Annotated in this window: 212 protein-coding genes and 1 pseudogene; 100 read left to right on the top strand and 113 right to left on the bottom strand. The window is 73.1% G+C overall.

The features are described from left to right. Positions 1-282: 282 nt before the first annotated feature. Positions 283-1,095: an SAM-dependent methyltransferase gene (locus ACL03H_RS08975; protein WP_412810656.1), complete on the top strand. Its 813-nt coding sequence runs from the start codon at positions 283-285 to the stop codon at positions 1,093-1,095. Here the strand turns inward: ACL03H_RS08975 and ACL03H_RS08970 are convergent. Further along, positions 1,092-2,267 (bottom strand): MFS transporter, encoded by a 1,176-nt coding sequence (locus tag ACL03H_RS08970; RefSeq protein WP_412810655.1) that lies wholly within the window; start codon positions 2,265-2,267, stop codon positions 1,092-1,094. The genes ACL03H_RS08975 and ACL03H_RS08970 overlap by 4 nt on opposite strands. A 205-nt stretch (positions 2,268-2,472) precedes the next feature. On the opposite strand from ACL03H_RS08970, the gene ACL03H_RS08965 reads away from it, so the two are divergent. Both ACL03H_RS08965 and ACL03H_RS08960 read left to right on the top strand, forming a co-directional pair. Further along, complete coding sequence (locus tag ACL03H_RS08965) at positions 2,473-3,924, top strand: amidase (protein WP_412810654.1); 1,452 nt, start codon at positions 2,473-2,475, stop codon at positions 3,922-3,924. Between the two features lie 50 nt (positions 3,925-3,974). Then, positions 3,975-4,733: an SDR family NAD(P)-dependent oxidoreductase gene (locus ACL03H_RS08960; protein ID WP_412810653.1), complete on the top strand. Its 759-nt coding sequence runs from the start codon at positions 3,975-3,977 to the stop codon at positions 4,731-4,733. 121 nt (positions 4,734-4,854) lie between these two features. Here ACL03H_RS08960 and ACL03H_RS08955 read toward each other — a convergent pair whose 3' ends face one another. After that, a complete protein-coding gene (locus tag ACL03H_RS08955) occupies positions 4,855-6,036 on the bottom strand; it encodes an acyl-CoA dehydrogenase family protein (protein ID WP_412810652.1) in 1,182 nt (393 codons plus the stop codon). Continuing rightward, complete coding sequence (locus ACL03H_RS08950) at positions 6,033-7,226, bottom strand: CaiB/BaiF CoA transferase family protein (RefSeq protein ID WP_412810651.1); 1,194 nt, start codon at positions 7,224-7,226, stop codon at positions 6,033-6,035. Before ACL03H_RS08950 ends, ACL03H_RS08955 begins: the two co-directional genes overlap by 4 nt. 251 nt (positions 7,227-7,477) lie before the next feature. On the opposite strand from ACL03H_RS08950, the gene ACL03H_RS08945 reads away from it, so the two are divergent. After that, on the top strand, positions 7,478-8,200 hold the full coding sequence (locus tag ACL03H_RS08945; protein ID WP_412810650.1) for a GntR family transcriptional regulator: 723 nt from the start codon (positions 7,478-7,480) through the stop codon (positions 8,198-8,200). A gap of 175 nt (positions 8,201-8,375) precedes the next feature. On the opposite strand, the gene ACL03H_RS08940 is transcribed toward ACL03H_RS08945, so the two are convergent. Then, the gene (locus ACL03H_RS08940) at positions 8,376-9,239 is read right to left on the bottom strand and encodes a 3-hydroxybutyryl-CoA dehydrogenase (protein ID WP_412810649.1); all 864 of its coding nucleotides are present in this window, start codon (positions 9,237-9,239) and stop codon (positions 8,376-8,378) included. A gap of 369 nt (positions 9,240-9,608) precedes the next feature. On the opposite strand from ACL03H_RS08940, the gene ACL03H_RS08935 reads away from it, so the two are divergent. The 5 genes from ACL03H_RS08935 (at position 9,609) to rox (ending at position 14,604) form a co-directional block, all read left to right on the top strand. Beyond that, positions 9,609-10,100 carry a hypothetical protein gene (locus tag ACL03H_RS08935; RefSeq protein WP_412810648.1) on the top strand — a complete coding sequence of 164 codons (492 nt, stop codon included), beginning with the start codon at positions 9,609-9,611 and terminating at the stop codon, positions 10,098-10,100. Further along, complete coding sequence (locus tag ACL03H_RS08930; protein ID WP_412810647.1) at positions 10,097-10,654, top strand: hypothetical protein; 558 nt, start codon at positions 10,097-10,099, stop codon at positions 10,652-10,654. The genes ACL03H_RS08935 and ACL03H_RS08930 overlap by 4 nt, the downstream gene beginning before the upstream one ends. Positions 10,655-10,658: 4 nt before the next feature. After that, the gene (locus tag ACL03H_RS08925) at positions 10,659-11,894 is read left to right on the top strand and encodes an MAB_1171c family putative transporter (RefSeq protein ID WP_412810646.1); all 1,236 of its coding nucleotides are present in this window, start codon (positions 10,659-10,661) and stop codon (positions 11,892-11,894) included. After that, positions 11,891-13,036, top strand: coding sequence for a cytochrome P450 (locus ACL03H_RS08920; RefSeq protein WP_412810645.1), 1,146 nt, complete (start codon positions 11,891-11,893; stop codon positions 13,034-13,036). The genes ACL03H_RS08925 and ACL03H_RS08920 overlap by 4 nt, the downstream gene beginning before the upstream one ends. Before the next feature lie 143 nt (positions 13,037-13,179). Continuing rightward, positions 13,180-14,604, top strand: coding sequence for a rifampin monooxygenase (gene rox, locus ACL03H_RS08915; RefSeq protein WP_412810664.1), 1,425 nt, complete (start codon positions 13,180-13,182; stop codon positions 14,602-14,604). A gap of 3 nt (positions 14,605-14,607) precedes the next feature. On the opposite strand, the gene ACL03H_RS08910 is transcribed toward rox, so the two are convergent. The 5 genes from ACL03H_RS08910 to ACL03H_RS08890 all read right to left on the bottom strand — a co-directional run bounded on the left by ACL03H_RS08910 (position 14,608) and on the right by ACL03H_RS08890 (position 17,869). Beyond that, a complete protein-coding gene (locus tag ACL03H_RS08910) occupies positions 14,608-15,390 on the bottom strand; it encodes an Fpg/Nei family DNA glycosylase (RefSeq protein WP_412810644.1) in 783 nt (260 codons plus the stop codon). A gap of 43 nt (positions 15,391-15,433) precedes the next feature. After that, complete coding sequence (locus tag ACL03H_RS08905; protein WP_412810643.1) at positions 15,434-16,066, bottom strand: dienelactone hydrolase family protein; 633 nt, start codon at positions 16,064-16,066, stop codon at positions 15,434-15,436. Beyond that, positions 16,059-16,577 (bottom strand): hypothetical protein, encoded by a 519-nt coding sequence (locus ACL03H_RS08900; protein ID WP_412810642.1) that lies wholly within the window; start codon positions 16,575-16,577, stop codon positions 16,059-16,061. The genes ACL03H_RS08905 and ACL03H_RS08900 overlap by 8 nt, the downstream gene beginning before the upstream one ends. 238 nt (positions 16,578-16,815) lie before the next feature. Beyond that, the gene (locus tag ACL03H_RS08895) at positions 16,816-17,001 is read right to left on the bottom strand and encodes a DUF397 domain-containing protein (RefSeq protein ID WP_412810641.1); all 186 of its coding nucleotides are present in this window, start codon (positions 16,999-17,001) and stop codon (positions 16,816-16,818) included. A 4-nt stretch (positions 17,002-17,005) separates the two neighbouring features. After that, on the bottom strand, positions 17,006-17,869 hold the full coding sequence (locus ACL03H_RS08890) for a helix-turn-helix domain-containing protein (protein ID WP_412810640.1): 864 nt from the start codon (positions 17,867-17,869) through the stop codon (positions 17,006-17,008). A 174-nt stretch (positions 17,870-18,043) separates the two neighbouring features. Here ACL03H_RS08890 and ACL03H_RS08885 point away from each other — a divergent pair, with 174 nt between their 5' ends. Continuing rightward, positions 18,044-18,304: a zinc finger protein gene (locus tag ACL03H_RS08885; protein WP_412810639.1), complete on the top strand. Its 261-nt coding sequence runs from the start codon at positions 18,044-18,046 to the stop codon at positions 18,302-18,304. On the opposite strand, the gene ACL03H_RS08880 is transcribed toward ACL03H_RS08885, so the two are convergent. The 8 genes from ACL03H_RS08880 to ACL03H_RS08845 all read right to left on the bottom strand — a co-directional run bounded on the left by ACL03H_RS08880 (position 18,265) and on the right by ACL03H_RS08845 (position 25,657). Then, on the bottom strand, positions 18,265-19,107 hold the full coding sequence (locus ACL03H_RS08880; RefSeq protein ID WP_412810638.1) for a carbohydrate ABC transporter permease: 843 nt from the start codon (positions 19,105-19,107) through the stop codon (positions 18,265-18,267). The genes ACL03H_RS08885 and ACL03H_RS08880 overlap by 40 nt on opposite strands. Further along, positions 19,097-20,008 carry a carbohydrate ABC transporter permease gene (locus ACL03H_RS08875; RefSeq protein WP_412810637.1) on the bottom strand — a complete coding sequence of 304 codons (912 nt, stop codon included), beginning with the start codon at positions 20,006-20,008 and terminating at the stop codon, positions 19,097-19,099. The genes ACL03H_RS08880 and ACL03H_RS08875 overlap by 11 nt, the downstream gene beginning before the upstream one ends. Further along, complete coding sequence (locus ACL03H_RS08870) at positions 20,008-21,336, bottom strand: extracellular solute-binding protein (protein WP_412810636.1); 1,329 nt, start codon at positions 21,334-21,336, stop codon at positions 20,008-20,010. Before ACL03H_RS08870 ends, ACL03H_RS08875 begins: the two co-directional genes overlap by 1 nt. A 27-nt stretch (positions 21,337-21,363) precedes the next feature. Continuing rightward, positions 21,364-22,383 (bottom strand): LacI family DNA-binding transcriptional regulator, encoded by a 1,020-nt coding sequence (locus ACL03H_RS08865; RefSeq protein WP_412810635.1) that lies wholly within the window; start codon positions 22,381-22,383, stop codon positions 21,364-21,366. Positions 22,384-22,581: 198 nt separating this feature from the next. Further along, complete coding sequence (locus tag ACL03H_RS08860; RefSeq protein WP_412810634.1) at positions 22,582-23,484, bottom strand: serine hydrolase; 903 nt, start codon at positions 23,482-23,484, stop codon at positions 22,582-22,584. Positions 23,485-23,577: 93 nt separating this feature from the next. Next, positions 23,578-23,907: a DUF2795 domain-containing protein gene (locus tag ACL03H_RS08855; protein WP_412810633.1), complete on the bottom strand. Its 330-nt coding sequence runs from the start codon at positions 23,905-23,907 to the stop codon at positions 23,578-23,580. A 34-nt stretch (positions 23,908-23,941) separates the two neighbouring features. Continuing rightward, positions 23,942-25,060: a baeRF2 domain-containing protein gene (locus ACL03H_RS08850; RefSeq protein WP_412810632.1), complete on the bottom strand. Its 1,119-nt coding sequence runs from the start codon at positions 25,058-25,060 to the stop codon at positions 23,942-23,944. 24 nt (positions 25,061-25,084) lie between these two features. Continuing rightward, positions 25,085-25,657 carry a type 1 glutamine amidotransferase domain-containing protein gene (locus tag ACL03H_RS08845; protein WP_412810631.1) on the bottom strand — a complete coding sequence of 191 codons (573 nt, stop codon included), beginning with the start codon at positions 25,655-25,657 and terminating at the stop codon, positions 25,085-25,087. Positions 25,658-25,816: 159 nt separating this feature from the next. Here ACL03H_RS08845 and ACL03H_RS08840 point away from each other — a divergent pair, with 159 nt between their 5' ends. Next, complete coding sequence (locus ACL03H_RS08840; protein WP_412810630.1) at positions 25,817-26,275, top strand: peroxiredoxin; 459 nt, start codon at positions 25,817-25,819, stop codon at positions 26,273-26,275. Between the two features lie 69 nt (positions 26,276-26,344). Here ACL03H_RS08840 and ACL03H_RS08835 read toward each other — a convergent pair whose 3' ends face one another. Genes ACL03H_RS08835 through ACL03H_RS08825 form a run of 3 tightly spaced genes read right to left on the bottom strand, consistent with a single transcriptional unit; the run spans position 26,345 to position 29,912 of the window. After that, positions 26,345-27,346, bottom strand: coding sequence for a substrate-binding domain-containing protein (locus ACL03H_RS08835; RefSeq protein ID WP_412810629.1), 1,002 nt, complete (start codon positions 27,344-27,346; stop codon positions 26,345-26,347). 23 nt (positions 27,347-27,369) lie between these two features. After that, on the bottom strand, positions 27,370-28,422 hold the full coding sequence (locus ACL03H_RS08830; protein WP_412810628.1) for an ABC transporter permease: 1,053 nt from the start codon (positions 28,420-28,422) through the stop codon (positions 27,370-27,372). Next, the gene (locus ACL03H_RS08825) at positions 28,419-29,912 is read right to left on the bottom strand and encodes a sugar ABC transporter ATP-binding protein (protein WP_412810627.1); all 1,494 of its coding nucleotides are present in this window, start codon (positions 29,910-29,912) and stop codon (positions 28,419-28,421) included. The genes ACL03H_RS08830 and ACL03H_RS08825 overlap by 4 nt, the downstream gene beginning before the upstream one ends. A 255-nt stretch (positions 29,913-30,167) precedes the next feature. On the opposite strand from ACL03H_RS08825, the gene ACL03H_RS08820 reads away from it, so the two are divergent. After that, positions 30,168-31,793, top strand: coding sequence for a serine/threonine-protein kinase (locus ACL03H_RS08820; protein ID WP_412810626.1), 1,626 nt, complete (start codon positions 30,168-30,170; stop codon positions 31,791-31,793). Positions 31,794-31,883: 90 nt separating this feature from the next. On the opposite strand, the gene ACL03H_RS08815 is transcribed toward ACL03H_RS08820, so the two are convergent. Next, positions 31,884-32,924, bottom strand: a complete 1,041-nt coding sequence (locus ACL03H_RS08815) for a lactonase family protein (protein ID WP_412810625.1) — start codon at positions 32,922-32,924, stop codon at positions 31,884-31,886. A 302-nt stretch (positions 32,925-33,226) separates the two neighbouring features. Between ACL03H_RS08815 and rocD the strand changes: the two genes are divergently transcribed. Then, complete coding sequence (gene rocD / locus ACL03H_RS08810) at positions 33,227-34,471, top strand: ornithine--oxo-acid transaminase (protein ID WP_412810624.1); 1,245 nt, start codon at positions 33,227-33,229, stop codon at positions 34,469-34,471. On the opposite strand, the gene zapE is transcribed toward rocD, so the two are convergent. After that, positions 34,468-35,493 carry a cell division protein ZapE gene (zapE, locus tag ACL03H_RS08805; protein ID WP_412810623.1) on the bottom strand — a complete coding sequence of 342 codons (1,026 nt, stop codon included), beginning with the start codon at positions 35,491-35,493 and terminating at the stop codon, positions 34,468-34,470. The genes rocD and zapE overlap by 4 nt on opposite strands. A 147-nt stretch (positions 35,494-35,640) precedes the next feature. Between zapE and ACL03H_RS08800 the strand changes: the two genes are divergently transcribed. From ACL03H_RS08800 to ACL03H_RS08750, 11 genes are all read left to right on the top strand, one after another. Further along, entirely contained in the window at positions 35,641-36,357 is a 717-nt protein-coding gene (locus tag ACL03H_RS08800) for a pyrimidine reductase family protein (RefSeq protein WP_412810622.1), read from the top strand. Next, positions 36,354-36,923, top strand: a complete 570-nt coding sequence (locus ACL03H_RS08795; RefSeq protein WP_412810621.1) for an RNA polymerase sigma factor — start codon at positions 36,354-36,356, stop codon at positions 36,921-36,923. Before ACL03H_RS08800 ends, ACL03H_RS08795 begins: the two co-directional genes overlap by 4 nt. Beyond that, complete coding sequence (locus tag ACL03H_RS08790) at positions 36,916-37,479, top strand: hypothetical protein (protein ID WP_412810620.1); 564 nt, start codon at positions 36,916-36,918, stop codon at positions 37,477-37,479. The genes ACL03H_RS08795 and ACL03H_RS08790 overlap by 8 nt, the downstream gene beginning before the upstream one ends. A gap of 145 nt (positions 37,480-37,624) precedes the next feature. Further along, a complete protein-coding gene (locus ACL03H_RS08785; RefSeq protein ID WP_412810619.1) occupies positions 37,625-38,167 on the top strand; it encodes an Asp23/Gls24 family envelope stress response protein in 543 nt (180 codons plus the stop codon). A gap of 103 nt (positions 38,168-38,270) precedes the next feature. Further along, positions 38,271-38,639: a hypothetical protein gene (locus ACL03H_RS08780; protein WP_412810618.1), complete on the top strand. Its 369-nt coding sequence runs from the start codon at positions 38,271-38,273 to the stop codon at positions 38,637-38,639. Next, complete coding sequence (locus ACL03H_RS08775) at positions 38,636-38,911, top strand: hypothetical protein (RefSeq protein ID WP_412810617.1); 276 nt, start codon at positions 38,636-38,638, stop codon at positions 38,909-38,911. Before ACL03H_RS08780 ends, ACL03H_RS08775 begins: the two co-directional genes overlap by 4 nt. A gap of 51 nt (positions 38,912-38,962) precedes the next feature. After that, positions 38,963-39,142, top strand: coding sequence for a hypothetical protein (locus ACL03H_RS08770; protein ID WP_412810616.1), 180 nt, complete (start codon positions 38,963-38,965; stop codon positions 39,140-39,142). Further along, positions 39,139-39,540 carry an Asp23/Gls24 family envelope stress response protein gene (locus ACL03H_RS08765; RefSeq protein ID WP_412810615.1) on the top strand — a complete coding sequence of 134 codons (402 nt, stop codon included), beginning with the start codon at positions 39,139-39,141 and terminating at the stop codon, positions 39,538-39,540. The genes ACL03H_RS08770 and ACL03H_RS08765 overlap by 4 nt, the downstream gene beginning before the upstream one ends. Before the next feature lie 4 nt (positions 39,541-39,544). Then, complete coding sequence (locus tag ACL03H_RS08760; protein ID WP_412810614.1) at positions 39,545-40,078, top strand: DUF6286 domain-containing protein; 534 nt, start codon at positions 39,545-39,547, stop codon at positions 40,076-40,078. Further along, complete coding sequence (gene amaP, locus ACL03H_RS08755) at positions 40,078-40,722, top strand: alkaline shock response membrane anchor protein AmaP (RefSeq protein ID WP_412810613.1); 645 nt, start codon at positions 40,078-40,080, stop codon at positions 40,720-40,722. The genes ACL03H_RS08760 and amaP overlap by 1 nt, the downstream gene beginning before the upstream one ends. Positions 40,723-40,744: 22 nt before the next feature. After that, complete coding sequence (locus ACL03H_RS08750) at positions 40,745-41,842, top strand: ATP-dependent DNA ligase (protein WP_412810612.1); 1,098 nt, start codon at positions 40,745-40,747, stop codon at positions 41,840-41,842. Between the two features lie 7 nt (positions 41,843-41,849). On the opposite strand, the gene ACL03H_RS08745 is transcribed toward ACL03H_RS08750, so the two are convergent. Further along, the gene (locus ACL03H_RS08745; protein WP_412810611.1) at positions 41,850-42,752 is read right to left on the bottom strand and encodes an EamA family transporter; all 903 of its coding nucleotides are present in this window, start codon (positions 42,750-42,752) and stop codon (positions 41,850-41,852) included. Positions 42,753-42,922: 170 nt separating this feature from the next. On the opposite strand from ACL03H_RS08745, the gene ACL03H_RS08740 reads away from it, so the two are divergent. Next, a complete protein-coding gene (locus ACL03H_RS08740; RefSeq protein WP_412810610.1) occupies positions 42,923-44,476 on the top strand; it encodes an alpha/beta fold hydrolase in 1,554 nt (517 codons plus the stop codon). A 439-nt stretch (positions 44,477-44,915) separates the two neighbouring features. On the opposite strand, the gene ACL03H_RS08735 is transcribed toward ACL03H_RS08740, so the two are convergent. Continuing rightward, entirely contained in the window at positions 44,916-45,839 is a 924-nt protein-coding gene (locus ACL03H_RS08735) for a sugar-binding transcriptional regulator (RefSeq protein WP_412810609.1), read from the bottom strand. 419 nt (positions 45,840-46,258) lie between these two features. On the opposite strand from ACL03H_RS08735, the gene ACL03H_RS08730 reads away from it, so the two are divergent. After that, complete coding sequence (locus ACL03H_RS08730) at positions 46,259-47,350, top strand: alcohol dehydrogenase catalytic domain-containing protein (protein WP_412810608.1); 1,092 nt, start codon at positions 46,259-46,261, stop codon at positions 47,348-47,350. Between the two features lie 14 nt (positions 47,351-47,364). Then, complete coding sequence (locus tag ACL03H_RS08725) at positions 47,365-48,684, top strand: RbtT/DalT/CsbX family MFS transporter (RefSeq protein ID WP_412810607.1); 1,320 nt, start codon at positions 47,365-47,367, stop codon at positions 48,682-48,684. Positions 48,685-48,746: 62 nt separating this feature from the next. On the opposite strand, the gene ligD is transcribed toward ACL03H_RS08725, so the two are convergent. After that, a complete protein-coding gene (ligD, locus tag ACL03H_RS08720; RefSeq protein ID WP_412810606.1) occupies positions 48,747-49,775 on the bottom strand; it encodes a non-homologous end-joining DNA ligase in 1,029 nt (342 codons plus the stop codon). A 99-nt stretch (positions 49,776-49,874) separates the two neighbouring features. Here ligD and ACL03H_RS08715 point away from each other — a divergent pair, with 99 nt between their 5' ends. After that, positions 49,875-50,195, top strand: coding sequence for a hypothetical protein (locus tag ACL03H_RS08715; RefSeq protein ID WP_412810605.1), 321 nt, complete (start codon positions 49,875-49,877; stop codon positions 50,193-50,195). Between the two features lie 47 nt (positions 50,196-50,242). Then, positions 50,243-50,665 carry a peptide-methionine (R)-S-oxide reductase MsrB gene (gene msrB / locus ACL03H_RS08710; protein ID WP_412810604.1) on the top strand — a complete coding sequence of 141 codons (423 nt, stop codon included), beginning with the start codon at positions 50,243-50,245 and terminating at the stop codon, positions 50,663-50,665. A gap of 6 nt (positions 50,666-50,671) precedes the next feature. Here the strand turns inward: msrB and ACL03H_RS08705 are convergent, their stop codons facing one another. Next, positions 50,672-51,721 carry an LLM class flavin-dependent oxidoreductase gene (locus ACL03H_RS08705; RefSeq protein ID WP_412810603.1) on the bottom strand — a complete coding sequence of 350 codons (1,050 nt, stop codon included), beginning with the start codon at positions 51,719-51,721 and terminating at the stop codon, positions 50,672-50,674. Between the two features lie 235 nt (positions 51,722-51,956). On the opposite strand from ACL03H_RS08705, the gene ACL03H_RS08700 reads away from it, so the two are divergent. Then, positions 51,957-52,703, top strand: coding sequence for a FadR/GntR family transcriptional regulator (locus ACL03H_RS08700; protein ID WP_412810602.1), 747 nt, complete (start codon positions 51,957-51,959; stop codon positions 52,701-52,703). Further along, entirely contained in the window at positions 52,700-53,410 is a 711-nt protein-coding gene (locus tag ACL03H_RS08695; RefSeq protein ID WP_412810601.1) for a PDC sensor domain-containing protein, read from the top strand. Before ACL03H_RS08700 ends, ACL03H_RS08695 begins: the two co-directional genes overlap by 4 nt. Here the strand turns inward: ACL03H_RS08695 and hemQ are convergent, their stop codons facing one another. From hemQ to hemE, 3 genes are read right to left on the bottom strand one after another with little or no spacing between them, the layout of a single operon-like run. Continuing rightward, positions 53,411-54,106: a hydrogen peroxide-dependent heme synthase gene (gene hemQ / locus ACL03H_RS08690; protein ID WP_412810600.1), complete on the bottom strand. Its 696-nt coding sequence runs from the start codon at positions 54,104-54,106 to the stop codon at positions 53,411-53,413. It lies immediately after the preceding gene. Between the two features lie 26 nt (positions 54,107-54,132). Beyond that, positions 54,133-55,542: a protoporphyrinogen oxidase gene (hemG, locus tag ACL03H_RS08685; RefSeq protein ID WP_412810599.1), complete on the bottom strand. Its 1,410-nt coding sequence runs from the start codon at positions 55,540-55,542 to the stop codon at positions 54,133-54,135. Further along, a complete protein-coding gene (hemE, locus tag ACL03H_RS08680; protein WP_412810598.1) occupies positions 55,539-56,624 on the bottom strand; it encodes a uroporphyrinogen decarboxylase in 1,086 nt (361 codons plus the stop codon). The genes hemG and hemE overlap by 4 nt, the downstream gene beginning before the upstream one ends. A gap of 224 nt (positions 56,625-56,848) precedes the next feature. On the opposite strand from hemE, the gene ACL03H_RS08675 reads away from it, so the two are divergent. The 3 genes from ACL03H_RS08675 to ACL03H_RS08665 all read left to right on the top strand — a co-directional run bounded on the left by ACL03H_RS08675 (position 56,849) and on the right by ACL03H_RS08665 (position 59,852). Continuing rightward, positions 56,849-57,424, top strand: a complete 576-nt coding sequence (locus ACL03H_RS08675) for a DUF3000 domain-containing protein (protein ID WP_412810597.1) — start codon at positions 56,849-56,851, stop codon at positions 57,422-57,424. Between the two features lie 337 nt (positions 57,425-57,761). Next, positions 57,762-58,478, top strand: a complete 717-nt coding sequence (locus ACL03H_RS08670) for a response regulator (protein WP_037304891.1) — start codon at positions 57,762-57,764, stop codon at positions 58,476-58,478. 120 nt (positions 58,479-58,598) lie between these two features. Continuing rightward, on the top strand, positions 58,599-59,852 hold the full coding sequence (locus ACL03H_RS08665; protein WP_412810596.1) for an HRDC domain-containing protein: 1,254 nt from the start codon (positions 58,599-58,601) through the stop codon (positions 59,850-59,852). 17 nt (positions 59,853-59,869) lie between these two features. Here ACL03H_RS08665 and ACL03H_RS08660 read toward each other — a convergent pair whose 3' ends face one another. Then, positions 59,870-60,712 (bottom strand): helix-turn-helix domain-containing GNAT family N-acetyltransferase, encoded by an 843-nt coding sequence (locus tag ACL03H_RS08660; RefSeq protein WP_412810595.1) that lies wholly within the window; start codon positions 60,710-60,712, stop codon positions 59,870-59,872. 294 nt (positions 60,713-61,006) lie between these two features. Here ACL03H_RS08660 and ACL03H_RS08655 point away from each other — a divergent pair, with 294 nt between their 5' ends. Together ACL03H_RS08655 and ACL03H_RS08650 are read left to right on the top strand one after the other, a co-directional pair. Then, entirely contained in the window at positions 61,007-62,254 is a 1,248-nt protein-coding gene (locus ACL03H_RS08655; RefSeq protein ID WP_412810594.1) for a thiolase family protein, read from the top strand. After that, the gene (locus tag ACL03H_RS08650; RefSeq protein WP_412810593.1) at positions 62,251-64,356 is read left to right on the top strand and encodes a 3-hydroxyacyl-CoA dehydrogenase NAD-binding domain-containing protein; all 2,106 of its coding nucleotides are present in this window, start codon (positions 62,251-62,253) and stop codon (positions 64,354-64,356) included. The genes ACL03H_RS08655 and ACL03H_RS08650 overlap by 4 nt, the downstream gene beginning before the upstream one ends. Before the next feature lie 84 nt (positions 64,357-64,440). Here ACL03H_RS08650 and ACL03H_RS08645 read toward each other — a convergent pair whose 3' ends face one another. The 5 genes from ACL03H_RS08645 to ACL03H_RS08625 all read right to left on the bottom strand — a co-directional run bounded on the left by ACL03H_RS08645 (position 64,441) and on the right by ACL03H_RS08625 (position 71,878). Then, on the bottom strand, positions 64,441-65,601 hold the full coding sequence (locus ACL03H_RS08645; protein ID WP_412810592.1) for a sensor histidine kinase: 1,161 nt from the start codon (positions 65,599-65,601) through the stop codon (positions 64,441-64,443). Continuing rightward, complete coding sequence (locus ACL03H_RS08640) at positions 65,598-66,284, bottom strand: response regulator transcription factor (RefSeq protein WP_412810591.1); 687 nt, start codon at positions 66,282-66,284, stop codon at positions 65,598-65,600. The genes ACL03H_RS08645 and ACL03H_RS08640 overlap by 4 nt, the downstream gene beginning before the upstream one ends. A gap of 79 nt (positions 66,285-66,363) precedes the next feature. After that, on the bottom strand, positions 66,364-68,295 hold the full coding sequence (gene dxs, locus ACL03H_RS08635) for a 1-deoxy-D-xylulose-5-phosphate synthase (protein WP_412810590.1): 1,932 nt from the start codon (positions 68,293-68,295) through the stop codon (positions 66,364-66,366). 335 nt (positions 68,296-68,630) lie between these two features. Continuing rightward, positions 68,631-69,872, bottom strand: a complete 1,242-nt coding sequence (locus ACL03H_RS08630) for a class I SAM-dependent RNA methyltransferase (protein ID WP_412810589.1) — start codon at positions 69,870-69,872, stop codon at positions 68,631-68,633. Further along, positions 69,869-71,878 carry an APC family permease gene (locus ACL03H_RS08625; RefSeq protein WP_412810588.1) on the bottom strand — a complete coding sequence of 670 codons (2,010 nt, stop codon included), beginning with the start codon at positions 71,876-71,878 and terminating at the stop codon, positions 69,869-69,871. The genes ACL03H_RS08630 and ACL03H_RS08625 overlap by 4 nt, the downstream gene beginning before the upstream one ends. Positions 71,879-72,104: 226 nt before the next feature. On the opposite strand from ACL03H_RS08625, the gene ACL03H_RS08620 reads away from it, so the two are divergent. Next, on the top strand, positions 72,105-72,770 hold the full coding sequence (locus ACL03H_RS08620) for a potassium channel family protein (RefSeq protein ID WP_412810587.1): 666 nt from the start codon (positions 72,105-72,107) through the stop codon (positions 72,768-72,770). Beyond that, positions 72,770-73,429, top strand: coding sequence for a potassium channel family protein (locus ACL03H_RS08615; protein WP_412810586.1), 660 nt, complete (start codon positions 72,770-72,772; stop codon positions 73,427-73,429). The genes ACL03H_RS08620 and ACL03H_RS08615 overlap by 1 nt, the downstream gene beginning before the upstream one ends. A gap of 12 nt (positions 73,430-73,441) precedes the next feature. Here ACL03H_RS08615 and ACL03H_RS08610 read toward each other — a convergent pair whose 3' ends face one another. The 4 genes from ACL03H_RS08610 to dut all read right to left on the bottom strand — a co-directional run bounded on the left by ACL03H_RS08610 (position 73,442) and on the right by dut (position 75,915). After that, entirely contained in the window at positions 73,442-74,200 is a 759-nt protein-coding gene (locus ACL03H_RS08610; protein WP_412810585.1) for a DUF3159 domain-containing protein, read from the bottom strand. Beyond that, complete coding sequence (locus ACL03H_RS08605) at positions 74,197-74,574, bottom strand: OB-fold nucleic acid binding domain-containing protein (RefSeq protein WP_412810584.1); 378 nt, start codon at positions 74,572-74,574, stop codon at positions 74,197-74,199. Before ACL03H_RS08605 ends, ACL03H_RS08610 begins: the two co-directional genes overlap by 4 nt. 203 nt (positions 74,575-74,777) lie before the next feature. Next, on the bottom strand, positions 74,778-75,416 hold the full coding sequence (locus tag ACL03H_RS08600; protein ID WP_412810583.1) for a DUF3710 domain-containing protein: 639 nt from the start codon (positions 75,414-75,416) through the stop codon (positions 74,778-74,780). 4 nt (positions 75,417-75,420) lie between these two features. After that, positions 75,421-75,915, bottom strand: coding sequence for a dUTP diphosphatase (dut, locus tag ACL03H_RS08595; RefSeq protein ID WP_412810582.1), 495 nt, complete (start codon positions 75,913-75,915; stop codon positions 75,421-75,423). A 24-nt stretch (positions 75,916-75,939) separates the two neighbouring features. Here dut and ACL03H_RS08590 point away from each other — a divergent pair, with 24 nt between their 5' ends. Further along, on the top strand, positions 75,940-76,443 hold the full coding sequence (locus ACL03H_RS08590; protein WP_412810581.1) for a DUF3093 domain-containing protein: 504 nt from the start codon (positions 75,940-75,942) through the stop codon (positions 76,441-76,443). A 280-nt stretch (positions 76,444-76,723) separates the two neighbouring features. Here ACL03H_RS08590 and ACL03H_RS08585 read toward each other — a convergent pair whose 3' ends face one another. After that, positions 76,724-77,026 carry a DUF4193 domain-containing protein gene (locus ACL03H_RS08585; RefSeq protein ID WP_224955409.1) on the bottom strand — a complete coding sequence of 101 codons (303 nt, stop codon included), beginning with the start codon at positions 77,024-77,026 and terminating at the stop codon, positions 76,724-76,726. A 379-nt stretch (positions 77,027-77,405) separates the two neighbouring features. On the opposite strand from ACL03H_RS08585, the gene cei reads away from it, so the two are divergent. Then, positions 77,406-78,110, top strand: coding sequence for an envelope integrity protein Cei (gene cei, locus ACL03H_RS08580; protein WP_412810580.1), 705 nt, complete (start codon positions 77,406-77,408; stop codon positions 78,108-78,110). A gap of 58 nt (positions 78,111-78,168) precedes the next feature. On the opposite strand, the gene ACL03H_RS08575 is transcribed toward cei, so the two are convergent. Beyond that, on the bottom strand, positions 78,169-78,975 hold the full coding sequence (locus tag ACL03H_RS08575; protein ID WP_412810579.1) for an inositol monophosphatase family protein: 807 nt from the start codon (positions 78,973-78,975) through the stop codon (positions 78,169-78,171). 87 nt (positions 78,976-79,062) lie between these two features. Between ACL03H_RS08575 and ppgK the strand changes: the two genes are divergently transcribed. The 4 genes from ppgK (at position 79,063) to ACL03H_RS08555 (ending at position 83,626) form a co-directional block, all read left to right on the top strand. After that, positions 79,063-79,821: a polyphosphate--glucose phosphotransferase gene (gene ppgK, locus ACL03H_RS08570; protein WP_412810578.1), complete on the top strand. Its 759-nt coding sequence runs from the start codon at positions 79,063-79,065 to the stop codon at positions 79,819-79,821. 304 nt (positions 79,822-80,125) lie between these two features. Further along, positions 80,126-81,538, top strand: a complete 1,413-nt coding sequence (locus ACL03H_RS08565) for an RNA polymerase sigma factor (RefSeq protein WP_412810577.1) — start codon at positions 80,126-80,128, stop codon at positions 81,536-81,538. Positions 81,539-81,722: 184 nt separating this feature from the next. Then, positions 81,723-82,691, top strand: coding sequence for a pentapeptide repeat-containing protein (locus ACL03H_RS08560; RefSeq protein ID WP_412810576.1), 969 nt, complete (start codon positions 81,723-81,725; stop codon positions 82,689-82,691). Positions 82,692-83,440: 749 nt separating this feature from the next. Then, positions 83,441-83,626, top strand: a complete 186-nt coding sequence (locus ACL03H_RS08555) for a DUF7455 domain-containing protein (protein ID WP_412810575.1) — start codon at positions 83,441-83,443, stop codon at positions 83,624-83,626. A 67-nt stretch (positions 83,627-83,693) separates the two neighbouring features. On the opposite strand, the gene ACL03H_RS08550 is transcribed toward ACL03H_RS08555, so the two are convergent. Next, positions 83,694-84,902 carry a cysteine desulfurase-like protein gene (locus tag ACL03H_RS08550; protein ID WP_412810574.1) on the bottom strand — a complete coding sequence of 403 codons (1,209 nt, stop codon included), beginning with the start codon at positions 84,900-84,902 and terminating at the stop codon, positions 83,694-83,696. A gap of 89 nt (positions 84,903-84,991) precedes the next feature. Next, positions 84,992-86,770, bottom strand: a complete 1,779-nt coding sequence (locus ACL03H_RS08545) for a DEAD/DEAH box helicase (protein ID WP_412810573.1) — start codon at positions 86,768-86,770, stop codon at positions 84,992-84,994. 289 nt (positions 86,771-87,059) lie between these two features. Here ACL03H_RS08545 and ACL03H_RS08540 point away from each other — a divergent pair, with 289 nt between their 5' ends. After that, positions 87,060-88,244: a YihY/virulence factor BrkB family protein gene (locus ACL03H_RS08540; RefSeq protein ID WP_412810572.1), complete on the top strand. Its 1,185-nt coding sequence runs from the start codon at positions 87,060-87,062 to the stop codon at positions 88,242-88,244. A 27-nt stretch (positions 88,245-88,271) separates the two neighbouring features. Here ACL03H_RS08540 and ACL03H_RS08535 read toward each other — a convergent pair whose 3' ends face one another. Together ACL03H_RS08535 and ACL03H_RS08530 are read right to left on the bottom strand one after the other, a co-directional pair. Further along, positions 88,272-88,520 carry a DUF3039 domain-containing protein gene (locus ACL03H_RS08535; protein ID WP_412810571.1) on the bottom strand — a complete coding sequence of 83 codons (249 nt, stop codon included), beginning with the start codon at positions 88,518-88,520 and terminating at the stop codon, positions 88,272-88,274. A gap of 54 nt (positions 88,521-88,574) precedes the next feature. Beyond that, the gene (locus ACL03H_RS08530; RefSeq protein ID WP_412810570.1) at positions 88,575-88,913 is read right to left on the bottom strand and encodes a DUF3099 domain-containing protein; all 339 of its coding nucleotides are present in this window, start codon (positions 88,911-88,913) and stop codon (positions 88,575-88,577) included. Positions 88,914-89,045: 132 nt separating this feature from the next. Here ACL03H_RS08530 and ACL03H_RS08525 point away from each other — a divergent pair, with 132 nt between their 5' ends. Further along, a complete protein-coding gene (locus ACL03H_RS08525) occupies positions 89,046-89,717 on the top strand; it encodes a lysophospholipid acyltransferase family protein (RefSeq protein WP_412810569.1) in 672 nt (223 codons plus the stop codon). A 4-nt stretch (positions 89,718-89,721) separates the two neighbouring features. Here ACL03H_RS08525 and ACL03H_RS08520 read toward each other — a convergent pair whose 3' ends face one another. Beyond that, entirely contained in the window at positions 89,722-90,297 is a 576-nt protein-coding gene (locus ACL03H_RS08520) for an HhH-GPD-type base excision DNA repair protein (protein WP_412810568.1), read from the bottom strand. A 197-nt stretch (positions 90,298-90,494) separates the two neighbouring features. On the opposite strand from ACL03H_RS08520, the gene ACL03H_RS08515 reads away from it, so the two are divergent. The 3 genes from ACL03H_RS08515 (at position 90,495) to ACL03H_RS08505 (ending at position 93,773) form a co-directional block, all read left to right on the top strand. Further along, the gene (locus tag ACL03H_RS08515) at positions 90,495-92,009 is read left to right on the top strand and encodes a DUF7782 domain-containing protein (RefSeq protein WP_412810567.1); all 1,515 of its coding nucleotides are present in this window, start codon (positions 90,495-90,497) and stop codon (positions 92,007-92,009) included. Continuing rightward, positions 92,009-92,434, top strand: a complete 426-nt coding sequence (dtd, locus tag ACL03H_RS08510; protein ID WP_412810566.1) for a D-aminoacyl-tRNA deacylase — start codon at positions 92,009-92,011, stop codon at positions 92,432-92,434. The genes ACL03H_RS08515 and dtd overlap by 1 nt, the downstream gene beginning before the upstream one ends. A 370-nt stretch (positions 92,435-92,804) precedes the next feature. Beyond that, on the top strand, positions 92,805-93,773 hold the full coding sequence (locus tag ACL03H_RS08505; RefSeq protein ID WP_412810565.1) for a sigma-70 family RNA polymerase sigma factor: 969 nt from the start codon (positions 92,805-92,807) through the stop codon (positions 93,771-93,773). Positions 93,774-93,891: 118 nt separating this feature from the next. On the opposite strand, the gene ACL03H_RS08500 is transcribed toward ACL03H_RS08505, so the two are convergent. Continuing rightward, on the bottom strand, positions 93,892-94,608 hold the full coding sequence (locus ACL03H_RS08500; RefSeq protein WP_412810564.1) for a tyrosine-protein phosphatase: 717 nt from the start codon (positions 94,606-94,608) through the stop codon (positions 93,892-93,894). A 131-nt stretch (positions 94,609-94,739) separates the two neighbouring features. Between ACL03H_RS08500 and ACL03H_RS08495 the strand changes: the two genes are divergently transcribed. Continuing rightward, on the top strand, positions 94,740-96,392 hold the full coding sequence (locus ACL03H_RS08495) for a fumarate hydratase (RefSeq protein WP_412810563.1): 1,653 nt from the start codon (positions 94,740-94,742) through the stop codon (positions 96,390-96,392). A 144-nt stretch (positions 96,393-96,536) separates the two neighbouring features. On the opposite strand, the gene ACL03H_RS08490 is transcribed toward ACL03H_RS08495, so the two are convergent. From ACL03H_RS08490 to ACL03H_RS08470, 5 genes are all read right to left on the bottom strand, one after another. Continuing rightward, positions 96,537-96,962, bottom strand: a complete 426-nt coding sequence (locus ACL03H_RS08490) for a hypothetical protein (RefSeq protein ID WP_412810562.1) — start codon at positions 96,960-96,962, stop codon at positions 96,537-96,539. 190 nt (positions 96,963-97,152) lie between these two features. Continuing rightward, a complete protein-coding gene (locus ACL03H_RS08485) occupies positions 97,153-98,049 on the bottom strand; it encodes an alpha/beta hydrolase family protein (protein ID WP_412810561.1) in 897 nt (298 codons plus the stop codon). A 70-nt stretch (positions 98,050-98,119) separates the two neighbouring features. Then, the gene (locus ACL03H_RS08480; RefSeq protein WP_412810560.1) at positions 98,120-100,984 is read right to left on the bottom strand and encodes a bifunctional acetate--CoA ligase family protein/GNAT family N-acetyltransferase; all 2,865 of its coding nucleotides are present in this window, start codon (positions 100,982-100,984) and stop codon (positions 98,120-98,122) included. Between the two features lie 84 nt (positions 100,985-101,068). After that, positions 101,069-102,244 (bottom strand): acetoin utilization protein AcuC, encoded by a 1,176-nt coding sequence (locus ACL03H_RS08475; protein ID WP_412810559.1) that lies wholly within the window; start codon positions 102,242-102,244, stop codon positions 101,069-101,071. Between the two features lie 86 nt (positions 102,245-102,330). Beyond that, positions 102,331-103,185, bottom strand: a complete 855-nt coding sequence (locus ACL03H_RS08470; RefSeq protein WP_412810558.1) for a sulfurtransferase — start codon at positions 103,183-103,185, stop codon at positions 102,331-102,333. Positions 103,186-103,320: 135 nt separating this feature from the next. Between ACL03H_RS08470 and ACL03H_RS08465 the strand changes: the two genes are divergently transcribed. The 3 genes from ACL03H_RS08465 (at position 103,321) to galE (ending at position 106,223) form a co-directional block, all read left to right on the top strand. Continuing rightward, positions 103,321-104,019 carry a metal-dependent transcriptional regulator gene (locus tag ACL03H_RS08465; RefSeq protein WP_412810557.1) on the top strand — a complete coding sequence of 233 codons (699 nt, stop codon included), beginning with the start codon at positions 103,321-103,323 and terminating at the stop codon, positions 104,017-104,019. Then, positions 104,016-105,194, top strand: a complete 1,179-nt coding sequence (galK, locus tag ACL03H_RS08460; RefSeq protein ID WP_412810556.1) for a galactokinase — start codon at positions 104,016-104,018, stop codon at positions 105,192-105,194. The genes ACL03H_RS08465 and galK overlap by 4 nt, the downstream gene beginning before the upstream one ends. 69 nt (positions 105,195-105,263) lie before the next feature. Next, positions 105,264-106,223, top strand: a complete 960-nt coding sequence (gene galE / locus ACL03H_RS08455; protein WP_412810555.1) for a UDP-glucose 4-epimerase GalE — start codon at positions 105,264-105,266, stop codon at positions 106,221-106,223. Positions 106,224-106,279: 56 nt separating this feature from the next. Here galE and ACL03H_RS08450 read toward each other — a convergent pair whose 3' ends face one another. Further along, a complete protein-coding gene (locus tag ACL03H_RS08450; RefSeq protein WP_412810554.1) occupies positions 106,280-107,353 on the bottom strand; it encodes a DUF4192 domain-containing protein in 1,074 nt (357 codons plus the stop codon). Positions 107,354-107,458: 105 nt separating this feature from the next. Beyond that, positions 107,459-110,782, bottom strand: a complete 3,324-nt coding sequence (locus ACL03H_RS08445) for a phosphodiester glycosidase family protein (protein WP_412810553.1) — start codon at positions 110,780-110,782, stop codon at positions 107,459-107,461. Between the two features lie 187 nt (positions 110,783-110,969). Between ACL03H_RS08445 and ACL03H_RS08440 the strand changes: the two genes are divergently transcribed. Then, positions 110,970-111,314: a hypothetical protein gene (locus tag ACL03H_RS08440; protein WP_412810552.1), complete on the top strand. Its 345-nt coding sequence runs from the start codon at positions 110,970-110,972 to the stop codon at positions 111,312-111,314. A gap of 193 nt (positions 111,315-111,507) precedes the next feature. Here the strand turns inward: ACL03H_RS08440 and ACL03H_RS08435 are convergent, their stop codons facing one another. The 3 genes from ACL03H_RS08435 to ACL03H_RS08425 all read right to left on the bottom strand — a co-directional run bounded on the left by ACL03H_RS08435 (position 111,508) and on the right by ACL03H_RS08425 (position 115,690). Beyond that, on the bottom strand, positions 111,508-114,333 hold the full coding sequence (locus ACL03H_RS08435; RefSeq protein WP_412810551.1) for a vitamin B12-dependent ribonucleotide reductase: 2,826 nt from the start codon (positions 114,331-114,333) through the stop codon (positions 111,508-111,510). Between the two features lie 121 nt (positions 114,334-114,454). Next, positions 114,455-114,940, bottom strand: a complete 486-nt coding sequence (nrdR, locus tag ACL03H_RS08430; RefSeq protein ID WP_412810550.1) for a transcriptional regulator NrdR — start codon at positions 114,938-114,940, stop codon at positions 114,455-114,457. 264 nt (positions 114,941-115,204) lie between these two features. Continuing rightward, on the bottom strand, positions 115,205-115,690 hold the full coding sequence (locus ACL03H_RS08425; RefSeq protein WP_412810549.1) for a LysM peptidoglycan-binding domain-containing protein: 486 nt from the start codon (positions 115,688-115,690) through the stop codon (positions 115,205-115,207). 326 nt (positions 115,691-116,016) lie between these two features. Between ACL03H_RS08425 and lexA the strand changes: the two genes are divergently transcribed. Continuing rightward, the gene (gene lexA / locus ACL03H_RS08420; RefSeq protein ID WP_412810663.1) at positions 116,017-116,655 is read left to right on the top strand and encodes a transcriptional repressor LexA; all 639 of its coding nucleotides are present in this window, start codon (positions 116,017-116,019) and stop codon (positions 116,653-116,655) included. A 34-nt stretch (positions 116,656-116,689) separates the two neighbouring features. Here lexA and ACL03H_RS08415 read toward each other — a convergent pair whose 3' ends face one another. The 5 genes from ACL03H_RS08415 to ACL03H_RS08395 all read right to left on the bottom strand — a co-directional run bounded on the left by ACL03H_RS08415 (position 116,690) and on the right by ACL03H_RS08395 (position 121,979). Continuing rightward, positions 116,690-117,703 carry an NHL repeat-containing protein gene (locus tag ACL03H_RS08415; RefSeq protein WP_412810548.1) on the bottom strand — a complete coding sequence of 338 codons (1,014 nt, stop codon included), beginning with the start codon at positions 117,701-117,703 and terminating at the stop codon, positions 116,690-116,692. 107 nt (positions 117,704-117,810) lie between these two features. Further along, the gene (gene hflX / locus ACL03H_RS08410) at positions 117,811-119,181 is read right to left on the bottom strand and encodes a GTPase HflX (protein ID WP_412810662.1); all 1,371 of its coding nucleotides are present in this window, start codon (positions 119,179-119,181) and stop codon (positions 117,811-117,813) included. A 268-nt stretch (positions 119,182-119,449) separates the two neighbouring features. Continuing rightward, the gene (gene dapF / locus ACL03H_RS08405; protein ID WP_412810547.1) at positions 119,450-120,301 is read right to left on the bottom strand and encodes a diaminopimelate epimerase; all 852 of its coding nucleotides are present in this window, start codon (positions 120,299-120,301) and stop codon (positions 119,450-119,452) included. 10 nt (positions 120,302-120,311) lie between these two features. Next, positions 120,312-121,223, bottom strand: a complete 912-nt coding sequence (miaA, locus tag ACL03H_RS08400) for a tRNA (adenosine(37)-N6)-dimethylallyltransferase MiaA (protein ID WP_412810546.1) — start codon at positions 121,221-121,223, stop codon at positions 120,312-120,314. 42 nt (positions 121,224-121,265) lie between these two features. Next, entirely contained in the window at positions 121,266-121,979 is a 714-nt protein-coding gene (locus tag ACL03H_RS08395; RefSeq protein ID WP_412810545.1) for a class III extradiol ring-cleavage dioxygenase family protein, read from the bottom strand. A gap of 246 nt (positions 121,980-122,225) precedes the next feature. Here ACL03H_RS08395 and ACL03H_RS08390 point away from each other — a divergent pair, with 246 nt between their 5' ends. Further along, entirely contained in the window at positions 122,226-123,554 is a 1,329-nt protein-coding gene (locus ACL03H_RS08390; RefSeq protein WP_412810544.1) for a DUF349 domain-containing protein, read from the top strand. Between the two features lie 191 nt (positions 123,555-123,745). Here the strand turns inward: ACL03H_RS08390 and ACL03H_RS08385 are convergent, their stop codons facing one another. After that, entirely contained in the window at positions 123,746-124,309 is a 564-nt protein-coding gene (locus ACL03H_RS08385) for an Rv2732c family membrane protein (protein ID WP_412810543.1), read from the bottom strand. After that, positions 124,306-125,796 (bottom strand): tRNA (N6-isopentenyl adenosine(37)-C2)-methylthiotransferase MiaB, encoded by a 1,491-nt coding sequence (gene miaB, locus ACL03H_RS08380; protein ID WP_412810542.1) that lies wholly within the window; start codon positions 125,794-125,796, stop codon positions 124,306-124,308. The genes ACL03H_RS08385 and miaB overlap by 4 nt, the downstream gene beginning before the upstream one ends. A 620-nt stretch (positions 125,797-126,416) precedes the next feature. Here miaB and ACL03H_RS08375 point away from each other — a divergent pair. The 4 genes from ACL03H_RS08375 to ACL03H_RS08360 all read left to right on the top strand — a co-directional run bounded on the left by ACL03H_RS08375 (position 126,417) and on the right by ACL03H_RS08360 (position 129,686). Beyond that, a complete protein-coding gene (locus ACL03H_RS08375; protein ID WP_412810661.1) occupies positions 126,417-127,145 on the top strand; it encodes an amino acid ABC transporter ATP-binding protein in 729 nt (242 codons plus the stop codon). A gap of 64 nt (positions 127,146-127,209) precedes the next feature. Then, the gene (locus tag ACL03H_RS08370; protein WP_412810541.1) at positions 127,210-128,103 is read left to right on the top strand and encodes a glutamate ABC transporter substrate-binding protein; all 894 of its coding nucleotides are present in this window, start codon (positions 127,210-127,212) and stop codon (positions 128,101-128,103) included. 75 nt (positions 128,104-128,178) lie between these two features. Next, a complete protein-coding gene (locus ACL03H_RS08365; RefSeq protein ID WP_412810540.1) occupies positions 128,179-128,829 on the top strand; it encodes an amino acid ABC transporter permease in 651 nt (216 codons plus the stop codon). Then, positions 128,826-129,686, top strand: a complete 861-nt coding sequence (locus ACL03H_RS08360) for an amino acid ABC transporter permease (RefSeq protein WP_412810539.1) — start codon at positions 128,826-128,828, stop codon at positions 129,684-129,686. The genes ACL03H_RS08365 and ACL03H_RS08360 overlap by 4 nt, the downstream gene beginning before the upstream one ends. A gap of 18 nt (positions 129,687-129,704) precedes the next feature. On the opposite strand, the gene ACL03H_RS08355 is transcribed toward ACL03H_RS08360, so the two are convergent. Beyond that, the gene (locus ACL03H_RS08355) at positions 129,705-130,340 is read right to left on the bottom strand and encodes a transporter substrate-binding domain-containing protein (protein ID WP_412810538.1); all 636 of its coding nucleotides are present in this window, start codon (positions 130,338-130,340) and stop codon (positions 129,705-129,707) included. Between the two features lie 482 nt (positions 130,341-130,822). Here ACL03H_RS08355 and edd point away from each other — a divergent pair, with 482 nt between their 5' ends. The 4 genes from edd to ACL03H_RS08335 all read left to right on the top strand — a co-directional run bounded on the left by edd (position 130,823) and on the right by ACL03H_RS08335 (position 135,692). Continuing rightward, positions 130,823-132,682 carry a phosphogluconate dehydratase gene (edd, locus tag ACL03H_RS08350; RefSeq protein WP_412810537.1) on the top strand — a complete coding sequence of 620 codons (1,860 nt, stop codon included), beginning with the start codon at positions 130,823-130,825 and terminating at the stop codon, positions 132,680-132,682. A 103-nt stretch (positions 132,683-132,785) separates the two neighbouring features. Further along, positions 132,786-133,409, top strand: a complete 624-nt coding sequence (eda, locus tag ACL03H_RS08345; protein ID WP_412810536.1) for a bifunctional 4-hydroxy-2-oxoglutarate aldolase/2-dehydro-3-deoxy-phosphogluconate aldolase — start codon at positions 132,786-132,788, stop codon at positions 133,407-133,409. Positions 133,410-133,496: 87 nt separating this feature from the next. After that, positions 133,497-134,918 carry a polysaccharide deacetylase family protein gene (locus ACL03H_RS08340; protein ID WP_412810535.1) on the top strand — a complete coding sequence of 474 codons (1,422 nt, stop codon included), beginning with the start codon at positions 133,497-133,499 and terminating at the stop codon, positions 134,916-134,918. Positions 134,919-134,945: 27 nt separating this feature from the next. Then, positions 134,946-135,692: a hypothetical protein gene (locus ACL03H_RS08335; protein WP_412810534.1), complete on the top strand. Its 747-nt coding sequence runs from the start codon at positions 134,946-134,948 to the stop codon at positions 135,690-135,692. A gap of 12 nt (positions 135,693-135,704) precedes the next feature. Here ACL03H_RS08335 and ACL03H_RS08330 read toward each other — a convergent pair whose 3' ends face one another. The 4 genes from ACL03H_RS08330 to ACL03H_RS08315 form a co-directional block, all read right to left on the bottom strand. Continuing rightward, positions 135,705-136,382: an HAD family hydrolase gene (locus tag ACL03H_RS08330; RefSeq protein WP_412810533.1), complete on the bottom strand. Its 678-nt coding sequence runs from the start codon at positions 136,380-136,382 to the stop codon at positions 135,705-135,707. Positions 136,383-136,506: 124 nt separating this feature from the next. Next, positions 136,507-137,013: a regulatory protein RecX gene (locus ACL03H_RS08325; RefSeq protein ID WP_412810532.1), complete on the bottom strand. Its 507-nt coding sequence runs from the start codon at positions 137,011-137,013 to the stop codon at positions 136,507-136,509. A gap of 299 nt (positions 137,014-137,312) precedes the next feature. Further along, positions 137,313-138,353, bottom strand: a complete 1,041-nt coding sequence (recA, locus tag ACL03H_RS08320; RefSeq protein WP_412810531.1) for a recombinase RecA — start codon at positions 138,351-138,353, stop codon at positions 137,313-137,315. Positions 138,354-138,597: 244 nt separating this feature from the next. Further along, positions 138,598-138,792, bottom strand: a complete 195-nt coding sequence (locus ACL03H_RS08315; RefSeq protein WP_412810530.1) for a DUF3046 domain-containing protein — start codon at positions 138,790-138,792, stop codon at positions 138,598-138,600. A 42-nt stretch (positions 138,793-138,834) separates the two neighbouring features. On the opposite strand from ACL03H_RS08315, the gene ACL03H_RS08310 reads away from it, so the two are divergent. Then, positions 138,835-138,960: a hypothetical protein gene (locus tag ACL03H_RS08310; RefSeq protein ID WP_412810665.1), complete on the top strand. Its 126-nt coding sequence runs from the start codon at positions 138,835-138,837 to the stop codon at positions 138,958-138,960. Here ACL03H_RS08310 and ACL03H_RS08305 read toward each other — a convergent pair whose 3' ends face one another. Further along, entirely contained in the window at positions 138,961-140,712 is a 1,752-nt protein-coding gene (locus ACL03H_RS08305) for an Hsp70 family protein (RefSeq protein ID WP_412810529.1), read from the bottom strand. It lies immediately after the preceding gene. Positions 140,713-140,853: 141 nt separating this feature from the next. Between ACL03H_RS08305 and ACL03H_RS08300 the strand changes: the two genes are divergently transcribed. Then, a complete protein-coding gene (locus ACL03H_RS08300) occupies positions 140,854-145,434 on the top strand; it encodes an ATP-dependent helicase (RefSeq protein WP_412810528.1) in 4,581 nt (1,526 codons plus the stop codon). A gap of 15 nt (positions 145,435-145,449) precedes the next feature. On the opposite strand, the gene ACL03H_RS08295 is transcribed toward ACL03H_RS08300, so the two are convergent. Both ACL03H_RS08295 and ACL03H_RS08290 read right to left on the bottom strand, forming a co-directional pair. Beyond that, positions 145,450-146,226, bottom strand: coding sequence for a maleylpyruvate isomerase N-terminal domain-containing protein (locus ACL03H_RS08295; RefSeq protein WP_412810527.1), 777 nt, complete (start codon positions 146,224-146,226; stop codon positions 145,450-145,452). Further along, entirely contained in the window at positions 146,223-146,747 is a 525-nt protein-coding gene (locus ACL03H_RS08290) for an SAV_6107 family HEPN domain-containing protein (RefSeq protein WP_412810526.1), read from the bottom strand. Before ACL03H_RS08290 ends, ACL03H_RS08295 begins: the two co-directional genes overlap by 4 nt. Positions 146,748-147,117: 370 nt before the next feature. On the opposite strand from ACL03H_RS08290, the gene ACL03H_RS08285 reads away from it, so the two are divergent. Further along, positions 147,118-147,693, top strand: a complete 576-nt coding sequence (locus tag ACL03H_RS08285; protein WP_412810525.1) for a GNAT family N-acetyltransferase — start codon at positions 147,118-147,120, stop codon at positions 147,691-147,693. 88 nt (positions 147,694-147,781) lie between these two features. On the opposite strand, the gene ACL03H_RS08280 is transcribed toward ACL03H_RS08285, so the two are convergent. Next, on the bottom strand, positions 147,782-149,461 hold the full coding sequence (locus tag ACL03H_RS08280; RefSeq protein ID WP_412810524.1) for a DUF885 domain-containing protein: 1,680 nt from the start codon (positions 149,459-149,461) through the stop codon (positions 147,782-147,784). Between the two features lie 105 nt (positions 149,462-149,566). Here ACL03H_RS08280 and ACL03H_RS08275 point away from each other — a divergent pair, with 105 nt between their 5' ends. The 3 genes from ACL03H_RS08275 to crtI all read left to right on the top strand — a co-directional run bounded on the left by ACL03H_RS08275 (position 149,567) and on the right by crtI (position 152,906). Continuing rightward, positions 149,567-150,247, top strand: coding sequence for a DUF3153 domain-containing protein (locus tag ACL03H_RS08275; RefSeq protein WP_412810523.1), 681 nt, complete (start codon positions 149,567-149,569; stop codon positions 150,245-150,247). A gap of 98 nt (positions 150,248-150,345) precedes the next feature. Further along, the gene (locus ACL03H_RS08270) at positions 150,346-151,446 is read left to right on the top strand and encodes a polyprenyl synthetase family protein (RefSeq protein ID WP_412810660.1); all 1,101 of its coding nucleotides are present in this window, start codon (positions 150,346-150,348) and stop codon (positions 151,444-151,446) included. Beyond that, positions 151,446-152,906 (top strand): phytoene desaturase family protein, encoded by a 1,461-nt coding sequence (gene crtI / locus ACL03H_RS08265; protein WP_412810522.1) that lies wholly within the window; start codon positions 151,446-151,448, stop codon positions 152,904-152,906. Before ACL03H_RS08270 ends, crtI begins: the two co-directional genes overlap by 1 nt. Positions 152,907-153,087: 181 nt before the next feature. Here crtI and ACL03H_RS08260 read toward each other — a convergent pair whose 3' ends face one another. After that, a complete protein-coding gene (locus tag ACL03H_RS08260; protein WP_412810521.1) occupies positions 153,088-153,453 on the bottom strand; it encodes an Rv2175c family DNA-binding protein in 366 nt (121 codons plus the stop codon). A 166-nt stretch (positions 153,454-153,619) separates the two neighbouring features. Between ACL03H_RS08260 and pknB the strand changes: the two genes are divergently transcribed. Further along, positions 153,620-155,629 carry a Stk1 family PASTA domain-containing Ser/Thr kinase gene (gene pknB / locus ACL03H_RS08255; protein WP_412810520.1) on the top strand — a complete coding sequence of 670 codons (2,010 nt, stop codon included), beginning with the start codon at positions 153,620-153,622 and terminating at the stop codon, positions 155,627-155,629. A gap of 106 nt (positions 155,630-155,735) precedes the next feature. Next, positions 155,736-157,334: a polyprenol phosphomannose-dependent alpha 1,6 mannosyltransferase MptB gene (gene mptB / locus ACL03H_RS08250; protein ID WP_412810519.1), complete on the top strand. Its 1,599-nt coding sequence runs from the start codon at positions 155,736-155,738 to the stop codon at positions 157,332-157,334. Between the two features lie 122 nt (positions 157,335-157,456). On the opposite strand, the gene ACL03H_RS08245 is transcribed toward mptB, so the two are convergent. The 9 genes from ACL03H_RS08245 to ACL03H_RS08205 all read right to left on the bottom strand — a co-directional run bounded on the left by ACL03H_RS08245 (position 157,457) and on the right by ACL03H_RS08205 (position 167,154). Next, positions 157,457-158,452 carry a zinc-dependent alcohol dehydrogenase family protein gene (locus ACL03H_RS08245; RefSeq protein WP_412810659.1) on the bottom strand — a complete coding sequence of 332 codons (996 nt, stop codon included), beginning with the start codon at positions 158,450-158,452 and terminating at the stop codon, positions 157,457-157,459. A 200-nt stretch (positions 158,453-158,652) separates the two neighbouring features. Beyond that, positions 158,653-159,471, bottom strand: a complete 819-nt coding sequence (locus ACL03H_RS08240) for a carbohydrate ABC transporter permease (RefSeq protein WP_412810518.1) — start codon at positions 159,469-159,471, stop codon at positions 158,653-158,655. Further along, positions 159,468-160,376: a carbohydrate ABC transporter permease gene (locus ACL03H_RS08235; RefSeq protein ID WP_412810658.1), complete on the bottom strand. Its 909-nt coding sequence runs from the start codon at positions 160,374-160,376 to the stop codon at positions 159,468-159,470. The genes ACL03H_RS08240 and ACL03H_RS08235 overlap by 4 nt, the downstream gene beginning before the upstream one ends. Before the next feature lie 11 nt (positions 160,377-160,387). Next, complete coding sequence (locus ACL03H_RS08230) at positions 160,388-161,740, bottom strand: ABC transporter substrate-binding protein (RefSeq protein WP_412810517.1); 1,353 nt, start codon at positions 161,738-161,740, stop codon at positions 160,388-160,390. Between the two features lie 22 nt (positions 161,741-161,762). Continuing rightward, positions 161,763-162,524, bottom strand: a complete 762-nt coding sequence (locus ACL03H_RS08225; protein WP_412810516.1) for a DeoR/GlpR family DNA-binding transcription regulator — start codon at positions 162,522-162,524, stop codon at positions 161,763-161,765. A gap of 375 nt (positions 162,525-162,899) precedes the next feature. Next, positions 162,900-164,285, bottom strand: coding sequence for a class II 3-deoxy-7-phosphoheptulonate synthase (locus ACL03H_RS08220; protein WP_412810515.1), 1,386 nt, complete (start codon positions 164,283-164,285; stop codon positions 162,900-162,902). Positions 164,286-164,609: 324 nt separating this feature from the next. Next, the gene (locus ACL03H_RS08215) at positions 164,610-165,647 is read right to left on the bottom strand and encodes a 6-phosphofructokinase (protein ID WP_412810514.1); all 1,038 of its coding nucleotides are present in this window, start codon (positions 165,645-165,647) and stop codon (positions 164,610-164,612) included. Positions 165,648-165,800: 153 nt separating this feature from the next. Beyond that, on the bottom strand, positions 165,801-166,301 hold the full coding sequence (locus ACL03H_RS08210; RefSeq protein ID WP_412810513.1) for a polyadenylate-specific 3'-exoribonuclease AS: 501 nt from the start codon (positions 166,299-166,301) through the stop codon (positions 165,801-165,803). An 88-nt stretch (positions 166,302-166,389) separates the two neighbouring features. Further along, entirely contained in the window at positions 166,390-167,154 is a 765-nt protein-coding gene (locus ACL03H_RS08205; protein ID WP_412810512.1) for a lysophospholipid acyltransferase family protein, read from the bottom strand. A 175-nt stretch (positions 167,155-167,329) separates the two neighbouring features. On the opposite strand from ACL03H_RS08205, the gene ACL03H_RS08200 reads away from it, so the two are divergent. Beyond that, positions 167,330-168,094, top strand: a complete 765-nt coding sequence (locus ACL03H_RS08200) for an alpha/beta hydrolase (protein WP_412810511.1) — start codon at positions 167,330-167,332, stop codon at positions 168,092-168,094. Continuing rightward, the gene (locus tag ACL03H_RS08195; RefSeq protein WP_412810510.1) at positions 168,091-168,591 is read left to right on the top strand and encodes a DUF308 domain-containing protein; all 501 of its coding nucleotides are present in this window, start codon (positions 168,091-168,093) and stop codon (positions 168,589-168,591) included. The genes ACL03H_RS08200 and ACL03H_RS08195 overlap by 4 nt, the downstream gene beginning before the upstream one ends. Positions 168,592-168,631: 40 nt before the next feature. On the opposite strand, the gene ACL03H_RS08190 is transcribed toward ACL03H_RS08195, so the two are convergent. From ACL03H_RS08190 to ACL03H_RS08170, 5 genes are all read right to left on the bottom strand, one after another. Then, a complete protein-coding gene (locus ACL03H_RS08190; protein ID WP_412810509.1) occupies positions 168,632-169,588 on the bottom strand; it encodes an ROK family protein in 957 nt (318 codons plus the stop codon). Further along, on the bottom strand, positions 169,582-170,007 hold the full coding sequence (locus ACL03H_RS08185; protein WP_412810508.1) for a hypothetical protein: 426 nt from the start codon (positions 170,005-170,007) through the stop codon (positions 169,582-169,584). Before ACL03H_RS08185 ends, ACL03H_RS08190 begins: the two co-directional genes overlap by 7 nt. 24 nt (positions 170,008-170,031) lie before the next feature. After that, entirely contained in the window at positions 170,032-171,255 is a 1,224-nt protein-coding gene (locus ACL03H_RS08180; RefSeq protein ID WP_412810507.1) for an ArsA family ATPase, read from the bottom strand. A gap of 156 nt (positions 171,256-171,411) precedes the next feature. Then, positions 171,412-171,852, bottom strand: a complete 441-nt coding sequence (locus ACL03H_RS08175; protein WP_412810506.1) for an SRPBCC family protein — start codon at positions 171,850-171,852, stop codon at positions 171,412-171,414. A 47-nt stretch (positions 171,853-171,899) separates the two neighbouring features. After that, on the bottom strand, positions 171,900-172,688 hold the full coding sequence (locus ACL03H_RS08170) for a metallophosphoesterase family protein (RefSeq protein ID WP_412810505.1): 789 nt from the start codon (positions 172,686-172,688) through the stop codon (positions 171,900-171,902). A 335-nt stretch (positions 172,689-173,023) separates the two neighbouring features. Between ACL03H_RS08170 and ACL03H_RS08165 the strand changes: the two genes are divergently transcribed. Beyond that, positions 173,024-174,829: an AMP-dependent synthetase/ligase gene (locus tag ACL03H_RS08165; RefSeq protein WP_412810504.1), complete on the top strand. Its 1,806-nt coding sequence runs from the start codon at positions 173,024-173,026 to the stop codon at positions 174,827-174,829. 44 nt (positions 174,830-174,873) lie between these two features. On the opposite strand, the gene ACL03H_RS08160 is transcribed toward ACL03H_RS08165, so the two are convergent. The 3 genes from ACL03H_RS08160 to ACL03H_RS08150 all read right to left on the bottom strand — a co-directional run bounded on the left by ACL03H_RS08160 (position 174,874) and on the right by ACL03H_RS08150 (position 179,090). Next, positions 174,874-176,127: a basic secretory protein-like protein gene (locus tag ACL03H_RS08160; protein ID WP_412810503.1), complete on the bottom strand. Its 1,254-nt coding sequence runs from the start codon at positions 176,125-176,127 to the stop codon at positions 174,874-174,876. A 142-nt stretch (positions 176,128-176,269) separates the two neighbouring features. Then, the gene (locus ACL03H_RS08155) at positions 176,270-177,313 is read right to left on the bottom strand and encodes a C40 family peptidase (protein ID WP_412810502.1); all 1,044 of its coding nucleotides are present in this window, start codon (positions 177,311-177,313) and stop codon (positions 176,270-176,272) included. Positions 177,314-177,752: 439 nt separating this feature from the next. Beyond that, positions 177,753-179,090 carry an NYN domain-containing protein gene (locus ACL03H_RS08150; protein ID WP_412810501.1) on the bottom strand — a complete coding sequence of 446 codons (1,338 nt, stop codon included), beginning with the start codon at positions 179,088-179,090 and terminating at the stop codon, positions 177,753-177,755. Positions 179,091-179,215: 125 nt separating this feature from the next. Here ACL03H_RS08150 and ACL03H_RS08145 point away from each other — a divergent pair, with 125 nt between their 5' ends. Further along, complete coding sequence (locus ACL03H_RS08145) at positions 179,216-180,931, top strand: DEDD exonuclease domain-containing protein (protein ID WP_412810500.1); 1,716 nt, start codon at positions 179,216-179,218, stop codon at positions 180,929-180,931. 69 nt (positions 180,932-181,000) lie between these two features. On the opposite strand, the gene qcrB is transcribed toward ACL03H_RS08145, so the two are convergent. From qcrB to ctaE, 4 genes are all read right to left on the bottom strand, one after another. Continuing rightward, entirely contained in the window at positions 181,001-182,665 is a 1,665-nt protein-coding gene (qcrB, locus tag ACL03H_RS08140; RefSeq protein WP_412810499.1) for a cytochrome bc1 complex cytochrome b subunit, read from the bottom strand. Further along, positions 182,662-183,810, bottom strand: coding sequence for a cytochrome bc1 complex Rieske iron-sulfur subunit (qcrA, locus tag ACL03H_RS08135; protein ID WP_412810498.1), 1,149 nt, complete (start codon positions 183,808-183,810; stop codon positions 182,662-182,664). Before qcrA ends, qcrB begins: the two co-directional genes overlap by 4 nt. Next, positions 183,807-184,610, bottom strand: a complete 804-nt coding sequence (qcrC, locus tag ACL03H_RS08130) for a cytochrome bc1 complex diheme cytochrome c subunit (RefSeq protein WP_412810497.1) — start codon at positions 184,608-184,610, stop codon at positions 183,807-183,809. The genes qcrA and qcrC overlap by 4 nt, the downstream gene beginning before the upstream one ends. A 61-nt stretch (positions 184,611-184,671) precedes the next feature. Further along, positions 184,672-185,283, bottom strand: a complete 612-nt coding sequence (gene ctaE, locus ACL03H_RS08125; protein ID WP_459561771.1) for an aa3-type cytochrome oxidase subunit III — start codon at positions 185,281-185,283, stop codon at positions 184,672-184,674. A gap of 85 nt (positions 185,284-185,368) precedes the next feature. Between ctaE and ACL03H_RS08120 the strand changes: the two genes are divergently transcribed. The 3 genes from ACL03H_RS08120 to trpD all read left to right on the top strand — a co-directional run bounded on the left by ACL03H_RS08120 (position 185,369) and on the right by trpD (position 187,440). After that, positions 185,369-185,821 (top strand): hypothetical protein, encoded by a 453-nt coding sequence (locus ACL03H_RS08120; protein WP_412810495.1) that lies wholly within the window; start codon positions 185,369-185,371, stop codon positions 185,819-185,821. A gap of 155 nt (positions 185,822-185,976) precedes the next feature. Further along, complete coding sequence (locus tag ACL03H_RS08115) at positions 185,977-186,387, top strand: response regulator (RefSeq protein WP_412810494.1); 411 nt, start codon at positions 185,977-185,979, stop codon at positions 186,385-186,387. 27 nt (positions 186,388-186,414) lie between these two features. Next, positions 186,415-187,440, top strand: a complete 1,026-nt coding sequence (trpD, locus tag ACL03H_RS08110; protein WP_412810493.1) for an anthranilate phosphoribosyltransferase — start codon at positions 186,415-186,417, stop codon at positions 187,438-187,440. A gap of 15 nt (positions 187,441-187,455) precedes the next feature. Here the strand turns inward: trpD and ACL03H_RS08105 are convergent, their stop codons facing one another. From ACL03H_RS08105 to ctaC, 3 genes are all read right to left on the bottom strand, one after another. Beyond that, on the bottom strand, positions 187,456-187,737 hold the full coding sequence (locus ACL03H_RS08105) for an Lrp/AsnC family transcriptional regulator (RefSeq protein ID WP_412810492.1): 282 nt from the start codon (positions 187,735-187,737) through the stop codon (positions 187,456-187,458). A gap of 137 nt (positions 187,738-187,874) precedes the next feature. Continuing rightward, positions 187,875-188,273 carry a cytochrome c oxidase subunit 4 gene (locus ACL03H_RS08100; protein ID WP_412810491.1) on the bottom strand — a complete coding sequence of 133 codons (399 nt, stop codon included), beginning with the start codon at positions 188,271-188,273 and terminating at the stop codon, positions 187,875-187,877. 36 nt (positions 188,274-188,309) lie between these two features. Then, positions 188,310-189,269, bottom strand: coding sequence for an aa3-type cytochrome oxidase subunit II (gene ctaC / locus ACL03H_RS08095; protein WP_412810657.1), 960 nt, complete (start codon positions 189,267-189,269; stop codon positions 188,310-188,312). 363 nt (positions 189,270-189,632) lie between these two features. Between ctaC and asnB the strand changes: the two genes are divergently transcribed. Continuing rightward, positions 189,633-191,561 (top strand): asparagine synthase (glutamine-hydrolyzing), encoded by a 1,929-nt coding sequence (asnB, locus tag ACL03H_RS08090; RefSeq protein WP_412810490.1) that lies wholly within the window; start codon positions 189,633-189,635, stop codon positions 191,559-191,561. Positions 191,562-191,661: 100 nt separating this feature from the next. On the opposite strand, the pseudogene ACL03H_RS08085 reads toward asnB, so the two are convergent. Beyond that, a pseudogene (locus ACL03H_RS08085) lies at positions 191,662-192,186 on the bottom strand (M23 family metallopeptidase); the annotation flags it as partial. A gap of 125 nt (positions 192,187-192,311) precedes the next feature. Next, complete coding sequence (locus ACL03H_RS08080; protein ID WP_412810489.1) at positions 192,312-193,754, bottom strand: alpha-amylase; 1,443 nt, start codon at positions 193,752-193,754, stop codon at positions 192,312-192,314. 124 nt (positions 193,755-193,878) lie between these two features. Here ACL03H_RS08080 and ACL03H_RS08075 point away from each other — a divergent pair, with 124 nt between their 5' ends. Beyond that, positions 193,879-194,091, top strand: coding sequence for an RNA-binding S4 domain-containing protein (locus tag ACL03H_RS08075; RefSeq protein ID WP_412810488.1), 213 nt, complete (start codon positions 193,879-193,881; stop codon positions 194,089-194,091). 58 nt (positions 194,092-194,149) lie between these two features. Here ACL03H_RS08075 and ACL03H_RS08070 read toward each other — a convergent pair whose 3' ends face one another. Continuing rightward, positions 194,150-194,512 carry a HesB/IscA family protein gene (locus ACL03H_RS08070; RefSeq protein WP_412810487.1) on the bottom strand — a complete coding sequence of 121 codons (363 nt, stop codon included), beginning with the start codon at positions 194,510-194,512 and terminating at the stop codon, positions 194,150-194,152. A 265-nt stretch (positions 194,513-194,777) separates the two neighbouring features. Here ACL03H_RS08070 and ACL03H_RS08065 point away from each other — a divergent pair, with 265 nt between their 5' ends. The 5 genes from ACL03H_RS08065 to cobS all read left to right on the top strand — a co-directional run bounded on the left by ACL03H_RS08065 (position 194,778) and on the right by cobS (position 199,144). Then, positions 194,778-195,416 carry a DUF3043 domain-containing protein gene (locus ACL03H_RS08065; protein ID WP_412810486.1) on the top strand — a complete coding sequence of 213 codons (639 nt, stop codon included), beginning with the start codon at positions 194,778-194,780 and terminating at the stop codon, positions 195,414-195,416. Positions 195,417-195,584: 168 nt separating this feature from the next. Then, positions 195,585-196,568 (top strand): aldo/keto reductase family protein, encoded by a 984-nt coding sequence (locus ACL03H_RS08060; RefSeq protein WP_412810485.1) that lies wholly within the window; start codon positions 195,585-195,587, stop codon positions 196,566-196,568. Between the two features lie 86 nt (positions 196,569-196,654). Beyond that, the gene (gene cobU / locus ACL03H_RS08055) at positions 196,655-197,215 is read left to right on the top strand and encodes a bifunctional adenosylcobinamide kinase/adenosylcobinamide-phosphate guanylyltransferase (protein ID WP_412810484.1); all 561 of its coding nucleotides are present in this window, start codon (positions 196,655-196,657) and stop codon (positions 197,213-197,215) included. Positions 197,216-197,251: 36 nt separating this feature from the next. Further along, complete coding sequence (gene cobT / locus ACL03H_RS08050; RefSeq protein ID WP_412810483.1) at positions 197,252-198,358, top strand: nicotinate-nucleotide--dimethylbenzimidazole phosphoribosyltransferase; 1,107 nt, start codon at positions 197,252-197,254, stop codon at positions 198,356-198,358. 33 nt (positions 198,359-198,391) lie between these two features. Further along, entirely contained in the window at positions 198,392-199,144 is a 753-nt protein-coding gene (gene cobS / locus ACL03H_RS08045; RefSeq protein WP_412810482.1) for an adenosylcobinamide-GDP ribazoletransferase, read from the top strand. A gap of 9 nt (positions 199,145-199,153) precedes the next feature. On the opposite strand, the gene ACL03H_RS08040 is transcribed toward cobS, so the two are convergent. The 3 genes from ACL03H_RS08040 to ACL03H_RS08030 form a co-directional block, all read right to left on the bottom strand. Next, positions 199,154-199,435, bottom strand: coding sequence for a MoaD/ThiS family protein (locus ACL03H_RS08040; RefSeq protein ID WP_412810481.1), 282 nt, complete (start codon positions 199,433-199,435; stop codon positions 199,154-199,156). Between the two features lie 10 nt (positions 199,436-199,445). Then, a complete protein-coding gene (locus ACL03H_RS08035; RefSeq protein ID WP_412810480.1) occupies positions 199,446-200,528 on the bottom strand; it encodes a WD40/YVTN/BNR-like repeat-containing protein in 1,083 nt (360 codons plus the stop codon). A 127-nt stretch (positions 200,529-200,655) separates the two neighbouring features. Next, entirely contained in the window at positions 200,656-201,759 is a 1,104-nt protein-coding gene (locus ACL03H_RS08030; protein ID WP_412810479.1) for a branched-chain amino acid aminotransferase, read from the bottom strand. 147 nt (positions 201,760-201,906) lie between these two features. On the opposite strand from ACL03H_RS08030, the gene ACL03H_RS08025 reads away from it, so the two are divergent. After that, the gene (locus ACL03H_RS08025) at positions 201,907-202,200 is read left to right on the top strand and encodes a hypothetical protein (protein WP_412810478.1); all 294 of its coding nucleotides are present in this window, start codon (positions 201,907-201,909) and stop codon (positions 202,198-202,200) included. Between the two features lie 16 nt (positions 202,201-202,216). On the opposite strand, the gene ACL03H_RS08020 is transcribed toward ACL03H_RS08025, so the two are convergent. Together ACL03H_RS08020 and ACL03H_RS08015 are read right to left on the bottom strand one after the other, a co-directional pair. Next, positions 202,217-202,885 (bottom strand): DUF402 domain-containing protein, encoded by a 669-nt coding sequence (locus ACL03H_RS08020; RefSeq protein ID WP_412810477.1) that lies wholly within the window; start codon positions 202,883-202,885, stop codon positions 202,217-202,219. Positions 202,886-202,891: 6 nt separating this feature from the next. Beyond that, a complete protein-coding gene (locus tag ACL03H_RS08015) occupies positions 202,892-204,172 on the bottom strand; it encodes an APC family permease (protein ID WP_412810476.1) in 1,281 nt (426 codons plus the stop codon). A 379-nt stretch (positions 204,173-204,551) separates the two neighbouring features. On the opposite strand from ACL03H_RS08015, the gene ACL03H_RS08010 reads away from it, so the two are divergent. Both ACL03H_RS08010 and ACL03H_RS08005 read left to right on the top strand, forming a co-directional pair. Beyond that, positions 204,552-206,042: a leucyl aminopeptidase gene (locus ACL03H_RS08010; RefSeq protein WP_412810475.1), complete on the top strand. Its 1,491-nt coding sequence runs from the start codon at positions 204,552-204,554 to the stop codon at positions 206,040-206,042. A gap of 142 nt (positions 206,043-206,184) precedes the next feature. Continuing rightward, positions 206,185-206,694: an OsmC family protein gene (locus tag ACL03H_RS08005; protein WP_412810474.1), complete on the top strand. Its 510-nt coding sequence runs from the start codon at positions 206,185-206,187 to the stop codon at positions 206,692-206,694. Between the two features lies 1 nt (position 206,695). Here the strand turns inward: ACL03H_RS08005 and ACL03H_RS08000 are convergent, their stop codons facing one another. Further along, positions 206,696-207,043: an oxidoreductase gene (locus tag ACL03H_RS08000; protein WP_412810473.1), complete on the bottom strand. Its 348-nt coding sequence runs from the start codon at positions 207,041-207,043 to the stop codon at positions 206,696-206,698. 306 nt (positions 207,044-207,349) lie between these two features. Here ACL03H_RS08000 and lpdA point away from each other — a divergent pair, with 306 nt between their 5' ends. The 6 genes from lpdA (at position 207,350) to ACL03H_RS07970 (ending at position 213,990) form a co-directional block, all read left to right on the top strand. Further along, a complete protein-coding gene (gene lpdA, locus ACL03H_RS07995) occupies positions 207,350-208,720 on the top strand; it encodes a dihydrolipoyl dehydrogenase (protein ID WP_412810472.1) in 1,371 nt (456 codons plus the stop codon). Between the two features lie 61 nt (positions 208,721-208,781). Then, complete coding sequence (gene sucB, locus ACL03H_RS07990; protein WP_412810471.1) at positions 208,782-210,512, top strand: 2-oxoglutarate dehydrogenase, E2 component, dihydrolipoamide succinyltransferase; 1,731 nt, start codon at positions 208,782-208,784, stop codon at positions 210,510-210,512. 116 nt (positions 210,513-210,628) lie between these two features. After that, positions 210,629-211,516 (top strand): TIGR01777 family oxidoreductase, encoded by an 888-nt coding sequence (locus ACL03H_RS07985; protein ID WP_412810470.1) that lies wholly within the window; start codon positions 210,629-210,631, stop codon positions 211,514-211,516. Positions 211,517-211,562: 46 nt separating this feature from the next. Then, positions 211,563-212,309 (top strand): lipoyl(octanoyl) transferase LipB, encoded by a 747-nt coding sequence (gene lipB / locus ACL03H_RS07980; RefSeq protein ID WP_412810469.1) that lies wholly within the window; start codon positions 211,563-211,565, stop codon positions 212,307-212,309. Positions 212,310-212,368: 59 nt separating this feature from the next. After that, the gene (locus ACL03H_RS07975; RefSeq protein ID WP_412810468.1) at positions 212,369-213,508 is read left to right on the top strand and encodes a serine hydrolase; all 1,140 of its coding nucleotides are present in this window, start codon (positions 212,369-212,371) and stop codon (positions 213,506-213,508) included. Between the two features lie 14 nt (positions 213,509-213,522). Beyond that, positions 213,523-213,990 carry an ArsR/SmtB family transcription factor gene (locus tag ACL03H_RS07970; RefSeq protein ID WP_412810467.1) on the top strand — a complete coding sequence of 156 codons (468 nt, stop codon included), beginning with the start codon at positions 213,523-213,525 and terminating at the stop codon, positions 213,988-213,990. A gap of 17 nt (positions 213,991-214,007) precedes the next feature. On the opposite strand, the gene ACL03H_RS07965 is transcribed toward ACL03H_RS07970, so the two are convergent. Beyond that, on the bottom strand, positions 214,008-214,955 hold the full coding sequence (locus tag ACL03H_RS07965; protein ID WP_412810466.1) for an LLM class F420-dependent oxidoreductase: 948 nt from the start codon (positions 214,953-214,955) through the stop codon (positions 214,008-214,010). Positions 214,956-214,965: 10 nt separating this feature from the next. Further along, positions 214,966-215,589, bottom strand: a complete 624-nt coding sequence (locus tag ACL03H_RS07960) for a TetR/AcrR family transcriptional regulator (protein ID WP_412810465.1) — start codon at positions 215,587-215,589, stop codon at positions 214,966-214,968. Positions 215,590-215,700: 111 nt separating this feature from the next. Between ACL03H_RS07960 and ACL03H_RS07955 the strand changes: the two genes are divergently transcribed. The 4 genes from ACL03H_RS07955 to ACL03H_RS07940 all read left to right on the top strand — a co-directional run bounded on the left by ACL03H_RS07955 (position 215,701) and on the right by ACL03H_RS07940 (position 219,190). Next, on the top strand, positions 215,701-216,216 hold the full coding sequence (locus ACL03H_RS07955) for a hypothetical protein (RefSeq protein ID WP_412810464.1): 516 nt from the start codon (positions 215,701-215,703) through the stop codon (positions 216,214-216,216). Between the two features lie 107 nt (positions 216,217-216,323). Then, positions 216,324-217,259: an oxidoreductase gene (locus tag ACL03H_RS07950; protein ID WP_412810463.1), complete on the top strand. Its 936-nt coding sequence runs from the start codon at positions 216,324-216,326 to the stop codon at positions 217,257-217,259. A gap of 81 nt (positions 217,260-217,340) precedes the next feature. Beyond that, positions 217,341-218,342 (top strand): lipoyl synthase, encoded by a 1,002-nt coding sequence (gene lipA, locus ACL03H_RS07945; protein WP_412810462.1) that lies wholly within the window; start codon positions 217,341-217,343, stop codon positions 218,340-218,342. A 122-nt stretch (positions 218,343-218,464) separates the two neighbouring features. Continuing rightward, positions 218,465-219,190 carry a DUF4191 domain-containing protein gene (locus ACL03H_RS07940; RefSeq protein ID WP_412810461.1) on the top strand — a complete coding sequence of 242 codons (726 nt, stop codon included), beginning with the start codon at positions 218,465-218,467 and terminating at the stop codon, positions 219,188-219,190. A 184-nt stretch (positions 219,191-219,374) separates the two neighbouring features. Here ACL03H_RS07940 and ACL03H_RS07935 read toward each other — a convergent pair whose 3' ends face one another. Further along, positions 219,375-219,884 carry an RDD family protein gene (locus tag ACL03H_RS07935; protein WP_412810460.1) on the bottom strand — a complete coding sequence of 170 codons (510 nt, stop codon included), beginning with the start codon at positions 219,882-219,884 and terminating at the stop codon, positions 219,375-219,377. 228 nt (positions 219,885-220,112) lie between these two features. Between ACL03H_RS07935 and glnA the strand changes: the two genes are divergently transcribed. Then, positions 220,113-221,537: a type I glutamate--ammonia ligase gene (glnA, locus tag ACL03H_RS07930; RefSeq protein WP_412810459.1), complete on the top strand. Its 1,425-nt coding sequence runs from the start codon at positions 220,113-220,115 to the stop codon at positions 221,535-221,537. A gap of 73 nt (positions 221,538-221,610) precedes the next feature. Here the strand turns inward: glnA and ACL03H_RS07925 are convergent, their stop codons facing one another. The 3 genes from ACL03H_RS07925 to ACL03H_RS07915 all read right to left on the bottom strand — a co-directional run bounded on the left by ACL03H_RS07925 (position 221,611) and on the right by ACL03H_RS07915 (position 226,873). Further along, entirely contained in the window at positions 221,611-222,477 is an 867-nt protein-coding gene (locus ACL03H_RS07925) for an SMP-30/gluconolactonase/LRE family protein (protein ID WP_412810458.1), read from the bottom strand. 575 nt (positions 222,478-223,052) lie between these two features. Further along, on the bottom strand, positions 223,053-226,064 hold the full coding sequence (locus ACL03H_RS07920; protein ID WP_412810457.1) for a bifunctional [glutamine synthetase] adenylyltransferase/[glutamine synthetase]-adenylyl-L-tyrosine phosphorylase: 3,012 nt from the start codon (positions 226,062-226,064) through the stop codon (positions 223,053-223,055). A 53-nt stretch (positions 226,065-226,117) separates the two neighbouring features. Next, positions 226,118-226,873 carry a type 1 glutamine amidotransferase gene (locus ACL03H_RS07915; RefSeq protein WP_412810456.1) on the bottom strand — a complete coding sequence of 252 codons (756 nt, stop codon included), beginning with the start codon at positions 226,871-226,873 and terminating at the stop codon, positions 226,118-226,120. Positions 226,874-227,010 lie beyond the last annotated feature (137 nt).

Genomic DNA, 227,010 nt, shown 5'->3' with positions numbered 1-227,010 from the left:
TACCTCGGTCATGAGCACCTCCAGAAGCGGGTTGTCGCGGCCCCGTCCGGCCTCATCCCACCGGCGGCGAGCGCTCGCGCGGAGCGGAGCCGGGCGCGCGTGCGCCGGCAGCCGCTGACGATCACGACCATACCCCCGATCGGCAGTAGCCCCCGGGTCCGCGACTGCGGTTCCGTCTGTGGAGTTCCGTCGCGGGGCGTGCCTGGGACAGGACCGCTTCGACACGTTGTGTGAACCAACGACTACTGTACGGTGTCGCCGACGGAAGACGAGGAGCACACCATGGTCGACGCGCAACGCCTGTTGTCCAGGGCGATGGACATCGATCGGCCTTGCGCGGCGCGGATCTACGACGCCTTCCTGGGCGGTGGTCACAACTTCGGCGTGGAGCGGGAGTTCGTCGAGCGGTTGCAGACCGCGATCCCCGGGGTGGCCGGCGTGTTCCGGGAGAACCGGGCCTTCCTGCGGCGCGCCGTGGAACACCTGCTGGCCCGCGGCGTGCGGCAGTTCATCGAGCTCGGGTCCGGCATCCCCACGATCGGGCACGTGCACGAGGTCGCGGGCCGCCGCACCCGGCGGTTCAGCGTGCTGTACGCGGACAACGAGCCGCTCACCGTCGCGCACAGCCGGCCGCTGCTCTCCGACGAGCCCCGCGCGGGGATCATCCAGGCGGACATCCGGGACCCGACGTCGATCCTGCGCTCGCCCGAGGCGGCGCACCTGATCGATTTCGAGCAACCCGTGGCGCTGGTGATGTCGGCGGTGCTGCACTTCCTGGAGGACGCCGACGAGCCGTTGCGCCTGGTGCGCGCGTACCAGGAGGCGGTCCCCCCGGGCAGCGCGCTGGTGATCTCGCACCTCACCGGCAGCGAGGAGCCCGAGCCGATGAACCTGCTCGCGGCGTTCTACGCCGAAACGGCCGATCCGATGGTGGCCCGGCCCGCGGAGTGGATCGCGGAGTGCTTCGACGGATTCGCGCTGCAGGCTCCCGGGGTCTGCTACCTCGGCGACTGGCGGCCGGAGCCCGACCAGCTGGTGCACCGGCACTCCGGCTACCGGATCCTGCACGGCGGGGTCGCCCGCAAGCTGCGCTAGCCGCGCCGGGGTCGGACGAACAGCAGCAGCACACCGGCGAGGACCGCCGCGATGCCCGCGGCGATCCAGGCGGACGCCAGGCCCGCGTGCTCGCCGAGGAAGCCGAACAGCAGCGGCCCGGCGCTGCCACCGAAGTAGATGCCGGTCTGGGTGAACGAGGTCGCGCTCGCCACCCGATCAGGGGCGATCTTGGCGACGGAGAAGTTGAGCAGACCCGGCCACGCCCAGCCCGCGCCGAACCCGACGGACACGCCGATCAGGAACAGCACCGTCGAGTCCAGCGCCATGAGCACGAACCCGAACGAGCCCACCACGAGCATCGCCGTGATCAGCCGCAGCAGGTTGACCTCCCACCGGTCGGCGACGATCCCGGCCAGCAACCGGATGGTCAGCCCCGCCGCCGAGCCCAGCGAGAGGACCAGCCCGGCCGCGGCCGGGCTGAAGCCCACGTCGACGGCGGTGGTGGTGACGAAGGCGCCCAGCGCGTTGGCCGCCGCGGACCCGAGTCCGCCCGCGATCGCGATGAGCAGCAGCGCCACGAAGTGGGACTCCCCGCTCCCCCCGGCGACGGCGGCGGGTTTGGAGCGCTCGGCGCCCGGCAGCGACGGGACCGCGAGCGCGGCGACCAGTCCGAGCACGCCGGCGAACACGAACACCCAGCGCCAGCCGATCGTCAGCGCGATCGCAGGCACCGCTATTCCGGCCAGCAGCGTGGCGGCCGGGATGGAGGACTGCTTGACGCCGAATCCCATGCCGCGCCGGTTCGCGGGCACGCCCTGCGTGATCAGCAGGTTCGCGGCGGGCTGGGACAGCGAGTTCGGCAGTCCGGACAGGCACATCAGCGCGAGCAGCCAGCCCGCGTCCTGCACCGCCGCGATGCCCAGCAGGCACAGCGCGCTGCCCGCCGCTCCGATCCGCATCCCGAGCCGGGAGCCGATGCGCTCCACCACCCAGCCCATGCCGCGCGAGGCGAGCGCGGCGACGGCGAAGAACCCGGCGGCCGCACCGCCGAGCAGCGCCGCGCCGAAGCTGAGCTCCTGCTGCAGCTGCACGCCGAGCCCACCGACTAGGAAGACCGGGAACACGCCGACGGTGACCACCGAGGCGACCGAGGAGAGCACCCGGACGGTGGAAAGCGCATGCGGACGATCGTCGACCACCGCTGCGGACATCGCTCCTCCGTTCGCCAGTCACCGCCGGAAACGGCTGACCACCAGACTGGGAACCGGTGCGGCGTTGGGCAACGCCAACGTGACGGATCCCTCCGGACCCGGCCGGAAAAGCGCTCAACCGCAGGCTTGACGGCGCACCGCCGGGCACGACACGGTCGAAGCGGCGGCCGTGATCCGGTCGCGGGCCGAACCGACGGGAGGCCGGGTGGTCACCGAACTGAGCGGGATCCCGTCGGCGAGCGTGCCGGAACCGGTGCGGCTGGACGCCGTGGAGCTGTCCTGGTCGATCCGGCGGCGCGAACTGACCTGCGAGCAGGTCGCCGAGGCGTTCCTGACCCAGATGGATCGCTTCAACCCGCTGGTCAACGCGATCGTGTCCCGCGCCGACGAGCAGGACGTGCTGGCCCAGGCCCGCGCCCGCGACGCGGAGCTGGATCGCGGCGAGTGGGCCGGGTGGATGCACGGCTTCCCGATCGCGGTCAAGGACCTCACCGACGCCGAGGGCTTTCCCACCACCCAGGGCTTCGAGCACACCGGCGCCGCCACCGAGGACGCGATCTTCGTGCGCCGGATGCGCGCGGCGGGCGCGATCGTGGTGGGCAAGACGAACGTGCCGGAGTTCGGGCTCGGCTCGCACACCTTCAACCCGCTGTTCGGCACCACCACCAACCCCTACGACCCGGGTCGCGCCGCGGGCGGCAGCAGCGGCGGGGCCGCGGCGGCGCTGGCGATGCGGCTGCTGCCGGTGGCCGACGGCAGCGACTTCATGGGCTCGCTGCGGAATCCGGCGGCCTTCTGCAACGTGCTCTCGCTGCGCCCCGGTTTCGGGCGGATACCCGCACCCGGTTTCGTCGGCGACCCGGCGGTGCCGGGGCCGATGGCGCGCACGGTGCGCGACCTGGCGATGCTGCTGTCCACGATGGCGGGCTCGGACGAGCGAGCGCCGCTGAGCGCGCCGCAGGACCCGGCGGTGTTCACCGGGGCGCTCGACCGGGACGTCTCGGGGTTGCGGATCGGCTGGGTCGGTGACTTCGACGGCTACCTCGCCACCGAACCCGGGGTGCTCGACCTGTGCAGGGGGGCGGCGGAGCGGTTCGCCTCGCTGGGCTGCGTGGTGGAACCGGTGCCGCGGCTGCCGGTCGAGCGGGCCTGGGACACCTTCCTGCTGTGGCGGCGCTGGATGGTCGGCGAGAAGTTGCACGACGTCTACCGGTCTCCCGGCTCGCGCGCGCGGATGAAACCGGAGGCGCTGTACGAGGTGGAGGGCTACCTGGAGCTGACCGTCCAGGACATCGCCGCGGCCCGCGCGGGCCGCGACGCCTGGCGCGAGTCGGTCTCGGAGCTGTTCGACCGCTACGACTTCCTGCTCGCCCCGAGCGCGCAGGTGTTCCCGTTCGACGCCGGGTCGCGCTGGCCGGACGAGATCGACGGCAGGCCGATGGACACCTACCACCGGTGGATGGAGGTCGCGGCGCCGTGGACGTTGTCCGGGCACCCGGTGCTGAACCTGCCCGCCGGGTTCGGGGCGGCAGGGGTGCCCACGGGGGTGTCGCTGGTCGGCCGGGGGCACGGGGAGTGGTCGTTGCTCCAGCTCGGCCACGCCTACGAGCAGGCCACTGATTGGGTGCACGCCGTCCTTCCGCCCGCGCTGACCTGAACGTGTGCGAGGCTGCACCTAGATAGGTCGGCTTTTCGGGAAGGTGACAATTGGGTACCGAGGTTTTTTCCCTGCAGGACAAGGTGGCGCTGGTGACCGGCGCCGGGCAGGGCATCGGGCTGGAGATCGCCAAGTCGTTGCGGTCCGCCGGGGCCCACGTGGTGATCGGTGAGATCAACCCGGAGACCGGCAAGGCCGCGGCCGAGCAGGTCGAGGGCGACTTCCTCCCGCTCGACGTGACGAACTCCGCCGAGGTCGCCGCCGCGGTGCAGCGCATCGTCGCTGATCACGGACACTTGGACGTGTCGGTGCACAACGCGGGGATGGTGCGCAACGAGGCCGCGGAGGAGATGAGCGACGACTCCTGGCGCAAGGTCGTGGGCCTGAACCTGGACGGGGTGTTCTACTGCTCCCGCGAGGTGGGCAAGCAGATGCTCGCGCAGGGGTCCGGTTCGATCATCAACATCGCCTCGATGTCGGGGATGGTCTCGAACCACCCCCAGCCGCAGGTCTCGTACAACGCTTCCAAGGCCGCCGTCATCATGCTGACGAAGTCGCTGGCCGGCGAATGGGCCCGCCGCGGCGTGCGGGTCAACTCGATCTCGCCGGGTTACATCGGCACCGATCTGCTGATGGGCGTGCGGAACACGCAGCCCGAGTGGTTCGACAGCTGGATGGAGCAGACGCCGATGCAGCGCCCGGGCAGGCCGGAGGAGCTGGGGCCGCTCGCGGTGTTCCTGGCCTCCGACGCCAGCAGCTACATGACGGGCAGCAACGTGGTCTCCGACGGCGGCTTCACCGTCTGGTGAGCGGTTCGCGCTGAGCCCGGCCGGTCGACGGCCTCCACCGACGACCGGCCGGGACACTCGTCGCTCGAAAGCAGTCCCCGGACGGTGGCTCCCCGGAGAGCAGCGGTGTCCGGAAGGCTGGTTACCGGAAGGCCGCGGTGCCGGTCAGCGCCTGGCCGATGGTCAACGCGTGCATCTCGCTGGTGCCCTCGTAGGTCAGCACCGACTCCAGGTTCGTCATGTGCCGGATCACCGGGTACTCCAAGGAGATCCCGTTCGCGCCGAGGATGGTCCGCGCGGTGCGGGCGACCTCCAGGGCCCCCCGCACGTTGTCCAGCTTGCCGAAGCTGACCTGCTGCGGCAGCAGCGTTCCGGCGTCCTTGCGCCTGCCGAGGTGCAGCGCGAGCAGCCGAGCCCCGTGCACCCGAACCGCCATGTCGGCGAGCTTCTGCTGGGTGAGCTGGAACCCGGCCAGCGGTTTGCCGAACTGCTCCCGGGTGCCCGCGTAGTCCAGCGCCGCTTCCAGGCAGGCGCGGGCCGCGCCGTTCGCGCCCCAGACGATGCCGAAGCGGGCCTCGTTGAGGCAGCTCAGCGGACCGCGCAGGCCCACCGCCTCGGGCAGCGCGGCCGACTCCGGCAGCCGCACCCCGTCGAGCACGAGTTCGCTGGTGATCGAGGCGCGCAGCGACAACTTCTTCTTCAGCTCCGGGGCGGAGAACCCGGGCGTGTCGGTGGGCACCACGAACCCGCGCACGCCCTCGTCGGTCCGCGCCCAGACGACCGCGACGTCGGCGATGCTGCCGTTCGTGATCCACATCTTGCGGCCGTCGAGCACCCAGTCACCGCCGTCCCGCCGGGCCCGGGTCGTCATGGAGGCCGGGTCGGAGCCGTGGTCGGGTTCGGTGAGCCCGAAGCAGCCGATGGCCTCGCCCGCGGCCATCCGCGGCAGCCACTCCTGCTTGTGCTCCTCCGAGCCCCAGCGCCAGATCCCGAACATCGCCAGCGAGCCCTGCACCGAGACCAACGACCGCAGGCCTGAATCGGCGGCCTCCAGCTCCTCGCAGGCGATGCCGTAGTCGACGGCGGAGGCGCCGGCGCAGCCGTAGCCCTCCAGGTGCATCCCGAGCACGCCGAGCCTGCCCAGCTCCCGGGCCAGGTCACGGGCCTGCGGCAGTTCACCGCGCTCGAACCAGTCCGCGACGTGCGGCAGCACCAGGTCGCGGGTCAGCGCGCGGACGCTGTCGCGCAGCGCGCGCTGCTCGGGGCTCAGCTCGGCGTCGATGCCGAGCGGATCGCGCGGGTCGAAGTCGGGTCGGGCGCTCATCGGTGACCTCCTCGGTACGGATCCTCGGACAGCGGCGGCAGCGGGCCCGGTGCCCCGTCGAGCCAGGCGCGCACCTCGTCGGTGTGCTCCCCCAGCCGGGGCGGTGCCTGCGGATCGACGACGTCGATCCCGGAGAACTCGATCGGCATCCGGGCCTGCGCGATGCCGCCGTCACCGGGATCGACCACCGGGCGCAGGCCGAGCGACTCGGCGTGGTGCACGGCGCGCGCCAGGTCGTTGACCTGGCCGCAGGCGATGCCCACCCGCTGCAGCCGCTCCTGCCAGTCCGCGGCCCGCCGGGCGCCGAGCACGTTCTCCAGCCGGGCCACCATCGCGGCCCGGTTGGCGACCCGTTCGGAGTTCGCGGCGAAGCGCGGGTCGTCGGCCATGCCGAGCAGGCCCAGCGCCTCGGTGAACCGGCGGAACTGCGCGTCGGTCCCGACCGCCACGGCCAGCAGTCCGTCTTCGCAGCGCAACGTCTCGTAGGGCGCGATGCTCGGGTGCCGGTTGCCCATCCGGGCGGGCGGGATGCCCGTGGTGAGCAGTCCGCTCATCTGGTTGACCAGCGCGGCCAGCAGGCTGGAGAGCAGGTTGACCTCGACGTGCTGGCCCTCGCCCGTGCCGTCCCGCTGCCGCAGCGCGGCCAGCACCCCCAGGGCGAGGTCCTTGCCGGTGAGCACGTCGACGACGGCGACCCCGACCTTCACCGGTGGACCGTCCGGGGTGCCGGTGATGCTCATCAGGCCGCCGACGGCCTGCACCACGAAGTCGTAGCCGGGCAGCTCGGCCCCCGGACCGGAGCCGAAGCCCGAGACCGAGGCGTAGATCAGCCGGGGGTTGAGCTCCAGCGCCGAGTCCGGGTCCAGCCCGCAGCGCGCGAGCACCCCGGGCCGGAAGTTCTGCACCAGCACGTCGGACCGGCGCACGAGTTCGCGCGCGGCGGCGCGGTCCCGCTCCTCGTCGAGGTCGAGCACGATGCTGCGCTTGCTGCGGTTGACGGCCTCGTAGTAGGCGGAGCTGTTCTCCGTCCACGGTGGACCCCAGCTCCGGGTGTCGTCGCCCGCGCCGGGCCGCTCGACCTTGATCACGGTGGCGCCGAGGTCGGCCAGCGCCATCGTCGCGTACGGACCGGCGAGCACGCGGCTGAAGTCCGCCACGACAACACCGTCGAGCGGCAACGAGCGGCCCATGCTCAGCACCCTCCCGCGTTCCGGATTCGGCGGAAGCCGCCCCACCGCACCGATTTCGCCCACCCGACCCGCCCGGGCCCGGCGGCGAACGAGCCGCGTCGGAGGGGGCGTATCGGGAGGAGCGGTGTTGCGAGCCTCTCGGATTGGATCCAATATACAGTGGCTGATCGCCGGGTCAACACGGTTCGCGGCTCCCGAAGGAGTGATCGCGGGCCCGGTGGTCCCATCCGCGACGAGACCGGCGGGAGCCGATGCCAGCAGAACCGAACCCGCGCCCACCCGCCCCGCCGCGCGCCGACCTGCGCTGGCACGGGGCGGAACGCCCGCCGACCACCCAGGAGTTCGTGCTGGCCGCGCTGCGCAGGGCGATCACCACCGGGGAGCTGCCGCCGGGGCGTCCGATCCGGCAGGACGCGGTCGCGGCGGAGCTCGGCGTCAGCCGCGTCCCGCTGCGGGAGGCGCTCAAGACGCTGGCCGCCGAGGGCCAGGTGGTGTACCGGGCGCACCGCGGTTACGCGGTCGCCGAGCTGTCCCTGGACGACCTGCTGGAGGTCTACCGGTTGCGCGCGCTGCTGGAGTCGGAGGCGGCCGCGGTGGCGGCCGGGCGGTTCACCCCGGCCCAGCTGGAGCTGATCGCGGCGGCGGCGCGCGACGTCGAGCGGGCGTCCGGGGCGGGCGACCTGGTGGAGATGATCACGGCGAACCGCCGGTTCCACTTCGCGCTGCTCGAACCCTGCGGGATGCCCCGGCTGCTGCGGATCGTGCGCACCCTGTGGGATGCCACGGACGCCTACCGCGCCGTGTACTACAACTCCGAGGACAACCGGGAGCGCGTCCGCGCCGAGCACGAGCAGATCGTGCGCGCCGCCGCCGAGGGCGCCGCCGACCGCCTGGTCGCCCTCCTGGACGCCCACCGGGAGCACGCCGTCGCGGCGCTCCGGGCCACGATCCCCGCCGGCCGCCCGACCGCGTGACCCGTCGATCGGCCCACCAGCCGCCCCGCGGGCGGTCCGGCCGCGCGGATCCGGCACCGGCGCGGGTGCCCGGCGGCTCCCTCGCGAGGCCGGCGATCTCGCGCGGCCCCGGGAATTCGCTCCCGCGGCGAGGAAGCCGCCGAGGTCCCGCCCCGGCACCCCCGGGCAGCGGGGCTCAGGCCGAGTAGTCGTAGAAGCCGCGGCCGGACTTCTTGCCGAGCAGTCCCGCGTCGACCATGCGCAGGAGCAGCGGCGGGGCGGCGTGGAGCCGCTCCTTGTACTCGTCGAACATCGAGTCGGCGATGGCCTTGAGCGTGTCCAGCCCGACCAGGTCCGCCAGCGCGAGCGGCCCCATCGGGTGCGCGCAGCCGAGCACCATGCCGTTGTCGATGTCCTCGGCGGAGGCGATCCCGCTCTCGAACATCCGGATGGCCGACAGCAGGTAGGGCACCAGCAGCGCGTTGACCACGAACCCGGAGCGGTCCTGGGCGCGGATGGTCTGCTTGCCGAGCCGGTCGGTGGCGAACTCGGCGGCCCGCCGCACGGTCTGCTCGGAGGTGAGCTGCGAGGGCACCAGCTCGACGAGCTTGAGCACCGGCACCGGGTTGAAGAAGTGCACCCCGACCACCTGCGCCGGTCGCGAGGTGGCGGCGGCGAGCTTCGCGACGGGGATGGAGGAGGTGTTCGAGGCCAGGATCGCGCCGGGGTCGCTGAGCACGCGGTCCAGCTCGGCGAAGACCCCGGCCTTGAGCTGCTCGTTCTCCGCGATGGCCTCGACGACGAGCTGCCGGTCGGCGAGGTCGTCCAGCGACGTGGTGAACCGCAGCCGCCCGAGCGCGGCGTCCCGCTCCGCCTGGTCCAGCTTGCCCCGGTTCACGGCCCGGTCGAGCGATTCGGTGATGCGGGCCCGGCCCGCCTCGGCGGCCCGCTCGTCGACCTCCGAGACCACGACGTCCAGTCCGCTGCGGGCGCTCACCTCGGCGATGCCGGCTCCCATGAGCCCGGATCCCACCACGGCCACGCGTTCGATTCCCGTCACTCCCACCGCATCCTTCCGTTCCGACATCATCGTCGGGTCGCCGTCATCGGGTCTGCCGACCACGCGGCGATGATGTCAGGACGAGCGGTTACCCACTGGTACGGAGTGCTGCACGACACGGTGCGGATTCGCGGCCGGAACGGCCGGAGCGGGAGTCCGGGCGCTGATCGAGGAAGCCGGGCCGCGCTTTCCCGGCCCGACTTCCCCTCTCTCCCCAAGCCCCCCGACTCGCCCCCACGAGACCCCCTGGGCAGCATCATCATATATCAACGGGAGCGCGAAGATCTACGGTTCTCGCCCACGAGTGTGGATGAACTCCATCGCCGGATCGGGGGTGTCGCGGAGATCGGGACCCCTTACAGTCGAAACGTGCGGCCACCTTCCGACCCCTCCGACGCCGAGTCCGGCGGCACCCCGGTCACGGGCAGCTCCATCAGCGTGCACGTCTTCGCGGAGCGGTTGACCGAGCTGCTGAGCAACCAGCCCGATCCCGAGACCGGCAAGCCCTACAGCAGCGAGCGGATGGCCGCGCTGCTCACCGCGCGCGGGGTCCGGATGTCCGGCACGCACATGTGGCACCTGCGCACCGGCCGCGCGGTGCCCCGGCTCACCGAGGTGGTCGCGTTCGCCGAGTTCTTCGGCGTGGGCCTGGACTTCTTCGACCCGGCGATCGCGCCCGAGCTGCTGGCGCAGTGGCGGCTGGCGGGCCAGCTGCGCAGCCACGGCGTCGAGGAAGTCGCGCTGCGCCAGCTCACCGACCAGTTCCCGGAGCAGGACCGGCCGCACGTGGCCGACGCGATCCTGGGAGTGCTGCAGGGCTTCAAGGCGCTGCGGGCCGCCGACGAGCGGGAACGGCCGTGAGGCTGATGGTGTGGAGCGATCCCCCGCGTCCGCGCTGGGAAGGATCGCGCTGGCTGCTGCGCTGGCGCAGCGGACGCCGGCTGGACGCGCTGGGCCTGCCGCGCCGGTTCACCGCCGAGCAGCTGCTGGAGCGGGCGCGGGCGCACCTGGGGCGGGACATCTACTTCGCGGCGGTGGAGCTGCCGCCGCGCGCCCCGAGCGGCCTGGCGCTGCTGCCGGAGGGCTGCGTGATCATCGTGGCGGACGCGCGCACGACGCGCTGGCACCGCTGGCACATCTGGCTGCACGAGCTGATGCACCTGCTGTGGGGGCACGTCGGCCGCCCGCTGGCGAACCCGGCCCCCGCGCTGCGCTCGCTGTTCGGCGACCTGCCCCCGGAGGTGCTGGACCGGGTGCTGACCCGCACCGGCTGCTCCGCGCACGAGGAGGCGGCCGCGGAGATGATGGCCTCGGTGGCGATGCGGCGGATCAGCTCGTGGGAGTCACCGCGCTCCCAGCAGGTCCCCGACGAGGCCCGGGACATCCTGCGCCGCTTCCAGACGACCCTGGGGTGATCGGGTGTTCGCCGTCGTCTACTCGCTGGCGCTGCTGCTGCAGCTGGGCGCGTTCCTGTGGAAGCTGCGGGACTTCTCGCGCGATCCGCGGGATCCGCGGCTCGGCGCGATCACGCTGGCGCTGCTGTTCGTGGCCTGCGGCTTCAACTTCGCCCTCCCGGGGGTCTACCTCGCGGTGGGTGCGGCCTCCGGGATCCCGAACCTCTCCACGCTGGCGGTGTACTCGTCGATCGTGCTGTGCACGGCTTCGTTGCAGGTGTGCTCGGTGAACCTGTCCCGCTCGCGGGAGGCCGCGGTCCCGGCGGGGCGCACCCTGGTGCTCGGGACGGCGACCGCGCTGCTGGTCATGGCGGTGCTGTTCGCGCTGGCCCCGGTGCACGACGCGCCGCACGTGCTGGACTTCGACGCGCACTACGCCGGGGAGCCCGCGATCGCGGCGTTCCTCGCGGTGTACCTGGGCGCCTACTCGCTGGGATTGGTGCGCAGCGCGCTGATCTGCCTGCGGATCCGGCCGCACGCGGGAGATCGCTGGCTGCGGTGGGGCGTGTCGCTGGTGCCGGTGGGCGTGGTGTTCGGGCTGGGCTACTCGGTGCTCAAGGCGGTCGCGGTCGCGGCGACGTGGCTCGGCGGGGACCTGGCGGTGGTGAGCACGGTGGTGGCGCCGCTGAGCGCGACGATCGGGGCGAGCGTGATGGCGATCGGCTACGTGCTGCCCTCCGCGCCCCGGCTGCTGCGGTACTGGCGGGCGCGCCGGAACCTGCGCCCGCTGCTGCGCGCGCTGCGGCCGCTGGATCCCGCGCTGATGCGCAACACGCGCCTGGAGTCCGCCGAGTACCGCTGGCTGGTCGCCACCCACGACCTGCTGCGGGAGCTGCGGCCCTACCTCGATCCGGCCGTGGTGGCGGTGGCCGTGCGGCACGCCGACCGCGCGGGGCTCACCGGTGATGAGCGGGCCGCCGCGATCGAGGCGGCGCGGATCGCCGCCGGGCTGCGCGCGCACGAGGCGGGGCACCGGCCGGGATCGGGCAGTGCCATGATCCGGGAGGACGTCGGCGTGGATGGCGCGGAGGCCGCGGTGTGGCGGTTCCCCGACCAGGACCCGCGCCGCGACCTGGCCGAGGAGCTGCGCTGGTCCTGCCTGATCGGCGCGGCGTTCCGCGGCCCGCACCCGGTGGTCCGGGACGTGCTGGCCGAGCTCGGCCCGGTGCGCCCCACGGCAGGAACGGAAGCCGCTCAGTGACGGATCCCTTCACCGCGTCCGACCCCTTCGCGGCGCTCGCGCGGTTGCGCGCGGCGGGCCCGGTGCACCGGCTCGTCACTCCGGACGGCCCGCCCGCGTGGCTGCTGACCCGCTACGCGGACGTGCGCGGCGGCCTGGGCGATCAGCGGCTCGCGCTGGACCGCGCGCACGCGGGCGGCGGCTACACCGGTTTCGACCTGCCGCCCCAGCTGGACGCGCACCTGCTCAACAGCGATCCGCCCCGGCACACCCGGTTGCGGCGGGAGATCGCGCCGAGCTTCACCGCGCAGCGGGTCCGCGCGCTGGCGCCCGAGGTGCGGGCGGTGGCGGCCGAGCTGGCCGCGGAGCTGCCCGCCGAGGCTGACCTGGTGCCGGACTTCGCGGTGGTGCTGCCGGTGCGGATCATCTCGGAGCTGCTGCCGCTTCCCCCGGACGCGCGCGCGGAGTTCCTGGGCTGGGCGGACGCGCTGCTGCGCCACTCCCCCGGCGCCGAGCCCCGGGCGCGGGACACGATGCGGGACATGCGCGGGATCATCGGCTCGGCGCTGGGCTCGGCGCCGCCGGAGGGCTCGCTGCTGGCGGGGCTGCTCGCGGCCCGCGCCGGGGACCGGCTGGACGCGGACGAGCTGACCAGCATGGTGTTCTACCTGCTGTTCGTCTGGTACGAGATCATGGTGCACGCGGTGGGGTCGACGCTGCTGCGGCTGCTGGGCGAGCCGGACGTCGACGCCGAGGCCGGCGTGGAGGAGGTGCTGCGGTTGCATCCGCCGCAGCTGCTGGCCGCGCCCCGCTACGCGCTGACGGAGCTGGAGATCGGCGGGACGCGGATCCCGGCGGGGGACACGCTGCTGCTGTCGGTGGCCTCGGCGAACCGGGACGAGGACGTGTTCCCGGACGCGGAGTCGTTCCGCCCGGAGCGCTCGCCGAACGCGCACCTGAGCCTGGGGCACGGCATCCACGCCTGTCCCGCCTCGGCGCTGACCCGGGTGATCGCGGTGGCAGCGGTGGCGGCCCTGCGCGAGGCCCGTCCCGGGGCGCGCCCGGTCGTGACCGCGGAAACGGCGAGCTGGCGCGGGAACTTCCGGCACCGGGGTCCGGCGTCGCTGCTGATCCGGGAGGCTTCGACGCGAGGAAAGGGCTGAGGAGTCCGGTCGCCCCGGTTCGCCGGTGACCCGGGGAGGTCAGCTCTCCCCGCCATGTTCAAGGTATAGCGCACACCGGGTCTTGCGGCAAGACCCCGGCGTTGCCCCAGACTGTCCGCTCAACTGCGGAAACAGGGGGCGTGATGATCGATGTGATCGTGGTCGGCGGGGGTCCGGCCGGGCTCGCGCTGGCCGCCGAGCTGCGGCTGCACGGGGTGTGCGTGGTGGTGCTGGAGCGGGATCCGGAGCCGACCGGGCAGGTCCGTTCGCTGGGGCTGCACGCGCGCAGCATCGAGCTGCTGGACCAGCGCGGGTTGCTGGATCGGTTCCTCGCCGAGGGCCGGAAGGTGACGGCGGGCGGGTTCTTCGCGGGCATCGGCACCCGGTGGCCGGAGCGGCTGGACAGCGCGCACGGTTACGTGCTGGCGATCCCGCAGCCCCGCACCGAGCGGCTGCTGGGTGAGCGGGCGGTGGAGCTCGGCGCCGAGATCCGGCGCGGTGCCGAGCTGACCGGGCTGGCGCAGGACGCGGCGGGGGTGACCGCCGAGCTGGCGGACGGCACGCGGTTGCGCTCGCGCTTCCTGGTCGGGTGCGACGGGGGGCGCGGCTCGGTGCGGCGGCTGGCCGGGATCGGGTTCCCCGGGGAGCCCGCCCGGACCGAGACGCTGATCTGCGAGTGCGTGCTGACCGCGTCGCCGGAGGAGCTGGCCGCGAGGATGGCGGAGGTCCGCAGGACGCAGTTCCGGTTCGGCGCGATGCCGCTGGACGACGGCCTGCACCGGGTGATCGTCCCGGCGGCGGGGGTGGCCGAGGACCGCGCCGTTCCGCCGACGCTGGAGGAGGTGCGGGAGCGGCTGCGGGCGCTCGCGGGCACGGACTTCGGTGCGCACTCGCCCCGGTCGCTGTCCCGCTTCGGCGACGCGACCCGGCTCGCGGAGCACTACCGGCGGGGCCGGGTGCTGCTGGCGGGCGATGCGGCGCACGTGCATCCGCCGACGGGTGGGATGGGGCTCAACCTCGGGTTGCAGGACTCGATCAACCTGGGCTGGAAGCTCGCCGCCGAGGTCCGGGGCTGGGCGCCGGAGGGTCTGCTCGACACCTACGAGGCCGAGCGGCGCCCGGTGGCCGCCGAGGTGCTGGAGACCACGCGCGCCCAGTCCGAACTGCTCACCGACGAGCCGGGGCCCCGGGCGCTGCGGCGGCTGCTGACGGAGCTGGTCGAGTTCGAGGAGGTGAACCGGCACCTGATCGAGAAGGTGACGGCGCTGTCGGTCCGCTACGACTTCGGCCCCGGTCACGAACTGCTCGGGCGCCGGTTGCGGGACCTCCCGCTGGAGCGGGGCCGGCTCTACGAGCTGCTGCGCGAGGGCCGGGGACTGCTGCTCGACCAGACCGGCGGGTTGTCGGCCCGGGGCTGGGCGGACCGCGTCGATCACGTGGTGGACGTCAGCCCGGAGCTCGACTCCCCCGCCGTGCTGCTCCGCCCCGACGGCCACGTCGCGTGGGTGGGGGCCTCCCCGGCTGGCTTGCCGGAGGCCCTAGCCCGGTGGTTCGGCGCGGCGCGCTGAGCGTCATCCGGGCTGGCAGCGCGGGCAGTGGCAGGTGGTGCGGCCAGCGATGCTCCCCCGTCGCAGCGCGGTGCCGCAGCGGGGGCAGTGCGGGTCGGGCTCGTCCCGATGCCCGGTGAGCCAGGACGGCCACGGCGGCACCTGGGCGGCCCGCGCTGAGCGGCGCAGCACGACGTGCGCGCGCCGGCTGAGCCGGGACAGCTCCTCCCCGCTCAGCCGGTGGGTGCTCCGCGCGGGGTGGATGCGGGATTGCCAGAGCGTCTCGTCGACGGTGAGGTTCCCGAGCCCCGCGAGCACGTGCTGGTCCATCAGCGCCGCCTTCACCCCGCGCCGGGTCCGGGTGAGCCGCTCCCGGTAGTCGGCGGCGGTGGCCGCCAGCGCGTCGGGGCCGAGATCACCGAGCAGCGCGTCGAGCTCGTCCTGGTCGCGCGCCAGGTGCAGCCCGGTCAGCTTGCGCATGTCGCGGTAGCGCAGCTGCCCGTCGTCGAAGGCGAGCACGACCCGGTCGTGCCGGTGCACCTCCTCCTCGGGCGCGCACCGCAACAACCGGCCGGTCATGCCGAAGTGCAGCAGCAGCTGCGGGAACTCCTCCCCCAGCGGCACGCCCAGCCACTTGCCGTGCCGCCACGGCTCGCCGAGCCGGGCCCCGCGCAGGGCGGCGGCGAATTCGCGGGTCCGCACCCCGCGCAGCACCTGCTCGTCGTGCACGTGGACCTCGCGCACCACCCGCCCGGCCGCCTGCTGGGCGACCTGGCGGAATCCTTCGACGTCGGGCAGTTCCGGCACCTCAGCCGACTACCCGCCGCGAGCCCCGCCCACACGAGCCACGTCAGGCCGCGAGGTGGGTGGTGAACCAGGCCGCCGCGGCCGAGGCGACCTCGGGGAGGGCGCCGGGTTCCTCGAAGAGGTGGGTGGCGCCGGGGACGACGTGCAGCTCGTGCGGGGCGGTCATCTTCGCGGCGGCGCTCCGGTTCAGCTCCAGGACCTCGGGATCGGCGCCGCCGACGATCAGCAGCGCCGGTGCCCGCAGGTCGCCGAGCGGTTCCGCGCACAGGTCGGGCCGACCGCCCCGGGAGACCACGGCGGGCACCTGCTCGGGGCGGCGGACGGCGGCGCCGAGCGCGGCGGCGGCGCCGGTGCTCGCGCCGAACAGCCCGACCGGCTCGCGCCACCAGTCGAGGACGCCGAGCACGCGCACGGTGAGCAGCGGGATGTTGAACCGCAGCTCGCCGTGCGCGTCCCGGTCGCACTCCTCCTGGGTGAGCAGGTCGAGCAGCAACGTCCCGAAACCTGCTTCCCGCAGCCGCGCGGCGACCCAGCGGTTGCGCTCGCTGTGCCGCGAGGAACCGCTGCCGTGCGCGAACACGACCAGCCGCGCACCCTCCTCGGGCCGGGCCAGGTCTCCGGCCAGCGGTTCGTGCCCGTGCGCGGCGGGCAGCGCGACCGGTTCGGGGTCAGCCATCCTGCACCCGTTCGGCGTCCTCCTCGGGCTGGCCGCTGCGCGGGACCGTCGCGGAGCCTTCGGTGCTCACGGCCGAGAGGCCGGTGTCCTCGACCTCCTCGCCTTCGAGGGTGGCGCCGTGCCGGGCCGTGGGCTCGGCCCACGCCGCGGGTCCCTCGCCGGGCACGCCGTCGGCGACCTCGTCGGCGGCCCGCTCGTCCACGGTCTCGTCGAGCTCGTGCATCCGGGTCTCGGCGAGCGGCCTGCCCACCTCGTCGTTCGGGTCGGGCCGTTCCTCGGCGAGCCGCTCGTCCAGGGTCTCGCCCTCCCGCTGCTCGCGCGGCGTCGGCCGCTGGCGGGTGGTGGCGGACCAGTGCTCGGCGGGCTCGACGCCTTCCTCCAGCGGGTCCACGCCGAGTTCGTCCTCGTCGAGGTCACCGGCCGATTGCAGCTCGGCCGGGTCCTGCGGGTCGTCGGGATCCGGACCGACCTCGTCGGCGGAAGGCGTCGAGGCGTCCAGCGGGTCCGACATCGTGCGCGTCTCCGTTCGTCGGGGGCATGACCTACGCACCTCGACTACCCGCGCGGCCCGGGGTTAATCCCCTCCCGGCGAATCGGACGATCTCAGCGGGTGACCGCTCCGGTGCGTCCGCCCCGGCCCCGGGGTCGCCCCCGGAGATTTCGCGGGAAATCGCGAACGCCCGGCGCCGGAGGGGCGCGATTTCTCGAGAAATCGCGGCACGGCCCCCGGGTGCTCGGGGAGGGCGGGGTCAGCGGGAGCGGACGGTGCGCACGAAGGAGGCCCACCGGGCTCGGGGCACCACGAGCGTGCCGCCGTCCCGGTCCTTGGTGTCCCGGATCCCGACCACCTCAGGAGCCATCGCGACCTCGACGCACGCCTGGGAGCTGCTCGAATGACTCGACTTGATCCAGGAAGCGCGCGGAAGACCGTTCATGGCCTCATGCTATCGAGTTCAACACCTCGCGGATGATCTCCTCCGAGGAAACGGGATCGGCCGTCTTGTCGAGGGCTTCGTCGAAGGACAGGCTGCACTGGTGGACCCGCAGGTCCGAATCGATGAGGTTGAACGACGTCACCGATTCGACCCACGCCAACCGCCGCAGCCGGGTGCTCGGGAACGTGAGCAGGTGGAACGTCGATGATCCCATCGCTCCGTAGCTCCCGGCGGTGAACGGCATGACGCGCACCGTCAAGGTGTCCGCATGAGCGTGCACGAGGTCCAGGACGTGTTCGAGCTGCTGGGCGAGCACTCTCGGACCGCCCACTTGCTGCCGCAGCGCGCCTTCCGTCAACAGGATCACGGCGCGCAGCGGGTCCGGGCCCGTTATCCGGCGCTGCCGGACCTGCCGCGCCTCGACCCGGCGATCGATCTCCGAGCCGCGCAAGTTCGCACGATCCCCGCTGTGCACGGCGTGCGCGTACTCGCGGGTCTGGAGCAGTCCTGACATGACGCCGCTCTCGTAGCTGCGGATTTCCTCCGCGCCGTGTTCGAACCCGAAGTAGCGCAGCAGTTCGGGGGCGAAGAGGCCGCTGTACCGGGACCACCAGCCGCGACCGTCCGCGGCCTTGCGCAGCTCCACGAGCTCGGCGGATTCGGCCGCGTCGAGCAAGTACGTCTCCAGAAGGGCCGTCAGCTTGCTTTCCGCGATCTTGCGCCGACCGTGCTCGATGTTGCTCAGGTAGTTCTGCGTGACACCGATGGCTTCGGCGGCCTTGGTGCCCGTCATGCCGACCTGCTCCCGGGCCTCCTTGAGCCGCACACCCAGTTCCCAAGCCGCGACCAGGGGTGATTCCGGCGCCATCTCGCTCCTTCGGTCACTTGAGTGCGCGCCACCAGATCTAGCACACCGATCAGAACTCTTCCGAGTGATACCCGCAGAAATATTTCTAGGATAACTTCTGCCGCAGCGGCGGCCCCGCGTCTCCCCCGACCCCCGGCGGGGCCGCCGCCCCCGACCGAGCGAGAGGAGTGCGCGATGGCGTTCGGGGTGTTCCACGGGCGCGGGCCGGTGGCCTACTGGCGCCCGGTGTCCGGGGTGCGGCACGCCGTGGACCCGGGCGAGCCGCCGCACCCGGGCCAGGCTCGCACCGCGCTGTGCGGCGCGGAACTGAAGATCACCAAGGCCAGCGCGGAGGACTGGCTCGCCCCGACCTGCGCGGCGTGCTGGGAGGTCGCCCGCGCGCTGCGGGACGCGGCTCAGCGGAGCGCGCCCGCCGTGAGGCCCCGGACGAAGTAGCGCTGGAGGAGCAGGAACCCGGCCACGACGGGGAGGCTCACCGTCAGCGACGCCGCCATCACCTCGTTCCAGTGCGCGGAGGACTCCGTGGCGTACTCGCGGAGGCCGATCGCGACGGTCCGCGACCCGGCATCGGTCATGATCGAGGCGAACAGCGTCTCGCCCCACGCGGCCATGAACGCGTAGATCGCCACCGCCGCGATGCCGGGCCGGGCCGCGGGCAGCACGACCCGCAGCAGCGCGCCGAGCGGGCTCGCGCCGTCGATGAGCGCCGCCTCGTCCAGCTCGCGGGGGAGGGTGTCGAAGTAGCCGACGAGCAGCAGGATCGAGAACGGCAGCGAGAACGTCGAGTACGCGATGATCAGTCCGAACGGGCTGCCCTGCAGCAGGATTCCGGTCGCCCGCCCGATCGAGGCGTAGATCAGGTAGAGCGGCAGCAGGAACAGCACGCCCGGCAGCACCTGAGTCGTGAGCACGGCCACGCGGAACAGCTCGCGTCCCGGGAACCGGTAGCGGCTCACCGCGTAGGCGGCGAACACGGCGATCAGCACCGACAGCGCCGCCGAGCAGCTCGCGACCAGCGCGCCGTTCGCGAAGTGCGCCGCCAGGTCCGCTGTGGACCACATGCTGCCGAAGGCCTCCGGGGTCAACCGGGCGGGCAGCCAGGCGAACCCGTCCCGCACGTCCTCCAGCGGGCGCAGCGCCGTGACCCCCATGACGTACAGCGGCAGCGCGGTGAACAGCCCCAGCGCGGTGAGCCCGGCCCAGCGCAGCACCGCCAGCGGGCGCGCCTCACGTCGCACGCCCGCCCCTGCGGGTCAGGGCCAGGAACAGCGCGACCACCGCGAGCAGGAACAGCACGACCAGCACCGACATCGCCGCCCCCAGGCCGAAGTTCCAGGTCAGGAACGAGCTCTGGTACACGTGCACGGACACCACGTTCGCGGCCGCGGGCACCGACTGGTCGAACAGCACGTACGGCGTGGTGAAGTCGTTGAACGTCCACAGGAACAGCACCAGCACCAGGACGAGCGCGATCGGGCGCAGCAGCGGGAGCGTGATCAGCCGGAACCGCTGCGCGGGCCCCGCTCCGTCCACCTCGGCCGCGTCGTGGAGCTCGGCGGGGATCGCCTGCATCCCGGCCAGCAGCGCCAGGAACGCGAACGGCCACAACCGCCACACCGCCGTCACCACCAGACTCGGGAAGGCGTTGTCCCCCAGCAACCAGAACTGCTCGCCACCCCACCCGAGCCCGCCGAGCGCCGCGTTCACCGCGCCGTTGCCCCGGTCGAGCATGAACTTCCACAGCAGCACCGCCGCGTAGGCGGGCAGCGCGTAGGGCACCAGGAACAGCCCGCGCACCAGGAACCGGCCGCGGAACGGCCGTTGCAGCAGGGCCGCGCCGAGCAGTCCGAGACCGGACGACAGCGCCACCACCGTCACCGAGAACGCGACCGTCACCCCGAACGAGCGCAGCAGCTCCGCGCCCGCCGCGCCGTCGAAGTCCACCGCGAACCGGTAGTTGTCCAGGCCCGCGAACGGCGCCGAGCTCCAGTCGCGCAGGAAGAACTGGTTGAGCTCGTGCAGGCTCATCCACAACCCGCCGAGCACCGGCAGCAGGTGCACCAGCACCTCGGCGACCAGGGCCGGCACCAGCAGCAGGTAGGGCAGCGAACGCCCGGCGGGCATCCCGTGGCGGGACATCACGCGCCCCCGGCCGCGCGCATCCGCTGCTGCGCCCGCTCCAGCTCGGCCCGCACCTGCTCGCGGCCCACCCGCCCGCCCGTCGCCGCGCGGGCGAACAGATCGCGCACGGCGGCGCCGACCGTCGTCTCGAACCGGCTCTCGTTCGGGATCATCGGCAGCGGGACCGAGTGCTGGGCGAGCAGGTCGGCGAACACGGCGGCGCGTCCGGTGGTGAACTCCGGCCCGTCGTAGGCGTCGGTGACCACCGGCAAACTCCCGTAGCTGCGGTTGAGCTCGACCTGGGTGCGCCTGCTGGTGAGGAACTCGACCAGCCGCAGCGACTCCTCGCGGCGCGGGCTGTCGCGCAGCACCGCGACGTTGCTGCCGCCGACGTGGGTGCGGGCGGGGCTGCCGCCGGGCGGCAGCGGATCGGGCAGCGGCAGCGGGAACACCCCCACGTACTCGACGGGCATCCCGCTGGCCGCGATGGTCGGCAGCGCGCTGCTCTGCGCGATGAGCATGGCCGCCCGGCGCGCGGTGAACTCGGCTACGGCCGCCGGCATCGAGCTCCGCTCGGCGTCGTCCGCCCGCACCACCCCGGAGCCGCTCATCAGCCGCACGTACCGCAGCACCGCGTCCACGGCCCCCGGTGCGGTGAAGGCGGCCGCGCCGCGCTCGTCGATGAACCGGGCTCCCTGCTGCACGCCGAACAGGTACGCCAGGTGGGCGTTCTGCGCGTAGCTGGCACCGGGCAGCGTCAGGCCGGCCCGGCCGCCGGTGGTGAGCCGTTCGGCGACGGCGAGGAATTCCGGCCAGGTGCGCGGGACCCGCTCGATCCCCGCTTCCCGGAAGCGCTGCTCGTCGTAGAACACCGCGTAGGACAGCCCGTACAGCGGCACCGAGGCAGGTGGTCCGCCCGGCGCCCCCGCCGAACTCATGCTGCCGGGCAGGAACCGCTCGCGGCCGCCGAGCCGGTCCAGCAGCGGTTCGTCGAACTCCAGGAAGGCGCCGGTGGCCTGCAACGAGGCCGACCAGGTGTTGCCGAGGTCCACCAGGTCGGGACCGGTGCCGGAGGTCGCGGCGCCGAGGACGCGGTTGAGCAGGTCGTTCCACGGGATGACCTCGACCTCGACCGGGATCCCCGTCTCGGCGGTGAACCTGGCGAGCTGGGCGCGCAGCACCTCGCGGTCGCGCGCCGCGCTCGCGCCCTGGTTGCTGGCCCAGTACACCAGCCGTCCCGGTTCGCCCCCGCAGCCCGCGAGCGCGCCCGCGAGCACCAGCAGCACCAGGACCATCACCGGGCCGCGCCCCGCCACTGCCGGGCCTCCGCGCGAACGTGGGAACACCGCTGTCTCCTCGTTGCGGCCGCCCGCTCAGCTCGCCCGGGACGCGCCCCCGGTGCTCGCTCGCGGGATCAGCGCGCGGGGTGGCACGTCCAGGTCGTCGGCGGCACCGGTCTCGATCAGTTCCAGCAGCAGGTGCACCGCCGCGGCCGCGTCGTCCTCGACGTCCTGCGACAACGCCGTCACCGGCGGGGTCACCACCCGGCACAGCATGGAGTCCTGCCAGGACAGCACCGCGAGATCGTCGGGCACCCGGACTCCCAGCTCCGCGGCGCGCGCGACCGCCGCCACCGCCATGAGGTCATTGTCGTAGACGATCGCCGTCGGCGGCGGGTCCGCGGCGAGAAGTCGCCACGTCGCCAGCTCGGCACCGGACTCCGTCGCCTCGGCCTCGGCCTTGATCAGATCGGTGCCGAGCCGTTCCCGCACCCGGCCGCGCAGCAGGGCGTTGCGGCGGCGGGTGTGCTCCAGGTCGGGGCCGCACTGGACGTGCCCGATGCGCCGGTGCCCGGCCTCGGCCAGGTGCTCCACGACGGATCGGACCTCTTCTTCGGCGGCCGCGCGCAGCACCGCCGCGCCGCCGCCGCGCTCGTGCTCCCCGAGGATCACGGCGGGCAGCTCCAGCTCCCGCAGCAGCGACGGGCGCGGGTCCTCGGCGCGCAGGTCGGTGACGATCACACCGTCCACCCGGCGCTCGGCGGCCCAGCGCCGGTAGGTGTCGAGCTCGGTCTCGGCGTCCGGGGGCAGGGCCACCTGCAGCGCGAGGCCGTACTCCCCGAGCGCGGCCTCGACCCCGGCGAGCCAGTGCCCGAGCAGCGGTGCGGCGCGCAGCTCCTGCGGGGTGCGGGCCAGCACCAGGCCGATCGCGCCGGTTCGGTCGGCCGGGGTCCGCGCGGGTCCCGCCGCGTCCCAGCCGAGCTGGGCGGCGACGTCGAGGATCCGCTCCCGGGTGGCAGCCGAGACCCCGGCCCGGCCGTTGAGGGCGTAGGACACGGCCGCCTTCGACACGCCCACGCGGCGCGCGATGTCGACGATGGTGGGCCGTTTCACCGTGGGTTCCCCTCGTTGCGGTGCAGCGAGGAGCCAGCGTAGCGAAACACCCGTTCGAGCCGGTGCGCGCCGCCGGGTGCGGGGCGTTTTCGGGCACCCGCTCGGCGGGCCGGCTCGCCGGGTTCGACGGCCTTCGCGACCCGGCGCCGGAGCGGTGTCGCGTCGGCTCCCAGCGGGCGAAGCCCTTCGGACGCGACGTCACCCGAGGCGCCGCAGCAGCGGCTCGGCCACCTCGGTGAGGTCCCCGGTGGACCGGGAGTAGTCCACGCTGGAGGGCCTGCTGGACAGCAGCGCCACCGCGTAGCGGTGGTCCCGGCCGATCAGCCCGGCGCTGTGCACGGTGCGGCGGCCGCCTTCGCAGCACATCCAGCCCGCCTTCACCGCCTCCGGGCGGTCGGAGCTCTTCAGCCCGTAACCCTGGTCGAAGCCCTCGGCGGCGGTGCGCGGGGCGGAATCGAGCGGGTCCAGCACCGGCGCGCGCCGGTCGGCGGGCAGGTCCGCGACCCCCGCGAGCAATGTCACCACGTCCCGCGCCGAGGTCCGCGTCCCGCCCCAGTCGCCCGGAACGGTCGGCGGCGCGGTGGCGGTGAGCCCGAAGCGGGTGGAGATCCGGTCGATCGCCCCGGGCCCGTCGAAGCGCTCCCAGAGGCCGTTCATGGCCTCGTCGTCGCTGACCGACAGCGCGCGGCGCACCAGCTCCGCGTCCTCCTCGGACACCCGCAGCCCCTCCGCGCGGCGCGTCGCGACGTCCGAGGCGACGAACAGCTTCGCGATCGAGGCGCTGGAGAAGATCTCGTCGGCGCGCTCGCCGACGACCAGCCGCCCCGACTCGCGGTCGAGCACGGCGAGGCCGACGGTGGCACCGGGTATCCGGTCGGCGCGTCCACCGGCCTCGCGCACCCCGGCCGCGACCGCCGGATCGGGGCTCGACGGCTCCTGGTTCCCCAGGCGAGTCACCCCTCGCCGGTCCGCGTCACCCCGGACCGCACCGCTGTCGGCGGTGGCCGTGCAGGCCCCGATCAGGACCAGCAGCAGCAGGAGCAGGCAGTGCGGCGCGCGGAGGCGCCGCGCGGGAGGGAGCGCACCGCGGCGTTCAACCATGAGGAGCCCATCAGGTCAGGCCCGGTGGGGAGCCCGGGCGGTCGAACGCGCCACCCGAACGGTAACGCCGCGGTGCGCTCGATCGCAGCGCGCTCAGCCGCCCCGGCGGTTCTCCCCGATCTCTTCCTCGATCGGGTTCACCGGAGTATCCCGCTGGTGTTCGGCGAGTCCGCTGTGGACGTGCTCGCGGTTCTGCCGGGCCTTGTCCGCGTCGGACTGCCCCTCCTCGGCGGCCTTGTCCAGCGGGACCGACCGCACCACTTCGGTGAGGTTCTCGTACACGGCGGGCGGCATGGCCCGCAGCGCGTCCACAGTGCCCTGGTCGGCCCCGTTCTCGCGGGCGAAGTCGAGCAGCTGGTCCTTGTCCGCCGGGAAGTCGACGGCGGACAGCGAGGCCTTCAGGGTTTCCCTCGTCGTGCTCATTCTCGTGCGTTCCTCCTGTGCTTCATCGTGTTGTTCAAGCGGCGTAGCGCAGGACGGCGCCGATGCCCTCGGCGAGTTCGACCTTCTCCGGGTCGACCAGCACCAGGTCCGCGTCGCTGCCCGCGGCGGACCAGACGACGGCGGCGCTGGCCGGCGCTTCCCCCGGCTGCGAGACGCCCATGTCGGTGAGCTCGCCGCGCTCCAGCGCGACCTGGTTCGGCACCGGGCCGACGTGCAGCCAGGACACCGACTCCGGGCCGGCCCAGAGCACGGTCTCGACCTGCCCGCGTTGCAGCGCGTCGACGACCGGCCGCCAGCCCTCCACGGCGCGCTCCTGCCTGCCACGCTGCTGCTCGAACTCGTGCACCACCTCGTCGACGCGGGCGTTCACCGCGGATTCCACGGTGTCGCCCACCTCGCGGCGCAGGCTCTCGCCCGACGAGGTGCCGTCCGGGTGTCCCGCCTCGGTCTGCACGGTGCGTTCCCGCACCCCGCCCGGCAGGTTCTCGTGCACGAGCCCGCGCTGCTGCGGGTCACCGGCGAGCACCACGAGTTCGGCGCCGATCCGCATCGCCTGCTTGGCGATCTCCTCGGCGGCCTCCTTCGCGTTGTGCCGCCACTGCTCCTCCACGGCGTTCTGGGCGCGCATCTCGTTGAGCTCGCCCGCCCCGCCCCGCGCCTTGTGCACCGGGTGGTCCCCGCCGTGCACCTTGCGGGTGCGGGGCTCGGCCCCGGCGGCGACGATCGTCAGCTCGGCGTCGACGTGGTCGACCAGCGCGACCACGTGCGGGATGCGGGAGGCCCGCAGCCGCAGGTAGGGCAGCAGGTTCGGCAGGGTTCCGAAGTGCACCTGCTCGCCGTCGGCGGCCTCCCTGGGCGGTTGCGGCAGCTCCTCCCCGAAGATCACCTCACCGGCGGTGGCGACGAGCACCTGGCCGCGCTGGCCGATCCGGTGCTCGTGGCGGTCCACGCTCTCGTCCAGCGCGCGCAGCGTCGACTCGTCCGCGCCCGCGTCCGCCAGCCGCTCGCGGGCGGCGCGCCAGCGCAGCTGCAGGGCCTTGCCCGCGTCCTCCGCGTCGGCCGAGGTGTCCAGGTACACCGTCGCGAACGGGCCCTGGTACCCGTAGACGTCCTGCAGGAACCCGAGTTTCATCGGCTCACTCCTCCGCTCCGGCGATCACGCGCTGCGCGCCTGCGCGCGGTGCTTGCCCTCCGCGATCTCCTCGACGACCTTCGCGCAGAACGACGGCAGGTCGCCCGGGTTGCGGCTGGTGACCAGGCCCGCGTCCACGACGACCTCCTCGTCGACCCACTCGGCGCCCGCGTTGCGCAGGTCCGTGCTCACGCTCGGGTAGGAGGTGAGCCTGCGGCCGCGCACCACGTCGGCCTCGACCAGCAGCCACGGCGCGTGGCAGATCGCGGCCACCGGCTTCTGCTGGGCGAAGAACTCGCCGACGAACCGGACCGCGTTCGGGATCTGACGCAGCGCGTCCGGGTTGGCCACGCCGCCCGGGAGCACGAGCCCGTCGTAGTCGTCGGGCGCCACCTCGGTGACGACCTTGTCCACGGTGAACACGTCGGCCTTCTCCAAGCCGTCCCTGCCCTGCACCGATCCGGGGTTGATCGAGACCAGTTCGGGGCTGCCGCCCGCCTGCTCGACGGCCTTCCACGGCTCGGTCAGTTCAACCTGCTCGATGCCGTCCGGGGCCACCAGGAAGGCGACCTTGGCTCCGTTCAGGTTCGCGCTCATCACTGCACTCCTCACGAAGGGTTCGCGACGGGGTACGGCACCTCGCCGCTCAGCCGTCCCCTACCCGGCGCGGCGGAACGGCAAACAGAGCGTGGTCCCCCGGAGGGCTCGCTGGTGGGCTTAGGGTGGCCGGGCCGACCACGATCAAGGAGCGGGACCATGCGCGCAGGCGACACCGTCGAGGACTTCGCACTGTCAGACCAGCACGGCACCGAGCGCAAGCTCTCCGAGCTGCTCGGAAACGGCGCGGTGGTGCTGTTCTTCTACCCGGCGGCGATGACCTCGGGGTGCACGGCGGAGAGCTGCCACTTCCGCGACCTGTCCGCGGAGTTCGCCGAACTCGGGGCGCAGCCGGTCGGCATCAGCACCGACACCGTCGCCAAGCAGGCCGCGTTCGCGCAGGCCAACTCCTTCAGCTACCCGCTGCTGTCCGACCGGGAAGGCGTGGTGGCGCGGCAGTTCGGCGTGAAGCGGCGCTTCGGGCCGCTGCCGGTGAAGCGGCACACCTTCGTGATCGGCGCGGACCGCGCGGTGCTGGAGGTGGTGCGCAGCGAGTTCAACATGGCCTCGCACGCGGACACCGCCCTCGCCTTCCTCCGGGAGCGCCGCGGCCGCTGATCAGCGGTGCTCACCCGGCGCGCGGGGCGCCGTCCGCCCCCGCGCGCCGGGTGGTCCGGAGGCGGGCGGTCAGGCGGGCGGGTCGTCGCAGGACGGGTTGAGCAGCTTCTGGATCTCGGGGCTGTCCAGGTTCTCGCGGGTGACGACCGCGGAGCCGGTGTTGGTGTTCGGGCGTTCCCGCCGCTCGCCCCGGATCTCGGTGATCGCCGCGTCCACCGAGGCGAAGCCCATCTTGAACGGGTTCTGCGCGATCAGGCCGGTGATCACCCCGTCCCGCAGGGAGTCGATCTGGCCCTCCGAGGTGTCCCAGCCGATGATCTTGATCTGCCCCTGCTTGCCCGCCTGGCGCACCGCCTCCGCCGCGCCGAGCACGCTGGGCTCGTTGCCCGCGTAGATCCCGTCCAGGCCCGGGTTCGCGGTGAGGATGTCCTGGGTGACCTGCAGGGCGGTGTTGTAGTCGCTGTTGGAGGACTGCCGCGCCACCAGCCGCAGCCCGGGGTTGTTCGCCAGCCCGCGCTCGAAGCCCTCGGCCCGCGTCTCGTTCGTGCTGGTGCCGGGCAGGAACTCGATGAACGCCACCTCCCCGCGCCCGCCGAGCTGCTCGGCGAGCAGCTCGGTGCCCTGCTCGGCGGCGGCCACGTTGTCGGTGGCGTAGACCGGGACCTCCGGCGGCTGCGGAGTGGTGCCGGAGTCCATGTTCACGACCGTCGTGCCCTGCTCGCGGGCGGTGCGGGTGACCTCGGCGAGCGCCTTCGCGTCGGTGGCGGCGAACACCAGGCCCTGCACGCCCTGGGCGAGCGAGTCCTGCAGCAGGCTCTGCTGCCCGCTCACGTCGTCCTCCGAGGTGACGCCGTCCCAGTGCACGCTGACGTTGGGGTGCTTGGTGGCAGCGCACTCGGCTCCCACCCGCACCTGCTCCCAGAAGTCGAAGCCGATCGCCTTCGGGATGACCGCCAGCCGCACCGCGCCGCCCTCCTGCGCGGCGGCGCCGGTGGGCCTGCGGATCTCCAGGGAGCAGGCCGAGGAGGACAGCAGCACCGCCAGGCACAGCAGGGGCAGGACCTTCTTCATCGCGGCGAACCTCCCCGTCCCGCTCAACCCGCGTCCCCGGCGAGCTTGCGGCGCTGGTAGAAGTCCCACCACACCGCCAGCCAGATGATCACGCCGATGAGCACGTTCTGGTAGAAGGTGCCGATGTTGAGCTGGACGGCACCGTTGCGGATCACCGCGACCAGGAAGGCGCCGATCAGCGAGCCGAGGACCGTGCCCCGGCCGCCGAACAGGCTCGCCCCGCCGATCACCACGGCCGCGATCACGTCCAGCTCCAGGCCCTCGCCGAAGTTCGGCTGGCCGGAGTTGATGCGCGAGGCCGCGATCATGCCGCCCAACCCGGCGAGGCTGCCCGCGACCACGTACACCCAGGTGGTGTGCTTGCGCACCGGCACGCCCGAGAGCCGCGCCGCCTCCATGTTGGACCCCATCACGTAGGCGTAGCGGCCCAGCCGCGTCCGCGTCAGCACCAGGTGGCCGGCCACGGCCACCAGCACGATCAGCAGCACCGGAACCGGGATCGGCCCCAGCACCCCCTGGCCCAGCAGGCGGAACGACTCCGGCGCCCCGAACACGGCGACCGCGCCGGTGGCGATGAGCACCAGGCCGCGCGCGACGCTGAGCATCCCGAGCGTCGCGATGAACGGCGGCAGCCCGACCGTCGACACCAGCAGCCCGTTGACCAGGCCCGCCGCCGCGCCGACGAGGACGCCGCCGACGATCCCCAGCAGCGGGTGGAAACCGAAGTCGGCCATGAGCATCACGCCCAGCACCCCGGACAGCGCCGCCACCGAGCCGACCGACAGGTCGATGCCGCCCGTGATGATCACCAGCGTGACGCCCACGGCCATCACCGCGTTCACCGAGGTCTGCGAGCCCAGGTTGAACAGGTTGTCGGCCGTCAGGAACGACGGCGCGACGATGGACAGCACCACGAACACCAGGATCAGCGCCCCGGCCGCGGCGACCTGCGAGACCGCCCCGGACAGCCGGTCGGCCAGCCCGCCCAGCGGACCCGCCTGGTTCGCGGTCGACTTCGTCGCGGTGGCCACGCCGCCTTCCGGCTCGGTTCCGCCCTGGTCCGGCTGCTCGCTCACTGGCCCTCCTTCGCTCCGGTCGCGAGCGCGACGACGCGTTCCTCCGAGAACTCCGCGCGCTCGACCTCACCCGTGATCCGGCCCTCGCGCAGCACGAGGATCCGGTCGCACATGTTCAGCAGTTCGGGCAGGTAGCTGGAGATCAGCACGATCGCCTTGCCCTCGGCGGCCAGCGCGTCGAGCTGGCTGAACATCTCCGACTTCGCCGCCACGTCCATGCCGCGGCCGGGCTCGTCGAAGAACAGCACCTCCGCCTCGGTCTGCAACCAGCGCGCCAGCACCACCTTCTGCTGGTTGCCGCCCGAGAGGGCCTGCACCGGCCTGCCGACCCGGGGGACCCGGATCCGCAGCCGGTCCCGCTCCCGCTCGGCGATGCGCCGCTCCGCGCCGAGGTCGATCAGGCCGCGCGCCATCGGCAGCTTCGCCAGCGTGATGTTCTTGTCCACCCCCAGCTGCAGGGCGAGTCCGTCGGCCTTGCGGCTCTCGGTGAGGTAGCCGATCCCGGCGGCGATGGCGTCCGCCGGTCCGCGGATCTTCAACCGGGCGCCGTCCAGCGAGACTGTCCCCGAATCGGGTGATTCCGCGCCGAAGACGGCGCGGGCCAGCTCGGTGCGGCCCGCTCCGACCAGCCCCGCCATGCCGAGGATCTCCCCGGCCCGCACCTCGAAGCTCGCGTCGCGCACCGCCTCGCCCCGGCTGAGGCCGCGCACGCTCAGCCGCACCGGGCCCGGCTCGGCGTAGGTGCGCGGGTACAGGTTCTCCACGTCGCGCCCGACCATCAGCGCGACCAGCCGCGACTCGTCGAGCTCGGTGACCGGGCGGGTCGCGACCACCGCCCCGTCGCGCAGCACCGTCACCCGGTCGCCGATCTCGAAGATCTCGTCCAGGCGGTGCGAGATGTAGAGGACGCCGATGCCCTGCGCGGTGAGTTCGCGGACGATGCCGAACAGCTCCGCGGTCTCCCGCTCGGTGAGGGTGGCGGTCGGCTCGTCCAGGATGAGCACCTTCGCTTCGACCGCGAGCGCCTTCGCCAGCTCGACCCGCTGCTGCTGCGCGGTGGACAGCCGTCCCACGCGCTTGCCGGGGTCGATCCGCAGGCCCACCTTCTCCAGCAGGCCGCGCGCGGCGCGGCGCTCGGCGGCGCGCGAGATGAAGCCGCCGCTGCCGGGTTCGTGGCCGATGAACAGGTTCTCGGCCACCGACAGATCGGGGGCCAGGGCGAACTCCTGGTGCACCATCGAGATGCCGAGCCGCCGCGCCGAGGCGGGGCCCTGGTAGCTCACCCGGTGGCCGTCGATCTCGATGCTCCCGGAACTCGGGGGTTCCACCTGGGCGACCAGCTTCATCAGGGTCGACTTGCCCGCGCCGTTCTCCCCGGCCAGCACGTGCACCTCACCGGCCCGCACGTCCAGATCCACATCGGACACCGCGACGACTCCGGGGAACCGCTTGCTCACCCGGGACAGCCGCACCACCGATCGTTGCCGCACCGGATCCGCATCATCCGGATCCGATTGCAAGGATTGCGACACGCCGCCTCCCTCGATCCGCATCGACCGCCCGCCGCAACGGTGCGCCGGAGCATACTCACAACATCACGAGCCCGGAAAGATCCACAGCGAAGCCGAGTAACCGATTACCGATCGTCGCACGCGAACGGCGGCTCCGACATCCGCGAACGCCGCAATCGGGGTCCTCCGTAAGCTCGATGGGGCCATCGCAGCCATCCGAAGGGGGATTTCGACGTGCAGCCGCTGCTGGCCAGCGAACCAAACCGAGTCGGGGGCTACCGGCTGCTCGCCAGGATCGGCGGCGGCGCGATGGGAGCTGTTTACCTCGCGCGGTCTCGGGGTGGTCGCGGTGTCGCGATCAAGGTGGTGCGGCCCGAGCTCGCCGACGACGGCGAGTTCCGGGAACGCTTCCGCCGCGAGGTCGAGATGGCCCGTTCCGTCGGCGGCTTCTGGACCGCCACCGTCATCGACGCCGACACCGAGACCGCGCAACCCTGGCTGGCGACCGAGTACGTGCCCGGCCCCACGCTGCACCGCGCGGTCGCCGACCACGGCCCGCTGCCGGAGCAGACCGTGCGGACCCTCGCCGCCGGGCTCGCCGAGGCGCTCGGCGCGATCCACCGCGCCGGGCTGGTGCACCGCGACCTCAAGCCCGGCAACGTGCTGCTCGGGCCGGACGGGCCGCGCGTCATCGACTTCGGCATCTCGCGGGCGATGACCAGCAGCGCGCTCACCGCGACCGGGATCTTCCTCGGCACCCCCGGCTTCTTCTCGCCGGAGCAGACCGTCGGCAGCGACGTCGGACCGCCCAGCGACGTGTTCTCCCTCGGAGCGGTGCTCATGTTCGCCGCGACCGGCGCCGGCCCGTTCGGCAACGAGAACACGGCAGCGATGCTCTACCGGGTCGTGCACAACGAACCCGACCTGAGCTCGCTGCCGCCGGGGTTGCGACCGCTCATCGGGAGCTGCCTGGCCAAGGAGCCCGCGCGTCGACCCACCCCGGGCGGGCTGCTGGACCAGATCGGCGAGTCCTCCCCGCAGAACGACAGCTGGTTGCCCGCCGAGATCACCGCGGTGATCACCGAGCACACCGCGCAGCTGCAACGGGCCTCCGAGGCGGCCCTCGAACGCGGCCCGGACTCGGCGTCCCCCGGCACCGCGGCCCGGCAGGCGCGGCCCGCCCGCGGTGGCGCGGACTGGTCGGCGGCCCCGGCCGCCCCCGCGAAACCGATCATCCCGGCGAGGCCGAAACCGACCGCGCAGCAGCCGAACCAGCCGACCGCCGCGCCCGCCCGCATCGCCCCTTCCCGCCCGACTCCCCCGGTGGAGCGGGTCCGCGGCGACGGGCCCGGCCCGGAGTTCGCCACCGGCGGACGGGTCGGCGCGCTGATGTCGGCGCTGGTGCTGTTCGGGCTGATCTACCTGGCGATGCAGGTCGGCAGGTACGGCAGCTGGGATCCGGACCTGTGGGCGCTGGCCCAGTTCGGCATGGTGCTGCTGGCGATCAGCGGAGCGCTGTCCCTGGGCAAGGCCGTGCTGCCGAGCCTGCGGCTCAAGGTCAGCGGCGAGGGCCTGCGGGTCTCCCGCGCCGGGGCCGCGCGGGAGATCCCGTGGAGCCAGATCAGCCGCGTGGCACTCGTCGGCACCGGCAAGCGCCAGTCGGTCGCCGTGTGGGCGCGGCCGGGCTCCCCGGCGCAGGGCTGGCGGATCTGGAACCCGACGCGCCCGTACCACGGCGGCGTGCGGCTGTTCCCGATCGGCGCCGCCGGCGGGCCGATCGCCCGCCGACAGGAGGGGCGCCGGGTGCGCCAGGCCCTCGAGCAGTACGGCCGGGGCACCTTCGACAACCGGATGGCCTGACGGCTCCTCGCCCGCCCGGACACCTGGCCGCGTGCCGCGCACCCCGCGCGGCCACCGGGTGAGCGCTGCCCCGGCGGCCCGGGTGGTCCGTCAGACGACGAGGACGCAGGCGGGCGCGGGGGTGCGCACCGGATCACCGGACGGCGTCAGGGAGCCGTCGCCCGCCACCGCGAAGGCCTGGATCTCGCCGCTGAGCTCCCCCGCCACGTGCAGCACGTCACCGCTCGGCGAGAGCGCGATGTGCCGCGGCCCGCGCACCCCGGCCGGCACGACGCCCAGCGGTTCGAAGTCCCTCCCCGAGAACACCGCGATGCTGTCGTGCCCCCGGTTGGAGGCCAGCACGAGCCGCCCGTCCGGAGTCACCACGACCTCCGCGGCCAGGCTCCGCCCCTCGAACCCCGCGGGCAGCAGCGAGCGCGTCCGGCCCGGGCGCGGCTCGCCCCCCTCCGGGTCGAAGGCGAACTCGGTGATCGTCGAGGTCAGCTCCCCCACCAGGTAGCCGCGGTCGCCGTCCGGGTGGAACGCGAGGTGCCGGGGCCCGGTCCCGGGTTCCCAGGAGATCTCGTGCTTGAGCGCCATGTGCCCGGAGTCGGCGTCGAAGGCGTACGAGTACACGGTGTCGGTGCCCAGGTCGGTGGCCAGCGCGAAGCGACCGTCCGGGGAGGGCACGATCTGGTGCGCGTGCGGGCCCTCCTGGCGGTCCTTGTCCGGCCCCTGACCGCTGTGCTCGACGGCGTGGCAGGCCTCGCGCAGCACCCCGCCTTCCCCGATCGGGTGCACCACGACGTTGCCGGAGAGGTAGTTCGCGGTGAGCAGGAAGCGCCCGGAGGGGTGCACGCTGAGGTGGCACGGCCCGGAGCCGTGGGTGGGCTGCGAGTTGATCTCCGCGAGGGTGCCGTCCGGGTTCACCGCGTAGGCCACCACCCGGCCGCGGGCGATCTCGTTCACCGCGAACAGCGTCCCGCCGTCCGGGGACAGCGCCAGGAACGACGGGTCGTAGGTGTGGGCGACGGTGTCGGCGCAGCGCAGCCGGCCGGTGGCGTCGGCGAACGCCAGCCGGATCCCGTCCGCCGCCGAGTCCGGGCCGGTGTAGGCCCCGACGTACACCCGGTACTGCGCGAACTCCGGCATGTGGCGACCTCCACCCGACGTTGGGGACTGCTGCGCGCGCTGCGGGAGCGGCGCGAGCGCCGCGTTCCGCCCCGCCGCACCCGGGGAGGGAGCACGCCGCACACGCTGCGTCATCGACAGTACACGCGGTGTTCATCTGAACCGAGCCCCGACAGTAGTGGCCCCGGACCCGGCTGGACAGACCCGGACGGGCGAGTCCGGGCGAAACGTTTCGCGATGGAACCCGATCGCGCAACGAAACACCGCGCTGAGCAACATCCGACGGCTGAAACGAACGCCCGGGGCGGAATAACCTGAACGGCATGACCTCCGCTCCCCTCTCCTCACCGGCCGCGCCCGAGGCCTCCCGCGCGCCCGAGTTCCTGCGCCTCGCCGAGGAGCACAGCGCGCACAACTACCACCCGCTGCCGGTCGTCATCGCCGAGGCGGAGGGCTCCTGGATGACCGACGTGGACGGTCGCCGCTACCTCGACTTCCTCGCCGGGTACTCGGCGCTGAACTTCGGGCACCGGCATCCGGCGCTGATCGCCGCCGCCACCGAGCAGCTGCACCGGGTGACCCTCACCAGCCGCGCGTTCCAGCACGACCGGTTCGGCCCGTTCTGCGCCGAGCTCGCCGCGCTCACCGGGACCGAGCAGGTGCTGCCGATGAACTCCGGCGCCGAGGCGGTCGAGTCCGCGATCAAGCTGGCCCGGAAGTGGGCCTACCAGGTCAAGGGCGTGCCCACCGACCAGGCGGAGATCGTCGTCGCGGGCTCCAACTTCCACGGCCGCACCACCACGATCGTGTCCTTCTCCACCGACTCCACCGCGCGCGCCGGGTTCGGCCCGTTCACCCCCGGTTTCGCGATCACCCCCTACGGCGACGCGGCGGCCGTCGAGGCGGCGATCACCGAGCGCACGGCAGCGGTGCTGGTCGAACCGGTGCAGGGCGAGGCCGGGGTGGTGGTCCCGCCCGCGGGCTACCTGCGCAGGCTGCGGGAGCTCTGCGACGAGCGCGGGGTGCTGCTCGTCGCCGACGAGATCCAGTCCGGGCTGGCCCGCACCGGCGACCTGCTCGCGCTCGACCACGAGGGGGTGCGAGCCGACCTCTACACGCTCGGCAAGGCTCTCGGCGGCGGCGTCCTGCCGGTCTCGGCGGTGGTCGGCGGGAGGGACGTGCTCGGGGTGCTGCGGCCCGGCGAGCACGGTTCGACCTTCGGCGGCAACCCGCTGGCCTGCGCGGTCGGGCTGGCGGTGGTGCGGCTGCTGGCCACCGGGGAGTTCCAGCGCCGCTCCCGCGAGCTCGGCGCGCACCTGCACGCGCGCCTCGGCGAGCTCGTGGGCCGGGGCGTGTCGGAGGTGCGCGGCCGCGGCCTGTGGGCGGGGGTGGAGCTCACCCCCGGCGGCCCCACCGGCCGCGAGATCAGCGAGCGGCTCGCCGCCCGCGGCGTGCTCTGCAAGGAGACCCAGGACTCCACGCTGCGCCTGGCGCCCCCGCTGACCATCAGCCGCGACGAGCTCGACCGCGGCCTCGACACCATCGCCGACGTGCTGACCGGGAGCTAGGACTTCACGACGTCCCGGGCCAGCGCGGTGAGGCGGCTCAGCGCCCGCAGGTACTTCTTGCGGTAGCCGCCGCGCAGCATCTCCTCGGTGAACAGCGCCGAGAGCGGTTCGCCGGACACCCGCACCGGGACGGCCCGGTCGTAGAGGCGGTCGGCGAAGGCCACCAGCCGCAGGCCCACGTTCTGGTTCGGGGCGGCGTGCAGTCCGCGCAGGTGCACGGCCGCGACGTCGTCCAGCAGCCGTCCGTACTTCGACGGGTGGACCTGGGCCAGGTGCTCGCACAGCGCGTCGAAGTCGTCCAGCGTCGCCCCCGGGCGGGACTCCGCCTCGGCGATGAGCTCGGCGTCCTCGGCGGGCTCCGGCGGATCGGGAAGCCCCCGGTGCCGGTAGTCGGGGCCGTCCACGCGCAGCACCTCGAACCGCTCCGACATCGCGTGGATCTCGCGCAGGAAGTCGACCGCGGCGAACCGGCCCTCGCCGAGCTTGCCGGGGAGCGTGTTGGAGGTGGCGGCGACGTGCACGCCCGCGTCGGTGAGCTTCGCGATCAGCTGGGTGACCAGCATCGTGTCGCCTGGGTCGTCGAGCTCGAACTCGTCGATCGCCAGCAGCCGGTGCTCGGAGAGCCGGCGCACCGTCTCGGCGAAGCCGAGGGCGCCCACCAGGTTCGTGATCTCCACGAAGGTGCCGTAGGACTTCGGCCCGGGCACCGCGTGCCACAGCGAAGCCAGCAGGTGCGTCTTGCCGACGCCGAACCCGCCGTCCAGGTAGAGCCCCTGCTTGCCCTCGGCCGCGCGGGACCCGCCGAACAGGGAGCGCAGCCAGCCCCCGCCGCCGCGCTCCGCCCCGGCCCGCGCGGCGAAGGCCCGGCAGGCCTCCACGGCGGCGGCCTGGCTCGGCTCGTCGGGGTTCGGCACGTAGGTCTCGAACCGCGCGGCGTCGAAGCGCGGCGGCGGCGCCAGCGCGTCGACCAGGTCGGCCGGGCTCAGCTCGGGGCGGCGGTCGATCAGGCGCGCGGCGGTCATGGGCCGACTCTATAACCGGCGAACCGCCCCGAGCCGGTGGCGGTGCTCACCCCTGTCCCCGCCCGCGCGGGCGGGGCGTGCTGGGATGGACGGGTGGACAGGCTGTGGCCCCCAGACGAAGGTTCCTCCGGCGCGACCCCGGCGGAGGTGACGCCCGAGGTCGAGGCGTTCTACGACTACCCGGCGGGGCTGACCCGCCCGTGGCTGCGCACCAACTTCGTCTCCAGCCTGGACGGCGCGGTGAGCGTGCGCGGCAGCTCGCGGGGCCTGTCCTCGCCCGCCGACCAGCGGGTGCTGGGGCTGATCCGGGATCTCTCCGACGTGGTGCTGGTGGGGGCGGGGACCGCGCTCGCCGAGGGCTACCACGGCGTCCAGCGCGGCGAGGTGCGCGCGGAACGCCGCGCCCGGTTCGGGCTGTCCGAGGTGCCACCGATCGCCGTCGTCACGGCGCGCTGCTCGCTGGAGCCGGACTCACCGCTGCTGACCGACACCGTCGTTCCCCCGATCGTGCTCACCTGCGAGGCCGCGCCGGAGGAGCGCCGGATCGCGCTGGCCGACGCGGGCGCGGACGTGATCGTCACCGGTTCGGAGCAGGTGGACCTGGTGGCGGCGCTGGCGGCGCTCGGCGAGCGCGGGTTGTTGCGGGTGGGCTGCGAGGGCGGGCCCGGGTTGTTCGGCGACCTGATCGCCGCCGACCTCGTCGACGAGCTGTGCCTCACCGTGTCCCCGCTGCTGGCGGGTGGCCGCGCGGAGCGCATCGCGCGCGGCCCGGACCCGGCCGGTCCGCGCGGGATGCGGCTGCTGTCGGTGCTGCGGGCGGAGGAATCGCTGCTGCTGCTGCGGTACGGGAGACTCCGGGCGTGACCGGCCGGACCGACAGCGACGCGGACCTGATGGCCGCTGCCCAGCGGGGCGACGGGGTGGCCTTCGACGAGCTGGTGCGCAGGCACACCCGGTCGATGTACCGGGTGGCGTACCGGATCCTGAACGACCAGGTCGAGGCCGAGGACGCCGTGCAGGAGGCCTGGGTCTCGGCCTGGCGCTCGCTGTCGCGCTTCCGCGGCGACTCGGCTCCGACGACCTGGCTGTACCGGGTGGTGTCGAACGCGGCGCTCGGCCAGGTGCGGCGGCGCAAGGACACGGTGGCGCTGGACATCAGCGACGAGTCGCTGAGCCACCTCGTCTCCGATCACGACTCCGGCAACCCCGAGGGGCACGCCGTGCGTTCCGAGGAGGCCGACGCGGTGCACCGCGCCATCGCCACGCTGCACCCGTCCCAGCGCGTCCCGCTGGTGCTGCGGGAGTTCGAGGGACTGTCCTACGAGCAGATCGCCGAGGTGCTGGAGGTGAACGTGGCGGCGTTGCGCTCGCGGCTGCACCGCGCGCGGCTGGCCCTGCTGGCGAAGTTGGAGGAGGTGCACCGTGGGTGAACCTCGCTTCGAGCCGGACCACGAGCTGCCCTGCGGGCACACCGTCGGGGAGCTCGTCGAGCACCTGGCCGGGGACGCTCCCGCGGAGTTCGCCGCGCACGCGCGCGGCTGCCCGCACTGCCGGGCGGCGCTGGCCGACCTCGCGCCCGCGGGCTGGGAGCCGGTGCGGCGCGCGGCCAGGGTCGAGGTCGAGCCGCCAGCGGATCTGGTGTCGCGCGCGCTGCTGACCGTGCGCGGGGCGCGCGAGGCCGGTCCCTCGGCGGAGGTGGCGCAGGAGAACGGCCTGCTGCGGGTGACCCCGCAGGCGGTGCTGGTGCTGGCCCGCCGGATGAGCGCGGAGCTGCTGGCCGACCGCCCCGGACTGCGGTTGCTGGCGTGCACGGGCGACGTGCGGGAGGTGCGGGTCGACGTGGTGGCCGACTACGGCTCGCCAGCCCCTGCGCTCAGCGCTCGGTTGCAGGACGATCTGGGCGGAGCGCTGCGGGGGCACCTCGGCGCGGCGGCACCCTCGGTGTGGGTGCGGATCGCTGACGTCGCGCCGCCGCAGGGCTCGTGATTGGCCCATAATTGTGATGCGCGTCTCATCCGCGCGACGGATCGAGGCAGGCGCGCATCCGATCTTCCGTCCCGCACCTGACGGCCCGCACGAGCGGCCCGGCGTGGGACGACACGAGGATCTTCGCAGGGGAAGGAGCCCTTTCATGGCCCAGACGAGTGGTACCTCCACGCAGAGCACCGAGGCCCAGGGCGGGTCCGGCGCGTCCGCGTCCGGCGGGAGCAAGGGGCTCAGCACGAGCACCAGCACCACCCCGGCGCGGCTCGCCGACGACACCTCCCAGGGCAAGACGACGATCGCGGCCTCGGTCGTGCAGAAGATCGCCGGCATCGCGGCGCGGGAGATCTCCGGCGTGCACGCGATGGGCGGCGGCGTCTCCCGCGCGTTCGGCGCGATCCGGGAGCGCATCCCCGGCGGCGGCACCGGGGGCGGCAACACCTCCGGCGTGCAGGTCGAGGTCGGCGAGAAGCAGGCCGCGATCGACCTGGACATCGTCGTGGAGTACGGCGCGTCCATCGTGGAGCTGGCCCGCGCGGTGCGCCGCAACGTGATCAACGGTGTCGAGCGGATGACCGGCCTGGAAGTCATCGAGGTCAACATCGCGGTCAACGACATCCACCTGCCCTCGGAGGACGACGAGGAGAGCGGCCAGGGTTCCGCTTCGGCCGCGTCCTCCCGGGTGGAGTGATCGCCCGCGTGGTCCCGGAACGCCCCACCGGGACCACGCCCGCGCCGCGCTCGCAGGACCCCTCCGCCGCGGAGGGGCCGGCCCGCTCCCTAAGGACATCGACATGACCGAACCCGCGCCCGGTGACCGCATCCGGGCCGACGTCGAGCCAGCCGAGAGCCTCGCGGACCAGATCGCCGAGGCGGCGCTCGCGCATCCCGCGGTGGTCCGGCTGCACGGCGGCCCGCACGGCACCATCGCCGCGTACCTGCCCGGCCGCCAGGTCACCGGGGTCCGCGCCGGAGCCCCGGGCGAACCGGTGGAGGTCGGGGTGGTGCTGCGGCTGGCCGGGCCGCTGCCGGAGCTGGTGGACGCGGTGCGCACCCGGGTCCTCGACGTGACCGGCCCCGTCCAGGTCGACATCACCGTCGTCGACGTGGTCACCTCCGAGGACGAGGAGGCCCCCGGCGAGGACGAGGCGAGCCGGGGATGACGGGCACGCCGGAGGGCGACGCGCGGGCTCGCCTGCGCGCGTTCGTCCGCGCGCACCACCCGGACGTGGGTGGTGATCCCGAGGCCTTCGCGGCGGGACTCGCCGAGCTGCGGGCCCGCCGCGACGCCGCCCGGTCCTCCCCCGGCCCGCGCCCGAACCGGCCGCGCGACCGCTACGACGCCCCGGTGGTCGTGGTGGCGGGCGGGTTCGGCCGGGTGGTGCGCCGGGTTCGCGCCTGGGGTCGCCGGAAGCTCCGCACCCGAGTGCGGTGATCGTTGAACACCCGACGCACGGTTCACCCAGTCAGGAAGGTTTCTCCCACGATGAACGCAACGCAGACCGGCCTGTTCGGCGGGCTCCTCCTCGGTGTGGCCGCGGCCTGCGGGGGTTTCACCGGTTTCCTCATCGCCCTCGTGCTCGGCGCGATCGGCCTGATCGTCGGCCGGGTGCTGGACGGCGAGCTGGAGATCGGTGACTTCCTGGGCCGGGGCAAGGACCGATGAGCGCCCCCGCCGCCGAGCGGACCGACACCACCCAGCGCGCCGCCGACCCCGACGAGGCCGCCGGGCGCGGTTCGCTGCACATCGACCGCGCGGTGCTGCGCAAGATCGCCGAGCACGCCGCGGACGGCGTCCCCGGCACCACCCGCGCCCCGCGCCGGGTCGTCGGTGTCGGGGTGGGCACCCACGGCTCCAGCGCCCGGCTCACCGGCCCGGACCGCGAACTCCGGGTGCGGCTGGACCTGGCGCTGCGCTACCCCGAGCCGGTGGGGGAAGCGGTGCGCGCCGTGCGCCAGCGGGTCCGCGAGGAACTGGCGCGGCTGGCGGACTGCCGGGTGACCTCGGTGGAGGTCGTCGTCTCCGCCCTGGTGCCCGCCCCGAAACGAGACCGAGTGGAGTGAGCCCGTGCGAGCCCTTGTCCGTGTGATCACCGCCGTGGCGGGGCTGGCAGCCCTGCTCGCGGGGGTGCTGCTGGTGGTGGAGGTCGTCGGCGCCTGGGTCCGCCCCGAGGCCGGCGGGGTGCTGATCCCCTGGTCCTCGGCCGGGCCCTCGGCGCTCGCGGTGACCTGGCAGGACGTGCCCGTGCGACTGGGGGCCGCGATCGCGGCCGCGGTCGGGCTGGTGCTGCTGCTCGCCGCGTCCCGCGCCGGCCGCAGGGAGGTGCGGCTGCTCGACCCGGCCCCGGAGGTCACGGTGACCACCGACCCGCGCTCGCTGGCGCGGCTCGTCGGCCACCAGGTGCGCGCCGAGGACGGGGTGGCCACCGCGTCGGTCACCGCCGACCGGCGCCGGGTGAAGGTGAAGGCCCGCGGCCGGTTCCGCCAGGTCGGTGACCTGCGCGACCGGGTCTCGACGACGGTGTCGGCGGCGATCGGCGAGCTGCCGATGCGCCGCAGGCCGCGGGTGTCGGTGTCGGTCTCGCCCGCGAAGGAGCGCTGATGTCCCAGCAGACCACGACCGCCCCCGCGACCAGCTCGTCGCCCTCGGCGGCCGCCCGCCCGAGCCGGACCCCGGTGGGCCGCTCGCTGGGTTTCGAGCGCGGGCTGCTCACCTTCCTCGGGCTGGTGCTGCTGCTCGCCGGGGCGGCGGCCCTGGTCGTCGGCGCGGGCTGGCTCGGCCGGTTCCGCGCGCAGCGGCCGGTGCTGGATCCGCTGGTGACCGGGTGGCTGGGCGCGCATCGCGAGCTCGGCTTCGCCGCGGCGATCGTCGTCGGGCTCGTGCTGGCGCTGCTCGGGCTGTGGTGGCTGCTGCGGGCGCTGCGCCCGGAGGGCCGCCCGGACCTGCGGCTCGGGGAGTCCGAGAGCTCGGCGACGATCACCTCGGGCGCGCTGACCGAGGCGGTGCGGGCCGACGCGGAGAGCGTCACCGGCGTGACCCGGGCCCGGGTGCGGATGGCCGGCTCCGATCAGCGGCCGAACGTGCGGCTCACCCTGGCGTTGCAGGAGGGCACCAACGTGCGGCAGGTGTGGGACGAGCTGGAGGACAAGGTCCTCTCCCGCGCCCGCGACGCCCTGGGCGTCGAGGCCATGCCGACCGCGATCCGGCTGCAGCTGGACCGCGCCGCCCGCCAGCGCGTGCGCTGACGTCCCGACCGAGGAGGCCGTGGTGGCGTTGACGGTGCGACCACCGGTGAAGCCGATGCTGGCCGGTCCGGTCGAGGGAGTCCCGGAACGCGCGGGGCTGTGCTTCGAGCCGAAGTGGGACGGCTTCCGCTGCCTCGTGTTCGCCGATCCCGGCGGGGCCGAGCCGGTGGTGCTGCAATCCCGCACCGGCAAGCCGCTGAACCGCTACTTCCCGGAGGTGGTCGCGGCCGTCGAGCGGCGGCTCCGGCGGCCGGTGGTGCTGGACGGCGAACTCGTGGTGGTCCGCTCCGACGAGCACGGTCAGCGGCTCGACTGGGACGCCCTCGGCGAGCGGATCCACCCCGCCGCGAGCCGCGTCCGGGAGCTGGCCGAGCGCACCCCGGCCCGGTTCGTCGCCTTCGACCTGCTCGCCCTGGACGAGACCGACTTGCGCGCGGAGCCGTTCGCCGAGCGCCGGAGGCGGCTCGACGCGCTCGGCCTGGGCGGGCCCGAGCTGATCGCCACGCCGATGACCACCGACCGCGGGACCGCTCTGGAGTGGTTCCGGGTGTTCGAGGGCGCGGGTCTCGACGGGGTCATCGGCAAGCACGCCGACGCGCCCTACGCGCCGGGCAAGCGCACGATGCTCAAGATCAAGCACGCGCGCACCGCGGACTGCGTGGTGGCCGGGCTGCGCTGGCACACCGGGACCGAGCCGGGCTCGGCGGTGGGCTCGCTGCTGCTGGGGCTGCACGACGAGCGGGGGGTGCTGCACCACGTCGGCGTGGTGGGCGCGTTCCCCGCCGCGCGGCGCCGGGAGCTCGCCGCCGAGCTGGGGCTGCTGCGCGCCGACGGCGAGCACCCGTGGGTCGGTGAGCGCGCGGCGGACGGGCGCAGGCTGCCCGGGTCGATCAACCGCTGGCGCAGCTCCGAGCAGCCGTGGCAACCGCTGCGTCCCGAGCGCGTCGTGGAAGTCGCCTACGACCACACCGAAGGCGCCGTGCCCTCGCGGTTCCGGCACACCGCGCAGTTCGTGCGCTGGCGGCCGGACCGCGATCCGGGCTCCTGCCGCTACGACCAGCTCGACGAGCCCGCCCGCTACGACCTGGACGCGGTGCTGCGCGGCGAGATCGCGGGCTGAACCCGGGCTACCCGGACCTGGTGGCGCCGATCGAGGCGATCACGACGCAGCAGATGGCCAGCCACTGCACCGGTTCCAGCGCCTCGCGCAGCACGACCAGCCCGGCCAGCGCCGCGACCGCCGGTTCCACGCTCATGAGCACGCCGAACACCCGGGCCGGCATCCGCCGCAGCGCCTCCAGCTCCAGCGAGTAGGGCACCACCGAGGACATCAGCGCGACCACCAGCCCGGCGGCCAGCACCGGTGGGGACAGCAGCTCGGTCCCGGCACCCGAGATCCCGAACGGCAGCGCCATCAGCGCGCCGAACGCGATGCCCAGCGCGAGTCCGCCGCCGCCCCGGGTGCGCTCACCGAGCTTCGCGCCGACGAGGATGTAGGAGGCCCACAGCACGGCGGCGGCCAGCGCGAACCCGACGCCGACCGGGTCCAGCCCGCCCTCCCCGCGGGACAGCAGCAGCACGCCGAGCCCGGCGAGCACCGCCCACACCACGTCCAGCTTGCGGCGGGAGCCGAACACGGCCACGGCCAGCGGACCGAGGAACTCGATGGTCACCGCCACGCCGAGCGGGATCCGGTCGATGGCCTGGTACAGGCACATGTTCATGCCGGCCAGCACCGCGCCGTAGCCGACGACGACGAGCAGCGAGGTCCGGTCCAGGCGCAACGACGGCCGCCAGACCGCCAGCAGCACCAGAGCGGCGAACAGCAGCCGCAGGGTGACCACCCCGGACGCCCCGGCCACGGTGAACAGCTGCTTGGCGAACGCGGCCCCGACCTGGAGGCTGATCACGCCGAGCAGCACCAGCGCGGGCGGCGGTATCGCGCCGAACCCCTTCGCCAGGACGGGCCCCACCTCGCCCCGCCACGAGCCGCCCCGCGCCGACGCACCGTCCATGTGCACCGCGACCACGCCGGTACCTCCCCTTCACGAACCGTCCGCTCCGCCCGGCGCACCGTAGCCGCCCGGGTGGCACCGCCCAACCGGATTGCGATGTTGCCCGCACCGCGCCCCCTCACCTGGGACACACGGAGATCATGCGATGCTCACCGGCAGGACCCGCCCACGCCGAGGGAGCAGTCGTGCCGCGCACCCGCCACCGCACCGGGGCCCTGCTGCTGCTCTCCCTGCTCGTGGCCGGGTGCGCGGCGGGGCCCTCGCAGCGTCCGGCCGTCGCCTACCGGGACGCCCAGCAGCCGGTCGCGCCCGCTCCGGCGCCACCGGGGCCGGCACCGTTGCCGGGGCTCGGGCCGCCCGCGGGCAGCGCGTTGAACTGGGAGGACTGCACCGGGGAGACGCGGGAGGAACTGGCGCTGCCCGCGCGGGGTCCCTCGTTCTCCTGCTCGCAGCTGCTGACCACCCTGGACTCCCCGGAGGCACCGGCGGAGGGCACCACCCGCGCCGCGCTGCTGAGCACCGGCACCGGCGGCGTCCCGCTGGTGGTGCTGGGCGACATCCGCGGCGAACCGGGGACCTCGGTCGCGGCCCGGCTGGCCCTGGAACTGCCGCCGGAGGTGCTGAGCACCTTCCGGATCATCGGGATGGATCGGCGCGGCACCGGCCAGTCCGACCCGGCCGACTGCGTCCCGCCACCGCTGCGCGAGAGCATCGCGGGCTTCGACCCGCTGGCCACCGACCGGATGTCGATGGACCGGCTGCTGACCGCGGTGCGCGTCTCCAGCCAGGAGTGCCTGCTGGACCTCGACGACCGGTTGCAGGCCTACGACTCGTGGCGCGCCGCCGCTGACCTGGAGGAGCTGCGGCTGGAGCTGGACGTGCCGAAGCTGCACGCGATCGGGCGCGGCGAGGCGTCGCGGGTGCTGACCACCTACGCGCAGCGCTACCCCGGTTCGGTGGGGCGGATGGTGCTCGACGGCGGGCCCGATCCGCAGCTCGACGCCCTCGCCGAGGGGAAGGCCCAGGCGCAGGGCGCGGAGCAGACCTTCGACGTGTTCGCGGCCGACTGCGCGCGGCGCGGCTGCCCGCTGGGGCCGGACCCCCGGGGCGCGGTGCTGGACCTGGTGCGCCGCACCGCGGACGCCTCGATGCCCGCGGCGAACGGCCCGGTCGGCGGAGGCACGGTGGTGCGGGTGCTGCTGGCCGGGCTCGGTGATCCGGAGCGCTGGCCGGAGCTGGCCTCGGCCCTGGCGGCGGCGCGCTCCGGCGACGCCGCGCCGGTCAGCGCGCTGGCGGCGCCCCTGGTCCGCGACCGCGGAACCGATCCCGCCCAGCTCGACGGGGACCTGATCACCAGCTGCAACGACACCCGGTTGCGGTTGCCCGCGGAGCGGTTGGTGCACGTGGCGGCCGAGTGGGTGGCGGAGCATCCCGTGTTCGGCGGTGTGTTCGCGCAGCGCCTCGCGTGGTGCGCGCAGTGGCCGGAACCGCAGGAGGACCTGCCGCCTCCCTCGGCGCCCGGACTGCCGCCGATCCCGGTGGTGGCGACGGCGAACGACCCGCTGGCGCCGGAACGCGGCAGCGCGCACCTGGCCGAGCAGCTGCCCACCGGGATCGCGCTGACCTGGCAGGGCACCGGGCACGGCGCGATCGGCCGCTCGGACTGCATCACCGAGGCGGCCACCCGCTTCCTGGTGGAGGGCACGACTCCGCCGCGCGGCACGGCCTGCCCGGCGTGATCACGTGATCGTTCGCCCGCCGGCGGTCGCCCGCCCGGCGCCACCGGGGGATCTCGGGGGCCTCCTCGGCGCGGGCGCCGCGCAGCGGGCGGTGCCGCGGGGAGAAGGCCCCTGAGGTTCACCCGTCGCCGCCGAACGTGGCGGGCGACAGCTCACGAACAGCCGGAGCAGCAACCGCAGGAGGGGCCGCTGCAACTGGAGCAGCAACTGCACCCGCCGGCCTGCGGGGCGGACTCGTGCTCGGTGCGAACCATTTCGGATCTCCTCACGTGACGTGAATTCCGGCGGCTCCGAGCCTGCGCGTCCGGAGCACCGGGTGACACCGCCGGGCGAGGGACCGGGCGTCCGCCGTCCTGCTGAACAGCGCACATGCACTCATCGCTATGCGTTACCGGATCTCAGCGCGACCGCCGGGCGCCCCGGTTCACCCCTCCGGGGGTCAGCCGAGTTCGAGCATCCGGTGGGCGGCGGCGGCGTCCGTGACGAGGCCGTGCACCAGGCCGGAGCGCACCGCGGCGAGCATCGCGTGGACCTTCGTGCTGCCGCCGCCGACCGCGATGACCTCGGGGATCTTCCGCAGGAGCTCGGTCGGGATGGCGATCCGGCGGTCCTCGAGCCCGCTGACCACGTCGCCGTCGTCGTTGAGCAGCGTCCCGCAGACCTCGGCGCGCACACCCCTGCCGAGCAGCGCGCGCTGCTCCTGGCCCTGCAGGGAGTCGTGCAGCTGCGAATCGGGCGGGTCCCAGCTGCCGACCCCGACCACGGCGCGGGTGACCCTCCGGTGCAGTTCGAGCGCGCGGGCGATCCCGGGCTGGCTGCGCAGGCCGCGGGCCGTGGCGGCGTCCGCGACCACGAACGGCGCGTAGATCGGGCTCGCGGGACCACCGTTGACGGCGCACACCTGCCGCACCAGCTCGACGGTGTTCTCCGAGACGGTGCCCGCGACCCCGGTCAGCTGGACGACCGGGCAGGTCGCGAGCCGGTCCAGCGCGGCCGGGATGGCGCCCAGCGTGCGACCCCAGGCGATGCCGAGGCAGTCGTCCTCGGTGACGACGTCCGCGAGCAGGTCGGCGGCGGCCCGCCCGAGCTGCGCCCGGCGCGCCTCGAGGTCGTCGGCGGTGACCACCGCGAGCGCGCGCTTGAGGCCGAACCGCTGGCGGAGCAGGTTGGAGAGCTCGGCGTCCACCCCGGACGGGAGCTCGACGGTGATGCGCACGATCCCCTCGGCGCAGGCCGCGTCGAGCAGCCGTGCGACCTGGAACCGCGAGAGCGCGAGCTCGTCGGCGATCTGGGACTTGGTCCGCTTCTCCAGGTAGTGCTTCCTGGCGACGAGCGCGGCGAGCACTTGACGCTCCGGCCCCACGTGTCCTCCCCGAGCTGGGCCCGCTCATATGAGCGGGTGGTGTTGACCGATGAGCGGTGTGGGCCGGAAGGTTATCACCTCAACGACATCGAGGTCGGACGCGCGAGGAGAGCAGTGCACGGCAAGGGGCCAGGGCCCGCTGATCGCGGCGGGCTCGTGCGGCAGGAACGAATCGGCACCACCGGACGAGATCGCCCGGCCCCCACGCGCGTCCCGGCTCGCGAGCACCCGGCCGATCGCCGGGCCGCGCGGTCGTCGGCCCCCCGCGTCCCCCGCTTCGCCCGTGCGGGAGATCGCACGAGGCCGGAGCCCGTGGTCCGCTGGGCATCGGCGGTCGTGGGCGATCCCTGAAGCGGAGACGTCGCCCGCTCCGGCGGCACGAGTCGATCGATCATGAAATGGAACAGTTGGAGGCAAAGGTGCCGGAACCACTACCCACCCGAATGCAGGCCGTCGTCGTCCACGGCCCCGAGGACTACCGCCTCGAGGAGGTGGCCGTCCCCGAACCCGCCCCGGGTGAGCTGCTGATCGAGGTCGAGGCGGTCGGCGTCTGCGCCAGCGACCTGAAGTGCTACCACGGCGCCCCGAAGTTCTGGGGCGACGAGAACCGGCCGGCCTGGGCGCAGCGCGGCGTCATCCCCGGGCACGAGTTCGTCGGCGTCGTCGTCTCCGGCGACCAGGAGGCCTTCGACCACCACAAGGTCCAGGTCGGCGACCGGATCGCCTGCGAGCAGATCGTCCCCTGCGAGGAGTGCCGCTACTGCCGGCGCGGCGAGTACTGGATGTGCGGCCCGCACGACATGTTCGGCTTCCGCAACTACAACGGCGCGATGGCCCAGTACACGCTGGTCCCGAAGAAGGCGCGGGCGCACAAGGTCTCGCACGACCTGAAGCCGCACCACGCCGCCTACGCCGAGCCGCTGTCCTGCGCGCTGCACGCGGTGGAGCGGGCCGGGATCAAGTTCGGCGACGTGGTGGTCGTCGCGGGCTGCGGCCCCATCGGGCTGGGCCTGATCGCCGGGGCGCGGCAGAAGAACCCGATGACCCTGGTCGCGCTCGACCTCGACGACAACAAGTTGGAGCTCGGGCGCCGCTGCGGTGCCGACGTGACGCTCAACCCCGCGAAGGATGACGTCGTCGCCAAGGTCGCGGAGCTGACCGAGGGCTACGGCGCCGACGTCTACCTGGAGGGCACCGGCGCGACCGCCGCGGTCGGGCAGGGGCTGAACCTGCTGCGCAAGCTGGGGACCTACGTCGAGTACTCGGTCTTCGGCTCGGACGTGACGGTCGACTGGTCGATCATCTCCGACGACAAGGAGCTCAACGTCCTCGGTGCGCACCTCGGGCCGCACTGCTGGCCGGCGGCGATCAGGCTGCTGGAGCAGGGGAAGATCCCGGTCGACGACATCTGCACGCACCAGCTGGGGTTGAAGGACTTCCAGCAAGCCTTGGACCTGGTCGCCGACACCTCGGGTGCTTCGGTCAAGGTCTCCATCCTGCCCAACGCGTGAACGCGGAGAACGACATGAGCAACGCCGCCACAGCCGATCCGCACCGGGAGACGTTCCTCGACCGGATCGGCATTCCGCACTCGCTGCGCTGGGGATTCGTGGCCGTGCTGATCTTCATGACCGGCAACGGCACCGAGACCAACTTCATCTCCCCGCACATCGAGACGGTGCTGGGCAGTCCCGCCACCACCGTCAGCACGATCATCTCGATGTACGGCGTGTCCGTGCTGGTCGGCAGCTACCTCTCCGGGGTGCTGGCCGACCTGTGGGGGCCGCGCCGCGTGATGCAGCTCGGCGTCGTCGTGTGGGTCGTGTTCGAGCTGCTGTTCCTGGCCAGCCTGGCCCTGGGCAGCCTGCCGCTGGTGTTCCTGACCTACTTCCTGCGCGGCTTCGGCTATCCGCTGTTCGCGTTCGCGTTCCTGGTCTGGGTCAACGTCGTCACCCCGGTGGAGCGCAACGGCAAGGCCGTCGGCTGGTTCTACGTGATGTTCACCGGTGGTCTGCCGACGCTGGGCTCGCTGTACGCGCTGGGCATGATCCCCGCCTTCGGCGGCGGCACGGGCGGTGAGACCGGGGCGATGGTGGCCTCCATCGCGCTCGTGGTGATCGGTTTCCTGGTCGCGCAGTTCGCCGTCCGGGACCCGCGCGGGGACCGCCGCGTCGCCGCGGCCGAGCTGTCGACCGGCGAGGTGCTCACCGCGGGCGTGCGGCTGACCGCGCGTCGGCCGAAGATCCTGATGGGCTTCCTCGTCCGGCTGATCAACACCGCGCCGCAGTACGGCATGTTCATCATCCTGCCGACGGTGATCGCCGACGAGCTCGGCTGGGGCCAGTCCCGCTGGTTGATCATGACCACGCTGGTCTACGCCTCGAACATCCTGCTCAACGCCGTCTTCGGCGCGATCGGCGACCAGTGGGGCTGGCGCCGCACGGTGCAGTGGTTCGGCGTGTTCGGCTCCGCCGTCGGGCTGCTCGCCTGGTGGTACGTGGCGCACCTGGTGCCCGCGGGCTCGACGTGGGGCTTCTGGGCGGCGACCGCCGCGGGCTGCCTGTTCGGCGCGCTGCTGGCCGGGTTCGTGCCGATGGGCGCGATCATGCCCGCGCTCGCTCCGGAGCAGAAGGGCGCCGCGATGGCCATGTACACCACGGCGGCCGGTGGGGCGGCCTTCCTCGGCGCGGCGGTGCCCGCGATCGTGCTGTCGATCGGGCTCGGCAACGTCGGCGTGGTCTGGGCGTTCGTCCTGCTCTACGCCGCGGCTTTCGTCATGGTCTCCTACCTCAAGGTGCCGGAGGACGAGAAGCGGGGGGCCGCCGTGCCCGCCGCGGCCGTCTGACGACAACGCCGGTAGCACCGGGCAGGGCCGCGTCGCGGTCCTGCCCGGTTCGCTTTCCGGGGTCAGGCCTCGGACTCCCCGCTCGACGCCTCCAGGGACGCCTTGCGCGAGCGGGTCGGCTCCCCCGGCATCTTCGGGTGGTCCGGCGGGTAGGGCAGCTCGCCGAGCCCGCGGTCGCGGCGGTCCCGCTCGAACCACTCCAGCGCCGCGTCGAGCTCGTGCGCCACCGCGTCGAGCTCCCGGTGCGGATCCCCGCTCCCGGCCAGCAGGTCCGGGACGGTGGCCAGGTCGAAGTCCTCCGGTTCGACCTCCGGAAGCTGCTCCCAGGTCAGCGGCATCGACACCGTGGCGCGAGGGGTGCCGCGCAGCGACCAGGCGGAGGCGACCGTGCGGTCCCGCGCGGCCTGGTTGAAGTCCAGGAACACCCGCTGCCCGCGCTCCTCCTTCCACCAGTCGACGGTGGCCAGGCTCGGGATCCGGCGCTGCACCTCCCGGGCCAGCGCGATCACCGCGCGCCGGACCTCGATGAAGTCCCAGCGCGGCGCGATCCGCACCAGCACGTGCACGCCGCGTCCCCCGGAGGTCTTCGGGAAGCCGGTCAGCCCCGCCTCCGCCAGCACCTCGCGCAGCACCCCGGCCACCCGCGCGGCCTCCGCGTAACCGGTGCCGGGCTGCGGGTCCAGGTCGATGCGCAGCTCGTCGGGGTGCTCGACGTCGGCCGAGCGCACCGGCCAGGGGTGGAAGTCGAGGGTGCCCAGCCCCGCCGCCCAGACCAGCACGGCGGGCTCGGTGGGCAGCACGCTCCCGGCGGTCCGGCCGGACGGGAAGGTCACCCGCACCGAGCGCACCCACTCCGGGGCGCCCTTCGGCACCCGCTTCGCGTAGAACGGCTCGCCGGTGACGCCGCCGGGGAAGCGCTTCAGCGTCGTGGGCCGGTCCCCGATCGCCCGCAGCAGCGGCTCGGCGACGGCGAGGTAGTAGCGCGCCACCTGGAGCTTGGTGAACCCCCGCTCCGGGAAGTAGATCTTGTCGGGGTGGGACAGGCGCACGGTCCTGCCCGCGACGTCGAGTTCCAGCGCTGATGCGGCCACCTGAGCAGCGTAGGGAGCCCGCGAGCGGGACGCGCGGGTTCACGCGGACCGGTCACGGCGGACTGCCTCGGGGAGCCCGCGTCGGGCTACCGTGAGCGCATGGCGCCAGCAGGCCACGACGAGGACCCGGACGCCCCGCGCGACGCCCGGGGCAGGTTCGCCGACGACCTGATCGGCCTGGACCCGCACGACCCGGAGGCGCAGGCGTTCGCCGAACACCTGGAGCGGATCGAGCGCCCCAACTCGAAGGCCACCGTGGAGGGAATGCTCAGCGGGGTGGAGGACTTCGCCAGCGGCGCCAACCGCGCCCAGGGGCACCGCCGGGTGGTGGTCGTGCTGGTGGTGCTGCTGATCCTGCTCGGCGTGCTGGTCACGGTGTGGAACGCCGTGGGCTTCGTGTTCGGCACCTTCTCGCCGTGACCGGGCGGGCGGCACCTGATCTTCACCGGAAGGGTTAGCGTGGACGCATGGAACCCGTTGCTGGCACCTCCCCGAAGGTCGCGAAGTCCGAGCAGGAATGGCGGGAGCAGCTCAGCCCGCAGGAGTACGCGGTGCTGCGGCAGGCCGCGACGGAACCGGCCTGGAGCGGCGAGTACGTCGACACCACCAGCGCCGGGATCTACGAGTGCCGGGCCTGCGGGGCGGAGCTGTTCCGCAGCGGCACGAAGTTCGAGTCGCACTGCGGCTGGCCCTCGTTCTACGACCCGCGCGACTCCGAGGCGGTGCTGCTGCGCGAGGACCGCTCGCTGGGCATGGCCCGGATCGAGGTGCTGTGCGCCTCCTGCCAGAGCCACCTCGGGCACGTCTTCGAGGGCGAGGGCTACGCCACGCCCACCGACCAGCGCTACTGCATCAACTCGATCGCCCTGCGCCACGTGCCGGAGGCCTGAGCCCCGTCACCCGAAGGCGGGCATCAGGTGCTCGGCGATGAGCCGCAGCTGATCGGCCGCGCCCGGCACGCCGGGCAGGTCGAACCCGGCCAGGGCGCGCACCAGCTCGGCGTCGGTGACGGCGAGGACCAGGTGGTTGACGCCGGTGCCCGCGATGTCCCGCTCGATCCGCTCCCGGCACTCGGCCGGGGTACCGGCGATGGACAGCCGCCGCGCCAGCTCGGGCGGGGTCAGCTCGTAGGCGCGGGCGAGGTCGCCGGCGCCGACCGCGGCGACGATCTCGGTGAGCTCGGCGGGATCGACCCCGTTGCGGCGCAGCTGCTCGGCGGGCATCGCGGAGGCGTAGAGCCCGACGACGGCGCGCGCCGCGCGGCGGGCCGCTTCCCCGTCCGGGCCGACCGAGAACACCACCCAGGCCCCGATGTCCAGCTCCTGCCAGTCGCGCCCGGCCCGCTCCGCCCCGGCGCGCACGTGCGAGACCAGGTAGTCGTAGGCCTCGCGCCGGTAGCTCAGCGCGTGGTGCACGCCGTCGGCGATCTCCCCGGCGGTCTCGAAGGACTTCGGCCCGCGCATCGCGCCCAGCAGCACCGGCAGCCGCCGCTGCACCGGCCGCGCCGCGGTGAACAGCCCGTCGTAGCGGTGGAACTCGCCCTCGAAGGTGATCGCGCCCTCGTCCAGGAAGGTGCGGATCACGTGGTGGGCCTCCCGCACCCGGGACAGCGGCCGGGTGCGCGCCCAGTCGATCCCGTACTGGGCGAGCAGCCCGAAGTTCCCGCTGGAGATCACGACTTCGGCGCGGCCGCCGCTGAGCTCGTCCAGCGTGGCGGCGGCCTGCGCGATGAGCGTCGGCTCCCGCAGCGTCACCGGCGAGAGGTTCGGCCCGAGCCGGATCCGCCGGGTGCTCCCGGCCGCGGCGCCGAACAGCGTCCACAGGTCCTTGTGCCAGGTCTCGTCGGCGGCGTAGGCGGCGTGGAACCCGAGCTCGTCGGCCAGGCGGATCGTGGCCAGCGACTCCCGCACCGGCAGGTCCGGGAGCATGACGTAGCTGAACCGCATCGGCTTGCCCTCCCACGACGACCCCCGCGGTGCGGCGCGCGCCGCACCGGCCTCGTCCCCGCACGGCCGCGCGGGGACGAGGGCCCCGATCAGTGTGCTCGTCCTGGCGGTACGGCGGACCCGCCGGACGGGTGCACCCGTCCGGCTCGGGGAGTGCCACGGTCGTGGATCATGTGAAACGGTTCAGCCGAGCCGGTGCCGGATCGAGCACCGGCGCGGTTCGAGAGGAGGTGCCGTGCCCGTCGACGACGTGCTCCGCTCGCTGCGGCGCTGGCCGAGGCTCCCCGAGCGGGCCGACGCGGGGACGGTGGCGGACCGGCTCGCCGAGGCGATCGCGCTCGGGCTGCTGCCGGACGGTGAACCGCTGCCCGGCGCCGCGGCGCTCAGCGCCCTGCTCGGCTGCCCCGAGGACGCGGCGCGGGAGGCCCTGGGCAGGCTGGGGCGGGACGGGCTCGCGGTCGGGTCGGCGGCGGGCTCGCTGACCCGGCGACCGGCGGATCCGCTGCTGGTGGCCGGGGTCGCGCGGCTGCGGGAGTTCGGCACGCACGAGCTGCGGGAGATCTCCGACCAGCACTCGGCGATCGCGGGCGCGGCCGCGCTGCTGGCCGCGGAGCGCGCCACCACCGCCGAACTGGCCGCGCTGCGCTCGCTGGCGGCCGAGTTCGCCGCGGCCGGTGAGGCGGCGGAGCGGCGCAGGCTGGACGGCAGGCTGCACATCGAGATCGCCGCGGCCGCGCAGTCCTCCCGCCTCACCCGGCAGGAGATCGCGCTGCAGGCCGAGACCGGTCCGCTGCGCTGGCTGCCGTTCGCCGAGGCGATCCCGCACCGGGAGGAGGCCGAGCAGCACCGCGCGATCCTCGCCGCGATCGGCGCCCGCGACGGCGCCCGCGCCCGCGCGCTGGCCGAGCACCACGTGCGGGCCGGGGTGCGGCGGCTGGTCGAGTTCCGGATGTGGTCGCGCCCCCGGCGGTGCGTGCGGTGAGCGCGGCCGGGCGGGCGGCCGCCGCGCACCTGTGCGGCCTGCTGGACGAGCTGTTCGGGTGGTGCGCCGAGCTGGGCTCCCGGCTGCGGACCGCGCACGCGGCAGCGGCGGCGCTGACCACCGAGGAGCTCTCCGAGCTCTGGCAACCGATCTTCGACCGGCTGGACGCGGAGCCGGGCCTGGTGGCGGGCACCGGCGTGATCCTCGCCGACGACGTGCTCGGCGACCGGGCGCACTGGCTGGAGTGGTGGCAGCACCGGCCCGGGGACACGCCCCGGTTCTTGCAGGTGGACCACGATCCGGACAGCGTCGGGTTCTACGACTACGCGGCGGCGCCGTGGTTCACCGAGCCCCGCCGCTCCGGACTGGCCGTGGCGGTGGGGCCGTACGTGGACTTCGCCGGCACCGACGAGTACCTGGTGACCCTCTCGGTGCCGGTGCGCTCCGGGGACCGGTTCCTCGGCGTGGCCGCGGCCGACCTGCGCACCGGGGAGTTCGAGCGCGCGCTGCTGGCCCACGTCGGCCCCGGGGATCCGCCCGCGGCGCTGATCAACCAGGCGAACCGGGTGGTCGCGTCGAACACCCCGCTGCGCCTGCCCGGGGCGCTGGTGACCGAGGGCCCGCTGGCCACCGCCCCCGGCCACCCGGTGTTCGCCGCCCGGCGCACCACCGGCCTGCCCTGGCGCCTCGTCGAGGAACCGGAGTGATCAGGGGAGGCGGGGCAGCAGCTCCGCCGGGGCGACCCGCTTGCCGGTGAAGAACGGGGTCTCCTCGCGGACGTGCCTGCGGGCCTCGGTGTAGCGCATCTTCCACATCAGGTCGACGATGCGGTGCAGTTCCGGCGCCTCGAAGGCGAGGATCCACTCGTAGTCGCCGAGACCGAACGACGCCACGGTGTTCGCCCGCACGTCCGGGTAGTCCCGCGCCGCCATCCCGTGATCGCGGAGCATGGTCCTGCGCTCCTCGTCCGGCAGCAGGTACCAGTCGTGGGACCGCACGAACGGGTAGACGCAGAGGAAGTCGCCCGGTTCCTCGCCCGCGAGGAAGGCCGGCACGTGGCTCTTGTTGAACTCGGCGGGCCGGTGCATCGCGACGTTGCTCCACACCGGGTCCGAGGCCTCGCCCAGGCCGGTCCCGCGCCGGAACCCGGCGTAGGCCTCCTGCAGCGCCTCGATCCGCTCGGCGTGCCACCAGATCATGAAGTCGGCGTCGGAGCGCATGCCCGCGAGGTCGTAGACGCCGCGCACCTCCACGCCGGATTCGGCCAGGCCGTCCAGGTACTCCTGGGTCGCCTGCGCCGTCTTCTCCCGGTCTTCGGGCAGCGCGCCCGGTTCGACCTGGAAGACCGACCACATCGTGTAGCGGATCGTGCTGTTGAGTTCGGAGTAGTTCAACCGCGCCATGCCCTCATCGTCCCACCGGAGCCGGGTCAGCTCGCCGACAGGTGGCGGGTGACCTCGCTCGCGGCGGCCTCTCCGCTCGCCGCGCACGCGGGCACTCCCACGCCGTGCAGCGCCGCGCCGGCCAGCGCGAGCCCGCCGATCCCGGCGACGGCGCGCTCCAGCTCGGCGATCCGCTCCGGGTGGCCGGGACCGTACTGCGGCAGCCCACCGCCCCAGCGCAGCACCGCCGAGTCGACCGGCGCCGCCTCGATGCCGGTGAGCTCGCGCAGGTCGTCGAGCACCAGGCGCAGCAGCTCGGCGTCGGTGCGCCGCAGCAGCTCGTCCTGACCGGTGCGGCCCACGGAGCCGCGCAGCAGCGGCTCCCCGCCGACACCGGTCAGGTGCGGCCACTTGCGGCTCGTGTAGGTGAAGGCCTTCGCCGTGAACGGGGTGCCGTCGGCGTGCGCCTCGCCGCGCGCGATGAGCGTGCCGGAGGCGTCGGGCAGCTCGGTGCCGGGCGGCAGCGCGATGCCGAGCACGGCCATCGACGCCAGCTCCACCTCGCCGAGCAGCCGCGACGCCGTCGGCGCCACGTCGGCGAGCAGCTTTCGCGCGGCGGGGGCCGGGACGGCCAGCACGACGGCGTCGGCGACGAGCTCCTCCGGGGCGGGCGCGGAGCCGATCTCCAGCCGCCAGCCGGCGCCGTCGCGGCGCAGGGCGCGCACCGGAAGCCCGAGCCGCTGCCGCCCCCCGGCCGAGTCCACCAGCGCGCGCACCAGGACGTCGTAACCGCCGCGGAAGGCGCCGAACACCGGCCGCGGCCGGCCGTCCGGCGCGGGGGCGGGCAGCGCCGCCCCGGCCGCCTCGGTGATCGTGGTGGCACCCGCGTCGAGCGCGGCGGCCAGCGCGGGCATCGTGGCGCGCAACCCGAGCCCGTCCGCGCTGCCCGCGTAGACCCCGCCGAGCAGCGGTTCCACCAGGCGGTCCACCACCTCGTCACCCACCCGCGAGCGCAGCAGCCCGCCGACCGAGGCATCCGCGCCGGCCAGGCGCAGCGGCGGCAGCTCGGCCTCGGCGCGCACCGCCGCGACTCCGGCCGGGGAGAGCACGCCCGCCACGGACTCGGCGCTCGCGGGCACGCCCATCGCGGTGCCGCCGGGAAGCCGGTGCAGCTCGCCCCCGGCGCGCACCCGCGCGGCCGCCGGAGCGGGGTGCACCACCTCGTCCGCGAGCCCGAGCTCAGCGGCCAGCCGCAGCACCTCGGGGCGCCGGGCCAGGAACGCCTCCGCGCCCAGGTCCAGGCGGGTGCCGGCCAGCGGGGCGGAGCGCAGCTTGCCGCCGAGCCGGTCGGTCCGCTCGACGAGCACGATCTCCGCGTCCGGGCCCAGCTCCCGCCGCAACCGGTGCGCGGCGACCAGCCCGCTGATGCCGCCGCCGACGACGGCGACGCGGGTCAAGACCGGGCGCTTTCGGCGTGCACCTGCCGCACGACCTCGGTGAGCACGCCGGGATCGGTCGTGGGCAGCACCCCGTGCCCGAGGTTGAACACGTGCCCGTCGGCGGTGCGGCCCTCGGCGAGGATGCGCCGCACCTCGCCGCGCACCGCGTCCTGCCCGGCGAACAGCACGGCCGGGTCGAGGTTGCCCTGCACGACGGCGGGACGCTCCGGGTCGGCGGCCCGCAGCCGCCGCGCCGCCTCGTCCAGCGGTACCCGCCAGTCCACGCCGACCACGTCGGCGCCCGCGGAGCGCATCGCCCCGAGCAGCTCGCCGGTGCCCACGCCGAAGTGGATCTTCGGCACCCGCGGGGCCGCCGCGGCGACGCCCTCGAAGATGCGGGTGCTGTGCGGCAGCACGAACTCGCGGTAGTCCCGCAGCGAGAGCGCTCCCGCCCAGGAGTCGAACAGCTGCACCGCGTCCACCCCGGCGGCGAGCTGGGCCCGCAGGAAGGTCAGCGTCGTCTCCGCCAGCTTCTCCAGCAGCGCGTGCCAGGTGGCCGGATCGGAGTGCATCAGCGCCTTGGTGCGCTCGTGGTTGCGGCTCGGCCCGCCCTCCACGAGGTAGGAGGCGAGGGTGAAGGGCGCCCCGGCGAAGCCGATCAGCGGCGTCTCCCCCAGCTCGGCGAGCAGCAGCCGGACCGCCTCGGCGACGGGCTCGACCTGCTCGGCGTGCAACCTCGGCAGCGCGGCCACGGCGGCGGCGTCGCGCACCGGTTCGGCCACGACCGGCCCGGTCCCGGCGACGATGTCCAGTCCGATGCCCGCCGCGTACAGCGGCAGCACGATGTCGCTGAACAGGATCGCCGCGTCCACCCCGTGCCTGCGCACCGGCTGCGCGGTGATCTCGCGGACGAGGTCGGGGGTGAGGCAGGCCTGCAGCATCGGCGTGCCCTCGCGCACCGCGCGGTACTCCGGCAGCGAGCGCCCGGCCTGGCGCATGAACCAGACCGGGGTGTGCCGGGGCGTGCCGCCGCGGGCGGCCACCAGCAGCGGGGCGTCGTCGAGGTCCCGGCGAGCCGAGACCGGAGCGGGTGGGGTCATCGGAGGCACTTCCGTACTCGGTCGGTGCGGTGGGGGTCGCGACCCGACCGGGGCGAACGCCGGCCGAACCACCGCGGCTCAGGCCGACGGCCCTGCTAGTTCGAGCCGTCCGGACATCTTCGCAGACGCGCGGAGCGCCGGGCGCGCGGGCAAGATCACGATCGGTCCCGGCACCCGGCGTGGCTCCGACACCGCGCCGATCCGGCCGCCTACAGTCCCGAGCCGTGACGGAGATGGCGGCGGTGCCCGAGAAGTTCCGGCAGGCAGTGGCTGCGTTGGCCGCACCCGCTCCGCGCCCCGAGATCGACGTGACCGAGGTCCGCCCGCCGAAGCGGCTGGCGCCCTGGGCGTACGCGGTGGCGGCCGAGGCGAACGGCCCGGCGGGTGAGCTCGCGACGGCCCGGCTCGTGCTGCTGCACGATCCCGAGCGCCCGGCGGCGTGGGCGGGCGCGCTGCGGCTGGTGGTCTACCTCCGCGCCGAGCTCGACCCGGAGCTGGCGTCCGATCCCCTGCTGCCCGCCGTCGGCTGGTCCTGGCTGACCGATGCGCTGGAGGAGGCGGGCGCGGACGCGGAGGTGCTGGGCGGGACGGTGACGCTGACGTCGTCGGCCCGATTCGGCGACATCGCGGGCCCGCCGCGCACTCACGACCTGGAGCTGCGCGGCTCGTGGACCCCCCGCGAGGACGGCCTGGAGGCGCACTCCGTGGCCTTCCACCAGCTGATGTCCAGCGCCGCGGGCCTGCCCCCGGAGGGGGTCGCGCTGCTCGACCGGCGGGCGGCGGCGCGCGAGGACGCTTGAGAGTCGATCTTTAACGATCGGGATACCCCTCACGAAGGGTCAAATCCCAGGCGCAACAGGTTGCCTCCGCAACCTCCTCACGATGAGCAATTGTGTTTAGTCGTGCGAACACGCCATGGCGTTACGCCGAACCCCAAGACCCACCCAATTGAGTGACAAAAACGAACCGCTCTGCCAACTCGATCGGGATAGATACCCGATTGATCGTCCCGCTGATCCGCTTGGGCGGTTACGCTGCCCCCGACGACACCACTTTCGGTCGATCAGTGGCGCGGCTGATTGGTCGAGAGTCCCGGTGCCGGTCGGGGGGCACGACCGACTCCAGGGAGGTAGTGACGTGGCTGCCGTCGGCTTAGGTCAGGCCGCTCGAACCACGCCCGCCGGCGCATTGCCGGCCAACATGGTCCCGCACCCGCGGGAAGAGCTGTTCACGGTGCTCGTGGTGGACGATCATCCGCTGCTCCGGGAGGCCATCGCCGCCCGGTTGCTGCAGATGGGCGCCGGCACGGTGCACGAGGCCGCATCCATGGCCGAGGCCAGGGCTCGCGCTCTGGCCACCGGTCCGTGCGACCTCGCGATCCTCGATCTCGGACTCCCCGACGGGACCGGCATCGACCTGGTTACGGAACTCCGCACCCAGGGCTGGCCGCGAATCGTGGTGCTCGCTTCGTCCGACGACCCCTACGCGGTCCGGGCCGCCTTCCAGGCAGGCGCTCAGGCGTACCTGCTGAAGTCGGCCTCGCCGATGGTCGTCACCGACGGGGTGCGCCGCGTTCTCGACGGCGGCGTGTATGCCGATCCCAGCGTGGCTCCGGTGCTCGCTGCGGGCACCCGGGTCCCGGGAACCGACAACACGCCCCGGGAACTGTCCGGGCGCGAGGTCGAGGTGCTGCAACTGGTGGCCGACGGCCGATCCAACAAGGAGATCGGGGAGGCCCTCAACCTCTCCGCTCTCACGGTGAAGAGTCACCTGTCGCGGATCGGCCGCAAGTTGGGCACCGGAGACCGGGCGCAGATGGTCGCCCTGGCCATGCGGGCCGGGGTGATCAGATGACCGGGTAGATTCTGATCGGGTGAATCGAGGTCCCACCGCGATCGTCGGGTCCGGTCGGGCACGGCGACCTCGGGCTGGTCGCACCCGCGGGCGGACCGCAACACGTAAGGTCTGATATCCGTGGAAGCTGCTTGCCCCGAGTCCGTCGAGCCCGACCGTCCCGAGCCGGTGCTGCTCACCGAGCCCGCTGACGGCGTTCCGCCGGTAGTGGAGACTCCCGAAGCACTGGAGACCGCCGCGTCCGCGCTTGCCGCGGGCAGCGGTCCGGTCGCGGTGGACACCGAACGCGCGTCCGGATACCGGTACTCCCAACGCGCCTACCTGGTGCAGTTGCGCCGGGAGGGCGCCGGGACCGTGCTGGTCGATCCGATCGCGCTGGGCGGCGCGCTGGCGCCGCTCGCGACGGCGCTGGACGGCACCGAATGGGTGCTGCACGCCGCCTCGCAAGACCTGCCGTGCCTGGCCGAGCTCGGCCTGCACCCCCAGCGGTTGTTCGACACCGAGCTGGCCGGACGGCTAGCCGGGTTCGAGCGCGTCTCGCTGGGCACCCTCGTCGAGCGGATGCTCGGTTACCGGTTGGAGAAGGGCCACAGCGCCGCCGACTGGTCGCGTCGGCCGCTGCCCGACGACTGGCTGGTCTACGCCGCCCTCGACGTGGAACTGCTGATCGACCTGCGCGCCCGGATGCACGAGGAGCTGGCCCGGCAGGGCAAGCTCGACTGGGCGTGGCAGGAGTTCGAGGCGGTCCGCACCGCCGAACCTCCCCGCCCGCGCGCCGAGCCGTGGCGGCGCACCTCCGGGATCCACCGGGTGCGCAGCGCCCGGCAGCTCGCCGCGATCCGCTCGCTGTGGGAGGTGCGGGATCGCGTCGCCGCCGAGCGCGACATCGCCCCGGGCCGGGTGCTGCCGGACTCCGCGTTGGTGCAGGCCGCGCAGAGCGACCCGAAGTCCGAATCCGAGCTGACCGCGCTGCCGGTGTTCGGCGGCAGGCAGCAGCGCCGCCGGGCCTCGACCTGGCTGGGCGCGCTGCGCGCCGCGCGCAAGCTCTCCGGCGAGGAGCTGCCCGCCGTCTCGCCGCCGCAGGAAGGGCCGCCTTCGCCGAACCGCTGGGCCGATCGGGACCCGGCCGCCGCCGCCCGGCTGGCCGCGGCGAGGAGCGCGATGTCGGCGATCGCCGAGGAGCACTCGCTGCCCATCGAGAACCTGCTGCTGCCGGACCTGCTGCGGCGACTGTGCTGGACGCCGCCGGAGGACCTCGACGTCGAATCGGTGGCCGCCCGGCTGCGGGAGCGGGGCGCGCGCGAGTGGCAGGTCGAGCTGACCGCCGCGCCGCTGAGCACCGCGCTCCAGGCGGAACCGGGACGTCCGAGCTGACCGGACCGCCGCCCCGATCACCGCACCGGGCCGGTTCCCGGAGCGGTGTCGGGGCGGCGGCGTTCCACCAGGACGGTGTCCTGCCAGCGCCCGCGCAGCACGCCGATCCGCTCCCGGACGCCGACGGTGCGGAAACCCGCGGCGCGGTGCAGGGCCAGGCAGGCCCGGTTCTCCGGGAAGATCACCGATTGCAGGGTCCAGAGCCCGGTGCGATCGGCGGCGCGGACCAGCCCGCCCAGCAGCGCCCGCCCCACCCCGCGGCCGCGGGCGGCGGAGCCGACGTAGATCGAGACCTCGGCGACGCCCGCGTAGCACGGTCGCGCCGAGACCGGGGTGAGCGCGGCCCACCCGGTCACCTCGCCGTCGAGTTCGGCGACCAGGCGGTGGCCGGGCGCCCACCTGCTCGCCAGCACGTCCTCGCCGGGAACGTCGGTCTCGAAGGTCGCGGCTCCGGTGGCGATCCCCTCCGCGTAGATGCGCCGCACCTCGTCCCAGTCACCGGGGCCGAGCGCCCGCACGAGCGGTTCCGCGCGGGCGGGCGGGGCGGCCACCGCCTGCCCGGTCAGCCCGAGCAGCAGGTCGGGGACCTGCCAGGGTCCCGCGAGCAGCGCGGTGTTCACCTCCACCGCGGTGCTGGTGCCCTCCTCGCGCAGCACGACCAGGTCGGCGTCGGCGAGCTTGCGCAGGTGGTGGGAGCAGGTGGACTGGCCGATGCCGAGCCGCCGCGCCAGCACCCCCACCGGGCTCGGCCCGGCGACCGAGGCGGCGTGCAGCAGCCGGACGCGGGTCGGATCGGCGAGGCAGCCGAAGAACGCGGCGGCGCGCTCCGCTTCCTCGGCGGGCAGCGCGGGGTCGGTCATGGCTCCACTATCGCCGGTCCTCGCGGATCTTCGCCGGAGCGGTCGCCCAGCGGGCGCGCGGCCCTCGGATGCGTAGGCTGGCCGCCGCTCCCCCGGCGCTCCGCCCCGCTGGCGGGGCTGTGAGCGAACAGACATCGGGGCGGCAGCCCGCACCCAGTGGTTACCGGCGGGTAATAAGCGCTAGAGTTGCCGTTACCGACCAGTAGTGGCGGGGCCGGCCTTCGCGGAAGGCGGACCGATCGCCGCTCGTCGGCCACTCGTACAACGCAGGAACCGCAGAGTGAGGAGCACGCCGTGGTCGCACCCGCGTCGGCAGCAGCCGACCCGCGCAGCGCACGTGCCGTACGGGACGTGGTCTTCGTCGACGGCGTCCGCACGCCGTTCGGCAAGGCAGGCAAGAAGGGCCTCTACGCCGAGACCCGCGCCGACGACCTCGTCGTCAAGGTCATCCGCGAGCTGCTGCGGCGGCACCCGGAGCTGCCACCGGAGCGCGTCGACGAGGTCGCCATCGCCGCGACCACCCAGATCGGGGACCAGGGCCTGACCATCGGCCGCAGCGCCTCGCTGCTGGCGGGCCTGCCGCAGTCCGTGCCCGGCTTCGCCATCGACCGGATGTGCGCCGGGGCCATGACCGCGGTGACCAGCGTCGCGGGCGGCATCGGCTTCGGCGCCTACGACATCGCCATCGCGGGCGGTGTCGAGCACATGGGCAATCACCCGATGGGCGAGGGCGTCGACCCCAACCCGCGTTACGTCGCCGACAGCGTGGTCGACCCGTCCGCGCTGATCATGGGCTCCACCGCGGAGAACGTGCACGACCGCTACCCGAGCCTGACCAAGGAGCGCACCGACGCCTACGCGGCGCTGAGCCAGCAGCGCTACGAGCAGGCGCAGCTCGCGGGCAAGATCGCCGCCGACCTGGTCCCGGTCTCCACCCGCTCCGCCGAGCAGGGCTGGGGCCTGGCCACGGCCGACGAACCGCCGCGCCCCGGCACCACCACCGAGGCGCTGGCCGGGCTCAAGACCCCGTTCCGCCCGCACGGCCGGGTGACGCCGGGCAACGCCGCGGGGCTCAACGACGGTGCCACCGGCTGCGTGCTCGCCGACGCCGAAACCGCCCGCGAGCTCGGACTGCCCATCGGCATGAAGCTCGTCGGCTACGCCTTCGCGGGCGTGGAACCGGAGGTCATGGGCGTCGGCCCGATCCCGGCCACCGAGAAGGCCCTCAAGCGCGCCGGGCTCGACATCTCCGACATCGGCCTGTTCGAGATCAACGAGGCGTTCGCGGTGCAGGTGCTGGCGTTCCTGGAGCACTTCGGCATCGCCGACGACGACCAGCGGGTCAACCCGTGGGGCGGCGCCATCGCCTGCGGCCACCCGCTCGCCTCCTCCGGGGTGCGCCTGATGACGCAGCTGTCCCGGCACTTCGCCGAGCACCCCGAGGTGCGCTACGGCCTGACCACCATGTGCATCGGTTTCGGCATGGGCGGCACGGTCATCTGGGAGAACCCGAACTTCGACACCGCAGGGGGCGCGAAGTGAGCACGCGGACCGACTTCGCAGCGCTGTTCCCGGACGAGGTCGTCACCCAGGCGCGCACCAGGCTGCTGGACGCGCCCGGCCTCGACGGCCAGCTCGCGCTGATCACCATCGACAACGGCCACGACCACACCCGGCCGTCCACCTTCGGACCGGGCGGGCTGTCCTCGCTCGACGCCGCGCTGGACGAGGCGTTCGCCGCCGAACCGGCCGCGATCGCGGTCACCGGCAAGCCCTTCGTGTTCGCCGTGGGCGCCGATCTCTCCGGCGTCGCGCAGATCGGTGAGCGGGCGCACGCCCACCAGGTCGCCCAGACCGGGCACGACGTGTTCCGCCGGCTCACCGAGTCGAGCGTTCCCACCTTCGCGTTCGTCAACGGCGCGGCGCTGGGCGGCGGTCTGGAGCTGGCGCTGTCCTGCCACTACCGGACGGTCTCGGAGAGCGTGAACGCGATCGCGTTCCCGGAGTGCTTCCTCGGCCTGTTCCCGGGCTGGGGCGGCACCCAGCTGCTGCCGAACCTGATCGGCGCGGACGCCGCGGTCAGCGTGATCATCGAGAACGCGCTGAACCAGAACAAGATGCTCGACGCGAAGAAGGCCACCGGCCTGGGCATCTTCGACGCGCGGCTGGAGAGCGCGGACTTCCTGGAGGAGTCGGTCCGCTGGGCGGTGCGCGTGGTCAACGGCGAGCAGGCCGTGCAGCGGGCCGAGGTCGACCGCGGCCAGGCCTGGGACGAGGCGATCGCCCGTGCGAAGGGCGTCGTCGAGGCCCGCACCCAGGGCGCCTCGCCCGCGGTGACCAAGGCCGTCGAGCTCATCGAGCTGGCCCGCCGCGACGACCTCGACGCCGGGTACGCGGCCGAGACCGAGGCGCTCGCCGACGCGCTCATGTCCGACGAGCTGCGCGCCGGGCTCTACTCCTTCGACCTCACCCAGAAGCGGGCCCGCAAGCCCGCCGGGGCGCCGGACAAGTCGCTGGCCCGCGAGGTGAAGAAGGTCGGCGTGGTCGGCGCCGGGCTGATGGCCGGGCAGCTCGCGCTGCTGTTCGTGCGCCGGCTGAAGGTGCCGGTGGTCATCACCGACGTCGACCAGGAGCGCATCGACCGCGGTGTCGGCTACATCCACGGCGAGATCGACAAGCTGCTGGGCAAGGGCAGGCTCTCCCCCGACGCCGCGAACCGGCTCAAGGCCCTGGTCACCGGCTCGCTGGACAAGAACGCCTTCGCCGACGCCGACTTCGTCATCGAGGCGGTCTTCGAGGAGATGTCGATCAAGCAGCAGGTCTTCGCCGAGCTGGAGGGCTTCGTGTCCCCCGAGGCGGTCCTGGCTACCAACACCTCCTCGCTGTCGATCACCGAGATGGCGTCCGAGCTGGAGCACCCCGAGCGCGTCGTGGGCTTCCACTTCTTCAACCCGGTCGCGGTGCTGCCGCTGCTGGAGATCGTGCGCGGCGCCAAGACCGACGACGCGGCGCTGGCCACCGCGTTCGCCACCGCCAAGCAGCTCAAGAAGTCCAGCGTGCTGGTCAAGGACGCCCCCGCGTTCGTGGTGAACCGGCTGCTGACCCGCTTCATGGGCGAGATCATCGCGGCCGTGGACGAAGGCACCCCGTTCGAGGTAGCCGACCGCGCGCTGACCCCGCTCGGCCTGCCGATGAGCCCGCTGGTGCTGCTGCAGCTCGTCGGCCCGGCCGTCGCGCAGCACGTCAACGAGACGATGCACGGCGCCTTCCCGGACCGTTTCGGGATCAGCGAGAACCTGCAGCGCTTCGTCAAGGCGGGCAAGACGGCCGTGTGGCAGAGCGACGAGCGGGGCGACCAGGTCGTCGACCCCGAGGTCGCGGCCATGTGGGAGCAGGGCTCGAACCCGTCGACCTCCGAGCAGGTGCGGGAGCGGGCGCTGGAGGCGCTGGCGCAGGAGATCCGGCTGATGCTGGACGAGGGCGTCGTCGCCGAGGCGCAGGACATCGACCTGTGCATGTTGCTCGGCGCGGGCTGGCCGTTCTGGCTGGGCGGCATCACCGCCTACCTGGACCGCTCCGGCATCGCCGAGAAGGTCAACGGCGAGCGCTTCCTGCCGAGGGGCGTGGCCTCCGTGCCCGCCTGACCGGCGAGCAGCACCAGGGCCGGGGTGGCACCACCACCCCGGCCCTGCGGCGTTCCGGGCTCGGTCCCCCGGGGTCAGGGGCCGTCACCGGCCGATCGGGAACTCCGCTTCGACCGCGAGTCCGCCCTCGGGGACGGGGGCGGCGGTGACGCGCCCGCCGTGCGCGGTGACGGCGGCGCGGACGATGGACAGCCCCAGCCCGGATCCGGTGCGGGCGGTGCGCTGCACCCCGGCCCGGCGGAACGGCTCGAACAGAGCGTCCACCTGGTCCGGTTCGATCAGCGGGCCGGAGGACGCGACCCGCAGCAGGGCGCGGCTCCCGTCGTGACCCGTGCTCACCCGCACCCAGCCGCCGTCGAGGTTGTGCCGCACCGCGTTCTCCAGCAGGTTGCCCGCGACCCGCTCCAGCAGCGCCGGATCACCCCGCACGGGCGCGGGGGCGCCGTCGCTGGTGATCCGCACCGAGCGGGCCCGCGCCTCGGCCTCGACGCCACCGCGGGCGCGGGCCGCCACCTCCCGCAGGTCGACCCGCTCGTGCTCCCCGAGCCGGGCGCCGTCCGTCCGGGCCAGCAGGAGCAGGGCCTCCACCAGCCGCTCCGCGCGCGCCGCGGCCTCGCGCAGCACCGCCGCCATCCGACGCAGCTCCCCGGCGTCGGCGTCCGGATCGCTGAGGGTCACGTCGAGCTCGGTGCGCAGCACGGCCAGCGGGGTGCGCAGCTCGTGGCTGGCGTTGGCGACGAACCGGCGCTGCGAGTCGAACGCCGCCTGCAGGCGGTCGAGCATCGCGTCGAAGGTGTCGGCGAGCTCGGCGACCTCGTCGCGGGGGCCGCTCAGCGCGATCCGCGCGTCCAGGGACTCCGCGGAGAGCCGCCGCGCCGAGTCGGTCACCTCGTGCAGCGGGCGCAGCACCCGGCCGGTGACCGTCCACGCCAGCACCGCGGCCGCCAGCACCACCGCGACGAAGGCGAGCCCGCCCACCACGAGCACCTGCTCCCGCGCCTGGTCGCGCAGCGCGGCACCGAGCAGCTCGGCGGGCACGGACACGTCGCCGACCCGCACCAGGCCACCCGGGGGCAGCCGCGGGACCCCGGCCGCGACGTTGCCGACGAGCAGCCAGCCCAGCCAGAGCAGCAGTGCGCTCACCGCGGCGACCAGCGCGGTCGCCAGCGCCGTGAGCCGGACGCGCAACCCGGGTCCGCGGCGGACCAGCGACCGCAGCGGCGCGTGCGGGCGGGGCGCGCTCACGGGCCGGCGTGCTCGGTGCGGCCCGCTGAGGGCACCCGGTAGCCGGAACCGACCACGGTGTCGATCACCCCTGGCTCGCCCAGCTTCTTGCGCAAGGTCATCATCGTGACCCGGACCGTCGTGGTGAACGGGTCGGCGTGCTCGTCCCAGACCCGCTCCAGCAGCTCCTCCGAGCTGACCACGGCCCCGCCCGCGCCGAGCAGCACCTCCAGGACGCCGAACTCCTTGCGGGTGAGCTCCACCTCCGCCCCCGCGCGCCGCACCACCCGGCGCGCGGGATCCAGCGAGAGCCCGCGCGCGGTGAGCAGCGGTGGCGTGGCAGGCGTGGCCCGCCGCGCCAGGGCGCGCACCCGGGCGATCAGCTCCGGGAAGGCGAAGGGCTTGGCCAGGTAGTCGTCCGCGCCCAGGGACAGCCCGTCCACCCGGTCCTGCACGGTGCCGCTGGCGGTGAGCATGAGCACCCGGGTCAGCTCACCGGAGGCCACGACCTCGCGGCACAGCTCGTCGCCGGACATCGCGGGCAGGTCCCGGTCCAGCACGATCACGTCGTAGCGGGTGATCGCCGCCTTCTCCTGGCCGCGCTCGCCGTCGTAGGCGACGTCCACGGCCATGCCCTCCCGGCGCAGCCCGCGGGCGACGGCGTCGGCCAGCGGCTGCTCGTCCTCCACGACAAGGATTCGCACCCGTTCACCGTGCCACAACGAGCGCGGGCGGGATCTCCGCGACCCGGCGGCGGCTCGCGGCGCCGCCGGGTCCGCGGGCTCAGGCCTCGCGCGCGGCGGGGCTGTCGAACTCGGCGTCGCGCTGCGCGGTGCGCAGCCGGTCGGCGACCCACTCGGTGATGCGGCGCGCCACGTCCTGCTCCGTCAGCCCGAGCTCGGAGAGCACCTCGTCGCGGGAGGCGTGCAGCAGGAACTCGTTCGGCACCGCCAGGTCCCGCAGCGGGACGTCGATCCCGGCGTCGCGCAGCGCGGCGGCCAACGACCAGCCGAAACCGCCGTGGCGACCGGCGTCCTCCAGGGTGACGACGAGCCGGTGATCGGAGGCCATCGCGACCACCTGCTCCGGCACCGGCGTCACCCAGCGCGGGTCGACGACGGTGACCCCGATGCCCTGGGCGGCCAGCCGCCGGGCGGCGGCCACGCCGGTCTCGCCGAAGGCGCCGACGACCGCGAGCAGCACGTCGCCGTTCTCCCCCGGCGCGGGGCGGTGCAGCACGTCCACCCCGCCGACGCGCTCGACGGCCGGGACCTCCTCGATGACGGAGCCCTTGGAGAACCGGACCACGGTCGGGCCGTCGTCCACCGCGACCGCCTCGCGCAGCTCCTCGCGCAGCGTGATCGCGTCGCGCGGGGCGGCGACCCGGATGCCGGGGATGAGACCGAGGATCGACAGGTCCCACATGCCGTTGTGGCTGGCCCCGTCGTCACCGGTGATGCCGGAGCGGTCCAGCGTCACCGTGACGGGCTGGCGGTGCAGCGCCACGTCCATGAGCAGCTGGTCGAACGCCCGGTTCAGGAAGGTGGAGTACACCGCGAACACCGGGTGCAGACCGCCCATCGCCATGCCCGCGGCGGAGGTCATCGCGTGCTGCTCGGCGATGCCCACGTCGAAGCAGCGGTCCGGGTAGGCCTTGGCGAACTTGTCCAGGCCGGTCGGGCCGAGCATCGCGGCGGTCATGGCGACCACGTCGGAGCGCTCACCGCCGATCCGCACCAGCTCGTCGGAGAACACGTTCGTCCAGCTCTTCGGCGTCGGCGAGGTGGGCAGGCCCGTCTCCGGGTTGATCACCTTCACCTGGTGCATCTGGTCGGCCTCGTGGTTCTCCGCCGGGGCGAAGCCGTTGCCCTTGCGGGTGACCGCGTGCACGATCACCGGGCCGCCGAAGGAGCGCGCCATGGTCAGCGCCTGCTCCATCGCCTTCATGTCGTGCCCGTCGACGGGTCCGAGGTACTTGATGCCCAGGTCGGAGAACATCACCTGCGGGCTGAAGGCGTCCTTGAGCCCGGACTTGGCCGCGTGCAGGCCGGTGTAGAGCGGCCTGCCGACCACGGGCAGGTTGCGCAGCGTGCTCCGGCCGCGCTCCAGCGCCTTCTCGTAGCCCGGGTTGAGCCGCAGCGCGGAGAGGTGCTCGGCGAAGCCGCCGATGGTGGGCGCGTAGGAGCGGCCGTTGTCGTTGACGACGATGACCAGCGGGCGTTCCTGGTCGGCGGCGATGTTGTTCAGCGCTTCCCAGCACATGCCGCCGGTGAGCGCACCGTCGCCGACGATCGCCACGGCGTGCCTGCCACCGCCGGTGAGCTGGAACGACCGGGCCAGCCCGTCCGCGTAGGACAGCGAGGTGGAGGCGTGCGAGTTCTCCACCAGGTCGTGCTCGCTCTCCGCGCGCGACGGGTAGCCGGACAGGCCGTCCCGCTTGCGCAGCCGGTCGAAGCCCTCCTGCCGACCGGTCACGATCTTGTGCACGTAGGCCTGGTGCCCGGTGTCGAAGACCACCGCGTCCCGCGGCGAGTCGAACACCCGGTGCACCGCCAGCGTCAGCTCCACGGCCCCCAGGTTCGGGCCGAGGTGACCGCCCGTGCGGGACACCTTCGCGATCAGGAACGACCGGATCTCAGCGGCCAGCTCCACCAGCTCACCGTGCTCCAGGCGTTTCAGGTCGGCCGGACCTTGCACGGATTCCAGCAGCGTCACCGCTCCACCTCGTTCGTCGTCCGCTTCGTCGCTTCGCCACCCGGCTCGGGGGCCTGCCGCGGGTGGACTCCCCTCCGGGACCGGCGACCAGTCTACGGAGCGAGACCACCCTCTCCGGAGAAGGTACGCAGCCCGCTCCGAGGGACGGCGCACCGGTCCGGGGGACGCCGCGCCGCCGCCGACCGGCGCCGATGCACGCTCAGCACCGACCGGCGGCGGCCAGAACAGCGGGATTCCCTCCGCTCGGGAAGGGCGAGCGGCACCCGATCAGCGCAACCCGACCACGCTGCGTGCACCAATCCTCGCCCCTCGACCGGTCCGCGCGTCCCGCGCGATCATTCGCGGGAGAACGCCGCGATGCACTCGACGTGGTGGGTCATGGGGAACGCGTCGAAGGCCTCCAGGTCGTCCAGCCGGTATCCCTGCTCGGCGAACAGCGCCACGTCGCGCCCGAGCGCCGCGGGATCGCAGGCCACGTGCACCACCCGCCGCGGGCCGGCGGCGCACACCGCCTCCACGACGTGCCTGCCCGCGCCCTTGCGCGGCGGGTCGAGCACCACGACGTCCGGCTCGGGCAGCGAGTCGTCGGCCAGCACCTCCTCCACGGTGCCCGCGCGGAAGGTCACCTGCGGCAGGTCCCGCAGGTTCGCCACCGCGTCCTCGGTGGCCCGCCGGGAGGACTCCACCAGCACCACGTCACCCGCGGGCCCGGCCTGCTCGGCGAGCACCGCCGCGAACAACCCGACTCCGCCGTAGAGGTCCCAGGCCACGCCGCCGGAGGGAACCGCCGCCATCCTCCCCACGACCTCGGCGAAGGTGTCCGCGGCCGCCGGGTGCACCTGCCAGAAGCCGTCCGCGGACAGCTCCCAGGAGCGCCCCGCGGCCTCCTCGCGAGCGATTCCGGAGCCGCGCACCCGCGTGTTCACCACGGCGGGGCGCCGGCCGCGGCGGCGCTGCGGGGCGCGCTCCCGCTGGGTGACGTGCACCTGCCGGTCCGCGTCGGAGGCGATCTCCAGCTCGGACCCGCTCGGCCACTCCCGGTCGGTCAGCCCGTCGAGCGCGCCCTGCACCACGATCGGGCAGTCCTCCACCGGCAGCACCCGGTGGCTGCGGTGCGGGTGGAGGCCGGGGCGTCCCACCCGGTCGACCGCCAACCGCACCCTGGTGCGCCAGCGCAGCAGGCCACCCGGCAGCTCGCGGACCTCGACCTCCCGGTCCACGCCCCCCAGCCGTTGCAGCTGCTCGCGGACCACGGTCGCCTTGAGCTCCCGCTGGGTCGCGCCGTCGGCGTGCTGCCAGTCGCAGCCACCGCAGCGGTCGTGGCCCAGCGCCATCTCCGCCAGCGGGCACGGCGGCGCGACCCGGCCCTCGGCCGGGGTGAACACCTCCACCGCGTCGGCGCGGCAGAAGCCCTTGCCCGGGTCATCGGTGACCTCGGCCAGCACCACCTCGCCGGGCAGCGCGTGCCGCACGAAGACGACCCGCCCCTCGTGCCTGGCCACGCAGTGACCTCCGTGCGCCACCGGACCCACGTCCAGCTTCAGGCGCTTGCCGGTCCAATCCAACTTGCCGGTCACCGACGTTCAGTCCCCTTCGATTCGCCCAAACCGCGACGCAACGCGCCCGGCATCACCCGGCTCTTGGCACGCTGCTTCGCCCGGGTCGACGACGCGAGCTGCCACGGCACGCTCGTCACCATCACACCCGGTTCGAACAGCAGCCTGCCCTTGAGGCGCAACGCGCTCTGGTTGTGCAGCACCTGCTCCCACCAGCGCCCCACCACGTACTCCGGGATGAACACCGTGACCACGTCGCGGGGGCTGTTGCGGCGGACCCGCTTCACGTACTCGATCAGCGGCCGGGTGACCTCACGGTACGGGGACTCGATCACCTTCAGCGGCACCGGCATCTCCTTCGACTCCCAGGTGGCCCGCAGCGCCCTGGTCCCCGCGTCGTCGACGTTCACCGTCACCGCCTCCAAGGTGTCCGGCCGGGTCGCCCGCGCGTACGCGAGCGCGCGCAGGGTCGGCAGGTGCAGCTGGGACACGAGCACGATCGCGTAGTTCCGGGAGGGCAGCACCGCGGGCTCGTCGTACTGGGCGAGCTCCTCCTGCACCGCGTCGTAGTGCCGGCGGATCGCGGTCATGAGCAGGTAGATCGCGCCCATCGCGGCCAGCGCGATCCACGCGCCCTTCGTGAACTTGGTCAGCAGCACGATCAGCAGCACCGAGCCGGTCAGGAGCAGCCCGAACCCGTTGATCGCCTGCGCGCGGCGCATCCGCCGCCGGGCAGCGGGGTCGCGCTCGGTGCGCAGCAGCCGGTTCCAGTGCCGCACCATGCCGGTCTGGCTCACCGTGAAGGACACGAACACGCCCACCACGTACAGCTGCACCAGCCGGGTGACCTCGGCGTCGAAGGCCATCACCAGCACCACCGCGAAGGCGGCCAGGAAGAGGATCCCGTTGGAGAACGCCAGCCGATCGCCGCGGGTGTGGAACTGGCGCGGCAGGTAGCGGTCCTGCGCGAGGATCGAGCCGAGCACCGGGAAGCCGTTGAACGCCGTGTTCGCCGCGAGCACCAGGATGATCGCGGTGGCGGCGGTGACGTAGAAGATGCCGGGCGGGAAGACGTCGAACACCGCCGCGGCGAGCTGGGCCACCATCGTCTTCTGCTCGTAGCCGGGTGGGGCGGAGATGATCTGCGCGGCGGGGTTCTCCGCGAGCCGCACCCCGGTGAGCTGCGCGAGGTAGATCAACCCCATCAGCATCGTCACCGAGATGGTGCCCATCATGAGCAGCGTCGTGGCGGCGTTGCGGGACTTGGGCTTCTGGAAGGCCGGCACCCCGTTGCTGATCGCCTCCACCCCGGTCAGCGCGGCGGCGCCCTGGGAGAACGCCCGCATCACCAGGAAGACGAAGGCGAGCCCGGCCAGCTGGGACTCGTCCGGCATGATCTCGACGGTCGCGCTCTCGGCTCGCATCGGCTGGTCCAGCACCAGGGCCCGGAACAGGCCGAACGCGATCATCCCCAGCACGCCGAGCAGGAACGCGTACACCGGCACCGCCATGAAGCCGCCGGACTCGCGCAGGCCGCGCAGGTTGATCGCGGTGAGCACCACGATCGCGGCCACCGCGAACCACACCTTGTGGGTGGCCACGAACGGGATCAGCGCGCCGACGTTCGCCGCGGCCGCGGAGATCGACACCGCCACGGTGAGCACGTAGTCGACCAGCAGGGCGCTGGCCACGGTGAGCCCGGCCTGCTTGCCGAGGTTCACGGTCGCGACCTCGTAGTCGCCGCCGCCGGAGGGATAGGCCCGCACGTTCTGCCGGTAGCTGGCCACCACGGTCAGCATCACCAGCGCGACCAGCGCTCCGACCCAGGGGGTCAGCGCGTAGGCGGACAGGCCCGCCAGGGACAGCACCAGGAAGATCTCCTCCGGTGCGTAGGCCACGGAGGACATGGCGTCGGAGGCGAACACCGGCAGCGCGAGCCGCTTGGGCAGCAGCGTGTGCGCCAGCCGGTCGCTGCGGAAGGGACGACCCACCAGCAGGCGCTTCACCGCGGTCGCGAGCTTGGACACGGGCACGAGCGTAAGTGGTGGACCGGGGCGCGCCTCCCTGCCCGCCCGTGTCCCACATCTCCCCCGAACCGGACCGGTGTCACCCGGTCGGACGCTCCGATACGGTGCACGGGCTGAGAACGGCGGCCCCCGCTGCGGCAGCGGTCGCACGGGTGCTCCGCCGGGTACCGTCACGCTGACGCGACGGCCGCGCCGTCGACCCGCCCGCGATGAGGAGACAAAGGTCGTGCACGTCGTGATCCTGGGCTGCGGCCGGGTCGGGGCCTCGCTGGCCGCGGCCCTGCAACGGCTCGACCACACGGTCGCCGTGGTCGACAAGGACGAGGCCGCGTTCCACCGGCTCGGCAAGGACTTCACCGGTCTGCGGGTCACCGGCAACGGCTTCGACCGGGACGTGCTGGTCCAGGCGGGCATCGAGTCCGCCGCCGCCTTCGCCGCGGTCTCCAACGGGGACAACTCCAACATCATCGCGGCCCGGGTCGCCCGCGAGACCTTCGGCGTGGAGCACGTCGTCGCCCGCATCTACGACCCGAAGCGCGCCGAGGTCTACCAGCGGCTCGGCATCCCCACCGTGGCCACCGTGCCGTGGACCACCGACCGGTTCCTGCGGATGCTGCTGCCCGAGGGCGTGGCGACCGCCTGGCGGGAGCCCTCCGGTGCGGTCGCGGTGCTGCAGCTGCCCCTGCACGAGGAGTGGGTGGGCCACCGCGTCGTGGACCTGGAGGACGCCATCAGCGCCCGGGTCGCGTTCGTGATGCGCTTCGGCAACGGGGTGCTGCCCGATCGGCGGACCGTCGTCCAGGCGGACGACATCGTCTACGTCGCGGCCCTGTCCGGCACCGTCACCGACGTGACCGCGGCCGCCCTGCGAGCACCGGAGGAGACCCCGTGATGCGCATCGCGATCGCCGGCGCCGGTGCGGTCGGCCGCTCCATCGCCCAGGAGCTGTTCGACGGCGGCCACGAGGTGATGCTCGTGGAGCGCGGCACCGAGAACTACCTGCCGACGAGCCTGCCCGGTGTGGAGTGGGTGCTGGCCGACGCCTGCGAGCTCGCCTCCCTGGAGGAAGCCGGGTTGCAGTCCTGCGACGTGGTCATCGCCGCCACCGGCGACGACAAGGTGAACCTGGTCGTCGCGCTGCTGGCCAAGACGGAGTTCGCGGTGCGGCGGGTGGTCGCCCGGATCAACGACCCGCGCAACGAGTGGCTGTTCACCGACGCCTGGGGCGTCGACGTGGCCGTGTCCACCCCCCGGATGCTCGCCGCCGTCGTCGAGGAAGCGGTCAGCGTGGGCGACCTGGTGCGGCTCATGACGCTGCGCCAGGGCCAGGCGAACCTGGTCGAGGTGACGCTCCCGCCCGACACGCCGCTGGCCGGGCAGCGGGTGCGGGATCTGGCGCTGCCGCAGGACGCGGCGCTGGTGACGATCCTGCGCGGCGGCCGGGTCATCGTCCCGCAACCCGACGATCCCCTGGAGGCGGGCGACGAGATGCTGTTCGTCACCTCGGACGAGCTGGAGGACCGGATCCGCGAGGTCGTCCACGGCCGCTGAGCCCGGCGCGAGCTAGCTCGCCGGGCCCGGCCCGTCCTCGGGGGCGGCGTGGCGGGCGTAGGCCGCGCGATCGGCGGCCTCCTGCTCCGCCAGCTCCTCCTGCGCGATCTTCGATGCGCGCCGGATCGCCCACACCGTCACGATCAGCGCCAGCCCGGTGAGCGGATAGCCCATCGCGATGCGGGCGAAGGCGAGCCAACCGGTCTCACCGGCGTTGTAGAGCCACTGCTGCACCACGTACTTCGCGGCGAACACGACGACCCACGCGAGGGTCGCCAGGTCGTAACCGCGCAGCGCGGCGCGCTGCTTGCGCCAGCCGAAGCCCAGCGAGTTCAGGGCCGACCAGGCCACGCCGACCAGCGGCCAGCGCACCAGCACCGACACCAGGAACACGCCGCCGTAGATCAGGCTCGTCCAGATCCCCAGCAGGAAGAAGCCCTTCGCGTCCCCGGAGCGGTAGGCGATGAACGAGCACACCGCCACCCCGAGCACGCCGGAGATCGCGGGCTGCACCGGCTCCTTGCGCACCACCCGCCACACGGCGATGGCCACGGCCAGCCCGACGGCGGCCCAGATCGCGGGCATCAACCCGGTGATGGAGTTGACCACCACGAAGACCACGATCGGGACCGCGGAGTAGGCGAGTCCGGAGACCCCGCCCATCTGCTCCAGCAGGGTCTGCTCGGCGGGAGCTGGGTCCGCCGCGCGCTGCGCCTCGGTGGGCGGGGTCGCGGCGGGTCGCTGACCGGCCGGTGTCTCGCGTTCGCTCATGCGGTGTTCTGCAACTCGTAGTAGGGGTTGTACAGCACCTTGCGGCCGTCGCGAACCGCGATCCTGCCGCTGGCCCTGATGGTCCGGCCGGGTTCGATGCCGGTGATCCGGCGCCGACCGAGCCACACCAGGGTCACGCCCTCGGTGCCGTCGAACAGTTCCGCTTCCAGCGTCGGAGCGGAGTGCTTCGGGGACATGTCCACGCTGCGGAGCCTGCCGAGCACCACGGCCTCCTGGCCGCAGCGGCAGTCGCAGGCCCGCTGCGCACCGTCCGCCTGCGACCGCTCCGACAGGTCGTCGGCGTCGAGCTCGGCGACATCGCTGGTCAACCGACGCACGAGGCGGCGCCAGTAGCCGCCCCCGGTGTTGCTCATCGCTAGCGCTCCACACGTACGCCTGAGGAGGGGGCTCGACCGTCCCGCGGCCGATCCTCCGGTGCCCTGCCGGGGCGCTGCTGAGCGCCCCGGACAACAGCGTAGCCCGTGCTCAGCGGCACGTCGCCACCCTGGCGGCCACGGGAATTCGTACACACGATCGGGTCAGTCCAGTACGCCCGGGCGTGTCTCGCATCCCCGGCTCAGGCCTGCTGCTCGCCGTTCTGCGCCTGCTGGATGTGCCGCGCGATCGACTCCGGCAGCTGGATCGGCAGCGGGGTCCGCACCGGCATCGGCTCCTCCCCGCGCACCACGACCGTGTCGTCGAGCACGGCGTAGAGCAGCTTCGCGCAGGCCTCGGCGGTCTCGCCCGGCCCCGCGGCCACGCCGCGGATCATCCAGCGCGGGCCGTCGACGCCGACGAAGCGCAGCACCGCGCGCGGGGAGTCGGCCAGCAGCTCCGGGCCCCACTCGCCGTCCCGCTCGGCCACCTCGGCGCCGTCCCGACGCAGCTGCTCGGTGAGCTCGGCGCGCACCTCGGGCCACAGCCCGGCGCTGCGCGGGGCGGCGAAGGCGCTGATGGTCAGCCTGCCCACCCGCGTCACCAGGTGCACCGCGCGCACCGGGCCCGCGGGATCCACCTCGACCTGCAGCTGACTGCCCTCCGGCACCGGCAGCCGCACCGAGCCCAGGTCGAGCCGCTCCACCGCGTCGTCCTCGGGCAGCTCGGCCAGGTCGTACGGCCCCAGCCCCGACTCCTCGGTGGCGGCCCCGTCCTCGTTCCCGGACGGCCCGGTCTCGTCCTGCCGCGAGTCGCGCCCGCGACGGCCCCATCCGAACATCCCCTCAGACCTCCGTCCTGTGATCGGCCCCGGCGGACGCCGGCCCCGTCAGCACCTCGTGCCCGCCGGTGGACCCGTGGCCACCGGCCCCCCGCTGCGATTCGGGCAGCCGCTCCACCTCGTCGAACACCGCGTGCTCCACGCGCTGCACGACCAGCTGGGCGATCCGGTCCCCGCGACGCAGCGACAAGGTCTCAGCACGATCATGATTGATCAAGCAGACCTTGATCTCACCCCGGTACCCCGAATCGATCGTGCCGGGGGCGTTCACCAAGCTCAGCCCCGCTCGCGCCGCGAGTCCGGAGCGCGGGTGCACGAAGCCCGCGAAGCCCTCGGGCAACGCGATCGCGACCCCCGTGCCCACCAGGGCCCGTTCACCGGGCCGCAGGACCAGATCGCTGGTGGTGACGAGATCGGCTCCGGCATCGCCCGGGCGGGCGTAGGACGGGACGGGAACTTCGGGATCGAGACGGGTCAGCAGGACCTTCACGTTCGGCACGGGCCGCGAGACTACCCTGGTGGCGTGTCGGAGAGCGCAGAAGCAACCAGCCCCGCCGCGGACGCCCCCGGTCGAGGAGGCCACGGCGCGCCCCCGGAGTACCGGGAGCGGCTCTGGGCGTCCTGGTGGACCTGGCCGCTGCCGCTGGTCATGGCAGGTCTGCTGGCCGCCGAGGTGCACATGGGCTACCCGGGCGTCCGCGCCTGGCTGCCCTACGTCGTGCTGCTGCCGATCGCGGTCGCCGTCCCGCTCTGGCTCGGCCGCACGAAGATCGAGGTCACCGGCGGCGAGCTCTGGGTCGGCGACGCGCACCTGCCGCTGCGGTTCGTCGACGAGGTCGAGCTGGTCCCCGCCGAGGAGAAGCGCCGCGCGCTCGGGCCGGACCTGGATCCCGCCGCCTTCGTGGTGCACCGGCCGTGGGCGCCGAAAGCAGTCCGCATTTGGCTCGACGACGAGAACGACCCCACCCCCTATTGGGTGGTGAGCACCCGCCGACCGGAGCAATTGGCGGCCGCATTGCGCCGGTGAACCGGGGTCGCCGACCCAGCAATGCGGCGCGGTGCCGCGGACCGTCTGTCCGGATCCCGGGCACCGCACCTGGAAAACAACAAACCTGGGCGCACGTGTTCGCGCTGCCCAGGTTCGCGTTCGGTCCGACCTGTTCCGCCGGCCGTGGCGCCCCGGGCCGCGCCCGGACGCCCTGACCACCGGTGATCCGGCCTGCCGGGACCGCCCCTCCTGGTCGATCCCCGCGCCGGACCGGACGTCGCCGCAGGTCACCCCACCCGCGGCCGTCGCCCGGAACCGCTCAGGCCGCGCAGTCGCGGCAGATCAGCCCACCGTTGCGCTCCTCGGCGAGCCTGCTGCGGTGGTGCACCAGGAAGCAGCTGGAGCAGGTGAACTCGTCGGCCTGCTTCGGCAGGACCTTGACGGTCATCTCCTCCCCGGACAGATCGGCTCCCGGCAACTCGAAGTTCTCCGCGATCTCCGATTCATCGGCGTCGACGACACCGGATTGCGCCTCGTTGCGCCGCGCCTTGAGCTCCTCCAACGAGTCTTCCGTCATTTCCTCGGACTCGCTGCGGCGCGGAGCGTCGTAGTCGGTCGCCATCGTGATTCACCCCTGCGATAGTGGAGACTGCAATGGTGTGCCGCTGGTAAACGTTCCAGGGCCCTCATTTGTGCCCGAGGGCGTGCGTGACGGTGATCTCGCCTGCTGCGCCCCAAGTTCCCCCGAAACGAGCCTCTCTCGCTCCCCGTCACTGCCCGAGGCGCCGAGAGGGTAGCCCATCCAGGAACCGAAGACGCATGAGGTCACCCGTATGTGTGGTGTGCACTGCACCAGGGCATCCGACAAGATCACCCGGACGTCTGCCGAGCGGACGCAACGAGTGCGACACGACAGCCCGTCCGGCGACGCGGAACCCGACCCGAACGCCTAGGCTGATCGCACAACGTCCGATCCGAACGGCGAGGGAGAGTGGCAGGACGTGTCAGCCGCGAATGCACGGTGGGGCAGCAGCCAAGGCCCTCGTTACCGGCGACGCCGCCCGCTGCCCGCTCTGCTGGTGCTGGGGCTGCTGGTCGTCCTGTCGGGCTTCCTGTGGACCCGCGTGTTCGAAACGACCGAGGACGTCGAGGCCGCGACCCGGTGCCCTCCGCCGGGCGCTCCCACCGCGCCGCCCGAACCCGACGCGACGCCGCAGGCCGAGCCCGCGGCGCTCGGTCAGATGCTGGACCGGGACGCGCTGGACCGCACCACCCCGATCCCCGCTCGCGACATCCGGGTGCGGGTGGTCAACGGCAACGGCGAGCCCAACCAGGCCGGGTTGGTCAGCCAGGAGCTCACCAACATCGGTTTCGCGCCGGGCGGTGAACCGGCCGACGACCCGGTGTACCCGAACTACGACCTTCGCTGCCACGGCCAGATCCGCTTCGGCGGCGCCGGGGCGAGCGCGGCCCGCACGCTGAGCCTGGTGCTCCCCTGCGCCCAGCTGGTGCGCGACGACCGCACCGGCCCCGAGCTCGACCTGTCGCTGGGCTCGGACTTCCGGGGCGTCAAGAACAAGCCCGAGGCCCGGCAGGTCATGCAGAAGCTGAAGAACTGGGTGCCGCAGGGCGGCGCCGAGCAGGAGGTCCGGCCCCCGCAGATCGACGAGGACCTGCTCAAGGCGGCCCGCGACGTGGCCTGCTGACGAGCCCCGCGAGACCGACGAGGCCCGCCTCCCCACCGGGGGCGGGCCTCGTCGTCGATCAGACCTCCCAGGCCCCGGCCGCGCCGAGCACCTCGGCGAGCGGCACGGCGATGTCCGGGGTGGCGCAGAGCATGGCCTGCTCACCCATCCCGTCGGCCGCGCCCGTCTCCGGCAGCCGCAGGTGCGCGCCCGCCTCCTGCGCGATCAGCGCGCCCGCGGCCCAGTCCCAGCGGTTGAGCCCGACCTCGTAGTAGGCGTCGAGCCACCCCGCGGCGACCGCGCACAGGTCCAGCGAGGCCGCGCCTGAGCGCCGGATGTCGCGGACCTGCCCGAGCAGCTTGCCGGTGGCCACCGCCTGCGCGCGGCGGCGGTCGACGTCGTAGGCGAACCCGGTCCCGACCAGGGCGAGGTCGAGCCGGCCGGAACCGGAGACCCGCAGCGGCGCACCGTCCAGGGTCGCCCCGCCGCCCGCGGCCGCGCTCCACACCCGGCCGGAGACGGGTTCGACCACCGCTCCGGCCACCGAGGTGCCGTCGACCTGCGCGGCCAGCGAGACCGCGTACCAGGGGTAGCCGTACAGGTAGTTGACCGTGCCGTCGATCGGGTCGACGACCCAGCGCAGGCCCTCCAGCGCGCCCGCGCCGCCCTCCTCCTCGCCCAGCACCGACTCACCGGGCCGCAGCTCGGCCAGCCGGTCCCGCACGAGGCGTTCCGCCGCCTTGTCGGCAGCGGTGACCACGTCGGTCTCGGTGCTCTTGGTCCGCACGGCGCCGCCGGTCACCGATTCGTCACGAATCGTGCGCGCCAGCTCCGCCGCCTCCGTCGCGACCTGCGTCGCGACGGCGCGGAGTGCTTCGTTGTCCATGTCAGCTGTCAATCCCACGTTCACATCGCAGCACAGCGCGGCTAAGGTCTGCACACCTCGTTCTGAATCGAATAGGAAGGATCGGGCATGGGCACTGCCCGCGGTTTCGGCGTGGATATCGGCGGGTCCGGCATCAAGGGGTGTCCAGTGGACATCGACGGTGGTGTGCTGGCCGAGGAACGCATGCGAATCCCCACCCCCCACCCCTCGACGCCGGATGCGGTGGCCGACTCGGTCGCGGAGATAGCCGAGAAGTTCGGCTGGACCGGTCCGGTCGGCATCACCCTGCCCAGCGTGATCAAGGAGGGCACCGCGCTCTCCGCGGCGAACATCGACAAGAGCTGGATCGGGACCGACGCGCAGGGCCTGTTCGCGCAGCGCCTCGGCAAGGCCCGGGAGGACGTCGTCGTGCTCAACGACGCCGACGCCGCAGGGCTCGCGGAGATGCGCTCCGGCTCCGGGGCCGGGCGGTCCGGACTGGTCGTGGTCCTCACCTTCGGCACCGGCATCGGCAGCGCGATGTTCCTGGACGGCAAGCTGATCCCCAACACCGAGTTCGGCCACATCGAGCTCGACGGGCACGACGCCGAGACCCAGGCGGCGGCGTCGGTGAAGGACGACCTCGACCTGAGCTACCCCGAGTGGGCGCCGCGGGTGAGCCGCTACATCCAGGGGATCGAGAGCTTCCTCTGGCCGGACCTGTTCATCGCGGGCGGCGGGGTCAGCAAGAAGGCGCACAAGTGGATCCCGCTGCTGGACATCCGCACCCCGATCGTGGCCGCGTCGCTGAAGAACGACGCCGGCATCGTGGGCGCCGCGACGGCGGCCGCGAGCCTGCGGCGCTGATCCGCGGCGACCGACGGGGCGATGCCGAGGCGTTTCCCCGTGCGCCCATCCGAGTGATCTGAGCAGGACCGCGTTGCGCTGCGACGGGCCGATCTCGGCCTTGCAGCGGAACCGCACTCCACCATCGCGGTTACAATGGAACGCGACCGACCTCTTCCGGAACCTCCGGCCCGGCGCCGAGCAGGCGTTCAGCCAGCATCGACTCCGCTTCGGAAGTTCCGGGAGGCAGGTCTTCCCCGACCTCTGGCGGCCGAGGTTTCGCGCCCTCCGGCCTGCCCTGATCGACCGTCGCGAAAGGGCGTACGTGGCAGCCGCAGAAACCGCAACCCGACGCTCCAGCTCCGCTGCAAACGCCGGCGGTGGCCAGTCTTCGTCGGCCAAGTCCGCATCCCAGTCCCAGACCGAGGCGTCCGCGCAGGAGACCGGCGAGGCCGGTACCGGCGCGGCGAAGGCCAAGTCCGCGGCAGGCGCCAAGACGGCCGGCCGCAAGACCGCCGCGAAGCCGGCGGCGAAGAAGGGCACCAAGGCCACGACGAAGACCGCGGCCAAGGCCGGCGCGGGCAAGGCCGGCGCCAAGGGCGCCGCCAAGAACGGCGAGGGCCTGGAGATCGACGAACCGATCGAAACGGACCTCACCTCGCCCGACGTCGGCGATCTCGCCGCCGAGGTCGAAGTGGAGATCCCGGAGGAGCCGACCGTCCCCGAGGACGAGGACGGCAAGACCGACTCCGACTTCGTCTGGGACGAGGAGGAGTCCGAGGCCTTGCGGCAGGCCCGCAAGGACGCGGAGCTCACCGCCTCCGCCGACTCGGTGCGCGCCTACCTCAAGCAGATCGGCAAGGTCGCGCTGCTCAACGCCGAGGAGGAGGTCGAGCTCGCCAAGCGGATCGAGGCCGGCCTCTACGGCGCGGAGCGGCTGCGGCAGGCCGAGGAGGCCGACGAGAAGCTCACCTTCCAGATGAAGCGCGATCTGCGCTGGATCGTCCGGGACGGCGAGCGGGCCAAGAACCACCTCCTCGAGGCCAACCTGCGGCTGGTGGTCAGCCTCGCCAAGCGCTACACCGGACGCGGCATGGCGTTCCTGGACCTGATCCAGGAGGGCAACCTCGGCCTGATCCGCGCGGTCGAGAAGTTCGACTACACCAAGGGTTACAAGTTCTCCACGTACGCGACCTGGTGGATCCGACAGGCCATCACCCGCGCGATGGCCGACCAGGCCCGCACCATCCGCATCCCGGTGCACATGGTCGAGGTCATCAACAAGCTGGGTCGCATCCAGCGCGAGCTGCTGCAGGACCTGGGCCGCGAGCCCACGCCCGAGGAGCTCGCGAAGGAAATGGACATCACCCCGGAGAAGGTGCTGGAGATCCAGCAGTACGCCCGGGAGCCGATCTCGCTGGACCAGACGATCGGCGATGAGGGCGACAGCCAGCTCGGCGACTTCATCGAGGACTCCGAGGCGGTCGTCGCCGTCGACGCCGTGTCGTTCACTCTGCTGCAGGACCAGCTGCAGTCGGTGCTGGCGACGCTGTCCGAGCGCGAGGCGGGCGTGGTGCGGCTGCGCTTCGGCCTCACCGACGGCCAGCCCCGGACGCTGGACGAGATCGGCCAGGTCTACGGGGTGACGCGGGAGCGCATCCGGCAGATCGAGTCGAAGACGATGTCCAAGCTGCGCCACCCGTCCCGCTCCCAGGTGCTGCGCGACTACCTGGACTGATCAGCTGGACGTGAGGAGGGCCGGTTCCCCGCGGGGGACCGGCCCTCTGCGCGTCCGGGGGCGGCTCGGGAGTCGGGCTCGGCCGTCGAGGAGCAGCGCTCGCGGCTCTCCCGCCGCGTGGCATTCGGGTGTCGTGGCGGCGTCGGGCTCCCTGCCGGGGCCCGCGGTCCCGCATGATCACGTGGTGCGAACCTCGGTGCTGTCGAACCGCGCGATCGCGTGCTGGGCGATCGGACTCGTGCTCCTGGGCGCGGTCTCGACCACCGCTCTCCTGCTGCTGGTCGGCGACCCGCAGGCCGCCACCCGGCTGGACGCCCTCCGCACGTCGCTCAGCATCGTCCTCGCCGGGGGCGGGGCGGCCGGGCTGCTGCTCACCGCGCGCAGGCAGCGCTCCGCCGAGCTGGACGTCCGGATCAAGGAGCACGACGCGACCGAGGCCCGGGTTTCCGAGCTCTACGGCCGGGCCGCCGACCAGCTGGGCAGCGACAAGGCTCCGGTGCGGCTGGCCGGGGTCTTCGCGCTGGAGCGGCTCGCCCAGGGCCACCCCGAGCACCGGCAGACCGTCGTGGACCTGCTCTGCGCCTACCTGCGGATGCCCGTGGCCGCCCAGGACGGCCCGGACGCGGCCCAGGAGCGGGAGGTGCGCGGCACCGCCCAGGTGGTGCTCGCCGCTCACCTGCGCACCGATGAGGGCACCGCGGAGCTGTTCTGGCCGGACATCCGGTTGAACCTGGCGGGCGCCGAGCTGAGCGCCTTCCGGTTCTCCCGCTGCCGTGTTCGGCGCGCGACCTTCGCCGACGCGCGCTTCACCGGCCCCGCCGTGTTCCGCGACGCCGTCTTCGACGAGCGGGTGGACTTCCGCGCCGCGAGGTTCTCGGGCCTGGCGGACTTCCACCGGGTGATCTTCGGCGGGGAGGGCGCGAACTTCAGCGGGGCGGGGTTCGAGGGCGAGGTGGACTTCGGCGCGCGGACCGAGGCGACGCTCACCGGCGCGAGCGCGCTGATCGCGGACGGGGTCCGGCGCACGTGGCCGGCCGGGTGGGTGGAGGAAGCGGGCGCGGAGCGGCCGGACCGGGTTCGGCTGGTCCGATCAGGCGGCATCCCTTCCGGACCGGTCACGGTCCGTGAAAGCATCTGCGGGCCCGAACTCTGATCGTTCTTCGCTTCAGGGGCAGGTGAACGTCGTGGCCGCGCGGCTGCGTCCCCCTGCCGCGGGAACAGGTGCGGGCTCCGCAGGAGGTCGGGTGCGGCGATCGCCGCCTCCGCCACCGGATCGGGTGATCGCGTCGGGGCGCGGGGGTCGAGTCGCGGGCGATCGCGCGGGAAGCCACGGTCGCTGTCGCGGACGAGCGGGCGTGGGCATCGGGATGCCGATCTCCCCGCGTCCGGGAGCTCGGAGCGGGCCGCGGGTGCCCGAACGGCGATCTGAACGCGGTACGCACCCGCGCGGGTACTCCGCGCGACCGGGCCGAGCGGACGCGCGCACCCGCCGCCGAAAATTGTTGTGATTCACATCACTTCAATTCCCCCGAATTCCGAGCATCCGCCCCCTCGGGGTCGTTCGCTTGCAGCAGAACGCCGCGCGGGTCCGGCCGGGAATGCGCACCTGCGGTAGGCACAGCCCGTCGGTCAGCGCAATTTGAAGTTCACCATTTTCCCTGGTCAGGGGACTGCGTTTTGCGATCGCTCACGCTTCGCGACCGGACGGTCGCACTGCTGCGGCAAGCGGGTACTTCGACGTGACGACCGTCGCCACTCCGGACGGGAACACTGACGTACGGCTGTGCGTCTGCAAGAGTGGAGCTAGCGAACACCGGCCCCGCCGCCAGTGGGCCACCGGTGGCCGCAGCAGGATCGAGGGCGTCGGGGCACGACCCGGCGCCGGGACGGAGGGAGATCATCATGCCTGGAACACTCACCCGCCCCGAGCTGACCGCCGCCGACCGCTGCGACCGCTGCGGGGCCGCTGCGAAGCTTCGCGCCGTACTGCCATCCGGCGGGGAGCTGCTGTTCTGCGGGCACCACGGCCGGGAGTTCGAGCCGCGCCTGCGGGAGATGGACGCCGACCTCCAGCAGGACGAACAGTAACGACACCTGACCCGAAGGCCCCGGTGGATCCGTTCCACCGGGGCCTTCGGCGTTCAGCCCCGGTCGTTCAGGCCAGGTCGCCGAGGGCGCCCAGCAGGCGCCGCACGTCGGTCTCCTCGCTGTAGTGGCACAGCGCGGCGCGCACCGCGCCGTCCTCGCCGAGGCCGAGCGCGCGCACCGCCTGCGGCGCGTAGGCGTGCCCGGCGGAGACGTTCACCCCCTGCTCGGCGAGGTGCCCGCCCACCTCCGCCGGTGAGCGGCCGGACACCGAGAACAGCGCGACCGGCGTGCACCTCCCGGCGGGTCGCCCGATCCGGCGCACGTGCGGGAGTGCGGCGAGCCCGTCGAACAGCGACGCCGCCAGCCGGTCCTCGTGGGCCACCACCGCACGCCGGCTCGTTCGGATCCGTTCGCGGCGGGAACCGGTGGCTGCCGGGTCCAGCCCGGCGAGGTGGTCGACGGCGGCGGTGACCCCGGCGAGCGACTCGAAGGGCGCCGTGCCCAGCTCGAACCGGCTGGGGATCTCGTCGGGCGAGGGCAGCAGCTTGTCCGGGTTCAGCATCTCCAGCGACCATGGATCGCCGGCGACCACCGCGCCCAGGTGCGGCCCGGCCCACTTGTAGGGGCTGGTGGCGTAGAGGTCGGCGCCCAGCTCGGCGAGGTCGACCTCGGCGTGGGGGCAGTGCTGCACGCCGTCGACGAAGCTGATCGCTCCGGCCGCCCGGGCGCGCCGGGTGATCGTCGCGACGTCGGGGAGGCTGCCGGTCAGGTTCGAGGCCGCGGTCACCGCGACCAGCTTGGTCCGCTCCCCGATGAGTTCGAGCACCCGCTCGGCGGGCAGCTCACCGGTCTCCGGATCGATGCGGGCCACCCGCACGGTCGCCCCGGCGCGCTGCGCGTGCTGGATCCACGGCCGCACGTTCGCGTCGTGGTCGAGCTCGCTCACCACCACCTCGTCACCCGGCCGCCAGCCCGCGGCGAGCACCCCGGCGAAGCGGTAGACCAGTGCCGTCGTGCTGGGCCCGAACACCACGCACTCCGGCCCGGGCGCCCCGGTCAGGTCGGCCACGGCGGCACGCGCCTCGGCCACGATCGCCGCGGCGCGGCGGCTGGACTCGTAGGACCCGCCCACGTTCGAGACCCCGCGGGTCAGCGCCTCCGCCACCGCGTCGATCACCACCCGCGGGACCTGCGTCCCGCCCGCCGAGTCCAACCAGGCCCGGCCGTCGGACAGCGCCGGGTACTGCGCACGCACCTTCTCCACGTCGAATGCCATGGGGAGCAGCGTAGGCACGAACGATCACACCGCGGTCGCGTCCGCTCACGGGCCGTGGCCCAGCGGCCGGTTTCAGCACCCGCAGCGCGTCACCACGAGCGCAGGGTGGCGATCCGCTCCTCCAGCTGTTCGACGGTGGCCATCGCGGTGGGCGGCCCGCCGCAGATCCGCCGCAGCTCGTTGTGGATCTTGCCGTGCGGCTTGCGGGTGCGGTGGTGGTGCAGCGAGACGAGCGTGTTGAGCTCCTTGCGCAGCCCCTTCAGCCGCTCCTGCACTCCCTGCGGGCGGCGGGCCTGCTCGGCCTGCTCGGCGCGCTCCGCCACCTTCGCCGCCTTGTCGGCGGCCTCCCGCTTGCCGACGACCTCCAGCTGCTCCTCCTGGCGCTGGCGCAGCAGCGCGCGCACCTGGTCGGGTTCGAGCAGCCCGGGCAGCCCCAGGTAGTCCTGCTCGTCGTCGCTGGTGCCGAACGCGGCCGTGCCGAACGAGGAGCCGTCGTAGATCACCTGATCGAGCTCGGCGTCGGCGCCCAACGAGGTGAACGCCTTCTCCTCCTCGCCCGGTTCGTCCTTGGTGCGGTTGGCCTCGGCGAGGAGTTCGTCCTCCCAGCCGTCCTTCTCCCGGTGCGGCTTGCCGAGGACGTGGTCGCGCTCGGCTTCGAGCTGGCTGGCCAGCTCCAGCAGCACCGGCACGCTCGGCAGGAAGATGCTCGCGGTCTCGCCCTGGCGGCGGGCCCGGACGAAGCGGCCGACGGCCTGCGCGAAGAAGAGCGGCGTGGAGGCGCTGGTGGCGTAGACGCCGACGGCCAGCCGGGGAACGTCGACGCCCTCGCTGACCATCCGGACCGCGACCATCCACTCGTCCTCGGACTCGGCGAACTCGGCGATCCGCCCGGAGGCCTTCGGGTCGTCGGAGAGCACCACGGTGGGCGTGGTGCCGGTCATCCGCTCCAGGGTCTTCGCGTAGGCCTTGGCGGTGACGTGGTCGGAGGCGATCACCAGCCCGCCGGCGTCCGGAACGCCGCCCCTGCGCAGCTGCTGGAGCCGGGTGTGCGCGGCCTGCAGCACAGCGGGGATCCACTCCCCCGCCGGGTCCAGCGCGGTGCGCCAGGCCCGCGCGGTCTGCTCCGCGGTGAGCGGCTCGCCGAGGCGGGCGGAGAACTCGTCACCGGCGTTGGTCCGCCACCTGGTCTCCCCGGAGTAGGCCAGGAAGATCACCGGGCGCACCACGCCGTCGCGCAGCGCGTCGGAGTAACCGTAGGAGCTGTCGGCCTTGCTGCGCAGCGAGCCGTCCGCGTCCGGCTCGTAACCCACGAACGGGATCGGCGTGTCGTCGCTGCGGAACGGGGTGCCGGTCAGCGCCAGCCTCCGCACGGCCGGGGTGAACGCCTCGCGCACCGCGTCGCCCCAGGACTTCGCATCGCCCGCGTGGTGGACCTCGTCCATGATCACCAGCGTCTTGCGCCGCTCGGTGCGCACCCGGTGCAGCGTCGGATGGGCGGCGATCTGGGCGTAGGTGACCACGACGCCGAGGTAGTCGCTCGAGGTGAACCCGTCGCTGTTGCGGAAGTCCGGGTCCAGCGGGATCCCGGCGCCCTGGGCGGCCGCCGCCCACTGGTGCTTGAGGTGCTCGGTGGGAGCGACCACGGTCACGGCCTCGACGGTGCGGTCCGAGAGGAGCTCAGCGGCGATCCGCAGCCCGAACGTCGTCTTCCCCGCGCCCGGCGTCGCGACCGCGGTGAAGTCCTGCGGACTGCGCGCGAGGTACTTGGTCAGCGCCCGCCGCTGCCAGGCGCGCAGCGGGCGCTGGGCGGCCTGGGACGGTGCGCTGAGCACGGATCGGACGGGTTGGTCGAGTTGTGCCTCGGACACGTTCGCTCGCCGCTCCTTCCTGAGCTCGTCCCCTCGCGATGCGCGCGCTGCGCGGATCCGGCGGACCACCGGTCCGGCGCGGGCAACCCCCGCGACGCGGAACGTCCGCCCTCCCGCCGCGCGAGCCGCGCCGAACGGGAGATCCGCGCGAGGGCGCCCCGGAGCCTACCGCCCCGCCCTCCGTGACCGGGCGCACCGACCCGCGAGCCGGATCGAGATCGTCCTGACACTCCCGGTTCGCCGGGTCCGCGCCCGCGCTGGTTCGCCATGACGCATCCTTGTACCCGCGATGGATTCCTCAGATCCGACCGGTAACAGCCAGCGGCCCGGCCACGACGACCGACGGCCGGAGCCCTCCGGTGCGCGCGCGCCGGAGGACGCGGAGCGGCCCGGTCCTCCCGAGCGGGAGACCACGACGCCGGGCGCGCCGACGCGGCGCGGACCGTTCCAGCTGGTCTGGCGGACGATCTACAAGGCCTGGTGGGACAACATCTTCTCCGAGTCGGCGGCGGCCGCGTTCTGGCAGACGCTGTCGATGCCGCCGCTGCTGCTCGGGCTGCTGGGCAGCCTGGGCTTCCTCGGGGAGTGGTTCGGCCCGGTCGTGGTGGACTCCGTGCACGACAAGATCATTTCTGGGGCGCGCACCGTGTTCAGCGCGAACGTGGTGGACCAGATCATCGGGCCGACGGTCGAGGACATCCTCACCAAGGGCCGCACCGAGATCGTGTCGGTGGGTTTCCTGCTGTCGCTGTGGGCGGGTTCCTCCGCCCTGGCCTCGCTGGTCGATTCGATCACCCTCGCCTACGACCAGTACACCGTGCGCCACAGCGTGTGGCAGCGGATCTTCGCGCTGCTGCTGTACCTGGCCGGACTGGTGCTGGCCGTCGTCGGGCTGCCGGTGATCGCGCTGGGGCCGGAATGGCTGCCGACGGTGTTCCCACCGCAGATGCAGGACGACGTGGCCTGGCTGGTGCGGGCCTTCTACTTCCCGGCGACCGGGCTGCTGCTGGTGCTGGCCCTGGCCACGCTCTACAAGGTGGCGCTGCCGCGGAAGCTGCCCTGGCACCGGGGCGTCCCGGGCGCGCTGGTGGCGATGCTCGTGTTCCTGTGCTCCAGCGTCGGGTTGCGCTGGTACATCACCTGGGTGACCGGCACCGGGTACACCTACGGCGCGCTGGCCACCCCGATCGCGTTCCTGCTGTTCGCGTTCTTCATCGGCCTGGCGATCATCATCGGGGCGCAGTTCAACAACGCCCTGCAGGAGCTGTGGCCCGCGAAGATGACCCGCAAGGAGCGGCGGAAGTGGCGCCGGCTGGAGATGCGGCGCGCCGAGCAGCGGATCCGCACCGAAGAGGGCTACCGGTCGTGGCGCGGGCAGGGCGACTCGGCGCGTGCCGACACCGTCCACCTCAGGGAGGACGTCACCATCGCGCTCGCGCAGGAGCCGCCCGATTCGCGGCCCGCGGACGGGTGACCCGCCCGCGCGGCCACCGAACCGGACTCAGTCGTCGCCGCCGGGCGGCAGGCCCTCGAAGACCTTCTTGCAGTCCGGGCACACCGGCGAGCCGGGCTTCGCCGACTTCGTCACCGGGAACACCTCGCCGCACAGCGCCACCACGTAGGTACCCATGACCGCGCTCTCAGCGATCTTGTCCTTCTGCACGTAGTGGAAGACCTCGGGGCGGTCGTCCGTGGTCTGTTCCGTGTTCTCCGGCCGGACATCGGTCTCCGGAAGCGTCATCGTGCTCATGCCCCCATGATGCCGCACGCGGCGGGGCGCACGCCGCTCACCTGGGACCGGGCGTCAGGAATCGATGACGCGGTGCTCGCGGGACTCCAGCTCGCGCCCCCGCTGGCGGAAGCGGTGCACCTTCTCGCGCTTGCGCGGCGGCCGGTCGTTGGCGATGAGCACCGCCATCCACGGCAGCGGGATCGAGATCGCGACGATGATCAGGGCCAGCCACCAGATCTGGTAGCAGGCCGCGCCCGCGATCAGGCACGGGATGCGCAGCGACATCATGATCGCGTACTTTCGGCGCCGCTGCGCCTGCTCGTCGTCGTAGGACGGCTGCGCCTCGGTGATCAGCACCGGGGTGTCGTCGCCGTGTCGGGTACTGCTCACGACACCACCTCCACTCCCCATCGTCCCACCCGCGAAGCGGGCGGGACACCCTGGGAGGCGGGAATCAACCCGGGCGTCACGCGGTGGCGACGAGCCGGACTCCCGGCACCGATAGGTTCGGGACGCGGCTGGAGCGCGGAAACGGGAGGCTCGATGTTCTACATGCTCACCAAGCGGGTCATCGGTCCGGTGGCGCGGGCGGTGTACCGGCCGGAGGTCAGCGGCGCCGAGCAGGTTCCCGCCGAGGGGCCGGTGATCTTCGCGGTGAACCACCTCTCGGTGGCCGACAGCTTCGTCGTGCCGCTCGTCGTCCCGCGTCCGGTGGCGTTCCTGGCCAAGGCCGAGTACTTCGGCGGTCGCGGGCTCAAGGCCCGGCTCGTCGGAGCCGCCTTCGGCGCGCTCGGCGCGATCCCGGTGCAGCGCGGTCGCGGCCGGGCGGCGCGGGAGGCGCTGGAGGCCGCCGAGCGGGTCCTCGCCGAGGGCGGCGCGTTCGGCATCCACCCGGAGGGAACCCGCTCCCCCGACGGACGCCTCTACCGGGGCCGCACCGGAGTCGCCCGGCTGGCGCTGAGCGGGCGGGCCACCGTGGTGCCGGTGGCGCTGAGCGGCACGGACCGGCTGCTGCCGAAGGGCGCGCGGTTCCCCCGGCTCACCCGGGTCTCGGTCCGGTTCGGGGAGCCGCTCGACTTCTCCCGCTACCAGGGCATGGAGGCCTCGCTGCCGGTGCTGCGGTCGATCACCGACGAGATCATGTACGCCATCTCGGAGCTCTCCGACCAGGAGTACGTCGACCGCTACCAGTCGCCCTCCGCCGAAGCCGCCTGACCGCTCACCGCTGCTTGGCGGCGGCCTTCTGCTGCTTCTTCCAGGCGCGAACCTCGTCGAGGGAGCGCTGGTCGACCACGTCGGCGATGGAGCGGCGGGTGTCCGGGTCGCCGTAGGCGCCCGCCGCCTCGCGCCAGCCCTCCGGCCGCACGCCGAGCTGCTTGCCGAGCAGCGCCAGGAAGATCCGGGCCTTCTGGTCGCCGTACCCGGGCAGGGCCTTGAGGCGCCGGAGCACTTCCCGGCCGTCCGGGTCGCCCCCGGTCCAGATCGCCTCGGCCGCCCCGTCGTAGTGCTCGACGACGTGCTGAGCGAGCGCGTGCACCCGCTTGCCCATCGACCCGCCGTAGCGGTGGATCGCCGGCTTCCGCACGCAGAGCTCGACGAACTCCTCCAGGTCCGATTCGGCGATCCTCGCGACGCTGAAGCCGTTCATCCGCTCGGCGATCTTCTTCGGCCCGGCGAACGCGACCTCCATCGCGATCTGCTGATCGAGCAGCATCCCGCTGAGCAGCGCGAACGGGTCGTCGGACAGCAGCTGGTCCGCCTCGGCGTCGCCGGTGAGGTGGAGCGTCTTCGGCATGGGCCCCATCCTGGCACGCCCGGGAGCCCGGCAGCCCTTCGACGGCGGGTGGGCGGGTGCTCCGCGGGGCGGCTGCCGGGTGGGGCCGCGGCCGCGCCGCCCGGGGCGGGCGCCGGATCGGGCCTCGCGGCCCGGCTCCGCCGCGCAGCCGACCTCGGCCGGAGCGGTGCCCGGGGGGTCGTGTGAGGATCGAGGGCGTGATCCCGGATCTTTCAGCTGATCGTCTCGACCGTCTCCGCGCCGCCTTCCTGGAGGTCGGCTACGACGCCGACGGCGTCGTGGACCTGCTCGGGCCGCAGGCCCACGGTGCGCTGGGGCGGGGTGAGCCGGTCCCCGCCCTGCGCGCGACCCGGGACGGCGGCGCGCTCGGCACCCTGGTGCGGCTGTTCCTGCTCGGCGAGTCCGAACCCGCCGCCGAGGTCGAGGCCGCGCTGCGACCGCTGCCGGTCGACGAAGCCGTCGCCGGCGGGGTGCTCGCCGCGGACGGGGAGCGGCTGCGCGCCGGGCTGGACATCCGTCCGCACAGCGCCGGGGCGGACTCCTGGTGGGTCGTCTCCGACCTCGACGCCGACCTCCGGCCGGAGGGTTGGGCGACGAGCACCGACCACGTGCTCGGGGTGGGGCACGCCTCGCTGAGCCTGGTGCGGGCCACCTCGCGGCGGCAGGTCGGCTCGGTGCTCGACGTGGGCACCGGCTGCGGCGTGCAGGCCTTGCACGCCAGCACGCACGCGCAGCGGGTCACCGCGACCGACGTGTCCCGGCGCGCGCTGGCGCTGGCGGCGGCCACCTTCCGGCTCAACCGCGTCGACGTCGAGCTCGCCGAGGGCGAGTGGTTCGAGCCGGTGCGCGGACGCCGGTTCGACCAGGTGGTGTGCAACCCGCCGTTCGTGGTGGGTCCGCCGCGCACCGACTACGTGTACCGGGACTCCGGGCTGGCCGGGGACGACGCGAGCGCGCTGGTGGTGCGCCAGCTGCCGTCCTTCCTCGCCGAGGGAGGCACCGGGCAGCTGCTGGCGTCCTGGTTGCACCGCGCGGGCGAGGACTGGCAGGACCGGGTCGCGCGCTGGTTGCCGCCGGGCGGGGTGGACGCCTGGTTCGCCCAGCGCGACGTCGCCGATCCCGCGCTCTACGTGGGGACCTGGCTGCGCGACGCCGGGTTCGAGCCGGGCTCGCCCGCGGGACGCCGCAAGGCCGAGGAGTGGCTGCGGTGGTTCGAGGAGAACGACGTCGAGGGGGTCGGCTTCGGCTTCGTCACGCTGCGCCGCACGGAGGCCGAGCGCGGGGAGGTCGTCTGCGAGGACCTGCGGCAGGCGTTCGACGATCCGCTGGGGCCGGAGAGCGACGCCTGGCTGCGCCGGGTGGACTGGCTGCGCGAGCACGGCTCCGCCGAGGCCCTGCTGGGCTCCCGGCTGGTCACCGCGTCCTCCACGGTGCTGGAGGAGGTCGCCGCGCGAGGCGACGAGGGCTGGGAGCGGTTCGTGCACCGGTTGCACCGCACCGACGGGCCCGGCTGGCAGCACGAGATCGACGAGCTCGGCGTCCGGCTGCTGGCGGGCTGCCAGGGCGCGCTGCCGGTGCGCGAACTCGTGGAGCTGCTCGCGCTCGGTGCCGGAGAGGACGCCGAGGAGCTCTCCCGCGCCGCCGTGCCGATGCTGCGCGAACTCGTGCGGCACGGAATGGTGCTCCCGGCGGAATGGGAGGACGGCGAGTAATGCGCGCAGTGGTCAGCCGCGTCACCGAGGCCTCGGTGCGGGTCGCCGGGGAGACCGTGGGCAAGATCGAGGAACCGGGTCTGCTGGTGCTATTGGGCGTGACCCATTCCGACGGATCCGATCAGGCCGCGAATATGGCGCGCAAACTGCACGAGATCCGCGCGTTGCGCGATGAGGCGTCCTGCGCGGGCACCGGCGCACCGCTGCTGGTCGTGAGCCAGTTCACCCTCTACGGCTCCACGCGCAAGGGTCGCCGGCCCTCGTGGGGCGAGGCGGCCCGGCCTGAGCAGGCCGAACCGCTCGTGGACGAGGTGGTGCGGGTGCTGCGGGAACGGGGCGCGCGGGTGGCCACCGGCCGCTTCGGCGCGATGATGGAAGTGGCCAGCACCAACGACGGGCCATTCACGTTGTTGATCGACGTGTGAAAGCGGCGCGGGTTCTCAGCAGATCCTCAGACTTCGCGGCGCAACGGATGTGACGGCCGCGACGTCTTCTGGTGGAGCAGTTCGGGAACGAATTCGAGGTCGTGTTCGTTTTGCAGGTATCCAAGCTTCGACAGCCCGGTCCGCACCCGGTGGGTTCACACGCCCGACGGACGGCCCCGAGCTTCGGCGCAGGTGTCGCCCGACAGCGAACACGCACCACTCCTACCCGACCCGCACGAACCAGACAGCACAACCGTCACATCCGGACGGCGTGGCATTCGGCCCGCAACACCGAGCGTACGCGTCCTCCACGGTGCCAGTCCGCGCCATGGGAACGCCCCGCAAGCCAGTCCGTCAGGGAGGGAGCTCAATGACCGTCCCGCAGACCTACACCACGACCGCCACCGATGCCGACCTCGACAACCAGGGCCCCTCGGCCGACTTGGTGCGGGTCTACCTCAACGGCATCGGGCGGACCGCGCTGCTGACCGCGCAGGAGGAGGTCGACCTCGCCAAGCGGATCGAGGCGGGCGTCTTCGCGAAGCACGTGCTGGAGACGGACGGCTCGCTCTCCGCCGAGCGGCGCGCCGACCTGCGGGCCGTGGTGCGCGACGGCCGGCTGGCCAAGAATCACCTGATGGAGGCCAACCTGCGGCTGGTGGTCAGCCTCGCCAAGCGCTACACCGGACGCGGGATGCCGCTGCTGGACCTGATCCAGGAGGGCAACCTCGGCCTGATCCGCGCGGTCGAGAAGTTCGACTACACCAAGGGCTTCAAGTTCTCCACGTACGCGACCTGGTGGATCCGGCAGGCCATCACCCGCGGCATGGCGGACCAGTCCCGCACCATCCGGCTGCCCGTGCACCTGGTGGAGCAGGTGAACAAGCTGGCCCGGATCAAGCGCGACCTGCACCAGAAGCTGGGCCGGGAGGCCACCGACGAGGAGCTGGCCGAGGAGAGCGGTCTCACCCCCGCGAAGGTCGGCGACCTTCTCGACCACTCCCGCGACCCGGTGAGCCTGGACATGCCGGTGGGCGCCGAGGAGGACGCGCCGCTGGGCGACTTCATCGAGGACGCCGAGTCGGCCGACGCGGAGAACGCGGTCATCTCCGGTTTCCTGCAGGACGACCTGCGCCGGGTGCTGAGCACCTTGGAGGAGCGGGAGCAGTCGGTGATCCGGATGCGCTACGGGCTCGACGACGGCCAGCCGCGCACCCTCGACCAGATCGGGAAGGCCTTCGGGCTCTCCCGGGAGCGGGTCCGCCAGATCGAGCGGGAGGTCATGTCCAAGCTGCGGCAGGGCGACCGCGCCGACCGGCTGCGCGCTTACGCCAGCTGACGGTTTCGCTCAACGACCACGCGCGCCCGGCCGAGCGGTCGGCCGGACGCCACCCCAGGGGAGGTCGGACCCGCCCACGACGGCAGGTCCGGCCTCTCGCCCGTTGCGGCTTGGGGCGTCAGCTCGTCACGAACTTCGCCCGCCAGCGGTCGATCTCCTCGTCGGTGACCCCGTGGGCGCGCAGCCATCCGGCGGCGGCCTGCTCGTGCTCGGCGAAGCTGGCCAGCACGCCCTCGATGGCCTCCACCGGGGTGGAGATCAGGTGCCGCACGTCCTCCTCGCTCACCCCCGGCGGCAGCGCGGGCGCCAGCTCCAGCCGCTGCAGCACCCGGAACATGTTGCGGTCGGTGCGCACGTAGTCGGCGGTGATCGTGTCCTCCCGGACCCCGGCCGCGCTCAGCAGCATCGCCGAGACCACCCCGGTGCGGTCCTTGCCCGCCGCGCAGTGCACCAGCACCGGCCCCTGCGCCTCCAGCGCGAGCCGGAACACCCGCACCAGCTTCGCCGCCGCATCGCGGAGCGCCAGCTGGTAGAGCACCGGCAGCGGGTGGGTCACCTCGGTCGAGTGGATGCCCGCGAGCAGTTCGATCTGGTGCACCTCGGCCACCCCCGCCAGCGGGTGCTCGGTGCCGTTGAGCTCGGTCGCGTCCCGCAGGTCCAGCACCAGCGCGGGCGGCCAGGCGACGTCCTCCGGGTCCCGGTCCCCGGGCTGCGGAGCGTCGCTGCGCAGCACGACCCCCTCCCGGGTCGTGCCGGGCCCGGCGGGCAGGCCGCCGAGATCACGCAGGTTGACCAGCCCCGCGAGGGCCTCGGAGGTCGGATCCGTGGTGGACAAGGGCATCTCCCATCCCGTTGGTGTCGACCTCCAGCTTCCCAGGTGCGTTCCGGTCTCCGACAGACCTGCTCCCCCTGCCGAGGCGGTGCGTTAACGTCACGGCATTCCCGAACGCGCAAAGGAGCGGCGTCGTGACCACCACGTTCGACTACACCGAGGTGCTTCCGCTCGGTCCGGACGACACCGACTACCGGTTGCTCACCACCGAGGGCATCCGCACCGTCGAGGCGGCCGGGCGCCGCTTCCTCGAAGTGGAGCCCGCCACCCTGACCGCGCTGGCCAGCGCCGCGATCAAGGACATCCAGCACTTGCTGCGCTCCTCGCACCTGGCTCAGCTGCGCGCCATCGTCGACGATCCCGAGGCCAGCGCGAACGACCGCTTCGTGGCCACCGACCTGCTGCGCAACGCCTGCGTGTCGGCGGGCGGGGTGCTGCCCATGTGCCAGGACACCGGCACCGCGATCGTGATCGGGAAGCGCACCGAGTCGGTGCTCACCGGCGGGGAGGACGAGCGGCGGCTGGCCCGGGGCGTGTTCGACGCCTACCAGGACCTGAACCTGCGTTACTCGCAGATGGCTCCGCTGAACTTCTGGGAGGAGCGCAACACCGGCAGCAACCTGCCCGCGCAGATCGAGCTGTACTCCAAGGCGGGGACCGACCCGCACTACGAGTTCCTGTTCATGGCCAAGGGCGGCGGCAGCGCGAACAAGACCTTCCTCTACCAGGAGACGAAGGCGCTGCTGAACCCCACGCGGCTCGCCCGGTTCCTGGAGGAGAAGCTGCGCTCGCTGGGCACCGCGGCCTGCCCGCCGTACCACCTGGCGATCGTCGTGGGCGGCACCTCCGCCGAGCACAACCTCAAGGTCGCCAAGCTCGCCTCCGCCCGCTACCTCGACGAGCTGCCCCGCGAGGGTTCATCCGCCGGGCACGCGCTGCGGGACGTGGAGCTGGAGGCGCAGGTCCTGGAGATGACCCGCCAGTTCGGCATCGGCGCGCAGTTCGGTGGCAAGTACTTCTGCCACGACGTGCGGGTGATCCGGTTGCCGCGGCACGGCGCCTCGCTGCCGGTGGGCGTGGCGGTGTCTTGCTCGGCGGACCGCCAGGCCAAGGCGAAGATCACTCCGGGAGGGGTGTTCCTGGAGCAGCTCGAACGCGACCCGGCGCGCTACCTCCCGGAGGTGGGCGACGAGCAGCTGTCCGAGGACGTGGTGCGCATCGACCTGAACCGGCCGATGGCCGAGATCCGCGCCGAGCTCTCGAAGCTGCCGGTGAAGACCAGGGTGTCGTTGACCGGACCGCTGGTGGTGGCCCGCGACATCGCGCACGCCAAGATCGCGGAGCGGTTGGACGCGGGCGAACCGATGCCGCAGTACCTGCGAGACCACCCGGTGTACTACGCGGGACCGGCGAAGACGCCGGAGGGCTACGCGTCGGGTTCGTTCGGGCCGACCACCGCGGGACGGATGGACTCCTACGTGGAGCAGTTCCAGGCCGCGGGCGGATCGCTGGTGATGCTGGCCAAGGGCAACCGCTCGGCGAAGGTCACCGCCTCCTGCGCGGAGCACGGCGGGTTCTACCTCGGTTCCATCGGCGGCCCGGCGGCGCGGCTGGCGCAGGACTGCATCCGCGCGGTCGAGGTGCTGGAGTACCCGGAGCTGGGCATGGAAGCGGTGTGGAAGATCGAGGTCGAGGACTTCCCGGCGTTCGTCGTGGTCGACGACAAGGGTGGCGACTTCTTCGCCGAGGCCACCACCCCCACCCTGCAGATCTCGTTCAACCGCTGAGCCCCGAGCCCGGGCCGGTGCGCGGCGCGGCCGGCGGTGCGGGACACCGCCGGCCGCGGCCCACCACTGGCGCGGGAACGCACGTTCTCCCGCAGGAGCCCCACCTCCTGCGGGAGAAGTGCCTGCGAGGCGAAGGTCACCGCATCAACGCGGAGGAACCTTCACATCGCGCTCTTCGAGCACGACGGTGCGCTGGTCCAGCGGCGCGTCCAGCTGGACGGCGACCGGCGGGTAGCGCAGATCCATCGTGCAGATCCCCGGCGGTTCCGGGGTCTCGTTGACCAGCACGACCTTCACCTGCTGGGCGTCCTGCTCGGCGACTTCGGCGTGGACCTTGCTGCAGCCGCCTTCCTGCCCGTTGGTGACGACCACGGAGCCGCCGTCCTGGGTCCACACGCGAGGCGTCTTCCCGGACTGCTCCGCGGCCTTGATCAGATCATCGGGGACGGGGGTGCGTTCTTGTTCCGGCTTCGGCTGCACCGGCGCGGCCGGCGCAGGGGCGGGCGGCTGCCCGCCGAATCCGACGTCTTCTTGCTGTCCGGCGCAGGCGGTGACAGCGAGGAGCATCATGCCCGCGCCCACTGTGGTGTGTAGGCGTTTCATGCCCAGAAGACGGAGGCCGTTCGCCGTCGGGTTGCGCGAAGTTCGGATCTTTTGGTCCCGCTCGGCGGAACTCGTCGAATTCAACCCGGAATTCGCTGTTCACGGGCGTCCACCGGGAACACGTGGTCTCGGCACCCGCCGGAACCGGCGGCGCGGATCAGGCGCGTCCGGCCTCCGCGACCGGCTCGTCGCGGCCGGAGGCGGCCCGGGCCCACTCCGCGATCCAGCCGACGAGCACGCCGCTGGTGTGCACCCACGCGAAGTGCCCCAGCTTCGCCGCACCCGCGATCTCGCACGAGTAGTGCCGCCGGGTGCGCGTCGCGGCGGCGGCCTTGCCCGCGAGGTGGTCCACCGAGGACGCGGGGGCGAACTCGTCGTCGTCGAGGCTGACCGCGAGCAGCGGTACGTTCAGCCGCCGCAGCGCGGTCTCGTAGTCGAGGTCCGAACCGTCGAGGCGGTACCGGCCGGTGCGGCCCTGCCGCGCCCAGTCGAGCATCACCCCCGCGGGCTGACGGCCGCCGAAGCCGAACCGCTGCCCCGGCCAGTAGCCGAACACCCGGCTCAGCAGCGCGACCGCGTGGGAGGCCAGCAGGATCTTCGGGCTCTCCAGGCCGGGGAAGCTGCGAAACCACACCGAGCCCGAGGCCAGCAGCGCCACGCCGCGCACCCGGCCGGGACGCGCGGCGGCGAACAGCAGGCTGATCTGCCCGCCGAGGCTGTGCCCGAGCAGGAAGCGCGGCGCGCCCGGGAACTCGCGCTCGACCAGGTCCACCACGGCCGCGGCGTCGTCGACGAGGTCCTGGTAGCCGAAGCGGACCCGGCGGCTCGGCCGCGGGGTCGCGGCTCCTTGGCCCCGGGTGTCGACGCTGACCACGGCGAGACCGGCCTCGTGCAGCTCGCGCAGGAAGGGCGCGTAGAAGGTGGCCGGGACGCCCATCGCGGGCAGCACGATCATGACCGGCGCCGCGGGGTCCTCGACGCGGGCCGCTCGCACGCTGAGGCGGTGTTCGCCCGCGGACACCACGCCGAGCTCGGTCAACGTCAGGTCGGACATCCGGGCGCTCCCCTCCCACGAGTCGCACCAGAATATCGATACTTCCCAGTATCGGAGAAGGTGCCCCGGGTCAGCGCAGCCGCCGGGGCCCGGTGTCCGGGGTGACCGCCGAGGGGCGCACGCTCACCCGCGCTCCGGTGACCCGCACCCCGCTCGGCGAGGCCAGGACCGGTTGCAGCGTCAGCTCCCGCACCTCGGGCAGGTCCTCCACCAGCGTCGCGACCCGCAGCACCAGGTCCTCCAGCGCCGCCAGATCCGCAGGCTCGTCCCCGCGGTAGCCCGCCAGCAGCGGGGCGGCCCGCGGCGAGCGGACCAGCGCGGCCACGTCCACGTCGGTCATCGGCACCGCGCGGTACGCCTTGTCCCCGAGCAGCTCGCTGGCCACTCCGGACAGTCCGAACGAGACCAGCGTGCCGAAGGAGGGGTCGTCCATCAGGTCGATCACGCAGGAATGGCCGCGCCCGGCCATCCGCTGCACGTAGACGTCGTCCATCCCGGACACCCGGCGCAGGTCGCCGTACGCGGCGCGCACCGCGTCGGCGTTGATCAGGTCCAGCCGCACGCCCACCAGATCGGCGCGGTGGCGCAGCTGCTCGCTGGCCGACTTCAGCACCACCGGGAAGCCCAGCTCGGTCGCCGCGGCCACCGCCGCGTGCGCGTCCCGCGCCCGGCGGAACGGCACGAGCTCGATCCCGTAATGCCCCAGCAGCTCCACCACCTGCTCGTCGGCCAGCCGTGCCTCGCCGCTCACCAGCGCGGTTTCGACCAGCCGCCGCGCACGCTCCGGCGCGATGTCCTCGGGCCGCGTGAAATCGCCCTGCGGCGCGGCGCGCCAGCGGGCGTAGCGGGTCGCTCTGGCCAGTGCGAGCACCGCCCGCTCCGGGCTCGGGTAGGAAGGCACCGAGCCCCAGCCCGCCGACCCGTCCGGGCCGGGCACGGCCAGCTCGTCCGGAACGCCCTCGGCCGCGAGGAAGGTCGTCACCACCGGCTTCGTCGCCCCGGAACCCGCTTCGCGCAACGCCTCGCGCAGCGCGCGGGCGTAGGCCGTGCCGGGCACCGCGACCGGGGGCGCGAAAACGGTCACCAACGCGTCCACGTCCTCGCGCAGCGCCGCCTCGCGCACCGCGGCGGCGAACACCTCCGGCTCCGCCGAGGCGCCGACGTCGACGGGCTCTCCCGCCAGGCGCAGCCCCTGGGCCTGCGCGACATCGGAGGCGAGCATTCCCAGCGCGGAGGAGTTGCCGACGACGGCGACCCGCTCCCCCGCGGGCAGCGGTTGGTGCGCCAGCAGCAGGGCCGTGTCGAACATCTGCGCCACCGACTCCACCCGGATCACCCCCGCCTGCTCGAACAGCGCCTGCACGCTGTTCTCATCGACCTGGACCGAGGTCGCGGCCAGCCCGGGGCGCACCGCGTTGCGGCCGGACTTGACCACCACGATCGGCTTGGTGCGCGCCAGCCGACGGGCCAGCCGGGCGAACTTGCGGGGGTTGCCGAAGGACTCCAGGTACAGCAGCACCACGTCGGTGGCGGGATCGGTCTGCCAGTACTGCAGCAGGTCGTTGCCGGAGACGTCGGCGCGGTTGCCCGCCGAGACGAAGGTGGACAGCCCGAGCCCGCGCTCGGTGGCGGTCGCCAGGATCGCCACGCCCAGCGCACCGGACTGGCAGAAGAAGCCGGTGCGCCCGCTTCCCGGCAGCCTCGGGGCCAACGTCGCGTTGAGCCGGTACCCCGGGTCGGTGTTGACCACGCCCAGGGCGTTGGGTCCCACCACCCGCATCCCGTGCACCCGCGCGGCACGGACCATGCGTCGTTCGATCTCGCGGCCGTCGGGGCCGGACTCGCTGAACCCGGAGCTGACGATCACCAACGCCTTCACGCCCTTGGCCAGGCAGGCGTCCAGCACGGCATCGATCCCGGCCGCCGGGATCGCCACCACGGCGAGGTCCACGTCGTCGGGGATGTCCAGCACCGAGGGGTACGCGCGCACCCCGCGCACGGCGCGGTGCTCCGGGTTCACCGGGTACACCGGCCCCGCGAAGTCGGCGGTGAGGAGGTTGACCAGCACCGCATGCCCGATCTTGCGGTGGTCGGTGGAAGCTCCGATCACCGCGACCGCCCTCGGGTGCAGCAGGTTGTGCACGCTGCGCGCTTCGGCGGCCTGCTCCCGCGCGCGGGCGACGGCCAGCGACTCCTCGGTGGGGTCGATGTCGAACTCCAGGTGCACCACTCCCTCCTCCATCGCGCGCCGCACTTGGTACCCGGCGTCGCGGAACACGCGCACCATGGCCGAGTTCTCGGCCAGCACCTCCGCGACGAACCGCGCCAGCCCGCGTTCCCGGGCCGCGGCCGCCAGGTGCTCCAGCAGGATCGAGCCCAATCCGCGGCCCTGGTGCTGGTCCTGCACCACGAAGGCCACCTCGGCCGAGCCCGGGTCGTCGAGGCGGTCGAAGCGGCCGACCGCGACGATGTCGTCGCCCAGCAGCGCGACCAGCGCGACCCGGTCGTGGTGGTCGACGGTGCTGAACCGCTCCACGTCCCGCTGGGGCATCCGCGGGTAGGGGCCGAAGTAGCGGAAGTAGCGGGTGCGGTCGCTGAGCCTGCCGTGGAAGGAGACCAGCTGCTCGGCGTCGGCCGGGGTGATCGGGCGCAAGTGGACGGTGCCGCCGTCGGAGAGCACGACGTCGGCCTCCCAGCGGCGCGGGTAGGCGTCGTCGGGCCGGGCCGGCTCCGCCGCTCGCGGACAGGGCTCGGCCGCCGGATCCGGCGGGCTCGGCGTGAGCGGGGGCTCCGGTGTGGACGGTGGAGCGTGCGGCGGCTCCGGGGCCACCCCGTTTCCGGGCACGTCGCTGCCCGAACCGCCACCGGAGGCGCCACCGGTACCGTCCTCGGCCGGGCGGTCACCGCCGCGACCGCGCCGCTTCGCACCGCTCATCAACCAGCACCCCTTCAACCGCAACGGCATCTCGCGAGCCGGTCGGGCGGCGCACCCGGTGCGGTCGCGCGCGTGCCGCCGAGTTCAGTCCCGGACATCGGCCGGGTCCAGTCCGTGCAGCGGGAACAGCGCGTGCCGCGCGTCCCGGATCGCCGTGTCCACCGCGGACTCGGTCACACCGGTCCACGGTTCGAACACCGGGTCCTCCCCGTCGGTCAACGACGTCGGCAGCGGAACGTTCCCCGCCACCTCCAGCGCGTGCGCCAGCCAGTCCTGCGGCAGCGCCGTGCCCGGGTCCAGGTCCCGGTCCAGCGCGGTGGCGAGCAGGTGGGTCCAGCTGCGCGGCACCACGCGGTAGAGCGAGTAGCCCCCGCCGCCGAGCGCCACCCACCTGCCGCCCGCGCACCGCTGGGCCAGGTCCCGCAGGCTGCGGTAGACGGCGCGCTGCCCGTCCACCGACATCGACAGGTCGGCCAGCGGATCCTCCCGGTGCGCGTCGGCCCCGGCCTGGGTGACCAGCACCTGCGGCCGGAACTCCGCCAGCAGCGAGGGCACCACCGCGTGGAACGCCCGCAACCAGCCCGCGTCCCCCGTCCCCGGCGGCAGCGGCACGTTCACCGCCGTGCCCTCCGCGCCGGGGCCGCCCGTCTCGGTGCTGAACCCGGTTCCCGGCCACAGCGTGATCGGGTGCTGGTGCAACGAGACGGTCAGCACCCTCGGATCGTCGTAGAACGCGGTCTGCACCCCGTCGCCGTGGTGCACGTCCACGTCCACGTAGGCGATGCGCTCCACGCCGTTCGCGAGCATCCACGCGATCGCCACCGCGCAGTCGTTGTAGACGCAGAACCCGGCGGCCCGCTCCGGCATCGCGTGGTGCAGCCCGCCGGCGAGGTTGACCGCCCGGTCGACCTCGCCGGAGACCACCTGCTCGGCCGCCGCGATCGACGCCCCGGCGATGAGCGCCGAGGCCTCGTGCATGTCGTCGAAGATCGGGTTGTCGTCGGTCCCCAGACCGTGCCCCACCCCCCAGGCCGAGGTCGGGGCCGAACGCACCGCCGCGAGGTAGTCCGGGCGGTGGACCCGCAGCAGGTCCTCGTCCGAGGCCGGGCTCGGCCGCACCGGCACGACGCCGTCGAGGACACCGAGCGAGGCGGCGAGCCGCATCGTGAGGTCGAGCCGCACCGGGTGCAGCGGGTGCTCGCCGCCGAGGTCGTAGCCGAGCACCGACTCGTCCCACACCACCGCGCACTGGTTGCCCATGCGGGGGACGCTACCTGCCCTGTGTCCCCGCCCACAGTGTTCCGCCGCACACCCGCGGGCGCGCTCCAGCGCGGCGGCTGCCCCGATCAGGCCCCCGGCAGCGGTCCGGTGGCGGCCGGATTGGCGGGGTCCGCCGACCAGTGCGACCAGGACCCGGCGTAGAGCGCGGCCGGGTTGCCCGGCCCGCTCAGTCCCGCGTGCTCCAGTGCGAGGAGCGCCGAGCACGCGGTGATCCCCGACCCGCAGTAGGCCCCGACCGGGGCCGTCCCGTCCACGCCCAACGCCCGGAACCTCTCCGCGAGCTCCTCCGGGGAGCGCCAGGTCCCGTCCTCGGCGGTGTTGGCCGCGAACGGCGCGTTGAGCGCGCCGGGAACGTGCCCCGCCCGGGGATCGATCGGCTCGACCTCGCCCCGGTAGCGCTCGGGCGCCCGGGCGTCGAGCAGCCGCCCGGAGCGGGCCAGCCGGGCCGCTTCCTCCGCACCGATCACCGGCAGCGAGTCCGGCACGACCTGGAATCCGGAGGACACGACCTCGGGGACCTCGGTCGTGACCGGGCGCCCGCCCGCCGTCCAGGCCCGGTAACCGCCGTCGAGCACCCGGACCCGCTCGTGCCCGGCCCAGCGCAGCAGCCACCACGCCCGCGCCGCCGCCGAACCGTTGTCCGCGTCGTAAGCGACCACCTCCCGGTCCGCGGTGACCCCGGCCCGCTGGAAGGCGGACTCCAGGTCCGCGGCCGCGGGCAGCGGGTGCCGCCCAGCCGGGCCGGGCGGGGCCGCCAGCTCGGTGTCGAGGTCCACGAAGACCGCGCCCGGCAGGTGGTCGCGCTCGTAGTCCAGCCTTCCGGGTGGTCCCTGCAGGCTCCAGCGCACGTCGAGCAGCACCGGCGGGCGCGGCCCCGCGAGTTCCGCGGCGAGGTCATCCGCGCTGATCAGCGGGTTCATGCAACGGCCTCCTGCAAGACGGGGAGTTGGTCGGGCACACCCGGGACGAGCAGCGGAAACGGCTGCTCGGAGACCACTGACCAGTGGTGGTGAGCCGGGACTAGAATCGAATCGGGACAGCTACGGGGAGCCAGCGTGAACGATCTCATCGATACCACCGAGATGTACCTTCGCACCATCTACGACTTGGAGGAGGAGGGCGTCGTCCCGCTGCGCGCGAGGATCGCCGAACGCCTCGAGCAGAGCGGCCCCACCGTCAGTCAGACCGTGGCCCGGATGGAGCGCGACGGCCTGCTGACCGTCGCCGAGGACCGCCATCTGGAGCTCACCGTGGCAGGGCGCACCCGCGCCGTGCGCGTGATGCGCAAGCACCGGCTCGCCGAGCGACTGCTGGTCGACGTGATCGGTCTGGAGTGGGAGCACGTGCACGACGAGGCGTGCCGCTGGGAGCACGTGATGAGCGAGGCCGTGGAGCGCAAGCTCATCGCCCTGCTCGGCAACCCGGCCACGTCGCCGTACGGCAACCCGATCCCCGGCCTGGAAGAGCTCGGCGCCGACCCCCAGCCCCCGTCCACCGCCGAGTCCGAGCTGCAGCGCGTCGACGAGATCGCCCGCAAGGGCGGCGGCCGCGCCACGGTGTGCCGGATCGCGGAGCACGTGCAACTCGACCCCGAACTGATGAGCGAGCTCAAGGAGGTCGGGCTGATGCCCGACGAGGAGATCGAGATCGGCTCGGTCACCGGGGTGAACAAGCCGATCGAGGTCAACGGAACCAGGGGCGGCACGAAGCTCACCCCCGCCATCGCCCACGCCGTCCTGGTCACCCCCCGGTGAGCCCGGCCGACACCGCCGCCGAAGCGTTCGGCGGCGAACGAGGACGCGCCCCGGACGTCGTCTGGTCCGCCCCCGGCAGGGTGAACCTGATCGGCGAGCACACCGACTACAACGACGGCTTCGTGCTCCCGATCGCGTTGCCGCACCGCATCGCGGTGGCCGCCTCGCGTCGTGATGACGGACTGCTCACCGCGGCAACCCTCGGCGACGACGGCGTGCTGCACCGGACCGAGCTCGGCGCGATCGCCGAGCTGGCACCCGGCTCGATCCGCGGCTGGGGGGCGTACCCCGCCGGAGTCGCCTGGGCGCTGCGCGAGCAGGGCGTCGAGGTGACCGGTGCCGACCTGGTCATCGCGGGCGATGTCCCCGCGGGCGCCGGTCTCTCCTCCTCGCACGCGCTGGAGTGCGCGGTCGCGCTGGCGCTGCTCGACCTCGCGGGTCGGCCCGCGGACGGACCGGACGCGCCGCCGCTGGCCGACGTCGCGCGCTGGGTGCAGATCTCGGAGAACGACTTCGTCGGCGCCCCCACCGGGTTGCTGGACCAGACCGCCTCCCTGCGCTGCACCGAGTCGCACGCGCTGTTCTTCGACGTGCGCACCGGCGAGCTGGAGCAGATCCCGTTCGACACCGCCGCGGCGGACCTGGAACTGCTGGTGATCGACACCCAGGCGAAGCACTCGCACAGCGAGTCCGGGTACGGCGAGCGCCGCCAGGGCTGCGAGCACGCCGCCGAGCTGCTCGGGGTCAAGGCGCTGCGCGACATCTCGGTGGCGGACCTGGACGGCGCGCTGGCCGTTCTCCCGAACGAGCTGCGCCCGCTGGTGCGCCACGTGGTGACGGAGAACGAGCGGGTGATCTCCACGGTGTCCGAGCTGGACGCCGGGCAGCTCGCCTCGATCGGTCCGCTGCTGACCGCCTCGCACGTGAGCATGCGTGACGACTACCGGATCTCCTGCCTGGAACTGGACGTCGCGGTGGACGCCGCGCTGGAATCCGGGGCGCTCGGCGCCCGGATGACCGGTGGCGGTTTCGGCGGCTCGGCCATCGCGCTGGTGCGCGCGCGGGACCGCGAGTCGATCGGCCGGGCGGTGCTCGACGCGTTCGCCGAGCAGAAGCTCACCGCGCCGCGCCTGTTCACCGCGACCCCGGCGGCCGGGGCGGGCCGCGACCGATAACCTCGCCCGCCCGGCCCCGCCTCCCCGCGGTGCCGCCGAGTTCGACGTCTCAGGAAAGGCAGAACCTCCGTGAAGCTCCTCGTCACCGGTGGTGCGGGATACGTGGGCAGCGTGTGCGCGGCGCGGCTGCTCGAGAACGGCCACGAGGTCACCGTGGTCGACGACCTCTCGACCGGCCACGCCGACGCGGTACCGCCCGGCAGCACCTTCGTGCGGGCCGACATCGCCGAAGCGGCCGGTGACCTGCTCGCCGACGGCTACGACGGGGTACTGCACTTCGCGGCCAAGTCGCTGGTCGGCGAGTCCATGGAGGACCCGGCGAAGTACTGGCAGGGCAACGTGCTCACCTCGCTGCGCCTGCTGGAGGCGGTCCGCGAGCACGGCACGCCCCGGCTCGTGTTCTCCTCCACCGCCGCCACCTACGGCGAGCCCGACTCGGTGCCGATCCCGGAGGACGCCCCCACCCGGCCCACGAACACCTACGGCGCCACGAAGCTCGCCATCGACCACGCGATCAGCTCGTACGCCACCGCGCACGGGCTGGGCGCGGTGAGCCTGCGCTACTTCAACGTGGCCGGCGCGCACGGCGCGTTCGGTGAGCGGCACGCCGTGGAGACGCACCTGATCCCGATCGTGCTGCAGGTCGCGCTGGGACAGCGCGACCAGGTGCAGATGTACGGGGACGACTGGCCCACCGAGGACGGCACCTGCGTCCGCGACTACATCCACGTCACCGACCTCGCCGACGCGCACCTGCTGGCGCTGGAGAGCGCTCGGCCCGGCGAGCACCGGATCTACAACCTGGGCAACGGGACCGGATTCTCCGTGCAGCAGGTGATCGAGACCTGCCGCGAGGTGACGGGGCACCCGATCCCCGCGGCGGTCGCGCCGCGCCGCGCCGGTGATCCGGCGACGCTGGTGGCCGCCAGCGACCGGGCCCGCGCCGAGCTGTCGTGGCAGCCGCGGCTGGCCGACCTGTCGGTGATCGTGCGGGATGCCTGGGAGTTCACCCGGGCCCGTCAGGGCTGATCCCGGGCGGTGCCCGGCCGCGAGCCGGCCGGGCACCCTCCGGAGCTGGACGCCCATCAGGACTCCTCCGCCTCGATCATGAGTCGGGCATCGGTCATCGTGTCCTTGGCGATTTCGGCGATCTCCGTCGGTGAGATCCCGCTGTCGAGCGCCCGGCGCAGCAGGCAGCCGAGCACGTGCTCGGGTCGGCTGGATTCCACGCGCTCCAGCGCCACGCTCGCCATCGCGCCTTCGCCGCGCAGGTAGGCGGAGAACGCCAGCAGCGCCGCGACCTCGGCGACCTCGGGCTCGGGAGCCTTGCGCACCAGGCTCAGCCAGAGCTGCTCGGCCGGCCGCGCCCACTCCCCCGCGGCCAGCCCCAGGCACAGGTCGCGGACGCGGTGATCGGAGAGCGCGAGCAGGATCCGCAGCTGGTCGTCCTCGGTCAGCGCCTCCCCGGCCGCCGTCCGCCGGATTCCGGCCAGCGCCACCTCCACGTCGCGGTGCACCCCGCCGCCCTCGCGGCGGGCCTGCTCACCGTCCTCGATCATCGCGGCGAGCCGGGCAGCCCAACGCGCCCGGATCCGCTCGGACTCCGGCGCCACCAACCGCTGCAGCTCCTCGCGGCTGTCGAAGGTGACCGAACCCGAAGCGGCCATGGCGGCTCCGAGCACGGTGCGCTTCGGATCCGGGATCCGGCCCCGGCACGCCGGATCGTCGTAGCAGCGCCACCTCGCGCCCGCCTCGATTCGCGGGGCCCAGAGCTCGTGCAACACGTCGATGCCCGCCTCGGCGAACCCCTCCCGCAACATCGCGACCAGTTCCGGCTGGGGCAGCTGGCCCTCCTCGGCGGCGTCCTCCTCCTGCGGCCGGGGATCACCTGGCCCGGTCCCGACGAGCACGACGATGGCACCCGTGATCCCCCGGCGGACCGGCGGACCGGTGGAGAGGTATTCGGTCAGCGCTCTGCGGTGCTCCGGCGGCGGCAGGTCCATCCGCAGCGTGAGGCCGAAGGCCCCCGCGTCGCCCGTGGCGTGCAGACCGAGCAGGACCAGCGAGTCGGACGGGGTGAAGCCCAGCAGGTGCGGGACGGCGGCGAGCACCTGGCCCGCGTCACCGATGTGGATGCGCGCGTTCAGCGGTGTGGTCATGCCAGGAACATCGGTGACCTCTCCCGAGGCGCCGCAGGGGCGAGTGGCACATCTGTGGACGGATCGGTCTCCTGTGGACAACTTCCCGCCCCAACCCGGAAAAACTCACTTCTGGGCGACCGTGAATACGGTGGACTGCTTCACTCCATTGATCGTCACGCTGAGTTCCGCCCGTCCGGCGCGCACCCCGGCCAACCTCCCTGTCGCCGGGTCGAAGGAGGCGACCGCGCCCGGCGCACCCGCCCCTCCGCGTCCGATGTGGACTCCGGAACCCGACCAGGACGCGGTCACCGGGTACTCGACCGGAACCGCCCGGTCGCCCTGCAGCAACCGGGCGCGCACGAACACCGCACCGCCCGCCGCGACCGGCGGCACCGGCAGCTCGATGCGGTCCGCGTGCGGCCGCGTCTCCCAGCGCACCGGCATCCGCCGGTCGCCCGGGTCGATCCGCAACAGGCTCCAGCCGGTGAAACCGCCCTGCTCCGGAGCGGCCGACGGCTGCTTGCCCGCGTTGCCGTTCACCAGCAGCGGAATTCCGTCGGAGGTGGAGGCGTGGAAGGCGCCGACGTGCCCCGAGACCAGGACGCCGGGTTTGCCCGAGTCGCGCTCGAAGTCGGCGAGCCACCGGTTCAGCAACCGGGCCTCCTTCGGATCGGAGAGCTGGGAGGCGTCCCCCGGACCCGGATCGCGGAGCGGGTGATGCACGAAGATCGCCACCGAGCGGATCCCCGGGTCCGCGGCGGCCTCGTGCAGCGCCGAGCGCAACATCCGGACCTGGCCGAAACCGCCGCCCAGCAGGGATCCGGTGGAGGAGTCCAGCATGATCGCCCTGGTTCCCCCGATGTCGGCGACCTGGTGCGCGCTCCCGAACTCCGCGGTGAACTCGCGGAGATCACCCGGCCCGGAGGCCTCGTGGTTGCCGGGCACGTAGTACCAGGGCAGTCGGCCGCCGACCTCGGATTCGATCACCTCCCGGGCCAGGTCGAAGTCCGCCGCGGTGCCCCGGTCCACCAGGTCACCGTTGATCACGAGCGCGTCGGGCGCCGCCGCCACGGCCTCGCGCAGCGACCGCCGCGCCTGCGCGACCAGCGGACCGTCCGGATCATCGGCGGTGAACTGGGCATCGCTGACCACGGCGATCCGCGCCTCTCCGGGAAACGGGGGCGCCGCGTCGCGCACCACGACCGGATCCCGCGGCTCGGGATCGGCGGGCACCGGCACCTCGGGAGCGACCTGCGCCACGAGGTCGTCGAACACCAACCGCCCCTCGTACTGGCGCGCGCCGTCCGGCTCCACCGCGTACAACCGCTGCCAGCGAAGCGAACCGGAGATGCCCTCGGGCAGCGGCGCCTCCACGTAGCGCCAACCCGTCCAGTCCACGTTCCGCGCCAGGTCCAGCACCGTGGCCACCCCGGCCGCGTCCTGGACGGTGCCGCGCAACCAGGCACCGCGGCCGTCGCCGTTCACCCACACCCCGACGCGCTGGGTTCCGGGTGGGAGCGGGATCCCGTCCACCGCGTTGACGTACGCGGCACGGGTCGTGGTGGTACCGGTCAGGGCGTAGTCCAGAGCCAGACCGGGCGTGCCCGCCCGCCCCTCGGCCGTGCTCAGCGAGGCGCGCACCGCCGCCGGGAAAGCGCTGACGCGCCAGCCGTCCGGCGCGTCGAAGGAGGCCAGCGGTTCCGGTCGGGACCCGGTGGTGACCCCGAGATGCGTGGTCAGGTCCCCCACCCGGACCGTGACCACCGAGGTGGCGGCCGGCGACAAGGCCGTGACCGCGAACCCGTCCCCGTCCGGCACGATCCGCACCGCCCGCTCGTCGTGCTCCAGCCGGACGTCGACGGGGTCCACCCAGGTCCGGAAACCGGCAGCGTCCCGGCCGAGCACCTGGAACCGCCCGCGCGCTCCCTCCCCGGTCAGCGCCACCCGCTCGGTGTCGGTGCTGAGGCCGGCCGGCGGTCCGAGCACCTCGATGCGCGTCGACCCCGAGGCGCCGCCCGCGCGCGCGGTGACCGTCGTCGGACCAGGGCGGCCCGCGCGCAGGACGTCGTTCTCCACCCGGCCGCCGCCGGGGGCGACCGCCCAGCGCGGTTCGGCCGCCACCGGTGCGCCGGTCTCGTCGTGGCCCCGCGCGGTCAGGACCCGGCTCAGGCCGGACAGGACGCGGGTGCCCGCCTCCGGCTCGACCCGGATCCCGCGCAGCAGACCACTGCCCGCAGCGGTGGTGAACCCGATCCCGTTGGGCACCGGGCGCAGCTCGCCGTCCGACGGCGAGTTGTGCACCTCGGCCGCCTCCGCACCGGGTTCCCGCGCCAGCAAGGTCGAGGAGCCGCCACCGTCCAGGTTGATCGCATCGCTGGCACCGAGGGCGCGCAGCCGTTCCGCCAGTTCCCGTTCGGTCGCTCCCCTGCTCGCGTCCTGCCTGCCGTCGATGGTGACGAGCCACATCCGGGTGCCGTCGGCGGAGAAACCCGCCGCCGTGCGCGGGTGCAGCGCGGTGTCGTCGACGTCCTGCACCTCCCCGCCGCGCAGCAGCACCCGGTTGCCGCCGACCGCCACCCGCGGGGTGGGGCCGTCCACGAGCGGCCGGTAGTGCACGGAGGCCCGGTCACCCGGGCGCAACGAGCGCAGCGCGTCGGCGCCGCTGCCGACGCCCAGCAGGCGCACCGCCCCGGCGGGGACCGCGCCCTCGGCAGGCCCCGGTCGGACCTGCCGCACCACGTCATCGGCGAGCTCGACCTCGATGGCGGGAACCCCGCCGGGAACGAGCCCCGCGCGGGAGGCCGCGCCCCAGAACGGGGTGTAGAGGCCGATCCCGTCCGGGGCGATCGTCGGTGCGTTCAGATCGGTGATCGGCACGCGGGTCCCGTCCGCGCGGGTGAGCTCGGCCGCCAGGAGGACCCGCATCAGGCCTCCGGCGGAGCCGCCCACCGCGGCCACGTCGTTGTGCCCCGCCGCGGGCGCGCTGAGCAGCTCTCCGCCCGAGATCGCCGCACCGAGCGGGGCACCGGAAGCGTCGATGTCGAAGAAGTCGCCGTTGACCCCCGCGACCGCTCCGGACAGCTGCTCGGTCAGCGGTCGGCGCGACGAGGCCGCCCCCGGGCTGAGGTACGCGGGACGCAGGCCAGCACCGGCCAGCTCGGCCGTGAGCACGTCGCCGCGCACCCAGCCCTCGGGCTCGAAGCGGTCGAATTCCGTCAGGGTGAGCCCCGGTGCCAGCTCCGCGGTCTCGCGGGAGGTCTCGAACCCGTCCAGGACCGAGCGCGTCGTGGCGGTGCGGACGCTGACCGGACCGCGCTCGGCGGCCGAGGCCCCGGGCGCGTCCTCCACGGGAGGCGGCCCGAGCGGAGCAGCCGCCCCGGCGGGTGCGAGGACCACACCCGCGAGCACCGCGCCCGCGAGCACCACGACAACCCCGCGCGAGCGCATGAAGCCTCCACAACAACGGTGGGCACCAGCGCTCCAGCAGATCGCACCCGCGCCCGCGGGGGCGAGCTCGCGGCTGAACACCACCCGAAAAGCGCACGGCGACCAGACGAGCGGAGGTCGGCCTCGGCGGTGAACGCGCAGGTAAAGTCGAGGAATCACGTTCCAGGTCCACCCGAAGGAGCCGGCCATGCGCGGCGTCGCGCCCGCCCTGTTCACCTCCGCGGGTCTGATCGCCGGCTTCGCGGTCACCCGGATGCAGCGGCACCGCTCGTGGAGCGGCCTGGTCGCCGGGGCCGGCGGGCTCGCGGGTGTGGAGAGCTGCCGACGCCGCAGCGGTCTCGGACGCGCGATGCTCCTCGGCGTCGCGTACGCGGCGGGACTCGCCGGATCGCATCCGCTGGCGCGACGGATCGGTGCCTGGCCCGCGGTTCTGACCGCGACCGCCGGGGTCGCCACCACGGCGCGGATCCTGTCCCGAGGTGACGGCCGGCGCGGTGAACCGCAGGGGGCGCGGGGGACGGGGAGGACCTGACCAGGTCAGCGCGGACCCGGTGATCTTCACGTGCGTCGTCGCGCGAGACCCGGTCCCGCCGTCCGGCGGGGCCGCGGTCGGCGGACGCGGGCCGCGCAGGACGAAGGGGAGCCGACCGCGTGGTCGGCTCCCCTTCGTCATCCGGGCTTCGCGCGGTGGCGGAACCCGAAGGCCCCGCCACCGCGCAGGTCGATCAGCTGCAGCCCGAGGTGGACCCGCAACCCTCGCAGAGGTAGCAGGATCCGGAGGGACGCATCTTCGTGCCGCAGGTCATGCACAGCGGCGCGTCCGCGGCCTTGCCCAACCTCAGCTCCAGCAGCTCGGTGGAGCTGCCCGCCCGGTGGTCGTCCCCCTCGCGCCGCTCGGTCGTCGAGGACTCCACGGTGGACCGCATGGTGTCCAGGTCGACCTCGGCACCGCCGGTGGGACCACCGTCGTAGTCCGCGGTCTGGGCCGTGCGCTCCTCGGAGGTGAAGATGCCCAGCTGCGCGCGCTTCTCGTACGGCAGGTAGTCCAGCGCCAGCCTGCGGAACAGGTAGTCGAGCACGCTGCCCGCCATCCGCACGTCCGGGTCGTCGGTCATGCCAGCCGGTTCGAAGCGCAGGTTCTGGAACTTCGAGACGTAGAACTCCAGCGGGATTCCGTACTGCAGGCCCACCGAGATCGACATCGAGAAGGCGTCCATGACGCCCGCGAGGGTCGAGCCCTGCTTGCCCAGCTTCACGAAGATCTCGCCGAGACCGTCGTCCGGGTAGGACCCGGCGTGCAGGTAGCCCTCGGCCCCGCCCACCGTGAACGAGACGGTCTGGCTCGGACGCTTCTTGGGCAGGCGCTTGCGGACCGGGCGGTACTCGATCTGCTTCTCGACCGCCTTCTCGCCGGACTCCTTGCCACCCTTGCCCGCCGACAGCGGCTGGCCGACCTTGCAGTTGTCCCGGTAGATCGCCAGCGCCTTGAGCCCGAGCCGCCAGCCCTCGAAGTAGATCTCCTCGACGTCGGAGACCGCGGCGGCCTCCGGCATGTTCACCGTCTTCGAGATGGCGCCGGACAGGAACGGCTGCACCGCGGCCATCATCCGGACGTGGCCCATCGGTGCGATCGAGCGCTCGCCCATCGCGCAGTCGAACACCTCGTAGTGCTCCGGGCGCAGGCCGGGGGCGTCCACGACGTGACCGTGCTCGGCGATGTACTCGACGATCGCCTCGATCTGCTCGTCCTGGTAGCCCAAGGACTTGAGCGCCCGCGGCACCGTCTGGTTGACGATCTGCATGGAGCCGCCGCCGACCAGCTTCTTGAACTTCACCAGCGCCAGGTCGGGTTCGACCCCGGTGGTGTCGCAGTCCATCATCAGGCCGATCGTGCCGGTCGGGGCCAGCAACGAGGCCTGCGCGTTGCGCCAGCCGGAGCGGGAGCCGATCTCCAGACCTTCCTGCCAGACCCGGGTGGCCAGCTTGTGCACGGTCACGTCGTTGCGGTGGTAGGTCCGGATCAGGTCGTTGGCCGCGGCGTGCTTGCGCATCACCCGCTGGTGTGCCTCGGCGTTGCGGGCGTAGCCCTCGTACGGCCCGACCGCGCCGGCCAGCTCGGCCGAGCGCTTGTAGGCGGTCCCGGTCATCAGCGAGGTGATGGCCGCGGACAGCGCCCGCCCGCCGTCGGAGTCGTAGGCGTGCCCGGTGGCCATGAGCAGCGCACCCAGGTTCGCGTAGCCGATGCCGAGCTGGCGGAACTTGCGGGTGGTGTCACCGATCGCCTCGGTCGGGAAGTCGGCGAAGCTGATCGAGATGTCCATCGCGGTGATGACGAGCTCGACGGCCTTCTCGAACAGCTCCGCGTCGAAGCTGAGGTCCGGGCGCAGGAACTTCATCAGGTTCAGCGAGGCCAGGTTGCAGCTGGAGTTGTCCAGGTGCATGTACTCCGAGCACGGGTTGGAGGCCGAGATCCGGCCGCTCTCCGGCGCGGTGTGCCAGTCGTTGATCGTGCCGTCGTACTGGATGCCCGGGTCGGCGCTCTCCCACGCCGCCTTGGCCATCTTCCGGAACACGTCGCGCGCCTGGACGGTGTCCACGATTGATCCATCGGTGCGGGCCCGCAGGTTGAACGGCCCGTCGCTCTCCACCGCGCGCATGAACTCGTCGGTGACCCGCACCGAGTTGTTCGCGTTCTGGTACTGCACCGAGGACATGTCGGCGCCGCCCAGGTCGACGTCGAAGCCGGCGTCGCGCAGCGCGCGGATCTTGCTCTCCTCCTTGGCCTTGGTCTCGATGAACTCCTCGACGTCCGGGTGGTCCACGTCGAGGATGACCATCTTCGCGGCCCGGCGGGTGGCGCCGCCGGACTTGATGGTGCCCGCGGAAGCGTCCGCGCCGCGCATGAAGGAGACCGGGCCGGACGCGGTGCCGCCGGAGGACAGCAGCTCGCGGGAGGAGCGGATCCGGGACAGGTTCAGGCCAGCGCCCGACCCACCCTTGAAGATCAGACCCTCTTCCTTGTACCAGTCGAGGATCGACTCCATCGTGTCATCCACCGAGAGGATGAAGCACGCGGAGACCTGCTGGCGGGAGCTGGTGCCGACGTTGAACCACACCGGCGAGTTGAAGCTGAACACCTGGTGCAGCAGCATCCAGGTCAGCTCGTGCTCGAAGATCTCGGCGTCGGCCTCGCCCGCGAAGTAGCCGTGCTCGACACCGGCGCGCACGTAGGTCTTCACGACCCGGTCGATCAGCTGCCGCAGGCTGCTCTCGCGCTGCGCGGTGCCCTGGGCGCCGCGGAAGTACTTGCTGGTGACGATGTTGACCGCGTTCAGCGACCAGAAGTCGGGGAACTCGACCCCGCGCTGCTCGAAGTTGACCGAACCGTCCCGCCAGTTGGTCATCACCACGTCCCTGCGCTCCCACGACACCTCGTCGTAGGGGTGCACCCCCTCGGTGGTGTAGACGCGCTGCACCCGGATGCCCTCGGTTCGAGCACCTGATTCCGGCTCCCCCGCGGTGCCGGCCGGGCTGCCCACGGTCTCCGTCATGACCTGTCCCTCTTCCCTGTTGCTCGCTCGTGCGTCGCCGCCACCATCCGGGCTCCCCGTCCGGTCCGGCCGCATCCCACCGCCGTTCGCCGCCGACCCGCGCCTGGGCCGCCGCTTCGACCTAGCCACCGGTGTCCCCCTCGGCCACCTTCGAGACCGCGTCCGAGGCGGCCCTGAGGTCGACGATCTCCTTCTCGAAGTCCTCGACGGACGAGAAGGCCCGGTACACGCTGGCGAACCGGAGGTACGCGACCTCGTCCAGTTCGCGCAGCGGCCCCAGGATCGCCAGGCCGACCTCATGGCTGGACAACTCCGACACACCTCGGGAGCGGACCGCGTCCTCGACGCGGTGGGCGAGCTGTTGCAGCGCGTCCTCCTGGACCGGACGGCCCTGGCAGGCGCGGCGAACGCCGCGAACCACCTTCTCGCGGCTGAACGGCTCGGTGACGCCGGAGCGCTTCACCACCGACAGCACGAGCTCCTCGATCGTCGTGAACCGGCGGCCGCAGGACGAACACGACCTCCTGCGCCGGATCGCCTGGCCTTCCTCGACCTCCCGCGAGTCGACCACCCGCGAATCATCGCCTCGGCAGAACGGACACCGCATCGGACTCACCCCCTTCCCGGCATCGTCGTCAACCACACCATCGCGGTAGCCCGGTCACGCTCACTCCTCGTGGACGCGCGAATACTCCGCGATCGCAACCTGTGGAGTAACTACACCGGCGTAACTACTAGATGTTGTGGTCGACTTTAATCCGCCGCCGATCGGCAAGCAAACCGGCCCACCCCACGTTGCCCGGTCGAGTGACACCGGCCCGGCTACCTGCGAAAGCCGCGCGGAACGTCCCCGCGCCCGCCGCCGAGCCGCTCAGCCGCGCTGCTCGGGGACCACCAGCGCGCGGCCCGAGCCGGACGCCTCGCCGTCGAGCCGGTTGAGCTCCACGATGCGATCGACCACGGCCCGCTGATCGCTGTCCGGGGCGAACCGGGCGGCCACCGACCACAGGGTGTCGCCCTCGACGACCCGGACGACCGCGGTGCCCTCGGGCACCGGGCGCTCGCCCGAATCGAGCGCGAGCACGCCGAACAGGAACACGCCGACGAAGGCGCAGAGCCCGACGCCCGCCAGCCAGGCGCACTCGCGAACGGCGGCGAACCGACCGGGGCGCGCCCGCTCCGCCGCCGGGGCGGCCGGTGCGACGCATCGCGCCCGCGCGCCGCCGGGCACCGCCGCTCCCCGCCCGGCGGACGGCACCCCCATCGTTCCAGCGCCGGATCCACCCCGAACACCGGGACCGGACATCACCACCACGAGCACCTCCCGCTTCGGGCCCTTCGCGACGACCCGGGACACACCACGCACAAGATCGAAAAAGTGTTCGATCGAACCTCCGTGCGATTGTGTACCAGTGTCGCCCGAAATAGCCAGAGGGTGTGCCAAATTAACTCGAACAGGTGTTTGATCTTCCTGTTCGCCCCGTCTACTGTGGAAATCGGAGTCACGAGCAGTCCCGTTCCCGAGGACAGGAGGCAGTGGTGGTCAGCAATACGACCGAATCGATCAACAGCGATTCCGGCGGCACGCCCGGCACCGGATCGACGAACGGTTCTCGCGGTGCCGAGACGATCGTGACCGGCATCCAGGACGACGCCGCCGCGGGATCCGCGCCCGCCGCCTCGGTGCCCGAGCAACCGGGCACCGAGGAGCTCAGCGACCGGCAGCTCAAGGTGCTCGAGTCGATCCGCAGCTGGATGCGGGACCACGGCTACCCGCCGAGCGTCCGGGAGATCGGGGACGCGGTGGGGCTCACTTCCACCTCCTCCGTCGCTTACCAGTTGCGCGTGCTGGAGCGGAAGGGCTTCTTGCGGCGCGACCCGCACCGTCCCCGCACGGTCGGCGTGCTGGTGGCCGACTCCGAGCAGTCGGAGCTCTCCGGGCGCCCGAAACCGGCCTACGTACCGGTGGTCGGCCGGATCGCCGCCGGTGGCCCGATCCTCGCCGAGGAATCGGTGGAAGAGGTCTTCCCGCTGCCGAAGGAGATCGTCGGCGAGGGTTCGCTGTTCCTGCTCCAGGTCGTCGGTGACTCGATGGTCGACCTGGCCATCACGGACGGGGACTGGGTAGCGGTGCGCCAGCAACCGGACGCGGAGAACGGCGACGTGGTGGCCGCCATGATCGAGGGCGAGGCCACGGTGAAGACCTTCAAGCGCACCGACGAGCACGTCTGGCTGATGCCGCACAACGAGGCGTACCAGCCCATCCTGGGTGATGACGCGACGATCCTCGGCAAGGTCGTGGCGGTGCTGCGCCGCCTCTGAGACGCGGGTCCCGCTAGCCCGCGGCTCGGCTTCGTCAGCGGCGACGCAGGCGGGACAGGTAGAACAGCAGCAGCGCGGCGAGGCCCCCAGCCGCTACCAGCGCGGGGGCAGCGGAGAGCGGATCGCCGCCTTCTCCAGGTTCGCCGGTGGGCGGTTGATCGGTACCAGGCCGCCCTGACGGCGTCGGCGGGGGTTCCGCGCGCGGACGCACCAGATCGGCGACGCCGGGAAGCACGTGCACGGGCTGGAGGCCTTCGGAGGTCGTCACGAGGGAACCGTCAGGTTCCCAGGCGATCGCCTCGCCCTGCGGTTCCGGTGGCAGCCGGATCGGGACCGGAGGGCGCCGCAAGGCCGCCGCCACGTCTCCGTCCGGGGCGTGGAAGAGGTAGGCCTCGGTGTAGGTGCGCACCGCGATCAGGGTGCCGTCGCGGCTCACCGAGCCGCCTGTCACCAGCCGGGTGCCGATGCTCCGGACCGGACCGTCCGGGGAGTCCGTGGTGGGCAGCGCGAGGGTGCCGACCCCTTCCAGGGGGACGGTGCCACCGGCTGCCAACGGTCCGGCGGGACGGTAGACGAACGCGACGCCGAACGGCTCCTTCGTGATCACGTAAGGCGTGCCGTCCCGATCCAGCAGCAGCGCCTCGGCGTCGTGCGGACCATCGGGGTAGGTGAGCCGGTAGAGCTCCGAACCGCCATCACCGGTCAGGCGGTGCAGCGCGACCGTGCTGCGCTTGCGCCGGTTGTCCCCGGTGTCGGCCAGCCACACCGCCCCGTCCCGGGCCAGGGCGAGGTCCTCGACGTCGTAGGGATCGACCTCCGAGGTCCACTCGTCCCGCACGGAGCAGTCCGCGCGGTCGAGCAGGGCGACCCGGATCGAACTGCCGCCGTCGTCCACGGCGTACCAGTACCGGCCGTCGGAGGCCAGACCGGAAAGCTCGTCGAGATCCGGATCGCTGATGCGGCACGGCCGCTCGGGAGCGGGAAGGGCCTGCGTCTCGGCAGTACCGGCCGTCGCGGCGAGCCCGGCGGTCACCCCCAGCAGGAGCATCCCCGCCGCCCAGGCCGCGGGCGCCGACCGGAACGCGCGCGAACCCCGGCGCCCGGGAGCGGGCTCCGGGGTCGAGCCACGGCGCCCCCGGCGGGACGCCGACCGGCTCATCCGGCGGGGGTGAAGGGGGCCAACGCCCCGGCCAGGTCCGGACGGACCTTGGCCCGCAGGTGGGTGCCCTCCGCGGTGTGCTCCTCCGCGACGAGGTCACCCTCCGAATGCACCCTCGCGACCAGCTCACCGCGCGTGTAAGGCACCAGCGCGTCGACGAAGACGTCCGGCCTCGGCAGCCGGTCCGCGATGATCTCGCGGAGTTCCGCGATCCCTTCCCCGCTGTGCGCTGAGACGAACACGGCGCCCGGCAGCAGCTGCCGCAGCTCGGCGATCCGGGTGGGGTCGACCTGGTCGACCTTGTTCACCACCAGGAGTTCCTCGGGGACCGGCGCACCGTGCTCCTCGGCGATCTCGGAGACCACGGTGCGCACGGCGGCGACCTGCTCGTGCGGCTGCGGTTCGGAGCCGTCCACCACGTGCACCAGCAGGTCCGCCCCCGTGACCTCCTCCAGCGTCGAGCGGAAGGCCTCCACCAGCTGATGCGGCAGGTGCCGGACGAAACCGACCGTGTCGGTCAGCGTGTACGGCCTGCCGTCCGGCGTCTCGGCCCGGCGGGTCGTCGGATCGAGGGTCGCGAACAGCGCGTCCTCGACCAGTACCCCGGCGCCGGTGAGCGCGTTGAGCAGGCTGGACTTGCCCGCGTTCGTGTAACCCGCGATGGCGACGCCCGCGACCTGCTGCGCCTCGCGCTTGCCGCGCTTGGTGCTGCGGATGGTGCTCATCGCCTTGAGCTCGTGGCGCAGCTTGCTGATCCGCTTGTGGATCCGCCGCCGGTCGGTCTCCAGCTTCGTCTCACCGGGTCCTCGGGTGCCGACGCCGCCGTTGGCACCGCCCGCACGACCGCCGGCCTGCCGGGACATCGCCTCACCCCAGCCACGCAGGCGCGGCAGGAAGTACTGCAGCTGGGCCAGCTCCACCTGGGCCTTGCCCTCCTTGGAGCTGGCGTGCTGGGCGAAGATGTCGAGGATGAGCGCGGTCCGGTCGATGACCTTGACCTTGAGCTTGTCCTCCAGCTGGCGCAGCTGACCGGCCGAGAGCTCGCCGTCGCAGATGACGGTGTCGGCGCCGGTGGAGATCACGACGTCGCGCAGCTCCTTGACCTTGCCCGAGCCGACGTAGGTGGCCGGATCGGGGCGCGGCCTGCGCTGCACGAGCCCGTCCAGCACCTCCGAACCGGCGGTTTCGGCGAGCCGGGCGAGCTCGGCCAGCGAGGACTCGGCGTGCTCCGCGTCGCCCTCGGTCCACACGCCCACCAGCACCACGCGCTCCAGGCGCAGCCGCCGGTACTCGACCTCAGTGATGTCCGCGAGCTCGGTGGACAGACCCGCGACCCGGCGCAGCGACGCGCGCTCTTCGCGTTCCATCTCACCGGTGGACGGATCGGCGAGATCAGCCTCGGGCAGGAAGTCGAGATCGCCTTCGTCGAGCGGGGCGTTCCGGTCGAGGCGCTCGTGGGCGCCGTCGCCGGGCTCGGTTGCCGTGCGGGCAGACCCGGCCGGGGCGCCCGCCTCCTGTGACCACAGTGCGGAGTTCTTCATATGCGACCCATTGTCCCACGACACGCGAGCGGTTTTCACCCTCCGAACCGGCGTGCTGCCGGCCGAGGCCCAGGACAAGCCCGGGTTCGCCCGCTCAGCCGCCCGCGAGCTGCCGCCACCAGCCGTCGTCGATCCGGCCGCCGCCGACGAACACCGCGGGCCCGGTGAGCAGCGTCGTCTCCTCGGTCACCTCGACGCGCACGGTGCCACCGGGCACGTCGACGATCCGGCTTCCGGTGCGCTGCCCGTCCGTCCGGAGCGCCGCGACGGCGGCGGCGACGGTGCCCGTGCCGCAGGATCGGGTCTCGCCCACCCCGCGCTCGTGCACCCGCATCCGCACCCGGTCGGGCCCGGTTCGCCGGACGAACTCCACGTTCACCCCGCGGGGGAACACGGCGCCGTCGTGCGCGGGCGCCGTGCTCAGGTCGAGCTCGTCCAAGCCGACGTCGGTGACGCACGCCAGGTGCGGATTGCCCACGTCCACGGCCAGGCCGGGGAAGTCACGTCCGCCGAGCACGGCCACCGAATCGACGCCGACCTCCGCCGGGCCCATGTCGACGGTGCTGCCGCCGTCGGAGTGCACCTGCACGGAACGGACCCCGGCGCGGGTGCCGACGGGGAACTCCGCCTGGGTGGTCAGGCCCGAGTCGACCAGGTAGCGAGCGAAGACCCGCACCCCGTTCCCGCACATCTCGGCGCGGGAGCCGTCGGCGTTGCGGTAGTCCATGAACCACACGTCCGGGTCCACGTCGCCGGGGGCGTCGGCCACCGCGCCCGCGCGCACGACGCGCAGCACCCCGTCGGCGCCGAAGCCCCGACGGCGGTCGCAGAGCGCGCGCACGTGCTCATCGGTGAGCTTCAGCTCGCCGTCCGGGTCGGGCAGCAGGACGAAGTCGTTCTGCGTGCCGTGGCCCTTGATGAACTCTGGTCCTCCGGAAAACCGCACGCCGCCGATTCTACGTGCGCAGGAGTGCGCGGATTCCCGCAGCCGCCGCGGCGGGGGCGAACCAGCTGATGCGCTCGTCGCGCCGGAACCAGGATCGCTGCTTGCGAACGAAGCGCCTGGTCAGGCGGGCCGTCTCAGCGGCGGCCACGGCCATGTCGCCGGAGCCGTCCAGCTCGGCGAGCACCTGCTGGTAGCCCAGTGCGCGGGATGCCGTCCGCCCCTCGCGCAGCCCGAGCTGGACCAGTCCCCGCACCTCCGCGACCAGTCCCCCGTCGAACATGCGGGTGACGCGCCGGTCCACCCGGTCGTCGAGTTCCGCGACCGGCAGGTCCAGACCGATCATCGCGGTGTCGTAGCGCGGCGGTCCGGGCACGGGCAGGTTCGCCGAGAAGGGCTCACCGGTGATCTCGATGACCTCCAGCGCTCGCACCAGGCGTCGCCCGTTCGAGGGCAGGACGGCCTCCGCGGCGGGTGGGTCCAGCTCAGCCAGGCGGCGGTGCAGCTCGGCCGGGCCGAGGGCGGACAACCGCTCCTCCCACCGCGCCCGCACCAGCGGGTCGGTTCCCGGGAACCGCAGGTCGTCGAGGACGGCTCGCACGTAGAGCCCGCTGCCTCCCACCAGCACCGGGGTGCGGCCCCTGGCGAGCACGTCCTCCATCGCGGCGCGCGCGTCGCGCTGGTAGGCGGCCACCGAGGCCGTCTCGGTCACCTCGAGCACGTCGAGCAGGTGGTGCGGCACGCCGCGCCGCTCGTCCGCCGTGAGCTTGGCGGTGCCGACGTCCATCCCGCGGTAGAGCTGCATCGCATCGGCGTTGATGATCTCGCCGCCGAGCTCGGTGGCGATCTCGACGGCCAGATCGGACTTGCCGGTCGCGGTGGGCCCCACGATCGCCACCGGTCGAGCCAGGTTTGCGGCGGACACGCTGGGACTGTAAGGCCTGCCGGAGCCCGCCGACGGCGCCACCTAGGCCGTCCTGGTCCACACCCCGACGTGATAGGCGATGCCCAGCGGCGCGTCCGAGTAGAGCACCTCGGAGCGCCAGCTCCCGGTGGCCACCACCCCGGCGGCGACCTGCCAGGAAGCCCGGCTCCGCACGCCCAGCTCGGCGCACTCGCGCGGGTCGAGCCGCAGCAGGTCCGGCCCGTCGACCTCGCGCAGCGCGCGGGCCAGCCGGTCGTCGAGGCCCGCCGCGCGCGGGTCGGGCGGGTGCGGCGAGCGTTCGTCGCGGTGGCTGCCGCCCTCGGCGAGCACCAGCAGCGCGGTCTCGGGGCCCTCCGCGTCCAGTCGCGCGCCGAGCTCGGCGGCCTCCTCGGCGGGGGTGTCCGGGTGCAGCAGCCGCACCGAGGCCGAGACCGCCCCCGCCCGCGCGCGCAGCAGCCCGGCGATCAGAGCGGGCAGCGGCAAGTCCGGATCGGGGCCCGCGAGGTCTGCCCCGTCGCGCAGCGAAACGGGCACGTCGACGCCGAAACCGGCGAACGTGCCGGTCGTGGCGGGATCCAGGACGACCGGACCGAGCGGGTCGACCCCCACCGCGACCCACTCGGTCGCGGACTCCGCCAGACTGGTGGTGGCGCGCAGGCAAGCGCTCCGCACCGGCTCGATCAACGAGCTCGTCCGCGCGGTGAGCTCGGGCACGAGCAGCGGCGGGTAGGGCACCACGGCGATGCGGGTGATCACACGTGCACCGTAGAGGTGGTCGGCCCCCGGCCCGAGGGGGACGTCCGGTTCCCGGGTACCGCTCGCACCGGCCGCTCGTGGCCCGGGGGACCGCCGGAATTCCGGTGCGGGTGCCGACCTGTTTGAATGCGCCAGCGGAGATCGGACTCCGAACCGGGTCCGGATCGACGCGCACCGGCCCCGCGCGTGCGGGGCGCCCGTGCCCGGCACGGGCACCGAAGCGGGTACCCGAGGAGGATTCCGGTCATGACGCACCAGGACACGACCCCTGAGAGCACTGCGGGCGCGACGCCCGACGCGGCCGCGATCGCCGCCGGGTCCGGATCCGCCTCGGCAGCGCCCTCCGTCCCGGCCGCCTCGCCGGAGCCGCAGCGGTGGGGCCGGGTCGACGAGGCGGGCACCGTCTACGTCCGCACCGCCGAGGGCGAGCGCAGCGTCGGCTCCTGGCAGGCTGGCGAACCCGCGGAGGGCCTGGCGCACTTCGCCCGGAAGTTCGACGACCTCCGCACCGAGGCCGAGCTGCTGGAGAAGCGGCTCACCAGCGGTTCCGGGGACGCGAAGCAATCGCTGACCAGCGCGCAGCACCTGCGGGACGCGCTGCCCGAGGCGGCGGTGGTGGGCGACCTGGCGGCCCTGGGCGCCCTCGTCGAGCATCTCGTGCGGCACGCCGAGCAGGCGGTCGAGGAGGCGAAGGCGCACAAGGAGAAGGCGCGCGCGGACGCGATCGCCCGCAAGGAGGCGCTGGCCGCCGAGGCGGAGGAGATCGCGGCCGAGGCGACGCACTGGAAGTCCGCCGGGGACCGGCTGCGCGCGATCCTGGAGGAGTGGAAGTCCGTGCGCGGCGTGGACCGCAAGACGGACGAGCAGCTGTGGCGCCGGTTCTCCAAGGCGCGCGACGCCTTCAACCGCAGGCGCGGCTCGCACTTCGCCGACCTGGACCGCCAGCGGGCGGCGGCGAAGGTGCGCAAGCAGGAGCTGGTCGACGAAGCGGAAGCGCTCACCGAGTCCTCCGACTGGGGGGCGACGGCGACTCGCTACAAGGAGCTGATGGCGGAGTGGAAGGCCAGCGGCCGCGCTCCGAAGGACAGCGACGACGCGCTGTGGCAGCGGTTCCGGGCGGCGCAGGACGCCTTCTTCGCCCGCCGCTCGGCGGCGTTCTCCGAGCGCGACGCCGAGTTCGCGGAGAACGCGAAGCGCAAGGAGGCGCTGCTCGCCGAGGCCGAGGCGATCGACCCCGGCGCCGACCTGGCGGCCGCGCAGGCGCACCTGCAGCGCATCCAGCAGCAGTGGGACGAGATCGGCAAGGTGCCGCGCGAGCGGATGCGGGAGCTGGAGGGCCGGTTGCGCTCGATCGCGGACAAGGTGCGCGAGGCCTCGGACGCGCAGTGGCGGCGGAGCGACCCGGAGGCGCAGGCGCGGGTCGACCAGTTCCGGGAGCGCGTGGAGCAGTTCGAGGCGCAGGCCGAGAAGGCGCGCGCCGCGGGCGACGCGAAGCGGGCGAAGAAGGCCGACGAGCAGGCCGCCCAGTGGCGCGTCTGGCTCGACGCGGCGGAGCGGGCGCTCGCCGATCGCTGATCGTCGACTCGCGGTTCCGATCGGGCCCGGTTCCCGCGTCCCGGCAGCGGAGCGCACGCTGCGCGGGAACCGGCTCGAACGACCGGCACCACCGCGAGGACGGCGACGTCCCTCGTGCCCGTGCTGATCGGGACGTCGAGCCCGCGGGGCGGAAGCCGCGGGGCTCCGCCCCCGGAGTCAGGAGCCGCGATTCAGCCGGGCCGGGTCAGGACGATCCGCAGCCACTGCACGGCCAGGACGATCATGCACAGCGCGGCCAGCACCAGTCCCCAGGAGGGGCCTCCCACGGGCGCGGTCTGCCGCGACCAGATCGCGATCACGCCCTCGAAGGACACGATGATCGCCGCCATTCCGGCCACCCAGGCCAGCGCCCACCGGCGGCTGATCAGGGCGATCGCGCCGAGCAGCACCCCGACCAGGGTCGCGTTGACGGAGAACAAGCGGGGCAGCAGGCCGACGTCCAGCGCGGGGTCGGCCTGGCCGAGCAGGATCTCCACGCCGCTGGCGGAGCCGATCCACGGCAGCAGCGAGCTGGCGATGAGCACCAGGATCACCGCCGCGATGGTGACCGCCGTGCGGCCCGGGTCGATGCGGCGGAGCAGGTCGCGCTCGGCGCGGGAGAGCTCGCGGCGGTCGGTGCGCGCCTGCTCGTCGCCGGTCGGACCGGCGTTCGGATCGGTGTGCGTCGAATCAGCGGCCTGCACGTCATCCCCTTCCCGCGGGCGATTCCGGGGTTCGCGGTCGTCCTCGCTCAACAGCCGCACCCCTGCTCGGCCGCGGGCTGCGGGGCGGGGGCGCCGAAGGACGGCAGTCCGAGAGCGACCCCGGAGGTCTTGGGGCGGCGGCCCTCCTCCCAGTGGTCGCCGGCCCGGGTGCGGCGGTGGGCGATGAGCTCGCCGTCGGCGACCAGGTGGTGCGGGGCGGCCTGGGTCACGCGGGTGCGCACGACGTCGCCGGGCCGGATCTCGCGATCCACGGCGCCGCCGGGGTGGAAGTGCACGAGCCGCCCGTCGCGGGCGCGGCCCGAAAGCCTGCGGGTCGCGAGGTCCTTCCGGCCTTCGCCCTCGGCCACGAGCAGTTCCACCTCGCGGCCGACGAGCTCCTTGTTCAGCTCCCAGGACATCTCGTTCTGCAGCGCGATGAGGCGGTCGTAGCGCCGCTGCACGACCTCCTTGGGCAGCTGGTCGGGCAGCTCGGCGGCCGGGGTTCCCGGGCGCTTGGAGTACTGGAAGGTGAACGCCGAGCTGAACCGCGCCTCGCGGACGACCTGGAGGGTCGCTTCGAAGTCCTCCTCGGTCTCCCCGGGGAAGCCGACGATGATGTCGGTGGTGATCGAGGCGTCCGGCATCGCCTCCCGCACCTTGCGCAGGATGCCCAGGTAGCGATCCGACCGGTAGGAGCGGCGCATCGCCTTGAGCACGCGGTCGGAGCCGGACTGCAGCGGCATGTGCAGCTGCGGGCAGACGTTGGGCGTCTCGGCCATCGCCTCGATGACGTCGTCGGTGAAGTCGCGCGGGTGCGGGGAGGTGAACCGGACCCGTTCCAGGCCGTCGATCTCCCCGCAGGAGCGCAGCAGCTTGCCGAAGGCGAGGCGGTCGCCGAACTCGGCACCGTAGGCGTTGACGTTCTGCCCGAGCAGCGTCACCTCCAGCACGCCCTCGTCGGCCAGGGCCCGCACCTCGGCGAGCACGTCGCCGGGCCTGCGGTCCTTCTCCTTGCCGCGGAGCGCGGGCACGATGCAGAACGTGCAGGTGTTGTTGCAGCCCACCGAGACGGAGACCCAGCCCGAGTAGGCGGATTCGCGCCGCGCGGGCAGCGTGGAGGGGAAGGTCTCGAGGGCTTCGAGGATCTCGACCTCGGCCTCCTCGTTGTGCCGCGCGCGTTCGAGCAGCGTCGGCAGCGAGCCGAGGTTGTGGGTGCCGAACACGACGTCGACCCAGGGCGCTCTGCGGACGATCTCACCGCGGTCCTTCTGCGCGAGGCAGCCGCCCACGGCGATCTGCATCCCGGGGCGCTCCTGCTTCGCGGGGCGCAGGTGACCGAGGTTGCCGTAGAGGCGGTTGTCGGCGTTCTCCCGGACCGCGCAGGTGTTGAACACGACGACGTCGGCGTCGTCGTCCTTCGCGGCGCGCACGTAACCGGCGTCTTCGAGCATCCCGGACAGCCGCTCGGAATCGTGCACGTTCATCTGACATCCGTAGGTGCGGATCTCATACGTCCTGGAAACGCTCGTCGTGCTCACCCGGCCACCATATCGCCTGATCAGGAGCGTTCGACGGCCGCCCGGGGCGCGGTCGGGGCGCACCCGCGCGAGCGGTTCCGCCGCCTCCGGCGCACCCCTCGGGAGCTGCGAGGACCTCCCCGGAGGTGCGCGGGACGGGCCGGAGCCCGGCGCTCCACCCGCCCGCGCGGGAACCGCCCGGGCCGGCGGGCGGTGGGGCCGAACCGGTCGCGGGCGACGGCGGGGGCACCGCGCGACGGGTCGGCCCCGCGCGCATACCTCGGCGCGGAGCGGACCGGAGCCGCTTTCATTAAGTTACTCCGAGTAGCACTCGAATAGACCCGGAAGGATGAACAGGAAACCTGACAGACACCGAAAGTGATTGACCACACTCCCCGGAACGATCACCACCTGCGCTCTCCACCCGCCGGGACGCGCGACTTACCCGCAGTTGAGAGCCCTGGGGAACGATCTCCGAGAAATCGGGGAAATCCCTCGTAGTCGTCGCGTAACCGAGTTGCAACCTGAGTTGACGCGCACCATATGGACTAATCGGGGCGGGCAGCTTAAATTTTCGCCATCAGATCCGGACTTCCCTCGGGCTAGGAGTGTGCATGACCGCCGGTTCCCCGGATTCGCCGATGATCCGCATGTCCTCGGTGGACAAGCACTTCGGGTCCCTGCACGTGTTGCAGGACGTCGACCTGACCGTGCCCCCAGGCCAGGTAGTGGTCGTGCTCGGCCCCTCCGGCTCGGGCAAGTCCACGCTGTGCCGCGCGATCAACCGGCTGGAGCCCATCGACTCCGGAACCATCGAGATCGACGGAAAGCCGCTGCCCGCCGAAGGCCGCGCGCTCGCCGAGCTGCGCGCCGACGTGGGCATGGTGTTCCAGCAGTTCAACCTGTTCGCGCACAAGACCATCCTGGAGAACGTGCTGCTCGGGCCCATCAAGGTCCGCAAGCTGGACAGGGCCACCGCCGAGCGCGAGGGCCTGGCCCTGCTCGACCGGGTGGGCATCGCCAACCAGGCGCAGAAGTACCCCGCCCAGCTCTCCGGCGGCCAGCAGCAGCGCGCCGCGATCGCCCGCGCCCTGGCGATGAAGCCCAAGGTCATGCTGTTCGACGAGCCGACCTCCGCGTTGGACCCCGAAATGGTCAACGAGGTGCTCGACGTGATGGCCGGGCTCGCCGCCGAGGGCATGACCATGCTGGTGGTCACGCACGAGATGGGCTTCGCCCGCCGCGCCGCGCACCGCGTCCTGTTCATGGCGGACGGCCGCATCGTCGAGGACTCCACGCCGAGTCGGTTCTTCGACGAGCCGGAGAGCGCCCGCGCGCAGGACTTCCTGAGCAAGATCCTCACCCACTGACCTCGCGGTCCCCGCGCATCCCGCGGGGCGTCGAGCGGTTCACATCCAGAGAGGGGAATCCGAGATGAACGCGCGGAACATGCGCTGGGGCGTGCTGGTGGCATCGCTGGCGCTGGCGCTGACGGCCTGCGGAGGCGGCGGGGGCAACCAGCTCGCGGGCGGCACCGACATCCCGGTCGACACCGGCGCCAAGTTCGAGCCCGGCACCACGATGGCCGACCTCCAGCAGGGCGGCAAGATCCGCATCGGCACCAAGTTCGACCAGCCGCTGTTCGGCCTCAAGGGCCTGGACGGCACCCCGCAGGGCTTCGACGTCGAGATCGGCAAGATCGTCGCGGCGAAGCTGGGCCTGTCCCCCGACCAGATCGAGTGGGTCGAGGCGCCGAGCAAGACCCGCGAGGAGATCATCGAGCAGGGCCGCGTCGACATGGTCGTGGCCACCTACACGGTCAACGAGAAGCGCCGCGAGCGGATCAGCTTCGCCGGACCGTACTACGAGGCGGGCCAGGACCTGATGGTCGCGGCGGACAACACCGAGATCACCGGACCGGACTCGCTGCGCGCGACCGGGGCGAAGGTCTGCTCGGTCACCGGCTCCACCCCGGCCGAGGAGATCAAGAAGTACGTCGACCCGCAGAACCTCACGCTCTTCGACGTCTACTCGAAGTGCGCCGACGCGCTGCGCACCGGCCAGGTCCAGGCCGTGACCACGGACAACGTGATCCTGATGGGCCTGGTCGAGAACGGCGGCGGCAAGTTCAAGCTCGTCGACAAGCAGTTCACCTCGGAGCCCTACGGCATCGGCATCAAGAAGGGCGACGTGGCGTTCTGCCGGTTCATCGACGACTCGCTCACCACCGCCGCCGGTGACGGGACCTACGAGAAGGCCTGGCAGGCCACCGCGGGCAAGGTGTCGCCGCAGGCACCGACGCTGCCGCAGCTGGACCCCTGCAGTTGATCGCATTCCGGTGAGGGGCGCCGAACAGGCGCCCCTCTTCCATGCCTCCCCCTGTCCGCAGAGCCGGAGAGAACCGTGCACGTCATCACCGACAACCTGCCGCTCTACCTGAACGGGCTGCTGCGCACGCTGCAGATCTGCCTGTACTCGGGCGTGCTGGCACTGGTCCTGGGCACCCTGATCGCCGCGTTCCGGGTGGCCCCGCTGCCCCCGCTGCGCGCGACCGGCACCGCCTGGGTCACCACGTTCCGCAACTGCCCGCTGACCGTGGTGCTGTTCTTCATGGCCTTCGGGCTTCCCGAACTGGGCCTGAACGGCTCGTACTTCTGGTTCGGCACCATCGGGCTGGCCCTCTACACCTCCGCCTTCGTCTGCGAGGCGATCCGCAGCGGCATCAACTCCGTTCCGCCGGGCCAGGCCGAGGCCGCCCGCGCGGTCGGCCTCGGGTTCGGCCAGGTGCTGAGCCTGATCGTGCTGCCGCAGGCGGTGCGCACCGTGGTGCCGCCGCTGGGCAACGTGTTCATCGCGATGATCAAGAACTCGGCGATCGTGGGCGCCTTCGGCGTGGGCGGGGACCTGTTCGCGGTCGGCGACACGTTGACCTCGGCGCGCGGCGAGGCCGTGCTGCCGGTGCTGATCGGCGTGGTGATCGGCTACCTGGTGATCACGATCCCGTCCGGGCTGCTGCTCGGCGTCCTGGAGCGGAAGGTGGCGATCGCCCGATGACGAACTCCGTCCTCTACGAGGCCCCCGGGCCGGCCGCCAAGCGCCGCGCCCTGGTCCTCAGCGCCGTCGTCGGCGCCGTGCTGCTGGCGCTGCTGACGTGGGTGCTGATCACGCTCGGGGCGAACGACCAGCTCACCGCGGAGAAGTGGGGTCCGCTGATCGACCCCACCGACGCCACGTTCACCGCGTTGTGGAGCCTGCTCGGCGCCGGGCTCGGGAACACGCTGCTGGCCGCCGCGCTGGCGATGGCGTTCTCCCTGGTCGTCGGCACCCTGCTGGCCGTGTCGCGGGTGACCGCGGCGCCCTGGTACCGCTGGATCGTGGTCGGGCTGGTCGAGCTGCTGCGCGGCGTGCCCGTGGTCATCGCCGTGTTCTTCGCCAGCCGGGTGCTGCCCTCGCTGGGCCTGGACATGCCGGTGTTCTGGTACCTCGTGATCGGGCTGACCGCGTACAACTCTGTGATCATCGCCGAGATCGTGCGAGCGGGGATCCTGTCGCTGCCGCGCGGCCAGGGCGAAGCGGCCTACGCGATCGGCCTGCGGCGCTCGCAGGTGCTGCGCACGGTGCTGCTGCCGCAGGCGTTCCGGGCGATGCTGCCAGCGCTGATCAGCCAGCTCGTCGTGGTCGTCAAGGACACCTCGCTGGGCTTCATCATCTCGTACGCGGACACGGTCCGGCAGGGTCAGATCATCATCCAGAACCTGAACAACCCGATCCAGACCTACCTCATCATCGGCGTGATCTTCATTCTGATCAACTACGCGCTGAGCCGGGTCGCGGTGTTCACCGAGCGCAGGCTCAGCCAGGGCCGCAAGACCGCGAACGCGCCGGTCGCCGCGGCCGACGCCGGGGAATGAGCCGCGGGCCCGCCTCGCTCAACGCGGAGCGGGGTGGGCCCGCACCCCAGCCGGGGCCAGCGTGGTGTCGTACGCGCGCTGCCAGCCGCCGTCGCGCACCGCGCGGTCGAGCACCTCGGTGAGCCGTTCCACCAGCACGTCATCACCCGACCTGACCGCCAGGTAGAGCTCCGCGCCGTCCCCGGTGATCGCGTACGGACCGATCGCGGTGAAGCCGGGCGAGCCCGGTTCGATTCCGCCGACCTGCAGGTCCACGCTGCCCCCCGCGAGCGCGTCGGCGCGCAGGGTCGGCGGCAACATCCGGTAGGACACCTGGGTGTCGGGGTTCAGGCCGATGCCCCGCGCGAGCAGCTTCGCGATCTCCACGTCGAATCCCCGGTAGCCGCCGGCGCCGTCGCGGGCGGCGAACCCGGGCGCGTCGGCGCGCACGCCCACCAGCAGCGTTCCCCGCTGCTGGATCTCCTCCAGCACCGGCGAGGTGTCCAGGGCGACCGGGGGCGGTGGGGCCACCGGAGCGGGTGGGTTCACCGGAGCGGGCGGGGCGACCGGGGGCGGGGGCGCGGGCCGCCCCGCGGGTTCCGGGGACTCCGCCGATGAACACCCGGCCAGTCCGATCGCGCTCACCAGAACCGCTGCCACCACATCCGTGCGCATGCGCCCATCCTGCCACTCGGTGATCCCGTTGATCGCCGCGGAATGCGCACGGAACCGCGATTCCGGAATCAGTTCCGCGAAGCACGAATGGTGTCCGGAGAACGCGTCGACCCCGCGCGCTGGGCCCTTCGCCCGAACGATCATCGCAACGCGGGCGCGGCATTCCGGCAATGCCACCGTCACGCGGTGCGCACGGGCCCGGGCGCCGAAGAAGACCTCAGGACCTCCTCCTGCCCCGGCCGACGGCCCCGGACCCGCGCCGCTCGGCGTCGAGGCCGAGTCCGGAGTCCAGCGGCTCGAACGGACGCCCGTCGCGGCTCGTCATCAGTCCGCCATCCCGCGTTCACACTCGCAACGAATTCTGGATCGGTTTTGATTTCCGAATCACACCCGTTAGTGTGGCTGTCGTCACGCAGAGAAGAGGCGCCAGCGTCGTCGCCCTCGTGCGCAAGCACAGCAGAAGAGGCGTCAGGAGGCGACGAATGGCGACGCAAGCGGCCATCCACCCCGTCGTGCGGCAGGTCACCGAGCGCATCGCGCACCGCAGCGAGCGGACCCGGCGCGAGTACCTCGACCGCATCGCCGCGGCGGCGGGCGAGGGTCCAGTCCGGTCCGGGATGCCCTGCAGCAACCTCGCCCACGGGTTCGCGGCGTGCAGCGGCGCGGATCGGATCGCGGTGCGCGGCGAGACCAAGCCCGGCGTGGCCATCGTGTCCGCCTACAACGACATGCTCTCCGCGCACCAGCCCTACGCCGCGTACCCCGAGCAGATCAAGGACGCGGTCCGCGAGGCCGGTGGCGTCGCCCAGTTCGCGGGCGGGGTCCCCGCGATGTGCGACGGGATCACCCAGGGACGGACCGGGATGGAGCTCTCCCTGTTCTCCCGCGACGTGATCGCGATGGCCACCGGGGTGGCGCTCTCGCACGAGATGTTCGACGGGGCGCTGCTGCTCGGGGTCTGCGACAAGATCGTGCCCGGCCTCCTCATCGGCGCGCTCGCCTTCGGACACCTGCCGACGATCCTGGTGCCCGCCGGGCCGATGGCCTCCGGCCTGCCCAACAACGAGAAGAGCCGGATCCGGCAGTTGTTCGCCGAGGGCAGGGCGACCCGCGAAGAGCTGCTCGAAGCCGAGTCGGCCTCGTACCACTCCCCCGGCACCTGCACCTTCTACGGCACCGCGAACTCCAACCAGCTCGTCGTCGAGGTGATGGGACTGCACCTGCCGGGCTCCAGCTTCGTCGCCCCCGGGACCCCGCTGCGCCGGGCGCTCACCGAGGAGGCCTCGCGGCAGGTCGTGGCACTCGCGAAGGGCTCCGAACAGGCCCCGATCGGGCAGCTCCTGGACGAGCGGGCGCTGGTCAACGGCGTCGTGGCGCTGCTGGCCACCGGCGGCTCCACCAACCACACCCTGCACCTGCCCGCGATCGCGGCGGCCGCCGGGATCGAGCTCACCTGGGACGACTTCGCCGAGCTCTCCGCCGTGGTGCCCTCGCTGTCGCGGGTCTACCCGAACGGCTCCGCGGACATCAACCACTTCGCCGCCGCCGGAGGCGTGCAGACCCTCGTGGGGCAGCTGCTCGACGCCGGGCTGCTGCACCCCGACGTGCACACCGTCGCCGGGTTCGGCCTGGACCGGTACCGGCAGCAGCCGTTCCTGGAGGACGGTGAGCTGGTGTGGCGCGACGCCCCGGCCGAGAGCCTGGACCCCGACGTGCTGCGCGGGGTGGGGGACGCCTTCGCCCCCGACGGCGGGCTGCGGGTGCTGCGCGGCAACCTGGGGAGCTCGGTCATCAAGGTCTCGGCGGTCAAGCCGGAGAACCGGGTCGTCACCGCCCCCGCCCGGGTCTTCGAGGACCAGCACGAGTTCACCGAGCTCTTCCGCGCCGGTGAGCTGAACCAGGACGTCGTGGTCGTCATCCGCAACCAGGGGCCGCAGGCCAACGGGATGCCCGAGCTGCACGGGCTCACCCCGTCGCTGGGAGTGCTCATGGATCGCGGCCACCAGGTCGCGCTGGTCACCGACGGGCGGATGTCCGGGGCGTCCGGCAAGATCCCCGCCGCCATCCAGGTCACCCCGGAAGCCACCTCGGGCGGGCCGCTGGCGCGGGTGCGCGACGGCGACATGATCCGGCTCGACGCCGACCAGGGAACCCTGGAGGTGCTCGTCGGCAACGAGGAGTTCGCCTCCCGCGAGCCGGCTCCCGGCGCTCCGGCGGCGCAGCACGGCACCGGACGCGAACTGTTCGCCACCTTCCGGCGCGCTGTCGGCCGCGCCGACCAGGGCGCCAGCGTGTTCGCCGCGCAGCAGCGCGCCGACGAGCCGACCGACGTGGCGGTCTGAGCCGCCGCACCGGAGTGCGCGGGTGGGCACCGCACCTCCCGCGCACCGCATGACAGGATCACCGCCTGCACAGGCGTTTCACGGAAACCGGGTGAACACCACCATGAAGACTGCCTCCGAAGTGCTCGACCTCAGTCCCGTCGTCCCGGTCGTCGCGCTCGACGACGCCGCGCACGCGGTACCGCTGGGCCAAGCGCTGCTGCGCGGCGGCATCCGCACCATCGAGGTCACCCTCCGGACCTCCGCCGGGCTGCCCGCGATCGAACGGCTCGCCGCCGAGGTCCCGGAGATCGTCGTCGGCGCGGGCACCATCACCGAGGTCGGGCAGGCCGACAAGGCCCGCGAGGCCGGAGCCCGCTACCTCGTCACCCCCGGCAGCACCGACCGGCTGCTCGACGACGTCGAGGCCAGCGGGCTTCCCTGCCTCGCCGGGATCAGCACCGCCTCCGAGGCGATGCGGCTGGCCGAACGCGGGATGACGGCGATGAAGTTCTTCCCCGCCGAGGCCAGCGGCGGCGTCCCGTACCTGAAGTCGCTCGCCGGTCCGCTGCCGCAGCTGCGGTTCTGCCCCACCGGCGGCATCGGCACCGACAACGCGGGCCGCTACCTGGCGCTGCCCAACGTGGGGTGCGTCGGCGGCTCCTGGCTCGCGCCGAAGCAGCTCCTCGAGACCGGGCAGTGGGGACAGATCGAGGCGCTGGCCCGGCAGGCCGCCGCCCTCGGCTGAACCTCCCGCGAACGCGGTAGGCGGTTTCCCCCTCGCGCGCCATCCGCGCGGCGGGTACCGCTGCGTAGCGTCGGAGACCCTCGATGCTTGGGCGGTCACCGAATGCACCTGCGCGCCACACCTCGCCGCTGGCCGGGGCCCGCTCCCGCGTGGTCCCGGCGAGCCCCGGGCGCCCTGCTGCTGGTCGTGCTGCTCGCCCTCGGCCCGGGCGGTCCGACCGGCTCGGCACGGCCCGCGGCGCCGGAGCGCCCGGGGACCGTCGTCAGCTTCACCTTCGACGACGGCAGCGCCTCGCAGACCGCGGGCGCCGACGTGCTCCGGCGGCACGGGATGCGCGGCACCTTCTACATCATCTCCGGGGCGATCGGCAGCCCCGGCTACCTCGGTCACGACGACCTGCGGCACATCGCCGGATCGGGGCACGAGATCGGCGGGCACACCGTCACCCATTCCGACCTGACTCGGGTCAGCCCCGACGAGCGACGCAGGCAGATCTGCGACGACCGGGCGAACCTGACCCGGTGGGGTTACCGCGTCACCTCGTTCACCGCTCCGTTCGACGAATCCGACGAGGGCGTGCGCAGGGCGGTGCGGGCGTGCGGCTACAACAGCTCCCGGACCATGGCCGGACTGCACTCGGTCCGCGACTGCCCGGACTGCGCGGCCGGGGAGACCACGCCGCCCGCCGATCCGTTCGCGATCAAGTCCCCGGGCATGGTCACCCGCGAGACCACCGCCGCCCAGCTGCAGGAAGCGGTGCGGCGGGTCGAGGACTCCGGCGGCGGGTGGCTCCCGCTGGTGCTGCACCAGACCTGCGACACCTGCGGGCCGCTGGCCGTGCCTCCGGAGGTGCTCGACGAGTTCGCGGGCTGGCTGCGGCAGCGCGGCACCGCCGTGCGCACGGTGGACGAGGTCGTCGGCGGTGCGGTCGCTCCCGTGCACCGCGCACCGCCACCGCAGGAGCGGGTGCGCCCGGTGAACGCCTCGCTGGAGGAACCGGGTCCGGAGGGGGCTCCGCTGGGCTGGCAGACCGGCGGGTGGGGCGAGAACACCCCGGTCTGGACCCGGACCCGGGACGCGCACGAGGGCGAATGGGCGCAGCGGCTGGACATGCCCCGCTTCACGTCGGGCGATGCGAAGCTGATGTCCACGCTGGACCTCGGGGAGTACGCGCTGCCCGTGCGGACGGGGAGCAACTACGCGCTCAGCACCTGGTTCAAGTCGACCGCGCCGACCCAGTTCGCGGTGTACTACCGGGACCGGGCCGGGCAGTGGCGGTACTGGACGGCCGGGCCCACCTTCGGCCCGGCCGAGCGGTGGGCGCTCGCGCGGTGGACCACGCCGCCCGTGCCGGAGGAGGCGACCGGGCTCAGCTTCGGGCTCGCGCTGTTCTCCCGGGGTTCGGTCACCACCGACGACTACGCGGTGCGGCTCGACTCCGAGGCGAGCAACGACAGCGCCTGCCGGGAGCTGGCCTGGTGGGTCCCCCGGCGGTGGACGTGCCTGTGAGCGGCGAGGAACCGGGGGTGGACGCGGATGCCGAGCACCCGGACGCACGCCGTGGTGGCGCTGGCGGCGGCGCTGATCGCCACGTCGTGCGCGGATGAGGAGCCGGTGCTGTCCGGGCGCGCGTACCCCTGGCACACCCGGATCGTGGCGACGACCTTCTGGGTCGGGGAGGTGCTCGATCCGGACGCCTCGGACGGCAGCCAGATGATCTCGGCCTACGACTCGGCCTGGCAGCGGCACTACGGCGGCTGCGACGGGGTGCTGATCGACGGCAGGTGCGAGACGGAGCCCCGCACCGCGGCCCACGAGTTCTTCCCCACCCGGATGGCACCGCGCGAGAACCCCTTCTACCTAGACCTGCCCTTCGACGACCTGAACGATCCGATCGCCTTCGCGCGGCGCGGGAGCGTGGTGCCGTGGAGCCGGGACCCCGGCTACGCCGGGCGGGAACGGGACCGGTCCTTCAGCTACCTCAAGAACCGCTGGGTGCAACTGGTCCGGGGCGGCGTCACCTGCTTCGGACAGATCCAGGACGCCGGGCCCGCCGAGTACCACGACGCGCGCTACGTGTTCGGGCACGACGACGCGCGCCCGGCGAACACCCGGTTCAACGGGGCCGGGATGGACGTCTCCCCCGCGCTGAACGGCTGCCTCGGCTTCACCCGGCTCAACGGGGCGCAGGACCGGGTGGGCTGGCGCTTCGTCGACGAGGTCGACGTCCCCGACGGCCCGTGGCGCCGGATCGTCACCACCTCACCGCCGACGCCGTTCTGACCGCGGGACCGGTCAGGCCGCGCGTTCGGTGCTGATCCGTTCGACGGCCTGCGGGATCGAGTCGAAGACGGGGACGCCGGTCGCCTCCAGCGCGGCGCGGCTCATCACGCCCGTGGCCACCAGGACGCACCCGGCGCCGACCTCCTCCGCTGCCCGCGCGTCGTCCACCACATCGCCGATGAGCACCACGTCGGCCGGAGGCAGTCCCTGCTCCGCGAGGTGCCGCCCCAGGTGTTCGGCCTTCGGGCCGCCGCCGACGTCGGTGCGCAGTCCGTCGACGCGCTCGAACAGGGGCAGCAGCCCCAGCTCGGTGATCAGCGGGACCAGCTCGTCGTGGAACCACATCGACAGCAACGACTGGGTGCCGCCGGCGACCGCCCACTCGCGCAGCACCTCCGGCACTCCGTCCGCGAGCCGGGCCGTGTGCACCAGCTCCCGGTAGTGCCCGTGGTAGAGCACGTCGAGCCGGTCCCAGTCCGCCGGGCTCAGCGGGCGCTCCAGCAGCCGCTCGTAGCACTGCAGCAGCGGGCGACTGAAGATCGACCGCCAGCGCTCCAGGTCGATCGGGTCGCGGCCGAACTCGGCGCAAACCGAGTTGACCGCCGAGACCACGGCCTCGTTGTCATCGAGCAACGTGCCGTTCCAGTCCCACACGATGTGCCGCGTCTCCGTGCCAGCACCGGCTCGCATAACACCCCTGTTCCGCTCGGCTGCGCTCGTCGGGTCGCCCGGAGCCGACCCGCGCGTCCGCCAGTGCGCGATCACGTGATCATCGGGGAGGCCCGGTCGGGCAGCCTACTGGACGGCGGCGCGGTCACGGCAGCTCCGCGTCGTCCGTCCCCGCGTCCAGCTCCGCCCGGTCGAGCTCGTCCTTGACCACCCGGAAGGCCAGCCCCTCCGGGTATCCCTTGCGGGCGAGCATCCCGACCAGCCGCCGCAGCAGCTTCTCCCGGTCGTCCACCCGGCCGGAGCGGAGCTTGCGGCGCACCAGTTCCCGCGCGCGTTCCTCCTCCGACTCGGCGTCGACCGCCGAGAGCGCCTCGGCGACGAGCTCCTCCGCCACGCCCTTGCGGCGCAGCTCGTAGCCGAGCGCCTTGCGTCCGAGGCCTCGATTGCGCTGCCGCTCGTTGACCCAGGCCTCGGCGAACTCCGCGTCGTCCACCAGCCCGGCGTCGACGAACTTCTGCAGCACCGCGTCCGCCACGTCCTCGTCGATCTCCTTGCGCAGCAGGGCCTGCCGCAGCTCGGATCGGCTGCGGGCGCGCACCGCCAGCAGCCGGTACACCACGTCGCGAGCCTGCGCCTCCGGGGATTGCGGCACCCCGGGCGGACGTTCCTCCCGCTGCCGTCCTGGGTCGCGCTGCCGTCCGGAGTCGCGCTCCGGGAGCTGACCCTCCGCCCTCGCGCTGCGCCGACGGCGGTTGCCGGGAGCCGGAGCGCTGTCCGCGCCGGGTCGGGCCCCGGTATCCCCCGGGCCCGGGATGCCGGAGGCCGGGCTCTCGGGGCCCGGGCCACCGGGAGGCCCCTCGGTGCTGCGCCACACACCTCCGCCGCCGGACCGCCCGCCGCCACGCCGCGGGCGGGGGCTCTCGGCGAAGTCGTCCTCCGAGACCACCGGGCTCAGAACTCGACAGGAGCCGGGGCGGCCTCGTCGGCGTCCAGCTTGGCCCCGATGCCGAGCTTCTCCTTGATCCGCTTCTCGATCTCGTTGGCCACGTCCGGGTTCTCCCGCATGAACTTGCGGGCGTTCTCCTTGCCCTGGCCGAGCTGGTCGCCCTCGTAGGTGTACCAGGCACCGGACTTGCGGATGATGCCCTGCTCCACGCCCATGTCGATCAGCGAGCCCTCGCGGCTGATCCCGATGCCGTAGATGATGTCGAACTCGGCCTGCTTGAACGGCGGCGCGGTCTTGTTCTTCACGACCTTCACCCGGGTCCGGTTGCCCACCGCGTCCGAACCGTCCTTGAGCGTCTCGATCCGGCGCACGTCCAGCCGCACCGAGGAGTAGAACTTCAGCGCCTTGCCGCCGGTGGTCGTCTCCGGGCTGCCGAACATGACGCCGACCTTCTCGCGGAGCTGGTTGATGAAGATCGCCGTGGTCTTCGCGTTGTAGAGCGCCGAGGTCAGCTTGCGCAGCGCCTGGCTCATCAGCCGGGCCTGCAGGCCGACGTGGCTGTCGCCCATCTCGCCCTCGATCTCGGCGCGCGGCACCAGCGCGGCCACCGAGTCGATCACGATGCAGTCCAGCGCGCCGGAGCGGATCAGCATGTCCGCGATCTCGAGCGCCTGCTCACCGGTGTCGGGCTGGGAGACCAGCAGCGCATCGGTGTCCACTCCGATGGACTTGGCGTACTCCGGGTCCAGCGCGTGCTCGGCGTCGATGAACGCGGCGGTGCCGCCCAGCTTCTGCGCGTTGGCCACCGCGTGCAGCGCGACCGAGGTCTTGCCGCTGCTCTCCGGGCCGTAGATCTCCACGATGCGACCCCGCGGCAGGCCGCCGATGCCCAGCGCCACGTCCAGCGAGATGGAGCCGGTGGGGATGACCTCGACCGGCGCCCGCGACTCGTCGCCGAGCCGCATCACCGATCCCTTGCCGTACTGCTTGTCGATCTGGGCCAGGGCCAGTTCGAGCGCCTTGCCCTTGTCCGGTGTCGCTGCCATCGGGGGTCCACCTCGGTCAAGTCGGACTGTCGTCGTGCTCGCACGACGCTACGGGGTGGGACCGACACTCCGGTGCGCTGGCCCGATCGCCGCTCCGGCGAGGAGGCCGGTCCGCAACCGCGTCCGATCCACGCCACCGATCATAGGCGAACGAATGTTCGATCGACGAGCCGACACGCCAGTGCCGTCACTCCAACGAGGGGCAGAAAACCCGTCCCGCACCGGAACGGGGGACAGAAGGGGCTCAGCGGCGGGCCGCGGGCACCCCGAAGCTGTCGCACAGCGCCCGCCACACCTGCTTCGGCGGGTAGCCCGCTTCCAGCGCCTGGTCCACCGTGCGGCCGCCGAGCTCCGACATCACGTGGTCCTCGGCGAGCATCTCGGCGCGCAGCCTGCCGAACTCCTGAGCCATCCGTTCGCGGAAATCGGTGTGTCGCATCGGTCCCAGCGTACTCAGCGCGGCCGCGGGTACCGTCGCGGTGTGCTGCCGATGCAGACCGATCCGACCGGGTTGTCCAGCCCGCTGGGCCAGCTGGTGATCGCGGCGATGCTGCTGGTCGCCATCGTCGTGGCGCTGCGCTGGTTCTGGAACCAGCGCGGGCGCTGATCAGGCGGCGCCCGGCTGCACCAGCCGCTCGAACTCGTCGGCCACGCCGTCCGGGGTGAGCCGGTGGTCGCCGTTCGGGGTGAGCACAGCGCCGACCACCGGGAGGTCGTCGGCCGTGAACACGGCGGTGCCCACCGACTCCCCCACCACCGCGCGGTAGCGGCCGGTGAGACCGCCGCCGGACCAGGCCGCGCGCACCTCGCCGCCGGCCGCGCCGTGGAACATCAGCAGCAGTTCCGCCCGCTCCCGCGCCGCCTCCACCGAGTCCAGGTGCGCGTAGATTACGAGCGCGGCGTCGTCCGGATTGCCCTCCGCGCAGGAGACGACCACCCCGCCGAGATCGCGCAGGCCGGGGACCGGGCGCTGCCAGCCCGGCGCGCAGTGCGCCCGCTCCGGCAGGTCTCCCGCGAGCGCGCGCAGGCAGGGCGTGAAGCCCTCCGCGTCCCTGGCCGAGACGTCCCGGCACTCCGCCGCCCCGGGCGCCGCGCCACCACCGCCGAGCGCTCCCGCCAGCACCACCGCCGCGACCAGCACGAGCGCGGCCGCGAGCGCGCCGCCGAGGACCAGCGGGCGGCGGGAGGTGCGGCCCGGCGCGGGCGGCGGGACGGGGAAGGCGGGCGGCGGGTAGCCGCCGGGCGGGGTCGGCGGGGCGAATCCCGAGCGGTCGGTGCGCGCCGCGCCACCGTCGCGGGCCACGTGGTGCGCGCCCAGCGCGACGGCGGTCTCCGGCTGGTCGAGGCTGGTGGGCACGATGCCGAGCTCCTCCCCGATCAGGCTCGCGACCAGCGGCAACCGGCTGGAACCACCGACCAGGTAGAGCCCGGCGAGTTGCTGCGGACCCATTCCCCCGGCTCGCAGCAGCGCCGCCAGCATCTCGACGCTGCGGCGCAGGCTCGGCCTGATCAGCGCCTCCAGCTCCTGCCGGGTGACCAGCACGTCGGCGAAGGGCTCCGGCATCGGCACCTCGGTCTGCACGTGCCGGGACAGCACCTCCTTGGCCTCCCGGACGTCCTCGCGCAGCGCGCGCTGAGCGCGGCGGTCGGCGGTGGTTCCCGGGCGCAGGAGGGCTTGCCACCGCTGCGGGTCCTTGTTGGAGACCTGGCGGCCGACGTGCTCCAGCAGCGCTTGGTCCACGTCGAGGCCGCCGAGGTCGGCGAGCCCGTCCTCGGCCAGCACCGCGAAGCCACCGGGGGTGGCGCCGACGACGGCGCAGTCGAAGGTCCCCGCGCCGAGGTCGTAGACCGCCAGCACCCCGCCCGGCGGCAGCGCGCGCCCGGGGAACGAGGCGAAGTGCGCCGCGGCGGCGACCGGCTCCGGGATCAGCACCAGCTCGCCGCGGAAACCGGCCAGCCGGGCCGCCGACAGCAGCACGGTGCGGCGGGTGGGGCCCCACTGCGCGGGGTGGGTGAGCCGGACCTCGTCGGGCTGGGCACCGCCGAGCTGGCGGGTGGTCTCCTCGGCGACGCGGTGCAGCACGGCGGCCATCGCGTCGGTGACGGTGATGATCGCGTCCCCGAGCAGCAGGGTGCCCTCGTCGATGCGGCGCTTCGGGTTCGGCTCGAAGCGGGACGGGTCGAGCCGCGCGCGGCGCTCCGCGTCCCGTCCCACGACGATCGCACCGTCCTCGGTGGCGAACACGGCCGACGGCATCGTCGCCGAGCCGTCGACCTCGACGACTCGCGGCGGCCTGCCGTGCGCGGACAGCACCGCGACCGTGTTGGAGGTGCCGAGGTCCACCGACAGCACGCGCACCGGTTGTGTCCTTCCCTCACCGGATCCGGGAGTCCGGACCACCCGTTCTGATGAATGTTGTCACGACGGACGATCACGGGTGGGCTGTTCGGGGGAATCGTTCCCGGCCGCGCTGTCGGTGCCGTGGTCCAGCATGGGGTCGTGGACGACGCGCTGGACGGCTTCTCCCCCGCCACCCGGGACTGGTTCCGGAGCGCCTTCCACGCCCCGACGCAGGCGCAGGCCGGGGCGTGGGAGGCGATCCGGGCGGGTGAGCACGCCCTGGTGGTGGCGCCGACCGGCTCCGGCAAGACGCTCGCCGCGTTCCTGTCCGCCCTCGACGACCTGGGCGCGGCCGGCCCTCCGGAGGAGCCGAAGCGGCGCTGCCGCGTGCTGTACGTGTCCCCGCTGAAGGCGCTGGCGGTGGACGTGGAGCGGAACCTGCGCGCCCCGCTCGCCGGGATCCGCCAGGCCGCGCTGCGCCGCGGCGGGACGCCGCCGGAGATCCGGGTCGGGATGCGCACCGGGGACACCCCGGCCGAGGAGCGGCGCGGCTTCGCCCGCACCCCCCCGGACGTGCTGGTGACCACGCCGGAATCGCTGTTCCTGCTGCTGACCTCGGCGGCGCGGGAGTCGCTGCGCGGGGTGCGGACGGTGATCGTGGACGAGGTGCACGCGGTCGCGGGAACCAAGCGCGGGGCGCACCTGGCGCTCTCGCTGGAGCGGCTCGACGAGCTGCTGGCCGAGCCCGCGCAGCGGATCGGGCTGTCGGCCACGGTGCGCCCGGTCTCGGAGGTGAGCACCTTCCTCGGCGGGGGCCGCCCGGTCCGCGCGGTGCAGCCGGAGGAGGTCAAGCAGGTCCGGGTCACCGTCGAGGTACCGGTGCCCGACCTGGCCGAGCTGGGCTCGACGGCGGGCCAGGACGCGGAGGAGGCGGGCGCCGAGCAGCGGACGTCGATCTGGCCCTCGGTGCAGGAGCGGGTGCTGGACCTGATCGGAGCGCACCGGTCGACGATCGTGTTCGCGAACTCGCGGCGGCTCGCGGAGCGGCTCACCGCGGGCATCAACGAGCTCGCCGCCGAGCGGGCCGGGGAGACCGCGGAGCCCGACCGGTTCCCGGCGGAGGCGGTCGGCGGATCCGGCACCACCTCGGGCGCGGCGGTGGCGGTCGCGCGGGCGCACCACGGCTCGATGTCCAAGGAGCAGCGCTCGCTGGTCGAGGAAGAGCTCAAGTCGGGGCGGCTGCCGTGCGTGGTGGCGACCTCCTCCCTGGAGCTGGGCATCGACATGGGCGCGGTGGACCTGGTGGTGCAGGTGGAGACGCCGCCGAGCGTGGCCTCCGGGACGCAGCGGATCGGCCGCGGCGGGCACCAGGTGGGCGCGGTCTCGCGCGGGATCGTGTTCCCGAAGTTCCGGGGCGACCTGGTGGGCTGCGCGGTGGTCGCCGAGCGGATGGCCGCCGGGCTGATCGAATCGCTGTCCTTCCCGCGCAACCCGCTGGACGTGCTGGCTCAGCAGGTCGTGGCGATGGTCGCGATGGAGCCGTGGCCGCTGGAGTCGCTGGCGCGGGTGGTGCGGCGGGCCGCGCCGTTCGCCGGGCTGCCGGACTCCGCGCTGTACGCCGTGCTGGACATGCTGGCGGGCCGCTACCCGAGCGAGGAGTTCGGGGAGCTGCGGGCGCGCATCGTGTGGGACCGGGTGCAGGACGAGCTGCGAGCGCGCCCGGGCGCGCAGCGGCTCGCGGTGACCTCGGGCGGCACGATCCCGGACCGGGGGCTGTTCACCGTGACGACGCCGGGCGACGAGGAGGCAGGGCGCGGCGGGGTGCGGGTCGGCGAACTGGACGAGGAGATGGTCTACGAGTCGCGGGTGGGCGACACCTTCCTGCTCGGGACCTCGTCGTGGAGGGTCGAGGACATCACACACGACCGGGTGATCGTGGTGCCCGCCCCCGGGCAGGCGGCCCGGATGCCGTTCTGGCGCGGTGATTCGCCGGGAAGGCCGCTCGAGCTGGGCCGGGCGCTGGGCGCGTTCGTCCGGGAGCTGGTGGCCGCCGACCGGGAGCGCGCGGTCCAGCGGATGACCGCGGCGGGCCTCGACGAGTGGGCGCGGGACAACCTGCTGGCCTACCTGGAGGAGCAGCGGGCGGCCACCAGGCACGTGCCGGACGACCGCACGATCGTGGTGGAGCGCTTCCGCGACGAGCTCGGCGACTGGCGGATGGTGGTGCACTCGCCGTTCGGCGCCCAGGTGAACGGGCCGTGGGGTCTGGCGATCGGCGCCCGGTTGCGGGAGCGGCGCGGGATCGACCCGCAGGTGGCGTCCTCCGACGACGGCATCGTGGTGCGGCTGGCGGACGCGCTGGACGAGTCGGGGGCGGACGTGCTGCCGAGCGCGGAGGACGTGCTGCTGGACGCGGACGAGGTGCAGCGGGTGGTCACCGAGGAGGTCGGCGGGTCAGCGCTGTTCGCGGCACGGTTCCGGGAGTGCGCCGCGCGGGCCTTGCTGCTGCCCCGGCGGGACCCGCGGAAGCGCTCCCCGCTGTGGCAGCAGCGGCAGCGCTCGGCGCAGCTGCTGGCGGTGGCGGCGCAGTACGAGCAGTTCCCGATCGTGCTGGAGGCGATGCGGGAGTGCGTGCAGGACGTCTACGACGTGCCGGGGCTGGCGGAGCTGATGTCGCAGATCGCCGCCCGCCGGGTGCGGGTGGTGGAAGTGGAGACGCCCTCGCCCTCGCCGTTCGCGCGCAGCCTGCTGTTCGGATACATCGGGATGTTCCTGTACGAGACCGACGCCCCGCTCGCGGAGCGTCGATCGGCGGCGTTGAGCCTGGACTCGACGCTGCTGGCGGAGCTGCTCGGCTCCGAGGCGCTGCGCGAGCTGCTGGACCCGGAGGTGGTCGCCGAGGTCGAGGCGCAGCTGCAACGGCTCGTGCCCGAGCGGCACGCGAAGGACGCGGAGTCGGCGGCGGACCTGTTGCGGTTCCTCGGTGATCTGTCCACGGCGGAGGCCGGGGAACGCGGGATCCGGCAGGAGTGGCTGGCGCTGCTGCAGGAGCAGCGGCGGGTGCTGGAAGTCCGGATCGCCGGAACACCGCGGTGGATCGCGGTGGAGGACGCGGGCAAGGTGCGGGACGCGCTGGGCGTCGCGCTGCCGGTCGGGGTTCCCGAGGTGTTCACCGAGCCGGTCACCGATCCGCTGGGCGAGCTGCTGATCCGGTTCGCCCGCTCGCGCGGTCCGTTCCCGGCCGAGGCGGCGGCGCGGCGGTTCGGCCTGGGTGTCGCCGTGGTGCACGACGTGCTGGACCGGCTTGCCGGGTCGGGCAGGTTGGTGCGCGGGGAGCTGCGGCCGCTGGAGGCCGGGGGCGGGCAGGCTCTCGAGTACTGCGACGCCGAGGTGCTGCGGCGGTTGCGGCGCGGCTCGCTGGCGCGGCTCCGGTCCGAGGTGGAGCCGGTGGAACCCGCGGCGCTGGGCCGGTTCCTGCCCTCCTGGCAGGGGGTGGGGGCGCGGGTGCGCGCGGCGCCGACGGTCGACGACGTGTACTCGGTGGTCGAGCAGCTGGCCGGGGCTCCGCTGCCGGCGAGCGCGCTGGAGTCGCTGGTGCTGCCCGCTCGGCTGCCCGGGTACGCCCCGGCGCTGCTGGACGAGCTGACCTCCACCGGCGAGGTCTCCTGGGTGGGCTCGGGTTCGCTGGCCGGGGGCGACGGGTGGATCGCGCTGGCACCCACCGACGTGGCCGACCTGCTGCTGCCGGACCCCCCGGAGGCGGTGGAGCTGACCCCGCTGCACCAGGCGGTGCGGACTTCGCTGGAGGGCGGGGCGCAGTTCTTCCGGGGGCTGGCCGACCGGGCCGGGGCGCTGCTAGTGGAGCGGGACGAGGAGGCGCCCGCCGACGAAGCGGTGATCGCGGCGCTCTGGGACCTGGTGTGGGCGGGCGTGGTCACGAACGACACGCTGGCGCCGCTGCGGGCGCTGGTCTCCGGTCGGGGTGCCGCGCACAAGGCGCGGCGGAGCGCGCCGCGCGGCCGGTACGCGCGGCTGCGCGCGGGACGTCCGTCGATGCCGAGCCGCAGCGGTCCACCGACCGTCTCGGGCCGGTGGTCGCTGGCGCCGGTGCCGGCGGCCGAGCCGACCCGCAGGGCGCACGCGCGGGCGGAGTCCTTCCTGGAACGCCACGGCGTGCTCACCCGGGGAGCGCTGGAGGCGGAGCGGGTCAGCGGCGGGTTCTCCGCCGTCTACAAGGTGCTGCGGGCGATGGAGGAATCCGGGCGCTGCCGCCGCGGCTACGTCGTGGAGGGACTGGGCGCGGCGCAGTTCGCGGTTCCCGGGGCGATCGATCGGGTGCGGGCATCGGCCGGACCGGAGGAGGCGGAGCGGCGGGCCGTGGTGGTGCTGGCGGCCGCGGATCCCGCCCAGCCCTACGGCGCGGCGCTGCCCTGGCCCGACCCGGTGGGCGAGACCCGGCACCGCCCGGGACGCAAGGCCGGGGCGCTGCTGGTGCTCGTCTCCGGCGCGGCCGTGCTCTACGTGGAGCGCGGTGGCCGGTCGCTGCTCTCGTTCACCGAGCAGGAGCAACCGCTGCGGGACGCGGCGGACGGCCTCGCGCGCGCGGTGCGCGAGGGCTGGCTGGGAGAGCTGGCGGTGCAGCGCGCCGACGGCTCCGGGGCTTGGGGCTCCCGGATGGCCGAGATCCTCACCGACGCGGGCTTCCGGCCCACGCCCAAGGGCCTCCGCCTCCGCGCGTGAGGCGATGCCCCCGGATCAGCGGGTGGCCAGGCGGAGCAGACCCCAGAGCTGGGCGACGGCGTCCTGGTCCCCCGCGGTGCCGATCTCGCGGTCGGGCAGCCTGCCCCACAGCCAGAGGTACATCGGCTCGGGATCCCCGGTGATCACCGCGTCCGCCGATCGCGCTCGTTCCGGCTCGGCGCGGTGCACGAACGTGCGGTTCAGGTCCGCGTGCACCAGCCAGGCCGCGTCCCCCACCGCCACTCCCACCGAGCACGGCCGGGTGGAGGTGATCCCGACCGCGTGCAGCCGGTAGCCGAGCCACAGCCGCAGCGCCTCGTCGATGCCGTCCAGCGCCAGGTCCGCGTCGATGGCGGTGCGCCGCACCCCGGCCGCCGCCTGCACGTCCACCCGGTGCACGGTCGTGGCGTGCAGCGTCCGGCGGATCCAGAACCGGACGGTGTGCTCCTCCGGCCACCAGGTCGGGCAGGCGTCCTGGGGTGGCCGGGTGCCGAACTCCGCGAGCAGCTCGGCGAGCCGGGCGGTGAACCGCGCGGTCACGCCGCGCAAGCTCACCGGGTCCGGCACGGCCCAGGCCCTCGCGGCCTGCTCCGACGCGCCCATCCAGCTCAGCGCGTCCTCGCACTGCCCGCCGAGGAACCAGATCGCCTCCGCGACCGTCCGGCCCGACGCCCCCGGGACCGGGACGTCCGGATGGACGTCGTGGGTCGCGGCGGTGAGCAGCTGCCCCTCGATCCCGATCAGGTCGAGCATCCGGCCGGGATCGATCGCCGCGGGCGGGTGCGGGGTCACCGGGCGGCTCCGGACAGGCCGCGGTCGACGACGGCGACGAATTCGGTGGCGTGCCGCAGGCAGAGCTCGGCCTCACCAGGGGTGATGCCGGGGCTGCCCGCCTCCGCCGCGGCCCGCCGCAACGAGCCCGCGGTGAAGTGCGCCGCCCACTCGCGCAGCTCGGGCGCGACCTCGGTGAGCTGGAGCCAGACGCTCCCGGAGCGCCGCGCGCGGCGACGCCAGGAGCGCGCCAGCACCACCGCCGTCGCGGCGCGCAGCGCGGCCAGGTGCGCGAAGACGTAGCGCTCGGTCGCCCGGCTCGCGTCCCGCGCGTCGTCCAGGCAGGCGTTCGCCTGCGCCAGCAGGCTGCGGGCCCCCGCGGGCGGAGCGGGTGCGGTGACGGGAGTCCAGGCGGCGCCGTCCTTGCGCCGGTCACCGGGGCGCTCGGGGGCCGCGTCGCACTGCCTGCGCCGAAGCGGGTCGCCGGGTCGGCGCTGCGCCGGGATGAACGGCGGTGCGGGCGGGTGGGCGGGTTGTGGCATCGGAGTTCTCCGCTCGGTCACGACGGTGCCGGTCCGGGCGCCGAGGGGGTGCCGGATCGGGGTGGGACGTGGTGAGCCGGGGGGAAGCCGGCCGCCCGGCCGCGGAGCGCTTCCCCCACCCCGCAGCCGGACGTGACGCGCGAACCGATGCCGGGGCCACGCCGTTCCCGGTGAACCAGGCGCACGCGGTCTCGAACTTCAGTTCGACGAGTCCAACAGTAGACCGCGCACCCGGGGAGCTCAAGGCCCACGGCGTAGATCACCTGTTCGAGTCAACCGGCACGTGGTGCGGCCACCAGCGCGGACGCGGCCCCGACGGCCGGGACGACCGGACACCGCCGGTGCTTGCCCGACCCTCTAGGGTCGGCTCGTGACAGCCGCGCCCTCACCGCACCCCGATCGCATCGTCGAGCTGACCGCCGACCAGCTCCGGGCCCGCCTCACCGAGGCGCTCCAGGTGTACGTGGACGCGATGAACTACCCGGCCTCCACCGCCCAGCAGCGCGCACCGATGTGGTCGGCCCACATGATGCGCGCGGGCTGGCGCTGCGTCGCCGCGTTCAACGACGCCGACGAGTTGATCGGCATCGGGTACGGCTACCTGGGCGTGCCGGGCCAGTGGTGGCACGAGCAGGTGCTGCGCGGCCTGCTGACGGCGGCGCCGCGCGCCGAGGCGGAGCAGTGGATGCACGACTACTTCGAGCTCACCGAGCTGCACGTGCGTCCGGACAGCCAGGGCGGCGGGCTCGGCGAGACCATCCTGCGGCGGTTGCTGCGCGGCGCACCTGGGCACAGCGTGCTGCTGTCCACGCCCGAGGGCCCGACCCGCGCGTGGAAGCTGTACCGGCGCGTGGGGTTCGGCGACGTGCTGCGCCACTACCAGTTCACCGGCGATCCGCGCCCCTTCGCGGTGCTCGGGCGATCCCTCCCCCTCGACCCGGCCTGATCACCCGGCCGGTGGAGGCGAGCGGCACCGGTCCCGGCGGCGGGGAGTTCCGCCACCCGCCCCGACGGGCGGGACGGGTGGCGGCCGGTCAGAGCTCGGCGAGCTGGTCGCGGAGGGTGTCCAGGCCCATCGACCCCAGCTCGAGCGCCCGGCGGTGGAAGTCCTTCGAGTCGAAGGCCGCCCCGTGGCGGGTGCGCGCGTCCTCCCGCGCGGCCAGCCACAACCGCTCGCCGATCTTGTAGGACGGCGCCTGCCCCGGCCAGCCCAGGTAGCGGTCGATCTCGTCGTGCACCTGCGCGGCCTCCGCGACGGTGCGGGTGAGCATGAACTCCGAGCCCAGCTCCGGCGTCCACCGCTCCCCCTCGTGGAAGCCGGTGCCCGCCGGGATGTCCAGCTCCAGGTGCATGCCGATGTCGACGATCACCCGGGCAGCGCGGAACAGCTGGTCGTTGAGCATCCCCAGCAGGTCGCCGTCGTCGCCGAGGTAGCCGAGCTCCCGCATCAGCCGCTCCGCGTAGAGCGCCCAGCCCTCCGCGTGCCCGGAGACCACGCAGGCGAGGCGCTGGAACTTGTTCAGCCGCTCGGCCTGGTGCACCGCCGTCGCGATCTGCAGGTGGTGGCCGGGAACGCCCTCGTGGTAGACGACCGTGGTCTCGCGCCAGGTCGGGAACTCCTCCCGGCCTTCGGGGACCGACCACCACATCCGGCCCGGGCGGGTGAAGCCGTCGGTGGGCCCCGTGTAGTAGGCGCCGACGCCCCCGCCGGGCGGGGCGATGCGGCACTCCAGGGCCATCAGCTCGTCGGGGATGTGGAAGTGCGTGCCGCGCAGGTCCCGCAACGCCTGGTCGGAGAGCCGCTGCATCCACTCCCGCAACTCCTGCTTGCCGCGCACCCGGTACCGCGGGTCGGCGTCGAGCGCGGCGGCGGCCTCGGCGGGCGTCGCGCCGGGCCGGATGCGTTCGGCGACCTCCTTCATCTCCGCCTCGATGCCCGCGAACTCGGCCCAGCCCCACTCGTAGGCCTCGCGCAGGTCGAGTGCGGCGCCGGTGAAGTAGCGGGACCAGAGCCGGTAGCGCTGCTCGCCGACGGCGTCGCGCTCGGGGGCCCGCGGCGCGAGCTCGGTGCGCAGGAAGCGGGCCAGCTCCGCGTAGGAGCCCGCGGCGGACTCGACCGCCGCGTCCAGCTCCGCGCGCAGCGGCCCGGGGACCTCGGCGCGCTCGGCGAGGTTCGCGAAGTAGGACGGGCGGCCGTCGGCGCCCGCCCAGGTGTCGCACTGCTCGGCCACCCGGGTGACCTGGCGGATGGCCGCGACCCGTCCCCGGGCGGCGGCCTCGGTGAGCCCGGCGCGCAGGTTCGCCACGGCTTCGGGCATCCGCTCCAGGCGCCGCGCGATCGTGCGCCACTGCTCGGGCGTGTCGGTCGGCATCAGGTCGAAGATCTGGCGGAGGTTCTGCACCGGGCTGGCGATGACGTTGAGCGCGGCCAGGTCCTCCCCGGCGTCGTGCAGCTCCACGTCCAGCCCGATGCGCTCCAGGAACACCGCCTTCGCGGCGCGCTCGCCCGCGTCGGCGGGCTCGGCGGCGGTCATCTCCGCCAGCGAGCGGCGGGCCAGTTCGGCACGAGCGCCGTGCGCGTCGGGCGAGTAGTCGGTCAGCAGTTCATCACCACCCGGAAGGCCGAGGGCGGTCGCCTCGATCGGGTCCAGCGCGGCGAGTTCGTCGACGTAGCGATCGCTGATCTGGTGGACGCCACTGCTCTCAGATGCCATGTGGCGAAGGTTATCGCGCTGGGAAGCGGATCCGGCCACCTTCGGTGGTCGGCGGTGATCTCGGACGTTCGGCGATCAACGAGGGCTCCTGCGAACATCACCGGCGTGCGAGGTGACACGATGCGCGGCCGCTCCCGGGTGGTCCTGCTGCTGCTCATGGCCATGGTCGGCGCACTGCTCAGCGGATGCCTGCACGCCGACGCTTCGATGACGCTCACCGAGGAGGACAAGGCCTCCGGCGAGCTGCTGCTCACCACCGACACCCCCGACGGGCAGGTGCCGTTCCGGTTGCGGCCACCGGACGACCTCGCCGAGCGGGTGCAGGTGGCCCCGTACTCGGAGCAGGGCCGGGTCGGTTCGCGACTGACGTTCCGGGATCTCGAGTTCGACGAGCTCCAGCGGCTCGGCGACTCGCTGAGCCCCGTCGAGTCCCGCTACCACCTGAACCTGGAGCGGAAGGGATCGCTCGTGGAGTTCACCACGATGCTGGACCTGACACCGCTGGCCGACACCGACTCCTCGGTGCAGGTGGAGCTCACCGCCCCGGGCGAGGTGACCACCACCAACGGCAAGGAGAGCTCGGGAGTCGTCACCTGGGCACCGGAACCGGGCGAGGTCAGCGAGCTCAACGCGACGTTCCAGTACAGCGGAACCGGGCTCGGGGCGGGTTGGCTGTGGACGATGATCCTCGCGGTGATCACGCTGGCCGCCGTGCTCGCCGTCGGCTTCCTGGCGCAGCGCACGCACGAGCGGGATCTCCCGGACTCGGTCAGCGGGCGCTCCTGAGCCCCCGCGCCCCCTGTGCGTCGCCGGGCGCGGACGTCGCGCAGGATGGGAAGGTGCCCATCAAGGAATCCTCACCGCAGCTGAACCTCCCCCGCGACGTGGACACGACCCCCGAGGACACCGTGGAAGCCGACCTGCCCGGCCGGGTGCAGCGCATCCTCGCCGACCACCTGGAGACCCGGCTCGACGAGTGCGTCGCGCTCGACGCCGGGTTCGGCGAGGCGGTGCGGGAGCTGAGCCGCTTCGTGCTCGGCGGCGGCAAGCGCATCCGGCCGACCTGCGCCTGGTGGGGCTGGCGCGCGGCGGGCGGCGCCGCCGAGGGCCCGGAAGCGGAGGCGGCGTTGCGGGCCGCGAGCGCGCTGGAGCTGATCCAGGCGTGCGCGCTGGTGCACGACGACCTGATCGACGAGTCCGACACCCGCCGCGGTCACCCGACGGTGCACCGCGCGTTCGCCCGCACCCACCACGAGGAGCGTTGGACCGGCGGTGCTTCCCAGTTCGGGATGAGCGCGGCGGTGCTGCTCGGCGACCTGGCGCTGGCCTGGGCCGATGACATGCTGCACGCCGCCGGGCTGGCGCCCGACGCGCTCGCCCGCGGACTGCGGCCGTGGCGGGCGATGCGGACCGAGATGCTGGCCGGGCAGTACCTGGACGTGTTCAGCCAGGTGCGCGGGGACGAGACCCCGGAGGCGGCGCTGCGGGTCGCGGAGCTCAAGGCCGCCTCCTACACGGTGGCGCGGCCGCTGCAGCTCGGCGCCGAGCTCGCGGGGGCGGACCCGGCGCGGCTGGCCGCGCTGGAGGCCTTCGGCCACGACATCGGCGTGGCGTTCCAGCTGCGCGACGACCTGCTCGGCGTGTTCGGCGACCCCGAGATCACCGGCAAGCCCGCCGGGGACGACCTGCGGGAGGGCAAGCGGACGCTGCTCATCGCCGAAGCGCTCCGGGAGGCGCGCGAGCGGGGGGACGAGCGGGACGCGGTGCGGCTGCGGTCGGTGCTCGGCGATCCCGGCGTGTCCCCGGAACGGATCGAGGAGGCCCGCGCCGTGCTGGTGCGACTCGGCGCGCAGGACGCGGTGGAGCGGCGGATCGCGGACCTGACGGCCTCGGCGCTGCGAGCGCTGGAGGAGGGCGGGCTGGCCGAGCCCGCGGTGACCCGGCTCCGCGAGCTCGCGGTGGCCCTCACGGACCGGACCCGCTGATGCGCCGGGTGCCGGGGCGCACGGAGCACGTCGTGATCGTCGGTGCGGGTCTGGCGGGACTCGCCTGCGCCCTGCACCTGGCGGGCGCGGGCCGGGAGGTCACCGTGCTGGAGCGCGAGGTTCGGCCCGGCGGGCGGGCCGGGCTGCTGGAGCTCGACGGCTACCGGATCGACACCGGCCCGACGGTGCTCACGATGCCGGAGCTGGTGGACGAGGCGCTGGCGGCGGTGGGCGACTCGCTCGCGGAACGGCTCGAGCTGATCCCGCTGCACCCGGCCTACCGCGCCTGCTTCGCGGACGGTTCGGCGCTGGACGTGCACACCGACGGCGAGGCGATGGAGCAGGAGGTGCGCCGCTTCGCCGGGGGTGCGGAGGCCGCCGGGTACCGGCGGTTGCGGCACTGGCTCACCGAGGTGCACCGGGCGGAGATGGGCCGGTTCATCGACGCCAACTTCGACTCGCCGCTGGACCTGGTGGGTCCCGAGCTGGCGCGGCTGGTGGCGCTGGGCGGGTTCGGCCGGCTGGGCCCGGCGATCGCTCGCTTCCTCTCCGACGAGCGGGTGCGGCGGGTGTTCTCGTTCCAGGCGCTCTACGCCGGCCTGGATCCGAGGCGGGCGCTGGCGCTGTACGCGGTGATCTCGTTCATGGACACCGTCGGCGGGGTGTGGTTCCCGCGCGGCGGGATGCACGCGCTGCCCACCGCGCTGGCCGCCGCCGCGGAAGGCGCCGGGGTGCGCTTCCGCTACGGCGCCGAGGTGGACCGGCTCGAACAGCGCTCCGGCCGCGTGGTGGCGGTGCACGCCGCCGGGGAGCGGATCCCGGCGGACGCGGTGGTCCTCACCCCGGACCTGCCGGTGGTGCGGGAGCTGCTGGGCGGCGGGCGGCGGCGGTTGCGCTGGTCTCCCTCGGCGGTGGTGGTGCACGCGGGCACGACGCGCTCCTGGCCGGGAACCGCGCACCACACCATCTCCTTCGGCTCCGCCTGGGAGGAGACCTTCACCGAGATCATCAAGCGCGGCCGGCTGATGAGCGATCCATCGCTGCTGGTCACCAGGCCGACCGCGAGCGATCCCGCCCTGGCCCCAGCCGGGGCGGAGCTGCACCACGTGCTCGCGCCCTGCCCGAACCTGCGCGCGGCGGACTTCGACTGGGAGCGGATCGGGCCCGCTTACCGGGACGAGCTGTTCGCGGTGCTGGAGGCCCGCGGGTTCACCGGTTTCGCCGATGCGGTGCGGGTGCAGCGGGTGGTCACGCCCGCCGGGTGGGCGGCGCAGGGCCACGCGGCCGGGACGCCGTTCTCCGCCGCGCACACCTTCGTCCAGACCGGCCCGTTCCGGCCGCGCAACCTGCTGCGGAATCCGGAGAACGCGGTGCTGGCGGGTTCGGGGACGACGCCCGGGGTCGGCGTGCCGCCGGTGCTGCTGTCCGGGAAGCTCGCCGCCCGGCGGATCACCGGGTAGCGGGGCTCCCCTCAACGGGCGGTCGCCCCGGCGAGCCCCCGGAGGCGTGGCGCCCGGCAGGCGACGGCTCGCGGGACCCGCGGACACGACGGTGCCGGGCCGCTGCGTCGCGGCCCGGCACCGGGCGGATCCGAAGTGCGTCGTCGTCCACCTCGCGGCCGAGGCCGCCGAGGTCCGCGGTTTAGAAGCCCATCGCCTGCGCCCTCCGCTTGACCTCGCGACCGCGATCGCCGCGCAGGGCGTCGATGGGCGTGCCGGGCAGCGTGTCGTCGGGGGTGAACAGCCAGGTGAGGATCTCGTCCTCGTTGTAGCCGTTGTCGCGGAGCAGGGTGATCGTGCCACCGAGCCCCTTCACCACCGCGCCCTCGGCGAGGAACGCGGCCGGGACGACGAGGATGCCGTCGCGGCGCATGGCGAGCAGGTGGCCGTCACGGATCATCTGGTGCACCCGGGTGACCACCAGCCCGAGCCGCTCGGCGACATCGGGCAGCGGGGTCATCTCCACGTCGGGAGCAAGCACATCCGGGGCAGCTGGGATAGAACTCACCCGGTACACGATGCCACAGCGGTCCGGACCGCAGCGCGCCCCGGAAGGGTCATCATCGAGTGCGCCGGGCCGCGGCCCCGGAGCGCCGCCCGGGCGACGATGCGCCCGCCCAATGCTGGAACAATCCGACGCAGGAAGCGGACACCTGCGGCTGGCGGACGGACACATGACTCCTGGAACACGACCCGGAAGCGGATCGGAGCTCGTCGGGGCCATGCTGGAGCGCCGCTACCGGGTGGACTCGGTGATCGCGCGGGGCGGCATGTCGGTCGTCTACCGCGGGCTGGACACCCGGCTGGACCGGCCGGTCGCGCTCAAGGTGATGGACGCGCACTACTCCGCGGACCCCTCGTTCGTGGACCGCTTCGAGCTGGAGGCCCGCTCGGCGGCCCGGCTGCACCACCCGGCGGTGGTCGCGGTCTACGACCAGGGCGTCGACCGGGAGGCCGACGGGGACCGGGTCTACCTGGTGATGCAGCTCGTGGAGGGCTGCACGCTGCGCGAGGTGCTGCTGGAGCAGGGCTCGCTGTCGCTGCCGATGGCGGTGGGCGTGCTGCGGCCGATGCTCTCGGCGCTGGCCGCCGCTCACCACGCGGGCATGGTGCACCGCGACATCAAACCGGAGAACGTGCTGGTCGGGCTGGACGGGTCGGTGCGGGTCGCCGACTTCGGGCTGGTGCGCGCGACCGCCTCAGCGGGCAACACCACCGGCAACGTCATCCTCGGCACCGTCGCCTACCTCTCCCCGGAGCAGGTGACGACCGGCGACGCGGACGCCCGCACGGACGTGTACTCGGCCGGGGTGGTGCTCTACGAACTGCTGACCGGGCGGCCGCCGTTCAACGGGGACACCGCGCTGTCGGTGGCCTACCAGCACGTGAACTCCGAGGTCCCACCGCCGAGCGAGCTGGTTCCGGAGCTGCCGCCCGCGCTGGACCACCTCGTGCTGCGCGCGACGCGGCGGGACCCGGCCGGACGGCCCGACGACGCCGCGGCCTTCCTGCGCGAGCTGGACCGGATCGCAGCCGACCTGGGCGTGCGCCCGGTTCCGGTGCCGGTCCCGGTGTCCGAGCAGCGCACCGAGCTGGTCTCCACCGACCCGGGCGGGCCGCCCACCGAGCGGATCGCCCCCATCACCGAGGCCTCCTTGCCGGATCCGGCGGCCTACGACCACGGCGGCCCGCGGGGCACCCGCGCGATGCCGCGCCCGCCGGCCGAGGAGGAGACCACCCACGAGATCGCGGCGGTGCGCCCCTCCCCCGCCGAGCTGCACGAGCAGGAGCGCAGGAAGGACGGGCGGCGGTTCGCGCTGTGGACGGTGGCGATCCTCGTCATCGCGGGTCTCATCGGCGGGACCGCGTGGTGGATGGGCAACGGCCGCTACATCCAGGTGCCCCGCGTGACCGGGGAGACCGAGCAGGTGGCCGTGCAGGTGCTGCGCGGCGCCGGCCTCACCGCTGAGATCGACCGGCAGCTCGACGACGAGGTGCCCGCCGGGACCGTGATCAGTTCTTCGCCGAAGCAGGGCGCGCGGACCCTCAGCGGGCAGTCGGTCGAGCTGGTGGTCTCACTGGGCAGGCCGAAGGTGCCGGACATCGCCGCGGGCACCAGCGTGGACGAGGCGCAGCAGGCCTTGCGCAGCGCCTCGCTGCGACCGGAGCGGGACGCCTCGGCGGACCAGTACGACTCGACGGTCCCGGAGGGCGCGGTGATCTCCGTGGACCCGGGCCCGGGCACCGAGCTGGCGATCAGCTCCCCGGTGCGGCTCGTCGTGAGCAAGGGCCCGCCGCCGGTTCCGGTGCCGGACGTCACCGGGGCCAGCAAGGACGAGGCGTTCGCCGCGCTCAGCGCCGCCGGATTCGAGCCGTACGAGGCGGGCAGGCAGTTCGACTCGAACGTCGAGGCCGATCACGTCATCACCACGGATCCCGCCTCGGGCACGGTGGTGAAGCTCTCCGGCAAGCCGCGCGTGGGCGTGGTGCTGTCGAACGCCGTGACGGTGCCGGACCTCAACGGCAAGAGCGCGCGGGAGGCCGAGCAGGAGCTCGCCGCGCTGGGCCTCGAGCTGGAGGTGCACTCGTTCTTCCAGCGGCCGGACGCGCTGATCCTGGGCCAGCTGCCGCTGGCGGGCAGCAAGGTCGAACCGGGCTCGAAGGTCGGGGTCACCGCGCTCTGACCTGGCGCTGAACCGGAGCGGACCCGCTCCCGAATGATCTTCAACGGATCATTCGGGAGTGGTCTCGACCGGATGTCGATCGCCGTGTGGAAACATGGGGCGCACGATGCCCCCGAGTCCGCCCACCGAGCTGGGCGCCGCGGACGACGCCGAGCAGGCCCGTCGCGGTGCCGCCGACACCACCACGAGTCCCGATCGCCGATCCGGTGCGGGGCGCGACCCCGGCACCCCGCGACTCCGCTTGCCGCTGCGCACGGTCGCGCTGGGTGCGATCGGTTCGCTGCTGCTGCTCGCCGGCTCGTTCGGCGGTGCCGGAGTGCTGGTGCACGATCCGATCCTCGGCTCGGGGCCGCTGTCGGCGATGCGCTACGGCCACGGCCGGGACCTCGCGCTCGCGGTGCTCTACACCGGTTTCGGCGTCCTGGTCTGGGCGTGGGTCCGGCTGGGGCGGGGCGTGCTGGCGGGACTGGTCGACTCGCGCGGGGTGCTGGCGGCCACGGCCGCGTGGGTCGGGCCGATGCTGATCGCTCCGCCGCTGTTCACCCGGGACGTCTACAGCTATCTCGGCCAGGGCCTGCTCGCGCTGCACGGGATCGATCCCTACGCGGTGGGGCCCTCCACGCTCACCGGGCCGATCCCGGACAACGTGCACCCGACCTGGCAGACCACGCCCGCGCCGTACGGACCGCTGTTCATGGGGATCGCCAAGGGCGTGATCCTGCTCGCCGGCGACGGCATGATCTCGAGTGTCATCGTGATGCGCCTGGTGCTGCTCTGCGGGCTGGTCATGTTGATCTTCGCATTGCCGGGTCTGGTGCGGGAACTCGGGGGCCGGTTGCCGGTGGCGCTGTGGCTCACCGCGGCCAGCCCGATGACCGTGGTCCACCTCATCGGCGGACCGCACAACGACATGCTCATGATCGGCCTGCTCGCGATGGGCACCCTGCTGGTGCTGCGCGGCAAGCACGCGGGCGGGATCGCGCTGGTGACGCTGGCGATGGCGATCAAGGCGACCGCCGGGGTGGCGCTGCCGTTCCTCGTGTGGATCTGGGCGGCCCGGCTGCCGGGCAACCGCTGGCAGCGGCTGCTGCGGGCGGGCACCGCCTCGGTGGCGGTCTTCGTACCGACCTTCGCCGCCTGCATGGCGCTGGCGAAGGTCGGCTTCGGCTGGCTGCCCGCGCTCTCCGCGCCCGGGATGATCGTCAACTACCTGTCCGCGCCGACCGGCGTCGGCCAGGCCGTGCACAGCCTGGTGTCGCTGTTCGCCGACGTCGACCGCGGCCCGTTCGTGGAGGTGGGCCGCACCCTCGGTTCGCTGGCGCTGGCGGCGGTGCTGCTCCGGCAGTGGTGGCTCGCGCAGGAGGGCGGGACGATCGCGGTGCGGCGCGCCGCGATCGGGCTGCTGGCGGCCGCGCTGCTGTCCCCGGTGGTGCTGCCCTGGTACCTGACGTGGGGCCTGGCCTTCGGCTGCGCGCTGCGCTGGACGCCGCGAGCCCTGGCCTGGGTGGTCGGGTCCTCGGTGGCGCTGGTGCTGGCCTACTACCCGGACGGCGAGCAGGCGATGTACAACTGGCCGTTCGTGGCCGTGGGAATCGGGGCCGCGGTGCTCGCGGGGCTGTCGCTGCTGCGCTTCGACCCGCTGGGCCTGAACAGGCTGCGGGGTGCGCCGGAGCCGTCAGCGGAAGTTCTGGAGCGGACGGGCTGACCGCCTGCCCCCGCTCGGCTTCTCCTCCTCCGCCCATCAGCGGCGCGTCGGCTGCGCAAGGTCGAGGCGGAGGATCCGCCGCCGCCCGGCCGGACGGGGGTGGGCCGGGCGGTGGCGGAAGATCACGCGGAGGGCAGCACCTGGGTCTTCAGGCCCGCGCCCGAGCGGAACTCCTCGAGCGCCGCCGCGTAGTCCTCGAGACCGGCGGTGTTCGTGATGAGCGAGTCGGGGTCGATCGCCCCGGCGACCAGCAGGTCCCGCGCCCGGTCGAAGCTGTTGTGCACGGCCATCGAGCCGACGATCGTGATCTCCTCGTTGTAGACCTTGAACGGGGAGAAGTTCGCGCTCGCCTTCGCGTCCGCGACGCCGAACTGCAGGAACGTGCCCGCCTTGCGGACCCGGCCCAGCCCGTCCTCGATGGCGGCGATGACGCCGGTGGCGTCCACCACGAGGTCCCAGCCGTCGCTGTCGAGGGCCGAGGCGTCGGTGGCCACCGCGTGCACGCCCATCGCCTCGGCGACCGCGAGCCGGTCCTGCCGCCGGTCCACGACCGACAGCGAGTTCACCCCGGCCCGCTTGAGCAGCTGCGCCAGCAGCAGCCCCATCGTGCCCGCCCCGTAGATCAGCACGTCATCGGTGAGGTCGTGCGGCGCCTTGTCCAGGCCGTGCACGGCGCAGGACAGCGGCTCGATCAGCGCCGCCGCGGTCGGCGCGGTGCCCGCGGGAACCGGGTAGCACTTCTTGGCCTGCACCCGCACGTACTCGGCGGCGCCACCGGGCGAGCTGATGCCGATCGCCTGCCACGGCTCGCACAGGTTTCCCTTGCCCTTGCGGCAGTACCGGCACTCGCCGCAGGGCAGCGACGGGTCGACCGCCACGACGTCGCCCTCGGAGAGCCGGGTGACCTCGGAGCCCACCGCGACCACGCGACCGGCCAGCTCGTGACCGGGGACGATCGGGTAGTTCACCACGGGGATCTCCCCGTCCACCAGGTGCAGGTCGGTCCCGCAGAGACCGACGGCGTCCACCGCCACCACCACATCGTTGGGTCCCGGAGTCGGATCGGGCACCGTGGTCACGGTGATCTGACCGGGACCTTCGACGACGACCGCACGCATGCCGGCCATCCCTTCTTCTCGCCTCACCCCGGGGTGGACGCGCTGCGCACCCACCCACTCATTGCAAGCCGCCGCGGTTCTGGAACTCGTGACGGCACGCGAGGTGGACACCCCGATCGCCCGCTCCGCGCGGTCGAAGGGGTGCCCACCTCGACGGTTCTGCGCTCACCCCGGCGCGGGGCCGGGGTGAGCGGGTTCGATCACTTCAGGGCGCCCATGGACAGCCCGCGCACCAGCTGGCGCTGCGCGATCCAGCCGACGATGACCACCGGCAGCACCGCGAGCGTGGCGGCCGCCGACAGCCTGGCCCAGTACAGGCCCTCGCTCGTGATGAAGCCGACCAGGAAGACCGGCACGGTCGGTGCGTTGATCGCGGTCAGGTTCACCGCGAAGAAGAACTCGTTCCAGGCGAAGATCGCGCAGATCAGCGCCGTGGCGGCGATGCCGGGGGCCACCATCGGCAGCAGCACCCTGGTGAGCTCGGTGCGCAGCCCGGCACCGTCCACCTTCGCCGCCTCCAGGACCTCGGAGGGCACCTCCTGGAAGAACGAGCGCATCATCCACACCGCGATGGGCAGGTTCATGCCGGTGTAGAGCAGCACCAGCGCCCAGACGTTGTCCAGCAGGTGCAGGTTCTGCGCCGCCACGAAGATCGGCACGATCGCCGCGACGATCGGCAGCATCTTGGTGGAGATGAAGAAGAACAGCGCGTCCTTGGTGCCCTTCACCGGCCGGATGGACAGCGCGTAAGCCGCGGGCACGGCCAGCACCACCACCAGCAGGCACGAGATCACCGTGGCGATCAGCGAGTTCAGCAGGTACGGCCCGAGACCCCCGTCGAAGACCAGCGCGTACTGGTCCAACGTCGGGGTGAAGAGGAACTTCGGGTCGTCGGTGTAGGCGTCCGCCTCCTGCTTGAAGGAGGTCAGGACCATCCAGAACACCGGGAACACGAAGAGGATCCCCAACGCCCAGGCAATGATCGTCAGTGCGGTCCCTCCCGCCGTGCGGCGCTTCATTCCGAAACCTCCTTGCCGGAAATGGCGGTGAAGATCGCGCGCAACGCGAAGGTGGCCACGATGATGGTCAGGATCACGACCACGACACCGAGCGCGGCCGCCTGGCCGACGTCGAAGCCCTGGAAGACCCGTTGGTAGAGGTAGTACGGCAGGTTGGTGGTGGCGATGCCGGGACCGCCCTGCGTCATCATGAAGATCTCGTCGAAGGTGTTCACGATGTAGATCGAGCCGAGCAGCCCGGCCAGCTGGATGTAGCGGCGCAGGAACGGCAGCGTCATGAAGCGGAACGTCTGCCAGTGGGTCGCGCCGTCCATCTTGGCGGCCTCCAGCACGTCGCGCGGCTGGCTCTGCAGACCGGCGAGCACGATCAGCATCATGAACGGCGTCCAGCGCCACACCAGCGCGGCCAGCACCGAGACCATCGGGTACTCACCGACCCAGTCGATGCCGCCGAGCCCGATCGGGCCGAGCACCGCGTCCACCAGACCGTAGGTCGGGTTGAGCATGCTCGTCTTCCACAGCAGCGCCGAGGCCACCGGCATGATCAGGAACGGGGTGATGAGCATGGTGCGCACCACGCCGCGTCCGAAGAACGGCCGGTCGAGCAGCAGGGCCAGCCCGATGCCGAGCGCCAGCGAGACCAGCACGCAGCCCACGGTGATGATCACCGTGTTCAGGGCCGCGGTGTAGAACTCCGCGTCGGTGAAGACGTCGACGTAGTTCGACAGCCCGATGAATCCCCAGGAACCGGGGTTGAGCAGGTTCCAGGAGTGCAACGAGTAGAAGATCGTCGCCAGGAACGGGGCCTGCGTGATGATGATCGTGAAGATCAGCGCGGGCAGCAACGGTCCCCTGCGGGACCACTTCTCCTTGCGGCTCAGGGTGGCGCCCTTGGCCGCGGTCATCTCCGCAGTGGTCACCGGTAGTTCTCCCCTACGCTCTCGGCGTAGCGCTGCGCCTGCTCCAGCGCTTCGTCCGCGGACTTGCTCCCGGCGATGGCGGCCGACATCTGCTGGCTCACCCGGGTGCCGAGGTCGACGAATTCGGGAATGCGCACGAACTGCAGACCCTCGTAGGGCGTGGGCTGCGAGCTCGGCTTGGTCTGGTCGACCCGGCTGATGCCCTGCAGCGTCTGCTGCCCGAAGGCCGCGGCGGCCTTCTTGTACTCCGGCATCTCGTAGGTCGACTGGCGGCTGCCGGGAGGCAGGTTCTTCCAGCCGAGCCGCTCACCGACGGTGCGCAGGTAGTCCTTGGAGGTCGACCACGCGATGAAGTCGAAGGCCTCGTCGGGCATCTCGGTGGTCTGCGGGACCGCGAGCGCCCAGGTGTAGAGCCAGCTCGCCGGCTTGCCGCTGGGCCCGGTGGGGGCCTTCGCGTAGCCGATCTTGCCGGAGACGGTGCTCTCCTTCGGGTCCTCCAGCGTGCCCGCCGAGGACGTCGAGTCGAACATCATCGCGGCGTTGCCCTGGCCGAACTCCGTGAGGCACTCCGTGAAGCCGCTGCTGGAGGCACCGGGCTCGCCGTAGTCGCGCACCAGGTCGACGTAGAAGTTCACCGCCTCGCGCACCTCGGGCGAGGTGAGCTGCGCGTTCCACTGCGGGTCGAACCAGCGCCCGCCGAACGAGTTGATCATGGTGTTGAGCGGGGCCATCACCTCGCCCCAGCCGGGCAGGCCGCGCAGGCAGATCCCGGCGCGCCCGCCGGGTCCGCCGTCCAGCTTGGCCGCCATCTCCGCGACCTGCTGCCAGGTCGGGTTCTCCGGCATGGTGATCCCGGCCTGCTGGAACAGGTCCTTGCGGTAGTTCAGCAGCGCCGTCTCGCCGTAGAAGGGGGCGGCGTACATGTGCCCCTCGTACGACAGCGAGTCCTTGATGGACGGGATGAAGTCGTTCTTGTCGTAACCCGGAGTCGCGTCCATCCGCGGGTCCAGGTCGTGCAGCCATCCGTTGGCCGCCCAGATCGGGGTCTCGTAGTTGCTCACCATCACCACGTCGAACTGGCCGCTACCGGTGGCCACCGACTGAGTGATCTTGTCCCGCGCCTGGTTCTCCGGCAGCGAGATGAACCGCACCCGCACGTCGGGGTGCTGCGCCTCGAACTCCCCGACCAGCTCCTGCATGTCCTCCATCTGCGGATTCGACACCACCGCCACCCGCAGCACCCGGCGTCCATCACCGGACCCGATCGCCCCCGCTCCCGCGCAACTCGCGGTGAGCAGCACCGCCGCCATCATGGCGACCAGCGACCACCATTTCCTGCCGAAGTTCATCGGCAACCCCTTCTTCCGTTGCTCACGCTCGCACCACCCGCGGGCCGATCGCCTCGATGTCCTCGGCGATGCCCTGGTCCAGCCCGGCGTCGGTGACCAGCACGTCGATCTCGGAGAGATCGCCGTACCGGTGCAGCGACACCGGACCGATCTTGCTGTGGTCCGCGAGCAGGACCCGTCGTCGCGCCCCGCGCAACATCAGTGTTTTGATCTCCGCAGAGTTCTGGTCCGGAGTGGTCAGCCCCCGGTGCAGGGAGATCCCGTCGGTGCCGAGGAACGCGACATCCGCGAAGACCTCGCGCCACCGCTGGGCCGCCCAGGCACCGACGCCGCCGTTGGTGGTCACGCGCACCCGTCCTCCAGGGGTGAGCACGGACAGGTTGGGTCTGGCCGCCAAGGAGACGGCGATGCTCAAGCTGTCCGTGATCACGGTCAGGGGGCGGTCGGCCGGCAGCAGTTCGGCGAACCGGGCACAGGTGGTGCCGGACTCGATGAGGACGGCCCCCTCGGCGGGAAGTTCTCCGAGCGCGGCCCGCGCGATGCGGGTCTTCTCCGCGACCATCACGTGCTCCCGCGCGGAGAGCTGCGGATCGAAGCTCCACCGCTCCACCGGGATGGCACCCCCGTGCACGCGGTGCAGGAGTCCGTGCTCTTCGAGCACGGTCAGGTCCCGTCTGATCGTCTCCGGGGTCACTTGGAGCTCCCCCGCGAGTCCGGTCACATCGACGCGGCCCTCCTGCCTCGCACGCTCGACGATGAGCTGCTGGCGTTCACGCGCGTACACCCAGTCGGCCTCCGGTCTCGGACCACAACTGCGCTGCCCGATTCCTGTCCGAATCGGTCCGCTTTCATCTGACCGGGTTTGTTTATCCTGTGGTTGCAGTCACCGTCAAGGGTGCGCAGACCACGATATGACCAGGTTCAACGCCGTCCACAGCGGACCGGCTCCGGAGGGTGACCAAGGCGGCACGGACAGAAGCAAAACGACTCGGAAACGGCCCCGCGTGCCGCCATCCGGCCCATCCCGGGCGGCGAACGGCAGCAGCGCCGACCGGGGGCGGGCCGAGGTCCCATTCGCGCAACGATCGCCGCGCGGTCCCCGATGCGCGAACCGGCCGGGGTGGTCGCACCACCCCGGCCGGCCGGATCGGACCTCGGATCAGCTGCGCAGCATCTCCGCGACCAGGAACGCCAGCTCCAGCGACTGCTGGGTGTTCAACCGCGGATCGCAGGCCGTCTCGTAGCGGCCGGCGAGGTCGGTGTCGGAGATGTCCTGGGCCCCGCCGAGGCACTCGGTGACGTCCTCACCGGTGAGCTCGATGTGGATGCCACCCGGGTGGGTGCCGAGCCGGTGGTGCACCTCGAAGAAGCCCTGCACCTCGTCCACGACCCGGTCGAAGTGACGGGTCTTGTACCCGGTGCTGGACTCGTGGGTGTTGCCGTGCATCGGGTCGCACTGCCAGACCACCTGGTGCCCGGCGGCGGTGACCGCCTCCACGATGGCAGGCAACACCTCGCGCACCTTGCCGTTGCCCATCCGGCTGATCAGCGTGAGCCGACCCGCCTCGCGGTTCGGGTCCAGCCGCTGCACGTACTCCAGGGCCTGCTCCGGCGTGGTGCTCGGCCCGATCTTCAACCCGACCGGGTTGGAGATCAGCTCCGCGAACGCGACGTGCGCGTGGTCGAGCTGGCGGGTGCGGTCCCCGATCCACAGGAAGTGCCCGGAGAGGTCGTAGAGCCGCGCCTGGTCCCGCGAGGTGTCCAACCGAAGCATGGCCCGCTCGTAGTCCAGGACCAGCGCCTCGTGGCTCGCGAAGAGGTCGACCGCGTGCAGGCTGGAGTCGTCCACCCCGCAGGCCGCCATGAAGCGCAGCCCCCGGTCGATCTCCGCCGCCACCGACTCGTAGCGCTCCCCGGCGGGGGAGTTCAGCACGAAGTCCTTGTTCCAGTCGTGGACCTTGGTCAGCGCCGCCATGCCGCCGCTGGTCATCGCGCGGGACAGGTTCATCGCGGCACCGGCGTTGGCGTAGGCGCGGATGAGGCGGGACGGGTCGTGCCTGCGGGCGTCCTCCGAGGCGACCAGCGAGTTGACCATGTCACCCCGGTAGCTGGGCAGGCCCAGCGCGTCCGTGGAGCTGGAACGCGGCTTGGCGTACTGGCCGGCCAGCCTGCCGACCTTGACCACCGGCATGCTGGCGCCGTAGGTGAGCACGACGGCCATCTGCAGCAGGGTGCGGATGTTGCCGCGGATGTGCGGCTCGGTGTTGTCCGCGAAGGTCTCCGCGCAGTCACCGCCTTGCAGCAGGAACGCCTCGCCGCGCGCGACGGCGGCGAGCTGGTCGCGCAGCCGGTCCACTTCGGCCGGCACGGTCACCGGGGGCACGCTCTCCAGCACCTTGCGGACCTTGGAGACCTGTTCCTCGGGCCACTCGGGCTGCTGGGCGGCGGGCAGCTTCAGCGCCTCGTCGAGGCGGGCGCGCATCTCTGGGGGCAGCGGAGGAAGTTCCGGCAGCTCATCAACCGGAACATCGACGGTCCAATTCACAATTCCCAGGATAAGCCGTCCTGGCCTGTGGATTTCACGTGGTCGAGACGGAGCGCACGTGGCGTGGCCGCTGGACGAATCGATTCACCCGACCGGTTGCCACCGGGACGGGCGAGCCGGGCCGCGCGCGGCACCCCCACCAGGCGAGGCACCGCCGCCGCGGAAACGCGGACGCCGCCCGTCCCGGGCGAGCCGGGAGGGCGGCGTCGACGAACGGCTCACGCCCGGCCGGGCCGGACGGCTCACCGCCCGCGCGGTCCAGCGGTGCGTCTCCGAGCGCTGGCCGGCGGAGCCGCCGCGCGGGGAACGGGCCGCGCGGATCGGTCAGCCGAACAGCACCTCGGCCTCGGCGTAGCGGGAGAGCGGGACGGTCTTGAGCTTCGCGGTGGCGTCGCTGAGCGGGACCCGCACGATGTCGGTGCCGCGCAGGGCGACCATCTTCCCGAAGGCCCCGTCGCTCACCGCGTCGACCGCGTGCAGCCCGAAGCGGGTGGCGAGCACCCGGTCGTAGGCCGTGGGGGTGCCACCGCGCTGGGTGTGGCCGAGGACCACGGCGCGGGACTCCTCGCCGGTGCGCCGGGACAGCTCGTCGGCCAGCCAGGTGCCGACACCGCCGAGCCGGACGTGGCCGAACGCGTCGGTCTCCCCGGTCTGCAGCACCTCCTCGCCGTCCTCCGGCACGGCGCCCTCCGCGACGACGATGATCGGCGCGTACTGCCGCTCGAAGCGCTGCTGGACCCACTCGCAGACCTGGTCGACCCGGAACGGCTTCTCCGGCCCGAGGATCACGTTCGCGCCACCGGCGAGACCGGAGTGCAGGGCGATCCACCCGGCGTGGCGGCCCATCACCTCGACCACCAGCGCGCGGTGGTGCGACTCGGCGGTGGTGCGCAACCGGTCGATGGCCTCCGTGGCGATGTGCACGGCGGTGTCGAAGCCGAAGGTGTAGTCGGTGGCGTCGAGGTCGTTGTCGATCGTCTTCGGCACGCCCACCACCGGCACGCCGTCGTGGGTGAGCCGCTCGGCGACGCCCAGGGTGTCCTCACCGCCGATGGCGATCAGCGCGTCCACGCCCTGCTCGGCCAGCGTCCGCTTGATCCGCTCGACGCCGTCCTGCTCCTGGTACGGGTTGGTCCGCGAGGAGCCGAGGATCGTGCCGCCGCGGGCGAGCACGTCCTCCACCGCGTCCAGGCCGAGCGGCGTGGTGAGGCCTTCCAGCGGCCCCCGCCAACCGCTGCGGAACCCGACGATCTCGTGTCCGTGCACCGCGATCCCCTTGCGGGTCACCGCGCGCAGCACCGCGTTCAACCCGGGGCAGTCACCGCCACCGGTCAGCACCCCGATACGCGTTCCAGCCGGCATCGTCGCCGCCTCCCTTGATCCGCTTCCACCGTGATCTGGATCTCTCCGGGGAGCCTGTCACGACCTGTATCGGTGCAGCAAGTACTCCGACCGGGGGACGAACCGGACGTGCACCGGGCGGGGCGGGCGGCACCGCCGCTCGGCGGCAGCAGCTCAGAGCGGGAAGCCGCGCTTGCGCTGGACCTCCTCGATGACCTTCCACCGGGTGAGGTTGTGCCGGGCATCGGCGAGCGCGTCGTGCGCGTTCACCGGGGCGGAGGGCAGCCGCGGCTTGCCGACGTCCTCCCAGCGCTGCCGCAGGTCGCGGGTGAACTTCGGGATCTTCGCGGGCATCGCGGGCATCGCCCCCCACAGCTGGGCCAGCGCCACGTGGTCGTAGGAGGCCAGCCAGGCCCACAGCTCGATGGAGTCATCCCGTGCGGTCAGGAACTCGTAGAGGTCGTCCCGGATCCGGCTGCGGGAGCGCCACGCCCGGTCGGCGGGCGGCGGCAGCTGGGGCAGCACGTTGCGGCGCACCCACTGCCCCGCGCGGGACTCGTCGAACTCGGTGGACACGGCGTAGAACTCGCGCCCGGTCTCGTCCACCACCCCGATCGACACCAGGTCGATGGTCCGACCGTCCTCGATGAACTCACAGTCGTAGAAGAACCGCACCGCCCCAGCCTAAGGAGACGGTCCGCGCTCTCGATGCGGCCCCGGGCGCGGCGGCGCGGAGAGCGGTGTGGCAGGGGCCCGCGGGCCGTCAGCCCGCCTGGGAGCGCGGCAGGCGGTCCGCGGTGCCCGAATCCGGACCGTCCTGGACGGACCAGCCCGCGACGTGCTTGCCCTGGGCGGCCAGGTCGTCCTTGGCCTTCGCCGCGTAGATGTCGACGTACTCCTGGCCGGAGAGCTCCATCAGCGCGTACATGATCTCGTCGGTGATCGAGCGCTCCACGAAGCGGTCGCCCGCGAGCCCTTCGTAGCGCGAGAAGTCCAGCGGGGCGCCGACCTTCACCTTGACCCGGTGCGGATACCACATCTTCGAACCGATGGGGTTGACCTTGTCGGTGCCGAACATCGCGATCGGGATCACCGGCACGTCGGCCTCCAGCGCCATCCGCGCCACGCCGGTCTTGCCCTTGTAGAGGCGGCCGTCCGGGGACCGGGTGCCCTCCGGGTAGACGCCGAGCAGCTTGCCCTCGCGCAGCAGCCGCACGCCGGTGTCCAGCGCGGCCTGCGCGGCGGCGCCGCTGGAGCGGTCGATCGGCACCTGGCCGACGCCGGAGAAGAAGTACTTCTGGAGCCTGCCCTTGAGCCCGGTCCCGGTGAAGTACTCGCGCTTGGCCAGGAACGTCACCCGTCGCGGCATCATCAGCGGCATGAAGAAGGAGTCGGCGACGGCCATGTGGTTGCTCACCAGGATCGCGGGCCCGGACTCCGGCACGTGCTCGATGCCTTCGACCCGTGGACGGCAGAACAGCTTCATGAGCGGGCCGAGCAAAATGTGCTTCATCACCCAGTACAGCACGCGCCGCTGCCTCCCTGAACACCCGGAATGCCTCGTTCAAGGTTACGGAGCCCCGTCTGCGCGCACAATGCGGCCCCGGCCGAGCGCGATCAGGCGCCGGGAGATCGCCCCGCGGAAGGCTCCCGCGTGCGACGATGGGGCGGACGCGGTGGAGCGATGCGGTAGGGAGGATGCGGTGCCCGTTCTTCCCGGCGCCGAACCGTTCGTGCACGAAGGTTCCGAGGACATCGGTGTGCTGCTGTGCCACGGGTTCACCGGAACCCCGCAGAGCATGCGGGCCTGGGGCGAGCACCTCGCCGCGGAGGGGATCACCGTCCGCTGCCCGCGCCTGCCCGGCCACGGCACGCACTGGCGCGATCTCAACCGCACCCGCTGGACGGATTGGTACGCGGCGGCCGAGCGGGAGCTCGCGCAGCTCGCCGGCTGCCGGTCGATCTTCGTCTTCGGGCAGTCGATGGGCGGCGCGCTCACCCTGCGGCTGGCCCAGGAGCACCCCGCGCTGTCCGGCATCGTCCTGGTGAACCCCTCGGTGATGACGAAGCGGGCCGGCTCCGCCCTGCTGCCCGCGCTGTCCCGGGTGCTGCCCTCGATCCGCGGCGTCGCCGGGGACATCCGCAAGCCCGGCGTCGTCGAGGTCGGCTACGACCGGACCCCGCTGCGCGCCGCCGCGAGCCTGCGCGAGCTGTGGCGGGTGGTGCGCGGGGACCTGCACCGGGTGCGGCAGCCGGTGCTCCTGCTGCGCTCGGCCACCGACCACGTCGTCGAGCCGGAGAACGCCGTGATCGTGCTGGAAGGCATCCGAAGCGGCGATGTCGCCGAGGTCGTGCTGCGGGACAGCTACCACGTGGCGACCCTCGACCACGACGCTTCGTCGGTGTTCGCCGGTAGCGTCGAATTCGTCCGCAGGATCCACCGCGAGCGCGTCGAGGAACCAGCATGAGCACCCGTCACGAGAACGCCGACGGACCGGAGGACATCGACGCCGCCTTCGCCGAGATCGTCGCCGGCCTGGAGCGAGACGAGCCGATGGCGCGCTGGCCGGAGGAGGCAGCGCGTCCCGACCCGGAACCGCCGCGCGAGACCGGGCCCGAGGCGGCCCGGCCCGGTTCGGTCCGACCTGATCCCGGCCCGTCCGATGCCGCGCGCCCCGGCCCGGCGCCGCGCGACTGGACGCCGCCCGCCGACGCCCCGGACGAGGGCCACTACGAGCCGCCCGAACCCCCGCCGATGCCCCGGCCGGGCTTGGCGACCGTAGGGGGGATCCTGCTGGTCTCGCTGGGGATGACGCTGCTGCTGGTGCCCGGGCTGCTCGGCCTCGGCGCCACCGCCGCGCTGCCGGTCGGGCTGGTCGCGGTGAGCGCGGGCATCGGCTGGCTCCTGTTCCGGATGCGCCGCACTCCTCCCGAGGACCCCACCGACGACGGCGCCCAGCTCTGAGGAGCCGGTCCGGCGGGCGCTCGGCGTCGGGCGGTGCGGTTCACCGGAGGCGCGCTCCGGTGGCGATGTGCTCCCGGGCGAGGGTGGCCGCGCCGACGATGCCCGCTTCGTCGCCGTGGCGGGCGAGGCGCACCTGGGCGAGCGGTCGGTGCCCCGAGCCGGTGATCGCCTCCGCGTAGCGGCGGCGGGCCGCGGGCAGGAAGAGGTGCGCGGAACCGGACACGCCCCCGGCGAGCACCACGACGTCCGGGTCGTAGACGTCGGCGACCAGCGCGAGCCCCTCGCCGAGCCAGGTCGCGAGCTCCCCGACCGCGCGCGCCGCCACCGGGTCACCGCCCTCCGCGGCCTGCGCGACCCGCTCCCCGGTGATCTCGCCCGGGTCCTTCGCCGCCTCGGCGGCCAGCGGGGACGAGCCGTCCGCGGCGAACAGCTCCAGCGCCGTGGCGGCCAGGGCGGTGCCGCTGCAGTAGCGCTCCCAGCAGCCGCGCTTGCCGCACGGGCAGGCCCGCCCGCCGGGCACCAGCCGCAGGTGGCCGAGTTCGGGGGCGATGCCGTGCGCACCGCGGTAGACCGCACCGTCGAGCACCAGCGCACCGCCGATGCCGGTGCCGATCGCGACGAGCGCGGCGACCTTCGCGCCCGCGGCCGCGCCGAAGCGCTGCTCGGCGATCGCGGCCGCGTTGGCGTCGTGCTCCAGGACGACCGGCAGGCCCACGCGGGAGGCGATGTCGTCGGCGACCGCGGCCTGCCGCCAGGGCAGGTGCGGGGCGAACCGCACCACCCGCCGGTCCTCGCTCACGAACCCGGCCACGGCCAGGCCGACGCCGGCGACCGGGTAGCGGTCGGCGAGGCAGCGCACCGCGTCCGCGATCGCCGAGTCCAGCTCCGGCCCGGTGCCCGCCGAAGGCACCCGCAGGGTTTCGAGCACGGTGCCGCGCGGGTCGACGACGCTGGCTCGCAGGCTGGTGCCGCCGACGTCGACCCCGACCGTCAGCACCCGGGCTCCCCGCTCGCGGCGGCACGGCCCCGCACCCGGCGCACGTCGATGCGCTGCACCTTCGACTCGGCGGCGGGCTCGCCGGGCCGCTCGGCCGCCGGGCCGGGCGGGGCGCGGTGCTCGGCGAGGGAGTCCCGCAGCAGCTCGACGAGCCCGGCGAGCTGTTCGATCAGACGAGAGCTCAGCTCGGGCCGCTCGCCGCGCAGCAGGGCCGCGATCGCGCAGACCGGGCACCAGCCGCAGGAAGCACCGGGCCGCCGCTCGTCCTCGGGCGCGGCGTGCTGGGCGTGCTCCGCTCCCCCGGCGCCGCGCAGGTACTCCTCGGCGCGCCAGGCAGCGGCGTCCAGCAGCAGCCGGAACTCCTCGACGACCCGGTCCCGCCCTTCGGCCGCCTCCGGTTCGGGACGATCACCAGGCATCTGCACCTCCACTGGTCGGGGGCCTCATCGCATCCACTGCCCCGGGTCGGGCCGGAAGGTGACCACCAGGCCGTCGTCGGCGGCCACGGCGCCGGTGACGGCGCAGCGGCGCAGCACGGCGGGCAGCGCGAGCAGCCTGCGCCTGCCGTCCACGGTGATCGCGAGCTCGTCGCCGATCCGGACCAGGTCCACCTCGGCGTCCTCGTGCAGCGGCACGGCCAGCCGCAACGTGTACTCGGCGTCCAGCGAGCGCCCGCCGCCGCCGAGCTCCAGCTCGGGCGCGCTGCCCGCGCCCGCGAGCGGGTCCTGCTCGCCGTAGAGCTCCGCGCCCAGCTCCAGCAGCGCGGCGCCCACCGGTTCGGACGCCCGGTGCAGCACGGTGCGCATCGGCAGCTCGGTCGCCTCCCGCACCCCGGCCAGCACCGCCTCCTGCTCGCGGCGGCGGGTGCGCAACCAGTGCGCCGCCTCGCCGCGCGCCGGGCCGGGATGCGGCACCAGCCGGTTCGCGATCAAGCCGTCGACCCGGACCTGCTGCAGCGCCAGCGCGGTGAGGGTGCGCCGCGTCTCGGCCGCGACCACCGCCTCCGGGGTGAGCACCAACCGGACCGCCGTGTTCTCGGACAGCAGCATCCGCCGCAGCCCCAGCAGCCGGTCGGCCAGCCGTCCGAGCGCGTCGGCCACCGCGTCCCAGCGCTCCACGTTCTCGCTGCCGGCCACTCCGGCGAGCAGGCCGCGGACCACGCGCCGGTGCGCGGGGAACAGCCGGTCCAGGTAACCGGACAGCGATTCGGGCAGCGCGAGCAGCCGCAGCGTCTCGGCGGTGGGACCGCAGTCGACGACCACCGTGTCCCACAGCCCGGTCTCGGCCAGGCGCCGCACCTCGGAGAGCGCGAGCAGGTCCTCCACCCCGGGCAGATGGGTGAGCTCCTCGGCGTCGAGCTCGCTGACGCCCGCGCCGAGCAGCACGGTGCGCAGGTGCTCGCGCAGCTCGTTCCAGGTCTGGTCGAGCAGCCCGCGGGTCTGCACCTCGGCCGCGTGCAGCCGAACCGGTCCGTCGGAGCCGCCGAGCAGCTCGACCTCGCGGGGTTCGCCGGTCAGCGCGGCACGGACGGCGTCGCCGAGGGAGTGCGCCGGATCGGTGGAGACCGCTAGCACCTTCTGCCCGCGTTCGGCGAGCCGGGCGGAGGTCGCGGCGGCGAGGGTCGTCTTGCCGACGCCGCCCTTTCCGGTGAACAACAGGATGCGCACGGGCGTCTCTGGGATCGGGTCGGGGCCGCACGGGGGCGTGGGCCGGGTTCGCCGGAGCGGCGTCCCGCTCCCTTGTTACTGGATCTTCCTCGGCACCGCATCGCGCGCGGGCCCGGACGACCCGCCGGAGTGGTCGGAGCCACCCGGCGCGGGGGTTCAGGACCCGGCTTCGACCCGGCGCTTGAGCTCCTTGAGCGCCGTGTTCATGATCATCTTTTCGGCCTTGCGCTTGAACATGCCGATCATCGGGATCGCCAGGTCCACCGCCAGGCTGTAGGTGACCTCGGTGTCCTCACCCCGGGGGCTGAGCCGGTAGCTGCCCTGCTGCGCCTTCTGCACCTGACCCTCGGAGAGGGTCCAGCTCACCGACAGCCCGTCCTCGGCCCACTCGTAGACGTTGACGTAGGTGTCCTTGACCACGCCGGCGTCGAGCACGAATCGGACCTTCTCGGCCTGGCCGGACCCGGTGGTCGAGAGCACCTCGGTCTCCTTGACCGCCTCCGCCCACTGCGGATAGCTGGCGAAGTCCGAGATCACCGCCATGATCTCGGCCGGAGCCGCCTGGATCACGATGGACTGAGTGGACTGATCGACCATGCGCGCAGATTACAGGGCGGCACCGGCGCCGGGCGCGACCGGCGGGGTCACCAGCGCAGCACGTAGGGCCGCTCGGTGCGCTGGAAGTGCCCGACGTTCACGCACTCCGTGCGCCCGATCCGGACCCGGGCCGAGAGCGGCTGGTGCACGTGGCCGAACAGCGACCAGCGCGGCTCGTCGCGGCGGATGCGCTCCAGCAGCGAGGTGGAGCCGTGCTCGGACCGCCGGGCGATCACGTCGTAGACCAGCTCGGGGACCGCGGGCGGCAGGTGGGTGCACAGCACGTCCACCGGGTCCAGCGCGGCCACCGCCGCGTCGTACTCCGGCTGCGGCCGCAAGTAGGGCACCCAGGCGGCGTCCCGGCGCAGCACCCCGCCCGGCGAGAGCACGGTGCCGCCGACGAAGCCGAACCGCAGCCCGCCGAGCTCCACCGTCTCGCCCTCGACGAAGCGCACGCCCGCGCGGGCGAACTCCGGCCACAGCCCCGGTTCGTCCACGTTGCCCGCGATCGCGTAGGTCGGGGCGGTCATCGCGGCGAACAGCTCGGCGTACTGCTCGCGCACGGCGTCGCGCACCACGCGCTTCGGGTCGTCCAGGGAGGCCCACAGCGAGCGGACGTAGGCTCCGATCTCCGCCCCGCGGTGGCCGCGGCGGAGCTCGGCGAAGTGCGCGACCTTCTCGGCGCCGAAGACGGCGCCGAGGATGCCGCGGCCGTGCTCGTGGTAGTCGACGAAATCGATCAGGTCGCCGAGCACGAGCAGCGCGTCGGCCCCGTCCCCCGCCCGCTTCAGGGCCTCGGCGTTGCCATGGACATCGGACACCACGTGCACGCGCACGATCCACTCCTCACCACAGGTCCATCTGGCGGACACCGGTTTCGGCCGCATTTCGAGAGGGCGCGGAACGCCCGCGGCGATTCCGGCGGCGCTGCCGGGAGGGCCATTCCGGCGACATCGGCCGGGGACCCCGCTCCACCCTGCCATGATCCTCGCCACCGGCGGAAACGACTCCGCCGGGCACCGGTGCGTCGGCACCCCCGGCGTGGCAGGCTGCGGACGACGCGGTAGAAAACGAGTCATGCAAGTTCCGTAATCATGGAATCGGGACTACCGCTGGGTAACTATCAGCGTTAGGTTGTGCGCACATTTCGCGTTCCATCGGAGGTTTCAAGGTGCGAGAGTTCAGCGTCCCTGCCACGGAGTCGGTGGCCGAAGACGAGAACCTCACCGACATGGTGTGGGCCAACGCGGAACGCTTCGGCGGGACGGTGAGCTTCCGGCGCCGCGTGGACGGCACCTGGATCGACGTCACCGCCGCCGACTTCGCCGCGCAGGTCCTCGCGATCGCCAAGGGGCTCATCGCCGCCGGGCTCCGGCACGGCGACCGGGTCGGGCTGATGTCGCGGACGCGCTACGAGTGGACCCTGCTGGACTTCGCGATCTGGTCCGCGGGCTGCGCGACGGTCCCCGTGTACGAGACCTCCTCCGCCGACCAGGCCGAGTGGATCCTCAGCGACTCCGGCGCCCGCGCCGTCTTCGTCGAGACCGCGCAGCACCGCGCCGAGATCGACGGCGTCGCCGGCCGGCTCTCCGACCTCGAGCACGTCTGGCAGATCGAGAGCCCCGGCGAGGGCGGCGCGGCGGCCGTGGACGAGCTCACCGCGCTCGGCGCCGGCATCGACGACGAGACCGCTCACCAGCGCCGCCGGGAGGTGCGGGCCGACGAGCTCGCCACCCTGATCTACACCTCGGGCACCACCGGGCGCCCCAAGGGCTGCGAGCTCAGCCACCGCAACCTGCTGGCCGAGGTGCGCGGCGACCAGAACGCGTTCCCGCGGCTGCTGCGGCAGGGCAACTCGATGCTCATGTTCCTGCCGATGGCGCACGTGCTCGCGCGCGCGATCGCGACCGCCTGCGTCTACACCCGCACCACCCTCGGGCACACCGGGGACGTCAAGGACCTGGTCCGCGACCTCGGCTCGTTCCGCCCGACGCTGATCCTGGCCGTGCCGCGGGTGTTCGAGAAGGTCTACAACACCGCGAAGCAGAAGGCGCACGGCGAGGGCAAGGGACGGATCTTCGACCTCGCCGAGGACACCGCGGTCGCGCACAGCCAGGCGCTCGACTCGGGCGGCGCCGGGATCGCCCTGCGCGCCAAGCACTTCGTGTTCGACAAGCTGGTCTACGGCAAGCTGCGCGCCGCCCTCGGCGGGCGCTGCCTGGGCGCGGTCTCCGGCGGTGCTCCGCTCGGCGACCGGCTGGCGCACTTCTACCGGGGGGTGGGCGTGCCGGTGCTGGAGGGCTACGGCCTCACCGAGACCACCGCCGCCGCCACCGTCAACGTCGAGGGCGGCACCAAGATCGGCACGGTCGGCCGCCCGATCGCGGGCACCAGCGTGCGCATCGCCGAGGACGGGGAGGTGCTGATCAAGGGCGACGTGGTGTTCCGGCGGTACTGGAACAACGAGACGGCCACCGCGGAGTCGCTGGAGGAGGACTGGTTCCACACCGGCGACCTCGGCTCCCTCGACGACGACGGCTTCCTGCGGATCACCGGGCGCAAGAAGGAGATCATCGTCACGGCGGGCGGCAAGAACGTGGCCCCGGCCGTGCTGGAGGACCACCTGCGAGCGCACCCGCTGATCAGCCAGTGCATGGTCGTCGGGGACAAGAAGCCGTTCATCGGCGCGCTGATCACCCTGGACCCCGAGTTCCTGCCCACCTGGCTGAAGAACCACGGCCGCCCGGCGGACTCCCCGCTGGCCGGCCTGGTCGACGATCCCGAGGTGCACGCCGAGGTGCAGTCCGCGATCGACGAGGCCAACAAGGCCGTCTCCCGGGCCGAGGCGATCAAGAAGTTCCGCATCCTGCCGGAGGACTTCACCGAGGCGACCGGCGAGATGACGCCGAGCATGAAGCTCAAGCGCAACAAGGTCGCCGAGAACCACGCCCAGGCCATCGAGGCGATCTACGGCTGAGCCCCTGGTGGTCCCCGGGCCCGCCGCGTCCGGGGCCCGCCGGGTCAGCCGAAGCGGGCGAGGAGCTCCGCCCGCCAGGAGCGCAGGAGATCGGCGGTGGAGAAGCCCGCCAGCTCGCGGAGCGCGGGCTCCACCTCCGCCGGGGTGCCCGCGCCTGCGATGCGCCGGTACAGCTCGACCACCCGCCGCTCCCCCACCCGCCGGGCCAGGTGCTCCACCAGCGACCAGGACTGCTGGTAGGCGAGGTCGAGACCGCCACCGGAGACGTGGAAGTCCTCGTCGCCGGGCGGCCCCTCCGGCGGCGCCCCGACCCGCACCCTGCGGGCCAGGTCCGGGGCGATCCGCTCGGGGGGCAGCCCGCTCGCGCGGTAGCCGACGTAGTCCGCGAAGCCCTCCAGCAACCACATCGGCGCTCCGTCGGCGGTGTCGGCCCGCGCGGCCACGTGCGCCATCTCGTGCCGCAGCACCACCCGCAGCGAGGTGTCCGACAGGCGCTCGGCGGTCTCGGTGTTGAACACGACCCGGGGCCCGGCCACCCGGCGCGCGCCGGTGTCGACCTCGTCGGCGACGGCGACCGCGGCGATGCCCTCGACCGCGAACTCCGCACCCACCATCGCCCGCAGCTCCTGCCTCGACTGCGGCAGCAGCACCCCGACCTGGCGCCGCCAGTCCGGTCCCCACACGTCGGTCACGGCGGCCACGGCCGAGGGCAGCTCCCGGGCCAGCCGCTCGGCGAGGTCCTCCCCGCCGTCGTGCGCGATGATCACGCCCTGCGGGGTGACGACCACCCGGCACCGCGCGAAGTCCCACGGCCCGCGCCAGGACTCGCCGCGCTCCCGCCCGTCACCGCTGAGCAGCCAGCGCCCGTCGCGGAGGGCGAAGGTGAACCCCACCGGCCGCTCGGTCGGCACCTCGTCGACCCCGGCCAGCGCGTAGCGCAGCACCACGTCCGGCGTGCTCGCGCGCGCGGCACCGGCCGAATCGAGCACGTCGTAGTCCCACTCCGCGAGCGGGACCCCGGCGAGGTTGTCGAACAGCGCGCGCTGCCGCCGCCGGAAGTCCCCGGGCGCCGCGGGGTCGAGCGTCGCCTCGAACGCCGCCTCATCGCGCGCCAGCAGCGCTCGGGAGCGCTCCCGCAGCACCGACTCCCACTGCTGCCGCGCCGGAGCCGCTGCGGCGCTCTGGAGGGCCGGAACGGCGGTCGGCGGCGCCTGCGCGGGCAGCGGGACGAACACGCCCGCCACCAGCGCCGCCGCGGCCGCGACCGCCGCGGGCCACCCCCTCGAACCCCCAGGCACGAGCCGGATCGTAGGTCGGGCGGCAGGCGGCGGCCCGTCGCGCGGAGGTGCCCGTCACCCACACGCGGTCAGGGCCGCCGTCCACGCGGGACGACGGCCCTGACCTGCGACCGAACACCCGCCGCGAGGGCGGGTTCCGGGCTCAGCCGACGATGCGCCGCATCGAGTTGACCGGCGCGATGCTGTCGTAGTCGGCGACCTTGACCACGTCGCCCTCGGTCGGGGCGTGCACGGCCTTGCCGTTGCCGACGTACATCGCGACGTGGCTGACCGGGCTGTAGTAGAAGATCAGGTCGCCGGGCTGGAGCTGGCTGGCGGAGATGCTCTTGCCGTCGCTGATCTGGGACTTGGTCGAGCCGCCGATGCTCACGCCCGCCTGCTTGTAGGCCCACTGCATCAGGCCGGAGCAGTCGAAGGTGCTCGGGCCCTTGGCGCCGTAGACGTAGGACGAGCCCTGCTTGCTCAGCGCCGCGGTGACGGCCTCGGCAGCGGATCCGGAGCCGCCCGGGGACTGGTAGTCGGTCTCGCCACCGCCGGTGAGCGAGTCCTGGTCCTCGGCGCTGAGCTCGGCGTAGCGCTCCTTGACCTTGGCGACCTGGGCGTCCATGTCGGCCTTCTTCTGGCCGATCTCGCCCTGGATGCGGGCCGCGTCGGCCTCGGCCTGCGCCGCCCGGTTGCGGGCGTCCTGGGCGCGCTTGGTCGCGTCCTCGGCCTGGTGCACGGCGGCGGACAACTGCTTGATCGCGTCGTTGTTGTCCTTGGCCAGCACGTCGAGCGCCGAGGCGCGGTCCAGGAAGTCGTTGGGGGACTCGCTGACCAGCAGGGCGGACAGCTTGTTCAGCCGGGCGCCCTGGTACGAGGCGGTGGTGAGCTGGTCGACCTGGCCGCGGAAGCGCTCCTCCTCGGCGCGCGCCTGGGCGGCGACCTGCTCGGCCTGGTCGGCTTCGGCGGTGGAGCGGTCGAGCTCCGCCTTCTTGGCCGCGTGGTCGTCCTCGGCCTTCTTGTAGTCCTCGGTGATGACCTCGGCCTGGTGCGAGAGCTCGCGCACCTGCTTGGCCGCGTCCGAGGCGTTGTCGGGGAGTTGGGGGTCTGCGATCGCCGGCGCGGAGGTCATGCTGACGGCGGCGGCGACCGCCGAGGCCGCCAGGGCTCCGCGCATCGTGCGCTTCAATCGGTGCGACGCCACGTCGCGCACAGCTCCTTCGTTGTCGACCGCCTACCGAGTGCGCGGCGGGTGCGTCCGGTGCTCCGGACGACGGGCGCGGCAGCGCCCGGCACCCCGCGGGGCAGGTCCCGGTTCGGCTCCCCGACAGGCCGATTCGGCGGCGCCTCGCGGAGCGCCCGGATGGGTCGCTGATCGCCGCGAGGACGCGGTAAGGCTACGAAAGGCGAAGCGTCACGTCTAGAAGTGGGGGGGTAATTCGTCTGAACACCGTGCAATAGCACAATGGGGTTTTTTCCATGCTCGGAGAGTCACCAAATTCGTGATCCGCTGACCTGGGCTTCCCCGAACGTCCCCCTCGCGTCCGCCTCGCCTCGACCCGGACTATGACCCTCGCCACGAACCGGGCTCCTCCCGGTCCGGTGCGCGAACGGACGAGCCGCGCGCGAGACCGAACGCGCGGTCAGACCCGGTTCAGGCGGTCCAGGAGCACGGCCGAGGCCACCGCGTACGCACCGCCGTGCCGCACCGACGCCACCACCGCGCGGTCCGAGGTCGCCACCACCAGCTGCCTGCCCTGCGGCTCCGCCGTGACCAGCGCGCGGATCACGTCGTCGGCGATCACCCCGGGGTCGCTGAACAGCACCCGCACTCCGCGCGGCCCCGCGGTCGGCACCGCGAGCACGTCGGCACCGTCGAACACCACGGTCACCTCCGCCCCGGTGCGCGCCGCCAACGCCGCCAGCTGGTGCGCCAGCCGGTTGCGCTGATCGGCCAGGGGCAGATCCGGATACCCCGTCTTCGTGACGTTGTAGCCGTCCACGATCAGGTGCACCGCGGGCAGCGCCAGCAACCGGTCCAGCGCCGCCGCGTCGGCCACGTGCCCGGTCACCCCGGTATCGGCCCGCACCCGTTGCACGACGTCCGCCGGACGCGGTCCGCTGCCGCCAGCGCGCAGCTCCCGGCGCAGGCCGCCGAGCGCGCCCTCCATCGTCTCCAGCAGCAGCGCTATCCGGACCTCGTCGCCCTGCCTGGCCTCCCGGGCGGCCTGGCGGGCCACCTCCGAGTCCTCGACCGCCCGCTGCGCGCGCTCCCGCTCCTCCTGCGCGCGAGCCCTCTCGCGGTCCCGCTCCGCCCGCAGCTCCGCGAGGTCGGCCTCGACCCGCTCGTGCGCGACGGCGAGCTCCGCGCGAGCGGCCAGCGCGTCGTCCTTCGCCTCCTTGAGCCGCACCCCCTGCTCGCGCAACCGCTTGCGGAGCCGATCGGCCTCGGGCTCGCCCCCGGCGCGCTCGCCGACGCGCCGGGCCTCGGCCAGCTCCCGCTGCGCCCGCTCCAGCTCGGTGGCGAGCCGCTGCGCCCGGGCCCGCGCGGAGTCCCGCTCGCCGCGCAGCCTGCCCTGCTCCACCCGGAACGCGACCAGCTCCAGCAGGTGCTCCGTGCCCGGCGCCCCCAGCAGCACCCCGGCGGCGGCGACCACCACCGGATCGGCGTGTTCGGTGTCCAGCCCGTCCGGCCGGTGCTCCCGGCACCAGTCCACGACGGCGGTGCGGAACACCGGCGACTCCCGCAGCGCGGTCACCAGCGGCCCCTGCCCGAGCTTCGCTCGCTTGGCCGGGGCGAAGCGCACCACCGGGCGCAGCCGCACCGGCACGTCGGAGGGCCGCATCGCCTCCAGCGCCCCGGCCGCGAGCTCGGCCAGCCGGGCGCCGACCGGCCCCGGGAGCTGCTCGGACCCCTCGGCCGGAACGTCCTCGACCGGGTCGCCGGGCGCGCCCTCCCGCGCCTGCCCCGGACCGTCCACAGCAGACTCTTCGGTGCGCGGGGAATCAGCACCCGACGTCGGTGGAACCACGCACCCAGGCTAGTCGTCCGCTCCCCGTTCACCCGATCCGGAGGTTGTCGGTGGCCGCCCGTAGCGTGCGCGCGATGAGCGGGGCGCAGCTGACCTTCGACGAGATCGACGACGACCTCCCCCTGCACCTGGCCACCTTCGTGGTGGTCGACCTGGAGACCACCGGAGGCAGCGCCCAGCGCGACTCGGTCACCGAGATCGGAGCGGTGAAGGTGCGCGGCGGCGAGGTCGTCGGCGAGTTCGCCACCCTCGTCGACCCCGGCCGCGGGATCCCGCCCGCCGTGGTGACGATCACCGGGATCACCGAGGCCATGGTGCGCGGCGCGCCGTCCTTCGACTCGGTGCTGCCCGCCTTCCTGGAGTTCAGCCGGGACGCGGTGCTGGTCGCCCACAACGCGCCGTTCGACGTGGGCTTCCTGCGGGCGCACTGCGAACGCCTCGGCCTGGCCTGGCCCGGCCCCAGGGTGCTGTGCACCGCCAAGCTGGCCCGGCGGGTGCTGAGCCGGGACGAGACCCCGAACCACAAGCTCGGCACCCTGGCCCGCGTCCTCGGCGCCCGCACCACCCCGGTGCACCGCGCCCTCGACGACGCCCGCGCCACCGTGGACGTGCTGCACTCGCTGCTGGAGCGGCTCGGCCCGCTCGGCGTCCGGACCGTTCCCGAGCTGCTGGCGCACCTGCCGGACGTGACCCCGCAGCAGCGGCGCAACCGCGGCCTGGCCGACGCACTGCCCAGCGCCCCGGGCGTGTACCTGTTCCGGGGCCCGAACGAGGAGGTGCTCTACGTCGGCACCGCCTCCGACCTGCGCCGCCGGGTCCGGCAGTACTTCACCGCGGGCGAGCGCCGGAGCCGGGTCAAGGAGATGGCGGGGCTGGCGCACCGGGTCGACCACGTCGAGTGCGCGCACCCGCTGGAGGCCGAGGTGCGGGAGCTGCGACTGCTCGCCGCGCACCAGCCGCGCTACAACCGGCGCTCCACCGCCCCGCGCCGCACCTGGTGGGTGGTGCTCACCGAAGAGGCCTTCCCACGCCTCTCCATCGTGCGCACCGCCCGCGACGGTGCCCTGGGGCCGTTCCGGTCCCGGAGAGCCGCGAGCGAGGCCGTGGAGGCCCTGCAAGCGGGCGGCTCGCTGCGTCGGTGCACCGAGCGGATCCCGGAGCGCGACCCGCGCGGCCGCCCGTGCGCGCTGCACGAGCTCGGCCGGTGCGCGGCGCCCTGCGCCGGCTTGCAGAGCGCCGCGGACTACGCACCGGAGGTGATCTCGGTGCGCGAGGTGATCTCCGGGGCGCCCGGTGGCGACGGGCTGCTGCGGCGGCTGCGCGCGGACCTGGGCAGGCTCGCCGCCGAGGAGCGCTTCGAGGACGCGGCGGCCGGCCGCGACCGGCTGGCGGAGCTGGTGCGCGCGCTGGACCGGGGCCAGCGCTGGGCCGCGCTGGCGGAGGTGCCGGAGCTGGTCGCGGCCCGGCCGGACGGCGCCGGGGGCTGGCAGCTCGCGGTGGTGCGCCACGGCAGGCTCGCCGCCGCGGGCCGCGCCCGGCGCGGGGTGCCGCCGATGCCGGTGGTCGACGTGCTGCAGGCCGCCGCCGAGACCGTGCTGCCCCAGCCGGGCCCGCTGCGCGGCGCCCCCGCCGACGAGGTCCAGGTGGTGCACCGCTGGCTCACCACCGGCGGCACCCGACTCGTCCGCTGCGCCGAGCCCTGGGCGGAACCCGCCGGCTCGGCCGGGTCCTGGAGCGCCTGGCTGGACCGGGCCCACCGCGCCCGCACCCCCTACCCGGCAGCCGACTGACCTCCGGTGCACGCGCAGCGGCCCGGCACCCCGCGAGGGGGCACCGGGCCGCTGCTGGGAACCGCGGGATCACTCCGAGGGCTGCTGAGGCCTCCCGGAGACCAGCTCGCGCTGCTCCTGCTGCTCGTGCTCCAGGCGCTCGTTCTCGGCCCGCGTGCGGGCCAGCGCCTCGGTCTCCTCGACCGGGTCCGGCTTGAGCCAGCTGCCCTCGACCGGGGCACCGGCCGCGCCGAGCTTGTTCATCTTCTTCGGCACCGAGGCGCCCTGGTACGGCAGCTCCTCCGGGTGGCCGTGCGAGTCGACCGGGCCCAGCGGCTGGTGCACCTCGATGAACTCGCCGTGCGGCAGCCGCTTGATGATGCCGGTCTCCACGCCGTGCTCCAGCACCTCGCGGTCCGAGCGCTGCAGGCCCAGGCACACGCGGTAGGTGATGTAGTAGGCGATCGGCGGCGCGATCAGCAACCCGATCCGGCCGCCCCACGTCATCGCGTTCAGCGAGATGTTGAGCTCGAAGGCGATGACGTCGTTCATGCCCGAGGCCATCAGCACGGCGAAGAAGGTCAGCGCCATCATGCCGAGGCTGGTGCGTACCGGGTTGTCCCGCGGCCGCTGCAGCAGGTTGTGGTGCGCGTCGTCCCCGCTGAGCTTGCGCTCGATCATCGGGTAGGCGATGAGCAGCGTGAACATGATTCCCATGCCCAGCGCGCCGCAGAAGAACACCGGCGGCACCGTGTACGGCCCGATGTAGAGCTCCCAGGCCGGCCAGATCCGGAGGATGCCGTCCGCCCACATCAGGTACCAGTCCGGCTGCGAGGCGGCGGAGACCTGCGAGCCGAGGTACGGCCCGAGGTTCCAGATCGGGTTGATCTGGAAGACGCCACCCATGATCGCCAGGATGCCGGTGGTCAGTGCGAAGAACGCACCGCTCTTGAGGGCGAAGGTCGGCATGATGCGGATGCCGACAACGTTGGTCTCCTTGCGCTTGGCGCCCGGGAACTGGGTGTGCTTCTGGTACCAGACCAGCGCCAGGTGCGCCGCGACCAGCCCGAGCATGATCCCGGGCAGCACGAGCACGTGCAGGATGTAGAGCCTCGGGATGATCTCCATCCCGGGGAACTCGCCGCCGAACAGCGCCCAGTGCAGCCAGGTGCCGAGCACCGGGATGGACAGCACGATGCCGGACATGGTGGCGCGGATGCCGGTGCCGGAGAGCAGGTCGTCCGGCAGCGAGTAGCCGAAGAAGCCCTCGAACATGCCCAGGATCAGCAGCAGCGAGCCGATGACCCAGTTCCCCTCGCGCGGGCGCCGGAACGCACCGGTGAAGAAGATCCGGAACATGTGCGCCATCATCCCGGCGACGAACAGCAGCGCCGCCCAGTGGTGCAGCTGCCGGATGAACAGGCCGCCGCGCACCTCGAACGAGATGTCCAGCGTGCTCGCGAACGCCTTGGACATCTCGACGTCCTGCAGGTTCCGGAACACCCCGTCGTAGGTGACCTCCTCCATGGAGGGGTCGAAGAACAGGGTGAGGTAGATCCCGGTCAGGATCAGGATGATGAAGGTGTAGAGCGCGATCTCACCGAGCAGGAAGGACCAGTGCGTCGGGAAGACCTTGTTCAGCTGGCGCCGGATCCCGGGAGCCATGTTGTAGCGCTTGTCGGCCTCGTCGGCCGCCGTGGCCGCCTGCCGGTAGAGCTTGCTCTCCGGCTTGGTGGGCGTCGTGATCGAACTCATGAGTTGCGCTCCCAGTACGCTGGGCCGACCGGCTCGATGAAGTCGTGCCTGGCCACGAAGTATCCCTCTTCGTCCACCGTGATCGGCAGCTGCGGCAGGGACCGGGTGGCCGGGCCGAAGACCGGCTTGGCGTAGGTGTTGACCACGTCGAACTGCGACTGGTGGCACGGGCAGAGCAGGCGACCGGTCTGCTGCTCGAACAGCGAGGTCGGGCAGCCCACGTGGGTGCACACCTTCGAGTAAGCGTAGTAGTCGCCGTAGTTGAAGTCCTCCTGGCCCTTGCGCTTGACCGGCGCGCTGCCCGGCCGGAGCCGGATCAGCATCACCGGGGCGTCGCTGCGGCGCAGCACGGCGGCGAGCTTGTGCTCGTCCTCGCGGTCGGACTCGCGGAACGGGAACACCGTCTCGAAGCCACCGGCGTCGATGTCCTCGGGGCGCAGCAGCGAGACGTCGTGCGGGTCACCGGTGTCGCGCCGGAGGTAGACCTTCTCGTCGTTCTCCTTCATCCACGCCGTGTGCTTGAGGGAGTCGGGTCCCTCGGTGGCCCACGGGTCGCGGACGAAGCCGCCGATGGCGATCAGGCCGGTGCCCAGGCCCAGCGCCGCCCCGCCGAAGCCGAGCGTGCGGCGGATCATGGACCGGCGCGCGAAACCGCTGCGCACGCCGGTGTCGGCCAGGATCGCGGTGGTCGTCTGCCGGTCGACCTCCTCCGAGCCGTGCCCGTCGTGGCGCTGCTGGATGGCGACCTCGTGCGGGATGAGCTTCTTGGCGTAGAGGACCACGCCGACGCCCACCGCGAAGATCGACAGCCCCAGGAAGAGCCCGATCAGCGGGGTGTAGAGGTTGTAGAGGAAGTACTCGCGGCCGCCCTGCTGCGGGGTCACGTAGGCCCACGGCCAGAAGATGAACACCGCGATGAACGCGATCGCGGAGAACCCGGCGAGCGCGAACCAGCCGGCGACGGCGCGCTCCGCGCGCTTCTCGGCGCGGGTGCCCTCCACCGGGAACGGGTCCTGGTAGTGGACGAGCTCCACGCCGTCCATCGCCAGGCCGAGCCGCATCTTCTCGTCGCGGCTCATCTCGGCCAGCTCGGCCTCGGTGTAGTCCCGCTTCGGGCTCTCGTGCCCTTCTTCGCTTGCACTCATGCCCTGGCTCCGATCCACAGGGTGACGCCGATCAGCGCGCCGAGTCCGACGACCCAGGCGATGACTACCTCCGAAGCGGGCCCGAAGCCACCGAGGGAACTGCCGCCGGGGTTGTTGTTGTTGTTCGTCACCGACTTGACGTAGGCGATGATGTCCTTCTTCTCCTGCGGCGTGAGCTGCCGGTCGGAGAACTTCGGCATGTTCTGCGGGCCGGTCAGCATGGCCTCGTAGATCTGCTGCTCGCTGGCCGGGTCGAGGTTCGGCGCGAACTTGCCGGAGGACATGGCGATGCCGCGCCCGGTGAAGTTGTGGCAGGAGGCGCAGTTGAGGCGGAACAGCTCGCCGCCGCGCGCCGAGTCGCCGGTCGCGGCCGCGTTGGTGACGTCCGGGGAGACCGGACCGCCGCCGTAGGTCTGCACGTACGCCGCCATCGCGTCGATCTCCTCGGGGGAGAACTTCGCGGGCTTGCGGATCGCCTGGGCTTCCTGGCGGACCATCGGCATCCGGCCGGAGGAGACCTGGAAGTGGACGGCGGCCTCGCCGACGCCGACCAGGCTCGGGCCGCGGTCCTTGACACCGCCCAGGTTCGCGCCGTGGCAGCTGATGCACGCGTTGTTGTAGAGCTGCTCGCCCTGCCTGACCAGCGCCGGGTCCGCCGCGGCGTGCGCGGTCTGCGGCTCGGGGGTCAGCACGGTGTAGAGCCCGCCCGCGCCGACCAGGGCGATCCCGAGGGCGAGGACACCGGAGAGCCTGCGCCGGAACTTGGACCCCGCGCGGTTCCGTTTCTTGATGGTGGTCATGAGTGCGGCAACCCTTGCTGTCAGGTTCGGGTGTTGCGTGTCGGTCTGGTGGACCGGGGGATCACGGAACGAGGTAGATCACGGCGAACAGTCCGATCCACACGATGTCGACGAAGTGCCAGTAGTAGGACACGACGATCGCGGCGATGGCCTGCGCCGGGGTGAACTTGCTCAGCTTGGTCCGGATGAGCAGGTACACGAACGCGATGAGCCCGCCGATGACGTGCAGGCCGTGGAAGCCGGTCGTCATGAAGAAGACCGTGCCGAACGCCGACGAAGCGATCGTGGTGTGGTGCGCGGTGACCAGCGTGTAGTACTCGCCGGCCTGCCCGGCCACGAAGATCGCGCCCATGATCAGGGTGACCACGTACCAGCGGCGGAGGCCGAAGACGTCGCCCCGCTCGGCCGCGAACACGCCCCACTGGCAGGTGAAGGAGGACGCCACCAGGATCACCGTGAAGGGGAGGGCGTACGCGATGTTGAGCTCGCTGGGCGCCGGTGGCCACGCACCCTCGTTCTGCGCCTTCACCGTGAAGAACATGGCGAAGAGTCCAGCGAAGAACATCAGCTCGCTGGCCAACCAAACGATGGTGCCGACGCTGACCATGTTCGGCCGGTTCAGCGAGTGCACGCGTTGACTGATTGAGGGCGCTGCCGTTGTCACGCGACGCATTATGTCCCGTGCGTTTTCTCCCTGCGCCTTCGGGTCCCGGGCAAGGCGCGTCAGTGATCGGATCGCGACCTGGAGGTAACTCGTTGTGATTGGTTTTGACCGGATTCGGACCTGGCTGGGCCTCGGCGTCCGGTCCGCGCGCGGCACCGAACCCGACCCGGACGATCCGGATCTGGCCGTGGTGGTCAGCGCGTTCGACGAGGCCGAGGCCGCCTCCGCCGCCCTCGCCCGCTCCCCCGCCTGGCGCGAGCAGCTCCCTGCCGTGCTGCGCCACCACCTGCTGCTCCCCGACGGGGCCGTCAGCGGGGCCGCTGAGCTGCTGGAACAGGATTCCTGGCGGTTGCGGGCGGCCGGGGACGCCGCGCCGGCGGAGTTCGGCGCGACTCCCGCCGACGGCGAGGTGGCGCTGTTCGCGGAGCGTGTGCAGAAACTCGACGCGTTGCATTGCTCACAGGAGAGCTCGCGGATGGCGGGACTGGCCCAGCGCTGCGGCGGCCGGGCGGTCGGCTGGGTCGCGCTGCAACGGCCCCCGGCCTGAGCGGATCGACCCCCGGGCGTTGTCGCGGTGGCTACTCCTGGGCCCCGCCGAACGGCTAGCATCCGGGGATCACCGCCATCGAGGGCACCATCTCGTCGTCGGGCAGTGTCACCACACCGCAGTGAGCCGACCGCCTAGCCAGCGAGGAGCAGTTGATGAGCACGTCGACCACCACCGTCCTGGTCTTCAGCCACCGGCCCGAGGTGCGCGAGTCGATCATCGGCGCGATCGGCAGGCGCCCCGCGCCCGACCTCCCCCGGATCGACTACGTCGAAGCGGGCACCGTCGCCGACGTCCTCAGCGAGGTCGACGCGGGCCGCGCGGACCTGGTCGTCCTCGACGGCGAGGCGCAGCCCACCGGTGGCATGGGCGTGTCCCGCCAGCTGAAGAACGAGATCGAGGACTGCCCGCCGATCGTGCTCACCGTGCGCAGGCGGGACGACCGGTGGCTGGCCACGTGGTCGCAGGCCGACGCGGTGCTGGTGCACCCGCTGGACCCGCTCTCCTCCGCCGAAACCGTCGCCGAAGTGCTCCGCGCCGCCGTTCCGGCCGCGGTGCGGGCCTGAGCCACCCGGAGAACAATCGTGGGCACCATGTCGGGCAGCTGGCCAGAACTCCTCGGACACCTCGTCGCGGGCAACGACCTGTCGGCGCAGGACACCGCGTGGGCGATGGACCTGGTGATGACCGGCGCGGCCACCCCGGCCCGCGTCGCCGCCTTCGTCGTGGCGCTGCGCGCCAAGGGTGAGACGGCGGCGGAGGTGCGCGGCCTGGCCGACACGATGCTCGCCCACGCGCTGCCGCTGGAGGTCGACCGGCGGGCCGTCGACGTCGTCGGCACCGGCGGCGACCGCTCCGGCAGCGTGAACATCTCCACGATGACCGCGATCGTGGTCGCCGCCTGCGGTGCCACCGTGGTCAAGCACGGCAACCGGGCGGCCTCCTCGAAGTGCGGGACGGCCGACGTCCTGGAGACCCTGGGCGTCACGATCGACCTGCCCCCCGAGGGCGTGCGCCGCTGCGTCGCCGAGGTCGGGATCGGGTTCTGCTTCGCACCGGTGTTCCACCCCGCGATGAAGTACGCCGCCGGGCCCCGCCGCGAGATCGGCATCCCGACCGCGTTCAACCTGCTCGGGCCGCTGACCAACCCGGCGCGGCCCGGCGCGGGCCTGATCGGCTGCGCGGATCAGCGGATGGCACCGGTGATGGCCGAGGTCTTCGCCTCGCGCGGCGGCTCGGTGCTGCTGGTCTCGGGCGACGACGGCATGGACGAGATCACCACGACCACCACCACGACCGCGTGGGTGGTCGGGGACGGCCAGGTCCGCCAGGAGCGCATCGACCCGGCGGAGCTGGGCATCCCGCTCACCACCCCGGAGTCGCTGCGGGGCGGCGACGCCGAGGTCAACGCCGACGTGGTGCGACGGCTGCTGGCGGGCGAGCGCGGTCCGGTGCGCGAGGCCGTCGTGCTCAACGCGGCGGGCGCCCTGGCCGCCCACGAGGGCATCCGGACCGACCTCACCGCGCAGCTGCGCACCGGCATCATCCGCGCCGGGCAGGCCCTGGACTCCGGTGCCGCGGCGGACCTGCTCGCGCGCTGGTCCGCCCGCACCGCCTGACGGGAGCGGTGCCGCTCAGCCCTCCAGACCGAGGGAGAACGTCGCCTCGGTGTCCTGGCGGGAGTACGAGCGGAAGGCGATGTGGGTGTCGGTGTCCAGCACCCCGGCGACCTTGTTGATCCGGCCGGGCACGATGTCGGCGATCTCCTGGTGGTCGGTGACCCGCAGGATCGCGATCAGGTCCACGTCACCCGCGCAGGAGTAGACCTCGGCGACGCCCTCGATGTCGGCGACCTCCTGGGCCGCCTCGGTGAGGCGGTCGGCGACGGTCTGGATGAGCACGATCGCGGTGATCACGGGAGCCTCCTGGTGGCGCGACGTCGTGGGACCACCCGAATCCTAGGCTCCGTCCCGCGCTCGCTCCCCCGGACCGGGCCCGGCGTGCGACGAGCCCCCGGACCAGCGGTCCGGGGGCTCGTGCGCGTTCGGAGGTCTCAGTCGTGGTTCGGTCCGGTGTGGTACTCGAACACCAGGCCCGCGACCATGATCAGCAACACGCCGACGGCGATCACGATCATCACCACGTGGAAGAACGCCAGCGCGACACCGGCGAACGCGGCGGACGCCGCCAGCCCGGCGGGCCAGTAGCTGCCGGGGCTGAAGAAGCCCAGCTCGCCCGCGCCGTCGCTGATCTCCGCGTCCGGGTTGTCCTCGGGCCGCGGCTCGATGCGCCGCGCGACGAACTGGAAGTAGCTGCCGATTAGCAGCGACAACCCGCCGACGAGGATCAGCGCCACGGTGCCCACCGGCTCGTGCGACCACACCCCGTAGATGACCGCCGACAGGAAGAAGAAGACGGTGATCAAGTTGAAGATCTTCGCTTCGACCTTCATGGAATCCTCACTCTCGCGCCCTGCGCCCTGCCGGAATCAGTTGCCGGCTTGCCGGCCGCCGATGGTCGACGGCTCGCCGGACGTGCGGTCGGTGTCGAACGGGACCGACGTCACCGCTCGCGGCGCGCACAGCTCACCGCAGTTCATCTGGCTCAGCGCCTCGGCGGCGGTGTAGTACTGGCCGGTGGCCGGGTTGTTCTGCGTCCGCAGCTGCATGTACTGGTCGAACTTGTCCGGCGACAGGGCGCGGACCTCGAAGTTCATCATCGAGTGGTAGGTGCCGCAGAGCTCGGCGCACCGCCCGACGAAGGAACCCTCGCGTTCGATGGTGTTCTCGAAGACGGCGTCCTGGTTGTTCTTGTCCGGGTGCGGGAAGGTGTCCCGCTTGAAGTGGAACTCGGGGACGAAGAACGAGTGGATGACGTCGGTGGAGCTCAGGTTGTACTGGATCGTCGAGTCTGTCGGCAGCACCAGCAGCGGGATCTCGCTGCTGCTGCCGACGGTGCGGACCGGCTGGCCGTCCGGCGTGCGGTGGTCCGGGTAGTTGAACTCCCAGTTCCACTGGAACGAGACGACGTTGACCTTCTCGTCCGGGTCGGCGGACTTGGCCATCACGTAGTTCTGGGTGGTGGCGGTGAAGTAGAACAGCACCACGACCATCACGAACGGCACCGCGGTGTAGATGACCTCGAGCGGCACGTTGTACTGGAACTGCTTGGGCAGCTCCTCGCCCTTCTTGCGGTGGAAGGCGACCGTCCAGAACATCAGGCCCCACACCAGGACGCCGACCGCCAGCGCAGCGATCACCGACCAGGTCCACAGCTGTCGCATGGACTCCGCCTGCGGGGTGACGCCTTGCGGCCAGCCGAACCGCAGGACCTCGTCGGCCGAACAGCCCGTGGCCGCGACCGCGACCAGGCCGACCAGCCCGGCTACTTTGACCAGCCGTGGCACTCGGGTCCCCTCCTCCGGACGTTCCTGCCGCAAGCTCCCCATCCGAAAGCCCACTGCGCGACGCCTCCTCGCTGCGTGTTCCCACCGTCGCCGCGAGCTGAGCGGGGCATGACGAGCCCCACCGCGCCCGCGGCCGGAATGCTGCGGGGAGCCTAGCCCAGCAGTAGCCGCGATACTGCTCCGGGGTGGCGAGGTGCGCTGCACATCACCGAGATCGTCGCCGCCGCGCGGCGATCTCGTCCCGGCGGGGCGGGGCGGCGTTCACCGGGCCGGGCGGAGGGCTCCCCGCGCCTGCACGGCACGAGGACGGACCCGGCATACTGGAACTCCCGCCCGTCGAGATCCCAGCAGGGGCACGCGGAGCGGAGCCCGACCCATCGCCGACGCGAGAGGTGCACGAGACGCGTGTGCGGCCTGCTTGGACTTGTCAGTCCCACTGAAGAGAACGCCGGTTTCGCCGTCGACGCCGTGGCCAAAGCGCTGCCCTGCCAGCGGCACCGGGGCCCGGACGAGAGCGACACCTGGCACGGCGGCGAGGTCGTGTTCGGCTTCAACCGGCTCTCGATCATCGACCTGGAGCACTCGCACCAGCCGTTGACCTGGGGGCCGCCGGAGAACCCCGGCCGCTACACGATCAACTTCAACGGGGAGATCTACAACTACCTGGAACTGCGCGCCGAGCTCGCCGAGCGCTACGGGGCCCGGTTCAACACCGACGGCGACACCGAGGTGATCGTCGCCGCCTACCACTACCTCGGCACCGCGATGGTCGGCCGGTTGCGCGGCATGTTCGCGTTCCTGATCTGGGACAGCGAGCGGCGCGTGGTGTTCGGCGCCCGGGACCCGTTCGGCATCAAGCCGCTGTTCTACGCCTCCGGTCCGGGCGGCGTGGCCTTCGCCAGCGAGAAGAAGTCGCTGCTGAGCCTGGCGACCACGCTGCGCATCGGCGAGGACCTGGACCACAAGGCGCTGCAGCACTACCTGACGCTGCAGTACGTCCCGGAGCCGGAGACGCTGCACCGCCAGATCCGCCGCATCGAGTCGGGCACCTCGTTCACCGTCTCCCCCGGCGGCAGGCTGGTCACCGAGCGGTACTTCGTGCCGAACTTCGCGGCCAAGCCGGTGAACGGGGACTCCGAGGCGCGGCGGCTGCACGACCAGATCGTCGACGTCATGCGCGACTCGGTCGCCAAGCACATGCGCGCTGACGTCACCGTGGGCTCCTTCCTGTCCGGCGGCATCGACTCGACCGCGATCGCGTGCCTGGCCAAGGAGCACAACCCGAACCTGATCACCTTCACCACCGGGTTCGAGCGGCAGGGCTACTCCGAGGTCGACGTCGCCGCCGAGTCCGCGGCGGCGATCGGCGTCAAGCACGTGATCCGCACCGTCTCCCCCGAGGAGATGATGGAGACGCTGCCGCTGATCATCTGGTACCTGGACGACCCGGTGGCGGACCCGGCGCTGGTGCCGCTGTGGTTCATCGCCCGCGAGGCCCGCCAGCACGTGAAGGTGGTGCTCTCCGGTGAGGGCGCCGACGAGCTGTTCGGCGGCTACACGATCTACCGCGAGCCGCTGTCGCTGGCCCCGTTCGAGCGGGTGCCGGGCGCGCTGCGCAAGGCGATGGGCCGGGTGTCCACCGCGATCCCGGACGGGGTTCGCGGCAAGGACCTGCTGCGCCGCGGCGCGCTGTCGCTGGAGGACCGCTACTACGGCAACGCCCGGATCTTCCGGGACGACCAGCTGCAGGCCGTGATGTCGGCCTTCGACCCGGGCGTCTCGCACCGCGACGTGACCGCCGGGCCGTACCGCTCCTCGGAGTCGTGGGACCCGGTCACCCGGATGCAGCACGTGGATCTGTTCACCTGGCTGCGCGGCGACATCCTGGTCAAGGCGGACAAGGTCACCATGGCCAACTCGCTGGAGCTGCGGGTGCCGTTCCTGGACAACGAGGTGTTCCGGGTGGCCAGCGGGATCCCGCTGGACCAGAAGATCACCCCGGAGACCACGAAGTACGCGCTGCGCCAGGCGATGAAGCAGGTCGTGCCCGCGCACGTGCTCAACCGGCGCAAGCTCGGGTTCCCGGTGCCGATCCGGCACTGGCTGCGCGACGAGATGCACGACTGGGCGCGCAACATCATCCAGCAGTCGCAGACGGAGCGGCTGCTGAACAAGACCGCGATCCTGCAGCTGCTGGAGGAGCACCGCTCGGGCGTGCTCGACCACAGCCGTCGGCTGTGGGCGCTGCTGGTGTTCATGATCTGGCACGGCATCTTCGTCGAGGGGCGGCTGTCCCCGGACGTCCCGGAGCCGTACTACCCGGTCAAGCTCTGACCGCACCGCACGATCGAACGGCCGCTCCTCCCGGGGGCGGCCGTTCGTCGTCCGGCCCGCCCGGCCCGCGGGGCGGGCCGGGCGGAGCGCTGACGGGTCAGCAGCTGTTCCTGCTGGTGAAATCGGTGTGGCCGTAGTAGGGGACGTCGACGCCGTTGAGCACGACCTTGACGTCGTCGCCGCCGGATCGCTGCTCGAAGTGCAGGTGCGGACCGGTGACGCCGCCGGTCGCCCCGGCCTCGCCGATCTTCTGCCCCCGCGAGACCTTCTCCCCCTTCGACACGCTCTGCTGCGACAGGTGCGCGTAGCGGGTGGTCCAGCCGGAACCGTGGTCGATCTCGATCCAGCGGCCGTAGCTGGTGCCGCCCTCGTTGCCGACGACGCTCACGGTGCCCCCGGCGGAGGCCACCACGGGCATCCCGGTGATGCCGCCGCGCTGGAAGTCGACCGAGTTCGCCGGGCTGTGCCCGCTGAACGTCGCGGCGGTGACGGTGACCCCGCACCGGAACGGGACCTGGAACTGCGGGGCGGCGACGGCGGGCGTCGCGCCGGCGAGGACGCCGAGGGCGGCGAGCGCCGCGGTGGCGGCCAGCCGACCGCCGCGGCCGGGTCTGCTGCTGGTCATGGATCTCCTCCTCGTTCTGGCTCCGCGTCGGGCCGGAGCCGGTTCCGGGGAGGCCGATCGGACCACAGCGCGCTGACATCCCGGTTACGCGCGGGGCACCCGCCGGGCGCCCCGCGCGGTCCGGATCAGCTCAGCTTGGCGCCGGTGTGCAGCGCGATGCCCGAGACGCCCCGGATCGAGGTGGTGAAGGTGCCGTCCTCCCCCACCTCGGCGGTCCCGCCGGTGCAGGAGCCGTCCTGGAGCTCACCGGACATCACGTCGCAGTACGTCCCGGCGGGCAGCGAGGTCTGGAAGGTCTGCTGCTCGACGGCCGCGTCCTCCCGGTTGAGCACGACGAACCCGGCGTCGCCGCGCCCGAAGGCGATCCGGCCGGCACCGTCGTCCCACCAGTTGACGAGGTCCGCGCCCCGCACCTCCTGGTGGAAGCCGGCCATCCCCGCGATCACCGGCCGCGCGTGCTCGCACACCCAGGCCTCGTCGGAGCAGCTCGCCGGGCTGGTGCGGCCCTCGGAGTCCGCGGGCGGACCCGCGTCCGGGTCGTCGAAGGCGAACCCGGAGATCAGCTGCGGGGTGCCGTACGGGTAGGCCAGCATGAAGGCGTTCGCGAGGTCGTAGGCGGCGCCGTCCTTGTAGGTCAGCGTCGGCTCGCTGCGCTGGGTGTCGTGGTTGTCGATGAACACGACGGCCTGGTCGCCCGGCAGCTCCACCTGGTCCGGCAAGTTCGCGAGCTGGGCGAGCGAGCCGTCCTTGAAGGCGTCGCTGACGACGTGGTGGTAGCCGAACTCGGTGACGTCGCCGTTGCCGCTGTACTCGCCGGCCGAGGTGGTCTGGTCGGCGATGACCTCCTGGAACACGTACGGCTTCGCGCCGGTGCCGGGCACCGCGTCGAGCGCGCCGAAGATCGCGCCGACGTCCTCCGGCGGCATGTGCTTGACGCCGTCCACCCGGAACCCGGAGACGCCCAGGCCGATCAGGTCGTTGAGGTACCCGATCTCGGTGGACCGGACGTGGTCGGAGCCCGTCTTGAGGTCGGCCAGTCCGAGCAGCTCGCAGTTGCGCACCTCCCACTGGTCGTCGTAGTTCGCGATGTCGCGACGGCAGTCGCTGAAGTCGGCATCGCCGTAGAGACCGGGGTAGTCGTACTTGGTGTGCGCGGTGCCCGCGCTCCCGACGGCGTCGCTGGCGGCCATGTGGTTCACCACGGCGTCGGCGTAGATCTCCACCCCGGCGTCGTTGCAGGCGGAGACCATGGCGGCGAACTGCTCGCGGTTCCCGCGACGGCTCTCCAGCTGGTAGCTCACCGGCTGGTAGTCCTGGTACCAGGGGTGGTTCTCGCCGTCGAGGATCACGTGCTCCTGCGGCGGGGAGACCTGCACGGCGCCGAAGCCCTTCGGGCCGAGCGTGCCGCGGCACTCCTGCGCGATCGAGTCCCAGGGCCACTGGAACAGCTGCACGATCGGGCCGGCTACCGGTGCGGCGGCGGGCGCGGGATCGCGCACGGCTCCGGCGGCGGGGACGGCGGCCGTTCCGGCGAACGCGACCGCGAGGACGAGGGCGGATAATCGCATCGGACAACCTTCTCGGTGTCGGGTGTCGTCCGGACGATCACATGTTCTTTCGCCCCGTTCAGTCAATGCTCCGTCCGCACGAGCCGGTGCCCGCGCCGGAGGGCTCGCGGCGGAGAATGCGGCCATGCGCGAAGTGGAGATCCGGGAAGGCACCATCCGGCTGGGCCAGCTGCTCAAGCTGGCGGGACTCGTCGAGCACGGCGCCGAGGCGAAGGCGCTGCTGGAGGAGGGCGAGGTCGAGGTCAACGAGGAGGTCGAGACCCGGCGCGGCCGCCAGCTCGTTCCCGGGGACCGGGTCGCGCTGGGCGAGGAGGTCGTTCAGGTCGTGGCCCGCTGACCCCGGACGCGCGAACGGCCCGGTCCCCTGGCGGGGCCGGGCCGTCGTGCGGAGCGCGTCAGTGGAAGGAGTCGCCGCAGGCGCAGGAGCCGCCCGCGTTGGGGTTGTCGATCGTGAAGCCCTGCTTCTCGATGGTGTCGACGAAGTCGATGACCGCGCCCTCCACGTACGGGGCGCTCATCCGGTCGACGACCACGTCCAGACCCTCGAAGCCGCGCCGGGCGTCGCCGTCGAGGGTGCGCTCGTCGAAGAACAACTGGTAGCGCAGGCCCGCGCAGCCGCCGGGCTGGACGGCGATGCGCAGGTGCATGTCGTCGCGGCCCTCCTGCTCCAACAGCGCCTTCGCCTTCTGCGCCGCGGAGTCGGTCAGGGTGACACCGTGCGCGGGCGCCTCGCTCTCAGTCGTGGTCTGGGCGGTCATGGCTCTCCCTAGAGGTCTCGCTCGTCCGCTTTCCGGCGTGACGTGGAACGTCAGCACCGGTCCGAGGTATTCCCCCGCCGGGGCGGGTCGACTCGATCGTGGAAGCGAGTCGGGTCGTCTACCTGCCCTCCATGGTGGCACAGACCGCCGGGATTCCCGCGTGAACGTCCTCGCACCGCGCCACCCGACCGGGCGCCGCCGTCCGCTCCGCCCGGAACGCGCGGTCACGTGCGCCCGGCCTGGCGGCGTCGAATACCCTGGAGGAGTGAGGTTCCTTCGCCGCAGCAGCGCTGAGCAGACCGCGACCGACGACGTGCCCGCCGAGGGCGCGGAGAGCACCGCGGAGTCCGCAGGCGACCGCACCCCCGGCAAGGGCAGGCCCACCCCGAAGCGTCGCGAGGCGGAGAGCCGTCGCCGCGGGCCGGTGGCGCCGCCGCCGAAGACGCAGCGCGAGGCGATGAAGCGCGCCCGCGGCAACAAGGAGGAGCGCCGCAAGGCCGCCCGGGAGCGCCGCGAGCGCATGATGGCGGGCGACGACCGCTACCTGATGCCGCGCGACCGCGGGCCGGTGCGCGCGCACGTGCGCGACATCGTCGACACCCGCAGGCACCTGATGGGCATGTTCATGCCGCTGGTGCTGGTCGTGTTCGTGACCACCCTGGTGCAGAACATCCTGGTGCAGCAGTACGCGACCCTGCTGTGCCTGGTGCTGCTGCTGACGATGGTGTTCGAGGGCACGATGCTGGGCCGCGCGGTGAACAAGCGGGTGCGCGCCAAGTTCCCCGAGCACACCGAGCGCCCGCTGTCGCTGGGCTGGTACGCCTTCACCCGCGCCATGCAGCTCCGCCGCCTCCGGGTTCCGCGCCCCCGCCTCACCCCCAAGGACTTCCACACCATCGGCTGAAGACCGCCGAACCTGCCGGTCCACCTCCGTCGAGCCCGCACCGGCGGTACCGACCGGTCACGAGGCCGCGACCGGTCGAGCGCCGAGCCCGCGGCGGGTGTTCCAGCGGGCGCGGGGGTGCCGAGGCGATCAGGCCCGGGCCGGTCCTGGGCACCTAGGGTTGCCCGCATGGAGTTTCGTCGTCTCGGCAACAGCGGGCTGTCCATCAGCGAGATCGCCTACGGCAACTGGCTCACCCACGGGTCCCAGGTCGAGGAGGACGCCGCGCACGCCTGCGTGCGGGCGGCGCTCGACGCGGGCATCACGACCTTCGACACCGCCGACGTCTACGCGCGCACCCGCGCGGAGTCGGTGCTGGGCCGGGCGCTGTCCGGGCAGCGCCGCGAGGGCCTGGAGATCTTCACCAAGGTCTACTTCCCCACCGGGGACGGTCCGAACGACCACGGGCTCGGGCGCAAGCACGTCATGGAGTCCTGCCACGCCTCGCTGCGGCGGCTGCGAACCGACTACGTCGACCTCTACCAGGCGCACCGGTTCGACCCGACGGTGCCGCTGGAGGAGACGATGACCGCCTTCGCCGACCTGGTGCGGCAGGGCAAGGCGCTCTACATCGGCGTCTCCGAGTGGACCGCCGAGCAGCTGACCCGGGGCGCCGAGCTGGCCAGGGAGCTGTCGGTGCCGCTGATCTCCAACCAGCCGGAGTACTCGATGTTGTGGCGGGTCATCGAGCCCCAGGTGGTGCCGACCAGCGAGCGCGAGGGCATCGGCCAGGTCGTGTTCTCCCCGCTGGCCCAGGGCGTGCTCACCGGGAAGTACCGGCCGGGTGAGCAGCCCCCCGCCGGGTCGCGGGCCACGGACGAGGGCGGTGGCTCCGCCATGATCTCGCGCTGGATGCGCGACGACGTGCTCGGCGCGGTGGAGCAGCTCCAGCCGATCGCCTCGGACCTCGGGCTCACGACCGCGCAGCTCGCGGTGGCGTGGGTGTTGCAGAATCCGAACGTGTCCGCGGCGATCATCGGCGCCTCCCGTCCGGAGCAGGTCACCGGGAACGCCGCGGCCTCCGGGGTGGAGCTCGGCGAGGAGGTGCTGGACCGGATCGACGAGGTGCTCGGCGAGCTCGTCACCGCCGATCCCCGTCAGACCCGCTCCTGAACGCCCGCCCGCGGCACCGGCCCGCCACCGGTGCCGCGGGCGGTACCGTGCGGGCAGCCCTTCACCCGATCGCAGGAGGTTCCGCGGTGCCCGACTCCGGCCCGGGACGGGCCCTGGTGCTGGGCGGCGCCCGCTCCGGCAAGTCCGCGCACGCGGAGGGGCTGGTCGCCGGCGACCAGGACGTGCACTACCTGGCGACCTCCCGCCGCGATCCCGCCGACCCCGAGTGGTCCGAGCGGATCGCCGCGCACGTCGCGCGCAGGCCCGCCTGCTGGACCACGGCCGAGGTCGGCGGTCCGGGCGCGCTGGCCGAAGCGCTGCGGGCGGCCCCGCCGGCCGGGCCCGCACTCCTGGTGGACGACCTGGCGACCTGGCTGACCGGCGCGCTCGACGACGCCGGGGCCTGGGAGCGCGACCCGGAAGCCCTGCTCCGGGTGGACCGGGACTGCGCTGAGCTGGAGCGGGCCGTCGCGAGCTGCCCGGCGCGGCTGGTGCTGGTCTCCGCCGAGGTCGGGCTCGGCATCGTTCCCGCCACCAGGTCTGGAAGACTTTTCCGCGACCGTCTCGGCGAGCTCAACGCCCGGCTCGCCGAGCGCTGCGACGAGGTGCTGCTGCTCGTCGCCGGTGTCCCGTTGCGGTTGCGCTGAGCATCCCGCACCCGCGTCGACCACGGAGGTAAACCCTTGTCCACCGCACCCGAGAGCACCCCGATCAGCTTCGGCGCCGTGGCGGCGCCGGACGACCAGGCGCGGCGGCAGGCGGTGGCCAGGCAGGAGCAGCTCACCAAGCCCGCCGGGTCGCTGGGCAGGCTGGAGGAACTCGGGGTGTGGGTCGCGGCCCGCCAGGGCAGCTGCCCCCCGCGGGCGTTCGAACGCCCCCGCGTCGTGATCTTCGCGGGGGACCACGGCGTCGCCCGGCACGGCGTGTCCGCCTACCCCAGCGAGGTCACCGGCCAGATGGTGCGCAACTTCCTGGACGGCGGGGCGGCGGTGAACGCCCTGGCCCGCGCCAACGGCGCGACGGTCCGGGTGCTGGACGTGGGTGTGGACGCCGAGACCCCGAACTCCGTGTCCGCGCGGAAGGTGCGGCGCGGTTCCGGTTCGATCGATCGCGAGGACGCGCTCACCCAGGAGCAGGCGCTGGCCGCGGTGGCGGCCGGCCGGGACTCCGCCGACGAGGAGATCGACTCCGGGGCGGACCTGCTCATCGCCGGGGACATGGGCATCGGCAACACCACCTCGGCGGCGGTGCTCATCGCCGCGCTGACCGGGATCGAGCCGGTCGCGGTGGTCGGTCGGGGAACCGGCATCGATGACAACGCCTGGATGCGCAAGACGGCCGCGATCCGCGACGCGCTGCGGCGCGCGCGGCCCGTGCTGGACGACCCGATCGCGCTGCTGCGGACCAGCGGCGGTGCGGACATCGCCGCGCTCGCCGGGTTCCTCGCGCAAGCGGCGGTGCGGCGCACCCCGGTGCTGCTGGACGGGGTGGTCGTGGGCGCGGCTGCGATGGTCGCCGAGGAGCTCGCGCCCGGGGCGCGGCAGTGGTGGCTGGCCGGGCACCGCTCGGCCGAACCGGGCGGCGCGCTGGTGCTGGAGCACCTGGACCTGAGCCCGATCCTGGACCTGGACATGCGGCTCGGCGAGGGCTCCGGCGCGGTCACCGCGCTGCCGGTGCTCTCGGCGGCGGTGCGGGTGCTGGCGGAGATGGCGACCTTCGGCGAAGCCGGGGTCGGCGGGCCCACCGCCGACGAGGCCGTGGGGCCGGACGCCGACGACCAGGAGCTGTGAGGTGCGGTCCGGGGACGCGCCGGTGCTCGGGCGGTGAACGGGCTGCTGCTCGCGCTGTCCTGGCTGACGGTGCTGCCGCTGCCCGTGCGCGAGGTCGACACCCGCTCCTGCCGCCGGGCCATCGCGCTGGCGCCGCTGGTCGGGGCGCTGGTCGGTGGCTTCGGAGCGGCCGCGCTGTGGGCGCTGAGCGCGCTCGGCGCGCCGCCGCTGCTGGCGGGGCTGCTCGTGGTGGCGGCCCTGGTGCTGGTGACCCGGGGGATGCACGTGGACGGGCTGGCCGACACCGTCGACGGTCTCGGCTGCTACGGGCCGCCGGAGCGCGCGCTGGCGGTGATGCGCGACGGCGGCGCCGGCCCGTTCGCGGTGGTGGCGCTGTTCGTGGTGCTCGGCGCGCAGGCGGCGGCGCTGGCCGAGCTCGCGGCGAGCGGGCGGTGGCTGGTGGTGGTGCTGGCCTGCGCGGTGGGCAGGGGCGCGTTCGTGCTCTGCTGCCGCCGGGGCCTGCCCGCCGCGCGCCCGGAGGGCATGGGCGCGCTGGTCGCGGGCACCCAGCCGAGGTGGGCGGTGGCCTGCTGGTGGATCGTGCTGCTGGTGGCGTCGGCCGCGCCGGCCGGGGCCGACGGGGGCGCGCTCTGGACGGGACCGGTCGCGGTGCTGCTGGCCGGAGCGTTCCTGCTGGTGTTCACCGCGCACGTCCGGCGCCGCTTCGGCGGCGTCACCGGCGACGTCCTCGGCGCCGCCGCCGAGCTCAGCACCGCACTGGTGCTGGTGATCTCCACGTTCGGCTGACCGGGTCGTTCATCCCCCGGCCACCGAGGGGATGATCCGGACCTCGGTTCCCGGGCGCACCGGCGAATCCGCGCCCGCGAGCCATCGGCACTCCTCGCCGTCCAGGTAGAAGTTGACGTAGCGCCGCAGCTGGCGGCGCTCGTCCCGCAGCCGCCGCTCCAGGGCCGGGTGCCGGGTGCCGACCGCGTCCAGCACACCGGCCAGCGTGGCCTGCCCTGGTTCGACCTCCAGCACCGCGCTGCCTCCCGCGTGCTCGCGCAGCGACCTCGGCAACACCAGCGTCACGCGCATCGCCACCACCTCACCAGGTCATCGCGCGCAGCGACAGCACGTCGGGCAGGTGCGCGGCGACCAGCTCCCAGCGATCCCCGTCGCCGCTGCCCGCGTACACCTCACCGCTGCGCGAACCGAAGTACACCCCGGCCGGGTCCGCGTCGTCGGTGCACATCGCATCGCGCATCACCGCCGACCAGAACTGGTCGGGCAGGCCCTCCGACAGCGCGGTCCAGGTCTCCCCCGCGTCCTCGCTGCGGTGCACGCGGCAGCGCCCGCCGGGCGGGAAGCGCCTCATGTCGGCGGTCAGCGGAAACCCGAACACCACGTCCGGCCGGTGCGGGTGGGTGACGATCGGGAAGCCGAAATCGCTGGGCAGGCCCTCGGCGATGGACCGCCAGGTCACCGCGCCGTCGTCGCTGCGGTAGACGCCGTGGTGGTTCTGCAGGAAGAACCGCTCCGGCCTCGCCGGGTGCTGGGCGATCTTGTGCACGCACTGGCCGAACTCGGGGTACTCGTCGGGCAGGAAGTAGGCCCTGATGCCCGTGTTGCTCGCCAGCCAGCTGCTCCCGCCGTCCTCGGTGCGGTAGACGCCGCCGGCCGACATCGCGACCACCACGCGGCTGGGGTCGCGCGGGTGGGCGAGCACGGTGTGCACGGCCTGGCCGCCGAACCCGGGTTCCCAGCGCTCCCGGTGCGGGTGGTCCCACAGCCCGCGGACCAGCTGGAAGGTCCGCCCCCGATCCTCGGAGCGGAACAGGGCGGAGGGCTGGGTCCCCGCGTGGACGACCTCCGGCGCGTCGACCGGGCCGGGCGCGAGCTGCCACACCCGTTCCAGCGCGGCCCCGGTGCCGGAGGGGAAGGCGATCGGCGCCGACTCCGGCTCCTGCCAGCTCGCCCCGAGGTCGTCGCTGGTGACGACGCTCGGCCCGAAGTGGGTGCTGGAGGCACCGACCAGAATCCGGGGCGCGCCCCGGGTGTCGGCGGCGACGGCGCAGATCTCCGCCATCGGCAGGTGCGGTCCCGTGATCTCCCAGGCCGCACGACCACGGCGGCGCGCCAGCCAGAGCCCCTTGCGGGTGCCGATGAGCAGCAGAACTCGCTCGGACATGAGCACTCCCCAGGTGTGTTCCAGTTCACTCGGAGAAGCTACGCCGGGGCACCGACAGCAGACCCGGGCCGAAAGCAACGGCGCCCTCCTCGATCACGAGGAGGGCGCCGAAGCAATGGGGAAGCGCTCAGGCGAGCGGGACCATCCACTGGTGCTCGTCGGGGGCGGTGCCCTGCTGGATGGCGGTGAGCCGCTCGCGCAGCTTCATCGTCACGGCACCGGCCTGGCCGTCGCCGACGGTGAACTCGCCGTCCTGGTGCTTGACGTGCCCCACCGGCGTGATCACGGCGGCGGTGCCGCAGGCGAACACCTCGGTGAGCTCGCCGGAGCGGGCCCGCTTCTCCCACTCGTCGGTGGTGATGCGGCGCTCCTCGACCGGCAGGCCCAGGTCCTCCCCGAGCCGGAGCACCGAGGAGCGGGTGACGCCGGGCAGCAGGCTGCCGGACAGCTCCGGGGTGACCAGGCGCGCCTCGGAGCCGGAGCCGAAGACGAAGAACAGGTTCATCCCGCCCATCTCCTCGACCGCGCGGCGCTCCACCGCGTCCAGCCACACCACCTGGTCGCAGCCGTTCTCCACGGCCTGCGCCTGCGCGACGAAGGAGGCCGCGTAGTTGCCGGCGAACTTCGCCGCGCCGGTGCCCCCGGGGGCGGCGCGCACGTACTCGTGGCCGAGCCACACCGTCACCGGCTTGACTCCGCCGGCGAAGTACGACCCGGCGGGCGAGGCGATCACCAGGTACAGGTATTCGTTGGAGGGGCGGTTCACGCCGAGGCTGACCTCGGTGGAGATCATGAACGGGCGCAGGTAGAGCGAGCTCTCCCCCGCCTCCGGGACCCAGGCCCGGTCGACGTCGACGATCTCCCGCAGCGAGTCGAGGAACACCTGCTCGGGCAGCTCGGGCATCGCGATCCGCCGCGCCGAGCGCTGGAAGCGCCGCGCGTTCTGCTCCGGGCGGAACGCCGCGATCGTGCCGTCGGGCTGCCGGTACGCCTTCAGACCCTCGAAGATCGCCTGCGCGTAGTGCAGCACGGTGGTCGCCGGGTCGAGCTCGATCGAGCGGTAGGCCTCGATCTTCGCGTCGTACCAGCCGCGCTCGGTCGAGTAGCGCACGCTCGCCATGTGGTCGGTGAAGAACTTACCGAACCCCGGATTCGCCAGTACCTCGGCGCGATGCGCGTCGGTGGCGGGATGCGAGCTCGGAATCCGGGAGAACGACGGTCCTTCTGTCATGTCGGTACCGTATCGCGCGCCGCAGAACAGTGGAAACCTGACCTCCGTCAGTCGGTCCTCCTAGTTTTCCCCGCTGAGCCGAAGCGTTCGTCCCGGTCCCCGCCGAATCCGCCACCGGGCGGTCGACGCGGGCTCTATGATGTGGTCATGACTCAGGAGAACCTGCCCGCCACGACCGGTCCGACGACGGTGCAGCAGGACGCGCTCGCCGCCGGACTGGGACTGCTGCTGCCCCTCGGCGGGGGGCTGCTGGTGCTGTGGGGCTTCGCGTGGCTGGGCTGGTTCGGCGCGATCATCGGTGCCGCGGGCCTCGCCTGGTGGGGCTTCTGGTGGTACGGCAAGCACCAGGCGCTGTTCCCCAAGGACCTGCGCGGCGGCCAGGTCGGCGGCCTCGCCGCGCTCACCGCGCTGTTCGGGCTGTTCTTCTTCATCGCGCTCTAGCCCGGCTCGCGCGCGGTCACGGAACCAGCTCCGCGGGAAGCGCGGGCAGCGGCCAGGCCGGGTCGGGACGCGCGTCGCAGTAGGTGCCGTCGAAGGGATACCGCTCGGCCTCGGCGAGCTTGGCCATCCGCTCGCCCTCCGCGCGCAGCCGGTCCAGCCGCGCCCGGTCGATGCGGCCCGCCTCCAGCGCCGAGCCCAGCTCGTCCTCGTCCTTCCACGTCCAGTCGCCGCCGGGGAAGACCTCCAGGTCCAGCACGCCGTCGACCCGGTTGATCCCGGTGTCGTCCCGCCCGAGCGGGACCTCCAGGTTCACGTACCAGTTGCGGAACGTGCCGTCCGCCTCGAAGAACCACCACACCGAGGACCAGTGCTCGGCGAAGACGAGCCGCAGCGTGGCGGTGGTCTGCCAGACCGACAGCGCGGGCACCCGCACCCCGGAGAACCGCTCGTGCAGCGGCAGCTCCCGGGGTTTGCGGCCGTCCGGCGCGGTGGTCACGCGGATCGGGGTGCCGGGTAGCACCCAGCAGAGCATCCGGTCCGGGGCATCGCTGACGACGCGCGCCGGGTGCACCGTGCCCAGCGAGCCGTCCAGCCGCCAGAACCGGTAGAGGATCTCCGCGCCGGGCGCCCACTCGCGAGGGGCCGCGTCGAGCCGTGCACCAGCTTCCGGACCGCGTTCGAGCATCCGACCTCAACTCCAGCGCCGAGAGACCAGGCCCGCCAGCAGCGGGCCCGCGATGACCACCACGAGAGTTCCGAGCATGGCATGGACGGGCATGCTCATGGCCATGATCACGGCCAATCCCATCCCGAGGCACGCCGCGCGCATCCGCCACACCTGATCCTCCGCGAGCAGCACCCGCGCGGCCGCGTTCGCCAGCGCGTGGTGCACCAGCAGGCAGCAGGAGGCGAAGGCCATCGCCGCGACGGGCTCCACCAGCAGCGCCACCACCGCGGCGGCGATCCCGGCGCACAGGTCCAGCAGGTACGGGGTGCCCGCGCGGCTGAGCCGGCCGAGCGCAGCGGGCAGGTCCTGATCGCGCTGCACCGCCAGCGCGGTCGAGCGCAGCGACTCCAGCACGCCCAGCAGCACCGGGAACAGCGCCAGCCCGATCGCGGTGCCGACCACCGGGCGCAGCGCACCTCCCGCCGCCGCGTCGAGCGCGTCGAGCACCGGCTGGCCGGACAGCGCCAGCCGGGCCGGGCCGAGCTGGTGCAGCAGCGCCCAGAGCAGCAGCGAGACCAGCCCTCCGGCCAGCGCCGCCGAGATGATCACGCCCCACTTCACCACCGCGCCCCGGTGCCGGTCGCGCTCCTCCGCCGGGGCGGTGAGCCGCTCGAACCCGAGGAAGCCGAAGAACAGCACGCCCGCGGCACCGGTGAGGCCGATGGCTCCGTCGGAAGCCGGCTCGCCCGCGGCGGCGGCCGGAGGCGGCTCGATCGCGAAGCACACCGCCACCACCAGCACCACCACGCCGACCGGCAGCAGCAGCCACACCCACGCGGCGGCCCCGCGGATCCGCAGGCCCGCGGTCGAGGCCAGCACCGCGAACAGCACGATCGCCGCGGCGACCGGTCGCGGTACCCCGGGCATCGCGTGCTCCACGAGCACTCCGGCCACGGCGCCGAGGGCGGCGACCTGCCCGGCGAGGGCGGTGCTCGCGCCGAACCGAGCGGGCAGCACGCCGAGCCGCGCCCGGATGCAGGCGTAGGCGGCCCCGGGCCCGCGGTAGCTGGCCGACTGGTGCGCCGAGGCCAGCGCGCAGCACGCCACGGCGAGCAGCACCAGCGGTAGCGCGAGCAGCACCAGCGGCCCCGCCGCGAGGGTCGCGGGCGCGATCGCCGCGAACAGGCCGGCACCGAGCATCCCGCCGAGCGCGAGGGGAAGCGCCGAACCGAGCGAGCCGCGAGCGGCCCCGGGCGAGCGCTCCCGCGCGGGGACCGACCCCCGTTCCGCGATCCGTTGCCCCACTTGACCACCCTCGCAGCGCGCGAACCCACCGGCGGCCGCCCGCCGGTCGAACCCGGGCCGGGGAACCCGCGCGGCGCGGCCGCGCGCGCACCGCGGCCCGCGAGGCCTCAAGCCTACGCACCGCGACCGCGCGGACCGAGACCTCGCCGCCACCGGCGGCTCCGGGCCGGGAAAACCGCTGGCACTGATCAACGCGGGCTAAGCTCGGGGGAGGTGCGACCGGCACGCGGGCACCGCGCCCGCCTGCGGGACCGGCCGTCGGCCCGCTGCTTCTAGAGTGGCGGGCGCGGGCAGGCCTCCGACCAGGCCGCACCCGCCGGGGACGCGCAGTCCCCGCGTCCGACCACCCGTTCACGGCGAACCGCCCGGAGGAACACACGTGAGCACGCCGAAACTCGCCCTCACCGACACCAAGGCCGCGAAGCTGACCGCGGACGTCCTGGTCATCGGCATCCTCGCCGGCACCGACGGCCCGGAGATCGCACCCGGCGGCGAGGAGGTGGCCGCGGCCTTCGACGGTGATCTGGCGAAGGTGCTCGCGACGCTCGGGGCCACCGGCAAGGCCGAAGAAGTCGTGAAGCTGCCCGCGGGCAGCGGACTGCGCGCCGACGTGCTGCTGGCCGTCGGGATCGGCGAGGCCGCCGGTGGCGCGCCGACCGCCGAGCAGGTGCGCCGCTCCGCCGGTGCCGCGGCCCGCGCCCTCGCCGGGGTCTCGCACGCCGCGACCACGCTGGGCTCGCTGGACCTCAACGCCACCGTGCAGGGCACCGTGATGGGCGCGTACTCGTTCCGCAAGTACAAGTCCGAGCAGGGCGACGACCCGGTGAACCAGGTCGACCTGATCGTGCCGGACGCCAAGGACGACACCGCCAAGCACGCCCTCAAGGGCGGCAGCGCGATCGGCGAAGCGGTCACCATCGCCCGCGACCTGATCAACACCCCGCCGAACGACCTCTACCCCGCCTCCTTCGCGGAGCGCGCGAGCGAGCTGGCCCGCTCCGCCGGGCTGGAGGTCGAGGTGCTCGACGAGGCCGCGCTGCGCAAGGGCGGCTTCGGCGGGATCCTCGGCGTCGGCTCCGGCTCCAGCCGCCCGCCGCGCCTGGTGCGGCTGCGGCACAAGGGCCCGAAGGCGGCGAAGAAGGTCGCGCTGGTCGGCAAGGGCATCACCTTCGACACCGGCGGCATCTCGCTCAAGCCCGCCGCCTCGATGGACGACATGACCTCGGACATGTCCGGCGCGGCCGCCGTGATCGCCACGATGGTGCTGGTCTCGAAGCTGAACTACCCGCTGGACGTGACCGCCACCGTGCCGATGGCCGAGAACATGCCCTCCGGCACCGCCTACCGGCCCGGCGACGTGCTGAGCATGTACGGCGGCAAGACCGTCGAGGTGCTCAACACCGACGCCGAGGGCCGCCTGATCCTGGCCGACGCGATCGTGCGTGCGGGCGAGGACGAGCCCGACTACCTGATCGAGACCTCCACGCTGACCGGCGCGCAGGTCGTGGCGCTGGGCGTCCGCACCCCGGCCGTGATGGGCGACGAGCAGTTCCGCGACCGCGTCGCGAAGCTCTCCCAGGCCACCGGCGAGGGCGCCTGGCCGATGCCGCTGCCCGAGGAGCTGCGCGGCGACCTGGACTCCAAGCTCGCCGACCTGGCGAACGTGGCCGGGCACCGCTGGGGCGGGATGCTCCTGGCGGGCCTGTTCCTCAAGGAGTTCGTCCGCGACGACCTGCCCTGGGCGCACATCGACGTCGCGGGCCCGGCCTACAACACCAAGGGCGCGTGGGGCTACACCGGCAAGGGCGGCACCGGCGTCCCGGTCCGCACCATCGCGGCCGTCCTCGCCGACATCGCCGAGAACGGCTGAGCCCAGCGCTTCCGGACGGCCCGTCGAGCTGGCGCTCGGCGGGCCGTCCGGCGCTCCGGCTGCTCCGAGTGGGGGATCCCGCGCGTGAGGCGCGTCTCACAGGCGTCCGCACGGCTCGGGGCCCCGATGCCAGGATGGGGTGGTGAGCGACTCCACCGAACGACAGCAGACCTCACCCGGTCCCGGGCGCCACGGCTTCGCGGTCGAAGTGGTGTGGACCGGCAACACCGGCGCGGGCACCAGCAGCTACCGCAGCTACGAGCGGACCCACGAGGTCCGCGCCGAGGGCAAGAACGCGATCGAGGCCTCCGCCGACCCGGTCTTCCGCGGCGAACCGGACCGCTACAACCCGGAGGAACTGCTGGTCGCCTCGCTCTCGCAGTGCCACATGCTCTGGTACCTGCATCTGGCCGCCGAGCACGGGGTCGTGGTGGTCGGCTACCACGACCGCCCGCACGGCACCCTCACCGAGAACGCCGACTACTCCGGGCAGTTCCGCGAGGTGGTGCTCAGCCCCGAGGTCGCGGTCGAGGACCTGGCCAGCGTGGACGCCGCCGAGGCGCTGCACGAGCGGGCGCACGAGCTCTGCTACATCGCCAAATCGGTGAACTTCCCGGTGCGGCTCTCCCCCACCATCCGGGTCGGCAACTGAGTCATCCCAGGTCGCGGCGCCGCTGGCGGTCCCGGAGCACGCGGCGCCGGGCCTCGTAGTCGCGCATCCGCTGCGGGTAGCCGAGCTTGGCGATCTCGTAGCAGGGGATCCCGTTCTTGCGGGCGAACCGGAACGCCGCCTCGGGGCCGGCCACCCGGCGCCGCGTCCACTCCCCGTCGTGCGCGACGAGCAGCAGCGTGGTCTCGATGAACGTGGTGCGGGGCTCGACGAAGGCCTCCACACCGTGCCGCTCCTGCGCCCACGAGCGCAGGTGCTCGGTGTCGTCCGGGCCGGCGGACCGCCCGGAGCTCCGGGAACGCCGTCGGCGTAATCGATCGAACAGACCCACGGGATTCGCCTCCCCACTCCGGATGCCGATCGCCCGGATTCGATTCACCCGCTCCGCGACCGCACTCGGGCCCCCGGCCGAAATCGGGGGCGTCCGCCGCGATGATGCCACCGCGCGGCTGTGATCCGGCTGAGAATCGGAGAAAACGATTCAGTGTTCTGCGGCACGTTCTCGGGCTCAGAGCGAGCCCACATCGCGTCGTCCCTTCGGGTGGTGACAAGATGGCTGCCAGGTGTTCCGTGCCTCGCGCGACAGCCGGGACGGCGGCACCTCAGCGAGTCAACGATGGCTGTCGAGGAGTGCGAAGTGACCGACACGTCCGCCGATCTGGTCATTCTCGGCGGCGGTTCGGGCGGCTACGCCTGCGCTTTCCGCGCGGCTGAGCTGGGCCTGTCCGTCGTCCTCATCGAAAAGGACAAGCTCGGGGGGACTTGTCTGCACCGCGGGTGCATTCCGACCAAGGCGCTGCTGCACGCCGGTGAGGTCGCCGACTCGGCGCGCGACGGCGAGCAGTTCGGGGTCAAGACCTCCCTGGAGGGCATCGACATCGCGGGGGTGAACTCCTACAAGGACGGTGTCGTCAGCAAGCTCTACAAGGGCTTGCAGGGCCTGGCCAAGGCGCACAAGGTGACGCTGGTCGACGGCGCGGGCACGCTCGTCGACAAGAACACCGTCGAGGTCGACGGCACCCGCTACACCGGCAAGAACGTGGTGCTGGCCACCGGTTCGTACTCCAAGTCGCTGCCGGGCCTGGAGCTGGGCGGCCGCGTCGTCGCCAGCGAGCAGGCGCTGAACCTGGACTTCGTCCCGGAGAAGGTCGTGGTGCTCGGCGGCGGCGTGATCGGCGTGGAGTTCGCGAGCGTGTGGCGCTCCTTCGGCGCCGAGGTCACCATCGTCGAGGCCCTGCCGCACCTGGTGCCCAACGAGGACGAGTTCGCCTCCAAGCAGCTGGAGCGCGCGTTCCGCAAGCGCGGCATCAAGTTCAAGACCGGCGTGAAGTTCACCGGCGTCTCGCAGACCGACTCCGGCGTCTCGGTCAGCCTGGAGAGCGGCGACCAGCTCGACGCCGACCTGCTGCTGGTGGCCGTCGGCCGCGGCCCGAACACCGCGGGCCACGGTTACGAGGAAGCGGGCATCACCCTGGAGCGCGGTTTCGTCGTCACCGACGAGCGGCTGCGGACCAGCCTGGACGGCGTCTACGCCGTCGGCGACATCGTGCCGGGCCTGCAGCTGGCGCACCGCGGTTTCCAGCAGGGCGTGTTCGTCGCCGAGGAGATCGCCGGGCAGAACCCGCAGGTCATCGACGAGGCGGGCATCCCGCGGGTCACCTACAGCCACCCCGAGGTCGCCTCGGTCGGTCTCACCGAGAGCGCGGCCAAGGAGCAGTACGGCTCGGTGGAGACCTTCACCTACGACCTGGCGGGCAACGGCAAGAGCCAGATCCTCAAGACGGCGGGCGCGGTGAAGCTGATCCGCGCCACCGACGGGCCGGTGCTCGGCCTGCACCTGGTCGGCGACCGGGTCGGCGAGCTCATCGGCGAAGCCCAGCTGATCTACAACTGGGAGGCGCTGCCCGAGGACGTGGCACCGCTGGTGCACGCCCACCCCACGCAGACCGAGGCCCTCGGCGAGGCGCACCTCGCCCTGGCGGGCAAGCCGCTGCACGTCCACGGCTGACCCGGTCCGCACCCCGCACCAGCACAGCACCCCGCCACACCGCACGAGGAGTCCGCGAGCGATGTCCTTCTCCGTCCAGATGCCAGCGCTAGGCGAAAGCGTCAGCGAGGGCACGATCACCCGGTGGCTCAAGCAGGTCGGCGACACCGTCGAGGTCGACGAACCCCTGCTGGAGGTCTCCACCGACAAGGTCGACACCGAGATCCCGTCCCCGGCAGCCGGTGTGCTGCAGCGCATCGTCGCGGAGGAGGACGACACGGTGGAGATCGGCGGCGAGCTCGCCGTCATCGGCGACAGCGCGGAGGGCACCGAGCCCGCCGCCTCGGCTCCCGCCGAGTCCGCTCCCGCCGCCGAGCCGGAACCGGAACCCGCCGCGACCGAGCAGCCCGAGCAGGCGGCGGCTCCGGCCACCCCGGCTTCCGGCGGCGGCTCGGCGGAGGGCACCGACGTGCCGATGCCCGCGCTGGGCGAGAGCGTCAGCGAGGGGACGGTCACCCGGTGGCTCAAGCAGGTCGGCGACACCGTCGAGGTCGACGAACCCCTGCTGGAGGTCTCCACCGACAAGGTCGACACCGAGATCCCGTCCCCGGTCGCGGGCACGCTGCTGGAGATCGCCGCTGGTGAGGACGACACCGTGGAGGTCGGCGGGAAGCTGGCCGTGATCGGCGCGCAGGGCGCGGCCCCGGCCCAGTCCGCTCCCGTGGAGCCCACCCCCGCGGAGCCCGCGCGGCCGGAGCCCGCTCCGGCCCCGGCCGCTCCCGCCGCCTCGGAGCCCGCCCCGGCTCCGGAGCGGGCCGCGACCCAGCCCGCCCCCTCGGCGGCTCCGGCGCAGTCGGCCGCCCCGTCGGGCAGCACGCCCTACGTGACGCCGCTGGTGCGCAAGCTCGCCAACCAGCACGGCATCGACCTGTCCACCATCAAGGGCAGCGGGGTCGGTGGCCGGATCCGCAAGCAGGACGTGCAGGCCGCGGTCGACGCCGCCCAGGCGAAGCCGGCGCAGGCCCCGCAGGCCCCGGCGGCGGCGCAGTCCCCGGCGACGCAGGTCGAGCCCTCCGACGAGGCCCAGGCACTGCGCGGCACCACGCAGAAGATGTCCCGCCTCCGGCAGCTGCTGGCCTCCCGCATGGTCGAGTCGCTGCAGACCGCGGCCCAGCTGACCACGGTGATCGAGGTCGACGTCACCCGCATCGCCAAGTTGCGGCAGCAGGCGAAGTCCTCCTTCGAGGCCGCGGAGGGCGTGAAGCTGTCCTTCCTGCCCTTCTTCGCGAAGGCGGCGGCCGAGGCCCTCAAGCTGCACCCGAAGGTGAACGCCTCGGTCAACGAGGAGACCAAGGAGATCACCTACCACGCGGCCGAGCACCTCTCGATCGCCGTGGACACCCCGCGCGGTCTGGTGTCGCCGGTGGTGCACAACGCCGGGGACCTCAACCTCGGCGGCCTGGCCCGCAAGATCTCCGGCGTGGCCGAGCGGACCCGGAACAACAAGCTCAAGCCCGACGAGCTCTCCGGCGGGACGTTCACGATCACCAACACGGGCAGCCGCGGCGCGCTGTTCGACACCCCGATCCTGAACCCGCCGCAGGTGGGGATGCTCGGCACCGGGACCGTCGTGAAGCGCCCGGTCGTGGTCTCCGACGACAACGGCGGCGACACGATCGCGATCCGCTCGATGGTCTACCTGGCGCTGTCCTACGACCACCGGCTCGTCGACGGCGCCGACGCGGCCCGCTTCCTCACCACGCTCAAGCAGCGCTTGGAGGAGGGTGCGTTCGAGGCCGATCTCGGTCTCTGATCCGCTCGGTCCGGGGGGCCGCTCACCTGCGGGTGAGCGGCCCTCCGCCGTTCCCGGGGTGATGCGCGCGAGCCCCGGGCCTCGCGCCCGGAACATCGGTGCGGGACGATCGGGGGATGCGCGTGGTTGTGGCCGGTTCATCCGGATTGATCGGCACGAGTCTCATCGCCTCCCTGCGGCAGGGCGAGCACGAGGTGCGGCGGCTCGTGCGGCGGCGCCCGGAGGCGCCCGACGAGCACGGCTGGGACCCCACCGCCGGTGAGCTCGACGAGGACGCGCTGGCGGGGGCGGACGCGGTGGTGAACCTGTGCGGCGCGGGCCTGGCGGATCGCCGCTGGAGCACCGAGCGCAAGGAGCTGCTGGTGGCCTCCCGGGTGCGGCCCACGGCGCTGCTGGCCGAGGAGGTGGCCCGGCGCGGCGTTCCGGTCCTGGTCAACGGCTCCGCGGTGGGCTACTACGGCGACACCGGGGACCGGACGGTCACGGAGTCCGCGCCGGCGGGCTCCGGTTTCCTCGCGGACCTGTGCCGCCAGTGGGAGGCGGCGACCAGCCCGGCGGTCGACGCGGGCGCCCGGGTGGTGCGCTCGCGCACCGGCCTGGTCCTCGCGCCCTCGGGAGGGTTGCTCGGCTCGCTCAAGCCGCTGTTCTCGCTGATGCTGGGCGGGCGGCTCGGAGACGGCTCGCAGTACATGCCCTGGATCTCGCTGGACGACGCGGTGGGCGCGCTGCGGTTCCTGGTGGAGCAACCGGACATCTCCGGCCCGGTGAACCTGACGGGCCCCGCACCGGTGACGAACGCCGAGTTCACCCGCGAGCTGGCCGCCGCGCTGGGCCGTCCGGCGCCGTGGGCGGTGCCGGAGTTCGCGCTGCGGGCGGCGCTGGGCCAGGCGGCCGACGAGGCGTTGCTGGCGGGCCAGCGCGCGGTTCCCGAGAAGCTCGACGAGCACGGCTACTCCTTCGCGCACCCGGCCCTGCAGGCCGCCCTGAGCGCTGCGCTCGGCTGAGCCCGGGCGCCGTCCGCGCCCGGGGCCCCGGGCGTAGCCTGACCCGGTGAGTCGTGCGGAGAAGTCATGCCGCGCCTCGACCGATCCGGTCGACGTGCGCGAGCTGGGACGAATCGAGTACCTGGACGCCTGGGACCTGCAGCGGGAGCTGGCCACCGCCCGCGCGGACGAGACCGGCCCGGACACCCTGCTGCTGCTGGAGCACCCCTCGGTCTACACCGCGGGCAAGCGCACCCAGCCGGAGGACCGCCCGCAGGACGGCACCCCGGTCATCGACGTGGACCGCGGCGGGAAGATCACCTGGCACGGTCCGGGACAGATCGTGGGGTACCCGATCCTCGGGCTGGCCGACCCGATCGACGTCGTGGACTACGTGCGACGCCTGGAGCAGGCGCTGATCCGGACCTGCGCGCGGTTCGGCCTGGAGACCGGCCGGGTCGAGGGCCGCAGCGGGGTCTGGCTGGCCGCCGGCGAGGGCAAGCCGGAGCGCAAGATCGCCGCGATCGGGATCCGGGTGCAGCGCGGCGTGACCATGCACGGGCTGGAGCTCAACTGCGATCCGGACATGGGGCAGTTCGACCGGATCGTGCCCTGCGGCATCCGGGACGCGGGCGTCACCTCGCTGTCGACGGAGCTCGGCCGGGACGTCCCGGTCGAGGAGGCGCTGCCCTGGGTGCGCCAGGACGTGCTGGACGCGGTGGCGGGCGTGCTGCCGGTGACCGAGTGCGACATCGCGCGGGTGGAACCGGCCGCCGCAGGCGTCACGCTGGCACTGGATCCGACCCTCCGCTGACCACGCTGGCTCCACTCCTCTAGTATTCCGTAATTACGGACTACTAGAGGAGTGATCTCGTGCCGCTGGCCCGCCGAACCCTGCTGACCGGACTCGCCGCCGCCGTCGCCACCACCCCGCTGCTGAGCGCGTGCGGTCCCGCGACCGCGCTGAACGCGGCGCCGGCGCGCGCCGAACCGGACCTGGGCACCGCCGAGGGCTGGCTCACCTGGATCGCCGGGCACCGCGACCAGCTCGCCCTCGTGCTCACCGATTCCGCCGGACTGCGCCTCGCGCACCGCGCGGAGACCGCGCAGCCGCTGGCCTCCGCGGTGAAGGCCGCGCACCTCGCCGCCTACGCGACCGCCGTCGCCGAGGGACGGCTCGACCCGGCCGAGCAGGTCCGGGTCGGCGACTGGGAGCGCTACTACGTCCCCGTCGACGGCGGCGCGCACCTGGCGACGCTGCAGGAGCTCGGCATCCCCACCGACGCCACCGGCCTCTACGCCGCCGATCCGGAACACCGCGTCACCCTGGAGCAGCTGGCGACCGCGATGATCGCGCACAGCGACAGCGCCGTACCCGACCTGCTGCGCGATCGCCTCGGTGTCGAGGCCGTGCGCGAAGCGGCGCGGGCCGGGGGCTGGGACGGCGCCGACGTGCGCTCGCTGTGCGCGGAGTACCTGTTCCTGCTGCTGCCGGAGGAGGCGCCCACCCCCGACGCCCCGCTCGACCGGCGCGTCGAGCTCGGCTTCGCGCTGGAGCGCCGCCACCGCGACGAGCAGGCCTTCCGCGACCAGGTGCGCACCAGGCTGCTGACCCAGCCGCTGCCGACCTACGCCGCGCAGCTGGCCTGGTCCGCGGACACCGCCGCGAGCAGCCCCGAGCAGCTGGCCGCCCTGCACCGCTCCCTGAGCGAGGGCACTTACCCCTCACCGCGCGCCGCCGAGATCGCGCGCGGCGTCCTGGAGCACCGGGCCGCCGGGAACCTCCCCGAAGGCCTGCTCGGACTCGGCTACAAGGGCGGCAGCCTGCCCGGGGTGCTCACCGCCGGTGTCTCCGCGCGCCTCGCCGACGGACGGATCGCGGCCGGTTCGCTGCTGGCGCACGGGGAGATCTCCGCCGACCAGCTCGGCACCGGCGATCCGAGCCTGCCGCTGCTCAAGGCGATCCTGGAGCCCGCTTGGCGGGACCAGCTGCGGGCCGCGCTGCGCGAGTAGGGCAAGCTCGCACGGTGAGCTCCCACGACGTGCACGCGCGGCTGGAAGAACTGGAACGCCGGGTCGCCGCGCTGGAAGGACGCCCCACCGCCGACCGGGAACCGAGCGGCGGCGTGGTCGAGTACGCGGGCACCCTGAACGAACCGGTCCAGCTGGAGTGGAACATCCGCGCGGACCCCGCGCAGGTGCTGGACCTGCCGGACACCCCGCGCACCGAGGTGCTCGCCGCACTCGGGCACCCGCTGCGGGCGGCGGTGGTGCGCAGGCTGGCCGAGGTGGGCCGGGCCAGCGCGGCGGAACTGCAGGAGGCCGCCGAGATCGGCTCCACCGGGCAGCTCTACCACCACCTCAAGAGCCTCACCGGCTGCGGCCTGGTCGAGCAGGACAAGCGCGGGTCCTACCGGTTGCGCCCGGCGGCGACCGTGCCCGCGCTCGTCCTGCTCACCGCGGCCTCCGACATCGCCGGCCAGCTGCGGCGCTGAGCGCGCCCGGGCTTGGCTCAGGCCAGCTGCGGGGCGACCTCGGAGGCGACCAGTTCGAGGTGGTCGAGATCGGAGAGGTCGAGCAGCTGCAGGTAGAGCCGGGTGATGCCGGTGCGCTCCCGCCAGGTGCCGATCTTGTCCACGAGCTCCGCCGGGGTACCGGCGAGACCGTTCTCGCGCAGCTCGTCGACCTCGCGGCCGATCGCCCCGGCCCGGCGGGCGAGCTCCGCCTCGTCCCGGCCGGCGCACAGCACCAGGGCCGCCGACCGCACGATCTCCCCGGAGTCCCGGCCGATCGCCGAGCAGGCCGCCGCGACCCGCTCGTACTGCGCGGCCGCGGTGTCGAGGTCGACGAACGGCATGTTGAACTCGTCGGCGAAGCGCGCCGCGAGCTCCGGCGTGCGCTTCTTGCCCGCACCACCGATGAGCACCGGCGGACGCGGGCGCTGCGCGGGCTTCGGCAGCGCCGGGGAGTCGGTGAGCTGGTAGTGCTCGCCCTGGAAGTCGAAGGTCTCCCCCGCCGGGGTGGCCCACAACCCGGTGATGATCTCCAGCTGCTCCGCGTAGCGGTCGAACCGCTCCTTCAGCGCCGGGAACGGCAGGCCGTAGGCGGTGTGCTCCTGCTCGTACCACCCGCTGCCGAGGCCGAACTCCAGCCGACCGCCGGACATCTGGTCGACCTGCGCGGCCGCGATGGCCAGCGGCCCGGGGTAGCGGAAGGTTCCCGCCGTCATCAGCGTGCCCAGCCGCACCCGCGAGGTCTCCCGCGCCAGTCCGGCGAGGGTCACCCAGGCGTCGGTCGGTCCGGGCTCGCCGGACACCGACCCCATCTTCAGGTAGTGGTCGGAGCGGAAGAAGGCGTCGTAGCCCGCGGCCTCGGTGGCCAGCGCCACCCGGAGCAGGTCGTCGTAGCTGGCCCCTTGCTGGGGCTCGGTGAAGATGCGGAGTTTGAATGGCTCGGTCACGGGACCGAGGCTAATCGGCGCCCGCCGGGGACGCTCGCACCGCTCGCAGGCCCTGCATCACGGCGTCGATGACCTGCCCGACCTCCGCGCTGGTCTTCTTCTGCTCGGCGGAGCCCGCGATGGTCGTGGCGCCCGCGGACAGCGCGCCGTACACGACCCGAGACAGGGCCTCGGTCGGCAGCGGGATGAACTCACCCGCCTCGACCAGCGCCGCGACCGCCTGCCGGATCACGCCGAAGGTGAAGCGCTCCTCGGCCTCCCGCCAGCGCTCCCAGCCCATCACCGCCGGCGCCTCGTGCACCACGATCCGCTGGTAGGAGGGCTCCAGGCAGACCTGGAGGAACTCGCCGAGCCCCGCGCGCACGGTCTCCCAGACGCCGCCCGCGCCGCGCAGCGCGGCGGACAGCCGCCGCACCACCTGCGACTCGACCTCCTCGAAGGCCGCCTCGAACAGCGCCTGCTTGCCGTTGAAGTGGTGGTAGAGCGCGCCCTTCGTGACCCGGGCCCGCTTGGCGATCTCGTCGAGCGAGGTCCCCGCGTACCCCTTCTTCGTGAACAGGGCGACCGCCGAGGTCACCAGGGCCTGCCTGGTGCGCTCGGTGTGCTCCACCCGCCGGGGCCGCGCTGTAGCCATACTCACAACCATAGGACATACCTGCGGTATGCCCGCGTTGGTACCGTCGGGGATACATACTCCCGGTATGCCGCAGACCTCTGGTACGCAACCGTCCAGCCTGGAGGAATCATGACCTGGAACGACTTCCACCGGCGGCAGCACGCCATCCGGGCCGTCCTCGACCACGCCGCCGCCGATCCCGCCGCCCCGCTGCGCCCCGAGCTGGTGCCCGCCGCGGCCGAGGTCTTCGCCGACCGCGCCGAGCTGCTGCGCGCGCTCCAGCACAAGTGGAACCGCGGTCTCCTCGGTCGCATCGACGTCGCCGCGGAGGACGCCGACGCCGATCCGCGCGGCGACCGCGTCGAGGCGGTCGGCGCCGCCTGGCGGCGGGCCGTCGAGGCCAATCCGGTGCTGCGCCAGGTCCTCGACGCCCACGCCGCGGACCCCGCCATCGCCGGGCTGGTGCGCCGGGAACGCGGCGTGGTCGCCGTCTCCGCCGGGCTCGCCGAGGCCGACGAACCGGCAGCCGAGCTCGACCGCATCGGCAGCGCCTTCCTGCGGCTGCTCGACACCGCGCCGCCGACCGAGACCCGGCGCCGCCGCAACCCGCTGCACCAGCTGCGCAGGCTCATGCCCAGCTTCTGACGCACGGCCCGACGACCGGCTCCGAGCGGTCGCGGGCATCGCACCGGCCGGGACGGGTCACCCACCCGGCCTTCCCCGCGGCCGCCATCACGGGTAAGGGTGTGCGCATGGCGAACTGGAAGACCTCCGACGTACCCGACCAGCACGGCCGCACCGTGCTCATCACCGGCGCGAACTCCGGGCTCGGCCTGCGCAGCGCGCACGTGCTCGCCGCCCGCGGCGCCCGGGTGCTGATGGCCTGCCGCAACCCCGAGCGCGGCCGCGCGGCGCAGCGCCAGGTCGCCGCCGATGCCGCCGTCGAACCGGAGCTCGTCGAACTCGACCTCGCCGATCTGAGCTCGGTGCGCGCGGGCGCCGCGCTGGTCCGCGAGCGCACCGGGGACCGGCTGGACGTGCTGATGAACAACGCCGGCGTGATGGCCCCACCGCGCGGCACCACCGCGGACGGCTTCGAGCTGCAGATCGGCACCAACCACCTCGGGCACGCGGCGCTGACCTGGCTGCTGATGCCCGCGCTGCGCACCCGGCCCGGCGCCCGGGTCGTGACGCTGTCGAGCATCGGGCACCGAGGCGGTTCGCTGGACCTCGCCGACCTGAGCTTCCACCGCCGCCGCTACTCCCCCTCCCGCGCCTACGCGCAGTCGAAGCTGGCGAACCTGCTGTTCAGCTTCGAGCTCGACCGCCGCGCCCGCCGCGCGGGCCTGGACCTGCGCAGCATCGCCGCGCACCCCGGGATGAGCGCCACCGAGCTGCCGATGAACTCGCTGCACGCCCGCTCCCTCCCCGAGCCCGTCACCCGGGCCGCCCGATTCCTCAACGGCCTGATCACGCAGTCCCCCGAGCGGGGCGCGCTGCCGCAGCTGTACGCCGCCACCTCGCCCGAGGCCACCAGCGGCAGCTACTACGGTCCGGGCGGTTTCGCGGAGATCAGCGGGTACCCCGCCCGCGCGAAGGCCTCCGCCGCGGCCGGGAACGCCGAGACCGCGGCGCGGCTGTGGGAGCTGACCGCCGAACTCACCGGAGTGCCCGCCGACCCGGCGTGAACACCGGATGTGGCGCACGGATCACCGCTTCACCCCCGTCGCGGTGTCGGCCCGGCGCGGTCGGGGGCGTAGCCTGAACGCGTGACTGCGGCGCCAGAGGGGCGGAAGTTGTTGCGTCTGGAAGTGCGCAACAGCCAGACGCCCATCGAGAAGAAGCCATCGTGGATCAAGACCCGGGCTCGGATGGGACCCGAGTACCAGGAGCTCAAGGGTCTGGTCCGCCGGGAGGGACTGCACACCGTCTGCGAGGAGGCGGGCTGTCCCAACATCTTCGAATGCTGGGAGGACCGGGAAGCCACCTTCCTCATCGGCGGTGACCAGTGCACCCGCCGCTGCGACTTCTGCCAGATCGACACCGGCAAGCCCGCCGCGCTCGACACCAGCGAGCCGCGCAAGGTCGCCGAGTCGGTGCAGGCGATGGGCCTGCGCTACTCCACCGTCACGGGCGTCGCGCGCGACGACCTGCCCGACGGCGGGGCGTGGCTGTACGCGGAGACGGTGCGCCAGATCCACGACCTCAACCCGGGGACCGGCGTCGAGCTGCTCATCCCCGACTTCAACGCCGAGCCCGACCAGCTCGCCGAGGTCTTCGGTTCCCGGCCCGAGGTGCTCGCGCACAACCTGGAGACCGTGCCGAGCGTGTTCAAGCGGATGCGCCCGGCGTTCCGCTACGACCGCTCGCTCCAGGTCCTCACCGAAGCGCGCGCGGCCGGTCTCGTGACCAAGTCCAACCTCATCCTCGGCATGGGCGAGACCCCCGAAGAGGTGCGTCCGGCGCTGCAGGACCTGCACGACGCGGGTTGCGACATCATCACGATCACGCAGTACCTGCGCCCCAGCCCGCGCCACCACCCGGTCGACCGCTGGGTGCGCCCGGAGGAGTTCGTCGAGCACACGCGGGTCGCCGAGGAGATCGGCTTCCCCGGAGTGATGGCCGGACCGCTGGTGCGCTCCAGCTACCGCGCGGGCCGCCTCTACGCCAAGGCGACCCAGCACCGGGGCATGCCCCTGCCGGAGAACCTCGCGCACCTCGCGCAGGCGCAGCCCGCCGCTCAGGAGGCCAGCAGCCTGCTGTCCCGCTGATCAGCTCGCTGAGCAGCGCTTTCACCGCCCGTCGCGCCCTCGGCGCGGCGGGCGGCGCTGCTTCCCGGGAGCACGAGCACGGCCCCGGGGACCGGCGCGGAACGCCGCCGTATCCTGAGGGCATGGCCAACCAGGACAAGGCAGCCAAGAAGGCGGCGAAGAGAGAACGGCGCGCGGCCACCCGCGGCCGGGTCAAGCAGATCTTCCAGGCGTTCCAGATGCAGCGCCGCGAGGACAAGCTGCTGCTGCCGTTGATGATCGGCTCCGTCCTGGTGGTGTCGATCGCGGCGTTCCTCATCGGCATGATCTGGAACATGCACTGGGCGTTCCTGCCCGTCGGGATCGCCCTCGGCGTGCTCGGCGCCGTGATCGTGTTCGGCCGCCGGGTGCAGGCCACCGTGTACCGCAAGGCCGACGGCCAGCCCGGTGCCGCGGGCTGGGCGCTGGAGAACCTGCGCGGCAACTGGCGGCTCTCGCAGGCCGTGGCCGGGACCGCGCAGCTCGACGCGGTGCACCGGGTGATCGGCCGCCCCGGGATCGTGCTCGTCGGCGAGGGCTCCCCGCACCGGGTGAAGTCGCTGATGAACCAGGAGAAGAAGCGCGTCGCCCGACTCGTCGGCGAGACCCCGATCTACGAGGTCCTCATCGGCGGCGAGGAGGGCCAGGTGCCGCTGAGCAAGCTGCAGACGCACCTGATGAAGCTTCCGCGCAACATCAACGCCGGTCAGGTCGACTCCCTGGAGAACCGCCTGTCCGCCCTGGCCAGCCGCGGCAACGCGATGCCGAAGGGGCCGATGCCGCAGGGCGCCAAGATGCGCAACGTCCAGCGGGCCATGCGCCGCCGCTGAGCCGGCACCCGCGCCGGCTCAGCGGGATGCCCGCCGAGCCGGCACCACCTCGGGCCCCCGGTCGGCCGAACTCCCCGCGAGGACGGCTGCGCGGACCGTGGGCCGCGACGCGTCGGCCGCCGGAACTGCTCCGGCGGCGAGGAGCCGCGGCTCCGCCACGCCACCCCGGAGCAGGCCCGCGCCATCAGCGGCGGACGACGACCGTGCCCGTGAGGCGGTCGAGCCAGGAGCGACCGTCGCCGTTGCGGATCACCGCGGGGACCAGGAGCCCGGTCAGCGCGCAGCGCACCACGGCCCGCCACACCCCGACCGCACCGGCCCCGTCCGCCCGCGCCACCCAGATGCCGGTGAGCAGCATCCCGGGCGTGAACCCGAAGAACGCCACCGGTACGACGGTGATCAAGAACCAGGACAGCAGGCTCCAGTTCCCCGGCAGCTCCGGCGCCGTGAACAGGGCGGCCACCAGCGCGGCCAGCACGATGTCCACCAGGAACCCGAGCAGCCGCCGCCCGCCGGTGGCGACCGAGCCCTGACCGCTCTCCGGCAGGCCCAGCCGCTCGCCGCGCCACCGCTGGTCGGTGCCGCGACCGAACAGGCCGCCGAGTCCCTGCGGCTCCCCGCTACCCTGAGGCGAGCCCTCGCCGGAGCTGCTCTGATCGCTCATCTCGGACCGCGAATCCGTCGTCTCACCCACGTCACCCAGGGTACGACCGCGCGACGGGACGAAACCGACCGGCGGCCCGGGGCGCGGCTGATCCGCCCTGCGTAACCGACCTCACCCGTTCAGGTGGTCGTTAACGTCGGCGAAACATCGAGGTGATGGCCGGGCAACACCCGTGACATAACGTGGCTGGCGAGCCGGTGAGCTCGGAGCACGCGACCCCGGTGAGCAGTCAATCAGTGCGCGAAGGAGCCATCGAGGGTGTTCAAGAATCCAGACGAGGTCTTGCGCTTCATCTCCGACGAGGACGTGAAGTTCATCGATGTCCGGTTCTGCGACCTGCCGGGCGTCATGCAGCACTTCACGGTGCCCGCCACGGCGTTCGACCAGGACACCTTCACCGAAGGACTCGCCTTCGACGGCTCCTCGGTCCGCGGGTTCCAGTCGATCCACGAGTCGGACATGCTGCTGCTGCCCGACCCGTACACCGCGCGCATCGACCCCTATCGCGCCGAGAAGACGCTGATCCTCAACTTCTTCGTGCACGACCCGTTCACGCTGGAGCCCTACAGCCGCGACCCGCGCAACATCGCGCGCAAGGCCGAGCAGTACCTGGCCGAGTCCGGCATCGCCGACACCGTGTTCTTCGGTGCCGAGGCCGAGTTCTACGTCTTCGACTCGGTGCGCTTCGGCGAGGCGGCGAACAAGAGCTTCGCGGAGGTCGACTCCGTCGAGGGCTGGTGGAACACCGGTCGCGAGGAAGAGGGCGGCAACCTCGGCTACAAGACCCGCATGAAGGGCGGCTACTTCCCGGTCTCGCCCTACGACCACTTCGCCGACCTGCGCGACAAGATGGTCACCGAGCTGAGCAATTCCGGCTTCACCATCGAGCGGGCCCACCACGAGGTCGGCACCGCGGGCCAGGCCGAGATCAACTACAAGTTCAACACGATGCTGCACGCGGCGGACGACCTGCAGCTGTTCAAGTACATCGTGAAGAACACCGCCTGGCAGGACGGCCGCACCGCGACCTTCATGCCCAAGCCGCTGTTCGGTGACAACGGCTCCGGCATGCACAGCCACATGTCGCTGTGGAAGGACGGCTCGCCGCTGTTCTACGACGAGTCCGGCTACGGCGGTCTCTCGGACATGGCGCGGTACTACATCGGCGGCATCCTGCACCACGCGCCGAGCCTGCTGGCCTTCACCAACCCGACGATCAACTCGTACCACCGGCTGGTGCCGGGCTACGAGGCGCCGGTGAACCTGGTGTACTCGCAGCGCAACCGCTCCGCCTGCATGCGCATCCCGATCACCGGCAGCAACCCGAAGGCCAAGCGCGTCGAGTTCCGCTGCCCCGACCCGTCGGGCAACCCGTACCTGGCGTTCGCGGCGATGATGATGGCCGGCCTGGACGGCATCAAGAACAAGATCGAGCCGCCGGAGCCGATCGACAAGGACCTCTACGAGCTGCCGCCCGAGGAGGCCAAGAACGTCCCGCAGGTGCCGGACAGCCTCGAGAAGGTCATCGACCGGCTGGAGGAGGACCACGACTACCTGCTCGAGGGCGGCGTGTTCACCTCGGACCTGATCGAGACCTGGATCCAGCTCAAGCGCGAGAACGAGATCGACCCGGTCCGGCTGCGGCCGCACCCGCACGAGTTCGCCCTGTACTTCGACGTGTGATCCAACGGGACCCGCGCGCTGAGCGGGCCGGCTGGGAGCTGCTCCCGGCCGGCCCGCTTCGTCGTCCGCGCCCTCAGGTGCCGTTCCACGGCGCCATCGGAGTGCCGGTGGCACCCGGGCGGAACCGGAACAGCGCGCCGGCGTACGGATCTCCGACCAGCGCCCGCTCGTCGTAGCCGGAGCAGGCCGAGGTCACGTACATCTCGTCGAGTCGGCGCCCGCCGAACATCAGACCCGTGACGCGCCGCGTCGGCGCCCACAGCACCGTCTCCAGATCCCCCGCCGGGCTGTAGCGGTGGATGCGCCCGCTGCCGCGCATCGCCACCCACACGCCGCCCTCGTTGTCCATGGCCAGGCCGTCCGGGTGCCCCTCGGACTCCGCGCACGCGACCCAGCGCCTCCCCCGGGCCGCGCGTCCGCGCTCGGCGTCGTAGTCGAACGCCCAGATCACCCGGGGCACGGAGTCGATCACGTAGAGGGTGCCGCCGTCGGGGCTCCAGCCGAGGCCGCCCGCGAGCGTCAGCCCGTCCACCAGCACCCGGGCGCGGGTGCCGTCGAGCACGTAGAGCGCGCTGCGCTTGGCCTCCCGGCTGTGCGTCAGGGTGCCCGCCACGAACCTGCCCGCCGGATCGCACGCACCGCCGCTCATCCGGTCCCCGGCCTGCACCGAGGTGATGGGTTCCAGGGCGGACCGTCCCGGGAACAGCCGGGCGAAGCCGCGATCCGCCGCGGCGATGAGTTGTCCGTTGCGGGTCGCCCCCAGCGCCGTGACCACACCGGGCAGGACGTGAACCTCGTCCTCCCCGGAATCCCGGTGGAAGCTGTGCAGTTCCCTGCGCAGCAGGTCCACCCAGTACAGGCAATTCAACGTCGACATCCACAACGGCCCGGCACCGCACAGCGCCTGCCGATCGACGAGTAATTCAAAGTCCTCGGACACCATGCTCTCCTATTCGGACCCGTCCGGACGCCGGTCGTGCGCGCACCGTTCGCGGTGCGAGAAGGTTACCGTCACGATAGCGCCGGGAAGACCTCCGAATGGGCTGTTCCACCGACATTCGGAGCGTCCCACCGAGGCTCTTGAAGCGTCCGAAATGGACTTTCGCGGGAACGGTCGCGCGGACTCCGATTAGGTTTCACCAGCGCAGCGGATCTTCTTCTCCGCAGGCAGGAGCGACTGCGACACGAAACACCACCACCCACACGTGCACATTCTCACAGCCCCGGACCCGCATCCGGGGGACAATTTCACGAGCCGGTGCATTTGCACGTGCAGAAACGCGGTCCCGTCCGGTTTTCCGGCCCGGCACCTCAGCCGGCGGCAACCCGCACTCGGTCGCTTCTCAGAATAATCGGGAAATACGCGAGATCTCGACAAAATCGATACCGCGCAGCTCCGGAAAAGTTGGCCAGCTCCCCCGTTCGGCCGCTCCCGCCGCGCCCGGCGGCCGCGCGGGACGCCACCGATCAGCGCAGGGGCACCCGGCCCGCGCGGCCGCTCCGGTTCGGCCGCGCTCAGTCCTCGTAGAACACCCGCTCCACGACGGCCCGAGCCCGCCGCGTCACCCGCAGGTAGTCGTCCAGCACCTCACCGGTGTCGACCTCCGCCGGGTAGCCCAGCGCCGCGGCCACGGCGGTGAGCTCCCGGACCTGCTTGGGCAGCTGGTCGCCGGACTTCCCGCGCACCAGCATCACCGCGTTGCGGGCGCGCATCGCCAGCGTCCACGCCTCGCCGAGCTCCGCCGCGTCCTGCTCGTCGAGCACTCCGACCCGCACGGCCTCCTCCAGCCCGCGCAGGGTGGAGGTGACGCGCAGCGCGGCGTGCTCAGAGCCGTGCCGCAGCTGCAGCAGTTGCAGGGTCCACTCCACGTCGGCGAGCCCACCGCGCCCCAGCTTCGTGTGCGTGGCCGGGTCCGCGCCGCGCGGCAACCGCTCCGAATCGACCCGGGCCTTGATCCGCCGGATCTCCCGGACCCGGGCGTCGTCCAGCCCACCCTCCGGATACCGGATGGGATCGATGGCCGAGCAGAACCGTGCGCCCAGCTCCGCGTCACCCGCCACCGGGTGCGCCCTAAGCAGGGCCTGCGCCTCCCAGGCCTCGCCCCACCGGCGGTAGTAGCTCAGGTACGAGTCCACCGTCCGCACCAACGGCCCGCTGCGCCCCTCCGGCCGCAGGTCGATGTCGACCTCCAGCGGCGGGTCCTGGCTGGGCGCGCCCAGCAGCCTGCGCACCTGCTCGACCACCGAGGTCGCGAACCGGACCGCGGTCGTTTCCGGCACCTCCGGCAGCGCCTCGCACACGAACATCACGTCCGCATCGGACCCGTAACCGAGCTCCGCCCCGCCCAGGCGCCCCATGCCGATCACGGCGATCCGCGCGGGCACCGTCTGCCACTCCGGCCGCCCCGCCACGTCCCGGAGCGAGGTGTCCAGCGCGGCTTCCAGCACCGCGGCCCAGACGCTCGACAGCGCGCGGAACACCTCGGCCGGCGGCAGCAGCCCCAGCAGATCGGCGCAGGCGATGCGCAGCAGCTCGTGCCGCCGCAGCGACCGGGCCGCCGAGACGGCCCGGCTCGGCTCGGCGTGCCGCGCCACGGCGCTCCGCAGCGACGCGGCGACCTCCCTCGGATCCCGCTCGGCCAACGCCGGGGTGTCCGAGAGCAACCGCATCACCTCCGGAGCACGCACCAGCAGCTCCGGAACCAGCTTCGAGGTCCCGAGCAGCTGGGCGAGCCGCTCCGCGACGACGCCTTCGTCGCGCAGCAGCCGCAGGTACCAGGGCGTCTCGGCCAGGGCTTCCGAGACCTTCCGGTAGGCCAGCAGCCCGCCGTCCGGATCCGGGGTGTTCGCGAGCAGGTCGAGCAGCATCGGCAGCAACGCGCCCTGGATGTGCGCCCGGCGGGAGACACCCGAGGTCAGCGCCTCGATGTGCCGCAACGCCCCCTCCGGCGAGCCGTAGCCGAGCGCCGCGAGCCGCTGCACCGCCTCGCTCGTGGTGAGCCGGAGAGCGTTGGTCGGGACCTTCGCGACGGCCTCCAGCAGCGGTCGGTAGAACAACTTCTCGTGCAACCTGCGGACGCGGTTGCTGTGCCTCCGGTACTCGGCGACGAGGACCTCCCCCGCGCTGCGCCGCCCACCGGAGCGCAACCCCGCGGAGCGCGCCAGCACGTGCAGCTCCTCGGCGTCGTCCAGCTCGGGCAGCAGATGCGTGCGCCGCAGCCTGCGAAGCTGCACCCGGTGCTCCAGGGTCCGCAGGAACCGGTAGGACTCCACGAGATCGGCGGCGTCGGCGCGGGCCACGTAGCCCGTCTCGCCCAACGCCCGCAGCGCGTCCACCGTCACCGGGCTGCGCAGCCCCTCGTCGCTGCGCCCGTGCACCATCTGGAGCAGCTGCACCGCGAACTCGACGTCGCGCAACCCGCCGGGCCCCAGCTTCAGCTCCCTATCGGAGACCTCGGCGGGCACGTGGTCCTCCACCCGGCGGCGCATCGAGCGCACGTCGGCGACGAAGTCCTCGCGCTCGGAGGCGGTCCACACCTGCGGCGAGACCTCATCCACGTAGCGCTGGCCGAGCTCGAGGTTCCCGGCGACGGGGCTCGCCTTCAGCAGCGCCTGGAACTCCCAGGTCCGCGCCCACCGGCGGTAGTAGCTGCGGTACCCGTCGAGGGTGCGCACCAGCGCCCCCGCCTTGCCCTCGGGCCGCAGCGCCGCGTCCACCTCGAAGAACGCGGCGCCGGCGATCCGCATCATCATGCTCGCGAGCTTCGTCGTCCCGGGGAGCGCGTCCTCGGAGTCCGCCACGAACACCACGTCGACATCGCTGACGTAGTTCAGCTCCTGGCCGCCGGTCTTGCCCATCGCGATGATCGCGAGCCGGTCCGCGCTGCGCTCGCCCTCCCGGCCGGAGAGCTCGGCCTCCGCCACCACCAGGGCCGCGCGCAAGGCGGCGACGGCCAGCGCGGACAGCCGCGCGGCGATCTCCTCGAAGGACACCGCGGGCAGGTCCCGCTGCACCACCGGTGCCAGGTCCGCGGCCGCGACCTCCAGCAGCAGTCCGCGGTAGGCGCCGCGCAGCGCGCTCACCGCCTCGGTCCCGGTGAGCGCGTCGTCCTCGCCCCCGACCGGGGCCAGCAGCCGCTCGGTCAACGCGGCCACGTCCGGCCAGCCCTCCGGTCTCGGCCGAAGCCGGCGCCAGTCCTCCGGGTGCGCCACCAGGTGATCGGCGAAGGCGCTCGACGTCCCGAGCACCCCGAACAGGCCGCCGCGAACGGTGTCCTCCGCGACCAGCGCCTCGCTCAGCGGCTCCCACTCAGCGCCTGCCGCCTCGCGCAGCCTGTCGATCGACAGCAGCGCCAGGTCGGGGTCAGGGGCCCGCGACAACGCCGAGATCGCCGCTTCCTCGGTCGGACCCGAGTCCGACCACCAGCCTGCCGCCCGCAACTGCTCTTCCGCCCGGACGGCGTCGCTGAAGCCGTACCGCGCAGGGGACGGAGCCGAACCCGAACGCGACGAGTTGCCGTTGCCCATACCCCGCACCGTAGTCCGAGGGCCTCAGCCCTCCACAGGCAACACCGGCACGCTCACGCCATCGGCAGCGCCCTGGTCCCCCGGCGCTGCTCCGGCGGGATCGCGGCCAATCGGACGAAACGCTCCGCCACGGGCTGCCAGGTCTCCGCCAGCTCGGTATGAAACCGCTCCAGGTGCTCTGGCTCCAGCTGCCCCGGTCGCGCCGCACGCACGGTCTCGGGAGCCGCGGTGCGCACCCAGTCCTGGACGATGTCCGGGGTCGTCTCGATGTGGCCCTGCAGGCCGTAAGCGCAGGTGCCGACTCGGAAGATCTGGTTCTCGCAGGCCGGCGACGAGGCGAGCAACCGCGCGCTCGGCGGGAGCCGCACGACTTCGTCGTGGTGGAACTGCAGCACGTCCGGGGTGAGCGGCAGCGGGCCCAGCAGGGGGTCCTCGGTGGCCACGTCCCGCTTCGCCACCAGCAGGGTCCCCACCTCGGGCCCCTTCTTGATCGGCGCGACCCGGCCCCCGGTCGCCGCGGCAAGCAGCTGCGCGCCCAGGCAGATCCCCAGCGTCGGCAGCTGCCTGCTCACGGCCGCGCTGAGCAGCGCGCGCACGGCCGCCAGCCACGGGTGCTCCGCGTCGTCGAGCGCCCCCATCCGGCCGCCCATGACCACCAGGGCCGAACACTCCTCCAGCGCCGACGGCGCCGGGATCTCCGGGGGTCGGACCACGTCCAGGTCCGCACCCGCCTCGCTCAACCACTCGCCCAGCCGGGCGACCGGGGCCGAGCCCCACGGCTCCACGACCAGCATCCGCACGCGCTCCATCCCCGCAGACTACGAGATGGGGTTCGGCAGGCGCGTGGGGTCTGATCCAGGCCCCGGGGGTGTGGTCAACGGACACGGGTTGGCCCCGGGGGGTGTGGTCAACGGGGCCCGGTGGCCCGGGGCTGACCCAAGAGGGG

This window comes from Saccharopolyspora antibiotica (genome assembly GCF_047200635.1).
GTDB lineage: Bacteria > Actinomycetota > Actinomycetes > Mycobacteriales > Pseudonocardiaceae > Saccharopolyspora_C.
Note: the sequence above shows the minus strand (reverse complement) of the source record. Positions and strands in the feature narration are given on the sequence as shown.

Bases quoted from the DNA above. Each gene is read 5' to 3' on its own strand.
- ACL03H_RS08975 (WP_412810656.1), top strand. From the start codon at position 283: ATGGTCGACGCGCAACGCCTGTTGTCCAGGGCGATGGACATCGATCGG.
- ACL03H_RS08970 (WP_412810655.1), bottom strand. From the start codon at position 2,267: ATGTCCGCAGCGGTGGTCGACGATCGTCCGCATGCGCTTTCCACCGTC.
- ACL03H_RS08955 (WP_412810652.1), bottom strand. From the start codon at position 6,036: ATGAGCGCCCGACCCGACTTCGACCCGCGCGATCCGCTCGGCATCGAC.
- ACL03H_RS08950 (WP_412810651.1), bottom strand. From the start codon at position 7,226: ATGGGCCGCTCGTTGCCGCTCGACGGTGTTGTCGTGGCGGACTTCAGC.
- ACL03H_RS08945 (WP_412810650.1), top strand. From the start codon at position 7,478: ATGCCAGCAGAACCGAACCCGCGCCCACCCGCCCCGCCGCGCGCCGAC.
- rox (WP_412810664.1), top strand. From the start codon at position 13,180: ATGATCGATGTGATCGTGGTCGGCGGGGGTCCGGCCGGGCTCGCGCTG.
- ACL03H_RS08905 (WP_412810643.1), bottom strand. From the start codon at position 16,066: ATGGCTGACCCCGAACCGGTCGCGCTGCCCGCCGCGCACGGGCACGAA.
- ACL03H_RS08900 (WP_412810642.1), bottom strand. From the start codon at position 16,577: ATGTCGGACCCGCTGGACGCCTCGACGCCTTCCGCCGACGAGGTCGGT.
- ACL03H_RS08895 (WP_412810641.1), bottom strand. From the start codon at position 17,001: ATGAACGGTCTTCCGCGCGCTTCCTGGATCAAGTCGAGTCATTCGAGC.
- ACL03H_RS08890 (WP_412810640.1), bottom strand. From the start codon at position 17,869: ATGGCGCCGGAATCACCCCTGGTCGCGGCTTGGGAACTGGGTGTGCGG.
- ACL03H_RS08885 (WP_412810639.1), top strand. From the start codon at position 18,044: ATGGCGTTCGGGGTGTTCCACGGGCGCGGGCCGGTGGCCTACTGGCGC.
- ACL03H_RS08875 (WP_412810637.1), bottom strand. From the start codon at position 20,008: ATGTCCCGCCACGGGATGCCCGCCGGGCGTTCGCTGCCCTACCTGCTG.
- ACL03H_RS08860 (WP_412810634.1), bottom strand. From the start codon at position 23,484: ATGGTTGAACGCCGCGGTGCGCTCCCTCCCGCGCGGCGCCTCCGCGCG.
- ACL03H_RS08855 (WP_412810633.1), bottom strand. From the start codon at position 23,907: ATGAGCACGACGAGGGAAACCCTGAAGGCCTCGCTGTCCGCCGTCGAC.
- ACL03H_RS08850 (WP_412810632.1), bottom strand. From the start codon at position 25,060: ATGAAACTCGGGTTCCTGCAGGACGTCTACGGGTACCAGGGCCCGTTC.
- ACL03H_RS08845 (WP_412810631.1), bottom strand. From the start codon at position 25,657: ATGAGCGCGAACCTGAACGGAGCCAAGGTCGCCTTCCTGGTGGCCCCG.
- ACL03H_RS08840 (WP_412810630.1), top strand. From the start codon at position 25,817: ATGCGCGCAGGCGACACCGTCGAGGACTTCGCACTGTCAGACCAGCAC.
- ACL03H_RS08835 (WP_412810629.1), bottom strand. From the start codon at position 27,346: ATGAAGAAGGTCCTGCCCCTGCTGTGCCTGGCGGTGCTGCTGTCCTCC.
- ACL03H_RS08815 (WP_412810625.1), bottom strand. From the start codon at position 32,924: ATGCCGGAGTTCGCGCAGTACCGGGTGTACGTCGGGGCCTACACCGGC.
- rocD (WP_412810624.1), top strand. From the start codon at position 33,227: ATGACCTCCGCTCCCCTCTCCTCACCGGCCGCGCCCGAGGCCTCCCGC.
- zapE (WP_412810623.1), bottom strand. From the start codon at position 35,493: ATGACCGCCGCGCGCCTGATCGACCGCCGCCCCGAGCTGAGCCCGGCC.
- ACL03H_RS08785 (WP_412810619.1), top strand. From the start codon at position 37,625: ATGGCCCAGACGAGTGGTACCTCCACGCAGAGCACCGAGGCCCAGGGC.
- ACL03H_RS08780 (WP_412810618.1), top strand. From the start codon at position 38,271: ATGACCGAACCCGCGCCCGGTGACCGCATCCGGGCCGACGTCGAGCCA.
- ACL03H_RS08775 (WP_412810617.1), top strand. From the start codon at position 38,636: ATGACGGGCACGCCGGAGGGCGACGCGCGGGCTCGCCTGCGCGCGTTC.
- ACL03H_RS08770 (WP_412810616.1), top strand. From the start codon at position 38,963: ATGAACGCAACGCAGACCGGCCTGTTCGGCGGGCTCCTCCTCGGTGTG.
- ACL03H_RS08765 (WP_412810615.1), top strand. From the start codon at position 39,139: ATGAGCGCCCCCGCCGCCGAGCGGACCGACACCACCCAGCGCGCCGCC.
- amaP (WP_412810613.1), top strand. From the start codon at position 40,078: ATGTCCCAGCAGACCACGACCGCCCCCGCGACCAGCTCGTCGCCCTCG.
- ACL03H_RS08725 (WP_412810607.1), top strand. From the start codon at position 47,365: ATGAGCAACGCCGCCACAGCCGATCCGCACCGGGAGACGTTCCTCGAC.
- ACL03H_RS08715 (WP_412810605.1), top strand. From the start codon at position 49,875: ATGGCGCCAGCAGGCCACGACGAGGACCCGGACGCCCCGCGCGACGCC.
- msrB (WP_412810604.1), top strand. From the start codon at position 50,243: ATGGAACCCGTTGCTGGCACCTCCCCGAAGGTCGCGAAGTCCGAGCAG.
- ACL03H_RS08705 (WP_412810603.1), bottom strand. From the start codon at position 51,721: ATGCGGTTCAGCTACGTCATGCTCCCGGACCTGCCGGTGCGGGAGTCG.
- hemQ (WP_412810600.1), bottom strand. From the start codon at position 54,106: ATGGCGCGGTTGAACTACTCCGAACTCAACAGCACGATCCGCTACACG.
- hemE (WP_412810598.1), bottom strand. From the start codon at position 56,624: ATGACCCCACCCGCTCCGGTCTCGGCTCGCCGGGACCTCGACGACGCC.
- ACL03H_RS08660 (WP_412810595.1), bottom strand. From the start codon at position 60,712: ATGACCGACCCCGCGCTGCCCGCCGAGGAAGCGGAGCGCGCCGCCGCG.
- ACL03H_RS08615 (WP_412810586.1), top strand. From the start codon at position 72,770: ATGCGCATCGCGATCGCCGGCGCCGGTGCGGTCGGCCGCTCCATCGCC.
- ACL03H_RS08610 (WP_412810585.1), bottom strand. From the start codon at position 74,200: ATGAGCGAACGCGAGACACCGGCCGGTCAGCGACCCGCCGCGACCCCG.
- ACL03H_RS08605 (WP_412810584.1), bottom strand. From the start codon at position 74,574: ATGAGCAACACCGGGGGCGGCTACTGGCGCCGCCTCGTGCGTCGGTTG.
- ACL03H_RS08600 (WP_412810583.1), bottom strand. From the start codon at position 75,416: ATGTTCGGATGGGGCCGTCGCGGGCGCGACTCGCGGCAGGACGAGACC.
- ACL03H_RS08585 (WP_224955409.1), bottom strand. From the start codon at position 77,026: ATGGCGACCGACTACGACGCTCCGCGCCGCAGCGAGTCCGAGGAAATG.
- ACL03H_RS08575 (WP_412810579.1), bottom strand. From the start codon at position 78,975: ATGGACAACGAAGCACTCCGCGCCGTCGCGACGCAGGTCGCGACGGAG.
- ppgK (WP_412810578.1), top strand. From the start codon at position 79,063: ATGGGCACTGCCCGCGGTTTCGGCGTGGATATCGGCGGGTCCGGCATC.
- ACL03H_RS08555 (WP_412810575.1), top strand. From the start codon at position 83,441: ATGCCTGGAACACTCACCCGCCCCGAGCTGACCGCCGCCGACCGCTGC.
- ACL03H_RS08550 (WP_412810574.1), bottom strand. From the start codon at position 84,902: ATGGCATTCGACGTGGAGAAGGTGCGTGCGCAGTACCCGGCGCTGTCC.
- ACL03H_RS08540 (WP_412810572.1), top strand. From the start codon at position 87,060: ATGGATTCCTCAGATCCGACCGGTAACAGCCAGCGGCCCGGCCACGAC.
- ACL03H_RS08535 (WP_412810571.1), bottom strand. From the start codon at position 88,520: ATGAGCACGATGACGCTTCCGGAGACCGATGTCCGGCCGGAGAACACG.
- ACL03H_RS08530 (WP_412810570.1), bottom strand. From the start codon at position 88,913: ATGGGGAGTGGAGGTGGTGTCGTGAGCAGTACCCGACACGGCGACGAC.
- ACL03H_RS08525 (WP_412810569.1), top strand. From the start codon at position 89,046: ATGTTCTACATGCTCACCAAGCGGGTCATCGGTCCGGTGGCGCGGGCG.
- ACL03H_RS08520 (WP_412810568.1), bottom strand. From the start codon at position 90,297: ATGCCGAAGACGCTCCACCTCACCGGCGACGCCGAGGCGGACCAGCTG.
- dtd (WP_412810566.1), top strand. From the start codon at position 92,009: ATGCGCGCAGTGGTCAGCCGCGTCACCGAGGCCTCGGTGCGGGTCGCC.
- ACL03H_RS08505 (WP_412810565.1), top strand. From the start codon at position 92,805: ATGACCGTCCCGCAGACCTACACCACGACCGCCACCGATGCCGACCTC.
- ACL03H_RS08490 (WP_412810562.1), bottom strand. From the start codon at position 96,962: ATGATGCTCCTCGCTGTCACCGCCTGCGCCGGACAGCAAGAAGACGTC.
- ACL03H_RS08485 (WP_412810561.1), bottom strand. From the start codon at position 98,049: ATGTCCGACCTGACGTTGACCGAGCTCGGCGTGGTGTCCGCGGGCGAA.
- ACL03H_RS08480 (WP_412810560.1), bottom strand. From the start codon at position 100,984: ATGAGCGGTGCGAAGCGGCGCGGTCGCGGCGGTGACCGCCCGGCCGAG.
- ACL03H_RS08475 (WP_412810559.1), bottom strand. From the start codon at position 102,244: ATGGGCAACCAGTGCGCGGTGGTGTGGGACGAGTCGGTGCTCGGCTAC.
- ACL03H_RS08470 (WP_412810558.1), bottom strand. From the start codon at position 103,185: ATGAACCCGCTGATCAGCGCGGATGACCTCGCCGCGGAACTCGCGGGG.
- ACL03H_RS08450 (WP_412810554.1), bottom strand. From the start codon at position 107,353: ATGACCACACCGCTGAACGCGCGCATCCACATCGGTGACGCGGGCCAG.
- ACL03H_RS08445 (WP_412810553.1), bottom strand. From the start codon at position 110,782: ATGCGCTCGCGCGGGGTTGTCGTGGTGCTCGCGGGCGCGGTGCTCGCG.
- ACL03H_RS08440 (WP_412810552.1), top strand. From the start codon at position 110,970: ATGCGCGGCGTCGCGCCCGCCCTGTTCACCTCCGCGGGTCTGATCGCC.
- ACL03H_RS08435 (WP_412810551.1), bottom strand. From the start codon at position 114,333: ATGACGGAGACCGTGGGCAGCCCGGCCGGCACCGCGGGGGAGCCGGAA.
- nrdR (WP_412810550.1), bottom strand. From the start codon at position 114,940: ATGCGGTGTCCGTTCTGCCGAGGCGATGATTCGCGGGTGGTCGACTCG.
- ACL03H_RS08415 (WP_412810548.1), bottom strand. From the start codon at position 117,703: ATGCTCCTGCTGGGGGTGACCGCCGGGCTCGCCGCGACGGCCGGTACT.
- hflX (WP_412810662.1), bottom strand. From the start codon at position 119,181: ATGGAACGCGAAGAGCGCGCGTCGCTGCGCCGGGTCGCGGGTCTGTCC.
- ACL03H_RS08390 (WP_412810544.1), top strand. From the start codon at position 122,226: ATGACGCACCAGGACACGACCCCTGAGAGCACTGCGGGCGCGACGCCC.
- ACL03H_RS08375 (WP_412810661.1), top strand. From the start codon at position 126,417: ATGATCCGCATGTCCTCGGTGGACAAGCACTTCGGGTCCCTGCACGTG.
- ACL03H_RS08370 (WP_412810541.1), top strand. From the start codon at position 127,210: ATGAACGCGCGGAACATGCGCTGGGGCGTGCTGGTGGCATCGCTGGCG.
- ACL03H_RS08360 (WP_412810539.1), top strand. From the start codon at position 128,826: ATGACGAACTCCGTCCTCTACGAGGCCCCCGGGCCGGCCGCCAAGCGC.
- ACL03H_RS08355 (WP_412810538.1), bottom strand. From the start codon at position 130,340: ATGCGCACGGATGTGGTGGCAGCGGTTCTGGTGAGCGCGATCGGACTG.
- edd (WP_412810537.1), top strand. From the start codon at position 130,823: ATGGCGACGCAAGCGGCCATCCACCCCGTCGTGCGGCAGGTCACCGAG.
- eda (WP_412810536.1), top strand. From the start codon at position 132,786: ATGAAGACTGCCTCCGAAGTGCTCGACCTCAGTCCCGTCGTCCCGGTC.
- ACL03H_RS08335 (WP_412810534.1), top strand. From the start codon at position 134,946: ATGCCGAGCACCCGGACGCACGCCGTGGTGGCGCTGGCGGCGGCGCTG.
- ACL03H_RS08330 (WP_412810533.1), bottom strand. From the start codon at position 136,382: ATGCGAGCCGGTGCTGGCACGGAGACGCGGCACATCGTGTGGGACTGG.
- recA (WP_412810531.1), bottom strand. From the start codon at position 138,353: ATGGCAGCGACACCGGACAAGGGCAAGGCGCTCGAACTGGCCCTGGCC.
- ACL03H_RS08315 (WP_412810530.1), bottom strand. From the start codon at position 138,792: ATGCGACACACCGATTTCCGCGAACGGATGGCTCAGGAGTTCGGCAGG.
- ACL03H_RS08290 (WP_412810526.1), bottom strand. From the start codon at position 146,747: ATGCCACAACCCGCCCACCCGCCCGCACCGCCGTTCATCCCGGCGCAG.
- ACL03H_RS08280 (WP_412810524.1), bottom strand. From the start codon at position 149,461: ATGGCATCTGAGAGCAGTGGCGTCCACCAGATCAGCGATCGCTACGTC.
- crtI (WP_412810522.1), top strand. From the start codon at position 151,446: ATGCGCCGGGTGCCGGGGCGCACGGAGCACGTCGTGATCGTCGGTGCG.
- pknB (WP_412810520.1), top strand. From the start codon at position 153,620: ATGACTCCTGGAACACGACCCGGAAGCGGATCGGAGCTCGTCGGGGCC.
- mptB (WP_412810519.1), top strand. From the start codon at position 155,736: ATGCCCCCGAGTCCGCCCACCGAGCTGGGCGCCGCGGACGACGCCGAG.
- ACL03H_RS08245 (WP_412810659.1), bottom strand. From the start codon at position 158,452: ATGCGTGCGGTCGTCGTCGAAGGTCCCGGTCAGATCACCGTGACCACG.
- ACL03H_RS08240 (WP_412810518.1), bottom strand. From the start codon at position 159,471: ATGAAGCGCCGCACGGCGGGAGGGACCGCACTGACGATCATTGCCTGG.
- ACL03H_RS08235 (WP_412810658.1), bottom strand. From the start codon at position 160,376: ATGACCGCGGCCAAGGGCGCCACCCTGAGCCGCAAGGAGAAGTGGTCC.
- ACL03H_RS08230 (WP_412810517.1), bottom strand. From the start codon at position 161,740: ATGAACTTCGGCAGGAAATGGTGGTCGCTGGTCGCCATGATGGCGGCG.
- ACL03H_RS08215 (WP_412810514.1), bottom strand. From the start codon at position 165,647: ATGCCGGCTGGAACGCGTATCGGGGTGCTGACCGGTGGCGGTGACTGC.
- ACL03H_RS08195 (WP_412810510.1), top strand. From the start codon at position 168,091: ATGAGCACCCGTCACGAGAACGCCGACGGACCGGAGGACATCGACGCC.
- ACL03H_RS08185 (WP_412810508.1), bottom strand. From the start codon at position 170,007: ATGCCTGGTGATCGTCCCGAACCGGAGGCGGCCGAAGGGCGGGACCGG.
- ACL03H_RS08175 (WP_412810506.1), bottom strand. From the start codon at position 171,852: ATGGTCGATCAGTCCACTCAGTCCATCGTGATCCAGGCGGCTCCGGCC.
- ACL03H_RS08145 (WP_412810500.1), top strand. From the start codon at position 179,216: ATGAGCGGGGCGCAGCTGACCTTCGACGAGATCGACGACGACCTCCCC.
- qcrB (WP_412810499.1), bottom strand. From the start codon at position 182,665: ATGAGTTCGATCACGACGCCCACCAAGCCGGAGAGCAAGCTCTACCGG.
- qcrA (WP_412810498.1), bottom strand. From the start codon at position 183,810: ATGAGTGCAAGCGAAGAAGGGCACGAGAGCCCGAAGCGGGACTACACC.
- qcrC (WP_412810497.1), bottom strand. From the start codon at position 184,610: ATGACCACCATCAAGAAACGGAACCGCGCGGGGTCCAAGTTCCGGCGC.
- ctaE (WP_459561771.1), bottom strand. From the start codon at position 185,283: ATGCGTCGCGTGACAACGGCAGCGCCCTCAATCAGTCAACGCGTGCAC.
- ACL03H_RS08115 (WP_412810494.1), top strand. From the start codon at position 185,977: ATGAGCACGTCGACCACCACCGTCCTGGTCTTCAGCCACCGGCCCGAG.
- trpD (WP_412810493.1), top strand. From the start codon at position 186,415: ATGTCGGGCAGCTGGCCAGAACTCCTCGGACACCTCGTCGCGGGCAAC.
- ACL03H_RS08100 (WP_412810491.1), bottom strand. From the start codon at position 188,273: ATGAAGGTCGAAGCGAAGATCTTCAACTTGATCACCGTCTTCTTCTTC.
- ctaC (WP_412810657.1), bottom strand. From the start codon at position 189,269: ATGGGGAGCTTGCGGCAGGAACGTCCGGAGGAGGGGACCCGAGTGCCA.
- ACL03H_RS08080 (WP_412810489.1), bottom strand. From the start codon at position 193,754: ATGCGATTATCCGCCCTCGTCCTCGCGGTCGCGTTCGCCGGAACGGCC.
- ACL03H_RS08075 (WP_412810488.1), top strand. From the start codon at position 193,879: ATGCGCGAAGTGGAGATCCGGGAAGGCACCATCCGGCTGGGCCAGCTG.
- ACL03H_RS08070 (WP_412810487.1), bottom strand. From the start codon at position 194,512: ATGACCGCCCAGACCACGACTGAGAGCGAGGCGCCCGCGCACGGTGTC.
- ACL03H_RS08060 (WP_412810485.1), top strand. From the start codon at position 195,585: ATGGAGTTTCGTCGTCTCGGCAACAGCGGGCTGTCCATCAGCGAGATC.
- ACL03H_RS08040 (WP_412810481.1), bottom strand. From the start codon at position 199,435: ATGCGCGTGACGCTGGTGTTGCCGAGGTCGCTGCGCGAGCACGCGGGA.
- ACL03H_RS08035 (WP_412810480.1), bottom strand. From the start codon at position 200,528: ATGTCCGAGCGAGTTCTGCTGCTCATCGGCACCCGCAAGGGGCTCTGG.
- ACL03H_RS08030 (WP_412810479.1), bottom strand. From the start codon at position 201,759: ATGACAGAAGGACCGTCGTTCTCCCGGATTCCGAGCTCGCATCCCGCC.
- ACL03H_RS08025 (WP_412810478.1), top strand. From the start codon at position 201,907: ATGACTCAGGAGAACCTGCCCGCCACGACCGGTCCGACGACGGTGCAG.
- ACL03H_RS08020 (WP_412810477.1), bottom strand. From the start codon at position 202,885: ATGCTCGAACGCGGTCCGGAAGCTGGTGCACGGCTCGACGCGGCCCCT.
- sucB (WP_412810471.1), top strand. From the start codon at position 208,782: ATGTCCTTCTCCGTCCAGATGCCAGCGCTAGGCGAAAGCGTCAGCGAG.
- ACL03H_RS07985 (WP_412810470.1), top strand. From the start codon at position 210,629: ATGCGCGTGGTTGTGGCCGGTTCATCCGGATTGATCGGCACGAGTCTC.
- ACL03H_RS07960 (WP_412810465.1), bottom strand. From the start codon at position 215,589: ATGGCTACAGCGCGGCCCCGGCGGGTGGAGCACACCGAGCGCACCAGG.
- ACL03H_RS07955 (WP_412810464.1), top strand. From the start codon at position 215,701: ATGACCTGGAACGACTTCCACCGGCGGCAGCACGCCATCCGGGCCGTC.
- ACL03H_RS07950 (WP_412810463.1), top strand. From the start codon at position 216,324: ATGGCGAACTGGAAGACCTCCGACGTACCCGACCAGCACGGCCGCACC.
- ACL03H_RS07940 (WP_412810461.1), top strand. From the start codon at position 218,465: ATGGCCAACCAGGACAAGGCAGCCAAGAAGGCGGCGAAGAGAGAACGG.
- ACL03H_RS07920 (WP_412810457.1), bottom strand. From the start codon at position 226,064: ATGGGCAACGGCAACTCGTCGCGTTCGGGTTCGGCTCCGTCCCCTGCG.
- ACL03H_RS07915 (WP_412810456.1), bottom strand. From the start codon at position 226,873: ATGGAGCGCGTGCGGATGCTGGTCGTGGAGCCGTGGGGCTCGGCCCCG.